Origin of the sequence: Porphyromonas bobii (assembly GCF_943169685.1) — a bacterium.
Classification (GTDB): Bacteria; Bacteroidota; Bacteroidia; order Bacteroidales; family Porphyromonadaceae; genus Porphyromonas; species Porphyromonas pasteri.
Window position 1 is genome coordinate 1 of record NZ_CALPBU010000001.1, and the last position, 230,686, is coordinate 230,686.

General features: G+C 55.8%; 192 protein-coding genes, 3 tRNA genes, 2 pseudogenes and 1 riboswitch (1 of these 198 cut by a window edge). Of the genes and pseudogenes, 88 read left to right on the plus strand and 109 right to left on the minus strand.

Translation table 11 applies throughout. The features are described from left to right. The first annotated feature begins 131 nt into the window (after window positions 1–131). The 5 genes from KO088_RS00005 (at window position 132) to dprA (ending at window position 9,049) form a co-directional block, all read left to right on the plus strand. Window positions 132–208: transfer RNA gene (locus KO088_RS00005), tRNA-Asp, on the plus strand. Window positions 209–498: 290 nt separating this feature from the next. Then, on the plus strand, window positions 499–3,384 hold the full coding sequence (gene gcvP, locus KO088_RS00010) for an aminomethyl-transferring glycine dehydrogenase (protein WP_215492745.1): 2,886 nt from the start codon (window positions 499–501) through the stop codon (window positions 3,382–3,384). Window positions 3,385–3,902: 518 nt separating this feature from the next. Beyond that, window positions 3,903–5,180, plus strand: a complete 1,278-nt coding sequence (glyA, locus tag KO088_RS00015; RefSeq protein ID WP_044114497.1) for a serine hydroxymethyltransferase — start codon at window positions 3,903–3,905, stop codon at window positions 5,178–5,180. Between the two features lie 197 nt (window positions 5,181–5,377). Next, complete coding sequence (locus tag KO088_RS00020) at window positions 5,378–7,786, plus strand: family 20 glycosylhydrolase (RefSeq protein ID WP_215492746.1); 2,409 nt, start codon at window positions 5,378–5,380, stop codon at window positions 7,784–7,786. 108 nt (window positions 7,787–7,894) lie between these two features. Further along, entirely contained in the window at window positions 7,895–9,049 is a 1,155-nt protein-coding gene (gene dprA, locus KO088_RS00025) for a DNA-processing protein DprA (RefSeq protein ID WP_215492747.1), read from the plus strand. Between the two features lie 72 nt (window positions 9,050–9,121). Here the strand turns inward: dprA and KO088_RS00030 are convergent, their stop codons facing one another. The 3 genes from KO088_RS00030 to KO088_RS00040 form a co-directional block, all read right to left on the minus strand. Next, the gene (locus tag KO088_RS00030; protein WP_215492748.1) at window positions 9,122–9,889 is read right to left on the minus strand and encodes a DUF5020 family protein; all 768 of its coding nucleotides are present in this window, start codon (window positions 9,887–9,889) and stop codon (window positions 9,122–9,124) included. 631 nt (window positions 9,890–10,520) lie between these two features. Next, a complete protein-coding gene (gene queG / locus KO088_RS00035) occupies window positions 10,521–11,546 on the minus strand; it encodes a tRNA epoxyqueuosine(34) reductase QueG (protein WP_215492749.1) in 1,026 nt (341 codons plus the stop codon). Window positions 11,547–11,589: 43 nt separating this feature from the next. Continuing rightward, window positions 11,590–12,543 (minus strand): HU domain-containing protein, encoded by a 954-nt coding sequence (locus KO088_RS00040; RefSeq protein ID WP_215492750.1) that lies wholly within the window; start codon window positions 12,541–12,543, stop codon window positions 11,590–11,592. Between the two features lie 113 nt (window positions 12,544–12,656). Here KO088_RS00040 and KO088_RS00045 point away from each other — a divergent pair, with 113 nt between their 5' ends. Next, window positions 12,657–13,913 (plus strand): phosphoglycerate kinase, encoded by a 1,257-nt coding sequence (locus tag KO088_RS00045; protein WP_215492752.1) that lies wholly within the window; start codon window positions 12,657–12,659, stop codon window positions 13,911–13,913. Window positions 13,914–14,230: 317 nt separating this feature from the next. On the opposite strand, the gene KO088_RS00050 is transcribed toward KO088_RS00045, so the two are convergent. The 4 genes from KO088_RS00050 to KO088_RS00065 are packed head-to-tail and all read right to left on the minus strand — an operon-like array spanning window position 14,231 to window position 17,194. Next, window positions 14,231–15,082, minus strand: a complete 852-nt coding sequence (locus tag KO088_RS00050) for a DNA-processing protein DprA (RefSeq protein WP_215492754.1) — start codon at window positions 15,080–15,082, stop codon at window positions 14,231–14,233. Window positions 15,083–15,089: 7 nt separating this feature from the next. Beyond that, window positions 15,090–15,668: a 16S rRNA (guanine(966)-N(2))-methyltransferase RsmD gene (rsmD, locus tag KO088_RS00055; protein ID WP_215492755.1), complete on the minus strand. Its 579-nt coding sequence runs from the start codon at window positions 15,666–15,668 to the stop codon at window positions 15,090–15,092. 6 nt (window positions 15,669–15,674) lie between these two features. After that, window positions 15,675–16,556, minus strand: a complete 882-nt coding sequence (locus tag KO088_RS00060) for a DUF3822 family protein (protein WP_215492756.1) — start codon at window positions 16,554–16,556, stop codon at window positions 15,675–15,677. After that, the gene (locus tag KO088_RS00065; protein WP_215492757.1) at window positions 16,556–17,194 is read right to left on the minus strand and encodes a hypothetical protein; all 639 of its coding nucleotides are present in this window, start codon (window positions 17,192–17,194) and stop codon (window positions 16,556–16,558) included. Before KO088_RS00065 ends, KO088_RS00060 begins: the two co-directional genes overlap by 1 nt. 116 nt (window positions 17,195–17,310) lie before the next feature. On the opposite strand from KO088_RS00065, the gene KO088_RS00070 reads away from it, so the two are divergent. The 8 genes from KO088_RS00070 to KO088_RS00105 all read left to right on the plus strand — a co-directional run bounded on the left by KO088_RS00070 (window position 17,311) and on the right by KO088_RS00105 (window position 30,051). Further along, on the plus strand, window positions 17,311–18,750 hold the full coding sequence (locus KO088_RS00070) for an ATP-dependent DNA helicase (protein ID WP_215492758.1): 1,440 nt from the start codon (window positions 17,311–17,313) through the stop codon (window positions 18,748–18,750). A 454-nt stretch (window positions 18,751–19,204) separates the two neighbouring features. Beyond that, window positions 19,205–20,509, plus strand: coding sequence for an MFS transporter (locus KO088_RS00075; protein WP_215492759.1), 1,305 nt, complete (start codon window positions 19,205–19,207; stop codon window positions 20,507–20,509). Between the two features lie 41 nt (window positions 20,510–20,550). Continuing rightward, entirely contained in the window at window positions 20,551–21,549 is a 999-nt protein-coding gene (locus tag KO088_RS00080; protein WP_215492760.1) for a glycoside hydrolase family 130 protein, read from the plus strand. Window positions 21,550–21,825: 276 nt separating this feature from the next. Next, the gene (locus KO088_RS00085; protein WP_215492761.1) at window positions 21,826–23,067 is read left to right on the plus strand and encodes a pseudouridine synthase; all 1,242 of its coding nucleotides are present in this window, start codon (window positions 21,826–21,828) and stop codon (window positions 23,065–23,067) included. A 50-nt stretch (window positions 23,068–23,117) separates the two neighbouring features. Further along, window positions 23,118–24,515 carry an asparagine--tRNA ligase gene (gene asnS / locus KO088_RS00090; RefSeq protein WP_215492763.1) on the plus strand — a complete coding sequence of 466 codons (1,398 nt, stop codon included), beginning with the start codon at window positions 23,118–23,120 and terminating at the stop codon, window positions 24,513–24,515. A 171-nt stretch (window positions 24,516–24,686) separates the two neighbouring features. Next, the gene (locus KO088_RS00095) at window positions 24,687–25,208 is read left to right on the plus strand and encodes an NAD(P)H-dependent oxidoreductase (RefSeq protein WP_215492764.1); all 522 of its coding nucleotides are present in this window, start codon (window positions 24,687–24,689) and stop codon (window positions 25,206–25,208) included. Window positions 25,209–25,710: 502 nt separating this feature from the next. After that, window positions 25,711–28,443 carry a dipeptidyl peptidase 3 gene (locus KO088_RS00100; RefSeq protein WP_215492765.1) on the plus strand — a complete coding sequence of 911 codons (2,733 nt, stop codon included), beginning with the start codon at window positions 25,711–25,713 and terminating at the stop codon, window positions 28,441–28,443. Between the two features lie 6 nt (window positions 28,444–28,449). After that, window positions 28,450–30,051, plus strand: a complete 1,602-nt coding sequence (locus KO088_RS00105; RefSeq protein WP_215492766.1) for a sialidase family protein — start codon at window positions 28,450–28,452, stop codon at window positions 30,049–30,051. Between the two features lie 356 nt (window positions 30,052–30,407). On the opposite strand, the gene KO088_RS00110 is transcribed toward KO088_RS00105, so the two are convergent. The 6 genes from KO088_RS00110 to leuS form a co-directional block, all read right to left on the minus strand. Continuing rightward, on the minus strand, window positions 30,408–31,298 hold the full coding sequence (locus tag KO088_RS00110) for a carbon-nitrogen hydrolase (RefSeq protein WP_215492767.1): 891 nt from the start codon (window positions 31,296–31,298) through the stop codon (window positions 30,408–30,410). Window positions 31,299–31,303: 5 nt separating this feature from the next. Next, complete coding sequence (locus tag KO088_RS00115; RefSeq protein WP_215492768.1) at window positions 31,304–32,368, minus strand: agmatine deiminase family protein; 1,065 nt, start codon at window positions 32,366–32,368, stop codon at window positions 31,304–31,306. A gap of 11 nt (window positions 32,369–32,379) precedes the next feature. Next, window positions 32,380–32,991, minus strand: coding sequence for a nicotinate-nicotinamide nucleotide adenylyltransferase (locus KO088_RS00120; RefSeq protein ID WP_215492769.1), 612 nt, complete (start codon window positions 32,989–32,991; stop codon window positions 32,380–32,382). Window positions 32,992–32,996: 5 nt separating this feature from the next. Continuing rightward, complete coding sequence (pncB, locus tag KO088_RS00125) at window positions 32,997–34,184, minus strand: nicotinate phosphoribosyltransferase (RefSeq protein WP_215492770.1); 1,188 nt, start codon at window positions 34,182–34,184, stop codon at window positions 32,997–32,999. A 160-nt stretch (window positions 34,185–34,344) separates the two neighbouring features. Beyond that, window positions 34,345–35,343: a YitT family protein gene (locus tag KO088_RS00130; protein WP_188807527.1), complete on the minus strand. Its 999-nt coding sequence runs from the start codon at window positions 35,341–35,343 to the stop codon at window positions 34,345–34,347. Between the two features lie 45 nt (window positions 35,344–35,388). Further along, entirely contained in the window at window positions 35,389–38,172 is a 2,784-nt protein-coding gene (gene leuS / locus KO088_RS00135) for a leucine--tRNA ligase (RefSeq protein ID WP_215492772.1), read from the minus strand. An 899-nt stretch (window positions 38,173–39,071) separates the two neighbouring features. Between leuS and KO088_RS00140 the strand changes: the two genes are divergently transcribed. From KO088_RS00140 to KO088_RS00190, 11 genes are all read left to right on the plus strand, one after another. Then, on the plus strand, window positions 39,072–39,791 hold the full coding sequence (locus KO088_RS00140; protein ID WP_188807752.1) for a 4-hydroxy-tetrahydrodipicolinate reductase: 720 nt from the start codon (window positions 39,072–39,074) through the stop codon (window positions 39,789–39,791). Window positions 39,792–39,844: 53 nt separating this feature from the next. Beyond that, window positions 39,845–41,305 (plus strand): S26 family signal peptidase, encoded by a 1,461-nt coding sequence (locus KO088_RS00145; RefSeq protein WP_215492773.1) that lies wholly within the window; start codon window positions 39,845–39,847, stop codon window positions 41,303–41,305. Then, complete coding sequence (gene lepB / locus KO088_RS00150) at window positions 41,295–41,963, plus strand: signal peptidase I (protein ID WP_215492774.1); 669 nt, start codon at window positions 41,295–41,297, stop codon at window positions 41,961–41,963. Before KO088_RS00145 ends, lepB begins: the two co-directional genes overlap by 11 nt. Continuing rightward, window positions 41,960–42,622: a WbqC family protein gene (locus tag KO088_RS00155; protein ID WP_215492775.1), complete on the plus strand. Its 663-nt coding sequence runs from the start codon at window positions 41,960–41,962 to the stop codon at window positions 42,620–42,622. Before lepB ends, KO088_RS00155 begins: the two co-directional genes overlap by 4 nt. Before the next feature lie 45 nt (window positions 42,623–42,667). Further along, a complete protein-coding gene (locus KO088_RS00160) occupies window positions 42,668–44,767 on the plus strand; it encodes a S9 family peptidase (protein WP_215492776.1) in 2,100 nt (699 codons plus the stop codon). Window positions 44,768–45,799: 1,032 nt separating this feature from the next. Then, on the plus strand, window positions 45,800–46,213 hold the full coding sequence (gene mce, locus KO088_RS00165; RefSeq protein ID WP_009433153.1) for a methylmalonyl-CoA epimerase: 414 nt from the start codon (window positions 45,800–45,802) through the stop codon (window positions 46,211–46,213). A 125-nt stretch (window positions 46,214–46,338) separates the two neighbouring features. After that, a complete protein-coding gene (locus KO088_RS00170; RefSeq protein ID WP_215492777.1) occupies window positions 46,339–47,892 on the plus strand; it encodes an acyl-CoA carboxylase subunit beta in 1,554 nt (517 codons plus the stop codon). A gap of 43 nt (window positions 47,893–47,935) precedes the next feature. After that, window positions 47,936–48,433, plus strand: coding sequence for an OadG family protein (locus KO088_RS00175; RefSeq protein WP_251419677.1), 498 nt, complete (start codon window positions 47,936–47,938; stop codon window positions 48,431–48,433). Window positions 48,434–48,455: 22 nt separating this feature from the next. Beyond that, a complete protein-coding gene (locus KO088_RS00180) occupies window positions 48,456–48,638 on the plus strand; it encodes a hypothetical protein (protein WP_009433217.1) in 183 nt (60 codons plus the stop codon). A 30-nt stretch (window positions 48,639–48,668) separates the two neighbouring features. Beyond that, window positions 48,669–49,154, plus strand: a complete 486-nt coding sequence (locus KO088_RS00185) for an acyl-CoA carboxylase biotin carboxyl carrier protein subunit (RefSeq protein WP_215492778.1) — start codon at window positions 48,669–48,671, stop codon at window positions 49,152–49,154. Between the two features lie 4 nt (window positions 49,155–49,158). Beyond that, window positions 49,159–50,313 carry a sodium ion-translocating decarboxylase subunit beta gene (locus tag KO088_RS00190; RefSeq protein WP_215492779.1) on the plus strand — a complete coding sequence of 385 codons (1,155 nt, stop codon included), beginning with the start codon at window positions 49,159–49,161 and terminating at the stop codon, window positions 50,311–50,313. 225 nt (window positions 50,314–50,538) lie between these two features. Here KO088_RS00190 and KO088_RS00195 read toward each other — a convergent pair whose 3' ends face one another. The 15 genes from KO088_RS00195 to KO088_RS00265 form a co-directional block, all read right to left on the minus strand. Next, window positions 50,539–51,342, minus strand: a complete 804-nt coding sequence (locus KO088_RS00195) for a DNA adenine methylase (RefSeq protein ID WP_215492780.1) — start codon at window positions 51,340–51,342, stop codon at window positions 50,539–50,541. 180 nt (window positions 51,343–51,522) lie between these two features. Next, window positions 51,523–51,825 (minus strand): hypothetical protein, encoded by a 303-nt coding sequence (locus KO088_RS00200; RefSeq protein ID WP_215492781.1) that lies wholly within the window; start codon window positions 51,823–51,825, stop codon window positions 51,523–51,525. Between the two features lie 272 nt (window positions 51,826–52,097). Further along, window positions 52,098–52,520, minus strand: a complete 423-nt coding sequence (locus tag KO088_RS00205; protein WP_215492782.1) for a hypothetical protein — start codon at window positions 52,518–52,520, stop codon at window positions 52,098–52,100. 4 nt (window positions 52,521–52,524) lie between these two features. Continuing rightward, entirely contained in the window at window positions 52,525–52,974 is a 450-nt protein-coding gene (locus KO088_RS00210) for an N-acetylmuramoyl-L-alanine amidase (RefSeq protein WP_215492783.1), read from the minus strand. After that, a complete protein-coding gene (locus tag KO088_RS00215) occupies window positions 52,955–53,209 on the minus strand; it encodes a hypothetical protein (RefSeq protein ID WP_215492784.1) in 255 nt (84 codons plus the stop codon). Before KO088_RS00215 ends, KO088_RS00210 begins: the two co-directional genes overlap by 20 nt. Window positions 53,210–53,216: 7 nt before the next feature. Beyond that, the gene (locus KO088_RS00220; RefSeq protein WP_215492785.1) at window positions 53,217–53,525 is read right to left on the minus strand and encodes a hypothetical protein; all 309 of its coding nucleotides are present in this window, start codon (window positions 53,523–53,525) and stop codon (window positions 53,217–53,219) included. Window position 53,526: 1 nt separating this feature from the next. Next, a complete protein-coding gene (locus KO088_RS00225) occupies window positions 53,527–53,895 on the minus strand; it encodes a hypothetical protein (protein WP_215492787.1) in 369 nt (122 codons plus the stop codon). A gap of 140 nt (window positions 53,896–54,035) precedes the next feature. Further along, on the minus strand, window positions 54,036–54,989 hold the full coding sequence (locus KO088_RS00230; RefSeq protein ID WP_215492789.1) for a hypothetical protein: 954 nt from the start codon (window positions 54,987–54,989) through the stop codon (window positions 54,036–54,038). A 6-nt stretch (window positions 54,990–54,995) separates the two neighbouring features. After that, window positions 54,996–55,511 carry a DUF6046 domain-containing protein gene (locus KO088_RS00235; RefSeq protein WP_215492791.1) on the minus strand — a complete coding sequence of 172 codons (516 nt, stop codon included), beginning with the start codon at window positions 55,509–55,511 and terminating at the stop codon, window positions 54,996–54,998. A 71-nt stretch (window positions 55,512–55,582) separates the two neighbouring features. After that, complete coding sequence (locus KO088_RS00240; RefSeq protein ID WP_215492792.1) at window positions 55,583–57,358, minus strand: tape measure protein; 1,776 nt, start codon at window positions 57,356–57,358, stop codon at window positions 55,583–55,585. 177 nt (window positions 57,359–57,535) lie between these two features. Further along, window positions 57,536–57,826, minus strand: a complete 291-nt coding sequence (locus tag KO088_RS00245; RefSeq protein ID WP_215492793.1) for a hypothetical protein — start codon at window positions 57,824–57,826, stop codon at window positions 57,536–57,538. A gap of 30 nt (window positions 57,827–57,856) precedes the next feature. After that, the gene (locus KO088_RS00250) at window positions 57,857–58,270 is read right to left on the minus strand and encodes a hypothetical protein (RefSeq protein WP_215492794.1); all 414 of its coding nucleotides are present in this window, start codon (window positions 58,268–58,270) and stop codon (window positions 57,857–57,859) included. Window positions 58,271–58,280: 10 nt separating this feature from the next. Beyond that, window positions 58,281–59,483: a DUF2586 family protein gene (locus tag KO088_RS00255; RefSeq protein ID WP_215492795.1), complete on the minus strand. Its 1,203-nt coding sequence runs from the start codon at window positions 59,481–59,483 to the stop codon at window positions 58,281–58,283. An 11-nt stretch (window positions 59,484–59,494) separates the two neighbouring features. Continuing rightward, window positions 59,495–60,400, minus strand: coding sequence for a hypothetical protein (locus KO088_RS00260; RefSeq protein ID WP_215492796.1), 906 nt, complete (start codon window positions 60,398–60,400; stop codon window positions 59,495–59,497). A 42-nt stretch (window positions 60,401–60,442) separates the two neighbouring features. After that, window positions 60,443–61,591 (minus strand): head maturation protease, ClpP-related, encoded by a 1,149-nt coding sequence (locus tag KO088_RS00265; RefSeq protein ID WP_215492798.1) that lies wholly within the window; start codon window positions 61,589–61,591, stop codon window positions 60,443–60,445. 182 nt (window positions 61,592–61,773) lie between these two features. Here KO088_RS00265 and KO088_RS00270 point away from each other — a divergent pair, with 182 nt between their 5' ends. From KO088_RS00270 to KO088_RS00325, 12 genes are all read left to right on the plus strand, one after another. Beyond that, on the plus strand, window positions 61,774–62,244 hold the full coding sequence (locus KO088_RS00270; RefSeq protein WP_215492800.1) for a terminase gpP N-terminus-related DNA-binding protein: 471 nt from the start codon (window positions 61,774–61,776) through the stop codon (window positions 62,242–62,244). Continuing rightward, window positions 62,241–63,770 carry a hypothetical protein gene (locus tag KO088_RS00275; protein WP_215492802.1) on the plus strand — a complete coding sequence of 510 codons (1,530 nt, stop codon included), beginning with the start codon at window positions 62,241–62,243 and terminating at the stop codon, window positions 63,768–63,770. The genes KO088_RS00270 and KO088_RS00275 overlap by 4 nt, the downstream gene beginning before the upstream one ends. Before the next feature lie 4 nt (window positions 63,771–63,774). Continuing rightward, entirely contained in the window at window positions 63,775–64,239 is a 465-nt protein-coding gene (locus KO088_RS00280) for a DUF1320 domain-containing protein (protein WP_215492804.1), read from the plus strand. A 2-nt stretch (window positions 64,240–64,241) separates the two neighbouring features. Next, window positions 64,242–65,087 carry a hypothetical protein gene (locus tag KO088_RS00285; protein ID WP_215492806.1) on the plus strand — a complete coding sequence of 282 codons (846 nt, stop codon included), beginning with the start codon at window positions 64,242–64,244 and terminating at the stop codon, window positions 65,085–65,087. Then, window positions 65,077–65,565: a hypothetical protein gene (locus tag KO088_RS00290; protein WP_215492808.1), complete on the plus strand. Its 489-nt coding sequence runs from the start codon at window positions 65,077–65,079 to the stop codon at window positions 65,563–65,565. The genes KO088_RS00285 and KO088_RS00290 overlap by 11 nt, the downstream gene beginning before the upstream one ends. Next, complete coding sequence (locus tag KO088_RS00295) at window positions 65,558–66,376, plus strand: hypothetical protein (protein ID WP_215492809.1); 819 nt, start codon at window positions 65,558–65,560, stop codon at window positions 66,374–66,376. The genes KO088_RS00290 and KO088_RS00295 overlap by 8 nt, the downstream gene beginning before the upstream one ends. Beyond that, window positions 66,373–73,095 (plus strand): CotH kinase family protein, encoded by a 6,723-nt coding sequence (locus KO088_RS00300; protein ID WP_215492810.1) that lies wholly within the window; start codon window positions 66,373–66,375, stop codon window positions 73,093–73,095. Before KO088_RS00295 ends, KO088_RS00300 begins: the two co-directional genes overlap by 4 nt. Then, window positions 73,089–73,652: a hypothetical protein gene (locus KO088_RS00305; RefSeq protein WP_215492811.1), complete on the plus strand. Its 564-nt coding sequence runs from the start codon at window positions 73,089–73,091 to the stop codon at window positions 73,650–73,652. The genes KO088_RS00300 and KO088_RS00305 overlap by 7 nt, the downstream gene beginning before the upstream one ends. Continuing rightward, complete coding sequence (locus KO088_RS00310) at window positions 73,630–74,976, plus strand: phage portal protein family protein (protein ID WP_215492812.1); 1,347 nt, start codon at window positions 73,630–73,632, stop codon at window positions 74,974–74,976. The genes KO088_RS00305 and KO088_RS00310 overlap by 23 nt, the downstream gene beginning before the upstream one ends. Window positions 74,977–75,272: 296 nt before the next feature. Continuing rightward, the gene (locus tag KO088_RS00315; protein WP_215492813.1) at window positions 75,273–76,379 is read left to right on the plus strand and encodes a phage head morphogenesis protein; all 1,107 of its coding nucleotides are present in this window, start codon (window positions 75,273–75,275) and stop codon (window positions 76,377–76,379) included. A gap of 107 nt (window positions 76,380–76,486) precedes the next feature. Continuing rightward, on the plus strand, window positions 76,487–77,071 hold the full coding sequence (locus tag KO088_RS00320; protein WP_215492814.1) for a phage virion morphogenesis family protein: 585 nt from the start codon (window positions 76,487–76,489) through the stop codon (window positions 77,069–77,071). 2 nt (window positions 77,072–77,073) lie between these two features. Next, a complete protein-coding gene (locus KO088_RS00325) occupies window positions 77,074–77,592 on the plus strand; it encodes a hypothetical protein (protein ID WP_215492816.1) in 519 nt (172 codons plus the stop codon). A 332-nt stretch (window positions 77,593–77,924) separates the two neighbouring features. Here KO088_RS00325 and KO088_RS00330 read toward each other — a convergent pair whose 3' ends face one another. Genes KO088_RS00330 through KO088_RS00390 form a run of 13 tightly spaced genes read right to left on the minus strand, consistent with a single transcriptional unit; the run spans window position 77,925 to window position 85,356 of the window. Then, window positions 77,925–78,275, minus strand: a complete 351-nt coding sequence (locus tag KO088_RS00330) for a Cof-type HAD-IIB family hydrolase (protein ID WP_215492818.1) — start codon at window positions 78,273–78,275, stop codon at window positions 77,925–77,927. Further along, window positions 78,272–78,721 carry a DUF4494 domain-containing protein gene (locus KO088_RS00335; protein ID WP_215492820.1) on the minus strand — a complete coding sequence of 150 codons (450 nt, stop codon included), beginning with the start codon at window positions 78,719–78,721 and terminating at the stop codon, window positions 78,272–78,274. The genes KO088_RS00330 and KO088_RS00335 overlap by 4 nt, the downstream gene beginning before the upstream one ends. Before the next feature lie 7 nt (window positions 78,722–78,728). Then, the gene (locus KO088_RS00340) at window positions 78,729–79,256 is read right to left on the minus strand and encodes a hypothetical protein (protein WP_215492822.1); all 528 of its coding nucleotides are present in this window, start codon (window positions 79,254–79,256) and stop codon (window positions 78,729–78,731) included. Then, the gene (locus tag KO088_RS00345) at window positions 79,253–79,912 is read right to left on the minus strand and encodes a DUF3164 family protein (RefSeq protein WP_215492823.1); all 660 of its coding nucleotides are present in this window, start codon (window positions 79,910–79,912) and stop codon (window positions 79,253–79,255) included. The genes KO088_RS00340 and KO088_RS00345 overlap by 4 nt, the downstream gene beginning before the upstream one ends. Before the next feature lie 5 nt (window positions 79,913–79,917). Beyond that, the gene (locus KO088_RS00350; RefSeq protein ID WP_215492824.1) at window positions 79,918–80,151 is read right to left on the minus strand and encodes a hypothetical protein; all 234 of its coding nucleotides are present in this window, start codon (window positions 80,149–80,151) and stop codon (window positions 79,918–79,920) included. Between the two features lie 6 nt (window positions 80,152–80,157). Further along, window positions 80,158–80,595 (minus strand): hypothetical protein, encoded by a 438-nt coding sequence (locus tag KO088_RS00355; protein WP_215492825.1) that lies wholly within the window; start codon window positions 80,593–80,595, stop codon window positions 80,158–80,160. Next, window positions 80,582–80,917 carry a hypothetical protein gene (locus KO088_RS00360; protein WP_215492826.1) on the minus strand — a complete coding sequence of 112 codons (336 nt, stop codon included), beginning with the start codon at window positions 80,915–80,917 and terminating at the stop codon, window positions 80,582–80,584. Before KO088_RS00360 ends, KO088_RS00355 begins: the two co-directional genes overlap by 14 nt. A 19-nt stretch (window positions 80,918–80,936) precedes the next feature. Continuing rightward, the gene (locus KO088_RS00365; protein ID WP_215492827.1) at window positions 80,937–81,581 is read right to left on the minus strand and encodes a P-loop NTPase family protein; all 645 of its coding nucleotides are present in this window, start codon (window positions 81,579–81,581) and stop codon (window positions 80,937–80,939) included. 2 nt (window positions 81,582–81,583) lie between these two features. Next, entirely contained in the window at window positions 81,584–82,465 is an 882-nt protein-coding gene (locus tag KO088_RS00370) for an AAA family ATPase (protein ID WP_215492828.1), read from the minus strand. Next, the gene (locus KO088_RS00375) at window positions 82,456–82,653 is read right to left on the minus strand and encodes a hypothetical protein (protein WP_060935350.1); all 198 of its coding nucleotides are present in this window, start codon (window positions 82,651–82,653) and stop codon (window positions 82,456–82,458) included. The genes KO088_RS00370 and KO088_RS00375 overlap by 10 nt, the downstream gene beginning before the upstream one ends. Window positions 82,654–82,655: 2 nt before the next feature. Beyond that, on the minus strand, window positions 82,656–82,862 hold the full coding sequence (locus tag KO088_RS00380; RefSeq protein ID WP_215492829.1) for a hypothetical protein: 207 nt from the start codon (window positions 82,860–82,862) through the stop codon (window positions 82,656–82,658). Between the two features lie 36 nt (window positions 82,863–82,898). Then, a complete protein-coding gene (locus tag KO088_RS00385) occupies window positions 82,899–84,968 on the minus strand; it encodes a hypothetical protein (protein WP_215492831.1) in 2,070 nt (689 codons plus the stop codon). A gap of 28 nt (window positions 84,969–84,996) precedes the next feature. Next, the gene (locus tag KO088_RS00390) at window positions 84,997–85,356 is read right to left on the minus strand and encodes a hypothetical protein (protein ID WP_215492833.1); all 360 of its coding nucleotides are present in this window, start codon (window positions 85,354–85,356) and stop codon (window positions 84,997–84,999) included. Window positions 85,357–85,456: 100 nt separating this feature from the next. Between KO088_RS00390 and KO088_RS00395 the strand changes: the two genes are divergently transcribed. Next, complete coding sequence (locus tag KO088_RS00395) at window positions 85,457–85,936, plus strand: hypothetical protein (RefSeq protein ID WP_215492834.1); 480 nt, start codon at window positions 85,457–85,459, stop codon at window positions 85,934–85,936. Between the two features lie 665 nt (window positions 85,937–86,601). Here KO088_RS00395 and KO088_RS00400 read toward each other — a convergent pair. From KO088_RS00400 to cmk, 3 genes are read right to left on the minus strand one after another with little or no spacing between them, the layout of a single operon-like run. After that, window positions 86,602–87,249 carry an O-methyltransferase gene (locus tag KO088_RS00400; RefSeq protein ID WP_215492835.1) on the minus strand — a complete coding sequence of 216 codons (648 nt, stop codon included), beginning with the start codon at window positions 87,247–87,249 and terminating at the stop codon, window positions 86,602–86,604. Then, entirely contained in the window at window positions 87,246–88,151 is a 906-nt protein-coding gene (locus KO088_RS00405; RefSeq protein ID WP_215492836.1) for a 4-hydroxy-3-methylbut-2-enyl diphosphate reductase, read from the minus strand. The genes KO088_RS00400 and KO088_RS00405 overlap by 4 nt, the downstream gene beginning before the upstream one ends. Before the next feature lie 34 nt (window positions 88,152–88,185). Next, the gene (gene cmk, locus KO088_RS00410) at window positions 88,186–88,884 is read right to left on the minus strand and encodes a (d)CMP kinase (RefSeq protein ID WP_044114155.1); all 699 of its coding nucleotides are present in this window, start codon (window positions 88,882–88,884) and stop codon (window positions 88,186–88,188) included. Between the two features lie 1,032 nt (window positions 88,885–89,916). On the opposite strand from cmk, the gene KO088_RS00415 reads away from it, so the two are divergent. From KO088_RS00415 to KO088_RS00515, 21 genes are all read left to right on the plus strand, one after another. Next, window positions 89,917–92,958, plus strand: a complete 3,042-nt coding sequence (locus tag KO088_RS00415; RefSeq protein WP_215492837.1) for a SusC/RagA family TonB-linked outer membrane protein — start codon at window positions 89,917–89,919, stop codon at window positions 92,956–92,958. A 13-nt stretch (window positions 92,959–92,971) separates the two neighbouring features. Continuing rightward, window positions 92,972–94,618 (plus strand): RagB/SusD family nutrient uptake outer membrane protein, encoded by a 1,647-nt coding sequence (locus KO088_RS00420; protein ID WP_215492838.1) that lies wholly within the window; start codon window positions 92,972–92,974, stop codon window positions 94,616–94,618. 342 nt (window positions 94,619–94,960) lie between these two features. Next, window positions 94,961–95,893, plus strand: coding sequence for a CsgG/HfaB family protein (locus KO088_RS00425; protein WP_215492839.1), 933 nt, complete (start codon window positions 94,961–94,963; stop codon window positions 95,891–95,893). A 13-nt stretch (window positions 95,894–95,906) separates the two neighbouring features. Beyond that, window positions 95,907–96,269 (plus strand): hypothetical protein, encoded by a 363-nt coding sequence (locus tag KO088_RS00430; protein WP_251419682.1) that lies wholly within the window; start codon window positions 95,907–95,909, stop codon window positions 96,267–96,269. A 24-nt stretch (window positions 96,270–96,293) separates the two neighbouring features. Continuing rightward, entirely contained in the window at window positions 96,294–96,647 is a 354-nt protein-coding gene (locus KO088_RS00435; protein WP_215492841.1) for a DUF4810 domain-containing protein, read from the plus strand. Beyond that, a complete protein-coding gene (locus tag KO088_RS00440; protein ID WP_215492842.1) occupies window positions 96,644–97,354 on the plus strand; it encodes a GNA1162 family protein in 711 nt (236 codons plus the stop codon). Before KO088_RS00435 ends, KO088_RS00440 begins: the two co-directional genes overlap by 4 nt. Window positions 97,355–97,362: 8 nt before the next feature. After that, window positions 97,363–97,971 (plus strand): anthranilate synthase component II, encoded by a 609-nt coding sequence (locus tag KO088_RS00445; RefSeq protein ID WP_215492843.1) that lies wholly within the window; start codon window positions 97,363–97,365, stop codon window positions 97,969–97,971. A 33-nt stretch (window positions 97,972–98,004) separates the two neighbouring features. After that, window positions 98,005–99,153, plus strand: a complete 1,149-nt coding sequence (locus KO088_RS00450; RefSeq protein WP_215492844.1) for a DNA polymerase III subunit — start codon at window positions 98,005–98,007, stop codon at window positions 99,151–99,153. Window positions 99,154–99,724: 571 nt separating this feature from the next. Then, window positions 99,725–101,986 (plus strand): TonB-dependent receptor family protein, encoded by a 2,262-nt coding sequence (locus tag KO088_RS00455; RefSeq protein WP_215492845.1) that lies wholly within the window; start codon window positions 99,725–99,727, stop codon window positions 101,984–101,986. 16 nt (window positions 101,987–102,002) lie between these two features. After that, the gene (locus KO088_RS00460) at window positions 102,003–105,359 is read left to right on the plus strand and encodes a SusC/RagA family TonB-linked outer membrane protein (protein WP_215492846.1); all 3,357 of its coding nucleotides are present in this window, start codon (window positions 102,003–102,005) and stop codon (window positions 105,357–105,359) included. Between the two features lie 142 nt (window positions 105,360–105,501). Then, window positions 105,502–107,028 (plus strand): RagB/SusD family nutrient uptake outer membrane protein, encoded by a 1,527-nt coding sequence (locus KO088_RS00465; protein WP_215492848.1) that lies wholly within the window; start codon window positions 105,502–105,504, stop codon window positions 107,026–107,028. Between the two features lie 16 nt (window positions 107,029–107,044). Continuing rightward, window positions 107,045–108,037 carry a putative zinc-binding metallopeptidase gene (locus KO088_RS00470; RefSeq protein WP_251419685.1) on the plus strand — a complete coding sequence of 331 codons (993 nt, stop codon included), beginning with the start codon at window positions 107,045–107,047 and terminating at the stop codon, window positions 108,035–108,037. Continuing rightward, window positions 108,021–109,070 (plus strand): DUF4302 domain-containing protein, encoded by a 1,050-nt coding sequence (locus tag KO088_RS00475; RefSeq protein WP_215492852.1) that lies wholly within the window; start codon window positions 108,021–108,023, stop codon window positions 109,068–109,070. The genes KO088_RS00470 and KO088_RS00475 overlap by 17 nt, the downstream gene beginning before the upstream one ends. Window positions 109,071–109,083: 13 nt before the next feature. Continuing rightward, window positions 109,084–109,716, plus strand: coding sequence for a hypothetical protein (locus tag KO088_RS00480; protein ID WP_251419688.1), 633 nt, complete (start codon window positions 109,084–109,086; stop codon window positions 109,714–109,716). A 5-nt stretch (window positions 109,717–109,721) separates the two neighbouring features. Next, window positions 109,722–110,897 (plus strand): DUF4856 domain-containing protein, encoded by a 1,176-nt coding sequence (locus KO088_RS00485; protein ID WP_215492856.1) that lies wholly within the window; start codon window positions 109,722–109,724, stop codon window positions 110,895–110,897. 40 nt (window positions 110,898–110,937) lie between these two features. Next, complete coding sequence (locus KO088_RS00490) at window positions 110,938–112,485, plus strand: fibronectin type III domain-containing protein (protein ID WP_215492858.1); 1,548 nt, start codon at window positions 110,938–110,940, stop codon at window positions 112,483–112,485. Between the two features lie 8 nt (window positions 112,486–112,493). After that, entirely contained in the window at window positions 112,494–113,441 is a 948-nt protein-coding gene (locus KO088_RS00495) for a hypothetical protein (RefSeq protein ID WP_215492860.1), read from the plus strand. Between the two features lie 543 nt (window positions 113,442–113,984). After that, a complete protein-coding gene (gene tgt / locus KO088_RS00500) occupies window positions 113,985–115,118 on the plus strand; it encodes a tRNA guanosine(34) transglycosylase Tgt (protein ID WP_188807104.1) in 1,134 nt (377 codons plus the stop codon). Between the two features lie 119 nt (window positions 115,119–115,237). Next, window positions 115,238–116,335 carry an LptF/LptG family permease gene (locus tag KO088_RS00505; protein WP_044114673.1) on the plus strand — a complete coding sequence of 366 codons (1,098 nt, stop codon included), beginning with the start codon at window positions 115,238–115,240 and terminating at the stop codon, window positions 116,333–116,335. 14 nt (window positions 116,336–116,349) lie between these two features. Beyond that, window positions 116,350–116,811, plus strand: coding sequence for an SsrA-binding protein SmpB (gene smpB, locus KO088_RS00510; RefSeq protein WP_009432326.1), 462 nt, complete (start codon window positions 116,350–116,352; stop codon window positions 116,809–116,811). Between the two features lie 15 nt (window positions 116,812–116,826). Next, window positions 116,827–117,330, plus strand: coding sequence for a glutathione peroxidase (locus KO088_RS00515; RefSeq protein ID WP_215492861.1), 504 nt, complete (start codon window positions 116,827–116,829; stop codon window positions 117,328–117,330). Window positions 117,331–117,936: 606 nt separating this feature from the next. Here KO088_RS00515 and KO088_RS00520 read toward each other — a convergent pair. Beyond that, window positions 117,937–118,863, minus strand: a complete 927-nt coding sequence (locus KO088_RS00520) for a helix-turn-helix domain-containing protein (RefSeq protein WP_215492864.1) — start codon at window positions 118,861–118,863, stop codon at window positions 117,937–117,939. Window positions 118,864–118,982: 119 nt separating this feature from the next. Between KO088_RS00520 and KO088_RS00525 the strand changes: the two genes are divergently transcribed. From KO088_RS00525 to KO088_RS00535, 3 genes are read left to right on the plus strand one after another with little or no spacing between them, the layout of a single operon-like run. Then, complete coding sequence (locus KO088_RS00525; RefSeq protein WP_188807110.1) at window positions 118,983–119,435, plus strand: cupin domain-containing protein; 453 nt, start codon at window positions 118,983–118,985, stop codon at window positions 119,433–119,435. 12 nt (window positions 119,436–119,447) lie between these two features. Then, a complete protein-coding gene (locus tag KO088_RS00530; protein ID WP_215492865.1) occupies window positions 119,448–120,212 on the plus strand; it encodes an MBL fold metallo-hydrolase in 765 nt (254 codons plus the stop codon). A 17-nt stretch (window positions 120,213–120,229) separates the two neighbouring features. Next, window positions 120,230–121,132 (plus strand): radical SAM mobile pair protein B, encoded by a 903-nt coding sequence (locus tag KO088_RS00535; RefSeq protein WP_215492866.1) that lies wholly within the window; start codon window positions 120,230–120,232, stop codon window positions 121,130–121,132. A gap of 181 nt (window positions 121,133–121,313) precedes the next feature. Here the strand turns inward: KO088_RS00535 and KO088_RS00540 are convergent. The 22 genes and pseudogenes from KO088_RS00540 to KO088_RS00645 form a co-directional block, all read right to left on the minus strand. Next, a pseudogene (locus tag KO088_RS00540) lies at window positions 121,314–121,758 on the minus strand (hypothetical protein). 56 nt (window positions 121,759–121,814) lie between these two features. Then, window positions 121,815–121,953, minus strand: a pseudogene (locus KO088_RS00545) (tyrosine-type recombinase/integrase); the annotation flags it as partial. Between the two features lie 20 nt (window positions 121,954–121,973). Further along, window positions 121,974–123,101, minus strand: a complete 1,128-nt coding sequence (hemW, locus tag KO088_RS00550; RefSeq protein WP_215492867.1) for a radical SAM family heme chaperone HemW — start codon at window positions 123,099–123,101, stop codon at window positions 121,974–121,976. A gap of 1 nt (window position 123,102) precedes the next feature. Then, window positions 123,103–124,698 carry a glycoside hydrolase family 10-like protein gene (locus KO088_RS00555; RefSeq protein ID WP_215492868.1) on the minus strand — a complete coding sequence of 532 codons (1,596 nt, stop codon included), beginning with the start codon at window positions 124,696–124,698 and terminating at the stop codon, window positions 123,103–123,105. Between the two features lie 3 nt (window positions 124,699–124,701). Further along, window positions 124,702–125,544, minus strand: a complete 843-nt coding sequence (panC, locus tag KO088_RS00560; RefSeq protein WP_215492869.1) for a pantoate--beta-alanine ligase — start codon at window positions 125,542–125,544, stop codon at window positions 124,702–124,704. 24 nt (window positions 125,545–125,568) lie between these two features. Continuing rightward, entirely contained in the window at window positions 125,569–126,585 is a 1,017-nt protein-coding gene (locus KO088_RS00565) for an aspartate-semialdehyde dehydrogenase (protein ID WP_215492871.1), read from the minus strand. A gap of 768 nt (window positions 126,586–127,353) precedes the next feature. Next, window positions 127,354–128,025 carry a TatD family hydrolase gene (locus KO088_RS00570; protein ID WP_215492873.1) on the minus strand — a complete coding sequence of 224 codons (672 nt, stop codon included), beginning with the start codon at window positions 128,023–128,025 and terminating at the stop codon, window positions 127,354–127,356. Window positions 128,026–128,042: 17 nt separating this feature from the next. Beyond that, window positions 128,043–128,285, minus strand: coding sequence for a membrane protein insertion efficiency factor YidD (yidD, locus tag KO088_RS00575; protein ID WP_044114178.1), 243 nt, complete (start codon window positions 128,283–128,285; stop codon window positions 128,043–128,045). Beyond that, complete coding sequence (locus KO088_RS00580) at window positions 128,282–128,725, minus strand: ribonuclease P protein component (protein ID WP_215492875.1); 444 nt, start codon at window positions 128,723–128,725, stop codon at window positions 128,282–128,284. The genes yidD and KO088_RS00580 overlap by 4 nt, the downstream gene beginning before the upstream one ends. A 33-nt stretch (window positions 128,726–128,758) precedes the next feature. Beyond that, window positions 128,759–129,508: a uroporphyrinogen-III synthase gene (locus KO088_RS00585; protein ID WP_215492876.1), complete on the minus strand. Its 750-nt coding sequence runs from the start codon at window positions 129,506–129,508 to the stop codon at window positions 128,759–128,761. After that, window positions 129,505–130,206, minus strand: coding sequence for a DUF4271 domain-containing protein (locus KO088_RS00590; protein ID WP_215492878.1), 702 nt, complete (start codon window positions 130,204–130,206; stop codon window positions 129,505–129,507). Before KO088_RS00590 ends, KO088_RS00585 begins: the two co-directional genes overlap by 4 nt. Before the next feature lie 113 nt (window positions 130,207–130,319). Beyond that, window positions 130,320–131,228, minus strand: a complete 909-nt coding sequence (locus KO088_RS00595; protein ID WP_188807133.1) for a sugar phosphate nucleotidyltransferase — start codon at window positions 131,226–131,228, stop codon at window positions 130,320–130,322. A gap of 46 nt (window positions 131,229–131,274) precedes the next feature. After that, window positions 131,275–132,762, minus strand: a complete 1,488-nt coding sequence (locus KO088_RS00600; RefSeq protein WP_215492879.1) for a lytic transglycosylase domain-containing protein — start codon at window positions 132,760–132,762, stop codon at window positions 131,275–131,277. 11 nt (window positions 132,763–132,773) lie between these two features. Continuing rightward, entirely contained in the window at window positions 132,774–133,472 is a 699-nt protein-coding gene (locus KO088_RS00605) for a DUF5683 domain-containing protein (protein WP_215492880.1), read from the minus strand. Window positions 133,473–133,496: 24 nt separating this feature from the next. Beyond that, entirely contained in the window at window positions 133,497–134,399 is a 903-nt protein-coding gene (locus KO088_RS00610; RefSeq protein ID WP_215492881.1) for a ParB/RepB/Spo0J family partition protein, read from the minus strand. Further along, window positions 134,400–135,164: a ParA family protein gene (locus KO088_RS00615; RefSeq protein WP_060935079.1), complete on the minus strand. Its 765-nt coding sequence runs from the start codon at window positions 135,162–135,164 to the stop codon at window positions 134,400–134,402. 422 nt (window positions 135,165–135,586) lie between these two features. Then, window positions 135,587–137,173 (minus strand): lamin tail domain-containing protein, encoded by a 1,587-nt coding sequence (locus KO088_RS00620; protein ID WP_215492882.1) that lies wholly within the window; start codon window positions 137,171–137,173, stop codon window positions 135,587–135,589. Window positions 137,174–137,213: 40 nt separating this feature from the next. Further along, window positions 137,214–138,146 (minus strand): tyrosine-type recombinase/integrase, encoded by a 933-nt coding sequence (locus tag KO088_RS00625; RefSeq protein ID WP_251419690.1) that lies wholly within the window; start codon window positions 138,144–138,146, stop codon window positions 137,214–137,216. Between the two features lie 10 nt (window positions 138,147–138,156). Beyond that, window positions 138,157–138,807, minus strand: a complete 651-nt coding sequence (gene pdxH, locus KO088_RS00630) for a pyridoxamine 5'-phosphate oxidase (protein WP_215492883.1) — start codon at window positions 138,805–138,807, stop codon at window positions 138,157–138,159. 24 nt (window positions 138,808–138,831) lie between these two features. After that, complete coding sequence (locus KO088_RS00635) at window positions 138,832–140,124, minus strand: glycoside hydrolase family 57 protein (protein ID WP_215492884.1); 1,293 nt, start codon at window positions 140,122–140,124, stop codon at window positions 138,832–138,834. A gap of 29 nt (window positions 140,125–140,153) precedes the next feature. Next, on the minus strand, window positions 140,154–141,413 hold the full coding sequence (locus KO088_RS00640; RefSeq protein ID WP_215492885.1) for a glycosyltransferase family 4 protein: 1,260 nt from the start codon (window positions 141,411–141,413) through the stop codon (window positions 140,154–140,156). Next, window positions 141,410–143,386: a glycogen debranching enzyme N-terminal domain-containing protein gene (locus tag KO088_RS00645; RefSeq protein ID WP_215492886.1), complete on the minus strand. Its 1,977-nt coding sequence runs from the start codon at window positions 143,384–143,386 to the stop codon at window positions 141,410–141,412. Before KO088_RS00645 ends, KO088_RS00640 begins: the two co-directional genes overlap by 4 nt. Before the next feature lie 911 nt (window positions 143,387–144,297). Between KO088_RS00645 and KO088_RS00650 the strand changes: the two genes are divergently transcribed. The 6 genes from KO088_RS00650 (at window position 144,298) to KO088_RS00675 (ending at window position 149,559) form a co-directional block, all read left to right on the plus strand. After that, the gene (locus tag KO088_RS00650) at window positions 144,298–144,663 is read left to right on the plus strand and encodes an FtsB family cell division protein (protein ID WP_232203973.1); all 366 of its coding nucleotides are present in this window, start codon (window positions 144,298–144,300) and stop codon (window positions 144,661–144,663) included. Between the two features lie 13 nt (window positions 144,664–144,676). Then, window positions 144,677–145,027 (plus strand): hypothetical protein, encoded by a 351-nt coding sequence (locus KO088_RS00655; protein WP_044114193.1) that lies wholly within the window; start codon window positions 144,677–144,679, stop codon window positions 145,025–145,027. A 4-nt stretch (window positions 145,028–145,031) separates the two neighbouring features. Next, the gene (locus KO088_RS00660) at window positions 145,032–146,066 is read left to right on the plus strand and encodes a pseudouridine synthase (RefSeq protein ID WP_215492887.1); all 1,035 of its coding nucleotides are present in this window, start codon (window positions 145,032–145,034) and stop codon (window positions 146,064–146,066) included. An 80-nt stretch (window positions 146,067–146,146) separates the two neighbouring features. Beyond that, window positions 146,147–148,204 (plus strand): protein-disulfide reductase DsbD family protein, encoded by a 2,058-nt coding sequence (locus KO088_RS00665; protein ID WP_215493318.1) that lies wholly within the window; start codon window positions 146,147–146,149, stop codon window positions 148,202–148,204. Window positions 148,205–148,229: 25 nt separating this feature from the next. Beyond that, on the plus strand, window positions 148,230–149,024 hold the full coding sequence (gene mazG, locus KO088_RS00670; protein WP_215492888.1) for a nucleoside triphosphate pyrophosphohydrolase: 795 nt from the start codon (window positions 148,230–148,232) through the stop codon (window positions 149,022–149,024). 172 nt (window positions 149,025–149,196) lie between these two features. After that, entirely contained in the window at window positions 149,197–149,559 is a 363-nt protein-coding gene (locus KO088_RS00675; RefSeq protein ID WP_251419738.1) for a glycosyltransferase, read from the plus strand. 195 nt (window positions 149,560–149,754) lie between these two features. Here KO088_RS00675 and KO088_RS00680 read toward each other — a convergent pair whose 3' ends face one another. The 8 genes from KO088_RS00680 to KO088_RS00715 form a co-directional block, all read right to left on the minus strand. Then, entirely contained in the window at window positions 149,755–150,447 is a 693-nt protein-coding gene (locus tag KO088_RS00680) for an aminotransferase class IV (RefSeq protein ID WP_215492891.1), read from the minus strand. After that, entirely contained in the window at window positions 150,417–151,412 is a 996-nt protein-coding gene (locus KO088_RS00685; protein WP_215492892.1) for an aminodeoxychorismate synthase component I, read from the minus strand. The genes KO088_RS00680 and KO088_RS00685 overlap by 31 nt, the downstream gene beginning before the upstream one ends. Before the next feature lie 20 nt (window positions 151,413–151,432). Then, window positions 151,433–152,284, minus strand: a complete 852-nt coding sequence (locus KO088_RS00690) for a CvfB family protein (RefSeq protein WP_215492893.1) — start codon at window positions 152,282–152,284, stop codon at window positions 151,433–151,435. Window positions 152,285–152,290: 6 nt separating this feature from the next. Further along, on the minus strand, window positions 152,291–153,589 hold the full coding sequence (locus tag KO088_RS00695; protein WP_215492894.1) for a PDZ domain-containing protein: 1,299 nt from the start codon (window positions 153,587–153,589) through the stop codon (window positions 152,291–152,293). 31 nt (window positions 153,590–153,620) lie between these two features. Next, window positions 153,621–154,115 (minus strand): CinA family protein, encoded by a 495-nt coding sequence (locus KO088_RS00700; RefSeq protein ID WP_215492895.1) that lies wholly within the window; start codon window positions 154,113–154,115, stop codon window positions 153,621–153,623. Window positions 154,116–154,130: 15 nt separating this feature from the next. Beyond that, window positions 154,131–155,156 (minus strand): tRNA (adenosine(37)-N6)-threonylcarbamoyltransferase complex transferase subunit TsaD, encoded by a 1,026-nt coding sequence (tsaD, locus tag KO088_RS00705; RefSeq protein WP_215492896.1) that lies wholly within the window; start codon window positions 155,154–155,156, stop codon window positions 154,131–154,133. Between the two features lie 61 nt (window positions 155,157–155,217). Continuing rightward, window positions 155,218–157,020 (minus strand): glycoside hydrolase family 32 protein, encoded by a 1,803-nt coding sequence (locus KO088_RS00710; RefSeq protein ID WP_251419692.1) that lies wholly within the window; start codon window positions 157,018–157,020, stop codon window positions 155,218–155,220. Window positions 157,021–157,128: 108 nt separating this feature from the next. Further along, the gene (locus KO088_RS00715) at window positions 157,129–158,091 is read right to left on the minus strand and encodes an NAD(P)-dependent oxidoreductase (RefSeq protein WP_215492898.1); all 963 of its coding nucleotides are present in this window, start codon (window positions 158,089–158,091) and stop codon (window positions 157,129–157,131) included. Window positions 158,092–158,861: 770 nt separating this feature from the next. Between KO088_RS00715 and secDF the strand changes: the two genes are divergently transcribed. Together secDF and KO088_RS00725 are read left to right on the plus strand one after the other, a co-directional pair. After that, on the plus strand, window positions 158,862–161,795 hold the full coding sequence (secDF, locus tag KO088_RS00720) for a protein translocase subunit SecDF (RefSeq protein WP_215492899.1): 2,934 nt from the start codon (window positions 158,862–158,864) through the stop codon (window positions 161,793–161,795). Window positions 161,796–162,128: 333 nt separating this feature from the next. Further along, window positions 162,129–162,914: an SDR family NAD(P)-dependent oxidoreductase gene (locus KO088_RS00725; RefSeq protein WP_215492900.1), complete on the plus strand. Its 786-nt coding sequence runs from the start codon at window positions 162,129–162,131 to the stop codon at window positions 162,912–162,914. 94 nt (window positions 162,915–163,008) lie between these two features. On the opposite strand, the gene menA is transcribed toward KO088_RS00725, so the two are convergent. Genes menA through KO088_RS00740 form a run of 3 tightly spaced genes read right to left on the minus strand, consistent with a single transcriptional unit; the run spans window position 163,009 to window position 165,972 of the window. Next, window positions 163,009–163,896: a 1,4-dihydroxy-2-naphthoate octaprenyltransferase gene (gene menA, locus KO088_RS00730; RefSeq protein WP_215492901.1), complete on the minus strand. Its 888-nt coding sequence runs from the start codon at window positions 163,894–163,896 to the stop codon at window positions 163,009–163,011. Window position 163,897: 1 nt separating this feature from the next. Continuing rightward, complete coding sequence (locus KO088_RS00735) at window positions 163,898–165,250, minus strand: aspartate kinase (RefSeq protein WP_215492902.1); 1,353 nt, start codon at window positions 165,248–165,250, stop codon at window positions 163,898–163,900. Window positions 165,251–165,309: 59 nt separating this feature from the next. Next, the gene (locus KO088_RS00740) at window positions 165,310–165,972 is read right to left on the minus strand and encodes a cell division ATP-binding protein FtsE (RefSeq protein ID WP_215492903.1); all 663 of its coding nucleotides are present in this window, start codon (window positions 165,970–165,972) and stop codon (window positions 165,310–165,312) included. Between the two features lie 587 nt (window positions 165,973–166,559). Between KO088_RS00740 and KO088_RS00745 the strand changes: the two genes are divergently transcribed. After that, a tRNA-Met gene (locus tag KO088_RS00745) sits at window positions 166,560–166,633 on the plus strand. 125 nt (window positions 166,634–166,758) lie between these two features. Here KO088_RS00745 and folB read toward each other — a convergent pair. The 18 genes from folB to KO088_RS00835 form a co-directional block, all read right to left on the minus strand. Beyond that, the gene (folB, locus tag KO088_RS00750; protein ID WP_215492905.1) at window positions 166,759–167,130 is read right to left on the minus strand and encodes a dihydroneopterin aldolase; all 372 of its coding nucleotides are present in this window, start codon (window positions 167,128–167,130) and stop codon (window positions 166,759–166,761) included. Window positions 167,131–167,154: 24 nt separating this feature from the next. Then, complete coding sequence (locus tag KO088_RS00755) at window positions 167,155–168,078, minus strand: cation diffusion facilitator family transporter (RefSeq protein ID WP_215492906.1); 924 nt, start codon at window positions 168,076–168,078, stop codon at window positions 167,155–167,157. After that, window positions 168,068–169,480, minus strand: coding sequence for a protoporphyrinogen oxidase (gene hemG, locus KO088_RS00760; RefSeq protein ID WP_251419694.1), 1,413 nt, complete (start codon window positions 169,478–169,480; stop codon window positions 168,068–168,070). Before hemG ends, KO088_RS00755 begins: the two co-directional genes overlap by 11 nt. A 236-nt stretch (window positions 169,481–169,716) precedes the next feature. Next, on the minus strand, window positions 169,717–170,790 hold the full coding sequence (locus KO088_RS00765; protein ID WP_215492908.1) for a BACON domain-containing protein: 1,074 nt from the start codon (window positions 170,788–170,790) through the stop codon (window positions 169,717–169,719). A gap of 47 nt (window positions 170,791–170,837) precedes the next feature. Next, a complete protein-coding gene (locus KO088_RS00770; protein WP_215492909.1) occupies window positions 170,838–172,130 on the minus strand; it encodes a DUF4302 domain-containing protein in 1,293 nt (430 codons plus the stop codon). 2 nt (window positions 172,131–172,132) lie between these two features. Next, window positions 172,133–173,014 (minus strand): zinc-binding metallopeptidase, encoded by an 882-nt coding sequence (locus tag KO088_RS00775; protein ID WP_188807190.1) that lies wholly within the window; start codon window positions 173,012–173,014, stop codon window positions 172,133–172,135. A gap of 18 nt (window positions 173,015–173,032) precedes the next feature. Continuing rightward, the gene (locus KO088_RS00780; RefSeq protein ID WP_215492910.1) at window positions 173,033–174,610 is read right to left on the minus strand and encodes a RagB/SusD family nutrient uptake outer membrane protein; all 1,578 of its coding nucleotides are present in this window, start codon (window positions 174,608–174,610) and stop codon (window positions 173,033–173,035) included. A 13-nt stretch (window positions 174,611–174,623) separates the two neighbouring features. Continuing rightward, window positions 174,624–177,935 carry a SusC/RagA family TonB-linked outer membrane protein gene (locus tag KO088_RS00785; RefSeq protein WP_215492911.1) on the minus strand — a complete coding sequence of 1,104 codons (3,312 nt, stop codon included), beginning with the start codon at window positions 177,933–177,935 and terminating at the stop codon, window positions 174,624–174,626. Window positions 177,936–178,608: 673 nt separating this feature from the next. Then, window positions 178,609–179,334, minus strand: coding sequence for a HesA/MoeB/ThiF family protein (locus KO088_RS00790; RefSeq protein ID WP_215492912.1), 726 nt, complete (start codon window positions 179,332–179,334; stop codon window positions 178,609–178,611). Between the two features lie 33 nt (window positions 179,335–179,367). After that, window positions 179,368–180,486, minus strand: a complete 1,119-nt coding sequence (gene thiH / locus KO088_RS00795) for a 2-iminoacetate synthase ThiH (protein WP_215492914.1) — start codon at window positions 180,484–180,486, stop codon at window positions 179,368–179,370. Further along, complete coding sequence (locus KO088_RS00800) at window positions 180,483–181,259, minus strand: thiazole synthase (RefSeq protein ID WP_215492916.1); 777 nt, start codon at window positions 181,257–181,259, stop codon at window positions 180,483–180,485. The genes thiH and KO088_RS00800 overlap by 4 nt, the downstream gene beginning before the upstream one ends. A 14-nt stretch (window positions 181,260–181,273) precedes the next feature. Further along, a complete protein-coding gene (gene thiE / locus KO088_RS00805) occupies window positions 181,274–183,208 on the minus strand; it encodes a thiamine phosphate synthase (RefSeq protein WP_215492918.1) in 1,935 nt (644 codons plus the stop codon). A 5-nt stretch (window positions 183,209–183,213) separates the two neighbouring features. Next, complete coding sequence (gene thiC / locus KO088_RS00810) at window positions 183,214–185,025, minus strand: phosphomethylpyrimidine synthase ThiC (RefSeq protein WP_215492920.1); 1,812 nt, start codon at window positions 185,023–185,025, stop codon at window positions 183,214–183,216. Between the two features lie 39 nt (window positions 185,026–185,064). After that, entirely contained in the window at window positions 185,065–185,289 is a 225-nt protein-coding gene (gene thiS / locus KO088_RS00815) for a sulfur carrier protein ThiS (RefSeq protein ID WP_044114215.1), read from the minus strand. A 921-nt stretch (window positions 185,290–186,210) separates the two neighbouring features. Continuing rightward, window positions 186,211–187,422, minus strand: a complete 1,212-nt coding sequence (locus KO088_RS00820) for a DNA/RNA non-specific endonuclease (RefSeq protein WP_215492922.1) — start codon at window positions 187,420–187,422, stop codon at window positions 186,211–186,213. A gap of 12 nt (window positions 187,423–187,434) precedes the next feature. Continuing rightward, complete coding sequence (locus tag KO088_RS00825; RefSeq protein WP_215492925.1) at window positions 187,435–189,219, minus strand: DUF5689 domain-containing protein; 1,785 nt, start codon at window positions 189,217–189,219, stop codon at window positions 187,435–187,437. A gap of 45 nt (window positions 189,220–189,264) precedes the next feature. Then, window positions 189,265–190,080, minus strand: a complete 816-nt coding sequence (locus tag KO088_RS00830; RefSeq protein ID WP_215492926.1) for a DUF5689 domain-containing protein — start codon at window positions 190,078–190,080, stop codon at window positions 189,265–189,267. A 21-nt stretch (window positions 190,081–190,101) separates the two neighbouring features. Further along, window positions 190,102–192,876, minus strand: a complete 2,775-nt coding sequence (locus tag KO088_RS00835) for a TonB-dependent receptor (RefSeq protein WP_215492927.1) — start codon at window positions 192,874–192,876, stop codon at window positions 190,102–190,104. A 223-nt stretch (window positions 192,877–193,099) separates the two neighbouring features. Here KO088_RS00835 and KO088_RS00840 point away from each other — a divergent pair, with 223 nt between their 5' ends. After that, the gene (locus tag KO088_RS00840; protein ID WP_215492928.1) at window positions 193,100–194,146 is read left to right on the plus strand and encodes an endonuclease/exonuclease/phosphatase family protein; all 1,047 of its coding nucleotides are present in this window, start codon (window positions 193,100–193,102) and stop codon (window positions 194,144–194,146) included. Window positions 194,147–194,418: 272 nt separating this feature from the next. Here the strand turns inward: KO088_RS00840 and KO088_RS00845 are convergent, their stop codons facing one another. Genes KO088_RS00845 through KO088_RS00855 form a run of 3 tightly spaced genes read right to left on the minus strand, consistent with a single transcriptional unit; the run spans window position 194,419 to window position 196,515 of the window. Continuing rightward, entirely contained in the window at window positions 194,419–195,129 is a 711-nt protein-coding gene (locus tag KO088_RS00845) for a ComF family protein (protein ID WP_215492929.1), read from the minus strand. Next, window positions 195,110–195,616: a regulatory protein RecX gene (locus KO088_RS00850; protein WP_215492930.1), complete on the minus strand. Its 507-nt coding sequence runs from the start codon at window positions 195,614–195,616 to the stop codon at window positions 195,110–195,112. Before KO088_RS00850 ends, KO088_RS00845 begins: the two co-directional genes overlap by 20 nt. Beyond that, on the minus strand, window positions 195,616–196,515 hold the full coding sequence (locus KO088_RS00855; protein ID WP_215492931.1) for a N5-glutamine methyltransferase family protein: 900 nt from the start codon (window positions 196,513–196,515) through the stop codon (window positions 195,616–195,618). The genes KO088_RS00850 and KO088_RS00855 overlap by 1 nt, the downstream gene beginning before the upstream one ends. Window positions 196,516–196,538: 23 nt before the next feature. Here KO088_RS00855 and ribD point away from each other — a divergent pair, with 23 nt between their 5' ends. After that, window positions 196,539–197,540 carry a bifunctional diaminohydroxyphosphoribosylaminopyrimidine deaminase/5-amino-6-(5-phosphoribosylamino)uracil reductase RibD gene (gene ribD, locus KO088_RS00860; RefSeq protein WP_215492932.1) on the plus strand — a complete coding sequence of 334 codons (1,002 nt, stop codon included), beginning with the start codon at window positions 196,539–196,541 and terminating at the stop codon, window positions 197,538–197,540. A gap of 90 nt (window positions 197,541–197,630) precedes the next feature. Here the strand turns inward: ribD and KO088_RS00865 are convergent, their stop codons facing one another. The 10 genes from KO088_RS00865 to gyrB form a co-directional block, all read right to left on the minus strand. Then, the gene (locus KO088_RS00865; RefSeq protein WP_215492933.1) at window positions 197,631–198,815 is read right to left on the minus strand and encodes a cytochrome d ubiquinol oxidase subunit II; all 1,185 of its coding nucleotides are present in this window, start codon (window positions 198,813–198,815) and stop codon (window positions 197,631–197,633) included. A gap of 42 nt (window positions 198,816–198,857) precedes the next feature. Then, window positions 198,858–200,438, minus strand: a complete 1,581-nt coding sequence (locus KO088_RS00870) for a cytochrome ubiquinol oxidase subunit I (protein WP_215492934.1) — start codon at window positions 200,436–200,438, stop codon at window positions 198,858–198,860. A gap of 53 nt (window positions 200,439–200,491) precedes the next feature. Continuing rightward, the gene (locus KO088_RS00875; protein WP_215492935.1) at window positions 200,492–200,755 is read right to left on the minus strand and encodes a DUF4492 domain-containing protein; all 264 of its coding nucleotides are present in this window, start codon (window positions 200,753–200,755) and stop codon (window positions 200,492–200,494) included. Window positions 200,756–201,118: 363 nt separating this feature from the next. Further along, window positions 201,119–201,201 (minus strand) — tRNA-Leu (locus tag KO088_RS00880). Between the two features lie 826 nt (window positions 201,202–202,027). Continuing rightward, window positions 202,028–202,296: riboswitch (cobalamin riboswitch) on the minus strand. A 389-nt stretch (window positions 202,297–202,685) separates the two neighbouring features. Continuing rightward, entirely contained in the window at window positions 202,686–203,582 is an 897-nt protein-coding gene (locus tag KO088_RS00885; RefSeq protein ID WP_215492936.1) for a Ppx/GppA phosphatase family protein, read from the minus strand. Next, entirely contained in the window at window positions 203,575–205,665 is a 2,091-nt protein-coding gene (locus KO088_RS00890) for an RNA degradosome polyphosphate kinase (protein WP_215492937.1), read from the minus strand. The genes KO088_RS00885 and KO088_RS00890 overlap by 8 nt, the downstream gene beginning before the upstream one ends. Window positions 205,666–205,694: 29 nt before the next feature. Beyond that, window positions 205,695–206,162 (minus strand): cytidine deaminase, encoded by a 468-nt coding sequence (gene cdd, locus KO088_RS00895; RefSeq protein WP_044114230.1) that lies wholly within the window; start codon window positions 206,160–206,162, stop codon window positions 205,695–205,697. 123 nt (window positions 206,163–206,285) lie between these two features. Continuing rightward, on the minus strand, window positions 206,286–207,215 hold the full coding sequence (gene mnmL / locus KO088_RS00900) for a tRNA modification radical SAM protein MnmL/YtqA (RefSeq protein WP_215492939.1): 930 nt from the start codon (window positions 207,213–207,215) through the stop codon (window positions 206,286–206,288). Then, window positions 207,212–208,000, minus strand: coding sequence for a lipoate--protein ligase family protein (locus KO088_RS00905; protein ID WP_215492941.1), 789 nt, complete (start codon window positions 207,998–208,000; stop codon window positions 207,212–207,214). Before KO088_RS00905 ends, mnmL begins: the two co-directional genes overlap by 4 nt. An 83-nt stretch (window positions 208,001–208,083) precedes the next feature. Continuing rightward, window positions 208,084–210,051 (minus strand): DNA topoisomerase (ATP-hydrolyzing) subunit B, encoded by a 1,968-nt coding sequence (gene gyrB / locus KO088_RS00910; protein WP_215492942.1) that lies wholly within the window; start codon window positions 210,049–210,051, stop codon window positions 208,084–208,086. Between the two features lie 609 nt (window positions 210,052–210,660). Between gyrB and KO088_RS00915 the strand changes: the two genes are divergently transcribed. From KO088_RS00915 to KO088_RS00985, 15 genes are all read left to right on the plus strand, one after another. Next, window positions 210,661–214,674, plus strand: a complete 4,014-nt coding sequence (locus KO088_RS00915; RefSeq protein ID WP_251419696.1) for a glycoside hydrolase family 2 TIM barrel-domain containing protein — start codon at window positions 210,661–210,663, stop codon at window positions 214,672–214,674. 185 nt (window positions 214,675–214,859) lie between these two features. Next, window positions 214,860–215,954, plus strand: coding sequence for a DUF4831 family protein (locus tag KO088_RS00920; protein ID WP_215492943.1), 1,095 nt, complete (start codon window positions 214,860–214,862; stop codon window positions 215,952–215,954). A 76-nt stretch (window positions 215,955–216,030) separates the two neighbouring features. Beyond that, window positions 216,031–217,584, plus strand: coding sequence for a peptide MFS transporter (locus tag KO088_RS00925; RefSeq protein ID WP_215492944.1), 1,554 nt, complete (start codon window positions 216,031–216,033; stop codon window positions 217,582–217,584). Window positions 217,585–217,610: 26 nt separating this feature from the next. Beyond that, window positions 217,611–217,946 carry a hypothetical protein gene (locus tag KO088_RS00930; RefSeq protein WP_215492945.1) on the plus strand — a complete coding sequence of 112 codons (336 nt, stop codon included), beginning with the start codon at window positions 217,611–217,613 and terminating at the stop codon, window positions 217,944–217,946. Window positions 217,947–218,045: 99 nt separating this feature from the next. Continuing rightward, window positions 218,046–219,038: a biotin synthase BioB gene (gene bioB, locus KO088_RS00935; protein ID WP_044114236.1), complete on the plus strand. Its 993-nt coding sequence runs from the start codon at window positions 218,046–218,048 to the stop codon at window positions 219,036–219,038. Window positions 219,039–219,059: 21 nt separating this feature from the next. Further along, entirely contained in the window at window positions 219,060–220,514 is a 1,455-nt protein-coding gene (locus KO088_RS00940) for a sodium:solute symporter (RefSeq protein ID WP_215492946.1), read from the plus strand. 18 nt (window positions 220,515–220,532) lie between these two features. Continuing rightward, complete coding sequence (locus tag KO088_RS00945) at window positions 220,533–222,530, plus strand: TonB-dependent receptor (RefSeq protein WP_251419698.1); 1,998 nt, start codon at window positions 220,533–220,535, stop codon at window positions 222,528–222,530. Between the two features lie 931 nt (window positions 222,531–223,461). Beyond that, window positions 223,462–224,208 (plus strand): 23S rRNA (guanosine(2251)-2'-O)-methyltransferase RlmB, encoded by a 747-nt coding sequence (rlmB, locus tag KO088_RS00950; RefSeq protein ID WP_215492947.1) that lies wholly within the window; start codon window positions 223,462–223,464, stop codon window positions 224,206–224,208. A gap of 29 nt (window positions 224,209–224,237) precedes the next feature. Continuing rightward, the gene (locus tag KO088_RS00955) at window positions 224,238–224,870 is read left to right on the plus strand and encodes an L-threonylcarbamoyladenylate synthase (protein ID WP_009433493.1); all 633 of its coding nucleotides are present in this window, start codon (window positions 224,238–224,240) and stop codon (window positions 224,868–224,870) included. A 17-nt stretch (window positions 224,871–224,887) separates the two neighbouring features. Then, window positions 224,888–225,355 (plus strand): rRNA maturation RNase YbeY, encoded by a 468-nt coding sequence (gene ybeY, locus KO088_RS00960; protein WP_215492948.1) that lies wholly within the window; start codon window positions 224,888–224,890, stop codon window positions 225,353–225,355. Between the two features lie 118 nt (window positions 225,356–225,473). Next, window positions 225,474–226,202: a type III pantothenate kinase gene (locus KO088_RS00965; protein ID WP_215492950.1), complete on the plus strand. Its 729-nt coding sequence runs from the start codon at window positions 225,474–225,476 to the stop codon at window positions 226,200–226,202. Next, a complete protein-coding gene (bamG, locus tag KO088_RS00970) occupies window positions 226,199–227,506 on the plus strand; it encodes a BamG family beta-barrel-assembly machinery protein (protein ID WP_215492952.1) in 1,308 nt (435 codons plus the stop codon). The genes KO088_RS00965 and bamG overlap by 4 nt, the downstream gene beginning before the upstream one ends. A gap of 98 nt (window positions 227,507–227,604) precedes the next feature. Further along, entirely contained in the window at window positions 227,605–228,951 is a 1,347-nt protein-coding gene (locus KO088_RS00975; RefSeq protein ID WP_251419700.1) for a tetratricopeptide repeat protein, read from the plus strand. 17 nt (window positions 228,952–228,968) lie between these two features. Then, window positions 228,969–229,679, plus strand: coding sequence for an LPS export ABC transporter periplasmic protein LptC (lptC, locus tag KO088_RS00980; protein WP_215492953.1), 711 nt, complete (start codon window positions 228,969–228,971; stop codon window positions 229,677–229,679). A gap of 33 nt (window positions 229,680–229,712) precedes the next feature. Continuing rightward, window positions 229,713–230,686, plus strand: partial view of a hemolysin family protein gene (locus KO088_RS00985; protein WP_215492954.1) — the 5' portion only. It continues 280 nt past the right edge of the window; the window shows 974 of its 1,254 coding nt (coding positions 1–974); its start codon is at window positions 229,713–229,715; its stop codon lies off the right edge, out of view.

A 230,686-nucleotide genomic window follows, 5' to 3' on the forward strand; every position in this document is an offset into this window, starting at 1 on the left:
AGTGACAGATAGGGATAGGGTGTCTGGCAAGGCAAAGGCCTACCTCTTTATCTGGTCGGGGGGTGAAAATGGGGCGTTATTTGGAGGCTTAGAAAACTTATACTATCTTTGCAACGCAAATCAGCAAGCACGGTGTGGTAGTTCAGCTGGTTAGAATACCTGCCTGTCACGCAGGGGGTCGCGGGTTCGAGTCCCGTCCATACCGCCAGAGAAGAGAGCATAGCGAAAGCTGTGCTCTCTTCTTGCATAGATGTCTATCACACTTGATAGCCTTAGATGCCATCTACTCCAAGTATATAGTAGCCTCCTATTCACACTAAGGGATGTGTGGGATGGTGGCGTTTGATGGGATAACAAGCTAACACTAAGGCGGTAGACTTTGTAAGATATTTTTGTAAGTCATTGAGGTACAACGAGCCTGCAAAATACCTACCTTTGGTACGCTGTAGATAGATCAGCGTACGACTACTATAACAATACTTAAGCTAACGTTCGCCAATGAACACCAATGACTTTTCCATCCGCCACATAGGCGTAGGGCAGCACGACGCCGATGAGATGCTTCGTACCATCGGGGTGAAGACCTTAGATGAGCTCATCAACCAGACTCTACCCTCCAACATTCGATTGGACAAGCCTCTGGATCTCCCCGAGCCCATGACTGAGCGGGAGTTTGCTGAGCATATATCAGACCTTGCATCTAAGAACGAAGTCTATACCTCCTACATCGGCCAAGGCTGGTACGATACCGTACTCCCTCCCGTCATCCAGCGTAATGTACTAGAGAACCCCGTCTGGTACACATCCTATACTCCCTATCAAGCAGAGATCTCTCAGGGTCGCCTTGAAGCGCTCTTCAACTTCCAGTCGGTCATCACGGACCTGACGGCACTCCCCTTGAGTAACTGCTCCCTCCTCGACGAAGCAACGGCTGGGGCTGAAACTGCCTTCTTGCTCTTCAATGAGCGCTCTAAGGCTAAGGTGAAGCTCGGTGCACGCAAGATCTTCGTTGATAAGGATGTCTTTGCTTCTACACGTGACGTCATCCTCACGCGCTGTATCCCACAGGGTATCGAGGTCGTCCTCGGTAAGTGGAACGAGTTCGACTTCGGTGACGAGTTCTTCGGAGCAATCGTACAGTACCCAGGCTCACTCGGTGGTGTCAATGACTACTCTGAGTTTGTAGCCAAGGCTCACGATGCAGATATCAAGGTGGGGGTTGCTGCAGACCTCCTCGGGCTTGTCCTGCTGACGCCTCCAGGAGAATGGGGTGCTGACGTCGTCTTCGGCTCAGCTCAGCGCTTCGGTGTGCCCATGTACTTCGGTGGTCCCTCTGCTGGATACATCGCTTGTCGTATGGAGTACAAGCGTACGCTCCCAGGTCGTATCATCGGTCTGAGTAAGGACCGCCTGGGCAAGGAGTCCTATCGCCTCGCACTGCAGACTCGCGAGCAGCATATTAAGCGCGAGCGCGCTACGAGTAACATCTGTACCGCTCAGGCTCTGCTGGCTTCTATGAGTGGCTTCTATGCCGTCTACCATGGTCCCGAAGGCCTGAAGAATATTGCACGTCGTGTCCACTCTTACACGGGCTTCCTCGCCAAGAAGCTTCAGGATCTCGGCTATCGTCTCCTGCATGAGAACTTCTTCGATACACTCTGCGTCATCCTCCCCGAGGAAGCTGGCTTCGCTGCTAAGCTCCGTGAGATCGCAGAGGAGTGTCGTGTGAACCTCTTCTATGCTCCCTGCGGTACGGTCGCTCTGCTTAGTATTGACGAAACGACACTGCCCGAAGACCTCAGCGTCCTCTGCTACATCTTCGCTTCTGCCCTTGGCAAGGAGAGCAACTTCAATGACGAAGTCGGCGAACACACGATCCACATTGATCGTAAGTTCGTACGTACCTCGCCCTTCCTCTCATACGAAGTCTTCAACAAGTACCATACGGAGACCGAGATGATGCGCTACATCAAGCGTCTCGAGCGTAAGGATATCTCCCTGACGCACTCGATGATCTCTCTCGGCTCATGTACGATGAAGCTCAATGCTGCTACGGAAGTCATCCCTCTCAGCAACCCTGCCTTCTGCAATATCCATCCCTATGCTCCTGCTGAGCAGGTACAGGGCTCCCTCGAGCTGCTGGAGAACCTCAAGGGGCTCTTAGCTACGATCACGGGGCTGCCCGTGGTATCGCTCCAGCCTAATTCGGGTGCTGCTGGTGAATACGCCGGTCTGCGTACGATCCGCTCTTACCATGAAGCTCACGGAGGTGGTCACCGCAGTAAGATCCTTCTGCCTGCTTCTGCTCACGGTACGAACCCTGCTTCGGCTTCGCAGTGTGGCTACCAGTGTGTCATCGTAGCGTGCGATGCGCATGGTAATGTCGACTGGGAAGACTTCATGAAGAAGACCGAGGAGCATAAGGATGACCTCGCTGCGATGATGATCACTTATCCCAGTACGCACGGGATCTTCGAGACGAATATCATCGACCTCTGTAAGCGCATCCATGATTGCGGAGCCCTCGTCTATATGGATGGTGCGAATATGAACGCTCAGGTAGGTCTTACTAACCCTGGCTTCATCGGTGCAGACGTCTGCCACCTCAACCTGCATAAGACCTTCGCTATCCCCCACGGTGGTGGCGGTCCTGGTAGTGGTCCTATCTGTATGACCGAGGCTCTCGCTCCTTACCAGCCTACGCATGGCTATGGCGTCGACTACGAGCCCATCGAAGGGAACGTCGTCTCTGCATCTCCTCTTGGTAGTGCCGGTATTGATGTCGTCTCCTATGCTTACATCCGCCTGCTGGGTACGAAGGGGCTTGAGCGTGCTACTCGCACGGCAATCCTCAACGCCAACTACATGGCAGTCCGTCTCAAGGATACCTATGGTATCGTCTACACGGGGGCAACAGGTCGTGTCGGTCACGAGCTGATCCTCGACTGCCGCAAGCTCAAGGAAACCTACGGTGTCGATGAGAGCGATATCGCTAAGCGCCTCATGGACTTCGGCTACCATGCTCCTACGCTTTCCTTCCCTGTACATGGCACGCTCATGATCGAGCCCACCGAAAGTGAAAGTAAGGCTGAGCTGGATCGCTTCCTCGAAGTGATGCAGTGCATCTGGGGCGAAATGCAGGAGATCAAGGAAGGCCGTGCTGATGCCGAAGACAACGTGCTGAAGAATGCTCCTCACCCTGAGTATGAAGTGGTCTCCGACTCTTGGTCACACAGCTACCCCCGTGAGAAGGCTGCCTATCCGCTGCCTTACCTGCGTGAGAATAAGTTCTGGATCAATGTCGCTCGCGTAGACAATGGCTTCGGTGACCGCAATCTGATCCCCGCCTTCTGTGCTTGTATCGCTCCCACTTCGGAAGAATAAGCACTAAGCTAATAAGTAAGTAACGCCCCTCCCTTCGTCCTATCTGGATGCAGGGAGGGGCTTCTTTTTGCGCAGAACTTAAGGTATAAGCTTGCGAATTAGACATTGGTCGACTACTATCTCTCATGCTTGCTACTTTTGTATAGAGGGGGAGATCGCTGCTTCTATCCTTGGTAGTATTTCCCCTTCTCAAAATATTTTAGATATTCAGTCTCTATGTTAGCACCTATAGATGTGGTATAGAGTGGGGGAGAGAGCGAAGGGATAAGAGTAGCCTTCTTACTGTGCTATATGCTATGATTCAGTAGATTGTATCCCTCTTTTTGATGACTCTTTAGGCCCTTTGAAGAGCTTCTTCGGAGCGTCCCCAAAGAACTCTTTGGGAAAGCTTTGATATATAGATACAATTCTTATCTTTGCCTTGTAGAGATAAGAATACACTCAGTAAGTACAATAGCACGAAGCACAAGAGTACATCACTCAACTATATCCATCCAAACAATAACACGTAAGAAACTATGAACGACTCCGCTATCTTCACTCTGATTGAAGAGGAACGTCAACGACAACTCAAGGGTATTGAGCTCATTGCCTCTGAGAACTTTGTCAGTGAAGAAGTCATGAAGGCTATGGGTAGCTGCATGACCAATAAGTATGCAGAAGGCTATCCTGGTAAGCGCTACTATGGTGGTTGCGAAGTAGTAGACAAGTCTGAGCAGCTCGCTATCGATCGCATCAAGCAGCTCTTCGGTGCTGAATGGGCAAACGTACAGCCTCACTCAGGTGCTCAGGCAAATATGGCCGTTCTCCTCGCCTGTCTCAACCCTGGCGATACCTTCATGGGGCTGAACCTCGCCCATGGTGGTCACCTCTCCCACGGCTCTGCTGTCAATAGCTCAGGCCTTCTCTACCACGCTATCGACTACAATGTCAGCGAAGAAACGGGTCGCGTAGACTACGATCAGATGGAGCAGCGTGCTCTCGAGCACAAGCCTAAGCTCATCATCGCAGGGGGCTCAGCTTACTCTCGCGAATGGGACTACAAGCGTATCCGTGAGATCGCAGATAAGATCGGGGCTATCTTCCTCGTCGATATGGCTCACCCCGCTGGGCTCATCGCTGCAGGTCTCCTCGACAACCCAGTCAAGTTCGCTCATATCGTCACCTCCACGACGCACAAGACGCTGCGCGGTCCTCGCGGTGGTATCATCCTTATGGGTAAGGACTTTGATAATCCTTGGGGCAAGACTACGCCTAAGGGTGAGATCAAGAAGATGTCCGCACTCCTAGACTCTGCAGTCTTCCCAGGTGTACAGGGCGGTCCTCTGGAGCACGTCATCGCAGCTAAGGCAGTAGCCTTCTACGAAGCTCTCCAGCCCTCATTCAAGGAATACGGTCGTCAGGTCAAGAAGAACGCTCAGGCTATGGCTGAAGCCTTCGTACGCCGTGGCTACGGTGTCGTATCTGGCGGCACGGACAACCACTGCATGCTCATTGACCTGCGTGGTAAGTTCCCCGAACTCACCGGTAAGGTGGCTGAAAAGGCTCTTGTAGCAGCTGACATCACGGTGAACAAGAATATGGTTCCCTTCGATAGCCGCTCGGCTTTCCAGACCTCGGGTATCCGTGTCGGTACGCCTGCTATCACTACTCGTGGTGTCAAGGAAGATAAGATGGAGTACATCGTCTCCCTTATCGACCGCGTCCTCTCTGCGCCCGAAGATGAAGCTGTCATCGCTGCTGTCCGCAAGGAAGTCAACGAAATGATGGCTAACTATCCTATCTTCGCTTGGTAGATCTTACCGATCAGGTCGGGCCAGTCGGCGTGAACCTGAGTTAACAAGTGACCCGAGGCTATTGCCCAGAGTAGTGTATGCTGCTCTTGCGCAAGCCTCGGGCTACTCGTTTTTCTATATATTTGTATTACAGCGTTCGATGAGCCTTCTCTTGAGGCTTTATCAGTAGCGCTGATCATATCATTCAAATAGACTCAATGAAGAAGTTATTTACAAGCATGGCCTGTGCGCTGGCTCTCTGTGTAGGAGGGACTGCTGCGTGGGCTGCCAGCGCTCCCTCTCGAGTGTCTACCCCCGTGCCTTCGTATGACAAGGGGATCAACATTATCCCTCGTCCTAAGCAACTTCAGGAACTCAAGCTCCCTGCTTTTCGCCTGACAGCGACTACGCCTGTCATTGCCTCTGGTGATTCAGCTGTGACGATCGCTCGCTTCTTCACCGAAAAGATTAACCGCTCTACGGGCTTCTCTCTGCGTGTAGTGCCCGGTGCTAAGGCCACCCAGCAGGCTATCTTCGTTCGCATTGATCCTAAGCTCGCCCTTGGCGATGAGGGCTATACGCTGAACTCTTCTTCTCGCGGTGTCGAGATCGTTGGGCGTTCGGCGAAGGCTCTTTTCTGGGGCTTCCAAAGCTTGATGCAGCTACTCCCTGCGGAGGTCGAGTCTGCAGGTAAGGTTGGGACTCTCCCCACGGCAGCTTGGTCGATCCCTGCCGTTCGTATTTCTGATGAGCCTGCCTTCGAGTATCGCGGTGTGATGGTCGATGTATGCCGCCACTTCCTCACGGTAGATGAGATGAAGAAGCACATCGATATTATCTCTATGTTTAAGATCAATAAGCTCCACTGGCACCTCACAGAGGACCAGGGCTGGCGTATTGAGATCAAGAAGTATCCCCGCCTGACCGAGGTCGGTGCTTGGCGTATCGAAGGAGATGGCAGTCGCTACGGTGGCTTCTATACGCAGGATCAGGTCCGTGAGATCGTCCGCTATGCTCAGGATCGCTTTGTGACGATCATCCCTGAGATCGAGATGCCAGGTCACGGTATGGGTGCTATCGCCTCTTACCCTGAGCTTACCTGCTTCCCCAACCGTCGTAAGTATATCGTACGTAATATTTGGGGTATCGAAGATGATGTCTATTGCGCTGGTAAGGAGTCGACCTTTGAGTTCATCCAAAATGTACTCGACGAAGTCGTACCCCTCTTCCCTGGTGAATACTTCCACATCGGTGGGGACGAATGTCCTAAGGATCGCTGGAAGGAATGTCCCAACTGCCAGAAGCGCATCAAGGCTGAAGGTCTGAAGGATGAGCACGAGCTCCAGAGCTACGTCATCCGCCGTGCTGAGAAGATGCTCGCTAAGCATGGGAAGAAGCTTATCGGCTGGGATGAGATCCTCGAAGGTGGCCTTGCTCCTACGGCTACCGTCATGAGCTGGCGTGGTGAAGATGGTGGTATCCAGTCTGCCAACATGGGTCACGACGTGATCATGACCCCTGGTAGTGGTGGCCTCTATATTGACCACTATCAGGGTGATCCCAAGATTGAGCCCGTAGCTATCTGCTGCTATGCTCCTCTTGAGAAGGTCTACAACTACAATCCGATCCCCGAAGCTATCGCTCCAGATAAGCGGCACCACATCAAGGGTGCACAGACCAACCTCTGGGCTGAGTATCTCTATACCCCAGAGATCATGCAGTACCGTGCCTTCCCTCGTGAGATCGCTCTTGCAGAAGCCGTCTGGTCGCCCATCTCTGGTCGTGACTTCAAGGACTTCAGCCGTCGCCTCGACAATGCGTATGTGCGCCTCGATATGCACGGTGCAAACTATCATATTCCACAGCCTGAGCAGCCCCTACCTAACGTAGATTCAAAGGAAAGCTACGAGAAGACTGTCTCTTCGCTCAACTTCATAGCCTTCACTGATAGCGCAGAGCTGTCTCTCAAGACGACTCGCCCTATCCGTATCGTCTATACGCGTGATGGTAGCACGCCCACGCTGTCCTCGGAGAGCTATACCATGCCTCTTAAGGTCACTAAGAGCGAAGTCATCCGTGTAGCTTCTATCCTCCCCTCAGGTAAGACAAGCCCCGTACGTGAGATTACCTTTGAGAAGCAGACTCTTGCTCCTGCAGCTACCGTTGCTAACCTCAAGCCAGGTCTGGCTACGAAGACCTCTATTGGAGACTACTACCAGGCTACTGATCTTATCGGTGTGACGAACTGGACTAAGGGTATCGCCAAGCGTCCTCAAGATCTTCGTCCTGACGTCGTTAAGAATCACATGGCAGAGATCAAGCCTAAGGCTGTCATCGGTGATGGCTATGTGAAGATTCCCAAGGATGGTGTCTATGTCTTCTCTACGGACCTTGATCAGATGTATATCGATGGCAAGCTCCTCATCGACAATAGCGGTGAAGTAGCTAAGTCAAGCCGTCGAGACAAGAGCGTAGCTCTGAAGGCTGGCTGGCACAAGATCCGCCTGATCTTCATCGGAGCAGTTCGTGGTGGCTTCCCCACCTATTGGGATGGTGCTGCTGTTGCCTACCGCAATATCAAGGACAACAAGTTCACCAACATCACCGAAGATATGCTGGCACATTAAGCCGCTTCGCACACCTCTTCCAATCCTTTCGACTGAGCCCTCGCCTCTCTCCTTCCGCTGGAGAAGGGCGGGGGCTCAGCCTTCTCTACTACTTTCACCTTACCATCTATGCCATCCAGCCTTACTCCGACCGAGCGGACCTATACCATTGCACTCTCCCTCACTAAGTACGTCGGCCCTCGCTCTGCTATTGAGCTTATTGAAGCCCTTGGCTCTGCTACGGCTCTCTTCACTGATGCGGAGCTTCGTGCTCGTATCCTTCCCCGCCTGCCTCAGCGTATAGCACAGCAGCTGGCTTCGCCTACTTTGGTTGAAGAGGCCCTGCGTATTGAGGAGTGCTGTCAGAAGGAAGGTATTCGTCCCATCTTCTTTCTTAGCGAGGACTATCCAGCGCCTCTTCGTGAGATTGCCGTTCCACCCATGGTCTTGTATGTGCGCGGGGAGTATGTAGCTTGGGCGGAGCGTAAGCATGTGAGTGTCGTCGGTACGCGAAGTATCTCCGACTATGGCCGTGTACTTACCCAGCAGGTGGTGAGAGAGCTGTCGGCTACTTGCCCTGCATCTACGATTGTCAGTGGGCTGGCCTACGGAGTCGATATACAGGCTCATGAGGCTGCGCTAAATCTGAGTCTTCCAACGGTGGCTGTGCTCGCCCATGGGTTGGATACGCTCTATCCGAGTGCGCACTGGCGGATCGCCGAGCAGATCCTGCGTGATGGAGGTGCTTGGGTAAGCGAATATCCGCCAGGGGTAAAGCCCTATCGTCAGGCTTTCGTTGCGCGTAACCGTATCATCGCAGGGCTAAGTGCCGCAACTATCGTCATCGAGGCGGGCGAACATAGTGGGTCGCTTTCTACGGCAAGCTATGCTTTGGAATCGGGACGCGAAGTCTTCGCCTGTCCTGGTCGCTTGACCGATCCTGAGAGTATTGGATGTCATAAGCTCATCGAGGAGCAGCGTGCCCATCTCTATCTTGGAGCGTCCTCGATGATAAAGGAGCTGGGGTGGGGGGCTTTGGATGAAGGAGCAGAAGCACATCCCTTCTCTACCTCTCTTGTAGAAAAGCCAGCTCTCCCTTCTCCAGCGAGGGAGTATCCACCTCATCCTTTGCTCGCTATCTTGATAGAGCAGGGTATGCTTTCCGTCGATGAGCTGTCCCGCCTATCGGGTATGGACTTGATGACCGTCCGAAGTGAGCTCTTTGACCTCGAGCTGGATGGTTGGATACAAGCCCGAGCGGGAGGTTGCTATAGCTTGTGCTGAAGGCGATGAGATAAGAAGAAGCCCTTAGGACTGATCAGTCCTAAGGGCTTCGCTTATTTGATACGTTCGGGGCTATTTACCGAAGCTCCATTTGAGGGCGAGTGTCGGTGCTACGAGCCACTGAGGGGCATCGACATTCTTCGATATGCGTACTTCGCTACCTATGCTGAGGTTGAAGTCTGGTGCGACACTTGGGATCTTATTGAGGTTGCACCACACCTGTGGCTGCGACATGAACTTGAAGTCTGTGTCCCAACCGATGCGGGGATCCTTCTGATGCCACCAGCTGAAGAAGCCCGTGGCGGTGATGAGACCATTGCCAGGAGCGAACTTCCATACTCCGCAGAGCTCATAGTTGTGTGGCTGGGCAATCCCACGTATATACTTGTAGAGTGGTGTGAGGCTGAGCATCGTGCGACGCTCGGGGCTGAGATAGGTGTAGGTCACCCCCGTCATGAAGGCATCATTGAGCGAGATCGCACGTGAGCCCACAGGTTCGGGAGCATTGGCATTGATGAAGCGCAGGCCGCCGTCATAGCGCACGTGCCAAGAGAGTGGACCCTGCCAAAAGCGTAGGTTGCGCATGAACTTCCAGTTGGCACTCACTGCACCCTGCTGGAGGAAGGACATATCGACGAAGTAGAACGTATCGCCGAAGCGGTCAAGGCTCTGCTGCTCTACGGTCATCGTCATGCGCGGACGGTCAGCCTGTACCTTGGGGTAGAGGTAGCGACCGAGGTCATAGTGCAGCTGGATATTCTGCCCCATAGCGGGTACAGCGAGGAGGGAAAGACTCGTGAGGACGAGAGCCCGAAGGCCGAGGCGAAGGCTTTGTTTCATCTACGGATTAAGTGTGTTAAGCTAAGGATGGTGGCCATCTCGTGCATTCATCTGCAAAGGTACAAGAACAGACTGGATTAGAAGAAGGTGGGTGATAATTCATCCAGGGATATATCCCCTTATAAGAAGAGTTTTAGGCATTCTTTTATTGATGATGGCCGTGAATCTATATTCGTCATAGGCTCAACCAATATGAGACTCTTGCCTCAGAGTCCTTCCCCCTACTAATTGTGCTAAGACATCGTGTACTCAGCTCCCCGATAATGCCTCTCCGAAGAGATACACAAGCCCTTCGCTTTATCGCGAGTGCTCCTCTTATCCAGCGGAGGAAAAAGTACCATTCTCGCGAAGAAAAAAGCGCCTTCACGTAGTGGTTTTCCTCCATCTATGCACGTAGTCTTAAAGACCAGGTACGTAAATCCAAATATCCACGTACGTAGATATTAGGTCCACGTACGTAGCCCAAACTTATCTGCCACTCGTCCACAACTTTTATCCCTACGCAGAGCAACGACCTAATAGTAGGTTGACTCGCTGACCAATATAGGTTAGTATAGTCTTATTCTTATACTACTCTGGGTAGCCCTTCCTTCGTCGGTTAGAGAGCTGATCCTATCAGGTCGAGTGTGGCTTAGCCCTCGGAGTTGCTGTCGTCTGTGGTAGGGCGAATGAAGCGACGGACTGCGCTTGAAGTAGAGGCTGTGTCTATGGGCAAGGTGAAGTTGTTTCGCAGATCCCGCATCGTGCGCTGTAGGCCCGCAAGCCCTGCTCGCTTGACTGCGGTGCCAGCAAAGAGCGCTAAGTACTCTTCCTCGCTCATCGCTTCGAGCTCCTCGGGGGAGAGGGAGAGCAGGGCTTCGCGTGGAGTGTAGTCGGCGATGGTCGTAGGCCGAGCATAGCGATTCCATGGGCAGCACTGCTGGCAGGCATCACATCCGTAGACCCGACGCCCCATGCGTTCGCGGAGCTCGGGGGGAATCTCACCCTTCTGCTCGATGGTGAGGTAGCTGATGCATCGGCGTGCATCGATACGCCCAGGCTCAAGGAAAGCATCTGTCGGGCAAGATGTCTGGCAGCGCTCACAGCGTCCGCAGAGGTTGCGCATCGGACTATCCGTCGGTAGCTCTATGTCGATGAGGAGCTCACCCAAGACGAAGTAGCTCCCCGCACGTGGGATGATGAGTAGGCTGTTCTTTCCGCGCCAGCCAAGCCCTGCCTGCTCGGCCCAATAGCGCTCCATGATCGGTGCGGAGTCAGAGAAGGCGCGCCCCGTGACGGGGAGCTGCAGCTCGGAGCGCATGTAGGCTAAGAGTTGGTCGAGCCTTTTCTTGACGACCTTATGGTAGTCTCGCCCGTAGGCATAGTAGGCAAACTGTGGGGCTTCGGGGGCTTGCTTTGTCTCAGGATAGTAGTTCATCGCTACCATGATGAGCGTCTTTGTCTCAGGGAGAAGCACGCGCGGGTCACTTCTTAGCTCGCGATTGCGGGCTAAGTAATCCATATCGCCATGGTAGCCCGTCTCGATCCATGAGTCGTATTCCTGCAGAATAGCTTCGGGGACAGCGCCAGCTTGGGCGATACCACAAGCAGAGAAGCCGAGGCGAAGAGCCTCGGCTTTAATCTGTGTGACGATGTCGTGTGGGGAGATGGACTCCACTTGTATGGAGAGGTGCTGCTGTCGTCTTAGGAGCAGCTAAGTCTTAGTTGTTGTGGAAGACCCACGCTGAGCGGTGGGCAGGATGCTCCTTCACCAGCTCGTTGAGGTAAGCATAGGCCTCAGCAGAGGAATCAAAGGAGGTAAGAGCAAGACGAATCGTGCGACCATGGGGAGAACGCAGTGCGGTGAGTGCGGCTTTGGGGAGGGTAGTGCGAGCCTGCTCTACGTAGGTCTGGATACGCTCCTCGGTGCGCTCGGTAGCGATGATGATATAGTAGCGGCCGTCCTGCTCGGTAGACCAGCGGAGGTTGCCTGGCTCATCTTTTGTCGTAGCATCGGAAGAAGCATCTACCTTCTTTTCTTCACCGAAGAGCTGGCGTGCCACTTCGACTGAAGGGGTGAAGCCTGCCTGGTAGTGCTGCTCCGTCTCGACTTTGTTCCCCCAAGGGAGGAGCGCAAGGATGGCGATGACGACAGCGGCTGCATAGCCCAGCGCACGCTTGGGGAGGCGCAGGGAGATATAGCGGCTGTCCTGCTCGCCTGAGAGTGCTTGTCTACCGCTGGTCGCCTGAGGCAGTGCGGGGAGAGATAGGGGCGCATAGCCGTAAGCGCTGGCGCTTGTAGCGAGGGAGGCGCTATCTGGTGTGAAGCTTAGGTGCCCTTCGCGGGAGAGCTGGAGCTCCCCGATGCCTGAGAGATGATACGTGCCCTGCTGGATAAGCTGGTGACGCAGCTGGCTTACTTCCTCCTCGAGTACGAGGCGAGCACGACGAAGCGATAGCCCCAGGAGAAGGGCATAGCGCTCCTCGAGAAGCCCATCGCTGTGGGTCATCTCGGCATTGAAGTGGAGCTCGGCAGAGGGAGGGTAGGCCAGATGCTTGCTACGGTCATAGCTGGCGGGGAGCTTCTCTCTGATGAATCCACCCAACTGGGGCACGACGACGTACTCGTGGCGTAGTAGGAGATAGGATATCTGCTCGGCGAGGCGACTATTCATACTCTTAGTGCATTATATATACTGTCACAAAGATAACGATAATAGCCATAAGTGCTCATAATTACGTACATTTGTGGGCAATTCAAGTAATGTATTATTAGCTCAATTACTCTATGACGATTGATCAGTTCAACTTCGCTGGTAAGAAGGCTTTCGTCCGTGTGGACTTCAACGTGCCCCTCGACGCAGACTTCAACATCACCGACGACACGCGTATCCGCGCTGCTCTCCCTACCCTCAAGAAGATCCTCGCTGACGGTGGCTCGGTCATCATCGGCTCTCACCTTGGCCGTCCTAAGAAGGTCGAGGATAAGTTCTCCCTCCGCCACATCCTCCCTCACGTCTCTAAGTGCCTTGGCGTCGAAGTCAAGTTCGCTCCCGACTGCGTAGGCGAAGAAGCTCGTGAGCTCGCTGCTAACCTCAAGCCCGGCGAAGCTCTCCTTCTCGAGAACCTCCGCTTCTACGCTGAAGAAGAAGGCAAGCCCCGCGGCTTGGCCGAAGATGCCTCTGACGAAGAGAAGGCTGCTGCTAAGAAGGCGATCAAGGAAAGCCAGAAGGAATTCACCAAGAAGCTCGCTGCTCTTGCTGACGTCTATGTCAACGACGCCTTCGGTACGGCTCACCGCGCTCACGCTTCTACGGCGCTCATCGCTGCTTACTTCGATGCTGATCACAAGCTCTTCGGTTACCTCATGGGTAAGGAAGTAGATGCTGTGAACAAGGTCATGCAGGATATCCAGCGTCCCTTCACCGCTATCATGGGTGGCTCGAAGGTCTCATCTAAGATCGACATCATCGAGAACCTCCTCGGCAAGGTAGACAACCTCATCCTCACGGGTGCTATGACCTACACCTTCGCTAAGGCTGCTGGTGGCAACATCGGCGCTTCCCTCTGCGAAGATGATAAGCTGGATCTGGCTCGCGAGATCGTCGCTAAGGCTAAGGCTAACGGTGTGAACCTCGTCCTCTCTACGGACTCTAAGATCGCTGATGCCTTCAGCAATGATGCTAAGACGGCCTTCGCTCAGAACGACAATATCCCCGCTGGCTGGATCGGTATGGACATCGGCCCCGACAGCATCAAGGCTTATCGTGAAGTCATCCTTGGCTCGAAGACCATCCTTTGGAACGGTCCTACGGGGGTCTTCGAAATGGATAACTTCGCTGATGGCTCACGTGCTGTAGCTGCTGCTATCGCTGAAGCTACGGCTAATGGAGCCTTCTCGCTCGTCGGTGGTGGTGACAGTGTCGCTTGCGTAAACAAGTTCGGTTACGCTGACAAGGTCTCCTACGTTTCCACGGGTGGTGGTGCTCTCCTCGAAGCTATCGAGGGCAAGAAGCTCCCCGGTATCGCGGCTATCGAAGACTAAGCGAAGACGTAGCTTCGGCTACCTCTTTTCATAAGACGCTCCCCGCATTCGGCTGTCTCAGCTGGATGCGGGGAGCGCTCGTTTTTCCTGTCCAAGCTCTCCGATTACGTCTTTCGGAGGGAGGGCAAAGGGGCTTCATCGTGGATCTGAAAGGAAGGAGAAAGATGCGCGTATATACGGCGATTTCCTTGAGTATATGCGGAAGGAAATTTCCGTATATACAGAAATCTTTTTTCGCATATGCAGATATTTATTTTCGTATATACAGAAATTTCGCTGCGCATATACGGAAGTTTCCCTCCGCATATAAGGCGCTCTTACCAGGGCTTAGCGCGCCCTGATTGGAGGAGCTGCCTATTCCCCTCCAGCGAGGGGAGGCGGTCGGTGTGGGGAGGGAGTGCGAAGATCGGGCGGTGGTACCTTTCGGCGAAGCGCACGGTGTGCATCGTACCGCTTTGGACACCGCATTCGATGACGAGAAGCTCGGCGCTGAGGGCGGCTTGCAGGCGGTCACGAGCGATGAGGCGGTACGTGTCGACGGACGTGGTCAGCGGATATTCGGAGAGCACAAGTCCACCCGAGGCGATGATCCGATCTTGGAGTGCTTGATGTGCCTCGGGGTGTGCGCGGTCAAGGCCCGTGGCGATGACGGCGATGGTGCGCCCTGTCGCTTCGAGTGCCCCGTGGTGGGCTGCGGCGTCACACCCATAGGCCAGGCCGCTTAGGATGACTCGCCCCTTCTCCGCCTCTTCGTAGGCGATGCGGTGGGCCGCGGCGAGACCTTCGGGACTTGGCTGGCGTGTGCCGACGATGCCGAGGATGGAGGTGGGACTTTGAAGTAAACCAAGGTCGCCCTTAGCATAGAGTAGCACGGGGCGCGATCCGCCCAAGGCGTGAAGAGCTACGGGGTAGTCGCTGGCGAAGTAGGGGAGTAGTGTGATGCCCGCTTGATGACAGCGAGCGAGCTCCTCCTCGGCCAGAGGAAGGGCTCGCTCGATCATCTCGCGATAGTAATCGATGTCAGTCGGTAGATCTAAGGGAAGTTCGGCAGGTTTAGCTTCGTCAGAGAGGAAGAGGCGAAGGAGCTTGCGTGGCGGAAGGCCCGCTGCACGTAGCGCCAAGAGCTCTAAGAGCTGGGCTTCGCTGGTCGCTCCTTCCCCGTTGAGCATAGCTGGGCTATTCTTCGGCTTCGCCTTCCTCCTCGTCTTCGGCGAGGGTGAAGATGGAGAAGTTGACCGATCCGTATTCGCGATGCTCTGCGAAGTGGGGGAGCTCGGAGAAGTCATACGTGCCAGGATGCTCCACGACGACGACACCGTCGCTCTTGAGGAGTCCCGAGCTAAGGATCATCTGCGGGAGGGTAGCGATCTCCTTCAGCTTATAAGGCGGGTCGGCAAAGATGAAGTCGAACTGCGGCCTTCCGCCCTGCGAGGTCTGGAGGTAGCGGAAGACATCGGACTGCAAGACCTGCAGGCGTCCTTCTTCCTTCAGCTCGCGAGCGATGGAGCGAATGAAGAGCGCGTGCTCCCGTCGCTGCTCGAGCGCGATCACACGGCTACAGCCTCGGGAGATGAGCTCTGCCGATATGCTGCCCGTCCCACTGAAGAGGTCAAGGGCCGTGGCGTCCTCAAAGTCAATGTAGTACTGAAGGACGTTGAAGAGGTTCTCCTTGGCGAAGTCTGTCGTGGGGCGAGCATTAAAGCTCTTGGGTACGTCGAAGCGGCGGCGCTTGTACTTACCTCCGATGATGCGCATGTTCTCTTAAGCTTGTGGGGATGTGGCTGTCTCGCTCCCAGCGTGTGGGAGGCTACGGTAGCCTTGGATGGTGATCTGCGAGATGTAGGGGCGAAGTAGTTCGCCCGCCTCGTGGGCTGCTCCTTGGAGCTGTGCCAGCGCTGGGGCTTTCTCTTCCTCACTGAAGGCGATCGTGAGGCGGTCAGTATTCCCCTCGAGAGCGAAGTGACGCCAGAAGGCAAAGGTGTAGAAGACGACTTCGCCTGCTACGATCTCCTGGCTGTGCCCCGAGATGATGGGGGCACTATTGTACGCCTCGACTTCTCCGCCTACGAAGATGAAGAGATCCATTGCGCTGGGGCGAAGGAGGAGAAGGAGCTCACGTCCTTGGGTAGCTCTGCTCTTCGACCGCTCTTCCTCTACTATTGGAGAGAAGTGTGGCTCGGGCTTGACAAGCAGGAGCGTGCGGCGAAGGAACTGATAGGCCTCGCGCTGCCAGCTGAGGATGAAGGTCTTCGTGTCGTCAGGGAGCGTGTAGCGTAGGGCGCTCAAGGCCTCTCCCTGACGTGACTCTGCTGCATCCTCGGAGTGGGGGAGCCAAAGCTCATCCCTTCCCTCTTGGAGAAGGGACGTGGGGACGAGGACAGCCTGCTCTGGCTCGTAGAAGAATTGGACGGAGCGGTAGGGATAGCTGAGGAATTCATACGTGAAGTACAGCTCCTGCAGGACCTCGTAGACGGAGTGTGCCGAAGCCGATGCCTCGAGCCTCCCGCTATGGATGCAGCGGGGAGTAGCGACACCTTCCATCCCCTCGGAGGTGATACAAAAAGCAAGTCCACCCGAAGTGGTTCGGATGGACAAGCTGTAGTGAGCAGCCTCAGCTGCTGTGATCTGTGGGATCGGAGTCATTACTCCCAGTTACCGTTCGTCTTAGCTTCGGTCAGAGAGCCGACACGAAGACCGGGGAAGGCGTTCGTCTTAGCCTTAGCAGCGTCGACCTTCTCACGTACACGACGTTCGTTCTTCAGAGGATTCAGGTAGCTTTCGTAAGAAGCTGATGCCTGGAAGACGGGCATCTGGATCTTCAGTTCGCCCACTTCCTGCTCGATAGAGCTGGCTACGACCTGGATAGAAGAGTCGGGGTTGTTGGGGATGGCGAAGAGCTTAGCCAGATCCGTGCCGTCGTTGAGCAGGGTATCCTTAGCTGCGACCCAGACGGTGTCACGACGGATGAGCCCGCGACGAGCTGCATCTTCTTCGGTGAGGCCCTGGTCACGCATGGCGCTGGTGTAGTCGCCCTCTGCACGGATGTAGAATACACGACCATTCTGTACGAAGTCGATCAGCTCTTCCTTGTTGGCGTACTTGTCGTAGACGCTCTTGTAGGCTTCTTCAAGGCTTGCGATCTTCTTGAGCTGCTTCTGGAGCTCTACCTCAATCTTAGCCTGCTTCTTGTCGAAGTTTACTGGTGCCAGCACACTCTGGATCGTGATGTAGGCAAGTGCCACTACGGCCAAGGCTACTAATGCGAGGATAACTTTCTTCATTGTTGGATCTATGTAGTAGTTTGAGTTAGACGAGTCTCATTGCATGGAGCTACTAAGGCCGTTCCTATGCCTATAATTCGTAACTTCACACGGACAAAGATAGAAATTATTATTACATGCCGTATACAGCGCTCCTTAGCGCCCTCAGCTCTCTTCCGCTGGATGGCTATACCAGCGACCAGCGGGAAGCACTGGGTACCCTCTACGAATATATAGAAGAGCCCTCGCCCTATGCGCTCTTCCTCCTCACAGGCTATGCCGGTACGGGGAAGACGTTCCTCCTACGCACGATAGCTGATCTGGCTCAGCGAGCGGGTTTGCGTGTGGAGCTCATGGCTTCGACAGGCCGAGCTGCAAAGGTCTTGTCTGCCTCTACGGGGCGCCCTGCCTCGACGATTCACCGCACGATCTATCGAGCATCTACGCAGATGCAGGAGGAGGGCGGTAGCTTCCAGCTGGGGCGAGTAAGTGGAGCGACTCCGACACTCTTCATCGTGGATGAGGCATCGATGATCTCAGGAGATACGGGTGAGATGACGCCCTTTGGCTCGGGCAACCTTCTTGATGACCTCCTGTCTTATGTCTGGTCTGCGGATGAGGCTAAGCTCATCTTTGTCGGTGATACGGCTCAGCTCCCTCCCGTGGGTACTCCTCTCAGCGATGCGCTCAATGCTGAGGTCCTTACCTCACGCTACGGGCTCCATGTCTACGGGATGGAGCTGCGTGAAGTCGTGCGTCAGAAGCGTGGAGGGATCCTGCATAATGCCACCCAGCTCCGTGAGCTTCTGGACGAATATGCTGATGAAGACCCTGAGGAGATCCTGCCGATTCATCTGGAGACAGAGGGATGGCGAGGAATCTTCCCCGTCGAAGGCGGTACGTTCATCGAGACGCTGGATGAGGCTTACCGCAAGTATGGGGAGGAAGAATGCTTGGTCATCTGCCCATCAAATAAGCTCGCCTTGGAGTGCAACCATGCTATCCGTAGCTCCGTCCTCTTCTATGAGGAAGAGCCTGTGGTGCGAGGTGAACGCCTCATCGTCGCTCGCAACAACTACCACTACACCAAGCGCCCCGACCGATCTGACTTCATTGCCAACGGTGAGATCATCGAGGTGCAGCGTATCGGCCGCCACTACTACGAGTATGGCCTGCACTTCGCCGATGCTACCATTTACCTCCCCGATCGAGATGACTCGCTGGAGGTGCGCCTCCTGCTTACTTCGCTCGAAGATCCCACTCCTCAGCGCACTCAGGCTGAGCGTCAGCGACTCTTTGAGCTAATTGCAGCAGACTATGCTGATATCCCTTCGGTCACAGATCGTCGCAAGGCTATACGCCGTGATCCCTTTTGGGGGGCGCTGGAGGTGAAGTATGGCTATGCCGTCACGGCACATAAGGCGCAAGGGGGGCAGTGGGCTTGCGTCTTTGTTGACCTGAGCTTCGTCGGCTACCTCCCCGAAGATCGCAATTTAGTTCGCTGGATTTATACGGCGATTACACGTGCTACGAAGCGGGTTTACCTTTTGGGATATCCCGCAGGTCTCGTAGACTAAATTCCCATTATTCTCTTGTTCTTAATCCCAAGATTGAGCTTGCCTGAGTATGGTACGCTTTCGGGAGCTGTATAAGGGTGAAAAAGAACCAGTACTGCTCAGCGGTCGGACCAGTACTGGTCGCAGTGGTGACCAGTACTACTTCATATATGTGACCAGTACTGGTCAACTCGTCGACCAGTACTGGTTCACACTACCTCCCTTCTGAGATTGCTTTGGTGTTCCTGTTACATTGTTCATTTGTAGCTGTATATGATACGTGTTCGCTCGTGGGGTAACCTCCACTCATAGCAGCGGAAAAAGGTACGACTTCCTGCACATCAGATAGGGTTATCTAATGCATCTCTTTGGCTTGCCTTCAAAGCCTGCAGAGATCCACTGGGTGTAGGCGCTTTTTTGCTATCTTTGGGCACTTCGAAATTGGAACAATAGCACGCTTACACATCATTATTATATGGAAGAACAAACCCTTACTACAGAGGTGTCCCGCGCGAAGCGACGTAACCCCATTGCTTGGGTACCCAGCGTCTACTTCGGTATGGGGCTACCGTACGTCGCTCTCTCGCTTGTCTCCGTCCTCATGTTCACTGACCTCGGTATTGACAAGGAGGATGTGACTTTCTGGACCTCGCTCTTAGTCCTACCTTGGTCGCTGAAGCCCCTCTTCTCCCTCGTCATGGAGCTCTTCGGGACGAAGCGCCAGTATATCTATATCACCGAAGCGGTCTCAGCCCTGATGTTTGGCTTGGTTTGCTTCTCGCTGCCCCTGCCGAGCTTCTTCTCTATCTCTATCGCCCTGATGGGGGTGCTGGCTATTAGTGGCTCTATGCACGATATCGCTGGGGACGGGGTGTATATGCAAGAGTTGAGTCCAGCAGAGCAGGGACAGTTCGCTGGCTGGCAGGGTGCCTTCTATAACCTCGCTAAGATCTTGACTAATGGCGGGCTTGTCTATCTGGCTGGCTACCTCTCAAAGAGCATGGGGCTGGAGAAGGCTTGGATGGTCATCATGGGGATCTGTGCTGTGCTGATGCTCGCCCTCGCGCTATATCATATGCGTAGCCTTCCCCGCGAAGCTGCACGCGTACGCCGCTCTGCGGACGAGAGCTGGAAGGAGCTGGTGCAGGTCTTTATCTCATTCTTTGAGAAGAAGCATATCTATCTCTATCTGGTCTTCATCTTCCTCTATCGCTTGGGCGAAGGGCTTGCGATGAAGATCGCCCCGATCTTCCTCAAGGATGAGGTCGCTAAGGGCGGGATAGCACTCTCCAATGAGAACTATGGCCTGATTTATGGTACGGCAGGTACGATTGCCTTCATCCTCGGCTCCATCCTCTCGGGCTACTATATCTCGCACTTTGGTCTGAAGAAGACGCTCTTCTCGCTGGTCTGTATCTTCAATATTCCCTTTGCGGTCTACCTGCTCTTGGCTATCTTCCAGCCCTCCAACCTCTGGTGGATCGGTACGGGTATCGTCTTCGAATACTTCAGCTACGGCTTCGGGTTCGTCGGGATCACGCTCTTCATGATGCAGCAGATCGCTCCAGGGAAGTATCAGATGGCTCACTATGCTTTTGCTAATAGCTTGATGAACCTCAGTGTCATGGTGCCAGGGATGCTCAGCGGTAAGCTCGCGACGGCCTTCGGCTACCAGACCTTCTTCATCATCGTCCTCTTAGTCACGCTGCCAGCTATCATCATGGCGATCCGCCTGCCCTTTGCTCACGCAGTAGAGGCTAAGAACTCCGACTCAAAATAGATTCTCAACTACTCCAATATTAATATTATATAGTACGTACAATGAGTGAACTTAAGATCGTAGGGCAAGCCCTACCCAATATGCCTTGGGAAGATCGTCCCGAAGGCTGTAAGGAGGTCGTCTGGCGCTACAGTGCCAACCCCATCATCCCACGCGACCTGCTGCCTACCTCCAATAGCATCTTCAATAGCGCTGTTGTTCGCTTCGGCGAAGGCTATGCAGGGGTATTCCGCTGCGACGATACGAACCGCCGTATGCGTCTGCATGTTGGCTTCAGCGATGACGCGATCAACTGGAATATCAACCCCGAGCCTCTGACCTTCGAATGCGAAGACAAGGAGATCGGTGAGTGGGTCTATGGCTACGACCCTCGTGTCGTCTTCATCGAAGACCGCTACTATGTCACTTGGTGTAATGGCTACCATGGTCCTACGATCGGTGTCGCCTATACCTTCGACTTCAAGACCTTCCATCAGCTGGAGAATGCCTTCCTGCCCTTCAACCGTAATGGTGTGCTCTTCCCCCGTAAGCTGAATGGCAACTTCGCTATGCTTAGCCGCCCCAGCGACAATGGTCACACGCCTTTCGGGGATATCTTCTACAGCGAATCTCCCGACCTCGAATACTGGGGCCGTCACCGCCACGTCATGTCTCCAGCTCCCTTTGAGGATAGCGCATGGCAGTGCACGAAGATCGGTGCAGGTCCTATCCCCATCGAGACGAGCGAAGGTTGGCTCCTGATCTACCACGGCGTACTGGCTTCGTGCAATGGCTTCGTCTATGCCTTTGGCTCTGCGCTGCTTGACCTCGATGAGCCTTGGAAGGTAAAGTTCCGCTCAGGCCCTTACCTCATCTCTCCTCGTGAGCAGTATGAGTGTATGGGTGACGTCCCCAACGTGACGTTCCCTTGCGCAGCTCTGCACGATGCTGAGACGGGTCGTATCGCCATCTACTACGGCTGTGCAGATACGGTCACGGGTCTTGCCTTCGGCTATATCGACGAGATCGTCGAGTTCACGAAGAAGCACTCGATCATCTAAGCTCCCTGAGTATAGACTCATCCAATAAGGTGAGGCGCATAGGTACATCACTCCTATGCGCCTCATTGCCTTTATTTATAGTGCTCTCACGGGCTCTATATATCATATAATCTTATTATCTTTGCCACAGATATTTGGAGCCCACAGACCCTATGACGACCCTGCACCAAGAGGGTGAGTGGCTGATGGGCTTATCTGGACGACAGACCAGTGGAGAGCCGAGAGGCTGTCCTCAACACCCTCAGACAAGTATAAGTATACAAAACAAGACCCCACATGGCAGACGAAAAGGAGTTCGCTCCTCGACCAAACCACAGTAGCTCCGAGGAGACTACCCAGCGCCCAGCTACTCGCGCGCGACGCGTACCTGCGGCCTCTACCGATGGACAGCACATCTCATCCACCCCTAACTCAGGGACCCCCACACGACGCAGACGCGTCTTCATCGTCTCCGAAGAGGAGCAGCAGATGCACTCTGGACGTCCTGCTGCTCGCCCCTCGCGTGCAGAGCACTCCAACTACGACGGCTCTTACTCCTCCTCGGCAGAGCGCTCTCGCTACGAAGAGCGCTATCAGGCTGAGCGTGCCGATGGCCGCTATAGCTACAACTACAACCGCTCCGAGCGCCCCCATCGCTCTGCAGCCCCAGGTCAGCCCGGTGAGGGTCAGCCTCACAAGGGGAAATATGCAGGCAAAGGCCCCAAGAAGGGCGGTCCATCTGCAGCGCCTAAGGCAAAGAAGAAAAAGAAGCAGCCACAGCTCCCCGTACCAGTGAAGTACGAGGAGATCGTCGATCCATCACAGGATCTGCGTCTCAATAAGTTCCTCGCTAACGCTGGGGTCTGCTCACGCCGCGAGGCGGATGCCCTCATCGCCGCAGGTGAGATCACGGTAAATGGCGTCGTAGTCACGGAGCTGGGCTCACGTGTGACCCGTCTTGACGAGGTCGTATATAAGGGTATGCGCGTCTCTACTCAGAGCAAGGTCTATATCCTTCTTAATAAGCCTAAGAACTGTGTAACCACGAGCGACGACCCCGAATGCCGTCGTACGGTGATGGATCTCGTCAAGGGCGCTTGCGAAGAGCGTATCTATCCTGTCGGTCGTCTTGACCGCAATACTACGGGCGTCATCCTCATCACGAATGACGGTGATCTCTCCAGTAAGCTCACGCACCCCTCCTTTATGAAGAAGAAGATCTACCACGCATGGCTGGATAAGCCCGTGTCTGTGGAGGATATGCAGCGCATCGCTGAGGGTATCGAGCTTGAGGATGGTGAGATCCATGCTGACGCACTCAGCTACGTCAGCGAAGAGGACCTGAGCCAGGTAGGTATCGAGATCCACTCGGGTCGTAACCGTATCGTCCGTCGTATCTTCGAGCACCTGGGCTACCACGTCGTCAAGCTGGACCGCGTCTACTTCGCTGGCCTGACAAAGAAGAACCTTCCCCGAGGTCGCTGGCGCTACCTCACCGAGCAGGAGGTCAACAACCTGCGTATGGGCTCCTTCGAGTAATAGCTATTTGTCGACATCTCACCTCGCACACACCACTCAATCATACATCTATGAAACGTACCAGAATCATCGAGCTTCTTCAGGGCTCACTCGTTGGACAGCAAGTGAACGTCAAGGGCTGGGTCCGTACCCGCCGTGGCAATAAGGCTATTAGCTTCATCGCACTGAATGACGGCTCGACGATCCATAATATCCAGATCGTCGTTGATCTCACGCGCTTCGACGCTGATCTCCTCGCTAAGATCACTACGGGGGCAAGCCTCAGCGTGGTCGGCGAACTCGTCGCCTCTCAAGGTCAGGGGCAGAGCGTAGAAATACAAGCAAACGAACTCGAAGTCCTCGGGACGGCAGATCCTGCTACCTATCCCCTGCAGAAGAAGGGACACTCGCTGGAATTCCTCCGTGAGATCGCCCACCTGCGTCCTCGCACGAATACCTTTGGGGCGATCTATCGTATGCGTCACCACATGTCGATCGCTATCCATACGTTCTTCCATGAGCGTGGCTTCTTCTATGTGCACACACCGCTGATCACGGCGAGTGATGCCGAAGGTGCTGGGCAGATGTTCCAGGTCACGACACTCGACTTGGACAACCTCCCACGTACTGAAGACGGTCAGATCGACTATAAGGAAGACTTCTTCGCTCGTCATACGTCACTCACCGTATCGGGTCAGCTCGAGGGTGAGATGGCCGCGCTGGCACTCGGTGGTATCTACACCTTCGGGCCAACATTCCGTGCGGAGAACTCCAATACGCCTCGTCACCTCGCAGAGTTCTGGATGATCGAGCCCGAAGTAGCTTTCCTCGAGATTCAGGAGAATATGGATCTGGCAGAGGAGTTCATTAAGTACTGCGTGCAGTGGGCTCTTGATCACTGTATGGATGACCTGACGTTCCTCGCTGAGCACTTCGACAAGGAGCTCATCGATCGTCTGCGCTTCGTACTGGATAAGCCCTTCAAGCGTATGACCTATACCGAGGGTATCGAGATCCTCGAGGCAGCGGTCAAGGCTGGTCGTAAGTTTGAGTTCCCCATCTATTGGGGTGCTGACCTGGCGAGCGAACATGAGCGCTATCTCGTAGAAGAACACTTCCAGCGCCCCGTCATCGTCACCGACTATCCTAAGGAAATCAAGAGCTTCTACATGAAGCTCAACGACGACGGCAAGACCGTCCGCGGTATGGACGTCCTCTTCCCCAAGATCGGGGAGATCATCGGTGGCTCTGAGCGTGAAGCTGATTACGATAAGCTCGTACAGCGTGCACAGGAGGTAGGTGTCCCCGAGAAGGACCTCTGGTGGTACCTTGACTCGCGTCGCTATGGTACGGCTCCTCACTCGGGCTTCGGTCTGGGCTTCGAGCGCCTGCTGCTCTTCGTTACGGGTATGGCTAACATCCGCGACGTCATTCCCTTCCCCCGTACGCCACGCAACGCAGAGTTCTAAGTCGCGACGGAGTACCTGCTCCTTCGCACCATATACCGAATCAAGTCGGGCCGATTCCCTTGGGAGCCGGCCCGACTGCTATTTGGTCGGGCGCTGTGCTATGAACTAAAGTCCGCCCCCACATATTATCTCTATGCGCTGCCGTCGTAGCGCATCCAAATATTTACCCCAATGAAAGTCCTCGTTATCTATTCGCACTCTTATCACGACACCAGCCACGCTGGGAAGGTTATCCTTGACGTCTTCAAGGCACAGCCTGACTTCGAGGTTCGTAATCTCGAAGAGATCTACCCCAACTGCGCTCCGATCGACATCGCCCTTGAGCAGCAGCGCCTGGCTGAGGCGGACGTCATCATCTTCCACCATCCCATCTTCTGGTTCAATATGCCGGCAGGCCTTAAGCACTATATGGATGAAGTCTTCCAGTACGGGTTCGCCTACGGTAGCACGGGCGACAAGCTCCGTGGGAAGAAGTTCATTCACTCCTATACGACCGGCTCTGGCGCAGCGACCTTCGCTGGGGAGCTGGGCGAAGTCCTGCCTGCAGCGCTCAAGGCTTCGGCTGGCTTCTGCGGTATGGACTATCAGGGTGCCTTCCCACTTTATGGGCAGCTGGCTCTGACGAATCCGAACGTGCCTGCCGAGGCGAAGGCGCACGCTGAGCGTGTCGTGGAATTCGTTCGCTCGCTCTAAGGTCTCAGCCTTCCTTCCCTTCGAGGAAAGCCTCCAGCCGCTCCCTCACTGACGAAGCCCGTCAGTGGGGGAGCGGCGCTTTGTGTAAGGCCACTTGCGGAGTGAGTAAAGTCTGGGCGCTTTGCGAGGAATATACCTCGCTGTCGTAAGGAATATACCTCGCTGTCGTAAGGAATATGCCTCGCCGTCGTGAGGAATATACCTCGCTGTCGTGAGGAATATACCTCGCCGTCGTGAGGAATATACCTCGCTGTCGTGAGGAATATACCTCACTGTCGAAAGGTATATACCATTTGCTCGAAAGGTATATACCATTTGCTCGAAGGGTATATACTATTTGCTCGAAGGGTATATACCTTTCGTCTAAAAGCTCCTTATGAGGGGAGGGGAGTGAAGCCTTTTTTCCCTGTCTACACGGGGAAATTCGGGGAATGGCCTCTTATTCGGTATCTTTGCTTAGGCAAGCCCCAGACGTGGGGACACCTTTATCCGCTTAGAATTGATGCAAACAGATACTTATACGAGTGCCCATGGGGCCTCTGTCACTCGCTTTGCCGACGTGGAGATCCTCCGCTATGAGATCCCAGGCTTCGAAGCCTTGCCACTGGAGCGCAAGCTTTTTGTTTACCATTTAAGTGAAGCTGCCCTTGCTGGCCGCGATATTACCTTCGACCAAAATGGGCGCTATGGCCTGCGCTTGCGTGCGCTCTTCGAAGGCATCTACCTCGGCTACGAAGGCGATCGTACGAGTGTGGACTTCCGTGGCGTGGAGGAATATCTCTTCCGCCTGTGGTTCTCCTCAGGCATCCATCACCACTACGGCTCGGAGAAGTTCGAGCCGCATTTCTCTGAAGCCTATCTCCGCAGCTGCATCGAAGAGCTTCAGCGAAGCAAAGGACAGCTCCTCCGCTTCCGCGGAAGAGAGCTTGACGAGCTCCTTGCGGTGGTCTTCGACCCCGAGCGTGAGCCACGCCGCACGGTGCAGAGTGGCGAAGGCGACCTCGTGCAAGCTTCTTCGGCGAACTTCTATGCTCCCGATGTCACGCAAGCCGAAGCCGAAGCCTTCTACCGTGCAGCTTATGACTACCTCACCGAAGAGGAGCGCCAAGAGCCTCCTTCTCTGGGGCTGAACAGCCGCTTAGCAAAGACTGAAGACGGTCAGCTCTACGAAGAAGTCTACAAGCAGGACGGACTCTATGGCGAGGCCTTGAGCCAGATCATCGCCCACCTCAAGGCCGCTGCGGCTTATGCTGAGAGCGAAGCCCAGCGCAAGACCATTCTTTCGCTCATCGAATACTACAAGAAGGGCGATCTGGAAGAGTACAACTGCTATTCCATCCACTGGGTCGGCGATACGGAGCCTGTCGTGGACTTTATCAATGGCTTCACCGAAGTCTATACTGACCCCCTCGGGATGAAGGGGATGTGGGAGTCGCTCGTGCATATCCGTGATGAGAAGGCGAGCGAACGTACGGCGAAGATCTGCAGTGAGGCAGCGTGGTTCGAAGCGCATGCTCCCATCGATGCCCGCTTCAAGAAGGAGAATCCTCGCGGTGTATCCGCTACGGTCGTCTCGGTAGCTATGCTCGCTGGCGACTCTTATCCCGCTACGCCCATCGGTATCAACCTGCCGAACGCTGACTGGATACGTGCGACCTACGGCTCGAAGTCCGTCACCATCGACAATATCCACGAAGCCTATCGCTTGGCAGCTCGTCACAGCGGGATGGATGCAGCCTTCGTCCCCGATCCTGCTACCCGCGCCCTGCTTGAGAAGTACGAAGGGGTGACGGAGCACCTACATACCGACCTGCACGAATGCTTGGGTCACGGCTCCGGTAAGCTCCTTGACGGCGTCTCGCCTGATGCTCTCGGCGCTTACCATTCGACGCTGGAGGAGGCACGTGCCGACCTCTTTGCCCTATACTATATGGCAGATGAGCGTCTCGTAGAGTTGGGGCTCCTTCCTGATACGGAGGCGTACAAGGCTTGCTACTATCGCTACCTGCTCAATGGGCTTATCACGCAGCTTGTACGTATTCGCCCAGGGCACGTCCTCGAGGAAGCCCACATGCGCAATCGTGCTCTCATCGCTCGCTACGTACTGGAGCGTGCTGCTGCTTCGGGCGCTGCTGAACTTCACGGCCTTGAGCTCGTCATCCACGACTATGCAGCTCTTCGCCCCATCGTCGCCGAACTACTGGCCGAGGTACAGCGTATCAAGAGCGAGGGAGATCAGCCTGCGGGTCGCGCCTTAGTGGAGCGCTATGCTATCGACGTAGATCCCGAGCTTCACGCCGAGGTACTGCGTCGCTACGCTACGCTTAATATCGCCCCCTACAAGGGCTTTGTCAATCCTCGCCTTGAGCTGGTCTACGATGCCGAAGGTGGTATCACCGATGTCCGTGCGACCTATACCGAAGGCTACGCCGAGCAGATGCTTCGCTACAGCCGCGAGTATGCTACGCTCCCCGAAGACCCAACGACAGCTGAGCAGGTTCGTCACCCCGAGCCCTCCGATGCTACACTGGAGGCAGCTAAGGCCCTGCGTGGAAGTCTGCGCCATGCTATGGACGGGCAGGTCGCTTCGTCTATGCGCTCGAAGGGGCTTTATTACGGCATCAACTTTGGTCTTACGCTGGACTATATCCTTCGCCTGGCGGAGAAGCAGCCGAAGTCAGCCGATCTGGCTCGCTACATCCTCAGCCGAGATGTGCGTGAGCTGAAGATCATCGGGCAGCTTATCTATCCCGAGGAGGCCGTGACGTACGAAGTGGCTACGCAACTGGCTCTCTCGTCCTTCTCTAACCCAGAGCTGCGCGACTATCTGGCGAAGCACTTCTTTGACCGCATACCCGAGGCTCCTTATTGGGCGCTTGACTGGATCTTTACTGAGCATGCACAGCGCTGGGAAGATTTGCTTCCCGTGGCCTTTACGATCTTAGCACGCTGGCTCTCACAGGGCTTCCGCATCGAGCATGAAGCGCACCGCAAGCGCTTGCTCTCGGAAGTCCTAGAGATCCTCTCCGATAGCGAAGTACCCTTCCCCACGCCTCTTCAGCGCACGGCTCTGCTTATGCTCAAGCGCTGGGGACGCTCGGATGAGGCGCTACGTAGCGAAGTCCTTACCTCGCCGCTCCTCAAGGCTTGGGCCGAGGGAGAAGCTCCCGTGCAGCGCGAGTTCGCTGACGACCTGACGTTTGAGTTCGAAGAATTTATCACTAACCCATCATAACCCTTTATGAAGACCTTCCTCTTAGCCTCGGCTTGCCTGCTGCTTGCCTCGGGGGCTTCCCTTCCCGCAGTAGCGAGTAGCACTGTAGCCCTTGCGAGTGTCAGTCCGGATAGCTCAGCGCGCTATCAAGAGCATGGGACGAATGCCAGCCTCATTGGGCGAGGCTTTGACCAAGCGCTCTTCACCTTTACGCTCCCCGTGGCTGTCGGCTCTACGCTGGAGTCCGTGACGATTGATCTCAGTGGCACCTCACGAATTAAGGATGTCCGTCAGCTGAAGCTTTACCGCACGAAGAACAAGGATCGCTTTGACCACCGCACCCCTGGGCAGCTCGTAGCCTCTGCGCCCGTCAAGCGTGCTTCTCGCGTCAAGCTCGACCTCTCTCCACGTACGACGATCTCGAGCGATGATGCCTTCTGGGTCGTTTGTGATATAGCCCCTTCGGCACAGGAGGGTGGGGAAGTCGTCTCTCGCCTTAGCGCGCTGAAGACGTCAAGCTATGAGCTCTCTACGCTCCCCGATGCGAAGGAGCACCGCCATGGTATCGTCCTGCAGCGTAGCTTGGTCTGGGCACCTGGCGAAGGTGGCTCACTGCACTACCGTATCCCCGGTGTCGTCCGTCTCTCGGATGGTACCCTCGTGGCAAGCATTGATCGTCGCAAGAAGAATGTCAATGACCTGCCAGGTGATATCGACGTGGAGATCAAGCGCTCGATAGATGATGGTAAGACTTGGAGTGCGCCTATCACGGTGGCTCGTGGTACGTCGGAGCATGGCTACGGCGACGCTGCTATGGCTACCGACGGACGTACGATCTACATGGTGATGGTCGGTGGCGCTGGTCTTTGGCATTATCCTTCGCATGCCACGCATCCTATCCAGATGTACTTCACTAAGAGCACAGATGGTGGCCGCACATGGGAGCCTGTGACCAATATCACGAAGTCTATCTACCGTGATCGCTTCGAGTACGGTGGCTTCTTCGCTTCGGGCAACGGGATCATGACCTCCACGGGCCGCATCATCTTCGTCGCAGCTATCCGCACGGAGGAGGCTTGGGGCGGACGTGCTGATAACGTCCTGGCTTACTCTGATGACCAGGGGAAGACATGGCAGATCTCCGAGACCGCTCGCGTCAATGGCGACGAGTCGAAGATCGTCGAGCTCTCCGACGGCTCGCTGCTGGTCTCCTGCCGCAATCGTGCTGGTGGCCTGAATGCGCGTACCTACGTGCACTCCAGCGACGGTGGCAAGACGTGGTCTGAGCCCAAGCAGTGGTCTGAGCTGATGGGTAATGCTTGTAATGGTGGCTTCGCCCGCTACGCACCCGTCGGTAGCAAGAAGAATGAAAACCTCCTTCTGCACACCCTTCCCGCCAGCGCCACGCGTGACCACCTGAAGATCTTCCTCAGCGAAGACGAGGGTAAGACCTGGCCTTATTCGCGTGAGATCTGCCGTGGCGAGTCGGTCTATAGCGAACTGGTGATCTTCCCCGACGGGACGATTGGGATCATCAGCGAAGAGGACGACAACCCCGGATTCGACATCTACTTCACGCGTGTAAGCCTTGACTGGATCCGCAAGGGCAATGCTCCCCGCAAGAAGTAGCGCCTCCCAGGCATAGGCACTCACGAAAGCTCCTTTGCTCTCGCAAATGGGCTTAGAATTAAAGGGCTGACTTCGCACCTGCGAAGTCAGCCCTTCTCAAATATACACCCAAAAGAATGCCCATATATAGGGCGGAAAAACTTCCGTATATGCGCCACTAAACTTCCGTATATGCGAAAATAAATTTCTGCATATACGAAAAAATATTTCCGTATATACGGAAATTTCCCTCCGTATATATGCCGTGGAATGCCCGCATATATGGCGTGATATTTCCTCGGTATTTGCATAGTAAAGCGCCCCGTCTGCAGGTCTTTCTGCGGGCGGGGCGCCTTGGCTTTTAGGGAATAGGGCGACTACTTGCGGTAGCGCTTCGTAAGGTCTTCAAAGTAATCGATGCGTCGGTCGCGCAGGAAGGGCCACCAGCGGCGTACCGATTCGCTTCGCGTGAGGTTGACTTCGATGATCTGGATCGCTTCTTCTTGCCCCAGCTCGCAGAGCAATTCCCCCTGCGGGCCAGCGACGAAGCTACGACCCCAGAAACGGATACCCTTGGTCTGACCCGATGGGTCTTCTTCGTGGCCCACACGGTTCACCGTGATCACGGGGAGGCCATTGGCTACGGCGTGACCGCGCTGGACGAGCTGCCAGGCATCGCTCTGACGACTCTGCTCTTCGACGACGTCGCTACTTTCGTAGCCGATAGCCGTGGGGTAGATGAGCATCTCGGCTCCTGCGAGTGCCATGAGGCGGGCTGCTTCGGGATACCACTGGTCCCAGCAGACGAGTATGCCGAGTGTCCCGACAGAGGTCTCGATGGGCTCGAAGCCCAGATCCCCAGGGGTGAAGTAGAACTTCTCGTAGTAGGCGGGGTCATCGGGGATGTGCATCTTGCGATACTTCCCAGCGATGGAGCCGTCGTGCTCCAAGACCACGGAGGTATTGTGGTACAGGCCTGCGGCACGACGCTCAAAGAGCGAGAGGACTAAGACGATCCCCAGCTCGGCAGCCAGCGCGCCGAACTCCTCCGTGCTTGGCCCAGGGATGGGCTCGGCTTGGTCGAAGACGTTGACGTCCTCCGTCTGGCAGAAGTAAAGGCCGTTGTGAAGCTCTTGCAGTACGACCAGCTCTGCGCCTTGGGCTGCTGCCGAGCGAATTGCTTCCTTCAGACGGCGCTTGTTGTCGGAGTGGTCGGCGGTGTTGGCCTGCTGAATGAGGCCGACGCGAAGTATTCTCTTTTCGGACATAGGTCTTATCTCCACTTATTCTTGTTGATGAAGCCACGGGGGAACTGCATCGTGGCGCAGTGTAGGCTACCATGCTGGTAGATGAGGGCGCGGCTGGGCACGGCGACGATCTCGCGATTAGGTACAGCAGCCTTCAGGCGCTCGAGTGCTACGGCATCGGTCTCGACGTCGTAGGTGGGCACGAGGAGCGCACCATTGACGAAGAGGAAGTTGGCATACGTGGCGGGCATGCGCTCGCCTTCCTCATCATGCAGTGCAGGAGGCAGGGGCAGAGGGATAAGCTTGTAAGGAGTACCATCCTTCGTGCGCAGTGCTTCGAGTTCCTTTTTCATGCGCTCCAGCTCGTGATAGTGGCTATCCTTAGGATCTTCGCAGCTGACGTAGGCGATGGTCGTTGGGGTGAGGAAGCGAGCGAGCGTGTCGATATGCCCGTCGGTATCGTCGCCCTCGATCTGGCCGTTGGTGAGCGTAAGGAGACGCTCACCCCCAAGGATCTCAATGAGGTACTGACGGAGCGCTTCGTCATTGACGCCCGCATTGCGGTTGGGCTCGACGATTACGCTCTCAGTCGAGAGTAGCGTCCCAGCGCCATCGCTTTCGATACCGCCGCCTTCGAAGACAAGGCTAAGGGCATTGGTATATGCCGTCTCAGGGACAAAGGCACGCGAGAGATAGAGGGCACGCGTAATCAAGTTGTCCTTGTCGGCTGCGAACTTCATTCCCCAGCCGTTGAAGGTGAAGTCCACGATCATGGGGCGCTCGTTGCCCTCTTCGTCCGTGAGTAAGAGTGAGAGGGGAGCATAGTCGCGGCACCAGGTATCATTGCAGTCCATCTCCATGATGAAGAGCTCGTGCTTGTGCTCGCGGTCAGAGAGGAGGCCGCGCACGTGCTCGGGATCCTTGGCGAGGATGAGGAGGTCTTCGTAGGCGAGGATGCTTTCAGCCATCTGCTTGTAGCAAGCTTCTATTTGGGGCAAGCGCGAAGCCCAGTCCATGGTCTCATTGGGCCAAGAGATCAGGACGAGATCTTGCTCCACCCACTCGGGGAGGAAAGTTAGGCGTGGGGTCATAGGGATACTTATTAGGATTGTAGGGATAGAAGCTGTGCTCGGAGCTCTTCCCAGAGCTCGGGGACAGCTGTCTCAGCGCTGCGGTCTTCTCCACTGAGTGCGGCTTCACGTAGCTCGGTCGCAGCCAAGTCCATTTGTGGAGCTTCGGGGTGGAGATGTAGCATCGCTTCGGGGAGGGCTGCAGGGTCAATGTCCTCCAGCGGATAGCCTGGGCGAGGATAGACATGCAGGGGGATAATCCTCAAGAGTCGCTGGTAGTCATACCAGCGGTCTATGAGGCGGAGATTGTCACTCCCGATAAGGAGCGAGAAGTCATATTCGGGATAGAGGAGGCATAGCGCTCTTATGCTCCGCACTGTATAGTGGGGTAGCGGCAGTAGCTCCTCCAGCGTGATCAGTCGTAGGCGTGGCTCACCTTGGATGGCACGGCGTATATAGTCTGCTCGCCAAGCGAAGGGGAGCTGTGTTGCACGGTCCTTGAGGGGATTGAGCGGGCTCAGCACAAGCCATACTTCATCGCACGGCAGGCTGTCCAGTGCAAACTGTGCCAGATGTAGGTGGGCACGATGCAGTGGATTGAAAGAGCCAAAGTAAAGGCAGACGCGTCTCCGTGAGCTAATCACAGGTACTATATCTGTACGGGGAGCCCAAGGGTACGCTGAGCGAGCTCGATCTCCTCGGGCTCACCAGTGTGCTTACCATCGACGTCGCTGAGCTTGACGCAGGGATTCCAGCGCTCCTTCTCTGTCATCTTACACTTCCAGAGCTTCATGACGATGTTCATAGGGCGCACACCATTGCCGACGTCATTGGAGAAGTTCGTGCCGATACCGAAGCTGGCACCGATACGACCCTTACAATAGTTGGCGATCTCGATAGCGCGCTCAGGATCGAGACCATCGGAGAAGATGATGTACTTGATGGTGGGGTCTACGCGCAGCTCACGGTAGCGAGCGATGACTTTCTCCGTGAACTGGAGGGGATCCCCGCTGTCGTGGCGCAGGCTGGTGAAGAGCATGGCGTGCTTCTTACTGAAGTTGCGCATGAAGACATCCGTCGTGTAGGTATCTGTAAGTACCGTACCGAGGTCTCCGTCGTAGACATTGATCCAGTCTTCCATAGCCATGTAGTTAGCCATCTTGTAGCCGAACATAGCGCCGTGGAACTGAATCCACTCGTGGGGATGTGTCCCCGATACACGCAGGCCATGCTTGTAAGCATAGTAGACGTTGCTCGTGCCGAAAAGGTAGCCAGCAGCGTGCTCCTTGAGAAGCTCCGTCACGCGGTCTTCGATAGCAGCACTGAAGCGACGACGCATACCGAACATTGAGAACGTGATGCCGTGCTCAGCGAGCTTACGAGCCTTGCTGATGATCGTGCGCTCGGTGTACTCCATGTCAGGCTGAGCACCGAGTATCTTATAGTAGAGCTCGCTCACGAGAGCAAGGATAGGCGTCTCCCAAAGCGTGACGCGATAGAGCAGGCCTTCGGCGATGATAGACAGGTGCCCCTCAGTATCCTGCTCCACCTTTACTTCCTCGGGGTCGAAGCGGAAGCCTCGTACAAAGTCAATGTACGTCGGGGGGAGGTAGGGGAGTTCGCGATATAGGAAGCTCGCCTCGTCCTTAGTCAGGGCGAGCTTAGACATCTCTTGGATCTCTTTCTTTAGCTCTTCGGCAAAGCCCTGAGGGTAGGTCGTCTTCCCCCGGTCAATGAAGCGGAACTGCCCATAGGCTCGAGGATAGAGCTTGGAGTAGGCGTAGCTCGTGGTGAACTTATAGAGGTCTGTATCTAATACGCTTTGGATGATAGCCATGATGTGGTAGTATTATTTGTGACTATGTTGTGCTCGCAAAGATAAGGATATATAGTGTCACTACCTTATCAGATATAGGCAGATACATAAAAGCCCCACCCCTACGGCTCTGTGCCTTGATGGGGTGGGGCTTATATTATAAGGTATAGGGAGATCGGGCTTACTTGATCTTCTTGAGGCTTTCGAAGCCTTCGCCATAGACGCCCTTTACAGCTCCATTGGAGACGAAGGCCTTGGGGTCAATCTCTTCGATGATGCGCGAGATAGCTACAGACTGCTGCTTGCGCACTACGACGAGGAGGACCTTCTGTGGCTGGCCCGTGTAGCCCCCTGTAGCTTCGAGCAGGGTACAGCCACGACGCAGACGAGAGGTGATCGCATCATTGATCTCTTGATACTTCGAGCTGAAGATCATGAACTGCACCGACTGGCGGTTGCCACTCGTGTACCAGTCCATCGTCATCGCCAGGAGTACGACTTCGATGAAGGACATGACGAGCTTGTCAAAGGCCACCAGCGGGTCGATCTTGATGTCTGCCAGATAGACGTTGGCAAAGTAAGAGAAGAGTACCACTGTACCGTCCACTGCGACGAAGATGCGCCCGAAGGACATATTGCGGTACTTGCTGATGAGTGCGACGATGACATCCGTCCCCCCAGAGCTACCATTCACAGAGAAGATGAGCCCCAGCCCGAGACCACACATCATGGACCCGAGGATGAGAGCAAGCAGAGGCTGATCCTTGAGGACCATCAGATGCCACAGCTCTTCGACACGTGGGTCGGGGATAGCGGTACGCGTAGCGATGGGCACGAGCACAGCAAGGAGACCAATCCCGATGAGGGTCTTGATGAAGAAGTTCTTATCCAGGAAGAGGAAGGCGATGACAAGGAGGCTGATGTTGATGATGTTGTACGGGATGTCGACCTTGATCCCTGTGATGATCGTGATGATGTTACAGATCCCCATGAGCCCCCCCGTGGTGACACGCTGCGGATAGATGAGGAAGCTGAAGCCTACGGTGTAGAGGAGTACACCCATCAGCACGATCAGGAGGTCTTTCCAGAAGTACTTGGAGACCGCTTGATGAGAGAGTTCATGGAAGAGATCCTTGAACTTCTGGCCGAGGAACGTCAGCAGATTGAGATTCTGTGCCATTGCTACTTGTTAGTGAGGTTGGTAGAGGTTAAGCTATTGTGATTACTATAATACGATGTTGATGATGCGGCCGGGGACGATGATGACCTTCTTAGGAGTCTTGCCCTCGAGCCACTTCTGTGCTTCGTCAGCTGAAAGTACGGCCTCGCGGATCTCATCCTGAGACGCTTCACGTGGCAACTCGATGGTGAAGCGTGTCTTCCCATTGAAGCTCACGGGGTACTTGAAGCTATCCTCGACGAGGAGCTTCTCATCGTACTCGGGCCACTGGGCAGCGACGATGGTCGTCTCTTCACCGATGGCATGCCAGAGCTCTTCGGCGATGTGAGGAGCGAAGGGGGCGAGGAGGATGAGGAGAGGCTGGAGTACTTCGCGAGAAGCGGTCTTCAGACCCTGCAGCTCGTTGATACAGATCATGAAGGCAGCTACGGAGGTGTTGAAGGAGAACTGCTCGACGTCCTGCGTCACCTTGCGGATCAGCTTGTGCAGGCTCTTGAGTTCTTCCTTGGTAGCGGGAGTGTCAGTGACACGTAGGCCGTCGGTAGAGTAGTACAGCCCCCACAGCTTGCGGAGGAAGCGGTGTACGCCGTCGATACCATTGGTGTCCCAGGGCTTACTCTGCTCAAGAGGACCAAGGAACATCTCATACAGACGGAGCGTGTCGGCACCATAGCGCTCGACGATCATATCGGGGTTGACGACATTGTACATCGACTTGCTCATCTTCTCGACGGCCCATCCGCAGATGTACTTGCCATCCTCGAGGATGAAGTCAGCCGTAGCGTACTCGGGGCGCCAAGCACGGAAGGCTTCGAGATCGAGCTGGTCGTTGTAGACGATATTCACATCCACGTGGATGGGGGTCGTGTCGTACTGATCCTTGAGGCCGAGGGAGACGAAGGTATTCGTGTCCTTGATGCGGTAGACGAAGTTGGAGCGCCCCTGGATCATCCCCTGATTGACCAGCTTACGGAAGGGCTCGTCTTCGACGACGAGGCCGAGGTCATAGACGAACTTATTCCAGAAGCGGCTATAGATGAGGTGACCGGTAGCATGCTCTGCACCTCCGACGTAGAGGTCTACATGGCGCCAGTAGGCATTCTTGTCACGACCGACAAGTGCCTTGTCATTGTGCGGATCCATGTAGCGGAGGTAATAGGCCGAGCTACCAGCGAAGCCCGGCATTGTGCTTAGCTCGTAGGGGAAGCCTTCGGCGGTGTGCCACCCCTTAGCACGACCAAGAGGGGGCTGACCATCGGAGGTAGGGAGGAACTTATCTACCTCGGGGAGGCAGAGGGGCAGTTCATCTTCGCTGATGGTATGGGCTATCCCCTCGGCATCATAATAGATGGGGAAGGGCTCACCCCAGTAGCGCTGACGGCTGAAGATCGCGTCGCGTAGACGATAGTTCGTCTTGATCTGTCCCAGCCCTTCGCTCGTGACGTGTGCCTTCATCTTGGCGATGGCATCCGTGACGGAGAGACCAGTGATGATACCTGAGTTGATGAGTACACCGCTCTTGCTATCCTTGGATTCCTCCCAAGTCGCAGGATCGGTAGCTTCTTCACCTTCGGGGACGACAACCTGAATGATAGGCAGGCCGAAGTGACGAGCAAAGGCAAAGTCACGGCTGTCGTGAGCGGGGACAGCCATTACGGCTCCCGTCCCATAGCCAGCTAAGACATAGTCACTGATCCAGATGGGGATCGCTTCGCCTGTCAGCGGATTAGTAGCATAGGAGCCAGAGAAGACCCCAGAGACACGACGGTCAGAGAGACGATCGCGCTCAGTGCGGCGGCGAGTGGCTGCCAGGTATTCGTCTACGGCAGCCTGCTGCTCGGCGGTAGTGACTATGGGTACATAGTCACTCTCGGGGGCTAAGACCATAAAGGTAACCCCATAGATCGTATCGACACGCGTAGTGAAGACGGTGAGCTCTGCTCCATCGCCACCCACGAGAGGGAAGCGAACCTCTGCACCTTCGCTCTTACCGATCCAGTTGCGCTGTGATTCCTTGAGGGATTCACTCCATTTGAGGTCGTTGAGGCTGTCGAGTAGGCGGCCAGCATAGGCCGAGACGCGCAGACACCACTGCTGCATCTTCTTCTGCTCTACGGGATGGCCTCCGCGTTCGCTCACTCCATCATGGACTTCGTCGTTGGCCAGTACGGTGCCGAGAGCAGCACACCAGTTGACCATCGTCTCACCGAGGTAGGCCAGACGATAGTTCATCAGGGTCTGCATCTGCTTCTTCTTATCCCAGCTACGCCATTCTTCGGCGGTGAAGGAGAGTGCTTCGCTTTCGGCTACATCGATCCCCTTAGTCCCTTCGGCCTCGAAGTGGGCGATGAGCTCGGAGATAGGTGCAGCCTTGCCTGTAGCATTATTATAATAGGAGTGGAAGAGCTGGATGAAGACCCACTGCGTCCACTTATAGTATTCGGGATCGGAGGTGCGTACCTCGCGCGACCAGTCAAAGCTGAAGCCAATCTGATCCAGCTGTTCGCGATAGCGACGGATGTTCTCCGTAGTCGTTACCTCAGGGTGCTGCCCTGTCTGGATAGCATACTGCTCAGCGGGAAGCCCGAAGGCATCGTAACCCATGGGATGGAGTACATTGAAGCCACGAAGTCGCTTGTAGCGGGCGAAGATATCCGAGGCGATATAGCCTAATGGGTGACCGACATGCAGGCCTGCTCCCGAGGGGTAGGGGAACATGTCCAGGACGTAATAAGGGGGGCGGCTGGGATCTTCCGTGACACGATATACGTCTTCTGCTCGCCAGTACGCTTGCCAGCGTGCTTCGATAGCTCTAAAGTTATATTCCATCTATAGGTAGTTGACTTGTCTTTAATGAACACGCAAAGGTACGTTATTTGCTTCAAAATGTTGCGACTGCACCCCCGTTTTTAATGCCCTCACTCTCTTTTCTTACCGAAGGTTTTCTCACACGAGTGAAGGATGTCTTGTGAATGGTCTATGCCTATGGTTGGGGGGCCTTCTATCATATCGTGATATGGGGGTGCAAAGCTCCATCGGATTGTTGGAATAGAAGAGGTGATGAAATGACTGTTTTATCACTGTACATCTGTGCTTTTCCTCGATGTTGAAGATGAGAGAGTTCGGAGGGGTACTACGTGCCTGTATTGGTCGCTGGGTGAACCTAAGAGACACACAAGCCCCTCGATTTATCGCGCGTATTCATCTTATACAGCGGAGGGAAAAGTGTCCTTCTTGCGAAGAAAAAAGCACCCTCTCGTAGTGCATTTCCTCTGTCTACGCACGTGGTCTTAAAGACCAGGTACATAAATTCAAATATCCACGTACGTAGATATTAGAGCCACGTACGTAGCCCAAACTTATCTGCTACTCGTCCACAATTTTTCTCCCTACACGGAGCAACAACCTAATATAGGTCACTTCACAAAGCTATATAGGAATCGATCCAAAGCTATATAGCTTTCTTCGCTATCCTATATAGGCTCACCCAGCGACCAATATAGGTTCATACGGATCCCCGCGTAATCGGTGAAATAAGCCTCCTACTAACTTGAGACAACCTGCCGCCATCAATGTGCTATTGACCATGAGGGACTTCTATGGTCTTGGAGGGAAAGTCCTAGCTAGTGAGCTAATTCCCCCTTTTCTGTAACTTTGCGTGAAGGATTGTGCCGTAGTGAAAGTCGCTACTGTACGCTTTTATTAAAGGAGACTAACGAATGCAAGCACTGAAGATCGTACTCATCGGCTACGGCAAGATGGGGCACGTCATAGAAGAAATAGCCCGTGCACGAGGGCATGAGATCGTGCTGACTATTGACCGCGACGAGGAGCACCTCTTCGATGATCCCCGCTTCGCTGCGGCTGATGTCGCTATTGAGTTCACTGCTCCCGCAATGGCTTATGACAATTGTCGCCGAGCTATCGACCGCGGGGTACCCGTAGTCTCTGGTACAACGGGGTGGGCGGATAAGTTGCCCGAGCTGCGTGAGCGCTGTGAGGCGGGTGAGGGGACGCTCTTTTGGTCCTCCAACTACAGCATCGGCGTCCAGCTCTTCCTACAGATCAATCGCCGTGTAGCTGAGCTCATGCAGGCTGCTCCTGGTTATCGCCTAAGCCTCGATGAGACGCACCATATCCATAAGCTTGATGCCCCCAGTGGCACGGCGATCACGCTGGCTGAGACTATCCTCGCTGGACGTCCCGAGCTCCATGGATGGGAGCTGACGGATAAGCCCGAGCCAGGTGTCCTGCCTATCATCGCACATCGTGAGGGCGAAGTCCCAGGGATACATACTGTGACCTATACCTCAGAGGTCGATCGTATCGTCCTGACTCATGAGGCATTTGGTCGTCAGGGCTTTGCTCTTGGGGCGGTATTGGCAGCTGAATACGCCTACACGCACCGCGGTTGGCTGACGATGGATGACCTCCTTCAGCTTCGCTAAGTAGTCACTACTCTCCCGATGCATATACACCATAATTATATATAGAGCACCGAATGAAATCGCATCCGATAGCAGGCCTTACTCCGGGACAGCGCACATGGCGCCATATCAAGGGCGGGATTCTGATTCTTCTTCTTATCGCCTTTGCTTGCTGGGCAAGCTGGTGGTGGCTGATTCTCCTGCCCCTCCTCATCGACTTCTACTTTACGCGATGGATCAACTGGCGTTATCTGCGTGAGCACCCCAACCCCACCGTGCGCCTCCTTGGCGGTCTGGTCGAGGATATCATCTTCGTGGTCTTCGCCGTGTCGATTATCTTCACCTACTTCTTCCAGAACTTTGCCATCCCCTCCTCCTCGCTGGAGAAGACGCTTCTCATCGGTGATTATCTCTTCGTCAATAAGCTGAGCTATGGCCCTCGTGTGCCGATGACCCCCGTGGCCTTCCCCTTAGCGCACAATACCATTCTCGGGCATAAGTCCTACCTCGATGAGCCTTCGCTCCCTTATCGCCGCCTCAAGGGCTTCGGGAAGGTCGAGCGTAATGACCTTGTCGTCTTTAACTTCCCCGCAGGGGATACGGTGGCACTCAATATGCCGAACCCTGACTACTACACGCTATGTGCTACTTATGGTCGCGATGCCGTGTGGAGTGATCGAGCTCAGTTCGGTGAGATTGTCTACCGCCCCGTAGATCGTCGTGATCACTATGTCAAGCGCTGTATCGGTCTCCCTGGAGAGCGCTTTGAGATCCGTAATAAGCAGGTCTATATCGATGGTAAGGCTATTGCCAACCCCGAGAAGATGCAGTACAACTACTTCCTCCAGACGGATGGTAGAGCTCTGCCTCAGGAGATCTTAGATGATCTCGAGATCAACGACCGTGATGTGCAGCTGATCTACGACCAGCGTACCTATCAGCCTTCCTCTGAGACGGGGACTATTGAGGGCTACCTGCGCTATGCGGGGCTTTCCTTCCAGCCCACCGATGCGGAGGGGCACTATGGCGCTATCTACTACCTCCCCCTGACGGAGGAGATGAAGACTCGTCTCAAGGCTGAACCTTATGTCCGCGCTATCGCTGTCGACATAGCCCAGCCTCAGAACTCGACGGGTGTATATCCTGTGGACTTCAAGACGCCTTGGACGAAGGACAACTATGGGCCGCTCCTCATTCCACGCCGTGGGCTGAAGATCGTCCTTAACGCTACGGCTGTGGCACTCTACCATCGCTGTATCCGCAACTACGAAGGGCACCGCCTCGAGGTGCAGCCTGACGGGACGGTACTCATTGACGGGAAGCCCAGTACGACCTACACCTTCCAGCAGGACTACTACTTCATGCTCGGAGACAATCGCGATATGTCGGCCGACAGCCGCTACTGGGGCTTCGTTCCCGAAGACCATATCGTAGGTAAGCCTGCCTTCCTCTGGCTCTCGATCAATAGCGAGCGCCCGCTGACGAATGGTGGTATCCGCTGGTCACGGATGATGCGTCTGATTCATGATAAGTAAGGATCAGATCGTCAGCTCATCCTTCGTACGCTACGGAGCACTACCGCTGGGGCTTATTGCCCTGGTGGTAGTGCTCCGTATATTCTTCTTCACACCCTTTCGTGTGATGACGACCGCCCAGGCGCCTGCCTTGCGCCTTGGAGCATGGGCATTGGCTCGTCGCACGCAGAGCCCCGATCGAGGCTCACTCATCCTCTTTCATACGGAGAGAGCGGGCACCTCTACCTCAGCTCAGAGTCTGATGGTGGCCCGTGTGGTCGCCCTGCCTGGAGATAGCCTTGAGGTGCGCTCTGGCCAGCTCTTTGTCAATGGTGTTGCAGTGTCTGACTACCGCCATCCGCGAGATGCTCGAGAGCAGTATGCACTACGCTTACCCCGTGAGGGCGGCGTCTACCCCTTGACCTCCACCAATCTTGTTGCCTATCGTGCCGCCCTCGTCGAGGAGCAGCGACTCTTTGCTCCTGCGCGTGGTGAGGTTGCTCTGCACAGACTGGCTCCTAAGGATTGGCTCACTGCACTCGCTTCCAACCCTTATCATACCTTCCGTCGGGATTACTACTGGGTACTCACCGACGATACGAGCGTAGCGCCTGACTCCCGCCATCTGGGTATCCTCCCTGCGGATGCTATCGAAGGCGTTATCCTCTTTGCCCTATGATGGAGAGCCTACCCACGCTACTCCTCGCTACGGCCTACGCGCCACCTGTCAGCTATTTCGTGAAGCTCTATGAGCATGTAGCTGGCACTATAGCACTCGAGGGGTGCGAGCACTACATCAAGCAGAGCTATCGTAATCGCTGCCGTATCCTTGGTCCGAATGGCGTGCAGTCCCTCACGATACCAGTCGAGCTTCCCGCTGGGACGAAGACTCCGATACGTGAGGTGCGTATCTCGGATCATGGGGAGTGGCGCCACCTGCATGCGCAGGCACTGCGCACGGCTTATGGGGCAAGTCCGTTCTTCGAGTTCTATGCAGATGAGCTGATGCCCTTCTATGAGCGACGCTATACTTATCTGTGGGACTTCAATGCAGAGCTGCTGCAGACGCTCCTCGCTCAGCTACAGCTTGACCTCGACTGGAGTATGACTACGGGCTTCCTTCCCCCTCAGTCGTCTGAGGCTACATCCGAGTGCTGCGACCTTCGCTATACGCTGAGTCCGAAGCTGGTAGCTCCAGTACCTGGAGTTCAGCTACGCCCATATTACCAGCTACATCTGGAGCACATGGGCTTTGTAGAAGATCTGAGTATCCTCGATCTTCTCTTTGAGATGGGGCCCGAAGCCTTACTTGTCCTGCGGGATAGCCTGCAAGCTTAGCTCTTTTATTTACCCAATTTCCTATCACTTATTGCTATCCAACAGATGGATTTGACTCAATCATCCCTGCCTACACTTACCCCCCCATGTGCTGAGGTCCAAGACGAATACTTAACCCATTTGGGGAGCGAACGTATTGATCCCTTCTACTATATGCGGGATAAAGACGATCCGCGTGTGCTTGAGTACCTCCGTGCAGAGAATGCCTATACCTCTGAGGTCATGGCCTCGATGCATGAGACAGAGGAGCAGATATTTAAGGAGATCGTAGGGCGAATTAAGGAGGATGATCAGAGTTATCCGACGCTGCGCCGTGGCTACTATTACTATGCCCGCACTGAGAAGGGGAAGCAATACCCTTCGTATTACCGCGTCTCTGAGGCTGACTTTGTAGAGCGCTATGGGCAGTGTCCTACGGCGATCGAGGGTGGGGAACTACTCTTCGATGTCAATGCCCTTGCCGAAGGACATGATGCATACATCTTTGCGGGCTATGCGGTGAGTCCCGATAATAAGCTTGCTGCCTACTTTGCCAATACGACGGGCTCGTATGCGGAGTTTGATCTCCATATACGTGACCTCGAGCGTGGCGAAGACCTTGCCTTCACGCTCTCGGGCGTTTCGTCACTGGCTTGGGCGGAGGACAGCGAGACGATCTACTATACCTTGATTGATGAGACCCTTCGCTCGACGAAGGCTTTTGCCCAGCGCCTTACGGATGCCGAGCCTACGCTCATCTACGAAGAGCAGGACGTCCGCTTCTCCTGCAGTGTGAGTGAGACGAAGACCCGTGAGTACATCTTCTTGACGGCAGGGAGTAGCACAACGACCGAGGAATACTACCTCACCTCGGACGGATCGGATCGTACGCCAAAGCTCTTCCTTCCCCGTGAGCAAGATGTGCGCTACTCTATACTTAGTCACCGTGAGAAGTTCTTCATCTACTATAAGGATAAGGCATCTCTCAATGGTATGGTCTACGTCACCGATAAGGATAAGGTGCAAGATCGTAGCGCTTGGAAGCTCTTCGTCCCTCACCGCACGGAGGTACGCCTCGATAGTATCGGTGTCTATGCTTCCCACGTCGCACTGGAGGAGCGTCAAGATGGTCTCACTCAGATTCGTATCCTCTCTATCGAAGGGGAGTCGTGCGGATCGATTCACTTCCCTGAGCCTGTCTATACCATCAGCCTCAAGGGGAATTCCACCTACGAGGCTACGACGATACGCTATAGCTACTCATCCCCAAATCGTCCCGCTTCACTCTACGAATATGATATGGAGCAGCGGGAGAGTCGTCTCCTCAAGCAGCAGGAGGTCGGTGGAGGCTTTAGCCCCGAGGACTATACCGTAGAGCGCCTTTGGGCTACAGCCCCCGATGGTGTCCGTGTGCCGATGACGCTGCTCTATCGGAAGGGACTGCGGCGTGATGGCTCGGCCCCCGCCTTGCTCTATGGCTATGGGAGCTATGGAGTGACGCTCGATGCACACTTCAGCGTCTCGGTCTTGAGCCTTGTTGACCGCGGTTTCATCTACGCACAGGCTCAAGTGCGTGGGGGAAGTGACCTCGGGGAACAGTGGTATGAAGACGGGAAGTTCCTCAAGAAGAAGAACACCTTCACCGACTTCATCGCTTGTGCAGAGACCCTCATCGCTGAAGGCTATACCTCTCCTGAGCGCTTGATGGCCGAAGGGGGGAGTGCCGGCGGTCTGCTGATAGGTGCTGTGGCGAATAGTCGTCCCGACCTCTTCCATACGATGATCGCAGCTGTACCTTTCGTTGATGTCGCGACGACGATGCTTGATGAGTCCCTCCCGCTCACTACAGGAGAGTACGAAGAGTGGGGGAATCCCAATGACCCTGAGTACTTCGACTATATGCTCAGCTATTCGCCCTATGACAACATCTCGGCACAGAGCTATCCGCATCTCTTGGTAACAGGCGGGCTCAATGACTCGCAGGTACTCTTCCATGAGCCCACGAAGTATGTAGCGAAGCTCCGCCGTCACAAGATGGATGACCACCTCCTTCTATTGAAGATGAATATGGATTCGGGGCATGGTGGAGCCACGGGGCGCTATGATGGTATCCGAGATACCGCCTTTGAGTACGCCTTCCTCTTATTGACGCTCGGTATGAAGTAATCCTTCATCTTTGGATAGAGCTATACCGTAATATATATAGGGTGGGGGACGTATACGATAGTTATCCTCATCTCCCTCCCAATGTTACCAGCAGTGGATCGTAATGCGCCTCCCTAATCGGATGCTCTTACGACTCACTGCTGGGTGCTTTTAGCCCCCCAGCCAAGAGGCCTATGTAGCAGATTTTCACGAAGGGATACTGCTGCATAGAGTCCTGCCCTCTATTTATTCTGCTAAGGCATCGCACGCCCAGCTCACCGATATGCCTCTCCGAAGTGATACGCAAGCCCTTCGCCTTACCGCGAGTATTCCTCTTATCCAGCGGAGGGAAAATTGTCCTTCTCGTGAAGAAAAAAGTACCCTCCCGTAGTCGTTTTTCTCTGTCTACGCACGTAGTCTTAAAGACCAGGCACGCAAATCCCAATATCCACGTACGGAGATATTAGGACCACATACGTAGTCCAAACTTTTCTGCCACTCGTCCACAACTTTTATCCCTACGCGGAGCAACAACCTAATAATAGGTCACTTCACAAAGCTATATAGCATTCTTCGCCATCCTATATAGCTCTACCCCACGCATCCATATACCTATTGAGACCATTGCGCAAGCCCACCTCTTCATTACTCGTACCTTCTTCCCTCGGAAATCGGAGGCTTTAGGCTGAGAAGTTCGAAGGAGGAAAGTGTAAGATGTGAAGAGATGGCCTTGTGCAATGGTCTTGAAGGGGAATATCGACCAGTACTACTTCGTTTGATGGGGGGACTAATCAGTTGATTGATAGTGCGTCGCAAGAGTAGCTTGGTGCTCGGTGGTTTGATGGGATTTGGGTGGGTTGATATGGGGCTAGAGGAGGGGCTTGTAGGGGATGATCCGCCTTATTTAATGGGCCTAATCTGTGAATATTTAAGAGGTTGCCGTAGAGTTAGGGAATGAAGGCGATTATTGTTACATTTGCAGTACAGAAGTTACGGGGTAGAGGACCGTCCTCCTGCCCTAATCATATCAACTCAAAGCAAGATAGAAAAGCTATGAACCTCTCACACATCGAGCATCTTGGCATCGCCGTAAAGAGTATCGAAGCATCTCTGCCTTATTATGAAGGCATCCTCGGTCTGAAGTGCTACAACATCGAAGAAGTAGCAGACCAGAAGGTTAAGACGGCCTTCTTCAAGGTCGGTCAGACGAAGATCGAACTGCTCGAAGCTACCTCTCCCGAAAGCACCATCGCAAAGTTCATCGAGAAGCGTGGGGAAGGTATCCACCACATCGCTTTCGCTGTGCCTAACGCTGACGAAGCGCTGCAGGAGCTCGCTGATAAGGGCGTCCAGCTGATCGACAAGCAGTCTCGTAAGGGGGCTGAAGGTCTGAACATCGGCTTCCTCCACCCCAAGAGCACAATTGGTGTCCTCACCGAGCTGTGTGACCACAGAGACGTCAAGTAATTGACCGAAGAATGGGATAATAGAAGAGTCCAGAGCGGAAGTCCGCTTACGTGATCTCCTCTATTATCCCATTCTAATAATCTCTCTATCCTAAATAACGACAGTATCTACTAACAGCAATCAATATGAGTGTCCAATTAGAGAAAATCAAGGAGCTTATTGAGCTCCGCGCTAAGGCCCACATCGGTGGCGGTCAGAAGCGTATCGACAGCCAGCACCAGAAGGGTAAGTTCACCGCTCGCGAGCGTATCGCCCTCCTCCTCGACGAAGGTAGCTTCGACGAAATCGACACCTTCGTCCTGCACCGCTCGACGAACTTCGGTATCGACAAGACGAAGTTCCTCGGTGACGGTGTCGTCACCGGGGCCGGTACGATCGACGGTCGTCTGGTCTATGTCTTTGCACAGGACTTCACCGTCTTCGGTGGTGCACTCTCCGAAATGCTGGCTTCGAAGATCTGTAAGGTCATGGAGCTCGCTATGAAGATGGGTGCTCCTGTCATCGGCCTTAACGACTCGGGTGGTGCCCGTATTCAGGAAGGTATCAATGCTCTCAGCGGCTATGGTGACATCTTCCAGAACAACATCCTGGCTTCGGGTGTGATCCCCCAGATCTCTGCTATCTTCGGTCCTTGCGCCGGTGGTGCCGTTTACTCACCTGCTCTTACTGACTTCAACATCATGAGCAAGGGTACGAGCTACATGTTCCTCACGGGCCCCAAGGTCGTCAAGACCGTCACGGGTGAAGACGTTACCCAGGAGCAGCTCGGTGGTGCCAGCGTACACGCCTCCAAGAGTGGTGTCGCTCACTTCGCTGTAGACAATGAAGAGGAAGGTATCCGCCTGATCCGTCACCTGCTCTCCTTCATCCCCCAGAACAATATGGAGGATGCTCCTTGCGTAGAGCCTACGGACGTAGTAGACCGTGTCGACGATGTCCTCAACACGATCATCCCTGACCAGCCTAACAAGGGCTACAACATGTACGATGTCATCGGTACGATCGTCGACAATGGTGAGTTCCTCGAAGTACACCGTGACTGGGCTAAGAACATCATCATCGGCTTCGCTCGCTTCAATGGTCAGAGCGTCGGTATCGTCGCTAACCAGCCTATGGTCATGGCGGGTGCCCTTGACAGCAATGCTTCTCGTAAGGCTGCTCGCTTCGTCCGCTTCTGTGACGCCTTCAACATCCCTCTCGTCACCCTCGTAGACGTCCCAGGCTTCCTCCCAGGTACAGGGCAGGAATACAACGGGGTTATCGTCCATGGTGCTAAGCTCCTCTACGCCTTCGGTGAAGCTACGGTGCCCAAGATCACCATCACGCTGCGTAAGGCTTATGGTGGTGCCTACATCGTGATGAGCTCTAAGCACCTGCGCTCCGACATCAACCTCGCATGGCCTTCAGCTGAAATCGCTGTTATGGGCCCCACGGGTGCTGTCGAAGTAATCTTCGCTAAGGAGGTAGCTGCTGCAGAAGATCCTGCACAGGCTGCTGCTGAGAAGGAAGAAGAATACCGCAAGGCCTTCGCCAACCCATACAACGCCGCTTCTTACGGCTATATGGATGACGTCATCGAGCCTCGCAACACACGCTTCCGTATCATCCGCGCTCTTGAGCAGCTCCGCACCAAGAAGCAGATCAATCCTGCGAAGAAGCACGACAACCTGCCTCTCTAAGCAGGCTTGTCTTGGCCATTCATAGTCCATCAAGCTACACGCTATGAATCTCGCTCGCAAACTATACCAGCTAACCCTCGGGCTGTCGCTTGCGGCAGTACCGATGGTGGCATGGGCTCAAGACCATCCTCAGCTCTCCGAGAAAGTCCAAAGACTCGCCGAGCGCGACCCTGCTGGAGGTATCATGACCTTCACGGCTGTGCTCGTCGTCTTCCTCGCGCTGCTGATGCTGGTGCTTATCTTCCGATGGATCGGGATATTCTTCCAGAGGAGAAATGCTCCGAAGGTAGAGAAACCCGCTACTCAGAAGGCGCCCGCAGCGAGCTCTACAGGTAAGCCCTCCGCTGAAGCTCTGGTAGCCATCTCACTGGCTCTCCAGAGTGCCGCGGGGAAGCCTGATGAAGTCGCCGCCGTTATCGCGATGGCTCTTCGCTCTGAGCTCGAGACGCAGCACGATCACGAAAGCTACGTCCTGACGATACGCCACCGTCCCACGATGTGGAACGCGCATGTCCGACAGACTCCGGCCCTCAAACGATAAACAAGCTATCCTCACAAGAAATATGTCGCAGGAACCCAATCTCAAGGAAGTCTTCGTCGCCATCTCCTATGCGCTGCACGAAGAGCTGGGTAAGCACCTCCACGACCAAGAGTCTCTGGTGCTCACCTACAAGCGTACGGCTCCATCTCCCTGGGCCTCCAAGGCTCTGACGATGCGCCAGCTTCCTATCCTCACGCAACTATAATAAGCAATCACATTCAACTCCCTATCCACAATGAAAGAGTACAAGTATAAGATCAATGGCAACGAGTACAGTGTCGCTATCATCGATCTCGAAGGCGACAAGGCTGCCGTAGAAGTAAATGGTGTCTCCTACCAGGTAGATATCCTCACCGAAGGCTACACCGCACCTGCTCCACGTCCAGCAGCTAAGCCTGCTGTGGCTCCCGCACCTGCTCCTGCCGCAGCACCCGCCGCTCCTGCACCCGCTCCTCAGCCTATCGCCCCCGCTGCTCCTGCTGCCGAACCCGCAGCTCCCGCAGGTAAGGGTACGGCTGTCCAGTCTCCTCTGCCCGGTGTCATCCTCGACATCAAGGTCGCTGTAGGCGATCAGGTAAAGGCTGGTCAGACGGTGGCTATCCTCGAGGCTATGAAGATGGAGAACAACATCAACGCTGAGTGCGATGGTGTCATCACTGCCATCAAGGTCTCTAAGGGGGATAACATCCTCGAAGGCTCTGATATCGTAATCATCGGATAGTCTTATGTCCTCCTTCTGGGGCTTCTTAGCTGAGAATCTGGAGACCTTCTACTCCTTTACGGGGGTAGCTAATGCCACTCCTGGGCACCTGATCATGATCCTGGTCGGTCTGCTCTTCATCTTCTTAGCTATCAGATATGAGTTTGAGCCAATGCTGCTCATCCCTATTGGCTTCGGTATGCTCATCGGGAACATACCTATGCTCAACGGGCTGCAGGTCGGTATCTATGAACAAGGCTCTGTACTGAACATCCTATACCAAGGGGTGCGCCAAGGGTGGTACCCGCCCTTGATCTTCCTCGGGATCGGTGCGATGACAGACTTCACGGCTCTTATCTCTAACCCCAAGCTCATGCTCGTCGGAGCGGCTGCACAGTTCGGTATCTTTGCAGCTTATATGACGGCTCTACAGCTGGGCTTTACGCCAACTGAAGCAGGGGCTATTGGTATCATCGGTGGAGCAGATGGCCCGACGGCTATCTTCCTCTCGAACCGCTTGGCTCCTCATCTCCTCGGTGCTATCGCCGTGTCGGCTTACTCCTACATGGCTCTGGTGCCCGTGATCCAGCCTCCCTTCATGCGTCTTCTGACGACGAAGAAGGAGCGTGTAATGCGCATGAAGCGTCCTCGTCAGGTCTCTCAGACGGAGAAGATCATCTTCCCTATCGCTGGACTTCTCTTGACGACGATGCTCGTACCGCCTGCACTGCCCCTCTTAGGGATGCTCTTCTTTGGTAATCTCCTTCGCGAGAGTGGTGTCACGAAGCGTCTTGCTGACACAGCTAAGGGGCCGCTGATCGATACGATCACGATCCTCCTCGGTGTCACGGTAGGTGCTTCGACCCAGGCCACGGAATTCCTCACGGGTAACTCAGTATTGATCTTCGGACTCGGGGCATTCTCCTTCGTCGTAGCTACGGTGAGCGGGATCCTCTTCGTCAAGTTCTTCAACGTCTTCCTCAAGCCAGAGAACAAGATCAATCCTCTCATCGGGAATGCTGGTGTCTCTGCTGTGCCTGACTCCGCACGTATCTCTCAGACGCTTGGTCTGGAATACGACCCTACGAACTACCTCCTTATGCACGCCATGGGGCCTAACGTCGCCGGGGTTATTGGGTCAGCTGTCGCAGCTGGTATCCTCCTGAGCTTCCTTGGCTAAGGGATCACCGACACACTACACACTGCTATAGGCCTTCGCGCTCCAGATCTCCCTTGGGGGATGTGGGGCGCGAAGCTACTTTATATGTATAATCCGCAAAACGAAGCGTGCGGCACATCGCAAACGAAGCGTACACCCCCACACACCGCTGAGAAGAAACGAAGCGTCACATTTTCGGGGAATATACCAAGGGCGTTCGGCAACCATCCGAACGCCCTTCTTGCATCAGTCAAATAGGGTCGGCTCCTCCTCCTTGACATAGTTGCACACCATCCATTCTTCCTGCTTGCGTCGGGAGGTCTTAGAGGCGGAGATCGTGCGCTCGATACGATGGATGTGCCACCCGTGCACCGTAGCATATCGCTCGATATTATCATCAGGGAACATAGTTAGCATGAACTTACCCTTGACCTCTGTAAGGAGGTCAAGGAGAGCCAGCAGGTGGCTCTCGCCGAACACGCCCTCGTAATGCCCGCAGTCACTCCCCACATAGGGAGGATCGACGAAGTGGAAGGTGTCGGGCGTATCATAGCATCGGATTACCTCGAGGGCATCCCTATTCTCAATCGTGACATTATCCAGACGGCGGGCGAGGTGCTCACCGAACTCCTCCTTGGCGTTGCGGAGCTTTTTGGGCATCCCTCCTCCGAAGTCGTATCCAAAAGTCCCATCGAGCATGCTGGCAAAGCTCATCTTAGAGAGTGCCCAGACGGCCCACGCTCGATCCATACGAGTGAAGAACTGCGGGTACTCCAAGATGTGGGCTGCGTGTGCGTGGATATCCCTCGAGTGCACTGTGACATCAACACGGGCCTTCAGGAGGTCATACTCCGTCTTGAGCATCTCGTAGAAGTTGGTCATCTGCTGGTTGAGGTCGTTGATCACCTCCCCATCAGAAGGGTCTTTAGCGAAGAAGACAGCCGCGCCACCACAGAAGGACTCTGTATAGAGGGTGTGCGAAGGGATTAGAGGCAGGATATGCTTGAGCATCGTCTGCTTACCGCCATAATAGGTAATAGGGGTTCTCATTTAGGATAAATCGTTGTATTTTTGCGGTCTCTCACCCACACTACATAATAGCAATGCGCCGATACGAAAGGAAAGGCATTAAGCCCTCGACCTTTGCGTATCGGCGCATATTTGTAAGTGTGAGGTGAGAGTCCACTTACGAAGGTCGGGGGCTTTCTTATACCCCGACCAGGGAAGAAGTTACTTGTAGTTGAATTGGCTCTTGCCGAAGAGGCGAACAGCCTTGTAGTAGAGGTAGGAGAGGACGATGAACCACGTCTGTGATCCCGCCTTGCGACCCTTGAAATAGTCGATAGACCGCCCTACCATATCCTGAAAGAGGACGAAGTCCGCTTGCTGTCTATCCTGCTCCGTTCCCCCAATGTTATAGCGAACATCGTGCTGAACGCACTCCTTCTGGAAGAACTCGTAGTGCGGAGGCTTAAGCCAGCGAAGAAAGCCTGAGCAGGCTCCGCATCCGTTAACCTTGTTATCTGTGGCCATAGTCTATTAGCTGAACTCCGCGGAGAACGCGGAGGTGAATATGCGTACTGAAAGCGTCGATATTGCGCCCGCGGTAGCAGGCTCCAGGCGATGCGTGAGGGCATATCGCTCCATCGTACGATCGTAGGTCTTTGGCGGAACTGGATACACAGATCCCGCCTTTTGAGGTCCAGTCATCGACACGCCAGCAGATCGAGCCATATCAATGCCCGCCTCCCAGGACCCTTTCGTTGCCACGGCGACATCCCACAGGGTCTGCCCAGGTAGCGTCGTCACATCCATCGTTTACGTATCTTGAGGATGAAGATGATGACAGCGATGATGACAGCGGTGCAGCCGAGTACTCGTAGCGTAGAGTTGATATCGGCGATTGCACTGGTCTTTTTCACCTGCGTCTCCACATACACACTGTCTACCTTTTGTAAATAAATGGTGTCGTGCTGCGTTCGATCGCGGATGCGTGTACGCCACCGCTCCAGGTAGACAGTATCCCCCTTGGAGTGGATGTACACGCTGTCATGCACATAGATGCTATCACGTTGCACGCTGCTTCGTTCGCTCCACTCCACGCGACGCTCACCCTTGACTACGGCAGTCTTTGTCGTTCCGCAAGATGAAAGCGATACGAGGATCAGCGACCAAAAGAGGATGAGCGCGAGGAACAGCAGCAGGCGCTCTTTATCTACTCGTCTCATAGCTCTACAGGTCTGCATACTCAGGAATAGCATCGAAGCAGGGGCACTCTTTAATGCGCTCCCACGGGTCTACGATACCGTTACCATTGGTGTCAGGAGAGAAGTCGCGATGTCCTTGGATCTTAGCCTTGGGGTATCGACTACGAAGCTCGCCGAGGAGCTTGCGGAGTGAGGAGCGCTGGGCATCAGTGCGATTGTCGACACCCTTCCCCGACTTGTCGATGCCACCTACGTAGGCGACATTGATAGTCTCCGAGTTGTATCCCTTGACCCCATTGCTGATAAGCTCCTCGGGCTGCATCGCATGCACGACCCCGTCAGCCGTGATTACATAGTGATAGCCAGGTCGCTGGAAGCCACGCTGCTGGAAGACCTGCTGGAGCTCCTTCACTCCCCACCCTTGGGGGGAAGCCGTGCAGTGCACGGCGATGTAGTTAATCGTTCTCTTGCTCATCGTCTTGTTGATTAGTGCCTTGTTTAGGCGGCTGATACATGTACTTGTTGAGCCGATATTTGTAGTCGACCCCGAAGAGCGCCCCAGCGAAGGTCGACATCTCACCAAATGCAAGGAGCACGGAGTTGTGGATCTCCCCTCGAGGGACGACAAGGAACGCCGTCCAGACGAGTGCTATGCCCGAGAGAGTGAGGAGGACGGCTATCCAAAGTTGGACAGTAAGGCGCTTGCGCATAATAGAGTTAGTAGTGGGCGTCGATGTGGATGCCCGAGGTTGTTATTTTGATGGAGTTGACAGTTTGCCCGTCCATCTCAAGTTGCTCGCGAATGCGAGCTCGCCAGTACAGTGGCTGGTTGTCAAGGAGCATATCTGAGACACCGCACCCGACAGCAGGGGCTTCCTTAAGCTCACCCTGATGTAGGGTGAGTATCAGGGCTTGATTCTGCGGCAGCGTCTCACCGAGAGTAAGCCCCTCGATGATGCGCCCTTCCTCGTCGCGCACAAGGCGGATGCGAGGCTCGTAGTCGGCGGTAAGCGTGATGCCTATCATATCAATGTGTCACTTTAGTGTCTTCATAATCCTCACGCCTTGATGGGGTGAGACGTTTACCTGCCCAGGAGGCAACGGCTGCCTTCAGCGACGCTCCGCCATCATTAGGCACGGGAGTCCAGCTTGAGAGTACCTGCTTGATGTCGTTGATCTCCCTCTCTAGTGTGTTGAGCTTCTTCGTCAGCTCCTGGACCTTGATCAGCCCGCCGAGCTCACCACCGTTGATAATGACCTCCTCGGCTCTATCCATTGAAAGCACAACCAGGTGGTCAAGATCACCTGTGAGCGTCCCCATGATGACAACTGCACCTACGGCGGGGCGCATCAATAGTTGCGCACCATCCACCTCGGTAGATGCCCTTAGGCGCACGTCTGGAACATGCAGTCCATCAATGGAGACTTCACAGGTAAGGTCGGAGACCTGTGTGACTACTCCCTGGTAGAGGGTTGCTGGAGCTCCTCCAGCTATACGTCTGAGGTGCTCGTGTAGCTCGCGATATGGGTCCATTATTAGCTAAGTCTAAAGCCCAGCTCGATTTTCCGCTTTCCGCCAGATGAGCTGAACTCCGTCGTAACGGAGCGAACGAAGTAAGTACCCTCTTTATGTGGGTAGTCAGGGTCGTGTATCTCTGCGGTGTCGCCTGCACGACACTCAGGAACAAGCCAGGTGTCGATGCTTCCGTCGTATCCGTCGAAGGTGCGCCGTTTCAGCTCGGTCTCACCGCGCAGCCGCATACTCACCTCGTCAGAGGTAGGACACTTGACGGTGATCTTGTCTCCTCCAGGAGTACCGACCTCTATCTCGCGCACCTTCCCATCGGGTAAGAGTGCCTTGACAGTTATCTGGTACTTCTTATCCTCCGCCTTGCGGTAGGTGAGGTCAGCGGACTCAACATTATAGGCGAAGTCATATAGACGCTCTTGTCCGATGACCTCTCCTGGAGGGTGTAGATGGAGCGCCCCGTCGCGCAGGTAGATGTCGGCTCCGCACTCCTCCTGCACCTTTTTGAGTACATCATAGGCGGTCGCCGACTTGATAATGAACTTATCGTACACCCAGGAGTAGGTGCATTTGACCTTGAGCGACAGTCCCACCTCTTTAATGATGCGTGATAACAGGCTTGATAGCCCGACCTTCTTCAGCACGGCATCCTTGAGAGGTTTGCGAAAGAGGAAGAGGTCGTCTTCGCAGGTCAGCGTCAAGTCACCGTTATCAGTGGCAATGCGCTGCAGGTAGCCAGTGAACTCCTCAACGAGCCCCGTCTCCTCATATCCTAAGCGAATTGTGACGGCATCTCCACGATGGATTGCATCTTCAACGTCGAGCGCCTTGTTGTACTCGGCGGCAGGGAGTGTGATCTTAGCCGTGTCTGCGAGGAGCTCCACCGAGGAGTGTATCTCCACCTTGTCGAGCATCGAGAGCTGGTAGCCACCTATCTTGATGTCAGAAATCATCGTGTACATAGCTGACTACTTGGTGAGGTCTCGACGAGTGAGCAGGAGCTTATAGGTATCGTCACTCACTGCCTGGAGAGAGAAGTTCTGGTTAGCATCACCTGAGGTGTGCGGGAACTCCCATGACTCGAAAACAATGCGCGTGATACCGAAGAGCTCCAGAAGGGGGCAATAGGCGGATACCTTGGCTGCCTCAAGGTACTTGCGCAGGCGCTGCACATCCTCCTTCGGATATCGTCCATCGGGTCCGATAAGCACTCCCTCAAGTCTGATGCTGTAGTCATCGAGCGTCCAGCGCTCCTTGACGGAACCACGGATCTTCCCCTTTGATACCTGCCTCTTCGTGAGGATATGCTGCCCCGTTATGGTGATCATCGGCTCCTGAGGTAGCAGCCACGGCTCCTCACCCTCAAGTGCCAGAGACACGGGGAAGACCATCGGCAGGCCGAGGGCATTCGTCTGCACCTCCTCAAGCTCCTCCTCAGAGAGAGGTATATCTACCTCGGGGAGATCTCCTTCAGGGAGGTACACCCCTGCTCGATTGAAGATGAAGGGTGGAGGTATTGGCAGCCGCCTAATTATAGTGTCAAGCTCGAATGTTGTCATCGGTCAGTGCTTGTTGCTATGGCCAGCGATCGGTTGACCACTGAGATGATGCTACGCTCCAGCTCGGCGGTATCGGTCTTGTCCATCATGGACACCTGAATGCGCTCGACGAGCTTGCCGATATTCATCGTGATTTGCGTGTTGCGCGTACCACCAGTGGCTATTGCGTCGCCTGTCTTTCCACGGCCACCCTTACCCTTACCTTTGCTCCCCTTCTCGCTTCCCGAGCCAAAGATGACGCTCTCACTACTGCTACTCCCGAGTAGGCCAGGGACGGATATCGACGCAGTCTCTTTTCCGTCATTCCGCTTCTTAGCCTCGTCCTTGGCGATCTCTTCTGCGAGGTGCTTGTCGTAGCCAGATCCAACGCCACTGAGGAGGTCCTTAGACGACTGGTAGGCTTGCGTGGCGCTATTGACGCCGACGAAGCCCTTAGCAGCATCGCCTACGGCATTGGCAGCACCAGAGAAATCTCCTTCAAAGAGTAGCTTGATCGCCTTGCCGACGTTGCCCACAGCATCGAGCAGCTCGTTAATTCGGTTGGTCACGTACTCTTTGATGATAGCTCCGAAGCCCTTAATCGTGTCCCACATCGTGAGGATAAAGGCACGAAAACCTGCGAACTTATTCCAACAGGCAACGACTACTGTGATGAGCACTCCGATTGTGAGGACAATCATCCCTAGTGGGCTCATTGCCTGTACGGCGTTGAGGGCAGCTTGTGCGCCCGCGAGTGCCGTCATAGCACCCTTGGCAATAAGCGATGCGGCGGCAAGCCCATACTGCGCGATCCGCTGTAGCTTGACAGCGATGGTGAGTGAGACGATGATCCCTGTGATGATAAGGATTGTCGTCTTCCAACGCTCGAAGAATCGCACCGTACCGACAACAGCATTGATGACTCCGCCAATGACTGCGAAGACCTTCGGCACATACTTCCCAACGACCTCGAAGAGGTCTAAGAGGTAGGGCTTGACCTGCTCGTAGATACTGACAGCTCCACTCTGTATAGCTCCCATCATGGTGTTCCATGCCCCAGCTCCAGATGAACCCAGTGCATCCATCATTCCATGAAATTGCCCGCCTTCACCAGTCGCATGAGCGATTGCCTGTGCTACATTTTTCGCAGTGATCTGACCCTTACTCATCTTCTCCTGGAGGGATTCGAAGCTCTCACCTGTCATCTTAGAGAGCTCCTTAAGCGGGTTGAAACCAGCACCTACGAACTGCATAAGGTCTTGCCCCATGAGCTTGCCTGCTGCATTCACCTGGCCAAAGACAAGCGACAACGTGGAAAACTTTTGGGCATCCCCCCCCGAGATATCCGCCAGCTGACGCATATACCCCGTTACCTTGTCTGCCTCAATCCCAAAAGAGAGCATCTGTTTTGCTCCTTCTGTGAGTTGCATTCGGTCAAAAGGCGTTCGGTCAGCGAACTCAGCGATTTCCCCGAGCATCTGATTTGCCCGCTCTCCATTGCCGACAAGCGTCTGAAACGCGATACTCGTTTGCTCTGCCTGCATCCCAATCTTTGAGACTGCCGCCAGCCCTCCGCCGATGAGGGCGTAAGGGTTGGTTAGCAGCGCAAAGCCAGGGATGCTACTAAGCTGGCTACCCAAGTTAGAAAAGCTGAAAGCCTTGCTGATGGACGCGCCAACACGCTTAGCCTTACTTTCGATATTGTCGAGAGCGCTAATAACTCCTCGAGCCGTTGACCAGACATTCTCCTGCCTGGCTTGGAGGTTGATGAAGAATTTTAGCTGCTTATCCATTGCTTTGGGCTTCGAGCTTTCGGAGCTCGTTGAGATAGTTGATTGTGGCCGCCCATTGATGATCGGGCAGCGTATCGGGGTCTAGGTGTAAGTAGTAGCGGATGTAGGTGTCAAAGAAGAGGAAGCTCTCCCAGGAAACCTGTTGCTCTTCGGAGGAGGAGATAACCTCCGCCTCCCTCAGAGCTTTTTTACTGAGGCCTCCTTCTGCTTGAGGACTTCATCCAGCTTGCCAATAGCAGGCAGGAAGTAGTCGTCATCCTCAAGGATCTCCTTGTCGCCATCCAGCCAGAGTTGCTTAAAGAGCGTTTCCGACAGCTGGATAGGATCCTTAATTCCTGATACGAAGCTGAACTCCTGGCGGGTAGGCTTGCGGATAGCGCAGCTCTTATCCTCTACGACGATGAGGAAGATGGCATCTTTGCCATGCTGCTTCTTCCACGATTCGATTTGTTCGGGTTTGAATTCCATTTTTATACAGATTAAAAAGCGTTCGAAGGACTATGCACTCTGCTTGCGCAGGAAGGTGAAGGGGAGGGCATATTCAGTGAACTTATCCCCCTGCTTCCACTTGTCTTCCTCCTTGCTAAAGGTGCAGCCGACAAGCGTGTCGGTGTGGATGACATCGCCCTGAGAGGGGTCGCCATAGCACACCACGATGGTTGTCGAAGCTCCTAGGATGCTTCCACCACAAGCCTTCTGCAGGAGGTGGAATTCACTCCCCGTAAGGGTGATTGTACCAGAGTACTTGATGTTACCACGCTGGACAGCCATTGGCTGGCTCCCAGCCCCGTAGATGGGCTCCTGCTCCTGCTCGGCGGTGTACTCAATGCCACGGAGACCAGTGACACGACGACCGCCGAGGAGCAGGGTAATGGTCATCCACTCGTACTCGCGTCCGTTGTAGATGTTCATTGGAGTAGGATTACTTAGATGTTACAGCTGCGAAGCCAAGCTCTACGTCGATGTAGCGAGCATAGCCGAATGGGCGTACCGAGAGCTTTGCTCGCACCTCCGACGTCGCAAGGACATTGGTAGGCAGGATCTCAAAGCGACAAGCGCTACCCGTAGAATCATCGGCAGAGAGTTCCCCCTTGGCAGTCATAGCTCGGTCGATAGCCGACGTAATTTCCTGCTCCCAGCTACGCACGGTTGCAGGGTGCAGCGTGCCGTCAGCTTCAAGCTCAAGCTCGTCAAGAAGGAAGGAGAGGAGGCTATCGTAGGCGATGCGGTAGGCCTTGTCGATCGTTCGGCGTGCAGTTACATGAGCATAGTCGTCAGACTCGCTCGTCGCCAGACGATCGTCGCAGAAGTAGAAGCCTGCGCGGCCGACATACTGACGAGGGCAGATATACCCCTTAGTGTAGAGGTCGGCGACAGCACCTGTCTGCTGCTCGATGGGCTGACCGCTCAGATAGATTGCATCGGCGGCGATCTTGCCATCTCGCACGCGACCTACGTTGCGCTGCACTGCACTTGCCGCAATGCGACCAGCCAGGAGACCAACAGCAGCACCCTTGCCATCAGGCTGGGTGTCACCGACGAAGACCCCTACTCTGTTGCAAGCGAGCTCGCCAAGGTCCTTGAGCCCCTGACGCTTGAAGCCACGACCCTCAAGGATGACGAAGAGTGGTGCATAGAGCGCTTCGGTTGCATACACTGCGGTCTCTTGCGCTTTGGGAATAGCGGAGAGGACATCAGCAACGATCCCCTCTGCGGCCTCAGGTTCATCCTGCGCATCCAGGGCGATGGCCACTGCGCGCAGTCGGCCCTTACACAGGGTGATGAGCTTACGGAGCTCACCAGCATCTTCTTCGGTGTCCCCCTTCGTACAGAGCTCGGTCATCGTCTTCGTCTTCTCGACGCCATAGATGATGACCTCCGTACCTTCACCAGCCTCAGCATAGAACTCACGCACGTGCTTATAGAGGACAGCATTGTTCTTCCCTGTGACCTTAAGGCCCTTCAGGTCTCCAACCGATCGAATGGAATAGGTCTTGCCGAGCTCGTAAGTTGAGCCAACGGCCGTAGAGGCGACCATGAGAGCGAGGAGCCCATCGGGAGAGTCGCCCACCTTGCCGAGGTTGCCCTCGGCAAAGGTGATTTTAACTCGTGGTAACTGTGCCATGATCGTTGCTGTTAGACGTTACCCTCCGCAATCAGGAAGAGCCCCTTCTTGTCGTAGCGTCGGTGGCTACCGCCAAGGCGCATCAGGAAGGAGTAGATGTCTCCGTAGTACTGCGGATCCTTTTCACTGGCGAACATCTCGATCTTGCCCATGGCACGAGACACACAACTCTTCTGCCATGCAAAGCCTGCTGCAACCTCGGTTGCATCGCCTCCATCGGGAGTTGTAATAAGCTCTCCATTGGCCTTCATTCGTAGCACCGTACTGCGAGAGAAGATGTCAATGTTGTAGAGGCGACCTACCGTCCCCTTTGATACATCGGCCGAAGCCAGGAAGGCCATTCGGTTCGCTTCCGTAAGGCTATCAAGAAGGTCGGCATACATATCTGAGTCAATGATCAGATAGCGGCCTGTGGCTGGGAGATCTTGCTTGTCCATGCGGATAGCAATCTGGTGGACGACTTTATCGGTCATCTTCAGACGACGACCTGTACCCTGTGTGGTGTGAGCATCGCGCTGTGCGCCATCAGTCAGGATGGTGTGTGCCGAATCAGCCCCCTTCGCCCAGCGCTGCAGGATGAGCTCAGAGGCGACACGACGCATCTCCTCCTTGTCATTGAGGATGATTGAGGAGCGCTTGTTATAGGACAGCTCGACAGTGTCAGCGTGAGAGATGTGCACGGGATCACTAGTGAGTTCATCCAGCTCATAGGTGAGATCCTGGTCCGTTCGCTCTGTAGGCTGAGCGGGCTTGGTGGTGCGGTTTACCTGCACCTTGCTGGGTCTGCCTGCATTGGGCACATGGACAATTTTGTTGTCCACGTACTGGGAGTCATCCTCCGACTTCTGCACAAAGGAGTTGTCTGGGAAGAAGTTCTCTTGCAGGGTTTCGATCCAGACTTCGGTCTGTAAAGGCATAATTGTTTGTTTTGGTTAATAGGTTGGTTTATCGTCGGAAGGTCAGCCCTTATACTCCGTGCCGAAGCGCTCACGGAAGAGCGCCTTGAAGCCTTCAAAGTCGACCTCCTTATACTCACTGAGAAGCTCGGCCTTATCCAGCTCATCCCAAGTCTTGTTTGCGAACTTGCTGGAAGGTGCTCCCCCTTCCCCCGTCTCGATATATCGGCGTGCGAAAGAGGGGTTCTTCTTAGGCGTCGCTTGTGCAGATGGAGGGATCGAATTAATGAGCTGACGGGTAGCGTCTGGATTAGACTGCATGAGGGCAGTGTAGTGCGGCAGGAGCTCCTGGGTGATTTTCCCAGCCTCAACCGCTGCGTGGAGGAAAGTTTCCGTCTCCTGCGCTTGGAGCTGAGAGAGCTGCGCGCGAAGCGTTTGGTTCTCCTCAGCAAGCGCCTGCTTCTGCTGATAGAGGTCCTGTACGCCTCTCGTGACATCAGCCTCAGTGGCGGTGTTGGAGAACGCTGGACAACTCTTACGGATGTCATCGATTAGTGCCATGTTATCTATCATTTGTGCCTGTTTGTTCAGGCGGTTATCAAAGTACTTACGTATTTCCTCTGCGGAGGAAGAGTTGGTAGGACTATCGTCGTCATGGTCCATCGAGTAGACCCCATCGATAAGCCCCATTGAAAGACACTCTTGAGACGTAAGCCAGTGGTCTTGCCCATCATTGAAGTACTTTGCCTCAATATCCTCAGGAGACTGCTGTAGGCGACCTGCGATCATTCGTGCTAAATCCCCTTGCAGTTGTTCCATCTGCTCTGCCATCTGACGCAGATCGTGGCTGTTCCCATATGTGCCACCACTCACATTGTGGAGCATGAGCTTGGCGTATGGCGACATGTAGAGCGGTTTACCGCACAATGCTATGATAGCGGCCATACTTGCAGCAACCCCATCGATATAGATGGTGATATCTGCTTTGCTATCATGCAGCGCCTGGTAGATCGCCAGACCAGTGTACACGTCGCCACCGATACTATTGATGCGCACATCAATCTTGCTATACGTGCGGGAGAGCTCGAGAAGCTCGGCAACGACACGTGCATCGGTGATATCCGAGTACATGCCAATCTCACCATAGAGAAGGATAGCCACCTCGCCAGAGGAGGAGGGCAGGACATTGAAAATGGAGGTTCTACGTGCCATGAGTGCTGTTCTTTTGGGAGCAAATTTATGGGCACATACCATCTTTTCGCAAATCGCATTTTACACACATAACACTCTGATTATATGACATAAACAGAAGGTTAGATGATGAAAATTCGATTTGCGAAAAGCCCCTATTGCGTGCGAACTTTGCCTCAGGAAAGAACGAAACAACAGGTCACATGGCAAAGACTCAAGATACCCCCAACAGCAACAAGCGCGAGATGGCACAGCGCCTCTACGTAGACAGCGGATACACTCAAGATGAAGTAGCCAACATCATAGGTGTATCGCGCCAGACCATCGTGAGGTGGGCAAAGACGTACCATTGGCAAGAGCTTAAAGCAGCGACCTCGGTTTCACCAGCCGAGCAGATTCGTCAGCTTCGCCAGCAGATAGCCAACATTAACGAGTCTATTCTCAAACGTCCACTTGCAGAGCGCTGGGCCACCCCAGCCGAAGCAGACTCTCTCAATAAGCTTGCTGCAGCCATCCAGAAGCTCGAGAAAGAGGTTGGCATTGAAGATCTCGTGAACGTGGCCATGGGTATGACAGCATGGGTCAGAGAGAGTGACACCGACAAAGCAAAAGCACTCGGTGCACTCTTTAACGCATACATCCAACACATCAGCGGGGGAGGGCGCAAGGTATGAATCAATCGGAAAAACAAGCCCTTGCAAGGTGGGAAGAGTTCCACCGCTCAATGCAGAGCAACATATTTGTTGACACCTCCCTCGCAGCGCATGAGGTGGAGGCTCTACGCCTACAACTAGAAGCCGATCCTATACGCTGGATACAGCATATCTTCCCAGCCTATGCAAAATACCCCTCTGCGGACTTTCAGAAAAAGGCCATCCTCCGCATCATAGAGCACGAGGAGTGGTATGAAGTACTCTCGTGGGCACGTAGTCTAGCGAAGAGCACGGTGGCGATGTTTGCCCTCCTCTACCTCGCTCTCACAGGTCGCAAGAAGTTCATCATTTGCGCCTCTGCAACGGAGGATGCTGCCATACGACTTCTCACCCCCTATCGCGTAGCCCTCACAAGCAACCCCCGATTACGTCAACTCTATGGTGAGCAGAAGACCCTTGGTGCCTGGACGGAAAGTGAGTTCACAGCTAGATGTGGCTGTATGTTCCTCGCCATGGGCGCGGGGTCTGCTCCTCGTGGTGCTCGAAATGAGTACGCCAGACCTGACGTGCTCTACCTCGACGACTACGATACCGACGAGGACTGCCGAAATCAGGAGACCCTAAAAAAGAAATGGGAATGGTGGGAGCAAGCGCTCTATGGTACGCGAGACATCTCGGAGCCCCTCCTTGTGCTGTGGTGTGGCAACATAATAGCTAGAGACTGTTGTGTTGCTCGAGCTGGCAAGCAGGCTAACCACTGGGACATTGTGAACATCCGAGATAAGCAGGGGCGTAGTACCTGGCCTGAGAAGAACAGCGAAGAGAAGATCGACCGAGTACTATCGAAGATCAGCAAGCGGTCACAGCAAGCCGAATACTTCAACAATCCAATAGCTGAAGGGAAGATCCTCAAATTACTCCCCGTTGGCAAGGTCCCCGACCTATCAAAGTTCCGCTTCCTGGTCGCCTATGGAGACCCTGCTTACTCCGACAGTAAAAGCCGAAAGAGCTCAACCAAGTCACTATGGCTGATGGGTAAGCACAAGGAGCGCTATTACATCATTCGTGGATATCTCGGGCACGCTACCAATGCTACATTCATCAGTTGGTACTTTGAGCTTGAGAAGTTCGTCGGTGGGGCTTGCCCAGTGTATCATTTCATCGAAAACAACAAGCTGCAAGACCCATTTTTCCAGCAGGTTTTTCGCCCTCTCTTGCACGAAGAGAATAAACGGCGGAAGATGAACCTCTACATACGACCTGACGAGAAGAAAAAGACGGATAAAGCCACACGTATCGAAACCCGCCTAGAGCCGATAGACCGCGAAGCGCGATGGGTCTTTAATGTCGAGGAGCAGGATAACCCAATGATGAAAGAACTCATTGATCAGTGCAAGCTCTTTGAAATGCACCTGCCCTACCCTGCCGACGGACCAGACTCACTCGAGGGGGGGATACACATCCTTGACGAAAAGCTCCTAGAGTTGGAGCCTCCTACCACCATTGGCTTCGGCGAATTCCGACGCAACAACCCTCACAGACTATAGCACTATGCCTACAGGTAATTTCATCGATCCATCCGACTACAATAGCTCCATCCATAGAGAGATACTTGACTCACTCGTTCGGCGCGAGCGGAGCGCAGGTGTTCCCAACCCCGACTACGACCCCGAAATCGTCGAGGTCTGTGAAGACCGAGCCGTAGGGGAGATGCAAGGCTACCTCATGAAGAGTTATGATACGGAAGCAATCTTCAATGCTCGTGGATCAGAACGACACGCTCTCATACTGATGTACGCCATTGACATTGCCATTTATCACCTCTTCTCGCTTCACAACCCTTACAAGATATCTGAACTGAGAAAGGCTCGCTATGATCGCGCCATCGAGTGGCTCAAGATGGTAGCTAAAGGGACCATTACAATAGGAGGTGCTCCACGCCTATCTGAGAGTGACCAAACCCAAAACTCCCCATGGCAGATAGAAAGCGAGCCTTCTCGACCACACCGACTATAGACATGGCAAGAACCGTAGACGAAATTAAGCGAGAGATGACCGATGCATTCATGGCTGATCCAGTCATCCGCGAGAAGTACCAGCTCAAGGAGGGGGACACCTTCCGCTCAGCCTTTTCGCTGGTCAGCCTGGAGAATATCCTCTTTTTCATCGTAGCAGCTGCGCACCATGTTGTGGAGCGCATCTTCGATGGGCACCGTGATGACGTTGAGCGCACGCTTGAGCGTGCTATCGTGGCCACAGTGCCTTGGTACTATCACAAGGCGCTGGCTTATCAACATGGCGACAAGCTCTCCCTTGATGAGGCGACGATGCAGTATCGCTATGACAAGATAGACGAGGGGCGTAGGGTGGTCAAGTACGCCGCAGTCCGCGACCGTGGCGGGAGCATACAAATCCTTGTCTCAGGAGAAAAGAGCGGGCGCCCCGAAGCACTATCGAAAGAGGTACTAACGGCGTTCGAAGCATATATCCGTACACTCAAGCCAGCAGGCGTTGTCATCTCTGTGCGCACCTCCCCCGCGGACCACATCCGCATATCAGCGACTATCTATGCCGACCCGATGATCCTCTCCCCTCAGGGTGTGCGCTATCGAGATGGTGCGCGACCTGTAGAAGAAGCTATCAACGCCTACCTCGGCGGCATCACATTCGGTGGCACATTCAACAAGACGAAGCTCGTCGACGCTATCCAAGCCGTCGAAGGTGTCACAGATGTCATCCTCGGTGACTGCTCTGCACGCCCAGACGCCGGCACATACAAGAGCATTGACGGCAATAACTACACCGCATTCAGCGGTTCAATAATCTCTGACGACCTCAACTCAACGCTTCGCTATGTGGTATAAATTCGACCCGCTCAAGTTCGCGGCGGATATGCTCCCTCCAGTTCTCCGATCAAAGGTACTCCTCGCTATCCTACGAGCACTACTAACTCCACTCAGGAGACTCCTTGACAGATTCGGTCAATTCCGTGGAGACGTGCACCGACGGCTCAACACTACGGGGCAGACCTTCTCCCTCGTCGCTGCGCTTAACGAGAAGTATAGACTCTCTCCAGGAGCGATCTATATAACCGACACGGACGATAAGCAGCTCTACCTCTACTTCTCATCGGAGGGGAATGCACCGCTTCACCTACACCTAATCTCCGAGCGGCAAGACCCCTTCTACCTCAGCTTCGCGCATGAGGGGAAGCACGAGCCTGACTTCATCGTCCACATCCCCTCCTTCCTTCGTAGCGAGGAAGCTGAAATCATCAGATTCATCAACATCTATAAGCCTGCTGGCAGAACATACAAGATAGAATACTACGACTATGAATGAGATTAAATTCACTGAGGGCGGGCAGCCTATCTCCCTCGACGACCTCAAGCAACTCAGCGACAACATCACTAGTAGTGTCGCACTACTAGCAAGCCTCTGCGGCGACGGCATCCTTGACGGATGCTACATCTCAGGTGATCAAACGAGTGGAGGCGCACGCATTTTCATATCCCCAGGACACGCCATTATTGGGGGGGCTATCTATGATGTTGACGAGACTGAAATGCTCTTTAATGGCCTCGGCCTGGGCAACCTCCCATCAGAGATCTACCTTGTCCCCTCGGCCGATGAGAGTCGCTCGATGGATTTTGCCGACGGAAGCACGCATCCAACCCGCGTGCGAAAGACCGCGATAGCTGTTCGTGAGCGTCCATCCGACAGGGCCTACATTGCGTACAAGCTATCAGCTAACAACAGCAGCAACCCACGCCCATTCATCCCGAGGAGCGAGGAGGCGAAGGTTGACAGCTACCGTATCCTTCGCGATGGCAAGCAGGTCGGCAACATGAATCTCCATGTTATCAACGGACTCCATAGATTTAGGGCTTGCGAGCTGCATATTCCCATCGATAACAATGTCATCAGATCAACAGATGCTGTGAATACGATGTACACCATCGATGGACCCAACTCCAACAAGCTCTACTTCTCCCTTCGCAACGTAGTAGATATCTGGCAAAGGACGACCTACGACATCATCATCGCAGGGGGCAACATCTCGCTGCAGAAGGAGGGCCAGCGCATCAACGAATTTGACGGTCATGGGCTTAATGCCTTTGCTCTCATTAAGACAGACTACTCTCTCGTATGAACAACTCTCAGATAGACCTCATCAAACGTGCCGAGGCCCTCGCGTCCAAGACTGAATCGGGCTCAATCACCCCCGAAGAGCTCGGCTACCTCATCCGCGATGTCGCCGCCTATGTCGCCGAGGTAGAGCGCGAAGGTGGAGCACTCGGCGTACGTAAGGTGTACACCTCCATCTCGGCGATGAAGTCGGATACGACTCCCACTGGCGACGACGACAAGCCCCTACGCCGTGGCAACCTCGTTGCCGTTTATGACGATGCTCACCCTACGGCAGCGGACAACGGGCGTATCTACGTGTACACAGGGGCAGGCTACACGGAAGTTGCACATCTGCAGGTGCACCTTAGTAACCCCTACTCGGACGAAGATAAGACAAAGGTAGACCTCATCAAGACTGATGCTGGCGAGGATCACTACCTTGCAGGCGACGGTAGCTATAAGCCTATCCGTGTGCCTCAAGCCCCCGTGCAGAGCATCTCCGTGGGCGGTACGAACCTCCCTCCCGACTCTCGTGGTAACGTTGACCTCACCATCCCCAAAGCACCAGTGCAGGGTGTGGCAGTCAACGGCAGCACTGTCGCTCCTGACGAATCGGGCATCGTCAACATCGAGACCAAGAGTGGCACGGTACAGAGCGTCACGCTCAATGGGGTCAAGTCGCTCCCTGACGAGTCGGGCAACGTGGCTATCTCCATCGATGAGGTGGCTGTCGATGACACCCTCAGCGCGGAGAGTACCAACGCCGTATCTAACGCTGCAGTCACGGCCAAGCTCAACGAGGTAGAGCGTGCCACCATTGCAGGGATGGATGCTCAGCTCTCAGAGGACGAGCAGACCGTCACGCTCAAGCTCACCAACAAGCAGGGGGGCGAGGTAGCCTCTGTTGACCTCCCCGCAGGTGGGAAGGGAGGCGGAGGCGGTGATCAGCAGACCACCCGCATCATCCTCACCTCCTCGGTGTCGCAGTCGGCCGTCAAGGCTGGCGACACCGCACAGCTGACCTACACCTACCGACATGTGTCGGCAGACAACGACGAGGCTCCTACGGGTGTGCAGGCGACTATCCGCCTGACCATTCGTCGAGGGGCGACCCAGCTCCTGGAGCAGATCATCCCCGACGTATCGGCAGGGATGTACACCCTTGACCTTACGCCCTACCTCACCACGGCAGGAACAGTAGACGTGCAGATACTCGCCACGGCTACCAACGCCGAGGGGAAGACGCAGAAGCGCACGATCGCCACCTCTGTAGCCGTCTACGCTCTTGCGCTTAACTCAAGCTACTCCCTCTCCTCTGGACTACCAGGCTACGCTACAACGGACATCCTGGCTATCCCTTATGCTGTCACTGGGGTTGGCAACAAGACCATCACCCTCTACATCGATGGGGTGAGCTACAGCGTGCAGAGCGTCACACGTGCGGGTACGACTAACGGCACCTTCCAGGTACCCCTCCAGGGGGCACACGAGGGCCGTCACACAGCTCAGCTCATCGCCGAGCTCACTATTGGAGCTAAGGAGATCCGTAGTGAGAGCATCTACTTTGACTACTACATCGGCAAAACAGAGGACCTTCCTCGCATCGGCGTCATGCTACGTCGACACGATGGCCACATCCTCCCAGCCGAGGAGCACCTCTCACCGCGCCTAGACGCAGAGCAGTTTGCGAGCTACAGCTTTAGCTACGCCCTCTACGACCCTCAGCGCCAACCTGCCGACCTATCACTCCAGGTAGGCGACTCCGAGGCGCTGTCGCTCTCTATGGGCCGAGGCGCGGAGGTCTACACCTCACGCAGCGTCGTTGCAGGGGATATCCCTGCACGCCTATCCACGCGTCTTGACGTGAGCTACGACCTCACCATCTCCGTGCGTGAAGGCCACGTTAACATCGGGGAGGTCACCGACGGCGTGACCCTCGCTCTCTCAGCACTCGGACGCAGCAACTCCGAGGCTAATCCAGCCACGTGGAAGAGCAGCGGGATCTCCACCTCCTTCCGTCAGTTCGACTGGGCTGCTGGTGGCTGGGACGGCTCGTCGCTCCAGCTTGTCAACGGCTCATCCATCACTATTCCTGCGACCTTCTTTGCCACCGACCCGATGGGGCTTGGCGGTACGATCGAGCTGGAGCTTCGCACCGACAACGTCCTCTCATCGACGGGCGCGGTCGTCTCCTGTCTTGACGACAAGGGTGTCGGCTTTATCGTCACGGGTAAGCAAGCCGAGCTGCGCACCGCGTCAGGTGCGGTTGTAGTCACCAAGTTTGCCACAGGTGAGTTCTACCGCATCGCCTTTGTCGTGCAGCCAAAGTCGGGGAGTCGACTCCTGGAGATTTACGTCAACGGCATCCGCTCAGGGGCGGTCAGCTACGGGCAGGCGGATACCCTCCTGCAGGTTGCCTCCAAGCCTATCGACGTGACCAGCCAGCATGCCGACGTACGTCTTCGTGCCGTACGACTCTATGGCCGCGCACTCTCCGACGATGAGGTGCTCAGCAATTACATAGCTTCACGCCCTGATGCTGCTGAGGTCGTGACGCTCTACGAGCGCAACGATGTCCTCGGCGACGACGGAGCTGTCTCCCTCGACAAGCTCCGCAGTCAGGGTAAGAGCGTGCTGCGCATCGTGGGCAATGTCCCCCTGGTCAACGAGACCAACACCAAAAAGTTCGAGGTATCGGTAGACATCTACTTCTACTCGGGATTCGGCAAGCAGTATGACTTCGTCTGCAAGGGCGCTGGGCTGCGCATCCAGGGGACATCTTCCACGACCTATCCCCGAAAGAACTACCGTATCTACCTCGACCGCAAGAAGAAGTACAATACCACCCTCACGGTGGGAGGTGTAGAGCAGCAGGAGCTTAAGTATGCCTTTACGCCTGGAGCCGTACCCGTTTCGATCTTCACGATTAAGGCGGACTTCGCTGAGTCGAGTTCGACACACAACACGGGGCTGGCAAAGCTCATCGACGAAACCTTCCGCAGAGCAGGCATTCTAACACCTCCCCAGAAGGCTTCGCAGGGCGTTCGAATAGCTATCGACGGCTTCCCGATGGATGCCTTCTTTGACATCGATGGGGCTGGCCACAACACCTACCTGGGCAAGTACAACTTCAACAACGACAAGAGTGGCAGTGAGGAGGTCTTCGGCTTCATCAAGGACGACAAGTGTATGTGTCTGGAGTTCCTCAACAACTCCGAGCCACTCGCTCTGTTCACGACCGACAACATGGCGAGCTTTAAGACGGCGCTCGAGTTCCGCCATCCTGACGGGGTCGAGTGGGACACCGCCAGCGAGGCACAGAAGACTGCCGTACGTCGCCTGTGGAAGTGGATCATCAACTGCAAGGGCAACCCCACCAAGTTTAAGCGTGAGGTGGCCGACTACTTCGACGTGGATAGCCTCACGGGGTGGTACGTCCTCACCGAGTACTTTATGATGGTGGACCAGCGTGCAAAGAACATGATGCTCGCCACGTGGGACGGGCTGCACTGGCACTTCCTCCCCTACGACAATGACACCGTCCTCGGGGTGCGAAATGATGGTAAGGTCGTCTACGACTACACCATCGATGAGAATACCTTCGACGAGACGATCGGCTCCTACGCCTATGCTGGGCACGACTCCCTCCTTTGGCAACTCGTCAGAGAAGCTCTTCCCGACAAGCTCCACGAGACGGCGCAGAAGATCCGCGCTACTATGAGTAAGGAGCGCGTACTGGAGATGCTCAACGGCAAGTTCATGAGGAACTGGTCTGAGCGCGCGTACAACAAGGACGGTGAGTACAAGTACCTCCAGCCCTATACGGCAAGCGGCATCGACTACCTCTACTGTCTGCAGGGCTCACGCTATGCTCACCGCACGGCGATGATTAACGATCGCTTTGCACTGCTCGACGCCCAGCACCTGGCGGGTACGTATCGAGCCGATGCGCTGCGCCTCTACTTTGCCCATCAGTTTAGCTCCGACCGCAAGCGCATCAGCATCACGGCCAGCGAGCGCTACTACTTTGGCTATGGCTACACCTCTAAGGCTCCCCATGTCTCAGGGGTGAGAGCGGACGCAGCAGGCTCTAAGGTGTCACTTGAGCTGGACATCGACCTCATCGTCAACGACCCGCAGAACATCTACGGGGCGAGTCGTATGGCGGAGCTTGACCTCTCCGACGTGAGTGCCTACATCGTCGGTACGGCGAACTTCGACAAGTGCTACCGCTTATCGAAGCTCAACGTCTCATGCGCCACAGGTCAAACAACCCTCACGGCCGTCACCGTAGGTGCGTGTCGTGTGCTTGAAGAGCTGAGTGTGGCGGGGCTTCGCTCACCCTCCTTCCGCTCGCTTGACCTGACGGGAAATCCCCGTCTGAAGAAGCTCGATGCGTCGAATACTGTCCTTACGGATATTGTGCTGGCAAATGGCTCCCCTATCACAGAGCTTCGTCTACCCGAATCGCTCACGACGCTTCGACTTCGCTACCTCCCCAAGCTCACTACCGAAGGGATCGTAGGACTGAACTCTGAGACTGTCACCCGCCTCTGGTATGAGGGATGCCCACAGATCGACTGGGAGGTACTCCTGGAGCAGCTCACCGCTGTGACGCACCTGCGTATCGTCGGCATCGACCGAACGGGGGATGTCGCTTGGCTCAACCGCTTCCTCTCCAAGGGTGGGATTTCCGCGTCAGGCTCACTCACCACGACCTGCGCGCTCGTAGGCACGTACCGCCTAACGCAATTCATCTCAGATGTCGAGTACGACAAGCTCGCTGCTCACTTCCCCGAGCTCAGCATCCGACAGCCCGAGTACACCATCGTAGGGTACGTCAACCGCACGGTGGATAAGCAGGGGTTCACCCAGGAGGTGCTAGCTACCGACCGCTGGTTCAACCACGACAACCAGACGGGGTTCGGCTTTAATAAGCCCTACGCGCCGTCTGGACACCTCCTGCGTATCTTCAAAGCTCGCCACCGATGGCGCGGTAGAGAAGAGAAGCGCGGGGAGATGGTGGTCTATCCTCTCAGAGATGATCACTTCGGCTACTACGCTGATGGGCTCACACGCGACCTATCCACGCCGACCAACCTCGCTGACGCAGAAGAGGGTGGCATTTGGGTGAACGAGCCACACTACTGGTACAAAGGCATCCACGACGGGGACACTTGCACCGACTACCAGGTGTATAGTTCGCTCCTCGATGAGCCACGCCGTCCAGAAGGGAAGCTCTATGACATGAAAGCGATTGAGAGCAAGCTGAAGCCCGTGCTACAGCACTATATCCGCTGTCCTAAGGGGTCGGAAGGCAAGAACATCTCTGAGTGCATCTACAAGTACCGCGCGGGCTACACCAACGAGAATGCCTGCAACCTCTACTCTTACATCAAGGTGCCTGTCAAGGGGTATAAGAGGGTGAAATTCCCCCTGTGCAACAACGGCTACAGCAACTCCGACGATCCAAAAGACGAAGTCAAGCATCAAGGCTACTTCCAGCCAGAACCCTACGCCGATCGATTTAGGTGGGAGAGAGGATGCATGATCTCAGCGGTTTTCACGGATGCCGATGGTAAGATCCTTAAGGTCATCCGACTCTCCAACAACGAGTACCCGCTCTTTGTGTTGGACTACGTCGCCAGCATCCCTCACGGCGCAGCCTACCTCTACACCTCTGTCCTCACCGAATTCATTGATTCGGAGATGGAAATATGGCTGACCAACTCATCCAACCCTGCCGACTGGGAGCCCCACTGGCAAGAGCACAAGGAGACCTGGACATCAGCTGTGCCGATGCACTGGCAAGAGGGCGAAAGCCTCCCCGAAATGACTATTGGGGAGAGCAAGAGGCTCGGGAAGCAAGGTGAGATGCAGTATAAGTTCATGCTACTTCATGGCATGTACGACCAGCTCTCATACGAGGAGTACAAAGACCTCCGCAACCTCCTCTGGGCGCATAATGGCAACTTCAAGCTCCGAGACATCTATGGATGGGGGGAAGGAACCACGGAGACTGAGCGGCACTTCAGGGGATTCTTCTCGCTACCCGAGGCGGGGATGGCAGGAACCACGGCACGAAACCCCCAAGGGAAGATTTCCGAACGTCCTGGCGTCATCGTGCAGGATGGCAATCGCAACCCCATCTACAAAGAGTGCCCTTATCCCACCGCCTTCGGCTATATCTGGCTGCCCAGCTCGTTCATCCTCTCTCTGTCGACATACACGAAAGACGGTGCTTACTGCGCGCACTCCAAGCACGATGCTGTGCGCGGCGCTGCCACCACGCGAAGAGATCACGCAGACATCGGTGACCACTACAATAAACTTGTATGGATGCGCGAGTGGAGGCACTTTGGAGGCGTTGAGCGTCGCATTCACCCGCTCGGCAAATACGAGCGCAAGGAGTATGCACAGGAGACGTCTGTACTCCAGGTTGTGGGTGGGCGATATCTCGACATTGTCACGCGAAAGAATGGGGGGAGTCAAAATGTAGGATGCGCCATGCGCAACCTCTTTGGCGAGCTCCTCAACGACAACGAGGTGTATTCAACAAACCACGAGGCATGGGGTAGGTATGCCGACGGTGGGGTTTACACCAAATGGGACTGGACCCGCCAATTTCTCGTCCCCATCTTCCGCGGCAAGGTGATCAAAGCCTCCTCTCCCGAAGAGCTCCGCAAGCTCAAGCATTACAAGTTCCTCCTCGAAGAAAGACCAGACCTCAGCAAATGGTAACGACAGATCGCCAAAGCGGCAACCCCTATATGAGCGGTAAGCTCCTCTACTGCATTGATCCGCTCAATGAGCGCTACCTCATCGCCTACGACCTCCAGGAGATCGACAGCGAAGAGGGAGCCCCGAAGCAGTACACCTATCTCACCGAAGTATTTGACCACCGCCCCTCTCTGCATGAGGTGGCGGAGGTCATCTACCGCCCATACAACGATCTCTGCGACGATCGGGTGCTTCGTGGATTTAGCTACACCACGCTGGAGGAGACGCCCGTCACACGCCACGTATGGCTCGACGAGACCAACCAGCGCAACTTCCTCGGAGAGTTCACCTTCGCCAAGCTCTTTGACGGAGTGAATCTGCCGACCATCATCAAGATGGGGCTTTCCGAGGATGAGGCCTACTATTATCAGGTCTCCACGCTCAACCAATATAAGCATTTCATCCTCTCGGCGCTTGGCCACATCAAGCAGTGTCTCTCCGAGTGCTGGACAGCCAAGCAAGCAGTAGACCTCACCCCTTACACCCTTGACAGCAATGGCACGCAAGTCAACAACTAAAGCCTCGCGCCGCATTATAGCGGGGGGAGACTCTGTACAAGAGGCAGACATTATTCTCTCTGCCCCTGAGCTGTTCTATTTCGACATCAACAAGTATATCCGTAGCATTAAAGCGGCGTCAAGCATCAACTTCAGCTATCGTACGCAGCTCTACGACATGTATGAGTCAGCCTTCCTGGACCTTCACCTTAGTGGAGTTGTCGCCAAGCGGCTCAGAGGGGTTACAAAACTGCCTATTGAGTTCCAGCGAGACGGGGTTCCTGATGACGAGCTGAACAGACAGCTCGCCTCGCCCTGGATGAAAGAGCTGCGAAAGGATATCATCATGGCTGATTTCTGGGGTTACTCGCTCTTCCAGTTCTACCTGGACGAAGAAGGGCGTCTACGCTATGACCTGATCCCTCGCAAGCACTACGATCCGATCAATCAGCGCTTACTTCGCTCCCAGAATGATACCGAAGGGCGGAGCATTGAGGAGTTCGAAAACATGCTTTTCGTTGGTAAGGAGCGCTCTCTAGGCATTCTTGCTGAGTTGATGCCCGCCATACTCTACAAGCGCAACAATATCGGTGACTGGGCGAAGTTTTGTGAGCTATTTGGCATCCCGATCCGAAAGTACACCTATGACGCAGGAGACGAGGAGACCCGCCGTCGCGTGCTCAAGGATGCCATGGGACAGGGGGTAGGCGCTGTCTACATCATGCCGAAGGAAAGCAACATGGAGATTATCGAGGCTGGCAACAAATCGGGGTCATCTGAGCTTTACAAGAGCTTTACAGACTATTGGGACCGCGCCATCTCTATCCGTGTACTCGGGAATACGCTGACTACAGATGCCAGTAGCACAGGAACACAGGCTCTTGGCACCGTACACAAGGAGGTTGAGGAGGAGGTTAACGAGGATGACTGCTTCGCAATCCTCGACGTGCTCAACTACTACCTCCTGCCGATCTTCGAAAACCTCGGTTTTAACGTTTCGGGGGGAGAGTTCGTCTACGCCAAGCGAGAGCGGCACGATCCATCGCAACGCGCAGACCTCTACCTCAAGGCTCAACAGCTCGGATTACCTCTTGACCCTGACGAGATGTACGAAACGATGGGGATCAAGAAGCCCGATGACTACGAAGAGCAGATGGCTATTAAGGAAGAACATCGCAGGGCGATTGCCGAAGCGCTTGAAGAGCCTTCGAAGGGAGACAAAACGTCCTCAGAAGAACCTTCGAGGGAGGACGCAAAGGGGAAAAAGTCCATCAAAGACAGCCTTGCTCGTTTTTTCAGATTAGCCCCAGGGGAAAATCCCCTCGGGGCGGACAGCGACTTCTAATAAACGCTCTTTACTATGGTTGTCCCTGCGCCTCATGCTCGCCGATAAGCAACTCCACACCTCCCGAGGCGGTATTCTCCCCTGAGGTGATGGAGGGCTTCCTCCGAAAGATATACGATGGATTTGATGTCTCTAACGACATCGAGCCAACAGCGTGGAGGGAGGTGCTGCGCATCATGAATTCTGGGGCTGTGCAAGGGCTCTCCGAGAGCATGAGCCCACCTACTCACGAGGAAGGCTTCTTGCGCAGCATACGGCACTCCAACGAGGTATTCTCCGTCTTCAAGACCCACGCAATGGGAACAAAGATGGCGGAGCGTCTTATCGGTGAGGACGGGAAGCTCCGCTCCTTCGAGGAGTGGCGCAAGGCTGTTGCACCCATCGCTCGCCATCAGGTAGGCTCGTGGCTTCGCACCGAGTACGACACCGCTGTCATACGTGCTCATCAGGCGGCCGACTGGATCGAATTCGAGGCCAATAAGGACATCTTCCCCAACCTACAGTGGATGCCTACCACATCGGTATCTCCCGAGTCAAGCCATCAGGTATTCTGGTCGAAGCCCGTCATCCTCCCCGTGGATGACCCCTTCTGGCAAGAGCATCGGCCAGGTGACAGGTGGAACTGCAAGTGCTCCCTGGATGCCACCGATGCTGATGTGCAGCGTCTCGATCCACAAGAGCGCAAGGAGGCTGCAAAGCCAGAGCATCAGGCACAGCGCGGGCTTGAGGGAAACCCCGCCTATAAGGGGCTCATCACGAATAAGCACCCTTACTATCCCGAGAGCTGCGCCAAGTGCCCGTTCTACTCCTCTAAGGGTATTAAGGGGTGGGTGCGTAAGCACCTCTCTAATCGTGTCAAGGACTGCCATAATTGCCCGCATGTCGATCTTAAGATCTTCCAGGCCAAGCTCAGCGAGCAGTACCCCCTTGACCGATGGGAGCACACCTTTATTTCGGATTCAGGAGGGTACGTCGTGACGGAGCGCTTAAGGATCAAGGAAGGCAAGGTAAACTCTACCGAGCGAAAGAAATTCATCAAGGAGCTGGAGACGGCTAAGGTCATGGCCAAGCATGGGTTCGCAATAGTCTACCTTGGGGAGAGCGGTCGAACACAGGGAAAAACCTACGATATCTTACTAAATGGGATCAGCTGTGAGATCAAGTGTTTTTCAGGCAAGCAGGGAGGCGCTATCGAGGAGCAGCTCAAGTATGCATTCAGCTCCCAGGGAGCTAAGACGGTTGTTGTGCGCTTAGAGGAGCGAGGCGGACGTGCATACGATAAACTTACGACCTGCCTCAAAACGCAGAAGCTACTTAAGGATAAGCCGATCTACTTCTTCTGGATGGATACCCCCGAAGAACTGGAGATATTCCCCAGCCGCGAGATTATCAAAATAAAATAAGGGGCTGAAGCAACAAGCTCCAGCCCCCTGTGGATATCGGAGTGGAATCTTACGACCCCTCTCCTCCCCCTTTCGGGATACCACAAATATAATCAATATATATGTAAATGCAATCCGCTAAACTCGTTAAGGTCATTGCCCGCCTCACCGCAGAGTACGAGAAGGAGATCAATGTAGTCTTACCTCGCAGGGTTGCGGTCCTGGCGAAGCAACACTACAAGGCTAACTTCCGACAGTCTGGGTTCGTTGATGGAGGCTTGCGTCCGTGGCAGCGTGCCCAGCGAGAGGGAGGGTCAAGCACCTCAGCTCAGTACCGCACGCTCACCTCTGCACGCAACCACTTGATGAGTAGCATTGAGGCTGTGCCGAGTAGGGCATCTGTACTGGTTTACAACCCCGTCCCTTATGCCCGCATCCACAATGAAGGCGGTATGCTCATATCTAATCCTACGGTCACACCAAAGATGCGTAAGTATTTCTGGGCACAGTACTACCACGCAGGAGGAGACAAGGGGGGAGAGGCTGCCGAGAAGTGGAAGCGCATAGCGTTAGGCGCACGTGACAAGCTGATGATCAAGGTGCGTATGCCCAAGCGTCAATTCATCGGCGAGAGTAAGGAGCTACGCGAGCGTATAAACGAAGAGATCATCAAGAGTATTAACAAGGTTAGCGACAACGCGCTTAAAGAATAGCTATGGAGTATCTTATTTTACCTATAATACAGCATGTAGCAGGGGGATTACCCGAGCTCAGCTTGGTTGACGAGGACTACGGTCAACTGGAGGTTATCGATGACGACGGGCGAGAGATGTACCCGATCACTTATCCAGCCGTCTTGATAGACCTTGAGCAGGTCGATTGGAGCGAACTATCTGGTAAGAGCCAGATGGGCGAAGCTCGCCTCAAAATCCGCCTCATCATTGACTGCTACGATGACACTCACAGCGGGAGTGGCACTGAAGGACGCATCATTGAGCGAGAGGACTTGCGTAAAAGGCTACATGGGCTACTAGAGGGATTTCGTCCGACCACAGAGTCATCGGGGCTTACACGCGTCGAGAGCAAATTCTACACTTGGAATCATGGCATCAAAGTCTACCAAGAGGTGTACACCTGCCGTATCTCGGAGGTTATCACCCCTCAAATAGGGTGGGCTGGAGCTCCTCCGTCGATTCACATACAGCTCTCTTCCTCGGCCCACGAAACCCCGTAAACTCCCTCTTCGGAGCCTCTGAAGGAGTATCTTTGCCGTTAATAATGGAGCGCAGTATATGTAAGATTGTACCCTCGGCAATAAAGAATTCCTGCTCCAGGATCTCGAATACCGCAGAGTAGCGCATACGACGAACATCCAATAGGTAGCGATACCTCTGGTACAGCTTTTGGTTGCGTTGCTCTATGAGCTCTTTACTTCGACCCTTGGGCATATTACTGATGTGGTGGGGATTATCTACCACAAAGATACCTCCAATATACCTCTCACAGCAAATACTTGAGGGGGCGTGTAGCTGTTGCCACACGCCCCCTCAATCGTTGTAGGTCTGCTTAGTAGTCGGGATGCGATCTTAGCAGGCGCATCGTCTCATACCAGCCAGGGAAGCCTCCGAGGTTCTTGTCGTCGATGTAGACATTGGCGTAGACCTTTTTGCCCCCATCGCCATAGATCGCAAGGTTCTCAGGCTCGTGGTCGTTCACTCGGTCAAATGGGATGCCCTCCTCCAGGAGCCAGTTGATCGCGTTGACAAGCAGCTCTCCTGTTCTGCAAGTCCAGATGATGATGTAGTGACCCTTCTCGCGGAGCTCTTCGAGGCTCTTTTTCGCGCCTGGCATCGTATTTCCGATACTGGGGTAGGCACTCTCACAGAGTGTGCCGTCGAAGTCAACAGCTATAATCATACGTCCGTCTCTTTAGGTGCAACATACTGATACACACCGAGGATGCCGAGGTCTGCAATGCCGACGATCTCATACGAGGAGAGGCTCTCGCTGAGGTGAGACTCCAGCAGTGTCGCTGCCGAGAGCAAAGAGTCCTCTCTGACCACCATTGCCACGGAGGTCTTACGCTCCTGCCCCGAGCTCGCATCCAGCGTGATCAAGTTGACCTTCCCGCGGTAGTAGTTGCTACCGTTGTTGCTGATCAGCATATCTGCCAATCTCATCGGGCGGATGTTCACCACTTCGAGCACCCCGCACGAAACGAAGGGTGTTACCTCCTTGATGATACGCTCCTCAGCCTCCGTGAAGGAGAGGGCATCCACTAGATAACTTTCAGAGACCTTTCTAAGTCCCATCTCGTCGCCCTGACGTTCATAGGCGACGGTACACAAATACCATTTATTCATACTTTTCTTATACTAGGTTAAGAGCCTTCAGCAACTCGTACTGGAAGGCTGAAGTGATCTCATCTTCCCACACATGGTAGTCAGTGTTTTTCCCCAACTCACTACCTCTTAGGCTAAGGACATAGACATCTCGTGTCTGAATCTCTTCGGTCGGCTCTTGGTCACGGGGTAAATCCACAAGTTCCACGCCTTTACGAATCATATATCCCCCCGCATATACGGAGCCGTGTTCATCAATCTTCTCGAGATTAACTTTAAGACCCTCAATATATGCTTTTACGACTGCTCTCTCTGTTCGGCGGTAGCACTCTGTAGCTATATATATCGCTTTCTCTTCGCTGGATGCGGAGAACTTCCGAAATGACCAGCCAACCTCTATTATCCACGTTCGCTCTTCGCCCATGGTTCGGAGCGAAGCCAGACCCATTGGGGTTAAGGCGAGCAAATGGCATCCGTTTTCATCTTCGGTGCGGGTGGGATCCCAGCTCTCCCACAATTCGCCGTGGGAGAGCTGCTGTGTGAGAGTGTACGTCATACTTCGACCATCGATAGGGGGATGTTCACCCACTTGCCCTTCTCGTCCTTCTCTTCAGCACGGATGAAGACACGCGTCCACTCGGATAAGAAGGCTTCCTTAATGATGGTCACGCCTCGTGCAAAGCGTGGGTCTGCCACCATTTCGACATACTTATCAAGCTGGATGACGTTCTCCGCCTGAAGCTGACCGCGGCCATCACGCGAGAGTAGGTCGAGGATGATGCGCACGAGCTTCTGCGACTTCTCTCCATCAGCCATCGACGCGAGTGACTCTTCGATGAGGGAGATACCAGCGTCTGCCGTTGCGTCATAGGAGACCTTTTTATATTTCCCAATCGTGATGCGCTGATTAGCCTCCTCATTTCGTAAGGTGTGCTGCCCCTGCTCTTTCCCCCCGATGAGGGAGATTTTAAGTTCCAGAAGCGAGCTGAATGTGGAGAGGACACGCATCTTCGCACACTTGAGAGCTTCACTCGCCGCCTTCAGATCTCCGAATGTCTCGGATACTGCCTGCGCGGAGAGACGACGGAAGTCCTCGCGTTCACTCTTGGCGCGCTGCTCTTCTGCGCGTGCCTGCTCTTGCTCTTTGAGACGCTGGTACTCGGCCAGCTGCTCTTCGGTGATAGCCACCGTCTTGTTTTCTTGTTGTTCCATCTTACTTATTGCATGATTTTAATGGGTGATTCTACTCCATCGCGGTAGCGCTTGTCCATGCGCTGTCGCACCGCTTCGATCTTCCAGCCGAGCGCGTTATATCGACTTCGCTCAGCTGGCGTCGCCGTGTCGGCTCGTATTCGCTGGAGGAGCTCGTCACGCTCCTGCTCGTACATCTCGATATCCTGCTGGTAGGACTGCTCAAGATGACGCTTGGCAGCCTTGTCTATTCGTCCCATGTGTCATTAGTTAGGTAGTTGTCCTTTGGTGATCTCGGCACCTAACGCCGCCCTGCGCTGCTCATAGCCCTTCAGCTCTGCCTTATTGCGTATTGACAGCATCTTCACTCGGAGCGCCTTCAGTTCGGGGATAGTGAGGTATCGGAAGGGCTTCCCTGCTATACGGGGGATACAACAGAAGCGGTCAACAGCATCCCAGTCGGTGGTGTCGATGCCATAGAGCTGGAATTGCCTCAGTACTGCTGAGCGAGCCTTTCGCTTGTCATCAAGGCACTCTACCTGTCGCCTCAGATCCCTGATCATCGCATTGTACTCATCATCGGTCATCTCCCGTAGTGACCTGGTGCGTCCTCCCGTCCACTGTAAGACCAGTTCTTCTTTAGATGCACCAGGCATCGTCCCTAGGAGGGCATAGAAGGAGGCATAAGAATTACGCTTCGACATCACTATCTCCCGTCTGATTATTGCCTTGCTCCAGGAGCGCCTTTTGGAGTTCCTCTTTCTGTTGTAGAAGCACTTTGATTTCGTTGCTTTTATTTGCATTAGTTATCAAGGCTCTTTCAAACAGTGCTATCGTAAAAGAATGAGATTCCTCGAGCTCACTCAGTTCCTTCTTCAGTCGAGCATTCTCCTCTCGAAGGCTTTGACAATCTGATTCGTCCTCATCACTCTGTGCATGTGATTTTTCTTCATCCTTATGAGTAGAGATGCCGGCAAAGAGCAGTAGAAGCATTGCCCCGAGAGTAGCTCCGATTAAGTAGTCCATCGGTTCCTTTTAATTCACGTTAATATTGAGATTCATTTTCATTTGTTTCAAGCCCCCAGTACTTAGCCTCTGCTGATGCCCAGATGCTGTAGTGCTTACCTGATTCGGGCATGAAGCGTCCCTTGCATATTGCTCGGTATCCCTGTACTAGGATCTTCATGTCGGCATCGTACTGTACACTGACAGCGGTTGACCCTTTGGGCTTCTCCCCATCGGCGTGCGATACGAAGATGAAGAGCTTGTTAGGGAATTGCTCCTTGAGCTTCTTGTACTCCTTATAGTTCATCCCTGTGTACTGCAAGGAGTCGATGATTATGAAGTCTGGGGAGCGTTGGCGCTTGAGGCGCTCGGTGAGGGCTTCTATCGGCTCTCTATCGAGGATCAAGAAGCGCCCCCGAGCCTCCTCCATTCGGCATCGGCGCATATTGTTTTGGAAGGAGAGGGAGAGGGACTCTTCCAACGAGTTGTAGGCTACCTTACCGTGCTTAGTCAGTTCTCTTGCCAGTTGCATCGCAAAGGAGCTCTTCCCATTGGCGCTCTCTCCCCAGATAAGCCAGACACCTGTACGTCCTGGCTCCCCGAAGGCATCCCGCCACACCCCCTCGAAGGGGATGCTGGGGATCTTCTTGCGGAGTATCTCGGAGGGTGAGTAGGCTCTTTCCATCGCTATGCCCCCGCTTGTAGTTTGAGCTTCTCAATCTCGGTGTAAGCCCTGCGCAGGCTTCCTGACTTGCGTGCCAGACTTACAGCATCCACCCCTTGGGGGACGTTGAGCTTTGCCACCTCGACCACCTGGCGCAGGAGGAAGTTCTTGCGCTCCTCCCCATCGAGTGGAGTCACCTGGCGGTAAGCATCGCCGAAGCGGGAGAAGAGCTCGGTATAGCCGACCTTTCTACAGTCGATGCTTCGCTCAATCTTTGCTCGCAAGCCATCTGCGCCCATCATATACCATCCGCAAGCGTTCTCCAAGGCATTCCACAAGGCTTTAAGCTCGAGGAAGGCTTCATACTGCAGGTCTCCCGCCTCATCAAGGATGATCAGGGGCTGGTGGAGGCTCTTGACGTAGTAGATGAGGTTAGCGTAGATCTCCTCATACCTCCCCTTGGCTTCCAAGCCAAAGCCAAGGGCAATCTGTCGCACCAGACGAACCTTCGTCTTGACCTGAGAGCAGTCCACGTAGACGACGTTCTTATGCGTCCGAGCGTATTGCCGAGCCGAGAAGGTCTTACCGATGTTCGGCAGGTCGCAGAGGAGGGCAGAGAGGCTTCGCTCCTGGCAGGCTTCGAGCTGTCCCGTGACGTAGTCGAAGGTGGCGGTTGGTGCAACCTTCCATTCGATTTCGCCACGCAGGGGCACGTTGAGTCGTCGGGCGATGCTCAGCCAAGCAGTCTCACTCAGCTGTTTCTCGACTTTCCCCTTCTTCAAGACATTGTACACGCTGGGCGAGATGCCGAGGGCGGTAGCGTGCTTGCTATCGCTGGGGTAGTTAGCACGGTCGGCGAGTATTGCCTCGAGCGTGCGCCCCTTGAGTTCTTTCGTTAGTTCCATAATTCCTTGATTAGTTTCTTTGCCCAGCGGGTGAAGTGCTTTTCTTCGAAGTAGATCTCCCCGCTGTCACTCTTATAAGCCTTACCAAAGGAGCCTCTCTTTCGTAGTCGCTTGGCTCGTTCTTCGCCAAAGACCCTCTTGAGGTCATCCCACATATAGCAGGGCTCAAATACCACCGTCATCTTCATGGCTAGTCGGGACAGAAGGATTGCATCGTCAGTGCCGACTTAACTTTTGAGCTGAATCTCTCAAAGTCGTAGACTATTCCATCGTAGATCTCGGGGATGCATAGGGCGATACCAAAGGCACCTTCCTTGTCCAGTTCATTGAACCCTCCTCCATCGAACGTCTCGATAAGCTCCTCTCGAGTCCAGTAGTCTTTTCCGTTGTACTCCATTTCTAATCTGATTTAATTAGTGTTCGATTACTATTCTTACAGGTCTGCTAGCGCTCTCGCTCGGATGTCATCGACCTCGGAGGAGGTCACCAGCCAGTCCTCTGTTTCGTTTTCGTCGTGGAGCTCACCATCCTCGCCACGTCGTAACGTGACCACCTCCTGAGGCTCGAGGTCAGTAAGCATTCGGTGTGTCTCTTCCTTCAGCAGGCGTGCCTTGCTCGGCAGGCGCTCCGTGATGTAGTTGTCGAAGGACTTTACACGCTGTAGCTGTCCGTGTAGCTTCTTGCGATCCTCCGCCGTCTGCTCGATCGATGCCTCGTTGAAGCGTTCGACCTCGACAGCAGTCTCGATGTACCGCCCGCCTTCATAGACGTAGACTTCATCCATCTGCCCTTCCTCCTGCTCCCACCAGTAAGCATCTACCTTACCGTTGCGGTCTTTAAGCTTCCCGATAGCTTGGGGCGAAAGGGAGAAGGAGCGGTAGTTCGCCTTGATAGCCCCTCGACGCACCGAGGTTGCTCGATGCTCTCCGAGCAAGACGGCTAAACGGTGCTTGTCGATGCTTGCTAGTTCGGGGTTGACCGACTCCTGGAGGACTTCCCAGCGGGTGCGACCACCCCAGTATGCCTCATTCGTATGCGGTGAGTTGTTGTACTCTCGTATCAACCCCTCATAGAAGGCGACGGCATCCTCGTAAGCCCACACCTTCGACTTGAAGCGGTCATTATGCTCGTCGAAGCTTTTCTCCTCGCTGGTCTGATTAGCCTCCAAGCGTGCGTAGTGTCGCCCCGTGTTCGGAATAAATTCCTTCTCTACTTCATACTTAAAGAGCCTGTTGAAGTGCTCAGCGCCCTTTGCCTGCGAGTTCCCTGGTGCCAAGAAGAGCGCCTTAGGGAACAGTGCCCCGTCCGCCATCAGAGAGGTGCGGAAGTCCGATACCAGATGCTGTTCCACCTCTGCTTCATGTGGGCAAGGTAGCCCAAGCGAGAGGAGCGTGCGGAAGGTCGAACGCAGACAGCCGATGAAGATGTCGTGGCGCTTCTTCCCCGAGAAGGCATACCCGATGATTGCTTGGCTTGCCAAGTCGTAAGCCACGTAGATCTTCAGGCTGACGGTCTCGCTGATACCCTGCTCTCTCCAGTTGACCTTAATCTTGAGGTCTCGGTCGTCCAGGGAGATCTTTGAGAGGGACATCGTTGGGCGCTTACGCATCACGTAGGGCTGGTGCTTGCCTCGCCATGTCTGATAATCATCGTGCACCTTACCTCGCAGTGCCTTTGCCTCAGGGGTATTGAGGTAGAAGGCAACCGTAGAGGCGGAGAGGGGCTTGTACTGGCGATTGTCGTACAGCTCACCTGTCTCGGGATTGTAGATAGCTACCAAGCCTTCGACGAAGTCATTGTAGCGGTCTGCCACCGTGCTATTGTATGGTCGGGTGTCATCGTTGTCGATGGCAAGGAGGAGGCGGAGCGTGTCGTGATCGACCTTGCGAGTCTGTTGGTTGCCGAACTTCTTACTTATGAGACTTTCGTAGCCCTTCTGCTCAAACTCTCGCAGTGCCTTCCTAAAGCGGGGGGCACTCTGTGGGAGCGTATGCCCAACTTCTTGACGATAGTAGCCGATAGCACTCGCCAGTTGTTCCCAGCGTACCTTCTTGTTACCTCCCATCACTCGCTTCAAGAGGCGTATGTCCGCTTGCAAGCTCCGTACGCTCTGTAGTACCGACGCATTCACGATGTATTCCTCTGTCAGCTGGGCTATGCGCTCAAGAGAGAGGGTGAGGTTAAGCTCCCGCAGGCGCTTGGGATAGTACTCCTGAGCTTGGCGATCCCGCTGGTAGTGGTCGCTGAACCACTTGCGGAGTACCGCTACATGGACGGCATCGCTCCCAATTCGCTGATCTACCTTATCTCGGAGGTCTCGGGGCAAGCTGTCGTAGTCGATGAGCGCTGAGTTGCCTTTGCCTTTACCCTGACGCACAACCTTAATTTTGCCTCTGCGAACCATTGCTTGGTAGTTTGCATAGACAATGACGGGAGCTAAGCACTCGGACTGGTTATCGGAAGTTCGTCGATCCTCAATGAGGTCGGCAAGGTCTATCACCATGGATTTTCCGTAGTGCTGAAGCATAGTCTTAGAGATTGGAGGCTAGTGTCTGGAGCCCATCAAGCATATTGATGGTCACGTGGTAGCAGAGACTGACTACTCGCCCATTATGCTCAATGCGTCCTTCGCTGTTACCCTTGTCAATGATGAGCCGTGCGCCATTGCTGAAGACCTGGATCATCTGCCCGTCAGCGTCGTGTATCGTCTCGCACTCTGGTATGGTGCAGTAGACCTCACCGCCTAGCTCGAGAGCCAGAGCACGTGCCCTCTTTGCATCCTCTCCGTCTCGCTTGTAGTTGAGGGCGAGTGATAGCCCACCCTCAGAGATGTCCAGCTCCTGCATGATGCGCTTGCGGACATCGGCACCCACTTCAATGTGTCGTTGCATAGTTGTTGCCATGTGATTATTGTCTCTAATCGGTTTCTGTCTATCTTTACACGTTGTTAAGTCTTAACAACACTGCAAAGTAACGAGTAAATTTCTACGGATGCAAGAGGAAACGAATAAATTTATCGCACCAATCAAGGGTAGGGTTCGTAAGTATCTAGATGATAAAGGGATAAGATTGTCATCTTTTTTTTCTGAAACGGGGGTTTCAGAGTCATCCTTCCGAGGAAAATCTGCTCATAGTGAATTTGGAGGAGAAATTTTGTCCGTCATAGTCCGTACCTACCCCGATATATCTGCACACTGGCTACTTACGGGAGAGGAGGATGTTGCTAGAGCACAAGCCTCCATCATTGGCGGTAAAGCCAATGTCATGGCTAAAGATGGAGCTAAGGTGACCTATACTCATTCCTGCCTAGATAACTGTGGATCCTTCTCCGAGGGAAATACGAGCGTAACCACCCTTCTAGAGACCCTCAGAGAACAGCTGGGGGAAAAGGATAGACAGATGGCTGAGAAGGATAAGCAAATCGAGATGCTCCATAAGATGCTGTCAAAACACATGGATCTCAACCTGTAGACAGCTTGTATTCGCTTGAATATAAAGAGTTTGCACTTGGTTCCGTATAGTAATACCCCCATCAACTCACAACAAAAAGAGCATTTTATAACTCTTCTAACTGCAACGCCATAGCAGACTGAACGTGTAAATTTACACGATTTGACCACCTAAGTGACCACCTAAATTTATCGGTATTGACTACCTAAGTGGACTACCTAAGTGACCACCTAAGTGCATTTGTTAGAGGAATAGTGAAAGACATAAGATTGCTGAAAGGAGGGCTAGAAGAGCTCATAATCAACATAGGCGGTTATAGAGGATAAGTCCTGCTATAACCGCCTATTTCAAGCGTTTGCGCCCTCTGTAGGCGTTCTATGGGGCTATCTCAGCCCTTCAGTGTTCGGATGTAACACATACCGCCTTATAATGCCATCCGAAGCCCGTCAATGTAACACCAATGTAACCCAAATGTAACGCTTCGTTTTGCAGGAACACTTGCCTATCGTCTCCACGAACGTCCCGACAATCAGCGATTTAAGGGGTATTGATCGGAGGTATCATTATGTACGCTTCGTTCTACCCCCCTTACTTTATAGCTCACGCCTCCCTATACCTTATATACAGCAGCGCCCCATGATGCCATCTGCATCATGGGGCGCTGCTGTATATGCTTGGGGGGGAGCTTATAGCTTACGGATGAGGCTTAGCCCGTCACGTAGGGGGAGGATGAGGTTCTCGACACGGGGGTCGCGCTGCACATAGTCATTGAAGGCGAGGATCGCCTGCGTCTGCTGGTCGGTGGGAGTCGGCTCCTCGATGACCTTACCGTCCCAGAGGGTATTGTCCGCTAAGATGAGGGCGCCCGAGGGGAGGTGGGGGAGGATGAGCTCATAGTAATCGATGTACTCGCGCTTATTGGCGTCGATATACACGAGGTCGAAGCTGTGCTTCTCTAAGAGCTCGGGGAGGATCGTGAGCGCATCTCCGAGGTAGAGGTGGACGCGGTGGGCGTAGGGCGTGCCGTCGAGGAACTCGTGGATGAAGTCCTCCATCTCATCATCTGACTCGATGGTATGGACCTCACCCCCTTCGCCGAGGGCTTCGGCCAAGCAGTGCGCAGCATAGCCTGTGAAGGTGCCAAGCTCAAGGACTTTTTGGGCTCCCGAGATACGGCAGAGCATCTGAAGGAGGTTGCCCTGCAGGTGTCCAGAGAGCATACGAGCACGCAGGAGGCGCACATGAGCCTCTCTCCAGAGTCGCTGGCGGTAGGGACTCTCAGGGGTCGTGTGACTTAGGATGTACTCCTCGAGTCGCTCGCTGTCGATGCTCATTCGCTGATGGCTGTTTCTGGCTCAGGCATCCCGAGTATCTCGCGGATACGGCTGGCTACCTGCTCCATCTGCCACATAGGCGTGGAGGTCGCCCCACAGATACCGATGCTCTGTGGTAGGGGCTGGAGCATCTCGGGCTGGATCTCATCGGGAGAGGAGACGAAGATACTTCGCTCGTTGCCCTTCTGGCAGTAGCTGAAGAGCACCTTGCCGTTGGAGCTCTTGCCCCCTGCCACAAAGACCGTCAGCTCGTGCTGGGAGGAGAACTCCTGGATGTGGGGCATACGGTTGGATACCTGACGGCAGATCGAGTCCTGGAAGTCAAAGCGGGCATCACCGATCATACGGCTACGGAGCGTGTCGATAAGCTCGTGGAAGCCCGTCAGCGACTGGGTCGTCTGTGAGAAGAGTGCGATGGGGCGGGTGAAGTCAATCTGCTCGATATCCTCGGGGCTCTGCACGATGATGGCCTTCCCATCGGTCTGGCCGACGAGACCATTGACCTCGGCATGGCCCTTCTTCCCATAGATCACGATCTGACCACCCACGGGATCCAGCTCGGCGAACTTACGACGAACCTTCTTCTGCAGGGCAAGCACGACGGGGCAAGTAGCATCGACGAGCTCGATGTTGCGCTCACGAGCGAGCTGATAGATGGCTGGTGCTTCCCCGTGGGCACGGAAGAGCACGCGCTTCCCCTCGAGCTTCTTGAAGGCCTCGTAGTCGATCGTCTGCATGCCCTTGGCCTGCAGGCGGTCTACCTCCTGGTTGTTGTGTACGATGTCGCCGAGGCAGTAGAGCTCTTTGTCATCTTTCTTCAGCTCTTCTTCGGCGTGCTTGACTGCATTGATGACGCCGAAGCAGAAGCCCGACTGTTGGTCTATTTCGATCTTGGGATACATGCGTGGGGATAAGGAGTGGGAGAGGAAGACTGGACTACGCCTTGGCGAGAGCCTCCTCGAAGTAGGAGCGCAGGAGGGCATCCTGCTCGTCGTGGGTCAGGTGGGAGTTGTCGAGGACGCGTGCATCCTCAGCTTGGCGCAGGGGAGCTACCTCGCGGTGCGTGTCGATGTAGTCACGCTGACGAAGGTTCTCCAGCACCTCCTCAAGGGTAATCTTGCTGTCGCCCTTGCCGCGAAGCTCGGCAAGGCGGCGCTCTGCACGGATGACGGGGTCAGCCGTGACGAAGACCTTGAGCTCTGCCTGGGGGAAGACAGCGGTGCCGATGTCTCGGCCATCCATGACGATACCGCCCTCAGCGCCGAAGGCCTGCTGCTGGGCAGTGAGGAACTCACGTACGAAGCCCAGTGCGGCGATGGGGCTGACGAAGGAGGCGACCTCCATCGTGCGGATTTCCTTCTCGACGTTCTCGCCGTTGAGGTAGAGCTCGGGTGTGGCGCCTTCGTGGCTCTGACGGAAGCTCAGGGATACCTCGTTCAGGGCTTCGCGAAGCTCTGCCTCCTGGATCACGCCCTCGCGGATGAAGCCGCGTCTGAGGGCGAAGAGGGTGACGCCTCGGTACATCGCGCCTGTGTCGACGTAGATATAGTCGATTGCACGCGCGAGTGTACGTGCCATAGAGCTCTTGCCACATGAGCTGTAGCCGTCGATGGCCACGATGATCTTCTTTGTCATGGGTGTTGTCTTACCGTTCGTTTATCGTTTGTGGGGTATACACCCCCTTATCCCAACACGGGGTAGGGGATGAAGGTTTTTGTCTGCTATAGGGGATAGCTTGGGGAAAGTCCTTCCGGCGGTCGCACCGCTATATATAATATGGTATAGGGTGCGCAGCCTATCTACCTCACTATGGAGGCGGTCGCAAAGATATGGAATTGCCTGCACTTATGGCATATCCGCACAAGCTTTGTCGATATATAAGTGGCTGATGTTCAGTATAGAATTGCACTTGAGCTTCCCCTTTTGAGAGCTTATGGAAGGGTGATGGCTTCGTAATCGGGGCGTGAAGCTGTTGGGGTAAGGCTCGGTGCAATAGTCGTTCGCACTCAAACCAATAGTGGTTCGATGTACGAACGAATAGTGGTTTGCATACGAAACGAATAGTGGTTTGACCCCCATACCAATAGTCATCCGCATGCAGACCAGTAGTCGTTTGCAAATCGACTTCTTCAGCTTCGTCCACGAACTACTATCATAATGGAGCCGAATAGCCCAAGGGCAGAGCGAGCGGTGAATACGCCCTATAATATCAGCTTTGCCGAGGGGGGCAAAACGAACCAGTACTGGTCGGCGAGGTGACCAGTACTGGTCACTAATCGCTACTCGTACTGGTCACACATCGAAGCAGTACTGGTCGGAGCAGTGACCAGTACTGGTCGATTTTTTGCCTTCGTAAAGCCTTGATTATGACACACTCCAGAGAGGTGCTAAGTACCCCTATCCCTCCGCCCTCCTTCCTCTACCCAAAAGCCTTACTTACAAGCAAAAAGAGAGAATACTTATACTTAGAAAATTCTATAATAGGAATGAATAAGTATTTTTTATAAGTTTGAATCGAAATACATCGTCCGAATACCACGATGCACCTCGAGCGAGAGGTGCATCACTCGCTCCCACCATGAAGACGCTTTCGGGAGCGAACACCGTGCCACCGCAGCCGAGTGGCATGTCGACATACCACTAATCAAATTCACAAATCCCAAGTGTATGAAACAAACATTCATCCTTAGGTCTCTCTGGGTCGGTTGGCTACTGATCCTGGCGATCTACCTGGCCCCACAGCTTATGGCACAGGGGCTGACCATCCGCGGCACCGTAGTGGATACCAAAGATGAGCCCATCGTTGGAGCCACAGTAGTCGTGAAGAAGAATCCCAAGCAAGGGGCTATGACGGACGCCAAGGGCGCCTTCACCCTATCGGGAGTACAGCGTGATGCCATCCTCCGTGTGAGCTATCTGGGCTACGAAGCTCGTGAGGTAGCCGTAGCAGGGCAGACGCAGATCAAGATCACGCTCAAGGAAGAAGCACAGCAGCTCAGTGACGTCGTCGTCGTGGGCTATGGCACGCAGAAGAAAGTTAACCTATCTGGTTCCGTGACTGCTCTTGACCTGAAGCAGGTACAAGCTCGCCCCATTCAGAACCTCAGTAATGGTCTGCAAGGTCTCGTCCCAGGTCTGACCGTCACCGCTACCAACGGTGCTCCAGGTCTCGACGGTGGTAAGATCCGCATCCGTGGTACGGGTACCCTGAACAACGCAAATCCCTACATCCTCATCGACGGTCTCGAGTCTGGGACGCTCAATATGCTTGACCCAAGCGATATCGAGAGCATCTCAGTCCTGAAGGACGCTGCCTCCGCAGCTATCTACGGCTCGAAGGCTGCTAACGGGGTCATCCTCATCACCACCAAGCGCGGTAAGTCTGGTAAGGCTCGCGTCAGCTACTCGGGTAGCGTGGGTATGCAGAGCGCTACGCGCCTGATGGACCGTATGGGCTCCTTCGAGTACGCTACCCTCTACAACAAGGCGATGGTAGCTGCTGGTAAGGTAGCTCGCTTCTCTGACGAGGACCTCAAGAAGTTCCAGGACGGCAGTGACCCCGAGGGGCACCCCGATACCCACTGGTATGATCTGGCCTTCCGTACGGCTCTTATGCAGCACCACAATGTGAGTGTCAATGGTGGCTCGGAGCAGGTCCGCTATATGGCTTCGCTGGGTTACCTCGGACAGTCCGGTATTCTCCCCAACGCTAAGCGTAATCAGTTCAATGCTCGTACGAATCTTGACCTCACCCTCAGCCGCCTCATCTCGGCTCGCCTCGGCCTCTCCTACATCAAGAATAAGTACGCTGACCCCAATAACTCCTACGTCTCTGGTGGCTCTGATCAGATCATCCGCCAGCTGAATATCGTCGCACCTTGGATCCTCGGCCGTAGTAAGGACGGTAAGAGCTGGGGTACGACGGGTGACGGTAACCCTCTGGCTTGGCTTGACTCAGGTCAGACCATCGACCGCGACAACCACAACATCTCTGCTACTGGGGGTATCGACTTCCATCTCTTCGATGGCTTTACCCTCACGGCTAACGTAGCTTATGTAGCCAGTCTGCAGCACTACAAGGCCTTCGTCCCCTTCATCAAGTACAACGACCACAAGGTGAGTGCGCCCAACAATCTGGACGAACGCTATTACCTCTGGACGCGTGCAAACTTCGATGCACTGGCTAACTACAGCAAGAGCCTTGGCAAGAACAACTTCAAGGCCCTCCTCGGGTGGCACGCTGAAGACTTCTTCACGCAGTATATGCAGGGCAAGCGTAAGGACTATCCCTCGAACGACCTCACCGACCTGAGCGCTGGCTCCTCCTCTACGCAGGAGAACAATGGTACGACAGCTCAGCTGCGTATGCTCTCTTGGTTCGGTCGTCTGAACTATGACTTCGACGGCAAGTACCTCCTCGAAGCGAACTTCCGTGCTGACGCCTCTTCGCGCTTCGCTCAGGGCTATCGCTGGGGTTACTTCCCCTCCTTCTCTGGTGCATGGCGCCTCTCGAAGGAAGAGTTCATGAAGCCTCTCTATCCTGTACTGAGCGACCTGAAGGTCCGTGCTTCGTGGGGTCTCCTCGGTAATCAGGAAGCTCTCAATGACTACTATCCTGCACTCAATACCTACAATATCGGCGCGACCTATCCCTTCGGTGGTGCGCTTACCTCTGGCTATGCACAGACCGACCTCAAGCTGAACAATATCAGCTGGGAGAAGAGCCGCAACGTCGGTGTAGGTCTGGACTTCGGCTTCTTCGCTGGACAGCTGACTGGGTCAGTTGACTTCTACGCTCGTAAGACGACCGATATCCTGATGAAGGTTGACGTCCCCTCTGAGTTCCCTCTCAAGCCCTACCACGCTAATGTAGGTGCGATGGAGAATAAGGGTGTCGAAATCGCACTGAACTACAAGACGAACTTCGGTGACTGGACGCTCGGCGTAGGCGGTAACTTCACCTACAACAAGAATAAGATCCTCAACCTCGGTGCTAACGAGTACATGGACAATGGTGCTATCCGTAATGCCATCGGTCACTCCTACGACACCTATTACATCTACAAGGCTGATGGGCTCTTCCAGTCCAAGGAAGAAGCAGATGCCTTCGTAGCTAAGTATGGCACGCCCTTCGGCTCTCGCCCTCAGGCTGGTGATATCCGCTATGTGGACGTCAATGGTGACGGCAAGATCAATGGTAAGGACCGTATCTTCTCTAATCCTGTAGATCCCGCCTATACGTTCGCTATGAACTTCAACCTGGGCTGGCGTGCCTTCGACCTCTCTGCCATGTTCAGCGGTGTCGCAGCTGCCTCTCGCCTCTACAGCTCTGAGGTCTTCGGTGCCTTCGGTGGGGATACGGGTCACCCCTCTACTGAGTGGCGTGATGCCTGGAGCGCAGACAAGCCCTCGGGCAAGATGCCTCGCATCTACCTCGCTGGTCAGGCTAACCACAACGAAGCAAGCTCGACCTTCTGGCTGCAGGACACGCATTACGTGCGTCTGAAGAACCTCCAGCTGGGTTACACCCTGCCTAAGAGTCTCCTGAAGAACCTCGGTGTCTCTTCCCTGCGTGTCTACTACTCTGGTGAGAACCTCTTCACGCTGGACAATATGCGCGGTAACATCGACCCTGAGGCCACGAGCCACCGTCTCTCCTCTTACCCTCTGCTGCGTACGCACTCTTTCGGGCTGAACGTATCCTTCTAATGTGACTACGATAATGAACAACCTATATAAGTACCTGCTGGCTGGCCTCTTGACGGCTGGTAGTGTCTCCTGCTCGGGCTTCCTCGATACAGCCCCCCGCAACCAGCTCTCTCAGAAGACCGCTTGGAAGACTCCCGAAGACGCTGAGAAGTTCCTCGTCGGCTGCTATGATGGCTGGGAGAGTGGTGGTACGATCCTCTACATGGACTGCCTCTCGGACTTTGGCTTTAGCTTCCACGCTCACGAAGGCTTCCGCTCTATCGGCAACGGGACGATGAGCCCCACCAGCCCAGGTGTCTCCTTCTATGGCTATGGTACCATCGGCCGCTGTAACCTCCTCCTCAAGCAGATCGAAGAGATCCCCAACATGCCTGAGGCGCAGAAGAAGCGCATCATCGCTGAGGCTAAGGTGATCCGTGCCTATAAGTACTTTATGATGAACTTCCTCTATGGTGGTGTACCCATCATCGAGCTCCCTCAGAATGCTGACGAAGCTCGTCTGCCCCGTAAGACCGAGGCTGAGGTACGTGCCTACATCGCTAAGGATCTGGATGAAGCTATCCCCGACCTCGAGGCTAATGTCACGCGAGGTCGCTTAGGTAAGGGTGCTGCTCTGGCTATCCGTATGCGCGAAGCGCTCTACTATGGTGACTGGGAGGTCGCTAAGGCGAAGGCTAAGGAGATCATCGATCTCAACGTCTACAGCCTCGAGCCCAGCTACCAGAAGCTCTTCACCATCGCAGGTCAAGGCTCTGCTGAGATCATCGCTGCTGTGCAGTACCTCGAGACGGTGAAGCCTCACTACACCTCTATCGGCTCGATGCTCAATAACTCTGTCGGGGGCTGGTCTTCGATGGTGCCAACAGCCAACCTCATCAACCTCTATGAGATGAAGACGGGGCTGACGACGGATGAGTCGGGCTCAGGCTACGATGCCACGCATCCCTTCAAGGATCGTGACCCTCGTATGGCTATGACCGTCTGCTACCCAGGTGCGAACTACATCACGCCCGAGGGGAAGACCGCGATCTACAATACCCTCGACCAGACCCTGCCTGGTGGGAAGAAGAACGAGGACTATCCCGAAAGCGCGAACAACAGCTCTAAGACGGGGCTCACTTGGAATAAGTACACCGCTCCTGCTAATCAGTATGCAGACGTGTGGTCTACGAATGCCAGCCCTATCGTCTTCCGCTATGCTGAGGTCCTCCTCTCATATGCTGAAGCTGAGAACGAGCTGAATGGTCCTTCGGCTGATGTGTACGCTAAGATCAACCTCGTGCGCCAGCGTGCAGGTATGCCTGCTGTCGACCAGACGAAGTACAGTACGAAGGATAAGCTCCGTGAGCTGATCCGTCGCGAGCGCTCCGTAGAGTTCGCTGGCGAAGGTCTCCGTCGTGCTGACATCCTTCGCTGGAAGGGTACGGACGGCAAGATGATCGCTGAGACGGTCCTCAATGGTCCGCTGCAGCGTATGGTAGGTACTGTCGATATGACGGGTACGAATCCTGAGACGCGTGCTACGATCAATCCCTCTGCTCCTGCTGAAGCTAAGCTCGTGGAGAACCGCATCTTCAAGCCTCACTTCCGCTACCTCCCCATCCCTCAGTGGGTCATCGACCGTAACCCCAACTTCGGTAAGAATAACCCCGACTACTAAGCGCACAGCTTAGCTCTATACAGGATAGGCCCCCCAGCTCTCAGTGAGCTGGGGGGCTTGTCTTTATCTGTGTGTGATGACGGCTCTGTAGGGGAGGGTGGTGCGAACCTATATTGGTCGGCGGGCTGACCTATATAGGTTGCTTTCTCGACCAATATAGGTCACGTCTGCGACCAATATAGGTCAGCCCGCCGACCAATATAGGTCTGTATCACATAGGATCCATCTGCACTCAAGCTGTGGTATAGAGCTTCGTCTGTATAGGCGTAGACTCAGGGCTCTACCGCTATTAATCACTACATTTGTACGATACAAACCTCACTTATAGATATACAGTGCCTTATGAATGTACTTAAGACGCTTTCTCTCGTAGCGCTGGCAGGCCTCTCGGGGCTTGGCTACGCTACTGCACAAGAGCCCCAGCGAGTCATCGCTCATCCTGGGGTCAATAACGCTCACCCTGCCGATGCGCGTAGCCTCAAGTGGAAGGTCGCCGTCGGGCGCTTCTCCAACGAGACGCAGTATGGCAAGGGCATCTTCTACGAGCGCGACAATGATCCTATGGCGAAGCAGGCCCTCGATATCCTTATGACGAAGCTCAACGCTTCGGGGAAGTTCATCCTCCTCGAGCGTAGTGACTCGGAGAAGCTGGAGGCAGAGCTCAAGGCTGGGCAGGGTCAGCGTATCGGTGCTGACTACCTTATCCTTGGCTCGATCACCGAGTTCGGCCGCAAGACGACTGGTCGGGATGGCCTCTTCACCTCGGAGAAGAGTCAGACGGTAGAGGCGGGTGTGAGCATTCGTATCGTCGACGTCGCGACGGGGCAAGTCATCTATTCGGAGGAAGGTAAGGGGCAGGCTCAGACGACGAGTAAGAGTACTCTGGGTCTTGGCGGTAAGGCTGGCTATGACGCCACCCTCAGCGATAAGGCCATCTCGGGGGCTATCGATCAGCTCGTCGAGAACATCATCAATAAGTGCACCGACAAGCCTTGGCGCACCTACCTCATCAATGCTGATGCCGATGGTATCATCATCGCAGGCGGGGCCGCTCAGGGCATTCGTCCTGGAGATACCTTCACGCTCTACAAGCGTGGCAAGCAAGTGAAGAACCCTCAGACGGGTGTCTCCTTCTATCTGGCGGGTAAGCCCGTAGCACAGCTGCGCGTAGAGTCCGTCGATGGCGATACGCCCGATACGCAGTACGCTATCGTCAGTGTCGTCTCGGGGAGCTTCGATAAGGGCGCCTTAGACAACTATTATGTACAGCAGTAAGACCGCAGCGATTATGAAGAAGCAACCATTCTACAAGCAGTGGGCCGTCGGTCTGCTCTCCCTCCTTGCCCTCCTCTTCGCTGGGACAGCCTGCGGGACGACCTCGTCGATCTCGGGCGGGCTCAATGATGAGTCTTATATCGTCGTAGCCTCCTCGAGTGCCTACGTCGGCAAGAAGGTCTTTGTCTTAGTCGACGATGTCTCTGCTGTGGGGATCGTGGCCGTTCGCCCCGACGCTGTCACGCGCCACGCAAAGCGTATCACCATCACCCCAGGGCGCCATACGGTCATCGTCCGAGATGCCGAGGGGCGCACGCTCTTCTCCAAGGAGATCTTCGTCTCCAGCCGAGCCGCGAAGACCATCACCGTGCAGTAAATCGTAGATCCTCTTTTGCAACTGATGAAGTTCACTTATACCGCCGCCGCACTCCTACTTTTTACGGGACTCCTCTCGAGCTGTGGCTCCTCACCAGCATTATATTCGTGGGGCGACTATGAGCAGACGGCCTATGCCGTCGCACAGAATCCCACCCCCGAGCGCCTTAGGGCTCTCGGTATGGTCTACGAGAAGCTCATCACTCAGCCCGAAGGCCTGCGCAAGATGCCTCCTCCAGGGCTCTGCGCGGAGTACGGCTACCTCTTAGCTAAGCAAGGCGATACCGAGCGAGGCGTAAAGCTCCTCGAGAAGGAAGCTGAGCTGTACCCCGAGAGTGCCGTCTTCGTCCGTCGTCTCATCAAGCAGCTGAAGAAATGAAGATCCGACTACACCGAGCCTTTATGGCCGTAGGGGCATTCGCCTCGCTGGTACTCCTCTCCTCCTGTGGACTTCTGGGTGAGCAGACGCAGCGCCGTGAGGACGCCTATGCCACGCTCTACAGGGAGAATCCCCGCTCCATCGTCATTATGCCCACGATCAACGAGACCAATCAGGTCGAGCTGAAGGATAACTTCTACGCTACGCTGCTCAAGCCGCTGGCTGAGCGTGGCTACTACGTCTTCTCACCCTTCCTCGCGAAGGAGCTGATGGAGCAGGAGAGTGCCGCCAATGCCGAGGACTTCATCCAGGGGAACGTCGCGCCCTTCTACCGCGTCTTCGGTGCAGACGCCGTCCTCTTCACCATCATCCATCGCTGGGAGAAGGTCGCCCTGCGCTCGAAGATCGAGATCGATGTCGAGTACCTCCTGCGCTCTACGAAGACGGGTGAGATGCTCTTCTCCCGTCGCTTCGAGGGCGCTGTGGATCTGAGTAGTGACCAAGGAGGACGGGGCATCTTGAGTACCCTCATGGATATCGTCGTGGGGGCGATCTCTACCTCGATGACGGACAAGGTCGTGGCTGCACGTCTGGCTAACCGCGATGCGCTGGAGAGCCTCCCTGCAGGTGCTTACCACCCCCGATATCTCCAGGATAAGCGCGAACAAGTCGGCCCCACGCACGTCACGGGGCGTAATCTCAAGTAGCGTGTACCATGGGCTCCACGGTACACCTCTTAGTCATTGACAACCGCGACTCCTTCGTCTATAATGTCGTGGAGCTCCTGCGCTCACTCCCCGAGCTCACCTTCGAGGTTATCCCCGAGGGTGAGCTCGAGCTCTCTTCGCTTCCCGAGCACGATGGGCTCATTCTCTCCCCAGGGCCAGGCGTGCCGAGTGAGTTCCCCCGTATGCAGGCTCTCATCCGTGCCGAGGTGGGAGTAAAGCCGATCTTGGGTATCTGCCTCGGGCATCAGGCTCTTGCCGAGCACTACGGCGCTGAGCTGGTGCAGCTCCCTACGCCTCGCCACGGGCATGCCTCCGCACTTGTTGTAGCAGATCCTGCAGATCACCTCGTCGGTGCTATCCCCACGGGAAGCCTCGTCGGGCGCTACCACAGCTGGGCGGTCGACGAGGCGAGCCTCCCGACTTGCCTTGTCCCGACGGCTTATTGCGCTGATGTGGGTGAAGGCCGTGTGCTGATGGCGATGCGCCACCGCACGGAGCCCGTGTGGTCGGTGCAGTTCCATCCCGAGAGCATGATCAGTGAGTATGGACGTGCCTACCTCTCGGCCTTCGCCACTGCCGTCCGTGCTTGGCACTGATAGCCCTTCCCATCCATCTACATCCTTTAGCCTATGTACTTCAGAGATATTGTCGGTCACGATAGCCTCAAGGCACAGCTCCTCACGACGGCTCGCCAGGGGCTCGTCCCTCACGCCCAGCTCTTCACGGGGCGCGATGGCGAGGGCGCTCTGGGCTTGGCTTACGCCTATGCCCGATACCTCAACTGCACCGATCGCGGGGAATGGGACGCCTGTGGACATTGCCCCTCCTGCCGTCGCTATGACGAAGTGGGGGATCCTGACCTCTCCTTCCTCTATCCCATCGTCAACGCTTCGGGGAAGAACCTCTGCGAAGACCATATCGAGGACTGGCGACGCTTCATACAGCAGGGCCCCTATACCTATTACGATGAATGGCTGGGACTCCTCGGTGGCGATGGGAAGAAGGCCTCGATCTTTGCCCGCGAAGGCGAGCCCCTGCAGCGCATGATGGGCTATCAGACCTCGGGGCGCGGCTACCGCATCCTCATCATCTGGCTACCTGAGCGCATGCAAGAGGCGCTGGGCAACAAGCTCCTCAAGCTCGTCGAAGAGCCCCCCGAGCGCACCATCATCCTTATGGTCACGATGGACGAGCCGTCCGTCCTTCAGACGCTGCGCAGTCGTATGCAGACCCTTCGCCTTCGCCCCCTCACTGAGCCCGAGATCGAGACGGCACTACGGGCGACCCAGACGGACTATGCCGAGGCGGATGCCCTCTACGCAGCCCACCTCTCGGAGGGCAACTACCGCAAGGCACTCGATCTCTACGAAGGTCGTGCCGCTGAGCTGGGCGAGGAATACGCCCTTCTGCAGCGCATCCTCCGCGCGACGGTCAATGCGCAGCCCCGCGAGATGAAGCTCCTTGTCGAAGACCTCGCGGCACTGTCAAAGGAAGAGCAAGCGAGCCTCTTGGAGTACTTGGCGCGTATGTTCAGAGAGTTCTACCTCTACAATCTCTCCCTCCCCGACATCAATTACCTCACGAGTCGGGAGGAAGGCATCGCCCGCTACCTGCGCTCCTGCATCACGGGGCGCAACGTCCGTCAGGTCGAGGCCGAGATCGATGAAGCCGCCCGTCACTTAGCGCAAAATGTGCAGGCGAAGATGGTCTTCTTTGACCTCATCCTGCGCCTCACTTCGACCCTCGCTCCAAGCTACAAGCAGGCGGGGGTAAGGTAGTTTTTGTGCCTTCTCCCTAATCGCTTCTTGTGTAGTGGATTAAGCCTCCTTCCGCAGAGGACGAAATTTCCTTGCGGAAGGAAATAAATTTTCGTGCGCACGAAAATATTTTTTTGTGCGCACAGAAATTTCCCTGCGTGCGCACGGAAATTTTGCGCCCTGCGGAAGAAAAAAGACATTCTTCCGCAGGGCGATCTTTTTTTTGGGATGGAGCCATTTCATTTGCTCGCAGAAGCTGTTTGTGAAGTGCGGGCAAAAAGAGGAAGAGGTCGGGGTCAGTTCGGCTTGGAGTGTACGCGCTCTTTCCTTAGAGCGTAGTAGGTGGGACAACGCTGGAGTTCCAAAAGCAGGTATATAAGGGGACGATTGAGCGGATAAAATCCCCTTTTTTAGGTATTTCAAAGGGAAGGGAGATACTATATCTTTGCGGGCGAGATTGCCTAGGTTGCTGGAGGAATATACTCATCTCCACGAGACACGTAATATTATGTATAGCCTTTTATCTGAACTGGAGAAGGCTAGGGAGTGCGTGCGCCTAGAGAACACATAAGGATAACACCTATCATTAAAGATGTATCATATAGCTAGACGACTAGCCATTACACTAAGCCTTAGCTCGGCGATCCTGGGAGCGAAGGCACAGGTAGCCCCGACAGATAGCCTCGGCGAAACGAGGAGAGACTCCGTCCGTCGACTTGACGAGGTCGTGGTCTATGCTCGGCAGATGCTGGGAAGCAAGTTCGAAGCTCGCAACCGTACGGGTTCAGCTTATTACCTTTCGCCAAAGGAACTGAAGAAGTTCGGCTACACAGATATCAGCCGTATGCTACGTGCCGTGCCAGGCGTGAACATCTACGAAGAAGATGGCTACGGCCTGCGCCCGAACATCAGCCTGCGAGGGACAAAGGCCGAGCGCAGCGAACGTATCTCGCTCATGGAAGACGGGATCCTTGCAGCCCCCGCCCCTTATGCAGCCCCCGCCGCCTACTACTTCCCCAATGTCGCCCGCATGTACGCCATTGAGGTACTCAAGGGAAGTAGCCAAGTGCAGTACGGTCCCTTCACCACGGGGGGCGCTGTGAATATGGTATCGACTCCCATCCCCAAGAGCTTCCAAGCAGGCCTCCGTACTTCCTATGGGAGCTTCGGTACCTTCAATACCTACGCTCATCTGGGTAGCGACCACAAGCATGTCGGTTACCTGGTCGAATACCTTCGCTACCAATCAAAGGGATTTAAGAAGGATGAGCCCAACGAACGTACAGGCTTCTACCGCAATGATGTCGTCGGGAAGCTCCGACTACATAGCGACGAGGATGCAGAGATCCGTCAGGCACTCGAGCTGAAGCTCGGCTTCTCGAACGAACATTCCGATGAGAGCTACGTCGGGCTGAGTGAGCAGGACTTCGCCTCCCGCCCCTATTACCGCTACCGTGGTGCCCAGATGGACCAGCTGCAGACTCGCCACACGCAGACAGCCTTGACCCACCTCGTTGACTTCACGGGCGGGCTGAAGGTGACGACGAGTGCCTATTACAATTACTTCTGGCGCAACTGGTATAAGCTCAACGACGTGTGTATCGGAGATCAGAAAGGCGAAAAGCGAAGCATCGAAGAGATCCTCGCTGACCCCGAGACCAATGCCCGCTACATAGACATCCTCACTGGTGCCACCGACCGCCTTGGAGAAGCGCTTATGCTTCGAGCCAACCAGCGCTCCTACCATTCGCGTGGGATACAGACGAAGGTGGAGTATCGCCTACCTTTCCTCTCGAGCTACCTCCAGTTGGAGGCTGGTGCCCGCTATCATACCGACTTAGAAGACCGCTTCCAGCACGATGATAGCTACTCCATCGAGGGCGGGAAGATGAGCCTCTTCCGTGCGGGCCAACCTGGCTCGCAGAGTAACCGCATCACGACAGCCCATGCCTTCGCATCCTATCTCCTTGGGAAGTGGTCACGGGCGGGATGGACCATCACCGCTGGGCTTCGCCTCGAGGACGTAGAGCTGTATAAGCGAGACTATACGACCAAAGACCCAAGACGCACGGGCCACCTACGCATCGAGGGAAGCAACCACGCTACAGCACTCCTTCCTAGCCTCGGGATCAACTATCGCATCCTTCGTCCCCTCTCCATATTCGCTGGTATCCATCAGGGCTTCGCTCCCCCAAGCGTGATGACCTACTACCAGCAGAAGCCCGAGAAGAGTATCAACCTTGAGGCAGGGATACGCCTCACTACAGAGGATCTGAAGGTAGAAGCGATCGGCTACTACAACGACTACTCCAATATGCTTGGCAGTGACCTCGCTGCTGCGGGCGGGCAGGGTACGCTGGATCAGTTCTCCGTAGGAGCAGCACGTGTCCAGGGGCTTGAGTTCTTAGCCTCTTGGCAACCCCTGCCTAAGAGCTGGGAGGTACGTCTTCCCCTTCAGGTCAGCTACACCCTGACCGATACCCAGATGAAGAACGAGTTCTATTCCTCCGCTTGGGGGGAAGTCTTCGCAGGGGATGAACTGCCCTATATCTTCCGACATGCAGCGAATGCGCAGCTCGGGTTAGAGTACAAGTGGCTCGAGGCGAACCTCAGCGTCCGCTACAACTCGGACATGCGTACTGCTCCAGGGCAGGGACGTATCGCCAAGGCACATCTTATCCCCAGCCATACGATCATAGACGCATCACTCAAGGCACGCCTCAACCGCCACCTCACCCTAAGCCTCAACGCTGTGAACTTAGCGAACAAGGTCTATCTCGTCTCCCGTCATCCCTCTGGCCTCAGACCCGGTCATCCCTTCGGCATCTATGGCGGAGTACGTATCAACCTCTAATGCCTCTTAGCAAGACATGAAGCAATCACTTAGATACATCATACGCCTTGGTCTCCTGCTCCTCCTTGCCCTTCCCTTTAGTGCTCTGGCACAGCAAGCGAACCAGATCACGGGCAGTGTACGCAGTAGCCGTGGCGAAGCCTTAATAGGAGCCAGCGTACGGCTTGTGGGGACAACGCAAGGCACGCTGACGGACAGCGTAGGGAAGTTCTCCCTTACCGCCCGCATAGGAGATACTCTACTCGTGACTAGTGTGGGTATGCAAGCTAAGACAGTGAAGATCCATAGCACACGCCTCACCATTATCCTCGAGGAGGACAACAAGCTCATCGAGGATGTCGTCGTGACGGGCTATCAGAAGATTCGCAACCGAGTCTATACAGGTGCCGCCTCATCTGTGAAGATGAAGGACATCCACCTTGAAGGGACGCAGGACATCTCTCGTATGCTCGAAGGTCGTGTCCCAGGCTTATCCATCCAGAGCATTTCTGGTACATTCGGTGCTGCACCTCGTATCAATATCCGAGGTGGGGCATCTATACTAGGTAATGTACAACCTCTGTGGGTAATCGACGGAGCGGTCTATGAAGACCTCGTGCACCTTAGCCTCGATCAGCTAGCATCGGGAGACGCAGCGACGCTCATCAGTTCGGCTGTCTCAGGGCTCAACGCCTCAGATATACAAGATATACAGGTGCTTAAGGATGCTTCTGCTACCTCTATATATGGAGCACGCGCACTCAACGGCGTGATCGTCGTGACGACTAAGTCAGGACGTAGAGACACACCTCTGAGGGTAAGCTATGCCACGGAGAATACTATGCGCCTCAGACCCAGCTATAGCCAGTACGACCTATTGAACTCACAAGAGACGATGGGTATCTATGAGGAGATGCGGGAAAAGGGCTACTTCAGTCTGGCTAGCTCACTCTACGGCCGTCGTGGTGGGGTATACCATCTACTCAATAGGGCGCTCTCCGAGTACGATCCCGAGACGGGGACCTATAAGCTGGAGAACACACCGGGGGCACGTAGATCCTTCCTCGAGCAGCACGAGCGAGCCAATACCGATTGGTTCAAGGAGCTCTTCCGTCTGACACCTACGACGAGCCATACCGTGAGCTTCAGTGCAGGTGGACGGAGTAGTGCCACCTATGCTTCGCTGGGCTTCTTCTATGACGGAGGCTGGACAGTAGCAGATCGGGTACAGCGCATCACGGCCAACCTCAAGAATACTTTCTACCTCGGAGATCGCCTGCAGGTCACACTATCCGCTCAGGGGAACATCCGCTCTCAGAACGCGCCAGGCACCCTGCCTCAGCGCAAGAATACTACGCTGGGGCTCTTCGAGAGAGACTTCGACATCAACCCCTTTAGCTATGCTCTGGGTACGAGTCGTACGCTCCTACCGTCGGAGCGATACCGCAACAACTGGGCACCTTTCAACATCCATCAGGAATACCGCTCCAACCACATGGACATCGGGGTGCTCGACTTCAAGGCTCAAGCTGAAGCCAGCTACAAGGTCCTACCACATCTTGAGGCCCGTGCCCTCGTCTCCACCCGACAGGCATATACCTCTATGGCTCACGAGATCACGGAGCGATCTAACCAAGTCCTTGCCTACAGAGCTATGGAGACTCCTGAGGTCGGCGCTGCGAACATCTACCTGCTACGTGACCCCGAGCATCCCGAGCGCCGTCCCGAGGTTGCACTGCCTCATGGGGGGATACTCAAGAAGGATGAGACGAGCCTGAAGAGCTACCTCATGCGTCTGGCTTTGGACTATGACCGCCGTATAGGCCCCCATGATATCAAGGCCTTTGGCTTCACTGAGATCCGCTATGCCGATCGCTCGCATACTCCCTTCACGGGCTACGGTGTGCAGTACGATCGTGGTGGGCAGATCAATACGGATCCTCGCATATTTAGTAAGCTCCTTCGTGAGGGGGAGGATTACTTCGCTTACTCTAGACGCTATGACCGAGGTGTGACGTTCTCTGCGAGCACCACCTACGGCTACGACGGGCGATATATCCTCAATGCCCTGATCAATATGGAAGGCTCAAATGCTTCGGGGCGCAACGCTCGTACCCAATGGCTTCCCACGTGGAATGTCGGGGGGAAGTGGAACGTCGACCGAGAAGCCTTCTTCCATCCCTCTTCTCTACTCTCCCGCCTAGCTGTGCGCATGAGCTACGGACTCACCGCCAAGATGAACGAGGAAGCTGTCAATGCGAACTCAGTCTACCAAGGTGGGACTACCTTGCCTCGTCGCTATCAGGACCGAGAGAATGCCCTGCGCATTCGCCACCTAGAGAACCGTGACCTCACTTGGGAAAAGATGTACGAGCTCAACCTGGGCCTCGAGACAGTTTGGGCAGGTGATCGTGTACGGGCTACGGTGGATCTCTACCAGCGTAATGCCTTTGACCTCATTGACCTTGTCCGTACCTCTGGTATCGGGGGCCAGTACTACAAGTATGCCAACTTTGGGGATATGCGCACCCAAGGGATCGAGCTCTCACTCAGCACGACGAACATAGAGACAAAGGAGCTCTCGTGGAGCAGCAGCCTTACCCTCAGCCTCATGAACCAGAAGATCACAAGACTGCGTAATACCCCCAATGCCCTAGACATGGTCGCTGGACGTGGTCGAGGTAATCTCGTAGGCTACCCCAAGGGTTCGCTCTTCTCCTACAACTTCCAAGGGCTGAATAGTCACGGGCTTCCCACCTTTGACTTTGGACTCTATCCCACCAATCATGGTGAGGATGCCAACGTCTACAGTGCAGACTTCAGTGACACGCAGTACACCAAGAGCTACCTCACCTATCATGGGCCTATCGAGCCTCAGGTCATCGGTGGGCTATCGAACACCCTGCGCTACGGTCTCTGGGATCTCACCCTCTTCATCACGGCGCAGGCGGGCAATAAGATCCGACTCAACCCCACCTTTGACCCCACCTTTGCTGACCTCAATGTCTTCTCAGGAGAGTACCGCAATCGTTGGATGAATCCTGGGGACGAACAGCATACCGATGTCCCTACCATCCCTTCGCAGGATCTAATCAATGCTGTGGGTAGGGAGAATATTGAGCGTGCCTATAGCACCTACAACTATTCCCAGCTACGAGTCGCCGATGGTAGCTTCGTACGTCTGAAGCATGTCTCGCTGGGCTATCGGGTCTCCGAAGCCTTCGCCAAGAAGCTTCGCCTGCAGTCAGCTAAGCTACAGCTTAGTCTGACGAACCCCTTCCTCATCTACTCCGACAAGCGTCTACGTGGACAGGACCCAGAGTATTATCGTGCAGGGGGGGTATCTCTACCCACTCCTAGACAGTACACGCTCTCGCTACAGATAGGATTTTAAGACAGGGGCATTGACCCAGACGTAGGTACACCTCGGGACTTCCAATAGAAACTCCTTAGAGGCAACAATAGATACTCTCCTGAGGCAACAAACGAACCTCAAGCAGGGTCTACCTTCTACTTCAAAGTACGTATAGATAACGATGATAAAGCGATCACTACTACTCGTCTCCTTAGCCCTCCTGCTCGGTGGCTGTCAGGGATACCTAGATAAGAACCCCGATGCCGCTCTAGACATCAGTATAGACACCGAGGACAAGCTACAAGAGCTTCTCACGGGAGCCTATCCCACGGCCAGCTACATCCCCTTCCTAGAGCCCCGTACAGACAATGTCGAGGAGCGCGTCAATGGTATTCAGTCCCGCCTAGGGGAGTCCATGTACCTCTGGGAGGATTACGACCAAGAGGATCTAGATACACCGCTGAGCTACTGGCGGGAATGCTACCGAGGGATTGCCCAAGCGAATAAGGTGCTGGAGCTTCTCTCGACCTTCCCCAAGAATGAGCGCACACGTGCTCTCTATGGCGAGGCTTTCCTCCTAAGGGCTTACCTGCATTTCATGCTCGTGAATATATGGGCAGAGCCCTACGGACGCTCTGCATCCAGCCCCGGCATACCCTATCTAACCAAGCCCGAGAAGCACGCCTTCGTGGACTACAAGAGAGGGACAGTCGAGGAGGTGTACACCTTGATCGAGCAAGACCTCAAGAGGGGGATCTCCCTCGTCTCTGACCGCTACTATCAGCAGCCGAAGTACCACTTCTCTAAGCGAGCGGCCTATGCCTTCGCCTCCCGCTTCTACCTTATGAAGGGGGACTGGAATCAGTGCATCGCCTACGCCGACTACGTGCTGGGCAATTCTCCAGGAGTGACTCTACGTCCGTGGATCAGCTATCAGGAACAGCTAGAGGGACGCAGGGAGCGACTGCACGAGATCTACTGTTCTCCTCAGACCGCGGCTAACCTGATGCTTGCCTCTACGGAGTCCCGTCTCTCCCGCTCGATCGCCACCGATCGCTATGGGGCGACTGTGGGAATCGTAGATAAGATCTTCAAGCGAAAGACCATCAAGGATGACGACCAATCAGGAGATGCGACCCTTATCTACCCCTTCGTTTATGCCCCTGAGCCCTATCGCACGACACGCTATCTAGCTAAGTTCGACGAACGGGCTACCCAGCAGGAGACCTCGGAGGTACACCCCCGAGGATTAGCAGTGACCAATGTCCTCTTCACCACGGACGAAGTCCTACTCAATCGTATGGAAGCCTACACCATGCTAGGCGAGTATGATCGTGCCATCCTAGACCTCAAGGCCTACACCCTGAGTAAGCTCGGCTACGAGCCAGCTGTCCCGAATGATAGCTACACGCAGGGCTCTACCTCCAACTATGCGCTCTATGCTCCCTTCTATGGACTTACGGTTCGTCAGCTGCCGATGATACGTACCATCCTGCATCTACGCCAGATGGAGTTCTTCGAGGAGGGGCTACGTTGGTTTGACATTAGACGCTTCAACATCGAGGTCACACGATCCTCTAAGAGCAGCTTCTATCGTCCCCTCAAGAAGGACGACCCTCGCCAGTGCCTCCAGCTCCCCACCGAAGCCATCACCGCTGGCTTAGAGCCCAATCCAAGGGAGGGCAACAACCATCGTATACGTCACTAAGCATACCCCAACGATGATGAAACAATCCATATACCTCACCCTCACACTTGTCCTCGGCTTGGCCCTAGCCTCTTGCTCGAAGGATCAGCTCAGTGAACGGAGCGTCTTGCCTCCACTGAGCGAGCAGCAGAGCGAGCTAGACCGCTGGTGTCAGGAGCATATTACTCGCCCCTACCAAGCCGAGGTTATCTATAGATGGGATCGCAACCATGCGGAGCGATCTACCCACACCTATCCCCCGCGTCTGGAGCAGGTACGCCCCGTACTCGAAGCTCTGGAGGCAACGGTACTCAGCCTCTACCGAGACAAGCAGTTCTTCATCAGCAGTGACTTCATCCCTGCCCATCCTCTACTGCGCATTTACCTCTACGGTGGTGCCAATAGAGACGGACAAGGCGTAGATCTGCTCTTCAATCGCAAGGCCCCCTCCATCGAGCTATACATATATAATGTAGACACCTTCTCTCCCACTAATCCCGTGGAGGTGTACCGCCTCGTCCGTAGTGCTCAGCATCAGATCGGCCGGCATCTCATGACCATTCATCCCTACGACCATGACCGCTTCCTATCGTTGGGGTCTAACCGCTACAGCTCGACCACAGAGCCCTTCGCCGATGCCTATCGTAGCTATGAGAAGTCGGGGAGACTTAGAGAAGGGCTTGGGCTGAATAGGTACGCCTACAGCAGAGGCTTTTACTCCATCCTCGGGATGCTGGGTGCACGCGAAGACCTAGCAGAGATGTACAGCGTCACACTCACCGAGACCCCAGCGGCCATCACTCGAGCAGAGCAGGATGCTGCTATCCCTGATGACGCAGACGGCGATGAGGAGGCCAAGCGTCGCTATGCCGAGGAAGCCAAGATCGCTCATGAGACCTTCGTCCAGAAACGTGCCTTCCTCTCCAAGTACATCGAGGAGGCTTGGCGCATACCTCTTCAACGCCTCCAGCTACAGAGCCTCCAGCTCATGAACCAGTATCTTGACAAGCATCATGCGACACAGCCTTAGCCTCACCTTCGCCCTAGCGGCAAGCATACTACTAGGGGCATGCTCTAGGGATAATCAGGTCTTCCCCAACACACCTACCGAGCGAAGCCTTGTACGACAAGACTCGCTAAGAGAGGTATTAGTCTCCGCTCCCCAGGGGTGGGAAGTCCTTTATTTCCCGAAGACAGACTCCCTACTCTTCACGAACCCGAAGGAGGAGATCAACCAGCATAAGTTCCCCAACCAACTCGGTTACGGAGGCTTCTACTATCAGATGACCTTTCACAGGGATGGTACTCTTGACCTACGAGGAGACTACACCGATGGCTCTGCCAAGGCCGTCCAAAAGTCTACCTATGAACTTGGTCAGGCTGCCTATACTCGCCTAAGCTTCACGACTGGTAGCTACCTCACCGAGCTGATCGGAGAGCGCTACGAGGGGGAGCTAGACTTCCTCTTCCGAGGGACAGACGCTGATGGGCAACTGGTCTTCGAGAGCCCTCGTACGACGAAGCCTGCATACTCCTACTTCATCCTTCGTAGGATCGCTAAGGATGCAGACCGCTCAGCTCGCCTTGAGAGAGCCGAGGGACACCGCATCGCCTTTGAGCAAATGCGCAACCCTCAGATACGTATCCATCAGGGAGGACGCACGCTCTTCCTGAGCAACTATATAATGAAGTACAGCACGAGGAATGAGCTCACCTCCTATGGACGCAACCTCGTCGCCCAGCGGTATGCACTCTTCACGGCTGTGAGCCGCAAAGCCTTGATTCCCGATGGACCTCCCCAAGGGATCGTGGGGCTGGGATCAGGCTATGTCGGTACCCCCGAGGGGCTCACCTTCCTCACAGGTATCCGTTATAGTTCGAAGTACATCTTCTCGGACTTTGAGCGCAAGGGAGACCGCTTCTTCGCCGAACTTGTCGAGGTGTACGATGCTCCCTACCGCACGAGACGTTTAGTGAGCCGTCACCTTCACCCCGAGGGGGTAGAGACGGGCATCATCGCCGAGCTCTACGATGATCCCGATGCCACTCATGATTACTACTAATGTGATCACCACGATGAATAGACTTCTAAAGAGCCTCGTAGGGCTCACAGCTCTTGCCCTCGTAGGATGCAAGCATACCCCAATCGACTATCCCGTGGAGGACTATGATAAGCTCTTCCCCTTCCGTGGGGTAGAGCGTCCAGACGGTCGCTATGAAGATATGACGATCCTCTCGGGCAACCCCGAGACGACTCCCAGCACCTTCGTCTATCCAGGGGTGACGCTTCCTGGCACACCTCGCACCTACCGAGTCACCTTGACCTATTCCTTCAGCGAACCTGCGGATCTCCATCAAGGAGGCTTGCGCAAGCAGAGCGAAGTGCGCTCACGCTGTGTCGTTCGCTATGTCGGGGCGGACAAGCTGCTGCATGAGCTGGGTACGGAGAAGACCTTTCAGGGCGCCAGCTTGATCCTCAACGATGGGAACCAGCATACCCAGACGCTGACGCTTAGCTCTGGTCAGCCCCTTTTCCTCCTCGTCAATGGCACTGCTGCCCGTGGCTCCACGATCCACGTCTCCCTACAAGCGGTCTCCACTGATGGCATCTTCGCCACACCGGTATTAGAGACACGCCAGACACAGAACTACGATGAGGGTGAGGCACGTCTGCCCGCTCCCTTCTGCAAGTACATTATACTTCCTTAGTGCAAATGAAGCCTTATACCTCAAGCCGCTCTTGGGCACTCCTCTTGGCACTCACCACGCTTACCTCAGCCTGCTCGCGCTGGGAGGGTGAGGTGGTTGAGAGCCAGTACCAGGCTCCACTCGTCCCCGATCCTACCTACAGGTTTCAGCGTCAGGGTACGAGCAGTGTAGACCTACTCCTACCTCAGCAAGCCGCCTCTGCCTCTGAGACGCTTTACTCACGATTCCTTCGCACAGCCTATATCCTCAATGGCGCACGTTGGCAGGAGCTCAAGCAGCTCTTTGCCCAAGGGGGGAACAATGAGATCGCCCTAGAGCCCCTCATTGCTTCCTCCGCTCAGCAGAGTAAGTATCGCTCGGCGATCCTGTCGGACTTCGCCGAGACCCTTGACGATGTACGCAGGGCGGCTGGCTACGATGGAGATACGTATGCTACCGAGCGGTACAACCGAAGAGCCAGTGCTGGGCAGACGGGATTCATCGGCTATAACCAAGGGGACAACGATCGCTTCTTCGTCACTGCCGATGGCTTCGCTCCCTCGGAGGTTTACCGAGGGATGACCTTAGGTGCCGTGTACCTGGACAAGGCTCTTGGGGAATACCTTGACGAGAAGTTCCTCACCGACAAGACGCTTATCCAGGCACACGAAGCCCCACAGCTGGTCCCAGGGCACAGCTATACGGCGCTGGAGCATACGTGGGATCTGGCCTACGGCTACTACCTACAAGCCCAGAAGCTCCTCCAGTCCAACAGCCTCACGGGACTAAAGGGATCGGAGACGAAGCTCTTCAATGCCTTTGCCCTTGGTCGCCTCGCTATCACTGAGTATCGCTACGAGGAGGCTCTGTCGCACCTGCGCAGCATCCGTACGCTACTAGCGCAAGCTGTCGCTGCCCGAGCCCTAGAGGAGCTCGTGGGACGGAACACCCTAGCCAACCTCAACGAGCGCCCCGAAGATGCCTTCCGCTTCGTCTCACGTGGTGTCGGCTACCTCTACGCCCTGCAGTTCACTCGTCGCCCCAGTGGTGAGCCCTACCTTTCGCTCGAAGAGGTCAAGCGTCTCATCGCTTCCCTCCGAGCAGGCGAAGGGCTGTGGAAGAGCTCGCTCAGGGAGCGCCTAGACCAAGTCGCTCGCAGTATCTCCTCGACCTTTGCCCTTAGCCTTCCCTCCAAGGGCTAAGCTCTCCTATATACCCTAAGATGATTCCTATAACCAGACAATGATACAGATTAGATTCAGATATGCCACCCTGGCACTTGCACTCCTCTTAGGGAGTGTGAGCCTATGGGGGCAGGTGAACCGCAATAGACCTACGACTCGTCCCGAGACGGTAGGGGCAAGTATTCTGCCCAATGGAGGGCTCGAGGATCCTGCTCCTTCCACACTCCCTCCCGTGCCTTCCCGCCCAAGTGACTACCCCGAGGAATGTATCCCGAGGACACCCGACGATGTCTTCTATGAGGACGAAGAAGAGAAGGAGGGCGGTATCTATGAGAAGATCATAGAGTACGGCGAAGAGCACGGGATCGAATACTCTGACGAGCAGATCGCCCGCTTCAAAGCCTACGTTGATGCGTACGTGGCCTACCTCAAGGCCCTACAGTCCTTTGAGAAGGCTCGACCCACTGGCTGGTGGCTCTACCCCTCGCACAGCTCTACATCCAGCAACCAGTTTGCCCGCACCTTCACCGAGGCACATGGCGGGAAGGCGGCGATGAGGATCTTGGGCTACTTCAGCGTCGATCACCAGATATACACCTACCCCGATCCCCTTCCCGTCCGACAGAAGGCTAAGTACCTCGTCTCTTACTGGTACCGAGGCAACCTCCCCAAGTCCGACGGAGGAGCCAATCGCCTAGCTGCCAAGCTCGCTGTCGTCCGGATCACGTGGATCCCCAAGGCGGGTAAGGTACTCATGCTCGAAGGCAAGGAACTTGCTCCCGCAGGGAAGTCTTGGGTAGACGCTCGGGAGGCACAGAAGGAGCACGCCAAGGACGGCTTCTTCAATCAGCTCATCGGCATGGACCTTAGAGGGAGCGAGATGAAGACGTGGAGAGAGAAGTACATGGTCGTCGAAGCCCCCGAGAACGCAGAGAAGATGACCTTCGAGCTGGTGTTCCCACGCAACGAGAGCGACATCGCTAACTACCTCCTCGAATTTGACGATATCTCCATGACCGTGATCAAGGGTGCCGAAGGAGAGGACGAGCCTCAGAAGCCCAAGCCCAACGTCCTTGCTCCTCCGACGCGACTTCCCCAGCCTTATCTCCAGCGGGAGTGCAACCTCACCTGGACCGCTAGCGAACTGCAGGGCGCTACCTACGAACTCGAGCTGGTACAGAAGCGAGGGAAGAACGTCCTCAGCACGAAGACGCTCTCCACGGACAAGACCTCCTTCTTCCTCGAAGGGCTCGAGCCAGGCTACACCTACACGGTGCGCCTAAGAGCGCTAGCCGATGGGGAGTACTCCGATTACTCGCTCCCGCTCACCCTCGAGACGCAGGGGCTTGGGGAATTCCCAGGTGGGGAAATCCCCTTCCTCTACTGGATCGCAGAAGATGGCTCTTGTCCGCAGCGCCTGCCTCTGCACTACATGGAGCTACGGAATCCCGAGGCGAAGTGCCTCTATTATATTGACGATGTGCTGACCGAGCCCGAGGGGCGCATCCTCGTCTTCCCCTCCACGGGCGAACATTCGCTCCGTGTCCAGATCGTAGAGGCTCCCGAGCGCACTTGGGAGCTGGAGTACCTCGTCACCGTCAAGTAAAGCCTCCGATGAAAAAGATTCTATTCCTACTTAGCCTCGTGCTCCTCGTCGCCTCTTGTCGCAAGGAGAGCGACCGCCCGATCCTCCCGCTACGTCTTGGTGAGGAGGATGCCAAGGAACTCCAGCTTACCCAGTCCGAGACACGGATGCTCCTACTAAAGGGCGGCGACGGGAAGTACACCGCCACCATCGAAGATGCCCGCATCGCCTCCTCAAGCATTAGCCGAGACACGCTTCGGGTCTCGGGGCTACTCTACGGTGAGACCTCACTTACCCTGCGTTCTCACGACGAAGTCCGTCGGGTGCGGGTGCTGGTCGTCCCTCCTCCCTTCGCTTCGAATGAAGATGCCGTGACGCTCCGTCCAGGCGACGACGTGCAGACGCTTAGCCTCTCGGGGGGAGGAGCACGTGCGAGCCTCAAGGTCGAAGACCCCGAGAAGGCGGCGGACATCGTCTGGCAAGCCGAGACGGGTCTGGTCAAGATCAAGGCCAAGTACGAAGGGGACATCAAGCTAATCGCCACCAGCGAGGACCGCAAGACGACTAAGGAGATCCTCGTCAAGGTCCGCTGTGCCGGATCGGCCGACCGCTTCGGGGTCTACATGACCAATTCGCGCCAACTGAGCCAGCTCTTCCCCTGCAGGATCATGGCTCGGCTCAAGGGAAAGTCGGTACGTTTCAGCGAGAGCGCTATCCCAGTGCTGCGCACGAAGAAGGGCTTGACCCCCGAGTCGCGAGTCAACCGAGTGCTCACGCTCACCCCCGAGATCGTCGCCCCCGTAGTTGGCGAGGCCCGCAAGGTGAAGATCGACTGGCTTGACGCAAGCATCTTCTACAAGGAACATCCGCTCAAGCGTGAGGGAGAATACACCGTCTACGTCGAGGAAGTACGGGATCGCCAAGTCGTACTCCGAGGGCGAGGCTTCAAGATCGTCGCTCCTTACCGCAAGGACTAGCCCCTTCGCATCCAGCCTCACCGCTGGGTATTTCCCTACGAACAAGCTCCCCGCCTAATGCAGATACTGTTAGGCGAGGGGCTCTGTTTTTCTCTCCACCTCAGCTCAAAAGCAGGCGTTCTCGGAGGGGCAAGGGACGTTTCTTTTGCTCGAAGTGGGAGCTCTTCCCGCAAGGAAAGGAATCGCTCTACGGAAGAAAATTTGCTTCCTTCCGCAGAGCGAAAAAATTGCGTGCGCACGCAGGGAAATTTCTATGCGCACAAAAATAAATTTTCGTGCGCACGAAAATATTTTTTTGTGCGCACGGAATTTTGAGCGCTTTACCCAAGCGCTCCTTTCCCTATGTCCTTTACCTTCTTTTTCCCTTGTGAATTGCCCTCCGATCCCAGGGGGGGCTACCTCGGGGTACTCGCCCTCCAGCGGAAAGCCCTTCAGCCCATCGGGGGATATTGCCCTATAAGCCGTATCTTTGCATTCCACAAGGGCTTGGTGGGTCGCATCCCACTCTCAAGGGGCGAGCCTTCCAACGAATCAACGACGACGATGCTAAAATTCGATATCCATAAGACTTGTACTAAGACTGCCGCGCGCGCTGGGCGTATAGAGACTGACCACGGGGAGATCCTTACCCCGATCTTCATGCCCGTCGGGACGGTCGGCTCGGTGAAGGCTGTCCACATGCCCGAGCTGAGTGACGACATCCACGCACAGATCATCCTCGGCAATACGTACCACCTCTACCTGCGCCCAGGGCTCGATACCCTGTACAAGGCAGGCGGGCTGCATAAGTTCAATAGCTGGTCGGGCTCGATCCTCACCGACAGCGGGGGCTATCAGGTCTTCAGCTTGGCGCATCGCCGTAAGATCACGGAGGAAGGGGTGACCTTCCGCTCGCACATCGACGGCTCGAAGCACCTCTTCACCCCCGAGCGTGTGATGGATATCGAGCGTATCATCGGTGCGGATATCATCATGGCTTTCGACGAATGTTGCCCTGGCGATGCGGACTTCCACTATGCGAAGAAGTCTCTGGCGCTCACCGAAGACTGGCTGCGTCGCTGTGTGAAGCGCGTCAATGAGACCGACCCGCACTACGGCTATCATCAGAGTCTCTTCCCCATCGTGCAGGGCTGTGTCTATCCCGAGCTGCGTACGCGAGCTGCCGAATTCGTGGCTTCGCTCGGCGCTGAAGGGAACGCCATCGGTGGCCTTGCCGTCGGGGAGCCAACGGAGAAGATGTACGAGATGGTCGAGCTGACCAATAGCATCCTCCCCAAAGACAAGCCCCGCTACCTGATGGGTGTCGGTACACCGATCAACCTGCTGGAGAACATTGCCCGCGGTGTCGACATGTTCGACTGCATCATGCCTACCCGCAACGGGCGCAACGGTCAGCTCTTCACGAGCTACGGCACGATCAATATCCGCAACGCGAAGTGGGCGCAGGAGTTCAGCCCCATCGATCCCGAGGGTACGTCCTTCGTCGACAAGCAGTACAGCCTGGCTTACCTGCACCACCTCATCCGCGCTGACGAGATCCTTGGGCTGCAGATCGCCTCGATACACAACCTCGCCTTCTACCTGCGTTTGGTACGTGAGGCCCGTGAGCATATCCTCGCAGGAGACTTCTCCGAGTGGAAGGATAAGATGGTGCGTCAGCTCAACAATCGCCTCTAAGCCCACCCGAGTACGTCATGAGTACCACTCCCCACGAAGCTGAAGAGCTCCAGCAGGAGCCGATCACCGATCAGGTCGAGCAGACCGAAGCGCCCGAGCGTAGGACGCCTCCGCCCGTGATGAAGAAGCCGTACCGCCCTTGGCTGGGGCGGGTGGACTGGTACATCATACGTACCTTCATCTCCACGTTCCTCTTCTCCATCGGCTTGATCCTCGCGGTTGCAGTGGTCTTCGACGTCAATGATAAGATCACGGACTTCCTCAAGCCAGAGGTGCCGCTCTCGGGGATCCTCTTCCGCTACTACCTCAACTTCATCCCCTACTACGCGAACCTCTTCAGTCCGCTCTTCGTCTTCATCTCGGTGATCTTCTTCACCTCGAAGCTGGCAGCAAACTCCGAGATCATCGCGATGCTTGCCAGTGGGATGAGCTTCCGCCGTCTGCTCCGCCCGTATATGGTCTCTGCGACGCTCATCGCACTCTCGACCTACGTGCTCAATGGCTTCATCATCCCTTCGGGCAACCGTGTACGAATTGACTTCGAGCAGACCTACCTCAAGTCGCGCCACGAGGTCTACACGAACAATATCCAGATCGCCATCGCGAAGGATACCTACCTCTATATCCGCGACTACGAGAGCCTGTCGAAGCGTGCCACGTCGCTCGCCGTGGATCAGTTCAAGGGGCAGAACCTCATCTCCCGCCTGACGGCTGACGAAGCGTACTACGATACGCTCGACCACTGGAAGCTAACGGACTTCCACATCCGCCGCTTCAAGGGCCTTGAGGCGACCGACACGATTGGCTATGGCTTGGATACGAATCTGCGTATCAGCCCCGCTGACTTCCTCGTCAATGAGAAGGACGCTGTGAAGATGCGCAACGACCAGCTCTCACGCTACATCGACCGTCAGAAGGAGCGTGGCGCAAGCAACACGCGCCTCTTCCAGACGGAGCTACACAATAGATATGCCGCGATCTTCTCCGCCTTCATCCTCACCTTCATCGGTGCGGTGCTCTCGGCGAAGAAGATGAAGAACGGTCTGGGGATCAACCTCGTCATTGGCTTCGCACTCTGTCTGGCATACATCCTCGCCACCTCGCTCACTTCGCAGATCGCGAACGTCGGGCTGATGGCTCCATGGATAGCGGCGTGGATACCGAACGTGGCCTTCATCATCGCAGCCCTCTTGCTGTGGCGTAAGGCCCCCCAATAACTACGACTCAGTATATGAAAGAAAAGATACAGCGCGCCGTCTCGATACAGAATCGCCGCGCACGCTTCGACTACGAGCTCCTCGATACCTATACCGCTGGGATGGTGCTCGTGGGTACGGAGATCAAGTCCCTTCGCCTGGGGAAGGCGAGCTTGGTCGATGCCTTTTGCTACTTCCACAACGGAGAGCTGTGGCTCAAGGGCGCCAACATCAGCGAGTACTTCTACGGCTCGTACAACAATCACGCGGCACGACGTGACCGCAAGCTCCTCCTCAATCGCAAGGAGCTTCGCAAGCTCGAGGCTTATGTACAAAGCCCTGGTGTGACGATTGTCCCCGTGAAGATCTTCATCAATGACCGTGGGCTGGCGAAGGTCGTCATCGCCCCCGCTCGAGGGAAGAAGGTCTACGACAAGCGCGCCACGATGCGTGAGCGTGATGATCGCCGTGAGATGGACCGCGCTATGAAGCGCTAAGAATAGCCCTGACGTATGCAGAAGATATATGACTTCATCGCCCAGCGCCCCTCGGGTGAACTGGTGCGTCTCTCACAGTTCGCAGGTAAGGTCCTCTTGATCGTCAATACGGCGAGCAAGTGCGGATTCACACCTCAGTTCGCAGGCCTCGAAGAGCTCTATCAGCGCTATCGTGATCGTGGGCTGGTGATCCTCGGATTCCCCTGCGGGCAATTCCTCGGTCAAGAGCTTAGCACGGGCGAAGATGCAGCTTCCTTCTGCTCGCTCAACTATGGGGCCTCCTTCCCGATGATGAAGAAGGTACGCGTCAATGGCCGCTACGAAGACCCTATCTTCACCTACCTCAAGCGCGCTGCACGCGGTACACTCACCTCGTGCATTAAGTGGAACTTCACCAAGTTCCTCATCTCACGCGACGGTAGTCGGGTCCTGCGCTTCTCTCCGATGACTAAGCCAGAGAAGCTCGCTCCGCTCATTGAGCAGCTTCTGGCAGAGCAGCCCATAGACCTCGAGGACTAAGCCTCACCTATCCTATAAGGCAGCCGCCCCCGCCACCCGTGCAATGCTTGCACTTCGGGTGGCGGGGGCGGCTGTTTTTCCTTGTGACATAAGGTGCTTCTCTTGATGTGTGTGCGAAAAGGAACTGAGATGGGGGGAAGGAGGTATATAGCTTCGTGAGCTTTCTTCCTTAGGTACGTGCAGTATTATACGCTTGAAGATGGATATTTATACGATTAAATTATGGAATTAATACGTATAAATTGGGCAATTAATACGTATTAATTGGTAGATTTATACGTATTAATTTTCGCTCTCACTCGTATAAGTCGTGGGTATCATACGTATTATCTTTCACAATACTCCTTAGGAGATGCGGGCATCCAGCTGTGGAGCAAACGCAAAGGGCGAATGAAAGGATGAGTAAGTCCTTTCATTCGCCCTTCGTAATCCTACACGCAGTTTGCAAGGAAAATACTCTATGAGGCTTCAGACATGGAAAGAAGGCTGGAGAAGAATTACAAGAGTAATAGAATAAGATAAAGGCAATAAGCGCATATTGCTGACTGGATAACGGCACTTGAGCAGAGATATATCTGTTTCAAGTGCCGTTCGTTTATTGCTAAGTTATTGTGCTTGGTCATTTTTTGATTCTGCGGCAAACTGTCCTCCTTTATATTCTTCTTTAAACTCTGTAACTGTCTGTCCCGTTTGTTTTTTGAAGAAACGCATTAGATGTCCTGGCTCCGAGAAATTGAATTCGTATGCCAATTCACTGGTGGTTTTGTTAGTGAAGAGTATTTCATTCTTGATTTCTGCAAGCAGACGTTGTTTCAGCAGATGTGCGGACGTTTGTCCATATTGAGCCTGTACAGAGGCATTCAATGTGATGCGGCTGATGTTCAGCATGGCTGCATAGTCAGCCACTCGCTGGTATTGGTGAATATGTTTTTCTAAGAGTTGTTTGAACTCAAAGGCATGGTAGTTCTTGGGGGTATCAAAAGGCAGATGGTACTGAGTGGAATACCTACGATTAAGAGTCATGAGCAGATAATGAAGTAAGGATACGATGATGTGATAGCTGTCGGCAAGAGGATGGCTGAGTTCTTCTTTTATCCGTACAAGCAAACGCTCGTATTCTTGTTGTTCCATAGCAGTAGCCGACAGATGGGGTGGGAAATCTGTTTGGTAGCAATAAAGCAAACGATAAGTAAAGAAAGGATCGGCAAGATAGGTTGAAAGAAAATCATCACGGAAAACAAGGAAACGATAATCCATTTGGCTTTCATCAATATGCCACTCCTGATGGATGTGCGGCGAAAGTATCAGCACCGTATTGTCTTTCAACGCGATATGTTGAAAGCCATAACGCACCCATCCGGATGCTTTCCTGAAGAAAAACAACTCGAAGAAGTTGGTTTTGAAAGACGGATACTCCATCAATACGCCCCGCAAACGCTCGTGTGTATCGGTATTGATGTTGAAGTCTACACCACATTCTGTTTTGCTGAAAGGGACTTGAGTAAGTTCTTGGGGATGAATCTCTGATTTCATGTGACAAATGTGCTAATAAATGATGGTTTATCAAAATGGTAGAACATATATTGTTAATGGTAGAATGTGCCTTTGTTCTGTGCGCTACCTTTGCACTCGTAATCAAAGCAAATAGCATTATGAGAGAAATTCAAATCACAGAAAAGGGCGAGAACTTCACCACGGTGAACGTAGGTAAGTTGAATGAAATTAAGGAATATGAGTTGGCTATGGGCAATTTCTCTATTCCGGGAAAGATGTTTGCCGGACATGCACTACGAGCAACAGGTGCAGAATTGTCTTTCCAAAGTCTTGCGGCAGGTCAAGATTATGGCACACGCCATGCCCATAAAACCCACGAAGAGCTTTATTTCATTCTTAAAGGTGAAGGCGTTTTCGATGTAGACGGCAAGCGATTTCCCGTTTCAGAGGGAAGCATCGTGAGAATTGCCCCCAATGGCAAACGTGCATTCAAGAACACAGGTAGCAGCGAAATGCTCGTGCTTTGTGTACAATATAAGGCAAATTCGTTCTCAGATGATGATGAGCCACTGAGGGATGGTATTATGCTGGAAGCCAATGTTAAACTTTAGTTGTAATAAGCAATGAATATCCAACAAGTAAGAAACGCAACGATAATCGTTGAGTATGGGGGAAAGAAAATTCTGATTGATCCCATGTTGGGAAAGAAAGGCTGCATGCCTCCTTTCCCCTTTAGTAGAAATCAACACCTGCGCAACCCACTTCATGAACTACCTTTTCCCGTAGAAGAGGTGTTAAAAGGTGTAGATGCGGTGTTGCTTACCCATCTACACGATGACCATATTGATGAGGCGGCCTATGAAGCGATGCCTAAAGATATGCGACTTTTGGTGCAGGACGAAAACGATCGGCAGGTGGTGATGTCGCATGGATTTAATCATGTGGAAGTTGTCGGCGACAATACAAGGATTGGGGAAGTGAGCATACAAAAGGCCGAAAGCCAGCATGGTAATTTCATCATGAAGTATCCTGCCGGACATACAGCGGGTTATGTATTCACTCATCCACAAGAAAAGACGCTCTATCACGCCGGAGATACCATCTGGTATGCTGGTGTCAAACGAAATTTGAAGCGTTTTCGCCCCGAGGTTATCACCCTTAATGCAGGTGGCAATGGTTTTCGCTTGGGTGGACGCGTTATTATGAACGATGAAGATGTGGTAAAAGTTGCTGCAGCTGCACCTGATGCAAAGCTGTTTGTGACGCATCTTGAAGGCGTGAACCATAATAGCGTGACGCGTGAAATGGTGAGAAAGCGTGCGGAAGTGGCAGGAATTTTAGACCGTGTCTTTATTCCAGAAGACGGTGAAACGGTAGAGGATTTATAAAGAATAAAGGAAGAAATATGGCAGAAACTCTCATTGAGACGAAAGAGGTGCATGGCATCATGACCAAGTCCAACCTCCCTGTTGGTGGCTATTCGGTAAATCCATACGTGGGGTGCACCCATGCTTGCAAGTATTGTTACGCCTCATTCATGAAGCGCTTCACAGGACATAAAGAAGAATGGGGTACTTTCTTAGACGTGAAGCATTGGCCTGCAATCAGGAATCCGAAGAAATATGCCGGACAACGCGTGGTTATTGGATCAGTGACCGATGGATATAATCCCGAAGAAGCAACGTTCCGCAGGACCCGTAAACTACTTGAAGAGCTCAAAGACAGCGATGCAGAAATACTCATTTGTACAAAGAGCGACCTCGTGTTGCGCGACCTTGACTTGCTCCAGCAAATGAAGAAAGTCACCGTATCGTGGTCAGTCAACACGCTTGATGAGACATTTCGTGCCGACATGGACAAGGCCGTGAGCATAGAGCGGCGCCTCGTAGCTATGCGAAAGGTCTACGAGGCGGGCATCCGAACCATTTGTTTTGTGTCACCCATCTTCCCCGGTATCACTGATTTCAAGGCTATTTTTCATGAAGTGAAAGACATTTGCGACCTCTTTTGGCTTGAGAACCTCAATCTACGGGGTAGTTTTAAGGCCAGCATTATGGGGTATATCAAATCACACTATCCCCATTTGTTCCCACTTTATGAACAAATCTATTTGCATAAAGACCGAACATACTGGAAGCAATTGGAGCAAGAGGCCGCGAAAATGGCGCAGGAGGCTCAATGTAAGTATGTGGATAATGAATTGCCTTACGAGCGAAGTCCCAAAGGACATCCCTCGATAGTGAATTATCTTTATCACGAAGAAATCAGAGGGTCGGGAAATACGGGTATAAGGAATGTTATACAATAAAATAGGTACGTATCTCTACTGTTGACAGACTACTTGGAGAATAACTACTTATAGGGCTTTCCGTATACTAGAAGGCCTCAAGAACATAGTTGTGCGTAGTTAGACGGTAGTAATAACCATTCCTATTTTCTGACTACAATACCATCCCTTTTCTCTTTCACTGTATTCTCTTTCTTTGTAGTTATGTAGTAAGATGATATCGGTGAAAGAGAAAAGCATATCCATTGATACCACCACTTCCATATAGGAGCATCTGCTCCATCACAGAAGCAGGACGTTGTAACTTTTGGCAGAGGTATTTCCTGAAGAACTATGCTTCCGTGCTGTCCAATTGATAAGACAAAACGATGATGATCGAAAGCGGATAAAGCGGAGCATAACCTCGTAGCCGTCCGTTCACATAGACTTCCAGATCTCTAGTGTCTCTTTCTTCAGGATATAGGGAAGATGTTTTGAGGAGTAGTTGCAATCAATAATTGAGTTTCCTCTATGTTTACACCGAAGAAATCTACCAATTGGCTCTCTGTCATGGATATATCACCTTTCCCTTTGTGAGAGATTTGCGTATTGTCATCCTGCTTGAAATAAATGCGGTCTCCTTTTGTTTGATGGTGATCGACATTCATACGACTTCCTCCTTTGCTTCTTCGTTTTGATATTTCCATATCAGCTTGTCCATATCCTACCAAATCTTATTGATTATCACCTGTACATAGATCTGGGGGGCTTGATATGGAGGTGTGTCCCATTATTTTGACAATGCTTTCTATGGATATTCCTGCACTTAAACTCATCGTACCGAATGTGTGCCTTGCCATATGTCTATGTGGCTGGTATCTACTTAGAGGAAGAGGTCGGCGATGATGCCGTCGGAGACGAAGATACCTTCGGGAGTGAGGCGAAGGGTATCATCGCTGTGGGTGAGTTGACCTCGGCGGAGGTATTCGCTTGCAGCTTGTAGAAGTTCCCGCTTGGCGCGCTCACCGAAGCGCGCCGCATAGTCTCCGAGCGGGATGCCCCACTGCGTGCGAAGGCGCGTGAGGATGTACTCGTGCTGGAGCTCTTCGTCGCCGAGGAACTCGGTCTCGTAGTCGCGCCTTTCCTCGAGGAGTGCACGGGTGTAGTGAGTGAGAGAGGCGATATTGTGCGAGCGGGTACGTGCCCCGTCGAAGCTATGTGCCGACGGCCCCAAGCCCAGATAGGGGACGCCCTGCCAATAGCCCGTGTTGTGCCGTGCGTAGCGGTCGGGGAGGGCGAAGTTCGATATCTCGTAGTGCTCGTAGCCCGCAGCCTTGAGCTCGGAGATGAGGAGCTCGAAGAAGCGTAGGCTCGCCTCCTCCGTCACGGGCTGTACCTTGCCCCGCTCGACAAGGCGTGTGAGCGCGGTGCCTTCCTCATAGATGAGGTGGTAGGCGGAGAGATGGGGGACGCCGAGTGAGAGGAAGGTGCGGATGTTCGTGAGCCATCGCTCCTCCGTCTGACCAGGCAAGCCGTAGATGAGATCCAGGCTGAGATTGTCGATGCCATGACGGCGTAGAGCTTCGACAGCGGTGAAGACCTGCTCAGCGCTATGACGGCGGTTGAGGAACGTTAGGTCGTCGGCGTGGAAGCTCTGCACGCCCATACTGACGCGGTTGATAGGGAGCGCGCCGAGAGCCTGGGCGTACTCCTCCGTGACGTCATCGGGATTGCATTCGATGGTTACCTCACCCGTGCCCGTCAGCGGGTAGAGCTCGGTGATGGAGTCGAAGATGCGGGTCAGCTCCTCAGGAGTGAGGAGCGAAGGAGTGCCGCCGCCGAAGTAGATGTGGTCTATCAATGCGCCATCAGGGAGCTCCACCCGCCGAAGGTGAAGCTCCCTGATGAGGGCGTCGAGGAAGTCTCGACGGAGACGGCTCCCCGTCTGGGTGTAGAAGTCGCAGTACGAGCAGCGACTTGCACAGAAGGGAATATGGAGGTAGAGGTTCATGCTACTTCCCACCAGCCAGAGCCTTGAGGTCGGGAAGGCTGATAGTGAGTGCCGATGTGCAGGGGGTCGCTACGCCGAAGGTATTGACCGCTTCGACGCCGAACTCGATGGAGCTACTGCCGTTGAAGTCCGATGCTACGAGCTTGCACTGTGGGGAGGTGAGGCGAGGAGCGAGGAGCGTCGCATGCTTTGCTCCGCTCTCATCGGTCGTGATGACCCAGAGGCGCCACGTCAGCGGAAGGTGCTTCGGTGCATCGGGTTGCTGCCATGAGAGGATGACTTCGCCACGCCCAGCAGGCTTGAGGGCCAGCTCGGTAGGTGCAGCGGCTTGGAATGCCTTCCCACGAGCGAAGGCAAGGGGGAGAGCTGTCGGACGGAAGGCTTCGGCGATGATACGGCGCGTCGCTGGGAAGCGTGCTCCTGTATGTGCTTCGCGGAAGAAGCATACGCCAGAGAGACCGACTTCGCGCTCCTCTGCGATCTGCTCCTCGATGACCGTCTCAGGCCAGCCCGTCTCCTCCACGCGGTAGGGAGCGAGCCCTGCCACGACGGGGATATAGCGTGCGACCTGCTCCTTCCATTCGCGGAGGAAGGGGCTATAGAGGTCATCGCGGTAGTACATCATCGGGACGATGAAGTCGACGAGCCCTTCACGACCCCACGTCTCGGGATCTTGATGCACGGACTCGTAGGCCGTCCAGCCATGGGCACGACCGAGGTCAGCGATCTTACGTAGCTTGCCCAGTGGCGCTACACTTACCAGTGCATGCGATCCGATGCTCTGGAGCGAGTCTCGTACTTCGCGGAGCTGCAGGGTGAGATTGTTGCGTCGCCAAGCTGACTTGCTTTCGTACTCTGAGCCATAGCGCATATAGGTACTGCCATCTGCGAACTGCTCCGCTCCCTCAGGATAGCGGAAGTAGTCGAAGTGCACGCCATCGACGGGATAGCGTCGCACAAGGTCAGCTGTCAGATGCGCGATGTATGAGCGTACCTCGGGGCGCCCTGGATCGAGGTGATAGGAGCCCTTGTGAGGGATAGCCCAGCCTGGGTGATCCGTGAGGATGGGGTGGGGAGCTCGCTTGGAGGACGAGAGTGGATAGGTGACGAGCCAAGCATGGAGGCTCAAGCCACGTGCGTGGCAAGCCTCGATAGCGAAGCGCACGGGATCGTAGTCTCCGAAGAAGCCTTCGCCAGCGAAGCGCGTGGAGAGGGGCTCGTAGTCGGAGGGATAGATGACCGTACCGCTGTGGCGGAGCTGGAGGAAGACCGTGTTGTAGCCATCGGCTTGCAGACGGTCAAGGATACGCAGGAGCGACTCCTTCTGGCGGCGCACGCCGTCGGGTGTATCCGCCTTATCACGGGGCCAGTCGAGACCGTAGACGGTAGTGAGCCATACGGCACGCATCTCCTCACGGATGGAGTCGCCTGTGGGGCGAGTCCAGTGCGAGGTAGTGTCTTCTACGGGAGCTGGCGTGGGAACGGGTATTTGCTCTACGGGCTGCTCTACAGCCTTGGGCTTGCGGGTACCGCAACCAGCAAGGCTAAGGGTAAGCACAGTACCGCCGAGGAGCAGGAGTTTCTTTGCTGAGGTCATCCCTTAGTGGTAAGCGATATTGTCGATCAGGCGCACCTCTCCGCAGTAGACGGTGATGCAGCCATGAGGGGCAGGGCTATCGCTCCAGGATGCGATGGGCTGTAGGCTGTCGGTATCGACGATCTCGAAGTACTCGACACGTAGGGTAGGGATGGCATTGATCTCGTGGGTCACACGCTCGATGAGCTCGGCAGGCGTCAACTCGCGTACCCAGCTACGGCTCTCGGAGAGGATGCGGTAGATGGCGGGAGCGGCTGCGCGACCCTCAGGAGTGAGGCGCACATTGCGACTGCTGAGTGCCAGACCATCGGCTTCGCGCACGATGGGGCAAGCGATGATCTCTACGGGGCTACCGATGAGACGGACCATAGCGCGGATGACGGAGATCTGCTGGAAGTCCTTCTCCCCGAAGTAAGCACAGTCGGGGCGGACGATGTCGAAGAGGCGGGAGACGACCTGCATGACGCCATTGAAGTGGCCAGGACGGAAGCGGCCTTCCATGACTTCGGCTACGGCGCCGACGTCGAAGGTACGCTTATCCTCCTCGGGATAGATGGTGCTGACCTCAGGAGCGAAGAGCGCGCTGGTGCCGACCGAGGAGAGGAGTTCGCAGTCGGCTTCGAGTGTGCGGGGGTAGGTCTCGAGGTCTCGAGGATCGTTGAACTGTGTGGGATTCACGAAGACGCTGACGATGCAGCGATCACATTCGCTGAGAGCTCGCTTGACGAGGCTCAGGTGTCCAGCGTGAAGTGCCCCCATGGTGGGGACGAAGGCGATGCGATGCCCTTGTGCACGCTCCGCCGCTACGAAGACCTGGAGGTCTTCGATGCTCTTATATAAGTTCATTGTTATGAGTAGTAAGGTCTCGGTTTACTTCTTGCCGATGCTGCCCTGTGCAGCGAGGTATTCGGCGATCTGTACGGCATTCAGAGCTGCGCCCTTCTTGATCTGGTCGCCGACGCACCAGAAGGTGAGGCCATTGGGCGTCGCCAGGTCCTTACGCAGACGACCTACGTAGACGGGGTCCTTCTCTGCGATGAAGAGTGGCATGGGATATACTTGATCCGAAGGGTCGTCCTGCAGGACTACGCCAGGCGCCTTGCGGAAGGCTTCACGGACATCGTCCAGTGAGAGAGGCTTCTCCGTCTCTACCCAAATCGCCTCGGAGTGGGCACGGGTCACGGGGACACGGACGCAGGTAGCGCTGACCTGCACATCGCTGTGCATGATCTTGCGTGTCTCGTGGTACATCTTCAGTTCCTCCTTCGTGTAGTCATCGTCGCCGAAGACGTCGATCTGAGGGATGAGGTTGTAGGCGAGTTGGTAGGCGAACTTCTTCACCTCGGGCTCTTCGCCTCGGGCGATGGCCTTGATCTGGTCATCCAACTCGGCCATACCACGGGCTCCAGCTCCGCTGGCTGCCTGATAGGTGGCTACGTGGACACGGCGGATGTGGCTGAGACGCTCGATGGCGTTCAGGGCGACGACCATCTGGATGGTCGTGCAGTTGGGGTTGGCGATGATGCCACGGGGACGCACGAGGGCATCGGTAGCATTGACCTCAGGTACGACGAGAGGGACATCATCCTGCATGCGGAAGGCACTGGAGTTGTCGATCATCACGGCGCCGTGCTTGGTGATCGTCTCTGCGTACTCGAGGGATACACTCCCACCGGCCGAGACGAAGGCTACGTCAATATCCTTGAAGTCATCGCCGTGCTGGAGCAGGCGTATCGTATATTCCTTCCCACGGAAGGTGATCTTCTTCCCCGCGCTACGCTCGGAGGCGAACAGTTCTAATCGGTCAATTTTGAGGGAGCGCTCGCTGAGGACACGGAGGAACTCCTGTCCGACGGCTCCACTGACACCGACTATAGCTACATTCATTGGCTGAAGTTCGGTTTGTCTCTTAGTAAATACAATGGCCAGCAGCTATCCTGAGCACTCTGCTCGGGTAGCTCCTGTCCGCTTATCGCTTGCAAAGATACGAAGAAGCAACCGACCCTAAGACCCCGCACCGAAGGTGACACCGACGACTCCCGCAAGGAGTGCTCTCATAGAAGGGAAATTCGGTGGGGATAAAAAGGCTATCAAGGTATCCACCTGAGGAGGTGCTGTGATGCTATATAGGATGGCGAAGAAAGCTATATAGCTTTGGACTGATTCCTATATAGCTTTCGGTGCGAAGCTATATAGCTTTGAGAAGTGACCTCTATTAGTTTGTTGCTCCGCGTAGGGATAAAAGTTGTGGACGAGTGACAGATAAGTTTGGGCTACGTACGTGGCTCTAATATCTACGTACGTGGATATTTGGATTTACGTACCTGGTCTTTAAGACTACGTACATAGACAGAGGAAACCCACTACGTGAAGGTGCTTTTTCCTTCACAAGAATGACACTTTTCCTTCCGCTGAATAAGAGGAATACTCGCAATAAGGCGAAGGGAAAAGTGTATCACTTCGGAGAGCTATATCGGGGTGCTGGGCGCGTGATGCCTTAGCACTCTAAATAGAGGACAGGACTCTGCCGCAACAGTCTCCTATATAGGTCGGACGAGCAACCAATATAGGTCAGCTCGGTGACCAATATAGGATGGTGCGCCCGCTACGTGATGGCTTCTTCTGAAGGGGGCTGATAAGGGGACTTCTCTTAGCTTAGAGAAGTGTGGGGAAGAGGTGTTTGGCGGAGGTATAGAGCTGCTCGCGAAGGGTGGATTCGTCCAGAGTAAGAGCTTCGGATGCCGCCTGATAGACGGCTTGAATAGAAAGCTCAGGGGCGTCGTCTGTCTCTAAGAAGGCTTGCCCAGCCGCATGAGCTTCTCGCAGACTCTCGGAGCAGAAGTACTCGCCGAAGCTAAGGTAGAGTCCAGCGCGTAGGAGCTGACGTGCTTGGTCAAGTCCACCACGGAAGCCATGGATTATCCAGGGTTGCTTAGGCTGGAGCTCACGGCGAAGGCGAAGAAGCTCGTCTTGAGCGCGTACCAAGTGAAGGATGAGGGGAAGCTCCAGCTCTTCGCTAAGGAGGATCTGTGCGCGAAGGATCGCGAGCTGCTCGGCGAGAGTGGTGTGCTTCGTGGCTTTGTCTAAGCCCGCTTCACCTAAGGCGATGACGTGGGGAAGCTGGAGGGCTTTGCGGAGTAAGGGGAGAGATTCCTCTCGTAGCTCCTCCGCTCGCCATGGGTGGAGACCTACGCTGTAGTAGAGGGTGTCGTGGGAGGGGCGTGTGTCCACCTCAGAGAGGTAGCAACTCAATAGCTCTACGGTGTCGGGCGTGGAGCGTACGTGGTGAGTGTGCAGGTCGATATAGGGGGCGAGCTGCTCGGTCATGGTGGAGATAGATGTCGCTAAGGTACGGGGTCGTAGCCACTACCACCCCAGGGGTGACAGCGCAGGATACGACGCACAGCGAGGTAGAGCCCCTTGAATGGCCCGTGCTTGCGAAGTGCCTCGATGGCATAGGTTGAGCAAGAGGGTGTGAAGCGGCACGAGGGGGGCGTCAGGGGCGAGATCGCTCCCTTGTAGAAGTAGATGGGGAGAAGAAGAAGCTTCGTCAGTAGGGCTTTGACGAAGTCGAGTACACGCTTCATGCTTCTTCGTTAGTTGGCTCTTTCGCCTTGGGCATCAGCTCCTCACAGATACGGGAGAGCGCCTTGTCCATACCGCGATTGACGTCGGCCTGTGTGGGGAGCTCCTTCGCCACAGAGAGGAGACCGAGGTGGATGTGCAGGCCCTGAGCCTTGGCCAGATCAAGGAGGCGATGCTTACGTAGGCGGTAGCTCTCGCGGATGAGGCGCTTGACGCGGTTGCGCTTATTGGCTCGACGGAAGTACTTCTTCGCCGCTACGGCGAGGATGGCACAGCTGGGCTCTTCGCCCTCCCCAATAGGAGTCGCGTTCACTACGACCCGAAGTGGGTAGGCGATGAAGGCGTGACCCGAAGCAAAAAGGGCGTCTACATCTCGCTTGAGATGCAGACGCTCTTCTTTGCTAAGCGTATAGCGTAGGGGAGTGGTAGTGAGATCTTCCACGATCAGCGAATGCTTCGCTCTCTGGAGAGCAGCCTACTTGTTCTTCTCCTTGAGGTACTGCTCGAGGGCCATAGCCATCGAGGGGGCACCATCGGTAGGAGCGGAGAGATCCAGGCGCAGACCAGCCTGCTCGATAGCCTGGCACGTGGCGGGACCAAAGCCCCCGATGAGGACCTTGCCCTGCTTGTAGTCGCTGTGGTTCGCAAGCAGTGATGCCACACCTGCGGGGCTGAAGAAGATGATCATATCATACTTCTCCTTCTTCTCGGCAGCGGTGAACTTCTTGCTGACGGTGCGGTACATGATCGCCTTAGCGAACTGGAGCTTCTTGGATGTCAAGAGGTCGATGAGATCGTTCTTATGATCCTCAGCCATGGGGAGGAAGTAGAGCTCCTTGCTGTGCTTCTGCATAATCGCTACCAGCTCAGCCTGCCCCCCTGCTTCGGGATAGAAGACCTTGCGCTTGCGGTAGACGATGAACTTCTGGAGGTAGTTGGCTACCTGCTCGTTGATGCAGAAGTATTTCATATCCTCGGGGATGGTGACACGGAGCTCTTCGCTGAGCTGGAAGAAGTGCTCCATAGCCTTGCGCGAGGTGAAGACTATCGCCGTATGATCAAGGATGTTCACCTTCTGATTGCGGAACTCACGTGGAGTCACCGACTCGACTTCGATGAATGCACGGAACGTAGCTTCGGCTCCGTAGCGCGCAGCGATATCATAGTAAGGGGACTTCCCCGACTCGGGTCGAGGCTGAGAGATTAGGATCGTCTTAATACTCATTGAAACGTAGTGGGAAGGAGGAGATCACCCCTCGAAAAGGAGATGCAGAGCCCTATAACGTAAAGGAAGGGAGCAATTTCGTGGGCGCAAAGGTACAAAAAAAGGAAGAGGGAGCCTGTAGAACTCTGTGTCAGACGGCGTATGACTTGTACTATACCGAGGAGCTGAACCAGGAGTAAGACCCCTGCCGCAATGGCCCAAAGAGTGATCGTGGAGAGGGGAGCAAAGGTCAAGAGTGAGACCAGTGCCATCAGTAGAGCTCGCAGCCAATCTTGGAAGAAATAGTCTTGTGCCAAGAGGCCTCCAGAGAGATTGTCAAGCAGGATATAGCGCCAGAGCTTGAAGGAGAGCGAGCGGATATATAGGAAGAGGTACATCCCCACAAAGAGTGCTGTCAGCGTGGTGAGGAGACCTATATAGTCCCCCTGCAGGATCAGCCCTTCGCAGCTCAGAAGCCTCAGGACCGTCAGCCCCGTCGAGAGGCTGCCTAAGACATAGACGAGGAAGCGGAAGAGTCCGTAGGAGACGAAGCGCGAGATATATACCGCCCCCGAGTCGGGGTTGGCTTGCCGACCTGCCTCCAGCGCCACACCGATGAGGCCTGGGGTGTAGACCCAGACAAGAAGGGTGAGTAGCCAGATGACAAGCTCGGTGATATAGCTGACGTTCGCCAGGGGCTCGAGGCGCACAAAGTCCATGCCTATCGTAGGGGGTAACCGTGGCCTACCCATCGCTCCCACACGCTACCGAAGGAGCATGTGGAGACGATGGGGAGATCTATCGGTATCTAATTTATAGTAGGAGTGTTGCCTTAGAAGAGCTTCTCGGGATAGGCGCCCGTAGAGGCCAGAGCTGCGAGCTTGGCGACGACATCAGGGCGGTCTTCGGCGTAGGTGACACCGAACCAAGAGTCAGGCGTGTCGAGGACTTCTACCGTAGAGGTGCCTTCTGCGACGAGGTGGTTGACTACGAGAGGGATGTAGTACTCGAACTTAGGATTAGCCTTCTGCTCGTTGAGGAAGTGGCAGAAGAGCTTCTCCGAGTGCTGGAAGTAGTCAGGCGTGAAGCCCCACATATTCATCGATACAGGCGTATTCTCTTCGAGGAGCTGCTCCTGGCCGTTCTCGTCCGTGAAGGCGATCTTACCATCAGGGCGACGAGCGATAGAGGTACGCTCGACGACACCCGTGAGGAAGCCCTTGTCATCTACCTCGCAGACACCGCGTGCTACTGTACCGCTTTCGCTGAGCGTATTGCCTACGCGGTAGCCGACCATGCAGTACTTGTCGTGGCTGTCGGAGAAGCTGCGGAGCTTATCAGCCAGAGCTGCGAAGCCGTGGCGGCCATAGAAGTCGTCAGCGTTGATCACGGCGAAGGGCTCGTTGATCACCTCTGCTGCCATCATGACGGCGTGGTTCGTACCCCAAGGCTTCTCGCGACCCTCGGGGACAGTGAAGCCTTCGGGGAGCTTGTCCAGATCCTGGAAGACGACCTCCACGGGGATCTTGTGCTCGTACTTAGAGATGATCTTCTCACGGAACTCTTGCTCGAAGGTGCGGCGGATGACGAAGACGACCTTGCCGAAGCCAGCGCGGATGGCATCGAAGATCGAGTAGTCCATGATGGTCTCCCCTGAGGGACCGACTCCGTCGAGCTGCTTGAGGCCACCGTAGCGGCTACCCATACCTGCAGCGAGGACGACTAGTGTTGGCTGTTTCATTGCTTTGATTGTTATGAAGCTATTGCTTGTTGTATTGTATCTCTTGTTAGCGTCTGCCACGGCGGCTCTTCTTAGAGCTGTGGCTCTTGTGGTGGCTATGGCCCTTGGTACTCTTGGAGGCATTTGTCGCAGACGTCGTCTTAGTTACCTTGGTGATGTGGAGCGTCTGCCCAGGGCGGAGCTTATCGGAGGTAATGTTATTGCTCTTCTTGAGCTCCTCTACACTAATGCCATTCTTCTGGGCGATGGAGTAGAGCGTCTCACCTGTGGTGACGACGTGAGCTGTGGTCGTCGTCTGCTGCTTGGCTTCTGCCTTCTGACCTCGGGTGCGACGGGTGGGCTGCTCTTCTTCGGTGACAGGCCCTTCCTCTTCGCTGGAGGACTGGCTTCTCGTCGCAGAGCGAGTCGATGCAGTGTTGCTTGGCCCTTCGAGGTTCACACGCAGCTCGGGCGAATTCACTTCACTCCCTGCGCTGTCAAGCTTGAGGATGGCGGAGAGGGGGAGGCGTACGGGGTAGGGTGTGTCATTCCCTGGGATGATGCCACGGCGGAACTGTGGGTTGAACGTCGAGATCAGCTCCGTCGATACCCCCGTGATCTCGGAGATGCGATCGAAGGTAACGCGATGATTCGCCGTGTAATAGTCCGTAGCCAGCGGGCGACCCAGCTGACGAGGGTAGATGCCGTACTCGCGGTGGTAGTGCATCGCGAAGTAAGCTCCGATGAAGAGGGGGATATAGCGGCGCGTCTCGTTCGGCAGGTAGCGGTAGATGTCCCAGAAGTTGGGGTGATCAGTGTTCACACGACGAAGGGCACGGTTCACATTGCCAGGGCCACAGTTGTATGCAGCGAGGACGAGCCACCAGTCGCCGTAGATGCGGTAGAGATCCTTGAGGAAGCGGCAGGCCGCCTCGGTGCTCTTGACGGGGTCCATGCGCTCGTCGACAAGGCTATTGACCGTGAGGCCGTAGATCTTACCCGTCGGGAGCATGAGCTGCCAGAGGCCAGCGGCGCCAGCAGGTGAGATGGCTTTAGGATTGAGTGCCGACTCGACGATGACGAGGTAGCGGAGCTCCATAGGGAGGCCATTCTTGTCGAGAGCCATCTCGATCTCGGGGAAGTAGAGATCTCCGAGGGAGAGCATGGAGCTCAGGAGACCACGGCGCTTGAAGAGGTACAGCTCGATCGCCTCACGTACGAGGGGATTGTAGCTGAATCGCATCGCGGAGGGCATCTTGTTGAGCATGCGTACATAGACGCTGTCAGGCGTGTAGGGGACGGACACGGAGCCGTAGCGGGAGCCTGTGCTCTTACCCGTCGCATTGCCATAGCCGGTGTACCACTGCTCCAGCATCTTCTCCACGTCCTTATCAAGCGAGGTGGGGAGGGTGATGGGATCAAGAAGGGCAGAGGCCAGGGTGAAGGGCGAAGCGATGCGGTCAGCGCGTCGCGTGCTATCAACCTGTGCGGAGAGGCTGGATGCCGAGAGGAAGAGGAGGAAGGCTACCGAGAGGAGCTTGATGTGAAGCTTCATCGGGGAGGGGTTTAGAAGGTGAGGCTACAGTTCACTCCCATCTGATAGGAGGGAAGACCGAGCTTAGGAAGTCCCACTTCGGGGACGACCCGTAGAGAGAGGTCGGGGCTTATGTCGAAGGTGTAGAGTTCGGCATCGACATAGGCATCGAGGATGGAGAGGCCGTAGACGAGGACCGTAGCGACGATGCTGAGGTCTCGATAGCGGCGGTAGAAGTCATTGCCTCGCTTGAGTGTGGAGCGCAGTGAAGACTGGTACTGCTGGTAGTCGGATGCCTGCGCTCCCGCTGGGGCAAAGACGAGCCAAGAGGTGTTGTGCTCGGGATCGGGCCCCGAGAGGTCGCGGTAGGCTGCGTGGTACTCCTGATACTGGCGGTTATTCCACGTGATGGAGTAGTAGCAGGCCATGAAGGCGCCCCACACGATGGGGAGCTTCCAGTACTTGCGGTTGTAGATCTGCCCGCCACCAGGGAGGAAGGCCCAGAGGATGGCTTTGGTGGAGTTGGGCTGCCAAAGCGCCTGCTGCTGGATCTTCAGAGCTTGCTTCTCGAAGCTGGGAAGCGGCTCCTGCGTGCTGGGGGCGACGCTGTCGCTCGCAGAGAGGAGCGAAGGCATATCATAGGTCGTCGGCACGGGGGACTCCTGGCTCCAGGCCGTGGCATGGGGCAGGATCAGTAGGGAGAAGAGGGCGATCAGGAGTCGGATGCACATAGGGCGATGAGACTTGCTGTAGAGCTACTGCTGGATACGCTCGAGGAGCTGCATGATGCGCTCGAGGTCTTCGTCACCAGAGAAGGGGATGGTGAGCTTACCCTTACCCGAAGCGGAGCAGCGGAGGGTAACCTTTGACGAGAAGACTTGAGCCAAGTGGCGCTCAAGGAGCTTGAAGTCCTTGCGCTCAGCCTTCGCAGGCTGCTGTGACTGTGGTGTGGGGAGGGGCGTAGCCTCTGGCTCCTCAGCGATAGCGCGGGCAAGCTCTTCTACAGCACGGACGCTGAGGTGCTCGGTGATGATGAGGTTGTAGAGCTCGATCTGGCGCTCCGTATCCTCTACCTGCAGGAGGGCTCGGGCATGGCCCATATCGATGAGGCGCTGCGTCAGCCCAAGCTGGATCTCAGCGGGGAGCTGGAGCAGGCGGATGTAGTTGCTGATGGTGACGCGCTTCTTCCCGATGCGCTCAGCGAGCTTCGCCTGCGTCAGACCATGCTGCTCGATGAGCTGCTGGTAGGCCAAGGCTATTTCGATGGCGTTGAGGTCTTCGCGCTGGATGTTCTCGATGAGAGCAAGCTCCAGCAGTTCGCCTTCCTGTGTCGAGCGGATGTATGTGGGGAGTGTCTTCAGGCCAGCCAGCTGAGCAGCGCGCCAGCGGCGCTCACCCGAGATGATCTGGTAAGAGCCAGAGGGGAGGGCTTGTACGGTGATAGGCTGTACAAGACCGAGAGCACGCAGGGAGGCTGCGAGCTCCTCGAGGCCTTCTTGCTCGAAGTGCTTACGGGGCTGATCGGGGTTGGGAGCGATCTTCTCCAGCGGAAGCTCTTGGATTGAGACGGTGGCTTGGAGGGCTGCTGATGCAGTCTCTCCTCCGAGGAGGTTCCCCAGGCCACGGCCCAGGACATTCTTATTCTTTGCTGCGGACATCTACTTATTCTTGTTGATCAGCTCGGCTGCCAGCTGTAGGTGGTTGATGGCTCCACGGCTATCGGCATCGTAGAGTAGGGCGGGGAGGCCGTGGCTCGGAGCTTCGCCGAGCTTCACATTGCGCTGGATGACGGTCTCGAAGACGAGGCCCTTGAAGTGGGACTTGACCTCCTCATAGATCTGGTTGTTTAGGCGCGTACGGCTGTCGTACATCGTCATGAGGAAGCCCTCGATATCGAGCTGTGCATTGAGGCGCTGGCGTACAATACGGATGGTGTTGAGGAGCTTAGAGATCCCTTCGAGTGCGAAGTACTCGCACTGCACTGGGATGAGCACAGAGTCTGCTGCTACGAGAGCATTGACAGTGATCAAGCCGAGCGAGGGGGAGCAGTCGATGAGGATATAGTCGTAGCGGTCGAGGACGGGTGCGAGGACAGAGCGGAGGATATACTCACGCTCCGAGCGTTCCAGTAGCTCGAGATCTGCCCCCGCCAGATCAATGTGCGAAGGCAAGAGATCAAGACCGTCGACGACCGTCTTCGTGATGGCCTCCGTAGCAGGCAGGCCAGAGCAGAGGCATTCGTAGATCGTCTTGCCTATCTGAGAGGCATCGATGCCGATCCCCGAAGTGGCGTTGGCCTGCGGGTCCGTATCGACCAGGAGGACGCGCTTCTCAAGGGAGGCTAAGGAAGCTGCCAGATTGATAGCGGTCGTGGTCTTACCCACTCCGCCCTTCTGATTGGCTAATGCGATGACTTTGCCCATGTGCTCTATATCTCTATATATAACGTATGCTGTAGGTATTCATTTACCTCTCGAACTCCTTTCCTATGGATAAGGGTAGACTTACCTAATTAGCCCACAAAATTACTACTTCTTAACGATATGTTTTCCTTGTCGTGGCTGAAAGGTGGGGCTCCGAGAGTAAAAGTCAGAGTAGTCCCTTGAGGCTGAGGAAGTCGCCCCCTCACTCCCAACTATCATCTTCCCTCCCTCAGAAAGCTCTCAGCAGGGAGAGCGTGAGAAGAGCAAGCTAAGTACTTGTCTTGGGGCCTTCGTGATGGGGACAGGTGAACCTATAGTGGTCGCTGGGTGAACCTATATAGCTCCACGTCGAGACCAATATAGATTGTGAAGCGAACCAATATAGGTTCACCCAGCGACCAATATAGGTTTCTACTAACCCCTTAGAGGCCTACGATGCGGAAGAGGAGCGAGCGCTCTAGGCGAGTGCCATCGGGGCGGGTCAATTTGATGTGCAGGAGTAGAGGCCCTTCGGCGGAGACTCCGATGATTCGAAGGGCGTCGGCAGGCATCGTGCGGAGGCTTTGGATCCAAGAGTCACGTGCGAGAGAGGTGCCTCGAGCGAGAAGCTCACCTGTCAGTCGATAAAGAGTAAAGTGACATTCCCCATCGGGAGAGCTATCCAGTAGGGTAAAGAGCTCTTCGTCTGATAGACGCTTTTGCGGAGTGTCATCTTGGTTGCCACCGCCCTCCTCTGCGGAAGAATTCTTTTGCCCTGGAGTCGCAAAGCCAGCCGAACGGGCTGCAGCATGCCAGTTGCCTGCCTCTTCGATGACTTTATAGTCCTTTCGCTCAAGGGCAATGCCCGCCTTGCTTTTCATACCCTTGGGGAGAAGGCTGCTGTCGTAGTGAAGGAGGTCGACTACCAGCCCGTCATCGCCGAGGAGCAGGCCAATTAGTCCACTCTGATTAAGAAGGCGGGGGAAGCTAGCCTTTACAAAGACCTCGCGAGGAGCATTAGGGTAAGCTTTCGCTAAGGCATCGGGATCTTTGGTTATTACGATGTAGCTGCCAGCAGGGATAGAGCGTAGTGGGAGGGGAGTGATCTTGTAGGATGAGCCGTCGCGCCCTGCTGCCAGTGCATAGTCGCCCAGCTCACAGGGAGCATCGCTAGCATTATATAGCTCGATGTATTCGGGGCAGTCCGTCTTGGGATGCGGCATGATTTCGGAGAGAAGCAAGCCGCTCTTAGGCTGTGGAATAGGCGTCGGGACGGGATCTGGTCGAGGTGACGTGCCTTCGTCGCCTATAGGGTCAGTCTCGCTCGTAGGATAGATACGGAGCTGTCGGAAGTGCCAACCCGTATGGTGCGTGCTGGTGAAGGTACAGCTGATGCCAAAGGTGTTCTTCTCTGGAAGGGTGGGGCGGAAGTCTTCCTCCTCGCCGATGAGCTCCCATTCTTGCTCGCTGCCGGCTTCTCTCAGGTAGAGTTGCCAGCCACCTTCGGCGCTATAGCGGACGTCATAGTCCCAACTTCCTGAAGCATTAAGTGTGGTGGAGCTGGAGATGAGTGGGCGACCCAGAGGGCTGAGGGTCAGGTAAGCGGGATTGCCACCACTTCGCTCGACCTTTACCCGTCGTAGACTGATGTGTTGTTGGCCACCTTGCCCGAAGTCTAATGCCACATATTCGTAGCTCTGAGTATCCAATGCCTTAATGGCACAGAGGAGGATCGTCGCATGGTTGTAAGCTGTGGGGATGAGGTCCATCTTGACCTGTCCCCGCCATACGGGGGCAGTGGGGAGGGTGACGTTCGTGACGATAGAGGCTGACCCTCGTACAGGCTCCTTGGGTACAGCGAGGTGTAGGGCTCCCCCAGAGATGTGGTAGAGCCCACGGTCATAGCGCCAGTGCTTCTCCGTAGGCGTGCCCTCGGTGGAGAAGTCTGCTTGCCATACTTGGGCAGAAGCGCAGATAGGGAAGAAGGTGAGGAGAAGGAGATAAAGAAAAGGGTAACGGTAGCTATACATCGGCAGCTGTGTGTGCTCCGAGCAAGCAGGGCAATGGTGGTCAATCGCCGTCAGAGCGGTCATCACGGGGGGTACGTGCTGCCCGTGGATGTGCCGCGTAGAGCTTCTTCAGTTGCTCGAAGGAGGTATGTGTGTATCGTACGGTAGTGGAGACGGAGCTGTGGCCCATGAGCTCGCGTAGGAGCATGAGATCCGCTCCGGAGTTAAGCATGTCGGTAGCGAAGGTGTGACGCAGGACGTGCGCACCTCGGCGGGAGAGATTGGGGACGGAGGCGAGTGCCGCATGTGCGACTTGATATACGGCACGGGGGAGCATGGGCGTCCCCTTGCTGCTGACGAAGAAGGATTCCGTCGTGCCGAAGATAGAGGTGCGCAGGTGACGCCACGCTTCGATCTCTTCGGCAAGACCTTTGCCGAAGGGGACAATGCGCTCTTTGCGTCCCTTACCTAAGACCTTGAGCTGACGCTCGGTGGTGTCGACAGCTTGGTCACGTAGACCAGCGATCTCCGAGCGACGTAGACCACACTCGTAGAGCATGGAGAGGATGAGGTGGTCGCGTACCGCCCGCCAGTCCGTCGGATCAACATCCTCCGAGAGCATCTGCTCCATATCTTCGGTAGGTACATAGACGGGGAGCGGACGTGCAGCTTTCGGCGGGCGAAGAGCTTGGATGGGGTTGCGCTTGATCTGCCCCGTCTTCAGTAGGTGTCGGTAGAAGCTTCTGACCGAGGTGAGGCATCGCCCCACCGTCGAGGCCTTCAGCCCCTCGTCAAGCTTGACGGATAGCCAGCCACGCACCAAGTCGAGATCGCCCTCAGAGGCCACGAATGGCTCTCCTAGACGCTCCTCAGCATAGGCCGTGAAGCTCCTAAGATCAGACTGGTAGGTCTCGATGGTCAGGGGCGAGGCGGCTGCTTCGTGGCTGAGGTAGTCGAGGAAGGCGCGGATCGAATCGGTGGTAGGAGGCATCATAGAGAGTCGGCTAAGGCGCTAAGCGCTCAAGGCTCCATGTGCTGTCCTCCTGTAGCTCGTAGAGGAAGCGGTCATGCAGGCGACTATCACGCCCTTGCCAGAGCTCGATACGTGAGGGGGTCACGGCGAAGCCTCCCCAGTTCTCTGGGCGGGGCACTTCGCGCCCGACGAAGCGGAGGCTCTCCGCAGCAAAGCGCATCATAATGTACTCGCGTGAGGGGATGGGCTGGCTCTGCGGGGAGATGCGTGCTCCGACACGGCTCTTGTAGGGGCGCATAGCGAAGTAGGCATCACTCTCTGCGGCAGGTAGACGCTCGATAGTCCCCTCGACGTGGATCTGTCGCTCAAGCTCGTGCCAGAGGAAGGTAAGGGCGACGTGGGGATTGGCCGCTATTTGCTTGCCCTTGCGGCTGTCGTAGTTCGAGTAGAAGACGAAGCGTCCCTCGAGGATCTCCTTCAGCAGTACGGTGCGCATGCTGGGACGTCCTTCGGGGGTCGATGTCCCTACGATGACGGCAGTGGGTTCGTTGACCTTGGCCTCTATCGCCTGATCGATCCATGTGCTGACGATCTCAAGGGGATCGGCAGGGAGATCCTTACGGCTAAGGCTGAGCGAGGTGTACTCGCGGCGGATATTCTCTAAGTGTAGGTCCTTAGACATAGTTGTGGTGAATGACTGTAGGCTTTAGGCCTTGCCCTTAGCTTCCTTGAGCTGACGGATCTCAGCTTCGAGGGCGGCGATACGCTCGTCCTGTGCGTGGATCGTCTGCTGGTAGGAGTTTAGCTCTTCGGTCTCGATGCTGCTCGGTGCCTGCTCCTCGACGCGGAGAAGGAGGTCGCTGAGTACGTTCATATAGTTGTTGAACGCATCGTAAGGCGAGTTATAAGGGCTGAAGGGATGGCCTCCCCAGTTGATGGTATTCATATAGTAGAAGTGGTCGGCGCTCTGCAGATAGAGCCAGTCCTGTAGGAGGCTACGATCTTCGAGAGCATGGACACGCTCACCCCATTGACGGAGCTTCTCGAGGGCGCCGTGCTGGAGGATGTTGCCATTCCACTCGTTGGTACTCTTCTCTTCGCCTGCCCAGCTGATGGGAGAGGCTACGGTAAGCGGTGCGATGGACTTATGCTCGTCAAGAAGCTCCGATGGGGTCGCGAAGCCTACAGCATAGTCGGGAGCCAAGAGAGGTAGTGCCTTGAAGAACTCAAAGATACCCGACTCACGGCGGTGCATCGCTCCGAGTACCTCGTAGTTCATATAGAGGAGCGTGAAGTCCTCTCCTTCGGGAAGCCACTTGACTCGTCCGAGGAGCTTGTCGGCAGTGACGGGATACTCGGGAGAGCCGTAGTTAGTGAAGTGGTTTGTCACCAGCTCCGAAAGAGGAGCATTGCGTAGCAGGAGCTTGGTACTAGGCTCGGTGACTGCATCGTAGAGATAGTTCGGGCTCTTCCAGCCGAGGATGTGCTTAGCTCCCTCGGTGATAATCCCTTCGTAGCCCATTGCTGCCACCTCACTGGCGATCTCATCGGAGTAGATGAGCTCTGAATTGCAGAAGACACGAGAGCGCTCGGTACCGAAGAGCTCGCGTAGCTTCGTCTGCTGCATGCGTACCTGATTCCTGAACTCTACGGGGTCATAGAGTGAGGCGACGGAGTGCGCATAGGTCTCAGCGACGAACTCCACGCGTCCCGTGGCAGCGAGCTCCTTGAAGCTATCGATCAGTGCAGGCTTGTAGTACTCCATCTGCTCAAGAGCCAGACCCGAGATCGAGAAGCTTACACGGAAGTCGGGGTAGGCCTTCAGTAGCTCGAGGAGCATGTGGTTAGCAGGGATGTAGCACGAGTCAGCTATGCGCTCGAAGACCTCTTCGTTGAGGTAGTCATCGGTATAGTAGTGGGAGTTGCCGATGTCGAAGAAGCGATAGCGACGCAGTCTATAGGGCTGATGTATCTGGAAGCAGAGGCATATCTTTTTCATAACGGATAGCGGGTATGTCGGTGTAGTGATTAGTGGACGTAGCGATCATAGATGGCGCGGACCTTACGTCCAGCTGCCTCCCAAGTAATGCTGTTGACTTCCCGAAGCCCCTCTTCCTTGAGAAAGCGGTGCATCTCGGGATAGGTGATAAGTGCGTAGATGGCATCAGCCATAGCGTCGATATCCCAGTAGTCGACCTTGACGGCGTAGTTGAGGATCTCGGCGCATCCCGACTGGTAGGAGATGATCGAGGGGACTCCACACTGCATCGCCTCCAAGGGCGATATACCGAAGGGCTCTGAGACGGAGGGCATGACGTAGACGTCGCTGGCCTTGAAGACCTCATAGACCTGCTGGCCCTTCATAAAGCCCGTGAAGTGGAAGCGGTCGGAGATGTTGCGCTCTGCGGCAAGGCGGATCATCGCGTCCATCATGTCGCCGCTACCAGCCATGATGAAGCGGACGTCTTGTGTGCGCTCCAGGACCTTCGCTGCGGCTTCGACGAAGTACTCACAGCCCTTCTGCATAGTGATACGCCCGAGGAAGGTGACGACCTTGTCGCGGACACCACGGCGGTCGGGGAGTGCGAGGATCGAGGGTGCCAGTGGCGTGACCGCATTGTGCACGGTCGTGACCTTGGCTGGATCCTGGTGATACTTCTCGATGACGGTACGGCGGGTGAGATCGCTGACGGTGATGATGTGGTCAGCGTGGTTCATCCCGTCCATCTCGATGCCGAAGACCGTAGGGTTCACATTGCCGCGACTGCGGTCGAAGTCTGTGGCATGGACGTGTACGATGAGGGGCTTGCCGGTGAGCTGCTTGGCATGGATCCCTGCTGGATAAGTCAGCCAGTCGTGCGAGTGGATGATATCGAAGGGCTCACTGCGGGCGATGACACCTGCTACGATGGAGTAGTTATTGATCTCCTCGAGGAGGTTGTCTTGGTACTTCCCCGAGAACTCAAAGCAGCCCAAGTCATTAGTCGGTAGGTAGGAGAAGTCCGCATAGATATGATCCCGTAGGCGGTAGTAGAGCTCGGGATCCATCTTCCCCTCGAGGCGATCACGGACGTAGTCATAGTTGACGTCTCGGTAGACGACTGGGGTATCTCCTGCTCCGATGATTCTGAGGAAGCTCTTGTCTTCATCGCCGTAGGGGCGGGGGATGACGAAGGTCGTCTCCATATCTCCCTGGGCTGCCATACCCTGGGTCAAGCCATAGCTGGCTGTACCGAGACCACCGAGGATGTGTGGTGGGAACTCCCACCCGAACATGAGCGCTTTCATTCGTATCTAATTATGGGGAGGATCTGTGTGTCGTACTTACTCTTAGCCTCTTCGAGTAGGGCAAGTGAGCGAAGCAGTTCCCCGACGCTCATCGCGAAGGAGATGGCACCACGGCCCTTGAAGGGAGGATTGCCGTCGAAGAGTTCGCTCACGGTGCCTACGCCATGCTGCTGGAGCTCTTCCTCCATACCGATGAGCGTGTTTTCGATGAAGGAGATAGCACTGCGCCCGTAGAGCTTGATGCAGGCCTCGAAGTAGGGGCCGAGGAGCCAAGGCCATACGGAGCCGTTGTAGTAGGACTGCTCACGCTGCCACTGTGTGCCGTGGCACTGAGGCTGGTAGCCGTCGCTCTTTGGGCTCAGGGTGCGGAGTCCCTTCGGCGTGCGTAGCTCACGAGTGATGATCTCGAGGACGGAGCGACGGGTAGCCTTAGGTAGGGGCGAGTAGGGGAGTGAGGTGGCGAAGACCATGTTCGGACGCACGCTCCAGTCACGCCATGAGGTGTGAGGATGTACGTGGTCAAAGAGGTAGCCATGCTGATTGATAAAGGTGTCGCAGAAGCTCTGCTGTACGCGCCCTAGCAGCTCCTCGAGCTCAGGTGTCCATTTCTGGGGAAGGGCTTCGCGGTAGAAGCACAGGGCATTATACCACAGGGCATTGACCTCGACGAGGTAGCCTTCACGGCGGACGACCGCTTGACCATTGACCTTCGCATCCATCCATGAGAGAGGACGCCCGTCTCCCGTCATCACGCACAGCCCGTTATCATCGATGCGGAGGTTGGGGTGTACGTTGCGTAGATAATAGTGTATCAGCTCATCGAGGAAGTCTCCATAGCGGCTGACCATGTCGGGGAGGCTGGACCAGCGAGCATACTCTTGTAGCGTCCAGATGGCCCAGAGCCCGATGTCCCCCTCGTTGATGTTGCGTATCTCCTTGGAGATACCCTCCTGGCGCATGAAAGCTCGCATATCTGGGAGCACTGTGTCCATGATGCGGTAGAAGCGCTCAGGAGCATCGGCATAGATGGTACAGCCTGGGAGGGCGATGAAGAGGTCGCGAGCTCGCACCCCAAACCAAGGATAGCCTGCCAGCAGGTAGCCGTGTGTAGCGTCGGGGCGGTAGTAGAATTGCAGAGCGGCATTCAGCAGACAGCTACGGAAGTCCTCACGAGGGGTGCGGATCTTTCGTTCCTCAGCGAAGAGCTGTGCTAAGGTATCGGGATCGGCTTCCTCGACGCCAGCTGAGAAGTAGATCGACTCCCCGACCTCAATGTCGACCTCGAAGTAGCCGGGGACGTAGAGGTCCTCAGTGTATTCGTAGCCACGCTCGCGCTCCTTGATATATTCGATACGCTCATTCCAGTGTGGGTCAGAGACGAAGTTATGAGCCTTTGATAGCTGGAGGTAGAGCGTAGGATAGCCTGGATAGAGGCAGAAGGTGACCCCCGACTTAGCCTGACCATAGTCTCCGTGGTACTGATCATTGCGATGCGTGAGCATCTTCACGTCACGGAAGGCGAGGAAGGGAGAGAGTCTTAAGGTCGTGCGGCTGTGAGCCTCAAGGAGCGTGTAGCGCTGCAGCATCCTATTGGTGTAGTGGCAGAAGAGAAACTCCTTCTGCAGTACCACGCCTCCGACACGATAGGTCGTCGAGGAGGCGATATCGACATTGTACTCTCGGATGTACTTGTGCCCCTTGGGGCTGAAGATATCGCCCTCATACTCGTGGATACCGACGTTGAACGGCACACCATGCTGCACGATCGTCAGATCGAGGCTGGAGAGCAGTACGTGGTTGTTCTCACTGAGTTCGGGGACGGGGATGACGAGGACGCCGTGGTACTTGCGTGTGTTACAGCCTACGATGCTGGAGCAGCAGTAGGCGCCCTTGCGGTTGGTACGTATGTACTCCCGCTGGGTGGACTCATCGAGGTTGGCCATGAGTCGGCGGTCGAACTTGAGGTAACTCATGCTAAGTGTCGCTTCATTGTGGTCAGGCTCCGCACTGTCAAGGGACCCATAGAGAAAGCCTATTCTTGCGAAGTCGTGTATAATTCTCCTGCTAAGTTACGAATTAGCGACTGCTTTGCCAAGTCTTCATCCTCCCGTAGATAGAGCATAGTGGGAGGCTACTCCGAGAGTACTCAGATACAGGGAATAAGCCCACTCCGATGAGGGGAGATGAACCCGTGCTGGTCAGATCGCTGACCAGTACTGCTTCGTTTTTCCTCCTTCGCTCCTCTCAACCTAAAGACTCCGCTTTTCGAGAGAAGAAAGTACGAGTAATGAAGAGGTGACCTTGCACAATGGTCCCATACATTGGTATATGGGTACGTGGGTGGAGCTATATAGGATGGCGAAGAAAGCTATATAGCTCTGCTTGGATTCCTATACAGCTTTCGGTGCGAAGCTATATAGCTTTGTGAAGTGACCTCTATTAGTTTGTTGCTCTGCGTAGGGATAAAAGTTGTGGACGAGTGGCAGATAAGTTTGGACTACGTACGTGGATTTAATATCTACGTACGCGGATATTTGGATTTACGTACCTGGTCTTTAAGACTACGTGCATAGACTGAGAAAAACCACTACGTGAAGGTGCTTTTTTCTTCACGCGAAGGACACTTTTCCCTCCGCTGAATAAGAAGAATACTTGCGATAAGGCGAAGGGCTTGCGTACCACTTCGGAGAGGCATATCGGGGAGTTGGGCGTGCTATGCTTTAGCACTCTAAACTCTAAATAGAGGGTAGGACTCTAAGGCAACAGCCTCTGCTTAGAGGCGGGAATGTGAGGCATGCCTTAGGTGCGAATCGAACAAGTCTGCGCTTTTGTGTATTTTAGCACTATATTATTGTGTCGTATTGCGACCCTCTGCCAACAGACAATGACCGAGCTTAAGCCCACTTTCATGGAGCGCCTGCAGCGCTTCCTCACCTCGATAGCGACATGTAATAAGCGCTACCCAGCCCTCCGATATATCTTGGCTGGGGTGGCTGTCTTCATCTTCACCTTCCTTCTGGGGAACAATAGTTTATTCCACTATGTGAAGAATCAGCGCCGCAAAGCGTTTATCCAAGAGGAGTACAATCGCTATCTCCCGCAGTATGAAGCAGACAGCGCTCGCCTCAGCGATATCCGTGACAACCGCGAGCATATTGAGCGAATCGCCCGTGAGCAGTACTACATGCATCTGCCTGGTGAGGAGGTCTTCGTCCTCGCTCCCGACACGACTACCGCAGCTCAGCAATAAGCACTAAGGCCCTATGCAAGTAAAGTATAAGTACCTCTATATCGTCAGTGTCCTGCTCATCATCTCGGGCGCTGCACTGGCACTCACGGAGCACCGCCTCTTTGATGTCCTCTACGGCCTTGGGGCTATAGGGTATGGCCTGTACTACGTGTTAGCTCCTGAGCGAGACGCTTCGCGCCTCTTGAGGCGTGTGGCTCGTATGGGCGTCTTCTCGGGCCTGCTCTTCCTGCTCTCAGCGGTAGCACGCTTCGGGGTCTTTGACTCCTTCGGCCGAGGTGCTTGGCTTGTATTCCTGGCCTTGGGTCTGGTCTATATGATCTATGGCAACGTCCTACTCTATATGGACGAAAAGAAAAAGAACTAAAAACATGACCTCTATATCCACCCCTAAGCAGCCCGTTCGTACGGAGCGCATCGCGGTGCCAGGTGGGCGAAAGCCCCTGCTGCGCCTTCATGTCGATGCTGGCCATCCGACGACGCTCTTAGCCTTCCTCATCGAGGCGCTGCCCGATAAGAGCCGCACGACAGTCAAGCAGCTCCTGCACGACCGCTTCATAGCCATCGGTACGGAGCCGACGACGCAGTTCGATGCGCCTCTCCAGCCCGGTGATACCGTCAACATCCATCCTGCTCCCCTTCCGAAGGCACTTACGCATAAGCAGATCGAGATCCTCTACCAAGATGAGTACCTGCTGGTCATTCACAAGGAGGCTGGCCTACCTACGGTAGCAAGTGGCGAGGAGAAGGACAAGACCGCTCTGCGCCTGCTGTCGGAGCACCTCAAGAGCTTCAATCCGCTGGCGAAGGTCTACCACATCAACCGACTCGATAAGGATTGTGCAGGCTTTGTCGTCTTCGCTAAGAGCGCTGAGCTCCAGCGTGAGCTTAGTGATCACTGGCAGAACTACGTCCGTCAGCAGCTCTTCGCCGCAGTCCTCGAGGGCGCACCTCGGGAGTCTGAGGGTATCCTGATGCCTCCCGCTCCCGAAGAGAAGAAGGGCAAAGGCAAGGATTCGGGTGCGAAGAAGTCACGTGCGACCCGCTCCACCCCTCGCTCGGAGGAGGATCAGGCTGCAGGCCGTGCTGAATGGCATGTCATCAGCGAAGGCAATGGCCGCACGCTGCTCTCAATATCCCTGCTCGCAGGGCGCAACAACCGCCTGCGCCGTCAGCTCTCAGCCCTGCGCCTCCCCATCGTCGGGGACTGGCGTAATGGTTCGCCCGAGAAGGACCTCGGTCGAGTGGCACTTGAGGGGACGCGTCTGAGCTTCGTTCACCCCGTGACGAAGAAGCTCCTTGACTTCCGTCAGCCCATCCCTCCACTCTTCCGCAAGCTTCTCAAGAGCACGGCACCTCGCCCTCGCGCAACGAAGAGTCCCGCAGCAAGGTCAAAGAAGAACTAACCGTTAATCACATAAAATCAATCTCCACAATGAACCAACAGACACGGAGCTTTGCTCCCCTACGCCCCTCCCTCTCGGCGGTGCGTCGCTTCGTCTTGAGCCTATCTATCCTCCTTCTGGGGATGGGGCTCAACGCTCAGGTCATCCGCGATGCTGTCACTTGGTCGCGCTCAGTAGAGGATAAGTCTCCTACGGAGAAGGTCCTCGTCTTCACAGCTACGGTCAAGGATCCTTGGCATCTCTACGGCACGGAGCTCCCTAAGGGTGGCCCAACGCCTACGCACCTTCTCGTCGATAAAATCGAGGGGGCTGAACTCGTCGGTGGCCTGACCTCCATGCAGAAGCCCATAGAGAAGTATGACCCCAACTTCGAGATGACCCTGCGCTTCTTCAGCGGTAAGGTCACCTTCCGTCAGAAGATCCGTATCACAGACCCCAAGAAGTTCGCCTTCGTCGGAGCTATCCGATATATGGCCTGCAACGATGAGCAGTGCCTCCCTCCCGCTAACTGGGAGTTCACTGTCCAGCCTAAGGAGCTGGGCAAGCTCGGTGACGCCGCAGCTACGAAGCTCACCGAAGAAACACCTGCCACCACCGAAGCCACCGCTACCAGCCTGGGGGAGCCCTCAGCCGATAGTGTAGCCTCGGTAGATACGCTATCGGTAGCCCCTCAGGACACTGCCGCTCTCGCCTCCTCCGACCTATGGGCCCCCGTCATCCCTGAGCTGAAGGCTTATGGTGATAAGGCTCTGAATCAGGCCGAAGGCTCACTGTGGATGCTCCTCGTCGGGGGCTTCCTCGGTGGTCTCGTGGCGCTGGTCACTCCCTGCGTATGGCCTATGATCCCCATGACGGTGAGCTTCTTCCTCAAGAGAAGCTCTGACCGTAAGAAGGGGATCCGTGACGCACTCCTCTATGGTATCGGGATCATCGTGATCTACGTGTCACTGGGGCTCATCGTCTCGGCGGTCTTCGGCTCGGATGCCCTGAATAATCTGGCTACGAACGCTATCTTCAACGTCGCCTTCTTCATCCTCCTCGTCATCTTTGCGATCTCGTTCTTCGGGGCGTTTGAGCTCGTCTTGCCCGCCTCTTGGACCGCGAAGATGGACGCTAAGGCAGACTCGGCTTCGGGATTCATCAGCATCTTCTTTATGGCCTTCACGCTCGCGCTGGTTTCCTTCTCGTGCACTGGGCCTATCATCGGTACGCTCCTCGTACAGGCTGCTACCTCTTCCTCGGGGATGCTCGCTCCTGCTGTCGGGATGCTCGGCTTCGCACTTGCGCTGGCCCTGCCCTTCACGCTCTTCGCTATCTTCCCCAACCTCCTGCAGTCGATGCCTAAGAGTGGTGGGTGGATGAACTCCGTGAAGGTCGTCCTCGCTTTCATCGAGCTGGCTCTGGCGCTGAAGTTCCTCTCCATCGCTGACCTGGCATACGGCTGGCGTATCCTTGACCGTGAGGTCTTCCTCTCGCTCTGGATCGTGATCGCTATCCTCCTCGGGCTGTATCTCCTCGGGAAGATTCGCTTCCCTCACGATGCACCACAGGAAAAGACGCCTATCCCTGCACTCTTCCTCGCGATCATCTCTTTCTCCTTCGCCGTCTATATGATGCCTGGGCTCGTCGGTGCACCTCTGCGTGCTATCAGTGCCTTCGCACCACCCCTCCGCACGCAGGATCTGAACCTATATAATGGTGAGGTGCATGCGAAGTTCGATGACTACGATGCCGGTATGGCTTATGCCCGTCAGGTAGGGAAGCCCGTGATGATCGACTTCTCTGGCTACGGCTGCGTGAACTGCCGTAAGATGGAGGCGTCGGTATGGATCGACCCCAACGTCAAGCACATGCTCGAGGAAGACTATGTCCTCATCACGCTTATGGTCGACGAGAAGGCACCGCTCAAGGAGCCTATCGAGATCATGGAGAATGGGGAGAAGGTCAAGCTCCGCACCGTCGGTGATAAGTGGAGCTACTTCCAGCGTATGAAGTTCGGTGCCAACGCACAGCCCTTCTACGTCCTGTTGGATCATCAGGGCAAGCCCCTGGCTCCCTCGTACGCCTTCAACGAAGACGTCTCTGCGTACCTGAACTTCCTCAAGTCGGGTCTCAGCGAGTTCGACAAGCGTAAGTAACCCCTCCCTCTCACCTCAAACGAATATGCTACATAGTAGAGAAGAGAAGCTGGCGGCTATGAACCGTCTCCTCGATGTCATGGAGCGCCTGCGTAAGGACTGCCCTTGGGATCGTGAGCAGACGACCGAGAGCCTCCGTACCAATACCCTCGAAGAGGTCTATGAGCTCTCCGATGCGATCCTCTCGGGGCGCCCCGAGGAGATCAAGAAAGAGCTGGGCGATGTGCTCCTGCACATTGTCTTCTATAGCACCATCGGCGAGGAGCAGGGTACCTTTGACCTCTGCGATGTGGCCAATGCCCTTTGCGATAAGCTCATCTACCGCCACCCGCATGTCTATGGCGAGGCGGTAGCAGCTTCTGCTGGGGCTGTCGTGGAGCGCTGGGAGGAACTGAAGCAGCAAGAGAAAGGCGGGAATAAGACCGTCCTCTCGGGTGTCCCTGCCTCCCTGCCCACCCTCATCAAGGCCTACCGTATACAGGACAAGGCACGCGGAGTGGGCTTCGACTGGGAGCAGCCCGAGGATGTCTGGACGAAGGTCGACGAGGAGCTTCGTGAGCTTCGCGAGGCGATCACCTCTGGCTCTGCGGAAGACTCCGAAGCTGAGCTGGGTGACTTCCTCTTCAGCGTCATCAACGTCGCACGCAAGTACGGCATCAATCCTGACAATGCGCTTGAGCGAACGAATGCCAAGTTCATCCGTCGCTTCCGCTATGTCGAGGCGAAGGCGAAGGAGGCTGGCCGCTCCCTGCGAGATATGACCCTCGCTGAGATGGATGCCCTCTGGGACGAGGCCAAGCGCCTGGAGTCTCAGCCTTAGTTCGCCGCTTACTCCGACTCTCTTGCCTCTCCGGCAATATATGTTAGGCCTACCTGCCCTCAGCCCGCCTCTCCGAAGTGCGAGTAGGGTAGGTAGGCCTAATCCCTTATAGATACGTCCACTACATGACACAGATCGTGCGTGGATCGAGTCGACACCCGTGGGCGCTGATGTGGCCTTCGTCGGGGAAACGCCCGAGGCAATGTCTTATATTTCGGGGACGGATGTGTATGTCTTGCCAAGCTGGCGTGACGCTTCGCCCCGTGTGGTGCGCAAAGCTATGTCGCTCTCGCTCCCGACTATCGTGAGCGATATCCCTGGGAGCCGTGATCTCATTCTCCCTGGGCAAACGGGTCTCTTAGCTCCTGCACAAGATGCAAAGGCGCTCTACGAAGCCATCCGTTGGATGCTCACGCATCTCGAGGAGCGACGAGCCATGGGGCGACAGGGGCGTGAGCGCATCGCTCGTGACTTCAGTCCTGCCGCTTATACGGGGCTTTTCGCTCGTCTTTTCCGTTCGCTCGCCTCGTCATAGACTCTCCGTCCGCATGGCGTCAAATTTTCGTGCGCACGGAAATTTATTTCTGTGCGCACAAAAAAATATTTTCATGCGCACGAAAATTTCCCGCCTTCCGCACAGCGCTCTGATGCCCTACCCATAGGGTATAATTTTCCTCGTCTCACAGCCGAATTTTCGTGCTGAGGGGCGAGGATTTTTGTAGGCAAAAAATCAGTCTTGGAGGGCTTTGGGGGGAAGGCGGAGGGCTTCCTCGAGAGGAAGGAGCGCGTTGATGAGGAGGATGGCCTTCGCCTTGGAGCGGAGCGTGCTGAGGGTAAGGTCGTCGGCTTCGGCGATAAGCCCTGTTCGCAGCAGGGCTTCGCGCTGAGTACCCTTGAGGAGCGGGTGAGTGGGGGTGAGGTAACCTGCTTCGGTCTCGATGAGAACGTTGGTGTAGCTGGTATCGGTGATGGTGCCGTCGGGGCGCACGAATAGCGGCTCTTCGTTGTCGGCAAGCTCGGCCTTCATCCGGTCGAAGAAACTTCGGTCAGCGTACTTATAGCTGTACTCGAAGCCTTCGGGGAGGAGGATGGGGCGCAGTGCACGTATTGTTCGCTTGCAGTAGGGGACGAGGCGGATGGCAGAGATCCCTGCGAGGCTGTACTCGAGCGTGAGGCGGTAGGTCGCAGCGGGGAGGATTTGTTGCCCCGTGAGGTAAGTCTCGACTTCTCGCCAAGGGTAGGTGCTAAGGAGACTTTGTAGAAAGGTACTTCCGGTATCCGCCCCCTGCTCTCGGAGGGTGCGAAGCATGCGTTCCCGATGGAGCTCACCAGCGATGAGCTCTCCACCACGGAGCATAAAGGTCTCGATGAAGCTCAGTGAGGCGGTGTCCGCTACTGGGGGATGTAGATCTTCTGCAGGCATTCGCGGTATTCGTCTTCTGTGACGCTATTGATAGTGATGCCACCGCCCGAGCGGTAGAAGTGTGCTCCCGAAGCATCCTCCTCGACAAAGCGGATGAGGACGGCAGAGTCCAGGCTTGCGCCATCGAAGTAACCGCAGACACCTGTGTAGAAGCCACGAGGATAGCCTTCTGCCTCTTGGATGAGCGCGACAGTTCGCTCCTTTGGCGCCCCGCTGATGGAGCCTGCGGGGAGGAGCTGGAGGATGAGGTCGCCTAATCGGAGCCCTTTGCTGCGGTCGACGCTTCCGACGACTTCGGAGCTCATCTGCAGCAGCGATCCAGAGGAGGTGTGGAGCTCGGTGAGGTACTTGAAGCGGCGGACGTGCACGCCCTCGGATACGCGGCTCAGGTCGTTGCGCATCAGGTCGACGATGGTATGGTGCTCGCAGCCCTCTTTGTAGTCCGCTCGGAGCTTCTCGGCTGCATCGGGGATGCGGGCGTCGATGGTGCCCTTCATCGGGTGTGTGGCGAGTTTCTCCCCTTGGAGCTTCACGAAGCATTCGGGGGAGAAGGACACGAAGCGCCCAGGGAGGAGGACGCGGTAGGTCGCCTCGGAGGAGAGGTAGATATCCGCTAAGCTCGCTTCGGTCTCGATGGGCGTGCGAATCGTGAGATTCGTGAGGAAGCTATCTCCCCGCATCAGCCCTCGGTGGATGATGTCGAAGCGCTCAGCATAGCGCTCGGGGGCTTCGGGCAAAGGGGTGAGCGTGAGCTTACCCTTCGAGCCGATGGGATCGGGTGTCTTCGCCGTGGGGAAATCGAAGAAAAGCGAGCCGTCGTGGTGCTGCAGTGGCTCGAGGACGAAGATGCCCTCCTGCAGCTCGAAGTCTAAGATAAAGAAGAAGGGCTGCCCTCTGTGCGATGCTTCGTTCATCGCCTCGAGGGTAGCCCATACTTGCTCAGTGGGTTGGAAGGGAGTGTACATTACGTGGGGAGGGAAGGGCGCTACTTCTTGCGAACTTCTGTCGGTGCGAGCGTGACGAGCCCCGCCTTATAGAGTGAGCCAAGGACCATCTTGAAGGTCTTCTTGCTCATACCCGTGAGGCGCATGACGTCCTCTGCAGGGCTCTTGTCGCCAATGGGTAGACGCCCGTGGTGCTTCTCGAGGATCATGAGGAGGCGTGCCTGCTCGCCGTCGACCTTCTGATAGCCCACGGGGACGAAGGAGAGGTCAACCTTATTATCCTCTTCGCGGAGGCGGATGATGTAGGCTTCGATGCGCTCACCGCGCTGAAGCATACGTGGTGCCGTGTCGCTGTAGAGTAGTCCCCAGTGCTTGTCCTCGATGACGCAGCGGTAGCCGAGCTCGTGCTGCTCGGTGACGATGCAGCTGACCTTCGACCCTGGAGCGTAGTCGGCTGGCATTGTGTCGAGGTGCTTGGAGAGGCGTGCTGAGCCGACGATCTTTCCGCTTAGGGCATCGATGTAGAGGTAGACGATATAGCTATATCCCTCCTGCATCTTCGTTGACTGCTCGCGGAAGGGGACGAAGAGGTCCTTATGGATGCCCCACTCGAGGAAGGCTCCCGCATCGGTCACAGAGGAGCAGCGGAGATAGGCTACTTCCCCGACCTGAGCTAAGGGCGTGAGGGTCGTCGCTATGAGGCGCCCTTCGTTGTCGTGATAGACGAAGACAGAGACCATATCGCCCTCCTTAGCTCCCTCGGGGAGGTAGCGTAGGGGAAGGAGGATGTCTTGGATGCCTCCGTCGAGGTAGGCGCCTATCGATACGAGGCGCAGGATGGGGAGTGACTGGATGCGACCGAGCTGATAGGTCGAGAGTGGTGCGGGCTGCATAGGGCGTTATTGGGGGATGAAGACCGTTTCGTCGCGGAGGACGGGTGCGAGGTTGAGCGTGTAGGTCTCGCCGTGACGTTCGATCTCGAAGATGAGCTCGGTCTGCTCGGTCTCATCGATGTAGGGGCGGAAGAAGAATAGGTAGCTGAAGACGCTGGCGTACTTATCCTTCTCCAGTGCCTTGCGGATGCTCCCGTAGTCGCTGCTCTTCCATGGAGCTTGCTCGGGGCGCACAGCCTCAGCCGAACGGTAACGGTAGGTCTCGTCAAGGAAGTTGCGGTAGCGTGACGAGAGTTCTCTGACAGTCGTGGGGCTGAGGGGCTTGCCGTTGATGCGAAGTACCTTATCACCGACACGTAGACCTGCAGTGAAGGCAGGCGACCCTTCCTCTACATCGACGATGCGGCTGAGGTCACGGCTGTCATAGAGGATACCCGTATAGAGGTAGCGGCTCGTCTCCTCAGTATAGTTTGCCTGAGATGCTGCGAGGTAGGGGAAGCTTTGGAGCATTACAGGGATGGCCTGACGAGCATAGAGGTGTGCTTCCTTCGTGCCCTTAGGTAGGCTGCTTGTGCCGCTCCAGAGCGTCTGATTGGGCTTGCTGGGTGAAGTGACCTGTAGGGTGAGGAGTGCTCCTCCCCCAGCTTCACTACGCGAGCACTCAAGGATGAGATCGGGGCTGTTGGCTTGCTGCGTCAGCCCGCGTGCCTCTAAGAGTCCCGCGATCTGTCCGTAGACGATATCATAGAGGTCGCGATGCTCTCCTTCAGAAGGAGCGAAGGCAAAGGTCTTGGCCTGTGACCAGTCGAAGGGTGCGCTGGACTCGAAAGAGAATGAGAGGGTGTGCTGCTGCTTCGCTTGGTCCATAGGGCTGTAGCCGCTGAAGGCTGTAGCCAGTTCACGCTCGGTGAGGGCATAGGGTGCCTTGCAGCTGGGACGAAGAATGCGAGCCGTAGTGCCAGAGCCAATGCGCACGATCGTCAGGAGATGCTCTTCTACGGGGCGAGCAAGGAGCTCGCTGATCTGCTGCTTCGTGAGGCCTGTGGTGGGTACCCCGTCGATTTGGGTAATGAGGTCTCCAGGGAAGAAGCCTCCGACAGCTGCAGGGCCAAAGGGCTGGACTGCTGTAAGCACGGGGATACTCTTGCTCTTAGTTCCCTCGCCGAGCACCTTATAGTGCAGGCCGATACGGCATACATTCTCGCTGGACTGCGCCAGTAGAGGAGATGATGAGAGCGAAGGAAGCAGAAGTAGGGTGAGTGCTGTCCCCAGCGAACGAAGGCAGTGGTAGGGCTTACGCATCATGAGAGCGGTCTATATGTGGCGAGATATATCGTTAGGGATGAGCTTCGAGGAGCTGTAGAGTGAGGTGCAGGGCCTCTTGGATCGCTTGGGAGATGTTCTCCTCACGGCTCCCTGATAGGTGTAGGGTGGTCGAATTGACGACGGGTCCTCTTGGCCCTTCGAAGACGACGGCGATGCAGATCGTACCTACAGGATGTGCAGCATCACCACCCGTAGGGCCAGCGACCCCCGTCGTGGCGATAGCTACCTCGGCTTGGAGTTGCTCCATAGCTCCAAGAGCCATAGCGCAGGCGACCTCTTCACTGACGACGTGATAGGTCTCAATGAGCTCGGGTGGCACGCCGAGGAGGGAGGTCTTGAGGTCGGACTGATAGGTGATGATACCCCCTTGGAGATAAGCCGATGAGCCCGAGTGACTACCCAAGGTGGAGGCAACGCCTCCGAGGGTGCAGCTCTCAGCCGTGGCGATATGGAGCCCTCGCTGTAGGAGGAGCTCAGTGAGTGAAGTGAGATGACTCTGATCCATAGATGTTGTCTCGGGCTACATGGTGACGCGGGCGAAGGGTACGGCGTCGAGCTCGGTACGCTTGCCGTCGATGAAGCTGAAGTAGCCGTTCATCGCGACCATCGCAGCATTGTCGGTGGTGTAGGCGAACTTCGGGATGAAGACCTTCCAGCCATAGCGACGAGCGTGATCGTGGAAGGCATCACGCAGACCCGTATTGGCCGACACGCCACCAGCGACAGCGACCTGACGGATGCCTAAGTCCTTGGCTGCTTGGCGGAGCTTCTTCATCAGGATGTCGATGACGGTAGCTTGGAGGGAGGCACAGAGGTCGGCCTTACGCTCCTCGATGAAGTTGGGATTCTTCTCCAGTTCATCACGGAGGGTATAGAGAAAGGAGGTCTTGAGCCCGCTGAAGCTATAGTCGTAGCCTGGGACGTTGGGCTTGCTAAAGGCAAAAGCCTTCGGATTGCCCTCATTGGCAAGGCGGTTGACGACAGGGCCACCAGGGTAACCCAGCCCCATGACTTTCGCACACTTGTCGAAGGCTTCGCCCGCTGCATCGTCGATGGTCTGCCCGATGATCTCCATATCGGAGGCCGAGCGCACGAGGATGATCTGAGAGTTGCCGCCTGAGACGAGGAGGCAGAGGAAGGGGAACTCAGGGCTCTGATGCTCCTCGCCCTCCTCCTCGATGAAGTGCGCCAGCACGTGCGCATGGAGATGGTTGACCTCTACCATGGGGATACCGAGCGAGAGGGAGAGCCCCTTGGCAAAGTTCGTCCCGACAAGCAGAGAGCCTAAGAGCCCAGGGCCTCGTGTGAAGGCGATGGCGTCGAGGTCTTGTGCTGTGATGCCAGCGCGGCGGATGGCTTCGCTGACGACGGGGACGATGTTCTGTTCGTGGGCACGTGAGGCCAGCTCAGGTACGACACCGCCGTATGCGGTGTGGACGGCTTGTGAGGCGATGACATTGCTCAGGAGCTTCTGCCCTACGAGGACGGCTGCTGAGGTGTCGTCGCACGAACTCTCGATCCCTAATATGATGGGTTCATGATCCATGATGATCTATCGGATAGTCTGTCTATTTATACCTTATTAATGCGGCACAAAAGTACGAAAACTATAGTCCCAGTCGGTAGAGCTTCGCTGAGTGGAGCTGGGTAGCGCCACCATTGCTATAGAGGCGAAGGGTCGAGTAGGGCTTGCGGGGGAAGATGAGGTTCGTCATCGCGATGCGTCCGCCTTGGACAAAGAGCTCGGCCATACTGCGGTCTACAAAGAGGCGGAGCTTATAGGTCTTCCCTGTGCAAAGACTGAGGGGAGCCCATGTGGCGATAGCGAAGTCGTTCTGATAGTTCACCCCATCACGGTCGCGCCAGTCATTGCTCTCGCGGTCGTGAGGCGTCGCCTTCGTGCCGAAGTCTATGAGTCCGCTCTTGGTGCGGTCCATAGTGATGCGCTCCTTCTCTAAGTCAAGGTAGATGGGGAGCTCATCGCCAAGCTCATTGCTGAGGACGAGGCCTACACGAGTCGTCTTCGCTGCTGGGGTCAGCTCGAGCTCGAGCTCAAAGCTATCCTCAAGTCCCTTGAGCGCATCGAGGAGGCGTACCTCTTCGCCGATACTCTGGGGAAGGCTGAGACTGACCTGCTCCTTGCGCAGGGCTTCGACCTCCTTTGAAGGGCGGGCCCCTACATAGCTTGTGCCGTCCTTCGTGAAGAGGAAGAGATCACGAGGTAGGCCGTTCATGCCTCGTGTCTGCTTGAAGGGGGTGACGTTGGCGTACTGCCAGTTGCTCACCCAGGGGATGCCGATGGTGCGGGCGCCTGTGTTGTGGAAGGTAACCAGCGCATAGTGGTCCTTCCCGAAGTCCAGCCAGTGGGCGATCTCGGGCGCCGTCTCGGGGACGAACTCCTTGCCATCGAAGGTGCCGACGAAGTACTCGGTAGCACTGCCACCGAAGGCACAGCCCGGATTGATGTTGACGATCATCACCCACTTCTCCTTACCCGTCGTCTCATCGGTGAGCTGGAAGAAGTCGGGGCACTCAAACTGGTTGGGGCGTGCTCCGTAGCCTTCGCCGAAGGCACTCACGTAGTCCCACTTCTTCAGATCCTGAGAGCGGTAGAAGCGCATCTCCTTGTCAGCTGAGACGATCATGTACCAGCTCTTCTCGGGAGTGTACCAGAAGACCTTGGGGTCACGGAAGTCCGAGACGCCATCGAAGGGCGTGAGAATGGGGTTGCCAGCGTACTTCGTGAAGGTCTTCCCATTGTCGAGGCTGTAGGCCAAGCACTGGGCTTGCCACTGCTTCCCCGCATGCGTATTGTGAGCCGTGTAGTAGGCGAGGATGGCATCCTTGCCGAAGCCCGCTGTCCCTTGCTTGTCGAGGATGGCGTTCCCCGAGAAGATGTGCCCGAGGGTGTCGCGTGCTAAGGCGAGATCGTGGTGCTCCCAGTGAATGAGGTCGCGTGAGGAGCTGTGCCCCCAGTACATATTGCCCCACTTCAAGCCATAGGGATTGTACTGATAGTAGAGATGGTAGACGCCGTCCTTGTAGATCATGCCGTTGGGGTCGTTCATCCAGCCATAGGTAGGGCTGTGATGATAGGCAGGGCGATAATAGTCCTTGGCGGAGGTGTCGAAGGTATCGGCGAGCTGAATCTTCTCATAGCTAATCGCCGTCCTATCAAGACCGATGATCTCTACCGTCGCAGGACTCTTGCCTTCGGGCAAGGCGAGGGGGACGTAGTAGTCGATGCTATCGACGGCCAGACGGATGTCGAGCCACGTATCCTCGGGGCGGTCGCCTACGAGGCGTACCTGCACCTCGGGCTGACTCTCTTCGATGGGGAGAAGGAGGTAGCGCTGTGGGCTATTGATCTCAATGCGGGTCAGCGTGTCGTTGGGGTGGAGTATCTCCATAGTGGGTGAGTTGGATTTCTTTGAGCAGCTGATGCTGAGGGCAAGCAGCCGCGAGTAGAGCGGTAAGCTTACGTTATATAATAATGTATAGAGGCAAGGGTGGGGAGACTACGCGACGCGATTGAGGTCAGTACGTCCAGCGAGGAAGCGCACGACATTCTCCAGCATCTCCGCATTCATATCTCGTCGGGCGTCAGCCGTTTGGGTCCCTGTGTGTGGGGTCATACACACGTTGTCGAGGGTGCAGAGCGTGGGGTGGGGGTTGTCCTGGTTCTCGAAGACGTCCAGCCCTGCCGCTGCGATGTAGCCCGTCTGAAGTGCCTTCACGAGGGCCTCTTCGTCGACGACGGCACCACGGGCGGTATTGATGAAGATAGCGGTAGGCTTCATCAGTGCCAGCTCCCGCTCTCCGATGAAGTGGTGCGTCTCTGAGCTGTAGGGCGTGTGAATCGAGATGAAGTCGGAGTTGAAGAGTAGCTCATCCAGCGGGGCATAGGTAATACCTTGGCGAGCCTCCTCGTCTGCACTCAGTGGGGTGCGCTTGTAGTAGAGGATCTTCATACCGAAGGCGCGAGCGCGCTCAGCGACGGCTGAAGCGATACGTCCGTAGCCGATGAGCCCCAGCGTCTTGCTTGCAAGGTGCATGCCGAGGTAGCCCATGCGGCCGATGGTCGGACGCTTGCCAGGTGTCTGGCGGATGAGGCGGTCAAGTTCGCTGACACGGCGAGCACAGTCGAGCATGAGTGCCAGAGTAAGCTCCGTCGTCGGGATGATCACCGCCTGAGGCGTATTGGTCACGACGATACGGTGGGCGCGAGCGTAGTCGATATCGATGTTGTTGAAGCCGACGCCGAAGTTGGCTATGAGGCGGAGCTTCGACCCATGCTGCAGGAGTTCGGCTCGTGCTGGGTAGTCGAAGGAGGTACAGAGGACGTCAGCCTCGGGAAGGAGCTGACATAGCTCTTCGTGGGTGAAGTCCCGTCCATGTGGGGGGCGGATGACTTCGTGCTCAGCGCCGATCTTCTCAAAGCCTTCGTCGACCGTGTCGAAGGCCACCAATATCTTAGCCATAATCTTAGTGCGATGTAGGGAGGTAAATACTCCCACTAAGGTACGGAATAAGCAGGATATAAGAGCCTTTTGCGCAAGGGGTGCTTTATCGTGCGTATTCCTCTTATCCAGCGGAGGGAAAAGTGTCCTTCTCGTGAAGAATAAAGCGCCTTCACGTAGTGGTTTTCCTGCATCTACGCACGTAGTCTTAAAGACCAGGCACGTAAATCCAAATATCCACGTACGTAGATTTATCGTCCACGTACGTAGCCCGAACTTATCTGCCACTCGTCCACAACTTTTATCCATACGCGGAGCAACAACCTGATATAGGTCGGCGTGATGACCTATATAGGTTCACCCAGTGATCAATATAGGCTGCCGTTACCTTCCCATAGAGAAGGCAACTCGGATGTTGTGGAGGTATGGCGCCTGCTCTTATATTGAGGTGCTTGTGGGGCTCCGCCTCTTGATCCTCCTTCAGCGCCTGTGAGCGTGTCGGCTCTTGAGGAAAGAGGTGGCGTGTCTAACTGACAGTATATCAGCTGTGGTGTGTTGATCAGGGGGGACTTGATACCTTCCCTTTAGCAGGAGATTTGGCTGTGTGGAAGGGTAAGGATGGGGTATGATGCAGCCCTCTTTTGCTCCCTTCCCCGTACGATACTACGGCGGGGAAACGTAACGTGAAGGTGCTAAGTGGCGGATATTACGGAAAAATCGGCTATTTTTGTGGGCATATTGTGCCCTATAACAAAGGAAATAAGATACAATCAATTAAGTAATACAACACGATGCAAAACAAAGGATTTGTGACTTTCGTCACAGTGAGCTTGGCTTTGATCTGTGCGTTTTACCTGTCCTTCTCGCTCATTACTAACCACTACGATGGTAAGGCGGAGAAGATGGGCGAAGTCGCAGGGAAGGCTTATCTCGACTCCATGGCTAACGAGAAGGTGTTCCTCGGATACACCCTCAAGGAAGCTCGCAAGCAACAGATCGGCCTGGGGCTCGACCTCAAGGGCGGGATGAACGTTATCCTCAAGCTTAATGCTGGTGACCTCGTCAAGAGCCTCGCAGGCAACACCGATGACCCCAATTTCCAGAAGGCCATCCAGGCTGCTTCGAAGAGCACTTCACAGGGCAACTACATCGATCAGTTCGTAGCCGAGTATAAGAAGCTCTCCCCAGGGGTAAACCTTGCGGTCGTCTTCGGCTCGGGAGACCTACGTGACCAGATCAATCCCTCTACCACGGAGGATAAGGTCATCGAGCTCCTGAAGGAGAAGTACAACAGCGCTGTCGAAGCCTCATTCAATGTCCTGAGTACGCGTATCGACCGCTTCGGTGTCGTCGCTCCTAACCTCCAGCGTCTCGAGGGTCAGGGCCGTATCCTCGTCGAGCTCCCTGGTGTCAAGGATCCTGAGCGTGTACGCGAACTTTTGCAGCGTAGTGCTAACCTCCAGTTCTGGCGCACCTATACCTTTGATGAAGTAGCTAACGATCTGGCTGGCCTCAGCGATCGTCTGCTCGCTCTCGGTGCTCCAGCTGCTCGCCCCATCCCCGTAGCTGCTGACTCGGTAGCCGCTAATGACAGCACGGCTCACGATAGCGCTGCTCTCGTAGCTCCTGCTCCTGCCGCAGCTCCTTCGCAGCTCGCTTCTATTGATACCCTCGCTAAGTACCTCCAGCTCGGAGGCCGTGGCGGTGCTACCGTCGGTCTCGCTCAGGACCGCGATCGCAACAAGATCGACTCGCTCCTGGCGCTGGCTACTGAATATCACCTCCTGCCTGAGGACCTCACCCTGCTCTGGGGTGCTAAGCCCATCCAGGATCCCAAGACGCGTAAGCTCACCAATATCTATGAGCTGTACGCTATCCGCACGAACCGCTCGATGAAGCCCGACCTCTCGGGGGACGTCGTCACTTCGGCTAAGGCTGACGTTGACCACAACCGCCTTGGTAGCGCTGAGCCTCAGGTCTCTATGTCTATGAATCAGGAAGGTGCTCAGATCTGGGCTCGCCTGACGAAGGAAAGCATCGGCCGCTCTATCGCTATCGTCCTCGACGGTGTCGTCTACTCTGCGCCTAACGTCAACAACGAGATCACTGGTGGTAACTCCTCTATCATGGGGAACTTCACCATCGAAGAAGCGAATGACCTGGCAAACGTACTGAACTCTGGTAAGATGGAGACGAGCGTCGTCATCGAGCAGGAGAACGTCGTCGGTCCTACCCTCGGTAAGGCTTCTATCCAGGCTGGTATCATCTCCTTCGCCATTGCACTTGTCCTCCTGATGGTCTACATGTGCCTGGCTTATGGCTTCATCCCTGGTATGATCGCCAACCTCGCACTCATCGTCAACAGCTTCTTCACGCTCGGTATCCTCGCTTCGTTCAACGCCGTCCTCACCCTCTCGGGTATTGCCGGTCTTGTCCTCACGCTCGGTATGGCGGTCGACGCGAACGTGCTTATCAATGAGCGTATCAAGGAAGAGCTGCGCAACGGCAAGGGTATGACCCGCGCTATCGCCGACGGTTATGGCAATGCCTTCAGCGCTATCTTCGACTCGAACCTCACGACGATCATCACCGGTGTCGTCCTCTTCTACTTCGGTGCAGGACCTATCCGTGGCTTCGCTACGACCCTGATCATCGGTCTTATCTCCTCCTTCATCACGGCGGTCTTCCTCACCCGTATGGTCTTCGAAGCTCTGGACAAGCGCCACAAGCTCGACAACGTGACCTACACGACGGCGATGACGAAGAACCTCCTCGTGAACCCCACGTACAACTTCCTCGGGGCTCGCATGAAGGGTTACCTCCTGCCCATCGTCCTCATCATCGCTGGTCTTGTCGGCTTCTTCACGGTCGGTCTGAACAACGGTATCGAGTTCTCGGGTGGTCGTAACTACATCATCAAGTTCGACCAGAAGGTCGACAACCAGCAGGTCCGCGAGAAGCTCGCTCCTCAGCTCGATCAGAAGCTCGTCCTCACCGCTATCGGTACCGAGGGTGACCAGATCCGCGTGTCTACGAACTACCTCATCGAAGACTCCGGCGAGGCTGTCGAAGATCAGATCAAGGATAAGCTCTATCAGGGTCTGAATAGCTTCTACAAGACGAAGCCCTCAAAGGCTGACTTCGATAGCTACATCGTCAGCTCGCAGAAGGTAAGCGCCAGCATGTCTAACGACATCAAGACGCAGGCCCTCATCGCAGTCGGCCTCTCGCTCCTCTTCATGGCGATCTACATCCTCATCCGCTTCCGCAATGTCGCCTTCTCTATCGGTGCCTTTGCTTCGGTCACGGTGACGACGCTGATGATCATCGCCATCTACGTCCTTCTCTGGAAGGTCATGCCCTTCACCATGGAGGTCGACCAGAACTTCATCGCGGCGCTTCTGGCGATCATCGGTTACGCCATCAATGACGTCGTGATCGTCTTCGACCGTATCCGCGAAGAAGTGGGCAACCATCCTCAGGCTGACCGCTTCCAGGTCATCAACGGCGCTCTGAACTCTACGCTCTCTCGTACGCTGAATACGTCCTTCACGACGCTGCTCGTGATGCTGATCGTCTTCGCCTTCGGCGGTGCTACGATGCGTAGCTTCACCTTCGCCATCCTCCTGGGTGTCGTCTTCGGTACGTACTGCACGCTCTTCGTCGCTACGCCTATCGCTTACGAAGTCGCTAAGCGTCGTAGCCTCAAGGCAGCTGCCAAGTAATCGCCACTCCCATTCATAGGCAAGGGCCCCGGCTGGTATCCAGTCGGGGCCCTTCTTTTGTCCGAAGGCGGAGCATCCTGCCTCGGCAGGGAGAAGCATTTTCCTGCGGAGGAAAAATATCTTCCCTGCGGAGGGAAATTTATCGCCGTGCGCACGGCGGTAAATTTCTATGCGCACAAAAAAATATTTTCGTGCGCACGAAAATCTGACTACCTTCGCATGGCGTTATAATGCTTTGTATAACAGTTGATTAATCTCTCGCGCTGGACGTCCCATTTTGAGGGCGAAAAGTAGGCTACTTTGGGGCGCACAAAAGCCCCTTTTTACCATCGTATGGATCACGCTAAGACCGCCCTCATCACGGGGGCTTCCAGTGGGCTCGGAGAAGCTTATGCCCGCCTGCATGCTTCCTTGGGGGGCAACCTTATCCTTGTCGCTCGCCGTGAGGAGCGCCTGCTCGCTCTCAAGGCCGAGCTGGAGCAAGCCCATCACGTCACTGTCCACGTCCTCGCGAAGGACCTTGCTGAGCCCGACGCACCTGCCTCACTCTTCGCCGAAGTGGAGCGCCTTGGCCTCTCTGTTGACTACCTCATCAATAATGCAGGGCTGGGCGGACAAGGGAGCCTTGCCGAGCGCTCTCTTGAGGATGATGCTAACCTGCTGGCCGTAGATATCGCCGCGCTGACGGCGCTGACAAAGCTCTTCCTGCCGAGCTTCATCACGCGAGGAAGTGGGCGCATCCTCAATGTCTCTTCGATTGCCTCGCTCGTCCCAGGGCCATGGCAAGCCACGTACTTCGCAGCGAAGGCCTACGTCACATCGCTGACCTTGGCCCTTAGTGAAGAGCTGCGGGGAACGGGCGTCACGGCGACGGTCGTCCTGCCTGGCGGGATGCGCACGGGCTTCGAAGCCGCCGCGAAGCTCGAAGGTACGGGCCTTGCAGCCCAGCTTACCCAAAGCCCCGACGATGTGGCACGCCGTAGCTACGAGGCGATGCTCCGAGGCCGAAGGAAGCTCATCGCAGGCACGCCACTTCTGCAGCGGCTCCTGCTCCGTCTGGTGCCCTTTGCCCCGACGGCCTTCGTCCTCCGTGTTGTCGCCCGTCTCCACAAGCGCTGAAGCGCCTATAACCGACATAACGCACCTCGCCCCGCTACGGAAGCCTGACGGCTCGGTAGCGGGGCGAGGTGCGTTGATATGGTTGGGGCGAGGGCTAAGCTCTCAGAAGGAGCATGGCACCGATGAGGAGGGCGAGGAAGAAGACGTTGCGTGCCGTGGCGCAGAGCGTCTTGTTGAGCTCGCTACCTTCGGACTCCTGCAGCTGGCGGTGCGTCATCGAGAAGACGACGACGTAGGGCAGCATGAGGAGCATCCCCCAGAAGCTATAGATGGGGTAGAGGAAGCCCATCGAGAGCAGCCCGCAGGTGAGGTAGAAGCGTGGCGCGAAGTCACGGCCCATACGCACGATGAGCGTGCGCTTGCCAGCCTTACGGTCTTCGTCGATGTCGCGGTAGTTATTCACGATGAGGATATTCACGCTCGCTAGACCGATCGCCGTAGCTAAGTGCCACAGCACGGGATCAGCGATCGTCCCACGTAGGATGAAGAAGCTCGTCACCACAGGCACCCAGCCGAAGAAGATCAGCACCGCCAAATCGCCCAGACCGTGATAGGAGAGCGGATAAGGCCCGCCCGAGTAGGCGAAGATGCCTAGCCCGACAGCCAACCCCACGAGTAGCAGCCACCACGAGGTGAGCGCCACGAGTGTGATACCGCTGGCGAGGAAGACAAAGAGGCTGACGTATAGCGCACGGCGTACCTCGCCTTCGGTGAGAAGTCCCTTAGAGAGGGGGCGGAGTGGCCCTGTGCGCTCCTCGGTGTCGGCGCCCTTCTTGAAGTCAATGAGGTCGTTGGCTATGTTACTCCCGATCTGAGCACTGATGGCGACGACGAGAAGCAGTGCCGTGCGTAGCGGATCGATAGGCCCGATGAAGGCCGCGTAGAAGATCGCCACGAGGACGGCGCTAAGCCCCGAGAGTAGGGTGCGTGGGCGAGTAAGCCCCAGCCAGAGCTGTGTGCGGGTAGGCTGCGAGGAAGCCATACTACTTATCTGCTCCTTTCTTGGCGTCCTTAGAGCCGAAGAGGTGGTCGCTCAGGGCGAGGAGCGTGCGGCGCTTGTCCGCAGCCTCGACGAGTACGGTGAGGTTGTAGTCGCTACCACCGTAGGAGATCATGTGCACGGGGATCTCGCTGAGGGCGTTCAGGATCTGCGCCTCGAAGCCCACGTTGTCCCACTCCATATCGCCGACGACACAGACGATGGTCATGTCATGCTCGACGTCGATGCTACCCAAGCTCTGGAGGCTGTGGCGCAGGTCATCGGGGAGCGTGCTGCGCTCGATGGTGAGGGAGATAGAGGCTTCGGTCGAAGCGATCATATCGATGGGGATGCAGTGGTGCTCGAAGAGTGCAAAGACCTTTCCCATGAAGCTCCAGTGGGAGAGCTGATGATTGCTGCGGATGCGGATCATCGTGATGTTGTCCTTCGCTGCCACGGCCTTGATCATATCCTTGTCGGTATCGAGGGAGATGAGCGTACCTGGGGCATCGGGCGCCATCGTATTCAGTAGACGCACGGGGATGTGGCGGCGCTTGGCGGGCTGGATGCAAGTGGGGTGAAGGATCTTCGCTCCGAAGTATGCCAGCTCAGAGGCTTCCTCGAAGTGGAGGCGACGTACGGGAGACGTAGCATCGACGATACGGGGGTCGTTGTTGTGCATGCCATCGATATCCGTCCAGATCTGGATCTCGTCGACCTCGAGGGCGGCGCCGATGAGCGTGGCGGTATAGTCGCTACCCCCGCGCTGCAGGTTGTCGATATCGCCGAAGGCATTGCGGCAGATGTAGCCCTCCGTGATGAAGAGCTGCGTACCCTCGGGTGCTCGCTTGATGAGCTCCGAGAGATGGGCTTGGATATAGTCTTCGTCGGGCTCAGCCTGCTTATTGGTACGCATGTACTCCAGTGCAGGGAGGCCGACTGCACGCACGCCTCGATCCTCGAGGTGACGCAGCATCATCGCTGTGCTAAGGAGCTCACCACGTGCCAGGATTTTCTTCTCGTCAAAGAGCGTGAAGGTATCCGAGTAGCAGAGCTGCTCGAGGAAGAAGAACGTCTCATTGACCAAGGTCCAGGCACGGTCGTAGCTGTGCTTGTCGGGGAAGAGCAGCTGCGTCTCTTGCTCGTACTTGTGCTTGAGCTTCGTGAGGATGGTGAGGGCCTCGTGGCGGTGATGCGCCATGAGCTGGTGCCCGATCTCTACGAGGGCGTTTGTCGTACCGGCCATAGCCGAGAGGACAACAATCTTAGGCTCATCGGTAGCTGTGATGAGGTCAGCTACATGGGCTATGCGCTGGGCAGAGGCAACAGAGGTGCCTCCGAACTTCATTACTTTCAACGGCTTCGTGTCTTAGGGGATACGTGTCGAGGGAATGGGGCTGTACGCTTGCTCGGGGCTTAGAGCGCATCGAGGGCAATACAGCGAGCGGGGTAGTACTCGAGGACCTGACGGTTGTGCGTGGCCATGATGACGGCTGTACCACGCTCCTTGGTGAGGCGGTGCAGGAGCTCGGCGATAGCCAAGCCATTCTCTGCATCGAGGTTCCCCGTAGGCTCGTCGGCGAGGATGAGCTCGGGACGACCGATGAGGGCACGGGCGATGGCGACACGCTGCTGCTCACCACCAGAGAGTTCGTGGGGATACTTATAGCTCTTTGTCTCAAGGCCGACATCCTGGAGCGCCTCGTTGATGAGGCTCTCGCGTTCGCTACTTCGGCTGACACCGAAGGCACGCAGCACGATATCGAGGTTGTCATGCACGGTCTGGTCGGGCAGGAGCTGGAAGTTCTGGAAGACGATGCCAAGGCGACGGCGTAGCTTCGGTAGCTCCTTGCTCTTGATGCGAGAGAGGTCGAAGCCCATGACGTTGGCCTTCCCCTTGGTGAGGGGGACTTCGGCGGAGATCGTCTTCAGTAGGGTACTCTTCCCCGAGCCTACAGGGCCGGTGAGGTAGACGAATTCGCCTGCGGCAACCTGCAGATCCAGCTGCTCGAAGAGGATATGTTCGTGGCGGGCGATCTGGACGCCTTGGAAGTCCAGTAGCCACTTCTTTTCAGCCATAGGTCTTATCTGTATAACTATTTACCTGCAAAGATACGCAAACGTGCCCATGCTGGGGCTATGGGGAGGAGCTATGTCGGTGATCTGGTCAAAATCCCTTCGGGTATCGTGGCGTCGCGTATGCGGGGACTTCTTCCCCTTAGGCTCTCGTCTACGGTCTCCCTTGTGAAGGCTGGGCTTCGTACTGCTATACGTTCGCTTCCCTCTCTGTATCGGTCCGAGCTGTAGAGGGGCGTATAAATTCTTCTGAGAATCAGGTGGAATACTTCTATTCTCCTGCTGCTTTTCTTCTTCGGCAATATAGCTTTCTTCGTGTCTACGTACGTGGATATAAAATCCAGGTACGTAGTCGCTATGATCCACGTAGGTGGACTTTAAGACTACGTACATAGATAGCGATATAGCACTATAGCTTAGCCCCTTTATTTCCACTGGGATGTAAGTATTCTTCAGAGGAATGCTACCTTTTTCTCAATAGCGATGCTGCTCTGTCTTATAGGAGCAGGAAGGCGCACGCGAGGAAGTCGATGCGACTTCTTGCATATATAAAAGCTTTGTGCTACCTTTGCAGTGCTTTTACAAGAGGCGGCGAGATAGCTCAGCTGGTTAGAGCGTCGGATTCATAATCCGAAGGTCGGGGGTTCAAGTCCCCCTCTCGCTACGAAACACAGACGATATACCTACGAGGTGTGTCGTCTTTTTCTTTTATACAAAACACGGGAGCGCTCCAGCAATATCGCTGGGGTGCTCCCGTGTTTTGCGTCAAGACATCCGAGTCGTGGCGGCTTAGTCGCGGCTGGCTTCAAGGGTGAAGGCTGCGGACTGTACCTCGCCAGGGAAGGGCGGATTGCACTTGCTGAGAGTGAGTGTGAGGCGCTGCATGCGGGGGAAGGTCGCGAAGAGGCGCTCGCTGATACGCCCGACGACATGCTCCAAGAGGCGTGAGGGGATAGCCATCTCGGCCTTGACGACCTCGTAGACGTCGGCATAGCTGATGGTCTCCTCCAGCTCGTCACTGCGGACACTCCCAGCTACATCAGCCCAGAAGGTGAGCTCGACGACGAACTGATTGCCGACACGCTGCTCCTGTGGGAAGACGCCGTGGTAGGCGTAGAAGCGCATCTCGTGCAGGGTGATCTTCATTGCTTCGATCTTCATTGGCTTATCGCGGGGTAAGGGAGGTTAGTAATGTTTGTGGGAGCTGGGCTCTATATGAATAGCGATGTGGGTCGTCGTCCCATAGCGGGCACGTAGCTCGCGCTCGATGATTAGGGTGATGTCGTGCCCCTCGGCTACACTCATGCGCCCATCGACAAGGAGGTCGATCTCGATAGCGTAGCTCCCGCCGATGCTACGGGTACGCATGCGGTGAATGCCCTCGACACGGTGCGTAGAGAGGACGATCTCCATAATTTCCCCCTCGACCTCGGGGCTCAGGCATTCCTCGGTCAGCTCATTGAAGGCGGGGCGAAGGACGCTCCAGCCTATGTGGATGATGAAGAGACTCACGACGCCTGCAGCCAGTGGCTCGAGGAAGAGCCAGCGCTCGCCGAGGAAGATAGCCCCAGCGATACCGATGAGTACGGCGATGAGTGCCAGCGTATCACTGCGGTGGTCGAGGGCCTTGGCCTTGAGTGCCGAGCTCTTGAGCAGCCCTGCCCACTGGTAGGTATAGCGGTAGAGGAAGAGCTTGATCAGAAGGGAGACGAAGGCGACGATAAGCGTCAGACGGCTGGGACGGGGTAGCTGGAGCGTACCCATCCAAAGGCCGATGATCGAGATGATGCTATTGTAGAGGAGGAGGACGCCGACGCTGATCATGACGACCGCCATGACGACTGAGGCGAGCGTCTCGAACTTCCCATGCCCGTAGTGATGATCCTTATCCTGAGGCTTGCCCGAGATCCGGATGAAGATGAGGGCAATGATGTCGGTGAGGAAGTCGGAGATCGAGTTGATCGCCTCTGCTATCATCGCGCTACTATGGCCTACGATCCCGACGAAGAGCTTCAGGAGCACGAGGAGGGCGTTGGAAGCACTGCCGAGGAGCGTCACACGCAGGATCTTCTTCGTGCGCTCGGGGTAGGTGCTTTTATTAGGCACCATACTGCTTGCTGATGAGACGGGCCAAGGCTTCACCCTGCTTGATGCGGTCGGGGATGCCGATGCCGTCACGGATCGCCCCAGCTAAGTGAAGACCTGGATAGCGCTCTTCAAGCTGCGCGATTCGCTCAAAGCGTGCTCCTGAGGAGGCTTCATATTGGGGGATAGCCAAGCGGTGGCGGAAGATGTGCAGTAGGTCGGGCTCGTTCGTAATCCCGAGAAGGCGCTGCAGACGCTCACGGACGAGGGCCTCGATGGCTTCGTCTGAGTACTCGATGACCTCTGGGGCTCGCATCCCTCCGAGGAAGATAGAGAGGAGTGTGCCACCCTTAGGTGCGCGCTCTTCGAAGCATGCTGACGGATGAAGGATACCTAAGAGTTCGCCATCTTCGTGCGAGGGGACCAGACCACCGAAGGCATGGAAGTGGGGGAGCTTCGTCGCACGCATACCCCACGCTACTTGCACGATGGGCGCATAGCGAAGGGCCGTAATAGGCGCAAGGTCTTCAGTGGAGAGGAAGGGAAGTAGGCAGGGGAGGGCGGGTGCAGGTGCCGTCGTGATGACGTGGCGAGCTCGGAGCATGCGTGTAGTGCCGTCCGTCGTGAACTGAACTTCATAGAGCCCCTCTGCGGTGCGTGTGATATGACAGCCTTCGGCAGAGTAGGAGAAGTGCTCCCTCCCGATATGATTTGCAAGGGCGTGTGTGAGCTGGGATAGCCCGCCCGAGGTGGAGAAGATCTGCTTCGTCACACTCTGAGCCTCTGCATCCTTCGGCGCTCGTGCCTTGGCGATAGCCCCACGGATGAAGCTTCCATGCTGCTCCTCGAGGGCGTAGAGCTTGGGAAGGGCGTAGCGCGTCACGAGACGATGCGGGTCGCCAGCGTAGATGCCCCCGATGAAGGGATCGACAGCATAGTCGAGGAAGCTCTTCCCCAGTCGGCGCACGACCAGCTCTGCGATCGACTCGTTCTCCTTCCGACCACGGGCACGGAAGGGCTCAAGGAGGATGCCCAGCTTATCACGCATCGAGAAGAGTGGTGTCTTCAGCCCAGAGAGCGGTGAGGAGGGGAGGGGGAGGAAGGTCTGTCCTTCGCCTGCGCGCTTCCCCATACTCTTGAGGATGAGGCGGCGATTGGCCTCAGGTGAAGCGGTGCACATGAGATCTGGGAAGGCAGCGAAGAGGCGAGGGACGGCAGCATGACTGATGATGCCCGTCGTAGGTCCCGACTCAAAGATGAAGCCCCCTTCGCTGTGGCTCTCGATGACGCCCCCAGGTCGATCACGTTGCTCGACGAGGTGTAAGCTGAGTCCAGCCTCCTTCAGATGGAAGGCTGCGGTGAGGCCCGTCAGGCCAGCACCTATGATGACTACGTCAATCGGAGTATCGGGGAGGTTATTCGTCATGTGGCTTGATCCTGCTTCACTTGTGCGAAGCATTGGCAAAGATAACGAACATGCTCAAGATAGGGCCGAAGGGTACATGGTGGGAGCTCGTTTCTGTGGTAGCCTATTGTCCCATTATCGCTCTGTCGTCGGGTAGCTATGGAGGATATAGGATCAAAGGCAAGCCCCTCACCCATAGCAGATACTACGGGCGAGGGGCTGATGCTTAGTGGATTCGTCCGAAGGACGGAGGAGGGTTACTTGGCCTCGAGCTTAGGCTGGATGAAGAACTTCTCGATGCCGATGAACGTACCTTGGGTGATCTGGCGTGAGCTTGAGCGGACGAAGCCATAGGAAGCCCAGTACTGCTCCGAGGAGATCTTGCTCTTCTCCTTGAAGATGAGCTTGCCGTCATGGTTGACGGAGATCAAGACGGGTTCACGTGTCCCGATGATGTAGGTCTTGTGCTCAGCAGTGAAGTCATCGGCAGCGAGGACGCTCATGATGTAGATGTTCTTGCCGCTGGCTGGGTCTGTCGCCGTCTTCACCACCTTCCCGTTGAGGAGCTCCAGGCCTTGACCAGGCGTGAATGCAGCCTCCCATGTGTAGGTGCCGTCGATGATGAACTGTGCCTGCGTGTCGCTGACCTTCTTGATCTCCACGTCGGAGCTTAGGGGTACCATCGTCCCCGTAGCAGCATCCAGCGTCATAGAGTGCTGAGTGTACTGCCCTACGATGTCAGCGAGATCAACCTGCGTGACCTGAAGTGAGTCAACGAGACCAACCCCCTTGGCGATGATCCAGCCCGTGCGGGGGCGGCCCGTGGTGTTCTCTGCGACGATGACGCGAAGCTGCTGATCCTTGGGCTCCAGCTGGATCCAGTCGGCTGAGGTAGTGTAGGTGACGGTGATATTTGAGGGTGCCTTGATCGTCTTGTCGATGGCAGCATCCCCCCCGATCATCGCTTGCTCCTTCGGCAGACCGAAGATGATGCCGGCCTGCATGATGTTGATCGCGATGGAGTCTCCCTTGCTGTCCTTGAGGACCAGCGAGGCGTTGCGTGACTGGGGATTGATATTGTCGGTCGAGGTAAGACGGATCGTCGCACCTTCCTGAGCTACCTGAAGCCAAGAGGCGGAGCTGTAGGCCTTCGCAGGAGCCTTGTCAAGACGTACGGTCGCCGTAGAGGACTCTACGGGGAGGTAGGTCTTAGCCTCCAGGACGGAGAAGTCCACCTGGCTCAGTCGAGGTACATCCTGCTGCTTCTTGCACGAGCTACCAAGGCTCAGCAGTCCGAGAGCAGCGAGGAGGATTAAGCTTATTCTCTTCATGAGTATTGTAATCATCTGAATTGAGAGAGGTACATACGAGGCTGGCACTAAGGCTGCTTCTTGATGTACTGGATATTCTCGATAGCGATCGGCATGACGAGGTTGCCCTTACTATCGACGAGCGGAGTATTGAGGTCTTCACCGTAGGCGATACCATAGAAGGAGTCGACCTTACCATCGGCGAGCTCGGTACCCTTAGCGACGGCTTGCTGGAGATCTTCATCCCAAGTGAAGGTGATGCTATGGAGCTCAGCGGCGAGGAGCTTGCGCCCATCAGCCAGTGATGCTGGTACGAGGATGATACCACCAGCATATCTATTCGTCGGGTCGTGCAGAGCCTGTCCCTGGAAGCTGATCGTACCCGTGGTAGCATCGTAGGGGAGCACCATCTTGTAGCTGACTCCGTAGAAGGTGAGGACAGCCGAGAGGGTATTGGCTCGCTCACCAGCTGAGAGGGTGAGGGTCGTAGGCTTACGCCAGCCACGGACGGGGTTGTGTCGGAGCGTCCATGTGCCGTACCAGAAGTCGATAGGCTTATAGCTCTTGGGGAGGAAGAGCTTCGCGACGAGGTCGCCCGAGGTGAACTGCTGGGCTTCGCCATCCCAAGTGAAGGTGCGGTAGCTCTTGCCTTCGACTACGATGGGGCTCTGTAGCGTGATGCCCGTAGCGGTGAAGTTGAACGGCGTGTCGAAGCTGCGCTCACCGATCTTGACCGAGAGGCGACGGGCGTCTCCACGGATCTCACCCTGAGCCAGCTCCTTGCTCCCGAGAGAGAAGTCGAAGGTGCTTGCTGTCATCCCTTCGCGGACATTGAGGATACCGAGGATCTGCTCCTCGATACTGCTGTCGTCGGGGATGCGTACGAGGCGCATCTCATTGCCCCATTTCTTACCGAGGAGGCGTACCGTATCAGCGGTAGCTGAGAGGATGGCGAACTCATAGTCCCCTTGGATCCCCTCGGGATAACCGAGTGATGCGGAGGCCAGTGAGTGAATCACCTCATTGTAGGTGGGGAAGGTCAGCACAGGGCCTTGGTCGCGGACGATCGAGTACTCGCTGGTAGCCTGTAGCTCGGGATCTACGTTGTCACCAGCCATCGTCACGTGACCGTTCTCGAACTTCATCAGGAGCGTGAAGCCAGGACCCGAGTAGTCTCGGCCAGCGTAGTACTCCATCCGCCAGCCCTTGGGCGCAGCTTCGAGAAGGGCTTTCTCCTCAGCGATGAGGGCGTCGATGCGAGCTGCTGCAGGCTTGTCGAAGATCTCCTTATTGTCCTTGAGGCAGGAGGGGAGCATGAAGCTCAGTAGCCCCAGGAGGATATATATATAGGTAGGACGCATGATTAGTAGAGCTTAGTTAGGTCTAATGTAGCGATCTGGCCACCACGGCGTAGGACGACGTCACGCAGGTCATCGAGGTCAAGCTTCCACGAGTCGCGGGTATAGTCCTTGACGCGCTGGAGCTTGCGCTGGATGAGTGCGGCACCAGCAGAGCCTGCATTATTGAGGATCTGCTGCCACTGCTGGGGCGTGTAGGTGACGTAGTAGGAGAGCATCTCTGCGAAGTCCTCTGCATCATTCTGCATCGCGTAGGGCGATACGAAGCCAGCACGATTGGCTGCACGCTCGGACTGGTTGAACCAGTCTCCACTGACGTAGCCCGACTTCGTGATGAGAGCAAAGTCCGTGCTGTAAGGCTTCTTCTGATTGAGAATGTGGGTGAACTCGTGATGCATCGTGTGGAAGTAGTAGGTCGTCATCGTCTCGTAGTCGGCCAGAGCTTGGTCGGTGAGCGAATTGACCTTCCCTAAGATGACCTTGTAGCCACCATCGGCACTACCGACGACCTCAGTGCGCTGACGCGTGTAGCCAGGAGTACCGATAGCTACGAGGATACGTGGGGCATTGAGCTTCATGAACTCAGGCCCGAGGACCTCGGCATAGGCATCGAACCAGAGGTACTTCGTGATGATCGCGAGCTTGGCTGTCTTAGCCGAGTCGGCGGGGATAAAGTGATAGCTGAGGTCCGTCTCGGAGTCCTCGAGCTTGTATTTGAAGCGGATATTGTATGGACTGCGGTAGTTCACGTCCAGCCACTGCTCGAAGTCATTGAGCTTCTCCGAGGTCGTGGGGAAGATCGTGGGATCCTTCGGCTGGTCATCGGAGCAGGAGATGATGCCTACGGTGAGGAGTAGCCCGATGAGTCCTTGATATATGTAGTTCATAGGTCCTTCGTCGCTATGTTAATGTTGGGAAGCTCGGGGATTAGCTTCGAGCTGTGCAGAGATGACGTCCTGAGGGAGCTGGACGGCCAGACGTGGGTCGCGTGCCTCCATCTTGTCGGTCACAGCCTCGACGACATTGCTGACGTTCACACGACGGCGGTAGATCGTGATGCCGTAGCGCTTGACGTCCTGCATGCGGAGACCTTCGTGGATGGTGATGAGGCGGCGGAGCTGAAGGATAGCCTGCAGAAGAGGCTCCTGAGTCTCCATATTGAGGGCGGGCGTTGTGTGAAGCTCCTTCTTAGGAGTAGGCTTCTCAGGCGTATAGTACTTGATGCCTTGGTAGAAGTCTTTGATCTGCTGAAGGGTCAGCTGTACACTGCGCTTCGTGAAGGCGCTGAGCTCGATGTTGAGGTCAGCGAGGGCCTCGTCATAGCGCTGCAGAAGGGCCTTCGCCTCGGCACGTACCATGAGCGTCTCATCAGTGGTGAAGGTAGCATAGGTCGAGTAGGGGATACCGATGCCTGCTACACGGTCGATGTACTTCGGCGTGTAGGGGAGCTTGTGGAGGGCGTACTTAGATACCCCGTTGTTGTTCACCACGACGTAGTTCATCACATCGCCACTGGCACCCCATGGGCCATCGGCCTGGAGGGTCTCGGTGGTGGAGATAAGTGCACCATGGGCGTACTTACTACCACGCAGGATGGGGATGCTGACGCCACCCCATTCGGTAGCTACCGTCTGCAGGAGGATATTTGCCTTGACAGAAGACTGGATATAGGCGTTAGGCTGTACATTGCCCGAGAGTCCCTGCTTGCTCCACGAGGCCCAGTCACGTAGGTCGGCACGTGGGTTCGAGCCCAGAGCGGCATCAGCGTGCTCAATAGCCTTGGCATACTGACGGGCATAGAGGTAGAAGCGCGCAGCAAAGGCATGAGCAGCCTGAGCGGTGAAGTGGTACTTCGGCTTACCATAGTTCGCTGAATTGATATCCTGCAGGCCCTCGGTGAGGTCTTGCTCGATGTGCTTGTAGAGCGCTTCGAGCGTGCCTCGATGATGGAGGGTACGCCCAGGATGCTCCTCAGGCTCGGTAGGATAAGGCAGGCCATAGTCGGAGGCTGCCGTCTCGGGAGCATAGGCTTGGCAGAAGACATTCGCCAGCTGGAACATCGAGTAGGCGCGGCATAGCTTGGCTTCGGCGACCTGACTGGCGTAGGCATCCTTATTGCTTACGCCAGCGACGTGCTTGAGCACCTCATTGCAGACAGTGATCGCAGTATAGTGTGCGTCCCAGAGCTGCTGAGGGGTCTCCTGCTCGCGGATCTCGGAGATATCGCTCCAGCGATAGGCCTGCTCCTGGAAGGGGCTGATAGCGCTCCACGAGGTGTAGTCGTGCTCGTCGCTATTGTCGGAGTACATCTCCAGCAGGTAGGCTGCATGGGCATCGGGATAAGCCGATACGAGGAACTTCGCCGCATCCTCAGGGGTGTGTAGCTCCATGCGGTTGTCGGGGTACTTGTCGAGGTACTTACCGCAGCTCGAGAAGAGCAGTGCCAGCGAGAGGACTGAGGTGATGATATGTTTCTTCTTCATTGGTGTCGATGCGTTAGAGTCCAAGCTTCAGGGTGAGAGTGAACTGTCGGGGCGTAGGCGAAGCTACCCCACCGATGTTGAAGAACTCTGGGTCTTGGCCATTGAGCTTCTTGTCTGCATACAGGAGGAAGAGGTTCGTAGCCTGTACCTTGACCGAAGCGCTACGCAGAGGCGTACGCTTGATCAGTCTTGTGGGCAGGTCGTAGGCGAGGGAGATCTCCTTGAGGCGGATGAAGTCGCCCTTGGCGATACGCGCCGTAGAGTAGTTGTAGCCGTTGTAGGCGTAGCGCAGATTATTGTTGGTAGCATACTGACGACGGCTCAGGATGGTGGGGATGTCCGTACGAGCCTCCTCGCCAGCAGCCTGCCAGCGGTTGATGAAGGCATGCGTCATCGAGGCCATATCCCCGTAGTAAGCCTTGAACTTAGGATCAAGTCGGACGACATTGCCGAAGGCATAGGTGAGGAATACGTTGAGATGGAGACCCTTGTAGGAGAGCGTATTGCCGAGTGAGCCCGTGTGGGTGGGGTCGGTAGGACCTTCGTACTTGAGGTACTCGGTGTGGTTACGCTCCTGGAAGTTGATGTTGTCGGTCGTCACCTCACCCTTCTCGTTGATGAGCTGGGGGAGACCTTGGTTATTGAGGCCGACGAAGGGGATAGAGAAGAGCGCACGTGCAGGGTAGCCCTTCTTAGCGAAGCCGTTCCCACTGACAAGGTCGATCATACGCCCTTGGTTGTAGAGCTTCGTGATCTCCGAGTGCGTGTAGGAGTAGATGAAGCTTGTCGTCCAGTTGAAGTCCTTTGTCTTGATGTTCTGCGAGGTGATGCTGAGCTCAAGACCACTGGACATCATCTCTGCGACGTTGGCAGGACGGATGATCGTACCACCGATACCCTGCGTGATCATAGGCCCCATTTCATCGAAGTTACGACGGGTGTAGGCATCGAAGGAGAGGCTGAGGCGATCATCGAAGAGCCCTGCGTCGAAGCCAGCGTTGAGCTCGTTCTTCTTTTCGTAGGTCAGGTCAGCATTCCCCAGCTGCTCAATACCGATCCCAGGCTCTTGGTCTTCGGCGAAGAGGCGGAAGGGGATGTACGACTTGAGGATCGTCGTCGAGCTGCTATAGGAGGGGTCAGGAGGTGTCCCCGTGAGGCTATAGGAGAGACGGAGCGTGAGGTGGCTCAGAGGCTTGAGCTTCTGGAAGAAGTCTTCCTCGTGCATGTTCCATGCGCCAGAGACGTTCCACGTAGACATCCAGCGAGCATTGCTGCTACGCCCGAGCTGATTCGAGCCTTCGTAGCGGTAGGTGCCGTTGATGACATAGCGCCCCTTATAGGAGTAGGTCGCATTGCTGTAGAAGGCTACCGTACGATAGTTCGTGTTGTTGAGGTTGTAGTAGCTATTGCCGTCCTCTACCTGCTTCTTGAAGTACTGGTAGGGGTAGAAGGGCGTCTCTCCAGCGGCGTACTGAAGCCCCCAGCCCGTGAAGGCGGTGCGGTTGCGCTGGATATTGGTCGTCTCAAGACCGCCGAAGAGGTTGAGCGTGTGGACTCCGAAGGTACGGTTATAGTTCGCCGTAGCGCGGAAGTCGTAGTTGCTCATGCGGTTCTCACCCTTGTGCATGAAGCCGCCATTAGGCAGGACAGTGCTGGGGAGATCGTAGGGACGATCAGGGTCACGGTAGAGGTACTTGTTGGACTCTCTGATGACGCTGTTTGGCATGGCGCGGTAGGCCAGTGCTTGGTTTGAGTTGTCACGCACATTGTGCTGCTGTGAGGCAGCCGTATGCTTGAAGGCCCCGAGGAGGGTCAGCTCCAGACCTCGGATAGGCTTGAAGCGCAGCTCAGCTTGGAACTTTGCATCGAGTACATCCAGGTCGATGTAGTTATTCTCCAGCTCGTTGAAGATATTGAACGGGGCGTAGTTCGCCGTGTAGTACTCTCGTGGGTCGAGGACACGCGAGGTATTCGTAGCGTAGGAGTAGGGGTTGATGTCGAAGTCGCGCTTGACCTCACCACCTACGACGTCTACATCCTGACCGAGCGTACCAGGCGCACGCTGATTACGATAGGAAGCACCCCCGATGACATTCAGCGAGAGGCTCTTCAGAAGGTGGTGCGTGACGTTGAGGTTAGCGGTATATCGCTTGACCTGACTCTGCTTGTACCATCCTGGATCGATGAGGGCGGAGGCAGAGGCATAGTAGTTCGACTTGCTCGTACCACCGCTCATGCTCACTGAGTGGGTCTGCATGATGGAGGGAGAGAAGAGCTCCTTGAACCAGTTTGTATTGCGTCGCTCAGCCTGCTGGAGATACGCGTTCTCGGCCTTCGTCGTATTGTCGAGCAGGAAGGTGCGGGTCTTGGGATTGTACGTGTTGATCAGCTCATACATCTTACCATAGATCCCGTAGTCACTGCCATTGAGGACCTCGGCGAAGTTCAGCCATCCCTTATCGCGTAGCTCGCGGTAGATACTCATCTGCTGCTGCGAGTTGAGGATGTCGAAGTCGCGGTAGGATGGAATGAGGCGGCTGGTGAACTCACCCGTATAGTTGAAGTTGGCCTGACCTTGCTTCCCCTTCTTCGTCGTCACGACGATGACGCCCGCCATAGCGCGTGCACCATAGATAGAGGTGGCCGAGCCGTCCTTCAGCACCTGGAAGCTCTCGATGTCGTCGGCATTGAGACCCGCGATAGCAGAGCTGATGAGCGTCTCAGGATTCCCCGAAGCGAGGTCGTCAGCACCTACATTAGATACATCTTCTATGATGACACCGTCGACGACCCAGAGGGGCTTGGAGCTCCCGTAGATAGAGGTCGCCCCACGCACGCGGATCTTAGGAGCTGTACCGAAGGTCCCTGAGACATTCTGTACCGAGACCCCTGCGGCGCGACCTTCGAGGGCGCGGGCTGCATCGGGTACCCCGTCGAGCTTGGCTTTGTCGCCGCCGAGCTTAGCGGAGGCTCCCGTGAAGAGGCGCTTGTCTACCTTGGTGAGTCCCGTGACGACGACCTTATCTAGCGTCTTCTCTGAGGGCTCGAGTGTGATCTTCATCTTGTCCTTGATAGGCACCTCTTGGGTGAGGTAACCAATGTAGGAGATGCGCAGGGTCTTAGAGCCTGCGGGTACCGTGATCTTGAAGCTGCCATCCAGCCCCACGGTTGTCCCCACCTTGCTATGTTCCTTGACGATGATCGAGGCTCCGATGGCGGCCTCGTTGTCGGGGGCGGTGACGACGGTGCCCGTCACCACCTGCTGCGCGAGCGCAGGCAGGAACCCCAGGAGCAGGGTGAGGAGGAGTAATGTACTTTTCCTCATTCGTTCAATCAATTGTATAGGTGTTTGAATAATTTATGCTTGTCTGTATCCCATGGTAAAAAGAGACGAGCGACCACCTCACTGCCTACGGCTGGGGGGGATCGCTCATTGCTTGCTGTCCCCGAGGTGGGGAACAGTGACGCTATATTATATAATGTAGAGCCATGACAAAGGGAGCTATCGTCCGCAACCAAAGGCGGGGAGATAGCTATCGCATTCGCTTGTCAAAGCCGAGGGTGTGTCGGTGTTCTTCCAGATACCTCATGAATTCACTTTTGTATCACAAGGAAATAATATGATCTACTATCAGCCACAAAGCTACATAATTATTAGATACAAAGTAGTGTGTGCCGAATTTTTAGGTAGCGTATTCTCGTCCAAGCTCACAAAGGTTCTCATAAATGACAGCCCTTATAGAAGGGAAGCTCCAAGCTATTCATAGTGGGGGTAAAATGAACCAGTACTGGTCGCTGAGTTGACCAGTACTGCTTGGTGGTGTGTACCAGTACTGGTCCGAAGCCCGACCAGTACTGCTCGATTGAGTGACCAGTACTGGTTCAAAATCGAGGGTACTATTGAAGCCTGCTATCTGCTTGCATAGACGCATGTAGATAGCGGGCTAAGTCGCTCTGTCCCTTTGTGGTGCTTGCTGCCTTTCAGATCGATAGGTAGCTTAGCGGCGGATGAGCTGGAAGGAGAGCAGAAGGCTATCTATGAGGAGAAGGCCTTCGGTGAGGGGAGAGGGAAGGCCCAGCAGGAACTTGAGAGCTTCGGTGGCGGCGATAGAGCCGATGACGGCGGGAGTGGTCGCCATCACGGGGAAGGGGGCTTGCGTGGGGCTTGGGGCGTCTCCCTTATCTCCCTCGGGGAAGAGGTCTCGGTAGCGTGAGGGTGAGTCGGGGAGGAAGAGTGCCAGCTGTCCGCACCACCCCTCGAGCGAGGCATAGAGCCACGGGATATGGTGCTCTGAGGCATAGTGATCGAGGAGGAGGCGTGTCGCTTCGTTGTCGGTAGCGTCAATGAGAAGCTCGACCTCCCCGATGAGGCGGGTGGCATTCGCCTCGGTGAGGCGCTCACTGTAGGCCGTGATGTCGCAGTGGGGATTGGCTGCGCGGAGTCGCTCGGCAGCGCACTGCGCCTTGCTCCTACCTACCTCGTGCGTGGTGTAGAGCGTCTGACGGGGGAGGTTGCTCACTGAGATACTATCGTCATCGCATAGTGTGAGATGCCCGACCCCCGCTCCCACAAGGAGGGGCAGGAGAGCTGAGCCCAGCCCTCCTGCTCCGATGATGGCTACCCGCTTCTCAATAAGGCGCATCTGCCCCTCTTCCCCGACTTCGGGGAGGCTCATCTGTCGGGCGTAGCGGGTCTTGAGGTTGTCTATCTCAGTCGTGTCCATTGCTTGGGGTCGTGCTTTTAATGGGCTGGGAGGTCAGAGCCAACTATCCCAGTCCTTCCATACCGGCTCATAGCCTGCACTACGCAGGTGGGCGGCGAACTCCGCGGGAGTACGGCTGTCGTTAATGACGAACTGCTCCAGATCTTCGCTGCTCTCCGCATAGCCCCCGGGCTCGGTGTGGCTCCCAGCACTCATACTCGTGATACCCAAGGGAAGAACGTGATCACGGAAGGAGGCTGACTCACGCGTCGAGAGGGAGATCTCCACATGCGGATCAAGGAGACGGAAGGCCAAGATGAGCTGCGTGATGCCGAGGTCGTCAATGGGTGAGGAGGGCTCATAAGCCCCCACTGCGGGGCGAAGACGAGGTAGGGAGATAGAGTAGCGGGTCTGGCGGTAGCGCTGACGGAGGTAGCAGAGATGCAGGGCGGTGAAGGTGCTATCGGTGCGCCAGTCCTCGAGCCCTAAGAGGGCACCGAGCCCAATCTTCTCGATACCTGCTTGGGCGATGCGGTCGGGGGTCTCAAGACGGTAGCGGTAGTCGGCCTTCTTCCCTCGGGGGTGGTAGCTGGGGTAGTGTGCCTCGTGGTAGGTCTCCTGATAGACGCAGACATAGTCTACCCCCGCCTCGTGGAGGGCGGTATATTGCTCGGTCGTGAGGGGCTGGACCTCGAGGCTGAGCTGGGCGAAGTGCGGGCGGATATGCTCGACGACCTGCAGGTAGTACTTCCATGAGCTGGCACGAAGGTCTTCGCCACTGACGAGCAGGAGGTGGCGGAAGCCCAAGGCCTTGATGGCCTCTACCTCACGGTCGATCTCGGAGAGCGTCAGCTGGCGTCGTCGGATCTTGTTCTCCACGCTGAATCCGCAGTAGACGCAGCTATTGGAGCATACATTAGATAGGTAGAGCGGGATATAGAGCTGGATCGTATGACCGAAGCGCTCTACGGTGAGGCGGTGCGCCTCGTGTGCCATTTCCTCGAGGAGGGGAACGGCAGCAGGTGAGACGAGTGCCATAAAGTCCGCTATCGTGCGGTGCGGTGCAGCGAGGGCGCGCTGGACGTCCGCTATCGTCTTGCTGTAAATCTCCCTCTGAAGGGTGTCGAAGTCATAGGCCCGTAGCACATCATAGGCCGTCGTGTCGGTGGTCATGGCTCGGGAGTGAAGAGGAAGGCGGTGAGGGGTGAGGAGGCTACCGCTTCGTGACTCTGTGGGGCGAGCTTAGCGTCATAGGCCATACGACCTGCTTCGACCCCGAGACGGAAGGCACGTGCCATAGCTACGGGATCTTGTGCTGTGGCGATAGCCGTATTGACAAGTACAGCATCAGCACCCATCTCCATACATTCGGCGGCGTGGCTCGGGCTACCTATGCCCGCATCGATGACGACGGGGATGGTGCTCTCAGCGATGATGATACGTAGGAGGGCACGGGTGTCCAGCCCGCGATTCGTGCCGATAGGTGCTGCCAGGGGCATAACGGTGGCGCAGCCTACCTCCTCGAGACGCTTGCAGAGTACGGGGTCTGCCTGCACATAGGGTAGGACGATGAAGCCTCGCTTCACCAGCTCCTCGGCGGCGCGTAGCGTCTCGATGGGGTCGGGCATCAGGTAGCGAGGGTCGGGGTGCACCTCGAGCTTGAGCCAGTTCGTCTCAAGGGCTTCGCGTCCCAGCTCTGCGGCGAGGATGGCTTCTTCGGCGGTCTTCGCCCCGCTGGTATTGGGGAGGAGCTGGATGTGAGGGCTGTCGAGGGGAGCTACGAGGTCATCGCTGTCGGCATGCTGGAGCTCGACACGCTTGAGAGCGAGGGTGACGAGTTCGGTCCCCGAGGCTTCGACAGCACGAGCCATGAGGGCGGGGGAGGCGAACTTCCCCGTACCGAGGAAGAGTCGCGAATGGAAGGTCTTGTCTGCTATGGTAAGCATAGTTGTCAGGTGTATTAAGGTCGGTCGTCCGCAGCGAGGCGGGCGGTATGGATGAGGCTGCTACTCATGGCGACGCCGTAGAGTCCGAGGGCGTAGAGGGCGGGGATATCCTCGGGGGATACGCTGCCGATGGCATAAGCAGGGAGGGGGAAGGCGTGGAGCTGGAGAGCACGATAGCCCTCAAGTCCCAAGATGGGGGCGAGCTTCTTCTTTGTCGAGGTGAAGCGGAAGGGGCCGATGCCCACGTAGTCGATGGGGAGCGTGCGTGCCGTGGCGAGGTCTTCGGCGCTGTTGCACGTCAGACCAATGAGGGCGTGCTCACCTAAGAGACGTCGGGCCTCCGTTGGGGGCATATCTCTCTGTCCGAGATGTACGCCATCGGCACCCGTGAGGAGCGCGATGTCTACTCGGTCATTGATGAGTAGGGGGACGCCGTAGGCATGACAGAGCGCTAAGGCTTCGCGTGCGGTATCGAGGAAGGTCTCCCACGGGGTGTCCTTCATGCGTAGCTCCACGATATCCGCTAAGCCCTGACGAAGGATGAGGTCGGTCTGCTCGAGGGTCTCCGCTGTGGTGGTAGCGTGCGTGACGAACATCCGTCGGCCTAGTGGCAGTCGTCTTACGGGTACTTCCAGCCCTCGCCCAAGGCGGTAGTGCATCGTCGCACGCTGGGCTGCGTGGAGTGCCTCTTGGTAGTCTTCGCCCCGAGCTAAGGCAGCGCACAGCGTCGTAGCATAGAGGCAGCCCGTGCCATGGCGGTCTTCTCCGAGGCGGGGTGCGGTGCTCTCGATGAGCCGACCATCAGGAAGGTAGGCCCTGTCGGTGACATCCTCCTCCGTGCAAAAAGCAGACTTCGCGATGACAGCGGTCGCAGTACGCTCTGCCCATTTGCCTGGTATGCTCTCCCCGAAGAGCTGGCGGGACTCGTAGTGATTGGGGAGGATGACGTCTACCAGCTCTGCCACCTCAAGGAGGCTTTCACGCCTGGCATCGGGGAGGAGGTCTGCGCCCGAGCTGGTGCGTAGTATCGGATCCCAGACGATGCGACAAGCTGGGAAGAGCGTGCGTATCTCACGGACGAGGAGGCGTAGCTGGTGGAGCGAAGCGATGAGCCCGATCTTAGCTACCTGCGGGGGCGACTGCCTACGAAGAGCACGTACTGCCTCGATGAGGTCTGTGTCAGCGACTGCTGTGAGGCGGGTGAAGGTCACGGCATCCTGGCAGGTGAGTGCCGTCACGATACTATAGGCGCGTACTCCTAAGCGTGCGGCATGCTGCATATCCGCTGTGAGCCCTGCCTCTGCCGTCGGGTCGATGCCCCCGCAGAGGAGGAGTGTCGGGGTGCATAACTTCTGCACCCGCTCGGTGAGCTTATGGAGCTGCTGACTTGCGAAGTACCCTAAGAGCGCGACACCAGCGAAGCCCTCTTTGATAAAGCCTTGGGCATTCGCCTCTCCGACACCGCCCAGAGCAATGAGAGAGAAGGGGAAGCGTGCCGTGACGGCTCGCCTCAGCTCGGGCGTCCAAGGGCTATCATTCCCATAGTCAGGCTTACTGATGCTCGCTGCGACGGGGCTCACATAGGCGTAGTCAGGACGGAAGGGTAGGCGCTCCAGTTCCTCTACACTGTGGCAACTGACACCGACGATCTGCTCGGGGCGAAGGGCCTCCGTCGGGCGCTCACGGAGTGCACTCCAGTCGGCTACGGAGAGGTGCACACCGCCGAGCCCCCAGTGTCTCACCAGCTCGATGTGGTGTGAGAGGACGCAGCGACTGCGTAGCTCACGAGGGATGGAGCGGATGAGTGCCTCAAGCTCCTCTACCATGGCGTCGGGCTTGCGTATATGTACGCGCCCGACGCCGAGACGGAGGAGGTGAGCGATGCGCAGGGCTTCGCCTGTATCACCGAGCGAGGGCGGTGTGATGGCGATGATCTGCTGGGGTAGCATAAGGGCTATCTATGGTGACTACATGGGGCTTCGGTGCTGAGTGCAAGCCCTTCGGAGGGGACAGCAGAGCGTGACTGCAGTGCCTGACGGAAGGAGCGGTTCGCACGCATCGAGCAGAAGTGCTCACCACACATTGAGCAGAAGTGCTTCTCCTTGTGCTCCTCATCGGGGAGGGTCTCATCGTGGAACTCCTGAGCACGCTCGGGGTCGAGTGCCAGATGGAACTGGTCTCTCCAGCGGAATTCAAATCGCGCTTTACTCATCGCATAGTCACGCAGGTAAGCCGTCGGGTGTCCCTTCGCCAGGTCTGCGGCATGGGCAGCGAGCTTATAGGTCACGACTCCCTCACGGACGTCATTGCGCTCGGGGAGGCCGAGGTGCTCCTTCTGCGTGACGTAGCAGAGCATGGCGGTACCCTGATGCCCGATGATCGAGGCACCGATAGCCCCCGTGATGTGGTCGTAGCCAGCACCGATATCGGAGACCAGCGGGCCGAGGGTGTAGAAGGGGGCTTCATCGCAGTCGAGGAGTTCGCGCGTCATATTCTCGGGGATGAGGTGCATAGGGATATGCCCAGGGCCCTCGATCATCACCTGCACGTGGTAGCGAGCAGCGATGCGATTGAGTTCGCCGAGAGTCTTCAGCTCTGCCATCTGTGCCGCATCGTTGGCGTCATGGATGCAGCCTGGACGCAGGCCATCGCCGAGGGAGAGGGAGACATCGTAGCGGGCAGCTATCTGACAGATCTCTTCAAAGTGGGTGTAGAGGAAGCTCTCCTCATCGTGCTCGGTGCACCAGCCCGCCATGATCGCACCGCCACGGCTGACGATACCCGTAAGGCGCTTGAGGGTCAGCGGGATGTGCTCCTTACGTAGCCCTGCATGGATGGTGAAGTAGTCGACACCCTGCTCCGCCTGCTCGATGAGGGTATCGCGATAGATCTCCCAGCTGAGGTCGTAGGTCTTGCCGTGGACCTTCTCCAGTGCTTGGTAGAGGGGGACGGTACCGATGGGTACGGGGCTATTGCGGATGATCCACTCGCGCGTCTCGTGGATGTGACGCCCGGTGGAGAGATCCATCACGGTGTCGGCGCCCCAGCGGGTAGCCCATACGGCCTTCTCCACCTCCTCAGCGATACTGCTGGTGACGGCGGAGTTGCCGATATTGGCATTGACCTTACAGAGGAAGTTGCGCCCGATGATCATGGGTTCGAGCTCAGGGTGATTGATGTTGGCTGGGATGATGGCGCGCCCTCGGGCGATCTCTTCACGGACAAATTCTGGGGTCACGTATGGGGGGATCTCTGCGCCCAGCGGGTCACCCGCCATGGCGTGACGCTCCTTGGCCTCGTCGATGAGCTGGTTCTCACGTATCGCCACGTACTCCATCTCCTCGGTGATGATGCCTTGGCTGGCATAGTAGCGCTGGGTGATACAGTGCTCCTTCGCTACTCGTGGGTGGAGGGAGATATGACGGTAGCGCAGGCCGTCAAGGGCGCGCTGCTGGAGTCGTGAGCGGGTGTATTCACTGCCGAGCTCTTCGCTACGGGTCGTATCGTCTCGGCGGTCGATCCACGGCTCGCGTAGGCGTGGTAAGCCCGCCTCGAGGTCTACCCGATAGGCGCTGTCGGTGTACGGGCCGCCTGTATCGTAGACGACGACAGGGGCATTGGGGGTACGGCTCCCATCCTCATTGTAGGTGTCGGAGAGGGCGATGCGGCGCATGCCGACGCGCAGCTCGGGGAAGAGCTGGCCAGGTACATAGATCTTCTCCGAGCCGATGAGTGGGCCGTGAGTAAGGACATCTTTGATCTTCATAATAGTAGGGGAATGTGTGTGTCGTGGAAAGGGTAGGGCTTAGCCTCCGAAGGTCGGTCGGATGAGGAGGAGGGTGTCGCCCTCCTCGAGCTGGTAGGTGGCTAAGGCTGTGCGGGGTACCAAGCGCTCATTGACGGCAATAGCCGAGCGAGGTGGTAGGTCGATCGCTGCGAAGGCAAGGGCTTCGGGGATCGTGCATACATGGGGGAGCGTGGTGGGAGCTCCGTTGATCAGGATCTTCATCGTAAGTAACTCTATCGTCATGGTGTGATGAGGAAGTGCGAAGTGACGACACACCTCCAGCGAGCCTACTACCACAAAGGGGCAGACACTCTCTGGGGAACTATGACGAGCCGACGGGCTCAATCACAGCGCGAGTAACGGAAGATCTTAGAGGATGAGCGGCGGGATATCGCCTCCACTCTCTGCCTACGCCAGCATTATCTGGATCAGGTCTTCGGGTATAATCTCAGCACAGCGTGGACTTGTGTCCTACGCCAGCACCCCTTTGAGTTGCTCTACGGACAAAGGTAGGCCTTTTCTTGATACCGCCAAGAGCGGGCTTTGACAAGCCCTTTAATAGTGGGCTTTTCTACGATATCATAGAGGGGGTGGTGTCGACCTATATTGGTCGGTGGGTGAACCAATATTGGTCTGCGAGCGAACCTATATTGGTCGATAGTATGAACCTATATTGGTCCGCGCACGAACCAATATAGGACTGCTTACAAACCAATATGAGACAGTTGAGCAGTTATTCAGCTAAGGCATCGTACGCCCAGCTCCCCGATATGCCCCTCCCAAGAGATACGCAAGCCCTTCGCCTCATCGCGGGTATTCCTCTTATCCAGCGGAGGGAAAAGTGCTATTCTCATGGAGAAAAAGTGCCTTTCCGCAGTGGTATTCTTCTATCTATGCACGTAGTCTTAAAGACCAGGCACGCAAATCCAAATATCCACGTACGTAGATATTAGAGCCACGCACGTAGCCCAAACTTATCTGCCACTCGTCCACAACTTTTATCCCTACGCAGAGCAACAACCTAATATAGGATTGCTCACAAACCAATAGTGCTTGCTACGCCTCCTGCACCAAGCTACACGTTCCCCTTCGTATAAAAAGCAACACCCGCCGACCGCAGTGCAGTCGGCGGGTGCCGGTAGGGAATGGGGCTAATGGCTTGCCTTAGAGTCCAGGCCAGTAGCTGAGCGTAGCAGGCGTAGCGGGGGATTCTGCCTCGAACTGCTGCTCGATGTCATCGGGGAAGTTGTGGAAGAGATCCATCCCGAGCTTGGTCTCCAGCTCGTCGATAGAGAGCGCGACGCTACGAATGGCGGTCTTCGCTGCATAGAAGCGGTGCTCGACCAAGAAGCCGATGCCGTGGTAGGTAGAGCCCTTCTTCAGTACGAGGGCCATCCAGTAGTACTTAGGCACGACGATGACGCCACGGACCTTCTTGCTCTCGACCTGATCATCACGGATCGTCCCGCCCTTGGCGACGTAGAGGACGTCACGGAGCTGGGAGTTACGACCCCATGCCTGTACCTTCTGCTCGAGGTCTGACCAGAACTTCTGGTTGAGGTCACCGAGCTGAGGACTCATATTCGTGTAGTAGAAGGTCTGTCTATTCGCCTCGGCACTGAACAGGCGGTCAGAGGAAGCTACCATATGACCACGGTCGTATCCACTCCCTCGGAAGAGGTTCTCTGTGGAGAACTGCTTGGGGACATAGGGATCCCATTGCCAGGCATCGCTACGCTTGACCGCTTGGGCTGAGTTCGTGTTGTCGAAGGTGAAGCAGACGAAGCGTGGGTGACGCTTGTCGGTGTCGTACTCGAGGGAGTAGTTCACGATACCACCAGCGCGGTGCGTGACGAAGTAGTTCTGACTACCACCATGGAGTGCGGGTACCTCGAGCATCGTCGCATCACCGAGTATGTACTCACCCGTAGGGGAGGGTGTGGGCGAAGGTGTCGGAGTCTCCTCACCCGTACCCTGCTGGCTGATGATGAGGGTGTCACGAACGCCCGCCGAGGTGGCGATGATCTGTGCTGAGCGAGAGGCGCCGAGATTCTGACTTACCGAGACGGAGATAGAGGTGCTGGACGTGCCATCCCCCTTGCTACGCTCGAGCTCGATCCATGAGGACGCATCCTCGGGCGTGACGGTGAGCTTCCAGTCGGAGGCCGCACGGAGCTTGATGTAGAAGTTCGAGCCTTCCTTGGGTACGCTCTTGATCTTGTCGGTCGAAGAGCCTGGGAGGGAGAGCTGGAGGCGGTCGGAGGTGCGGACGGGGTGGTCACCACGCTCGGTGGTACAGCTGGAGAAAGCCATCCCCATGAGGCCGAGCCCCATGAGGATGGTCTTTATCCGAAGAGATTTAATCGTCTTCTGCATAGAGAGGAAGGACTATCGCTTACCGAGGTAAGACTTGATGGTAGCTTCCTGATTCTCCTTCGTGATGGCGACGCGCTCCCACTGGTCCGCGGAGAAGGTCGCAGAAGGAGCCTTGACGGATGCGATACGGTGGAGGACGATGTCGGCACCAGCGAACTTCTTGTCGCTGTCGATCCAAGCCGTCTCCATACCATTACCGATCTGGTCGATGGTCGCCGTGCCCTTCAGCAGAGCCACGGGGTCATTGCCATTGAAGCTGAAGTCTGCGACCGTGCCTTCGGTATAGACTTTCGCCTGCTCGTGGCGCAGGACGAGAGAAGCACCAGCTGCGAGCTTACCCGTGAGAGCGATGCGGCTCTCAGCATACTCTCCAGTTGCAGGCTTATTCTTAGTCCCAAAGTTCTTCACGAGGAGCGTGTAAGCACTGAGGTCAATCTCTTGATCCGTGGGGTTGGAGATCTGGATGTACTTCTCGAAGTCGAAGCCTTCGATGTAGGCGGAGATGATCAGATCGCCAGAGGTAGCTGGAGGGGTAGGTGTGGGCGTAGGAGTGGGCGTAGGAGTAGGAGTAGGAGTAGGAGTAGGAGTGGGATCGGGCGAAGGGGTAGGCGTAGGAGCCGTGCCCTCCGTGCAGCGCTCAGCCGTCAGACCAGCGAGGTCATCAGCCGTACGAGGCCAGAGGTTGTAGTGCTTGGTGCTCTGACCAGAGTTCTTGTTTGTCGTCACCGAGCGCTGGATGATACCGACGATGCGGCCGTTCTTGTCGGATGCGATCGTCGTCTTGAAGGTCGAGTAGTAGGAGATAGCTACCGAGAGATCGGATACACCAGCCGTGACCTGCGTAGCGCAGTCCGTGAGCGCATTGAAGTAGCTCCCTGCAGAGGTCTTGCCCTGAGCAGGCTTGTTGGGGTTGAGCTCCTTGCCAGGAGTCTTGAACTGAGCGCCATCGACAGCTACGAGGATGTTGTCGTACTTGCCAGCATAGATGTCTGCGAAGGTGACGGCCTTAGGAGTAATCGTCGCTACTTCGCCTGTGGGAGTCACCATAGAGGCAGCATCATTCAGACCCGTATAGTCGATCTGCAGTGAGCCATCCTGGTAGCGACCGACCTTCGTGCCCTTAGTCTTGATGGTGAAGACGGCACCGGGACGCCAGTCCTTAGAGGCGTTGGCATTCAGACGAAGCGTGATGCCGACTTCGCCAGCCTGCACGACGATGTTCTTGAGGCTGGTCATATTGTTCGCCGTGATGTCGGAGAGGAGGACGGCCTTGAAGGTCGTCTCTTCGTCTACCGTGACGCTCTGACCCTTGTCGTACTTCGCGATGAAGGCGGCGAGTGCTGCGCCGTCTACTGTAGTGGGGTTCGAGGGCAGGTTAGGAGTAGGCTGATCCTTACCTGGGGTGATGACTGCAGAGCCGTCGCCAGCCTGCGTGATGGTATAGTAGAGGGTCTCGTTGCCAGCCTTGAAGGCGAATTGGCCTTGGCGGGTAGCACCCGAGGCGTTCTTGAGGATCTTGATCGTGACGTCACGTTCGCCAGCGTCCCCTGACTCGGGGCTGATGCTCAGCCAGTCGAGGGCGGTGGTAGCCGTCCAAGAGCGGTTGGTGCGGATGTGCAGCGTGGCGGTGCTCTCGTCCTTGCCGATGAGGGTATTGCCGTTGCTGTCCTTCGTCAGCTGGGTGACCGAGATCGATGGGCGCTCGTAGGCGTCATCGTTGTCCTTACACGAGGCGAGGGACAGGGTAGCACAGGAGGCTAAGAGGAGCGTCCAGCGCGTGATCTTACTTGTTGTCATCAGTCAATCGTATTTGTTGAGATGGTGAGTGCTGTAGGGGAGTGATTAGAAGCGTGCGCCCGTGAGCTGGACATCTTGCTCACGCAGGATGAGGAGCTGAGGGGTGTCACGGAAGTAGGTGAGGATAGCAGTGATCGTACCCGAGCCCGAGGGGACGGTGCGACCAGCGAACTTCGCATAGCTGCTCGTGCGGACGATGAGCTGTGCGCCAGAGCGGTCTACGAGCGTGCGGTTCACATTGCGGTTCTTGTCCTTGCCCTGTGGATCTGCATAGGTCTGACCCAGCTCGGAGGCGAGGAACTGTACATCCTTGAGACTGACAAGCGTACCTGCGTACTTCTTATTCAGCGTCGCGATGGTGAGCTCGTGGGGCTTGATATCGGTGTGACCTTCCTTGAGGAGGACGCGGTGCACGAGGAGCTCTGGGTAGAAGGCTGTCTCATACTTCTCATCCTTGGAGGTATATCCGATATTGATCTGTCCAGCGTAGTCGCCGAGCTGCAGACCCTGGCAGAGAAGGCGTACACGCGTACCCTGGGGGTAGACAGAGCTGAGGTTGCCGAGGGCGAACTTAAGCTCCATACCGCCCGTCTCATCCTCGATGTAGCAGGACTTGTAGAGGTTCCCCTCGCTGTCGTCCGAGGCGATGACCGCAGAGATGACGATGGGCTTGTCGATGAGCGTACCACCACGCTTGTAGAGTGCCTTGAGCTGGCTAATGGTGTGTGTGGGCAGAGGGAGCTCGTCCGTACTCTTCTGGTCGGTACGGGGAGGATCGACTTCGTTGTACTTCGTGCAGCTCGTAGCCCCTATCCCGATGAGCATCGAGAGGGTGAGTGCATATATAGCGTGACGATTCATAGGATCTATGCGTGTAGGGAGTTAGAACTGGAGGGTGGTATTGAAGAAGAACGTCGTCCCGTAGACATAAGAGAGCTTCGTATCGAAGGGGCGATAGAGCTGCTGCGTTCCATCGGTAGCACGGATTGTGCGGATACGGAGCTGTTCGTAGCCGCCATTGGGCAGACTGCGGTTGTTCAGCACGTTGCTTACCGAGAGGTTGAAGCGCAGGTACGTGCCATAGGTGATGCGCCAGGAGTAGCTCGCGAAGAGGTCTACCGTGAAGCCATCACGCAGCTGCTCGGGGAGAATATAGTTGTAGTCAAGCGAGGTGCGCCCGCGGTCGGTGCGGATGACAGGCGACATCGAGACGAAGTTGCGCCCGAAGTAGTTCGCGTTGATCCCGAAGTTTGCGTACCAAGGAGAGTAGTACGTCAGCCCGAGGGTAGCAGCCGTCTGAGGCGTACCGCTCACGTTCAGCCCCTTCCAGTTGATGCGGTCACGGTCGACGATCTCGTTGGAGTTATCGATGCTCTGGATGTAGCTGGGGTTGTTGGCATACTGATACTGGCCGAGGGCAAGTGCAGCGTTGGCCGTCAGCGTGGGGCTGATCTTCACTTCGAAGCCAGCTTCTGCCCCGAGGTGGCGGGTGGCGATGCCGGTGATGATGTAGTTCGAGAACGAAGCTCGGCTATCATCATAGAAGCTCATCGAGCGGGTGTGATCTGCGATGTGCGTGTAGAAGGCCGTCACACGTCCGCGCAGCCAGGGAAGGCGTACGAGGTAGGAGGCTTCTGCCGAGAAGATCTTCTCGCTCTTGGGATCCTCGATATAGCTATCGCGTGTACGAGGCGAGATGAAGAGATTCTGGAAGGTGGGTGCCTGCTCGAGGTATGCTACGTTCGACTGCAGGTAGTGGTGCCCATTGAGCTTGTAGGTAGCCCCAGCCTTCACCCCGAGGTCGTTGAACTTCACGCGGTCCGACAGCCCATAGGAGTTGTCGGGGAAGAGCCCGCGCTTCTGATGACCTTCGCGCTGCATCCCCGTGTGGGTATAGGAGATACCCGTATAGGCATCGAGGCGCGTGAGGTGGTAGGTCGCATTGGCCCACATCTGATAGCGGTAGCTCTGCGCGGTGTAGTCGTAGCTGAAGCGGTCGCCCTTCTGGACGATGCGGTCGGGGTGCAGGAGGTCTACCTGACTCTTCGTCGCGTCGCCACCGAAGTCACGCTCAGCGAACTTATCGATGTCATAGACGAAGTCCGCACCGAGGAGGTCACCTACCTCGGCATAGTTCGCCGTGCGGTTGTGGCGGAAGTTCGCTCCACCCGTGATTTCAAGCCAGCTCTTGGGGAGCCAGTTGGCAGAGGTCGCCCAAGCGAATTCACGCTGGTCAGTGTGGCGGTCTTCGATCATATAGAGTGCCTTACGCCCCGTAGCGAGGGTACGGCCAGAGGCATCCTTCACCGTAGTGAGGTTCCCGCGGTTCACCTCATAGAGGCGGTCCCAATTGATATAGCGGACGTTGGGATCAGACTTCCACAGCTCCTCATAGATCGCTGCAGCATCGCCATCCTGACTGTTGGGGTCAGCCATACGCGTGAAGTAGGAGGGGAGGTAGCGGTAGTAGTCCGCACGTGGGTCGGGAGCGTTGTACCAGTTCAGCGATGAATAGGCATTCTTCCCGAAGCGGTAGCTGAAGGTGGTGTTGATATTGAGCGTCTTCTCCAGATTGCTGAAGTAGTGCGAGAGCTGGACGATAGGCTCGTGGTTGCGGCGCTCACGAGCATTGCGCCACTTACCGCCCTGACGCCCGATGTTGGGATTGTAGAAGTTCGAGCCGACGAGGTCATATACCTCCTGAGTGGTAGCGCTGGCTACACCACGGCGCGTAGGAGCACCGAGGGCGATGAGGCTAAGGCTATTCATCTCGTCGAGCTTCTTCTCTACGCCGAGGAAGTAGCTCCAGGCATCGTAGTACTGCCCACGGACGTAGGAGTACTGCCCATTGCCGATACGGCGGGCGACGCTGGCAGCGAAGCTCCAGCCGTCCTTGCGCTCTCCCGAGGCATAGGTATAGGCGAAGCGGTTGCTATAGGTGCGGTTGCTATTCGAGTAGGTGAGGCGATGCTGCGCGCCAAACATTGAGGGGCGTGTCGTCACGTTGTTAGTCACGCCGACGGCACCAAAGCCCGAGACGATGGGCTCGAAGGACTGCGAGGTCTCCTGCTGGCGGGTGACGTCGTTGAGACCGCCCCAGAGCGACCAAGCTGAGTAGCCGCTGTTGAGGTCGTTCATCCCGATGCCGTTGAGCATCTGCTCATTGTACTGGGAGTCGTAGCCACGGTTGCGGAAGCGAGCCGTGCTGAAGACGTAGCCCGAAGCGCTGAGGAAGGGGTCGCGTGAGGAGGTGAGTAGGGTGACGCGGTCTTGCATGCCGGCGGCTTCGTTGCCGTCCTCTTCGCTGACGATGAGGTCATCGTAGCGACCATTCCCGCCTTCACGGAGTGCGACGAGCTTGAGTTGCTTGAGGCCCGAAGCTTCGTTCTCCTGCTTGACCAGCTCGATCTGCTTGGTCTCGTAGCCTTCAGCGGAGAAGGTCAGTGTATATCGTCCCTTGGGGAGGAGCGCCAGGACACTTCGGGCGTCTTGCCCGAGGAGCATCTTCTTCGCCACGGGGCCGTAGATGCTGACGTGGACCTTAGCGACGGGCTTGCCGCTCTGGCTGTCGATGACCAGAGGTTCGCCCGTAGTCTGTCCGAGGCCTACACTTGCGAATGTCAAGGTGCAGGCGAGTACGGTAATAAGTTTATTCATGCGGTCGCATTATATCGATGACGCTTGCATGCACTCCGCGGATCGTACAGACCTCCCGCTCCGTCTTCGGAACTCCTGTCATTATGAGGTGTAAGCCGTTTATCCGTGCTGGAGCTTCCTCCCTATCTTCGAAGCTGAGATACGAAGTAGCGCGCAAGATTTGTTACATTTGCACGACTAAATTACATAATCTATCTCGGATAGCCTCTTAAACGACAAGCTTATGCTAAGGAAAATCTCCGCTCTCACCCTCGTCCTTCTCCTCGCGCTTTGCTCCCTCCAAGCTCAGAAGCAGGTGCGCCTCACGGTAGCCTTCTACAATCTGGAGAACCTCTTCGACACCATCGACGGGGAGAACAACGATGCCGACTTCCTGCCCGATGGGAAGAACCAGTGGACGCCCGACAAGTACAAGCAGAAGCTTCACAACATGGCCTACGCTATCAGCCAGATCGGCTCGAAGCGAGGACCTGATATCCTCGGGGTCTGTGAGATCGAGAATAGAGGCGTACTCGAAGACCTCCTGAAGGAACCCGAGCTGGCGAACTCCGGCTACGAGATCGTGCACTTTGACTCTCCCGACAAGCGCGGTATCGACTGCGCACTCTTCTATCGTCCCAGCTACTATCAGTTCACCGCTGCACACCCACACCCCGTTATCCTCAAGGGGGAGGAGCATATCAAGACGCGTGACGTCCTCGAGGTCAATGGCCTCTTGCTTGGCGAACCCGTATCGTTCCTCGTGGCTCACTGGCCTTCGCGCGTCGGTGGCGAGCAGGTCTCACTCAAGCGTCGTCTGTACGCAGCCGAAGTCATGCGCTCGGTCACGGACTCCCTCCTCGCGGCAGACCCTAATAATAAGGTCATCCTCATGGGGGACTTCAACGACGACCCCACCTCTCCCAGCGTCGTCAACGGCTTGCGCTCGAAGACTTCGACAGAAGATCTGGCACCTACCGACCTCTTCAACCCCATGGCTGCCCTTTACTCTTCGGGTCGTGGCACGCTCGCTTATCGTGACGTGTGGAATCTCTTTGACAACCTCGTTGTCACGCCCAACCTCATCGGCGGGCCCGCTGATCGCCTGCACCTCCAGCAGGACAAGGCTACGGGGAACTACGGCTATATCTTCAATGCGGACTTCCTCACGCAGAAGACGGGGCACTTCAAGGGCTATCCCTTCCGCACCTTCTCCTCGGGTCGCTTCCAGGGGGGCTATAGTGATCACTATCCCGTCTACCTCTATCTGACGAAGACCATCGCCGAATAGCCCCGCGGCTTACTCCGCAAGCTTAAGCGAAAAGAAGTCCCGCGCCCACCTCTGTATGCTGAGGTGGGCGCGGGACTTTTATACCGTCTGGGGGCTGTCTTTTTAGTGCTGTGGGAAGTGCTTATCTATGAAGGGATATAAGGGGGAGCGCGGGATGGAAAATGAACCAGTACTGCTCACCAGCGCGACCAGTACTGGTTGCCCTATGTGACCAGTACTACTTCGAAGTCGGACCAGTACTGGTTGGATCGGTGAGCAGTACTGGTTCGTTTTTAGCGGGTGGCGACGGCGGCGACGAAGACGTGGACTTCGCTGACGCCACACTGCTCCAAGAGATCGGTGAGCGCAAGGAGTGTGGAGCCCGTCGTCACCAGATCATCGACGAGTAGGATACGCTTGCCCCGTAGCTCCTGAAGGCGCTCCGTCTTGTCAGTGAGATAGAAGGCCGCTTGAGCATTCTCACGGCGTGCGTCTCGGTCCAGCGCCGTCTGTGAGTGACTGCCCCGATGGCGTAGGAGGTAGCCTTCCGAGCAGGGGACGCCGTAGTGCCGTGCGAGGGCTTCGCCGAGGAGGGCGGCTTGATTGTAGCCACGGGCTTCGAGGCGCGTACCTTCGATCGGGACGGGGAGGATGAGGTCGATGTCGCCTGGCTGGGGTACAAGTTGCCCTTCGGTGATGGCGGTGCGCACGACAAAGTCCGCGACCTCACCATAGCCTCGGTACTTGAGGGCGATGATGAGGTCGTAGGTGGGATTGGCATGCTGGTAGATGAAGGGGGCGGAGAGGCTTCGGATCAGGGGCGAGCCAAGAAGACGCTCCTCTGCATGCACGAAGGTGGGGGCATGGCGGGGGAGCTTCGTGGCGCACTCCATGCAGACGCAGTGCTCCCGCTCCCCGAGACGCACCCGACAGATGGCGCAGGTGCGGGGGAAGATGAGGTCGGTAAGGAAAGCGCCGATGCGCTTAGTCGTCGCCCAGCTCATCGGAGAGGAGTTCGCTGATCGCCTCGCGCACATCCTCATAGGGATAGCCCCGATAGAGGGCGAAGCGAGTGAGACGGTCATAGATCTTGCGTGGCTCAAGCCCAGCGGGGAGGGAGCGGTACTTACGCTCCAAGAGGGCGGTGAGTTGGTCTTCGCTCTGCATCTCTTCCTCCTCAAGCTCCTCGATAGCGGCGTCGATGAGGCGCGAAGGGATGCGATGACGGCGGAGCTCGGCCTGCAGGCGAAGCGGCCCCCAGCCGTTAAAGCGGTACTTATCTCGCACGAAGGCTCGGGCAAAGCGCTCCTCGTTCAGGTAGCCCTCTTGCTCCAAGCGCTCGATGAGGGCATCGCATACCTCGTCGGAGATCTCCCAGCCTCGACACTTCTTGCGCACCTCTTGGGCGGAATGCTCAGCGTAGGCGCAGTAGGAGGCGAGGCGTGAGAAGGCTTCTTCGGGAGTAAGCTCCTTTTTCTTCTTCTGGATCATTAGGCGGGGCAATAGGTGAGGTGAAGGAAGCGAACCTTCCCACTCAGGTCGTGGATGAGCTTGGTCTTGGCGTGCTGCCTCCCGATACGCTCGAGCATCGTTTCCTCTGTCGCCGTAGCGTAGAGCGGATTTAGCTCGACCCACAGATTCCCTCCCGAGCGGAGATAGCCTTGAGCTACCAGCTCTGCCAAGGCAATATAGTAGGCGATGGGGGAGGCTTCGGGAGCGAAGAGGGCTAAGTGCGGCTCGTGAAGCAGGACCTGAGGTGTCATCTCTTCGGCTTCCTCGGGGTGGATGTAGGGCGGATTACTTACGATGAGATCGAGTGGAGGCGTCGGGGGTGTCTGTTCCTCAAGGAGCGCAAAGAGGTCGTGCTTCCACAGATAGACTTCGCGACCCGTGGCCTTGCGCAGAGCTTCGAAGTTGGCTTCGGCGATCGGTGCAGCTTCGCTGGATACTTCGAGCGCTACGCTTTGCCTCACCTCGGGAAGGGCGGCTGTGAGGGCATAGGCGATACAGCCACTCCCCGTACCGACGTCGAGCAAGCGCTGCGAAGCTCGGCTCTCGGGGTGCTGTAAGATCAGCTCGACCAGCTCCTCCGTCTCAGGGCGTGGGATGAGTACCCCAAGGGCGACCATGAGGCGATGCCCCGCGAAGTAAGTATAGCCTAATACATATTGTAGGGGAGTACCAGCGGAGAGGTCGTGTAGCATGCGATCCAGACGGGCGCACTCTGCGGGTGATAAAAGCGTATCTTTGCTCAAGAGCAGTAGCTGCGTGCGGGTACAGCCTCGTACCTCCTCGAGGAGTTGGCGGGCTATCTCCCGTGCTTCCGAGGGCTCGTAGAGCGCCGTGAGACACTCCAGAGCCTCCTGCTCGAATGATCGTATCGTATCCATATAAGCAAATATAACGAATACAGATGACAGATGATGAGCGCTATATGTGCCGTGCACTTGATCTGGCGGCCCTTGGAACGGGCTATACTTCTCCCAATCCCGTCGTCGGTGCCGTCGTCGTGCACTCGGGTCGTATCATCGGTGAGGGCTATCACCACCGCAGTGGGCAGCCCCATGCTGAGGTGATGGCTATCCGCTCGGTGAGGGAGCGTAACCTGCTCCCCGAGTCAACGATCTACGTGACGCTGGAGCCCTGCTCGCACTACGGGAAGACACCTCCCTGTGCAGATCTCATCCTACAAGAGCGCATCCCACGCGTTGTCGTCGCCATCCCTGACCCCTTCCCTCGTGTGGCGGGTAGCGGACTGGAGCGCCTCCGTCAGGCGGGAGTAGAGGTCACTGTAGGAGTCCTCGCTGACGAAGCCCTTCGCCTCAATGCCCCCTTCATCACAGCGCATACCCAGCACCGCCCGCTGGTGACGCTGAAGTGGGCGCAGAGCCTCGATGGCTTCATCGATCGATCTCGGGAGAATAGCACAGAGGCTCCCGTCCTCTTCAGTACGCCCCTGCGCCAGCGGGAGATCCATCGCGAGCGTATGCACCACGATGCTATACTCGTCGGCTACCGGACGGCTCTACTTGATGATCCGCAGCTGACGAATCGCCTCTGGTATGGCTCGTCGCCCATCCGTGTGGTCTTAGATCCGCAGCTGTCTTTGCCTCCGAAGCTTCGCCTCTTCACTGACGGCCTCGCCCCGACGTGGGTGATTTACCTCGAGGGGGCGGGTGTGCCTCAGCCTCGTGAGGGTGTGCGCTATCTGCCCCTTAGCGGAGAGCGTATCGAGCCGCAGCAACTGCTTCAGCTCCTATATAGAGAGGGAATTCTCTCGCTTCTCATCGAAGGGGGAGCCGCTACGCTGTCATCCTTCCTTAGCTTAGGCCTCTATGATCGCCTCTTAGTGGAGGTTGCCTCGAAGACCTTAGGTGAAGGAGTCCCAGCGCCTGCTATCCCGACCGCCCTTTAGTCGCTTGCTCTTATAAAGGCCGTCCCCCAAGCAACCGGAGTTGCTTGGGGGACGGCTTCTTTTAGATCGAGTAGCTACCCGAGCAGCGGACTAATAGTTGTGTCCGTCTGGGTCAAGCATTTCCTTGCGCGTGATCTTATGCAGGTCGAGCGCACGCCAAGCGTAGACGATGTACGCTAAGACGAAGGGAATGATTAGCGATACGAAACTCATTGTCTTCAGAGTGAAGGGGCTCGAGGAGCTATTGCGGATATTCAGCGAGTGGTTGATCAGCTCGGGCATATCTGCGCTGTAGGCAGGGTAGTAGGAGGTATTGTTCCACCCAGCGATGAGGAAGAGGGCGAGTGCCGTGAGGACGACACCGATACCTTCGAACCAGATCCCCTTGCGGAAGCCTTCCTTGAGGAGCGTCAGCAGGATACCTGCCAGTACGAGCACCACCCCGATGAAGAAGATCGCAAAGACTGCGGGCATCTCGATGAGGTTCTTCCAGTACTTGTAGTCCACGAGATAGGTGACCTCGGGGTTAGCAGGATCGTAAGCGAAGCCCTGCTTCGTGAGAAGGAAGAAGAGGTAGGCGAGGAAGAGGATGAGGAAGATAGCGGCGTTCCAAGCGAGTGCACCACGTGAGCGCTTGTAGATTGTCTCATCATCGATGTTGTTGATGAAGAAGAGGAGCGCCGTGGTACGTGCGAGGAAGAAGACGGCAAGGCCGAAGACGACATTCCAGATGTTGAGCACTGCTTCGAGGCCGTGGAGCTGGATACCCTTGTAGGGGAGCCACTCGGAGATGACCTGGCTGGCACCGGAGAGATCAGCGATAGCCTCGCGGTTCACCGTGAAGGTAGAGCCCGTGAAGAAGGTCGATACAGCGGCACCGAGGAGGATCGGAGCGAGGAGGCCGTTGATGAAGAGGAACGTCTGGTAGGTGCGGCTACCGAGCACATTACCATTCTTATTCTGATACTCGTAGGAGACTGCCTGGATGATGAAGCAGAAGAGGATGAGCATCCACACCCAGTAGGCACCGCCGAAGCTGGTCGAGTAGAAGAGGGGGAAGGAGGCGAAGAAGCCACCGCCGAAGACGACCAGCGTAGTGAAGGTGAATTCCCACTTACGGCCGATAGAGTTCACGAGGAGCTTGCGGTCGAGCTGCTCCTTGCCAATGCTAAAGAAGAGTGACTGGCCCCCCTGCACGAAGAGCAGGAAGACGAGGAGAGCACCGAGGACGGAGACTAAGAGCCACCAGTATTCTTGGAAGAATGCGTAGTCCATAATAAATCGTTTGCTTAGCTTGATTAGATGACTTCGTGGGGCTTAGTGCTGATCAGGGCCCTGCTTGATAGCCTTGCGCATGATGTTGATCTCAGCCACGAGCATGATCGTGAAGAGCAGGAAGAAGAGTGCGAAGGTGATCATCACCGACGAAGCTTCGATCTTAGAGATAGCTGCATGGACGGGCAGAAGGTTCTGGATAGTCCAGGGCTGACGACCCACTTCGGCCACTACCCAGCCGGCTTCACTGGCTACCCATGCCAGAGGAGTGAGGATGATACTTGCCCAGAGGAGCCAGCGAGTAGAGGCGAGCTTCTCATTACGCTTGTAGGCGTACCACGTCAGGATGAGGAAGAGTAGGAGGAAGGCACCACCGAGCCCGACCATGACACGGAAGGAGTAGTAGGTCAGCGGGATGTTGGGGACCGTCTCATACTTGCTGGTGAAGTAGCCATAGCCGTAGTAGGGGAAGTTCTCCATCAGTACAGTGCGGTGCTGCTCAGCGGAGATGCTATCCCCAGCCTTGCGAGCGGCACGGAAGGCATTGAGAGCATCGATAGCGATACGACCACGACGCATCTTTTCCTCCGTAGAGATGGCGATCTTACCATCGGGCTGACGGTAGCCACCTTCGAGGATGTTGATCACGCCAGGTACGTAGTGCGTGCCCGTGCCAGCGACCATGTAAGAGAGGAGGCGGGGGGCTTCGATGTTGAAGATGTGTGAGGGCTTGCCGTCGTCGGGAAGCTGCTTGTCGGGGTTGAGCAGGCCGATGACGCCGAGGCCGATACCCTTGCCATCCTCTGTGCAGCCTTCGCCGGTGCACTTACCCGTGTCGTAGATAGCTTCCATAGCAGCGAGCTTCATAGGCTGGTTGGTAGCGACGTCGACAGCCGAGCTGTGACCCGTCATAGCCGTCAGCAGTGCTGCTACGAAGCCGAAGGGAGCGATGATCTTGAGGTTGCGGCGAGCGAACTCTACGTTGCGCTTGCGCAGGAGATAGAGAGCACAGATACCGAGTGCGAAGAACGTACCGAGCGTCCAAGACGAGGTGACCGTATGGAGGAACTTGATGATAGCCGTGGGTGAGAGTGCTACAGCCCAGAAGTCGCTCATCTCGTTGCGCATCGTCTCGGGGTTGAAGACCATACCCTGAGGATTCTGCATCCAAGCGTTAGCGACGAGGATCCATACTGCAGAGATCGTAGCTCCGATGATGGTGAGCCAGCTGGAGGCTAAGTGGAAGCCCTTGCTGACCTTCCCCCAACCGAAGAACATCACGGCGATAAACGTCGACTCCATAAAGAAGGCGAGGATCCCTTCGATAGCAAGGGGGGCACCGAAGATGTCACCGACGAACCAGCTGTAGTTCGACCAGTTGGTCCCGAACTGAAACTCGAGGATGATCCCCGTAGCTACGCCGATAGCGAAGTTAATCCCGAAGAGCTTCTGCCAGAACTTCGTGGACTTCTTCCAGAATTCATCACCGCTGCGATAGTACTTCGTCTCAGCCAGTGACATGATGACCCCCAGGCCGAGGGTCAGCGGGACGAAGAGCCAGTGATACATAGCCGTCAGGGCGAATTGCGCCCGCGACCATGAGACTAAAGATTCTAGATCCATTGTAAATAGTTATTAGAGTTTGATATGTTTATCTCGTATGAAGAGGTGGGGCGTCATCGGGCGACGGTATCGCCTGGCGCACGGCGATTGAGGAGCTCGTCACCGACGAACTCAGATCGCTCGATATGCTGCTCCTTGGCCTGCTGCTTGACGTGGTTGGGGAAGAAGAAGGCGCGCAGGATAGCAAACATAATGAAGAGCTTCAGCGCAATGATGAGCCAAAGCTTCTTACTTGTCGGGGTCAATCCTCGGAAGCCATCGCGATAGAGGCGGAAGGCTCGCACGAAGAAATTGGGTTTTGGGGACTCAGTCGGCATAGGGTCGATGAGAGGGTGAGAATGATAATTTCATCGGATGGATCCGGTTCGGACAAAGATAGAGCAAACGAGTGAGTGGACTACTACCCGAGAGGCCCAATAACCCTGATAATGAGCCCTTAGTTTGATAGCCTACATCTATGTGGGTATTTATGAAATTAATATATCGGGGTACTGGAGCGAAATAAACTACCTACTGGACGGTGTCTAAGGGAGGAATAAAGTGCCTGGATTTATTTGTCGGAAGCTACTGGACTTATACGATTTGATAGTATGTGCCTTTGGGATAAATGGCATCTTCTTCGAAGAAAATAGCCCCTACGCAAATCATTGATTTACGCAGGGGCTTCCTGTAAGTGGCTGTACCCAGAGTGGGACTCGAACCCACACAACCTATTGGTCAAGGGATTTTAAGTCCCTCGTGTCTACCATTCCACCATCTGGGCGACCATATAACGCACACCATAGGCGTACGCATTCGGCTGCAAAAGTAACGCAAAATCGGTAGATAAGCAATCGCAGAGCGCATAGCGAGTAGCCTCCGTCGTGAAGCGGATGCTGAGATGAGGGTGCGGAAGGGATGAGGAGTAAGGACTCCATGGTATTCGGATGGGACTACGGGTAGTGATACCTCGCATAGACCTTTAAGTAGTATGCATGACTGCTCTTGCTCTCAGCTCTTTCGGTAGAGTAGACGTACAGGGCAAGCAAGATATTGGGGCCGGCGACGGTCAAAGCTGATGTCACATATCTCCGAGGGGAGTTGTGACGAGCCTTAGACCGAGCCGTGCACCTAACATGGTCGGCGTATGGATCGAGGTGGTGCAGCCAGCGAGGTATCCCTGGCTGGCCCTATGGGGGGCAGGGGCGGTTTTGGATAGGTTGGAGGAACATGAAGAAAGACCCCTGCGAGTACCAGACCCATAGAGATCCCAGACAGAGTAGAGCCTTGTCCTACTTGTCACAAGCGGGCTTGTGTACGACCCGATAGGGGCACACAGCTGCAGGATGTTCAAAAGATTATCGGGGGATATTCTGATGAGGTGACCTTCTCTCCGGCTTCGTCCTTGCGGGCGAAGTGATACGCACGACACATTTCAATATCTGGAAGCCACTGCGCGTCTCGGAGAGCGGGGCAGAAAGACTTCCTTCACTACCAGCGCTGACGGGCGGTCCGTCGGGTGGGGTAGGAGAAGGTGCACACATCGGAGAGAGCTACCATCAGGAGGAGCGTCTCATGGCAATGTCTTCCCAATCTTATTCCCGAGATTGACACATTGGATCTCATGAGCAGGTCTCCTGGCTTATCACCCTAACTTCTCATTCCTACGATCCTTCCCAAGTAGCTTCGTACTCAGTGGCGAAGGTCTGCCAAGACGCTCGGCGAAGAGCTCGTTGGTCCTTCCGTCGTAGGAGGAGCCTATCCATCATCCCCGTGGGGAGTTGCAGATAGGGAGTGACTTACAGTAGCGGGTACTGCGCCGGATTCACACCGGCTTCCCTTACTACCCTGGGTCCAGACTGGTGCGCTTCACCAGCATAATGCCCTCGGGTATACTCGTAAGACACAGCAAAGTTAAGACAAATATTTAAATAACCTAAGGGCTTCAAGGGGAGAGTTTGCGTGGTGAGCTCAGGCGCTTCTTTATGGATGAAGATATGCCTTTGTAGGGGACTTTGAGTGAGATGATTACGAGGGTGAAAAATGAACCAGTACTGGTCGCTGTGTTGACCAGTACTGCTCGCGTGATGGATCAGTACTGGTCAGTATGTGCTACCAGTACTGGTTGCCTTCGTGACCAGTACTGCTTCACTTAGCCATGCTGCTAAGCCTATACCTATTTATTATATATAGAGGACGTCCGTCGCCCTCCCGCTGTAGTGAGCGTGGAGGGCGACGGACGTCGTGGAAAATGCGCCTTGGATAGCGCTATGGCAGGATCGGACAGACAGAGTCGACGATACCGTCGGCAAGTCCCTTCGTGGGGACGATGATCTCCGTCGCTTCGGTGATCGAGGCGACTAAGAGGAAGATGTCTGCCGCAGGGACGATGACCTCAGCACGGTCGGGCTTGAGGCGGAAGAGCTGCATACGCTGCTCGGGGGTGTACTGCCGGAGCTCGTCGGCGACACGCTGGAGGCTCTCGACAGGGAGGCTGTTTACGTTGGCGCGCTCCGAAGGGGCGCCGAGGCGAAGGAGCTTATTGATATTCCCCCCTGTACCGACAAGGCGTAGGGTGCCATAGGTAGAGCGCAGGGTACGCACGTAGTCACCGAAGGAGTTGCGCTCTTCGTCACGCACCTTGCCGCTGAGCTGGCGGATCGTACCGATATCAAAGGAGCGAGACTCGATGAGCTCTGCACCACGTACGAGGTTGAGCTCCGTACTCCCCCCACCGACGTCGACGTAGAGGAAGGTATCATCGGTCTGGGTGGCCAGCGAACGGATGAGGTCGGCAGAGATCAGGCGAGCTTCCTCTCTACCATCGATGATCTCGATACGGATGTCGGTCTTCTCGTAGATCTTCTCCACGAGCTCGGCGCCATTCTCGGCATCACGCATAGCAGAGGTGGCGCAGGCACGGAAGGCAGAGACTTCGTAGATCTCCATCAGCTCGCGGTAGGCCTTCATGAGGCTGACGAGCTGCTTACCCTTCTTCTTCGATATGCGCCCATCGACGAAGGCATCTTCACCGAGGCGTAGGGGGACGCGTACCAGCTGGACCTTGGAGAGTGGCTCGGCACTCCCAGGCTCGTTGAGGCACTTGATGAGTAGGCGGACGGCATTGGAGCCAATGTCGATACCGGCGTAGTGAGACTTACCCATTATTCTCTTTGTTCTTCTTTGCTTCGTAGTACTTGTATAGTGCTTGCTGGGAGTTGAAGGGGGCTTCATCGGGACCCAAGTCATCGCGACGTGGGCGCACGGCTTCCCCTTGGACGTAGTAGCCCTGCTCGGTATCTCTTAGGCCAGCTGAGATGATGAAGTCCAGCTCACGCTGTATGGCAGGGTCGTAGACGGGAGTCATGACTTCGATGCGGCGGTCGAGGTTGCGCGTCATCCAGTCGGTCGAGCCGATGTAGTACTTCGGCTCTCCACCTCCACCGAAGACGTAGATGCGGGAGTGCTCAAGGTAGCGTGAGATGATCGCATTGATGAAGAGCCCTTCGCTATAGCCTGGTACACCAGGTAGGAGGGAGCAGTTGCCTCTTAGGCAGAGCTCGACACGCACACCAGCCGTCACGGCTTCGTAGAGCTTGGCGACCATCTTCTCATCGACGATATGATTGAGCTTGAGGCGTATGTAGGCCTCCTGTCCAGCTCGAGCCAAGCGGATCTCCTTATTAATAAGGTTGTAGAGTGGCTGGCGCATATCGTTGGGTGCGACCAGCAGGTGATGGAAGTGCGGGGCGATGAAGGGGCGCTCGATGAAGTCAAAGACCTGCATCACGTCATGCACGATGCCCTTGTGCGCGGTCATCAGCATGAGGTCGGTATAGAGTCGAGCTGTACCCTCGTGGAGGTTACCCGAGCCGATGCAGGCGATGCCCCCATGCTTGGTGCGGATGTAGACGAGCTTTGAGTGGACCTTCAGCTTTTCATGACCGAGGACAACGTTGATACCGAAGTCCTGCATCTTCTTTCCCCAGTTGATATTCGACTGCTCGTCGAAGCGTGCTAAGAGCTCGACGACGGCGGTGACGCGCTTGCCGTTCTGCGCTGCTGTGGTCAGCGCCTTGACGACCTTGGAGTTCTGCGCCACGCGATAGAGGGAGATACGTATCTCGGTGACCTCTTCGCTGATCGCAGCTTCTTGTAGAAGGCGGAGGAAGTGATCGAAGCTGTAATAGGGGAAGTGCAGGCAGCGGTCTTGGTGCATGATCTGGTGGATCATGCTCTGCGTGTAGTGGAACTCATTCATCTGCAGCGGGGGCTGCTTGGGAAAGCGAAGTCCCTTGCGCCCGCAGTCAGGGAGATCCATCAGGTCACGCATGTTGTGGTAGCGTCCTCCGCCGATACGTGTGTCGCGGAAGTTGAGCTCCGCCATAGCGCTGAGCTTACGCAGGATCTCGGGGGAGAGGGCTTGGTCGTAGACGACGCGCACGGTCTCGCCGCGCTTACGGCGCTTGACACCACGGGAGACCTTCTCGATGACACTTGAGCGGAGGTCTTGCTCGATCTCGAACTCGGCGTCCTTGGTGAACTTAAACGTATAGGCCTCGTACTGCACGTACTCCCGCCCGATGAAGATGTAGGGGAGGCAGTAGCGGATGACGTCGTCAAGGAACATCAGGTAGCTCTCACCACCCTCGTCACGCAGACGGAAGAAGCGCCCAAGCTCGCGCACGGGCACCTCCAGTAGCGCCACCTCGTGCCCCGTCTCAGGCTCCTCCTGATCGTGCCATAGGACGACTGCCAGATAGAGCGACTCCTTGAGGTGCTGCTCGGGGTTGAAGGTCGGGCTATTGATGAAGATCGGGTTGGTGAAGCCGTTGATCTTCTCCATGAAGAAGGATAAGACTTCCTCCTCTTGGCTGCTGGTGAGCTCGCGCTCATTGATGATGTGGATGTGAGCAGCCTTGAGCTCGCGTACCAGCTGAGCGAAGGTCTCGTCGAAGAGCTGGGAGTACTCTCTATTGAGTCGGAGGATGGTGCGGAGGGTCTCCTTTGCTTTCTTGCGCTCGGTCGTGGGGAGCTCTTCCGCAGAGTCGATGAGGCGACGCAGTGAGGCGACGCGCACACGGAAGAATTCATCCAGGTTGTTGGAGTAGATACCGAGGTAGTTGAAGCGCTCCAGGAGGGGGAGATCGGGGCGCATGGCCTCTAAGAGGATGCGCTTATTGAAGTACATCCAGCTTGTGTCACGCTCGATATAGGGCATAGGCCCGCGGTGCTGACGTTGCTGCATAGAGTCTGTTAAGGGGGAGGATATATGGGCTAAAGGGCGCTACCGTCGAAGCCGAAGGGCAGTAGGTAGCGGCAGTCCTCGAGGAGGATGGTCTTCTCCTCACCCATCAGAAGTATGGGGAAGGGGTGGAAGCGTGTAGCGGTCTCCATGATCACCTGACGGCAGCTACCGCAGGGGGAGATGAAGGGTACACGACCAGCACTGTTGATAGCGACGATAGCGAGGCGCTCGACAGCGACGTCGGGCCACTGGGCACCAGCCCAGAAGAGTGCTGTACGCTCGGCACAAGTCCCCGAGGGGTAGGCGGCATTCTCTTGGTTGGAGCCCGTGACGATCTCGCCGTTAGCGAGTAGGACGGCAGCGCCGACGTGGAAGCGGCTGTAGGGGGCGTAGGCTTTGCGAGCGACTTCGAGTGCACGCTCCTCCAGCTGGCGGTCTTGTTCGGAGAGCTCGGAGCGGTCGAGCGTCTTATAGGGAATAGTAAATGTTTGCTCCATGTGCGTATGCTATACGGATGTGATGAGGGTGGGGAGACTCCCCAGCACCTCTATAGCGAATGTACGAAAAAGTGAGGAATGCTTGCCGTAGAGGTTGCAGGTGAAGTTCCTCAGATAAAGCCCTTACTTGGGGGAGTCTTGGGGCATAGCCGTAAGCGCCTTGCGGATCTTGGCGGTGAACTCGTGGTTCTTCCAGCCCCAGCGTGGGGCTAAGAGTAGGGCCGGCGGTGACTGCGAGACGAAGCGCTCCAGCACAATGTCGGGGCGGAGGCGATGCACGAAGTCCACGATAAGGTCGATATACTCCTCCTCGGTGAAGAGATGGAAGTCCGATGGATCACGCTGATACTCGCCTGCCATGATCGTCCCGCGGATGATCTGTAGCTGGTGGATCTTGAGCGTAGTGATGGGGAGCTGTGAGAGGCGGTCGGCATGCTGGAGCATCTCTTCGCGACTCTCACCTGGGAGACCGAGGATGAGGTGAGCTCCGACAAGGATGCCTGCAGCGTGGGTACGCTCAATGGTCTCGACGCTGGTCTGATAGCTGTGCCCACGCTGGATACGCTCAAGGCTGCGGTCGCACGTGCTCTCTACACCGTACTCTACGAGGAGGAAGGTGCGCTTCGAGAGCTCCTCGAGGTAGTCGAGGAGGGGCTGGGGCATGCAGTCAGGGCGCGTGCCGATGATGAGCCCGACGACGTCTTCATGACGGAGTGCCTCCTCGTACTTCGCGATGCAGTCCTCTACCTCCCCGTAGGTATTGGTGTAGGACTGGAAGTAAGCGAGGTACTTCATCTCGGGGTACTTCCGGCGGAAGAAGGCGATCCCTTCGTTGATCTGCTCGGTGATGCTCTTGAGCTTCGTAGCGTAGTTCGGGCTGAAGCTCTTATTGTTGCAGTAGGTACAGCCTCCCTTGCCCATAGATCCGTCACGGGTGGGGCAGGAGAAGCCCGCCGTGAGCGTGATCTTCTGCACCTTCTGCCTAGGGAAGTGGCGCTGGAGGAAGGTGGCGAAGTCTACGTAGGGGAGAGTAGGGCTTGCGGATGACGTCATACGGTCGGAGTCTTGGCGCGCCCTATCGGCGAATGGATCCAGTCGGCATGCTCGAAGTGCTCAGCACGCTGCGTGCGGATGTATTCCTCTACCGAGGCGTTGAATGCAAGTGGGAAGAGCCCCGTATGCTCCTCGCGGAGGGCGGCAAGGATGTCCTCCTGCAGGTCGGTGATGCTATAGCCTTCGGGGAGTGCTGGACGGAGGTTCGTGACCTGTGAGCGCACTGAGGCGACACGTGAGCGTGCCTCTACCTCGGGAGAGACTGTCAGGATACGCTCCAGCTCCTCGAGGTTGGCATCGAAGAGCAGGCAGATGTGGTAAAGCATGCGTGAGCGGTTCACCGCCTCAGCTGCTCCACCGACCTTATAGCCATCAAGACGGAGGTCGCCACGGGGCGAGCGCTCCACGACGACACCACGCCCAGCGAGTGCTCGCTGTATGGGTGTAGGGAAGGCCTTCAGGTCGAAGCCTTGACCCGAATGGTCGTTCTTTATCGCCGTGAAGTTGAGATTCCCGAGGTCGTGGTAGACTGTGCCCCCGCCCGATGTGCGGCGCAGGAGGGCGATGTCGTGCTCCTCGAGGTAGTCGAGATCGAGCTCCGCCTCAGCCCACTGATAGCGCCCCATGAATACGGAGGGGCGATTCACCCACAGCATGTAGATGGTGTCCAGCGGGCGAAGCTGGCGGTAGAGGTAGTCCTCGAGAGCAATGTTGTAGTACGGGTCGGTCGAGGGACTGATATAGTAGTAGGCGTTGGAGGTGGCGGGAGTCGTCATCGTCATCATAGTCGAAGGCTATCCCTCCAGCGGCATCCGAGCCGTCGGAGGGATAGCCTTCTCTTATTATAATAGGTATAAGGGGCGCTGGACTAAGCGTCGATGCGAGCGTAGGTCGCATTCGCCTCGATGAACTCGCGGCGGGGGGCTACGTCGTCACCCATGAGCATGGAGAAGATCGCATCAGCCTCAGCGGCATTCTCGATGGTGATCTTGCGCAGGGTGCGGTTCTCGGGATTCATCGTCGTTTCCCAGAGCTGCTCTTCATTCATCTCACCGAGACCCTTGTAGCGCTGTACGCGTACGCGGTTCTCATCGCCACCACCGACGCGGTCGATGAAGGCCTGACGCTGCTGCTCGGTCCAGCAGTACTCACGCTCCTTGCCTCGGGTACAGAGGTAGAGAGGAGGCGTAGCGATGTACACGTAGCCGTTCTCGATGAGCGAGCGCATATTGCGGAAGAAGAAGGTCAGGATGAGCGTGGCGATATGGCTACCGTCCACGTCAGCATCGGTCATGATGATGACCTTGTGATAGCGGAGCTTCGAGAGATTCAGCGCCATGCTGTCCTCTTCGGTGCCGATGGTCACGCCGAGAGCCGTGTAGATGTTGCGGATCTCTTCGCTCTCGAGCACCTTATGCTGCATCGCCTTCTCCACGTTGAGGATCTTACCACGCAGCGGGAGGATCGCCTGGAACTCACGGTCACGGCCCTGCTTAGCCGTACCACCTGCAGAGTCACCCTCGACGAGGAAGAGCTCAGAGAGGATGGGATCCTTAGAGGAGCAGTCGGCGAGCTTACCAGGCAGGCCACCACCCGAGAGGGGCGACTTGCGCTGTACCATCTCACGCGCCTTGCGTGCAGCTTGGCGAGCTGTAGCAGCGAGGATGACCTTGTCTACGATGATCTTCGCTTCCTTGGGGTGCTCTTCGAGATAGATCTCGAGGGCTTCGCTGACGGCGACGTCTACGGCGCCCATGACCTCGTTGTTCCCGAGCTTGGTCTTCGTCTGCCCTTCGAACTGGGGTTCTGCGACCTTGATGCTCACGACGGCTGTGAGACCTTCGCGGAAGTCATCCCCCGTGATCTCTACCTTGACCTTGTCGAGGAGCTTCGAGTCAGTAGCATATTTCTTCAGCGTACGCGTCAGACCACGACGGAAGCCCGCTAGGTGCGTACCCCCTTCGATGGTGTTGATGTTGTTGACGTAGCTGTACACATTCTCGTTGTACGAGGTGTTGTAGGTCATCGCGACCTCGACAGGGATACCCTGCTTCTCGGTGATGATGTGGATGACATCCTCGATGAGGTGCTCCTTGGAGCGGTCGATGTACTTGACAAACTCCTCAAGCCCCTTCTCTGAGTAGTAGGTCTCAGTGAGGGCTACACCAGCTTCGTCACGCTGGCGCTCATCGGTCAGTGTGAGGGTGATACCGGCGTTGAGGAAGGCGAGCTCACGCAGACGCGTAGCCAAGATCTTGAACTGGTACTCTGTGCAGGTGAAGATCGTGTCGTCGGGCTTGAAGAGTACCGTCGTACCCGTCTTGTCTGTCGTGCCGATAGTCTGTAGCTCGGTGGTGGGGACACCACGGCTGAACTCCTGCGTGTAGATCTTTCCGTCGCGGTGGACGGTAGCCTTGAGGAGGGTAGAGAGAGCATTGACACAGGAGACACCGACCCCGTGCAGACCGCCCGAGACCTTATAGGAGCCCTTGTCAAACTTACCCCCTGCGTGCAGGACCGTCAGTACGACCTCCAGAGCGCTCTTGCCTTCCTTCTCGTGGATGTCTACGGGGATACCGCGACCGTTGTCCTGGACTTCGATGGAGTTGTCCTCGTGGATGGTGACCTTGATATCATTGCAGTAGCCTGCCAAGGCCTCGTCGATTGAGTTGTCTACGACTTCATACACCAAGTGGTGAAGACCCTTCTCGCCGATGTCACCGATGTACATCGCAGGGCGCTTACGTACGGCCTCCAGCCCTTCTAAGACTTGAATGCTACTGGCCGAGTATTCTTTCTCGTTGGTATGGTCTTGATCGAACAGCTCTTCGCTCATTGCTTATCTGTGTGATTAGTCCCTGCGGTGAGCACACGGCCTCACGGTAGGGTATTACATATTATATATAGGACAAAGATACGAAAAAATGCGCTCCCTCGGGTGTTATTTCGCCAGTACTTCGGGTGGGCTATTGGGGTATCTTAATGGCTTCTGCATTGGGACGAGGTAATTTCATCTGGATAGCAAACCTCGTCTTCCCTCAAGAAAAGTGGCCCGAAAGTAGTGGTAAACCCACGAAGCAGTAATGCAATCCTTCTATCTACGTGCAAAGTCCTAAAATCTACGTGCATAGACGATAAGATTTTCGTGCCTGGATTTTAAATCTACGTACGTGGATTTAAGAATAGGAATACTACATCGGGAGAATATCTCTTTGGTTTTGAGGTAATACTATCGGTGGTTTGTCACTTTTTGTGTACTACTTCTACTTCCTACTTGGTAGCCTTTGGTGTTGCCTTTTTGAGGGCAGGCGAGGTGATTCTCTCAGTGCGGGCATTGTGCTCTGGGTAGATATGCACCAAAGCAGTATATTTGCCCATAGCATTCCAGCCGCGGCGGAGGACTCCACCTCTGTCGTCGGATATCTCCCCTTGGAACGACAATCTAATGAACAAGATCTACGCCGTGAGTAGCCTCGCAGCTGCTCTAACCCTCGCCTTGCCCAGCCCAGTGACTGGTCAGCGACTCCTCCCCGGCTATCGCTATGATCACTCGACCGCCCCGACGGGTAAGGAGTGGCAAAGCCCAGCCGACTATGCTCTTGGTAAGGAGCAACCCCACGCCTACTTCTTCTCTTTCGCCCCGAAGGACCGTGCTGAGCGCGTACTCCCAGAGTATAGCTCGCTCTACCAGAGCCTTGACGGAACGTGGCGCTTCCACTGGGTACGTACGCCAGAAGAGCGCCCTGTGGACTTCTATCGCGCCGACTACGATGCCTCCTCTTGGGATGAGGCCACCGTACCGATGAACTGGAATGTCTACGGCCTCCAGCGCGACGGGAAGCAGAAGTATGGTACGCCTATCTACGTCAATCAGCCCGTCATCTTCTACCACAAGGTGCGCCCTGATGACTGGCGCGAGGGGGTTATGCGTACCCCGCCGAAGGAATGGACGACCTATCGTGACCGCAATGAGGTCAGCTCCTACCGCCGCACCTTCAAGCTCCCCACCGAGTGGAGCGACAAGGCGGTCTTCCTCAACTTCGATGGGGTCGACTCGTTCTTCTACCTCTGGATCAACGGACGCTATGTGGGCTTCTCTAAGAACTCCCGCAATCTCGCCTCCTTCGATATCTCACCTTACCTCCGCCCCAAGGGAGAGGAGAATGTCATCGCTGTAGAGGTCTACCGCAATAGTGATGGCTCGTTCCTCGAAGCACAGGATATGTTCCGCCTCCCAGGGATCTTCCGTTCGGTCTACCTCACCGCTAAGCCGAAGGTGCACCTGCGTGACCTGCAGGTCATCCCCGATGTGACCTCCGACCTCAAGGAGGGGAGTCTGCGTATCACCTCTGAGCTGAGAAGTCAAGGAACGAAGGCTGTACGTCCTGACCTGCGCCTCAGCTACAAGCTCTATGCGCTGCCTCTCTACTCCGACGAGGTGAGCGGTGCTCCCGTGGCTACCGCCGAAGGGCGTAGCACCTCGATGGGCACGGCAGAGACGACGCTCACGCTCCAGAGCCCTGCGCTCTGGTCTGCAGAAGCTCCTCACCGCTATGTCTTGGTCGCCGAGCTCTATGACAAGGCGGGGAAGACGCTGCTGGATCGTGCGTCCATCTATACGGGCTTCCGTAAGGTCGAGATCCGCGAGACGCCAGCCGACCAAGATGAGTTCGGGCACGCTGGTCGCTATTTCTACGTCAATCATAAGCCCGTGAAGTTCAAGGGGACGAACCGCCACGAGACGGATCCCTCCCGTGGGCATGCCATCACACATGAGCAGATGGAGCGCGAGATCTTCTTGATGAAGCGTGCGAACATCAACCACGTGCGCAACTCCCACTATCCTCCTGCTCCCTACTGGTACTACCTGTGCGATAAGTATGGTATCTACCTCGAGGACGAGGCGAATATCGAGTCGCATCAGTACTACTACGGCAAGGCTTCGCTTTCGCATGTGCCTGAGTTCGAGGCACAGCACGTCTCTCGTATGCTCGAGATGGTGCATGCGAATATCAACCACCCCAGCATCGTCATCTGGTCGCTGGGTAATGAGGCTGGCCCTGGTGTGAACTTCGTCAAGAGCTACGAGGCTACGAAGCGCGTCGATACCTCACGCCCCGTGCAGTATGAGCGCAATAACGACATCGTCGATATGGGCTCCAATCAGTATCCTTCTATCGCTTGGGTCGAGGGGGCTGCTACGGGTAAGTATAAGATCAAGTACCCCTTCCATATCTCCGAATACGCCCACTCTATGGGGAATGCCTGTGGTGGTCTGGCGGACTACTGGACGGCTATTGAGAGCTCGAACTACATCTGCGGTGGTGCTATCTGGGACTGGGTAGACCAGGCGCTGTACAACTACACGCCCGAAGGGCTTCGCTATCTGGCCTATGGGGGTAACTTCGGCGACTTCCCCAATGATGGTATGTTCGTCATGAACGGTATTATGTTCGCCGACCTCCAGCCTAAGCCTCAGTACTATGAGGTGAAGAAGGTCTATCAGCAGATCGGTATTGAAGCTGAGGATCTGATGGCAGGGCGTGTGCGCATCTTCAATAAGCACTACTTCGTCTCCCTCGCAGACTTCGACCTCCGCTGGAGTCTTTATCGTGATGGGGTAGAGGAGCGCTCAGGCGTCCTTGACCTCCCCGCTATCGCTCCTCGTACGGCTGAGACCATCACACTGCCGTTCTCTACTTCAGACCTCCAGCCTAATAGTGAGTACTTCGTCAAGGTCGAGTGCCGTCTGCGCACCGACAAGCCTTGGGCTAAGGCAGGCTATGTGGCCGCTGATGAGCAGCTCGCCCTGCAGTCGCTCCGTGAGCGAGATGCCCTGCAAGGGGGTAAGGGCCTCCGTGCGAAGAGCCTGACGAAGGAGGTCTATGAGGTCGCTGGTAGCGACTTCTCCGTGCAGTATGACCTCCGCGAAGGGACGATCCATCAGCTCGTCTATGCTGGCGATACGGTTATCTTCCCAGGCAATGGCCCCCGTATCACGGCCTTCCGTGCCCCTGCTGACAACGATATCTGGGTGCGCTCGGCTTGGACTACGAATGGTCTGCACAACCTCAAGCACCGTGTCCTGAAGCAGCAGGTCACTAAGCTCCCCGACGGCTCGGTAGAGCTCTTCTTCACCGTCCGCTCACAGGCTCCCTATGGCGCTACGCTCACGATGCACAAGGCTTCGGGTAAGTATGAGCTCACGGAGGATAAGGCACATCCCTTCGGTGAGAATGACTTTGCTATCACATCGCAGGCTATCTGGCGCGTGTATCCCGACGGAAGCATCCAGCTTCGCTCGAACCTGACGACGAATAAGCCCTCGCTGCCTCTCGGTCGTCTGGGTTATGAGTTCGTCCTGCCCCGTGCTTACGACAACTATACCTACTACGGTCGTGGCCCCATCAATAACTATGGTGACCGCAAGGCAAGCCAGTATATCGAGCAGCACAAGAGCAAGGTAGCCGAGCAGTTCGTCTCCTTCCCCAAGCCTCAGACGATGGCTAACCGCGAGGATGTACGCTGGGTGAGCCTGACGAATGCCTCTGGACGTGGTATGCTCTTCCTCACGGATAGCGTGATGACGAGCTCTGCTCTTCCTTACTCTGCGATGCAGCTGATGATGGCTCCTCACCCCCACGAACTGCCTGCTGCTGGTGACACCCATCTGGTACTCTCCCGTAGCACGACGGGTCTTGGTGGTGCCAGCTGTGGTCAGGGTGGCCCTCTGGTATCCGCTCAGAGCCTCGGTACGCCACAGCTCTTCAGCCTGATGATCCGTCCGCTCCGTGCTGGTGACTCAGCCGTCAAGCAGGCTAAGGCGAAGATTGACGGCCCAGTAGCTCCCTCGATCACGCGAGATCCTCATGGTGACCTCGTCATCACGGGTGATCCCGGGGAAGCCCTCTGGTACACCGTCGGTCGTGGCCGTCCTCAGCGCTATACCGAGCCTATCGACTTCTCTCAGGGTGGAGAGGTCTCTGCTTGGGCGGAAGGTCAGCGTCGTCTAATCTCGACTATGTCCTTCGGTCGTATGAAGTACGCTGCCTGCCGCATCGTCTTCTGCAGCAGTGAGGAGTATGGCTATGAGGCACAGGATCTCCTTGATGAGAGCCCCGACACGATATGGCACACCGTATGGACGCTCACCGTACCCAAGCACCCCCACTGGATTGACTTCGATCTGTACAAGGTGAAGACGATCAGTGGCCTCACTTATCTGCCTCGTCAGGATGAGAGCACTACGGGTGATGTCAAGGACTATGCCCTCTCGGTGAGTGATGACGGGAAGCAGTGGACCGAGGTCCTACGTGGTACCTTCGGCAGTGATAAGAAGCTCAAGGAAGCGCTTCTCAAGAAGCCTGTTCGTGCTCGCTATCTGCGCTTTACGGCGCTCTCAGCTCACGACGGGCAGGACTACGCCTCTGGCTCAGAGATCCATATCCTGGCTGAGTAATAGCCCATCTCTTTATAGGACGGTAGGAAACTGCCGCTCCAGATGCGACGGCTTTCGAGGGAGTCACTCCCCTCGAAAGCCGTCCTGCATAAGGCTCCTCGCGAGGGCTAACCGTTTGAATGTCCCCGCTTTTTTATTAGTTTTGCTTTGAATTGTCAGTTCACTCATTCATATACAGACATTACATGTATCGATTAGAGCGCTGGATCGCATTGCTCGGACTCCTACTCTTCGCTGCACCCGAAATCGGGGCTCAGACGAAGGTGCGTCGCTATGACGCTACCAAGGAGACGGACTATGGGGTCGTCTACCGCCTGCCCCGCACAGAGATCGAAGCGGTGGTGACGGTACGTGAGCGTACCTATACCCCAGGTCCATTGTCGGCCTATGCTGATAGGTATCTCAATAAGAAAGCTTCGGATATCCCCCGCCATACCTTTGAGTTGGTTTCGGCTCGCCTCTATACCGTAGGGCGTCCTGATTCGACCCAGCAGTATCTGGTCTCCTTTGACCGCAAGACGCTGGCTCCCTTCGTCAAGCTCACAGATGCAGGTGTCCTCTTCTCCATCAATGGAGGCGGTGAGCTGCCTGCCAGCCTCAGTGAAGAGCGTCACTCTCGTGTCGTCTCAGAGAAGCAGGTCGATACCGCTCAGCCCGCCCTCTCCCGTGAGTATTCGCAGGCTGGCTCCAAGGCTAAGCAGGCCGAGATCGCATCGAGCTACCTCTATGACCTGCGCGAGAATCTGATGAACATCGTCACGGGCTCCGTAGACAATATGCCTAAGGACGGTGAGTCCATGCGTCTGGCTCTCGAGCAGCTGCGCCGTGAGGAGCAGCGCACGCAGCGTCTCTTCCTCGGGGATACGACCGAGCGCGTCAGTGAGTACATCCTTCGCTACACCCCCACGGGGCATGAGGAGGGTGAGCTGACTCTGGCGCGCTTCTCTCCAGTGGCAGGGATGACGGAGGCGGATGATCTCAGTGGTGCACCGCTACGCCTCGTGATCTCCGTGCAGGAGCAAGCTCCAGAGCTCAACGAAAAGGACCAGCGCAAGAAGGATAAGATGCTCGAGCATAGCATCGTCTATGTGCAGCCTGGTCAGGCACGCATCACGCTCCTCTATGAGGGACGCAAGCTTGCCGACGAGCAGGTCAGCCTCGCTCAGCTCGGCACCCTTCAGGCTTTAGCTCCTAAGATGCTCCAGCTGACCCCCAATGCAGCGACGGCTATCTACTTCGACACACGCACGGGAGCTATTCTTGATGTGCGTCAGGAGTAGCGGAGCTCTGCTGTACGAACCTCCAATCAAGACGGAAAATCGCAACTAACAATACTCATCCTAACACCCCAAACTTATGTTCAAAAATCATCCTAAGGGATTGATCGCAGCCTCTCTCGCAAACATGGGAGAGCGCTTCGGCTTCTACATCATGATGGCGATCCTGACGCTCTTTATCTCGGCCAAGTTCGGTCTGAGTGAGCAGACGACAGGGTACGTTTACTCGGCCTTCTACGCCTCGATCTACCTGCTGGCTCTCGTCGGTGGCGTCATCGCTGACCGCTCGAAGAAGTACAAGGCTACGATCGTCGCTGGTCTGATCATCATGGCTCTCGGCTACGTGCTGATCGCTATCCCCACACCTACGCCAGTACCTAACCTCGCCCTCTACCTCACGCTTACTTGCGTCGGTCTGGGTGTCATCGCTTTCGGTAATGGTCTCTTCAAGGGGAACCTGCAGGTGCTCATCGGTCAGATGTACGATGATCCCCGCTATCAGAGCGCTCGTGACGCTGGCTTCCAGATCTTCTACATGTTCATCAACATCGGGGGGATCTTCGCACCCTTCATGGCTGTAGGTATCCGTAACTGGTGGCTGGGTCACAATGGCTTCGACTATAGCGCTGAGCTTCCCGCTCTCTGTCATCAGTACCTGCGTGAAGGTGCTAACATGCCAGCACAGGCTATGGAGAACCTTCAGAGCCTTGCCACCAAGGTATCGCTGGGTAATGAAGTCACCGACCTTCAGGCTTTCGTCGGTCAGTACCTTGATGTCTTCAACCGCGGCTTCCACTACGCCTTCATCGCAGCTGTCGTGATGATCTGCGTATCAATGGTGATCTTCCTCATTAACCAGAAGAAGTTCCCCGATCCAAGCAAGAAGGAAGTTGCAACTAAGGATGGTGCTCCCTCACAGAACGAAGTACAGATGAGTGCCGCTGAAATCAAGCAGCGTATCTACGCGCTCTTCGCAGTATTCGGTGTCGTCATCTTCTTCTGGATGTCCTTCCACCAGAATGGGTACTCGCTCACATACTTCGCTCGTGACTACGTTGACCTGAGTGTTATCAAGATTGACCTCGGCTTCACGGTGATCAAGGGTGCTGAGATCTTCCAGTCGGTGAATCCGCTGATCGTCGTCTGCCTCACGCCTCTCGTGATGTACGTCTTCGGTCGTCTGCGCAATCAGGGTAAGGAACCCTCTGCTCCCCGCAAGATCGCTATCGGGATGGGTATCGCAGCTCTGGCTTACGTCTTCCTGATGGTTTGCTCACTCGGTCTGCCCGATCAGAGCACGCTCGGTAGCATGACGGAGGCTGCAAAGCACGAAATGCTCCTCACGCCTTGGGTCATGGTCGGGATGTACTTCATCCTCACGCTTGCTGAGCTCTTCATCTCGCCCCTTGGTCTCTCCTTCGTATCGAAGGTAGCTCCTCCCCACCTCCAGGGTGTTATGCAGGGTGCTTGGCTCGCAGCTACGGCTCTCGGGAACTCGCTCCTCTTCATCGGTGGTATCCTCTATACGAGTGTGCCTCTCTGGGCTTGCTGGCTGGTCTTCGTAGGTGCTTGCGCTGCCTCGATGATCACGATGCTTACTATGGTCAAGTGGCTCGAGCGCGTAGCTAAGTAATTCACACAAGACGCTGACCCACTCCGATGTACTCCGCACAACCCCACTCGCTGAGCGCAGCTCGTCTCTACTTCCGTCGCTGGACACGTAGTAGCGCAGCCGTCTTCCACAGCCTCGGGCATTGCGTCACCATCGGGCATCTCTCGTCAAGCGTCCTGGAGCGTCTCTCAGCAAAGACGACGACGCTCGCTACCACACCTGCCGTATGTGGCACGCTTGCTCCCACCGAAGGGAGCCGTGAGGAGGCCGAAGTCCTCGAGGAAGCTATGCTCTCAGAGCTGCTCCTCGCACTCACGCTTACTCCTCAGTCCACCTCATCGGCATATCCTGCAGGCTACCTTAGTGTAGCTCTCTGCAGCTGACACAGCGCTGTCTCGCTACTACCCACTCCACGATAGGAGGCGGGTGTGTAGCGAGACAGCGCTTTTTATATATCGATAAGATCACACGAAAAGACTACTATGATACAAGACATCAAAGCACGTATCCTCGCTGGCGGTGAGATCACCGAAGAGGAAGCACTTGCTTTGCTTACCACTCCTCACAAGGAGGAGCTATACCAAGCAGCACACGAGATCACCGAGCACTTTATGGGGAAGGCATTCGATACCTGCTCCATCATCAACGCTAAGAGTGGGAACTGCCCCGAGGACTGTAAGTGGTGTGCACAGAGCGCTCACTATTCGACCTCCGCAGAGCGCTACTCTGTCGTCAGCCCCAGCGCTTGTGTAGCGCAGGCCAGCTACAATCGCAAGCAGGGTATCGGGCGCTTCTCGCTCGTGGCGAGTGGGCGTCGCCAGACCGATCGAGAGATCGATATGATGAGCATCAGCTACCGCGCCATCAAGCGGGCACATCCTGAGCTCAAGTGCTGTGCCTCGCTGGGGCTACTCACCGAGCCACAGCTGAAGAAGCTCTTTGATAGCGGCGTGACGACCTACCATTGCAATGTGGAGACTTCTCCCAGCTACTTCCGTGAGCTATGTACGACACACACGCAGGAGGACAAGGAAGCGACTCTCGAGGCCGCTCGCCGTGTAGGTATGCGTATCTGCTGTGGCGGTATCATCGGCATGGGTGAGACACTGGAGCAGCGTGTCGAGCTTGCCTTCTACGTCAAGCGCCTGAAGAGCTACAGCATCCCGATGAATATCCTCCAGCCCATCGCTGGTACTCCGCTCGGTAACTCCACTCCGCTCACTGAGGATGAAGTCCTCTCGGCTATCGCAGTCTTCCGCATGGTCAATCCTCGGGCATTCCTCCGCTTCTCTGGTGGACGCGCACAGCTCTCCCCCGAGACGCAATACAAGGCTATCTACGTCGGTATCAATGCCGCTATCACGGGTGATCTGCTCACGACCATTGGCCGTCAAGCCGAGGATGATATGAAGATGATCGAGGCTTGTGGTAAGGTCAATACGCCCGAGGACTGGGAAGTGCACTACAACTATTAGTCGCCACTATCATCTATCATTATGGTACAGGGTGTACTGATTACCTTCGTCCTCTATCTCTTCTTCCTCTTCCTTATCACCTTCTGGACGCGTAGACGAGGCACGAATGCGGACTTCTTCCTTGCAGGGCGTGCTACCCCTTGGTGGATCGTCTCGATCGGGATGCTCGGCGACTCGATCTCGGGTGTGACCTTCGTCTCGGTGCCAGGGATGGTGCAGCAGATGGATATGAGCTATATGCAGCTGGTCTTGGGCTTCTTCTTTGGCTACATCGTCATCGCCTATGTCCTCCTGCCACTCTACTATCGTCTACAGCTCGTCTCGATCTATACCTATCTGGAGCAGCGCTTCGGACGGCATAGCTATCGTACGGGTGCACTCTTCTTCATCATCTCGAAGCTCTTCGGGGCAGCCGCGAAGCTCTTCCTCATCACGCTTATCCTGCAGCAGCTCGTCTTTGCTCCGATAGGAGTGCCGTATATCGTCACGGTCCTCGGGGTCGTCGGCATCATCTGGCTCTACACGCAGCGTGGTGGCATGGGTACGATCATCTGGACGGACGTCTTGCAGACGGTCTGCCTTGTGCTCACGCTGGGACTCATCGTCTATGTCGTCTCGGGGCAACTGGGGCTTAACCTCTCGGGTATCGTGCGCTTGGTCAGGGAAGATCCCCACAGCCGAGTCTTCTTCTTTGACGACTGGACGAGCCCGCTGTACTTCTGGAAGCAGTTCGTCAGCGGTATCTTCATCGTCATCGTGATGACGGGCTTGGATCAGAATATGATGCAGAAGAACCTCACGTGCCGTACACTCCGTGAGGCCCGTACGAATATGCTTACCTACGGCTTCGGCTTCCTCCCGCTGAACTATCTCTTCCTCGTCTTGGGGATTCTCCTCCTGCACTTCGGTGCAGCGCATGGCTTGACCCTGCCTGAGCGAGGAGATGATATCCTGCCCTTCCTCGCCGCAGGGCACTTAGGTCCGTGGGTCCTGATCTTCTTCACGCTGGGTATTACTGCTGCTTCATTCTCCAATGCTGACTCGGCTCTGACCAGCCTCACGACTTCGGTCTGTACCGATCTCCTCGGTATGAGGCTCGAGGATGATGCGGTAGAGGAGCACCGTCGCTGGTGGATTCATTTAGCTATGTGTGTGGCCTTCGCTCTCATGGTACTCCTCATCAGTCAGATCCAGCAGAGCTCCCTGCTGAAGACGATCTTCACGGCAGTCTCCTATACCTATGGGCCACTCTTAGGACTCTTCGCTTTCGGGCTCTTCACACGCTGGGTGGTACGTGATCGCTTCACGCCCTACCTCTGCATCCTCTCTCCCTTTGTGAGCTACGGCGTCGCAGTGGCAGCGGAGAGCCTATGGGGCTATAAGGTCGGATACGAGATTCTCCTATTCAATGGCTTATTTACCTTCCTCGGCTTGTGTCTCCTTCGTGACGGCAAGCGAGGTGAGGTCCACGTCTAATCAATCTTTTATCTACAGATGAAGCAAACAAACATGCAGACCTCTGTCGCGCTACGCTTCCGGCGTATGACGCGCAAGAGCTACGGTGCCTTCAACACGATGCACCGTATCATCAACATCGGTACGCTCACCAGCCTGGCGCTGGCTTGCGCCTACACCTCCACCGTCAGTGCGCAGAATGTAGCTGCGTCTGAGCCTGAGTACAACCTCGGTGAGCCCGACAAGGAGCTTACGGGGGTCACGGTCACAGCCTCTAAGACAGCTACCCCGCTGAATGAAGCTACGCGACTCGTCACCGTCATCTCGGCACGTGAGATCGCCCAGACCCCTGCGCGAAGTATCCAAGAGCTGCTGAACTATGTAGCGGGTATCGACGTCGCACAGCGCGGTGCCCAAGGGGTACAGGCCGATGTCTCCATTCGTGGCGGCTCACACGAGCAGATCGTCATCCTCCTCAATGGGGTCAATGTCAGCAGCAGTAAGACGGGGCACCTAAGCTTCGATTTCCCTATCAACCTCTCGGATATCGAGCGTATCGAGGTGCTTCGTGGCCCCTCAGCTCTTATCTATGGTACGGGTGCTTTCTCGGGGGCTATCAACATCATCACCAAGCACAGCGCAGAGACCTCCCTCTATGCCAAGGCTACTGCGGGTATGCACCGCCTCGTGGGTGCAGAGCTCCGTGGAGCGATGACGTGGGGCAAGACGGAGAATAGCCTCTCGCTGAGCCGCCGCTCCAGTGCTGGCTACCGCACGAATACCGACTACGAGATCTATAATGCCCTCTGGCAAACACGCCTAAATCTCCCAGCGGAGAACAAGATGGATCTCCAGCTCGGCTACAATGAGAAAAAGTTTGGTGCCAACTCCTTCTATTCGGCTAAGTATCCCAATCAGTACGAGCATACCCAGCGTATGATCGCCTCGCTGCGTGGTGACCTTGGTGGTGAGCGCCTGCGTCTTCTCCCCACTATCTATTGGGATCGTGAGTACGACTGCTTCGAGCTGGTGCGTGGGACGACCTTTGGGCAGAACCACCATATCGTGAATAACTATGGTGCTGGGCTCATCGCCAACTACAGCTCCCTCCTCGGGACGACGACACTCGGTGGTGAGCTTCGCTATGAGGAGGTCATCGGGAATAAGCTCGGTACACCACGCGCTAAGCCCGAGAGCTACTACACGAAGTTCGGTAGTCGAACGAATGTCAGCCTCAGTCTGGAGCATACAGTCAAGCTGGATAAGTGGCTGATCTCCGCTGGGACGCTTATGAGTCATAATACACTCCTCTCAGGGAAGTATACCTTCCTCCCTTCGGTGAGTGTGAACTATCATCCCCTTGATCGCTGGAGCTTCGTCGCTACTTGGAGTCGCTCGATGCGTCTGCCGACCTTGAACGACCTCTGGTATACCGACCCTGTCCACAAGCATGGAGACAATCTCCAGCCTGAGTATGCCCACTCCTTTGAGGCTATTGCGAAGTACCAGACCTCGCACGTAGAGGCGCACCTCTCTTACTTCTTGATGAAGGGGAGCAACCTCATTGACTGGGTGAAGTTCGACCGCACGGAGACGGCCTTCACCTCGCACAATATCGCTGAGCTTACGAACCAAGGTCTCGAAGCTGGGCTGGCTCTTCGCCTTGGCGAGTACCTGCCCTTCCTTGGTGATGCGGGACGTCTCAGCCTTGACTACCTCTATATGACGCAGAGGCATCGTGCTCCTGGTGTCGCGATGTCTAAGTATGCGCTGAACTATCTCCGCCACAAGTTCACGGCACAGCTCGCACACAACGTCGGCTCTCGAATAGAAGCCCTCTGGGCGCTGCGCTATCAGGATCGTGTCAATCAAGCCAGTCCCTTTGCGACGCTTGACCTCAAGCTCGACTATCGTCTGACGAATCACCTCCGTGCTGGCCTCGAGCTGAATAATATCACCGACACGCAGTACGCTGATATCGCTGGCGTACCGCAGCCTGGCTTCTGGCTCTCGGGGAGTATCAGCTACAGCCTATAGGTACGCTCCCCCCTTTCTACGTTGATACGTCAAGCCCCCACCGAAGTGCATAAGAAGATGCCTGAGGTCGGGGGCTTGCTTTATATGCCTGTTTCATAAGTGAATAGTGTGGAGGACGTATGTAGTTATAGGATGGGGTGCTATGAACCTATATAGATCGCTGACGTGACCTATATAGGTCCGAGTGACGACCAATATAGGTCGAGTCTGTGACCTATATAGCTCTTCCCGCTGACCTATATGAGACTGTTGCGGCAGAGTCCTGCCCTCTATTTATTCAGCTAAGGCATCGCACGCCCAGCTCCCTGATATACCCCTCCGAAGTGATACGCAAGCTCCTCGCCTTATCGTGAGTATTCCTCTTATTCAGCGGAGGGAAAAGCTTTGTTTTCGTGAAGAAAAATGCACCTTCCCGTAGTGGTATTCTTCTATCTATGTACGTAGTCTTAAAGACCAGGCACGTAAATCCAAATATCCACGTACGTAGATATTAGAGCCACGTACGTAGTCCAAACTTATCTGCTACTCGTCCAGAACTTTTATCCCTACGCGGAGCAACAACCTAATAGAGGTCACTTCACAAAGCTATATAGGGATCAGTCCAAAGCAATATAGCTTTCTTCGTCATCCTATATAGGTTCATAGCACCTACTCCAATGGAATGCTCTTGCTCGGATAATAGGAGAGGGGCCTATTCTTTACGCTTTGACTGGGGAGCTGTGTCGCACGCTCGTGTGGTGCTGATCACTCCTCGTGGAGGTGCCTGCAGGGGAGATAGCAAGGTGGCTGTGTGAGTCTACGGGCAGGAGCTGTTATCTTTTTGTATCTTTGCTCTATGTGCGCACGTCTGAAACTGCCCCGATTGATCTGGGGTGCGTGTGGCACGAACTAAAGAGAATAGACTGACGTATATAATAAGGTATAAGGACTGATGGGAAAGAATAACCTGATCTTCGGGATCCACCCACTTATCGAAGCCCTGGAGGCAGGTCGTGAGATTGATAAGATCTTACTCAAGCGCGGACTGCGTAGCAGCGAAGTGAGCCATATCATGGATGTGGCCAAGGAGCGTACGATCCCTGTGCAGATCGTCCCCGAGGAGCGCCTGACACGTCTGACGCGCAAGCAGCATCAGGGGGTCATCGCCTTCATCAGCGAGATCGAGTACACGCAGCTGGATCAGCTCATCCCGATGCTCTACGAAGAAGGACGCTCTCCCTTCGTTGTCCTCTTGGACGGACTCACGGATGTGCGAAACTTCGGTGCTATCGCCCGTACGGCAGAGTGCGCTGGTGTGGATGCGATCATCATCCCCGAGCGAGGGAGTGTGTCGGTGACTGCCGATGCCGTCAAGACCTCCGCTGGGGCGCTCCACCGTATCCCCGTCTGCCGAGTCAGCTCGATACAGGCTGCTGTTACCCTACTGCAGGAGAACGGCATCCAGATCGTCGCTGCCTCAGAGAAGGCCGCAGATATCTATACCGAGAGTGAGCTGTCGCTTCCCCTCGGTCTGGTCCTTGGGGCTGAAGATCACGGGGTGTCACAGGATGTCCTGCGCCGTGCGGATAAGATCGTCCGTATCCCCCAGGTCGGTGCTATCGGTTCGCTCAATGTCTCGGTCGCTGGCGGTATCCTCATCTATGAGGTCGTGCGTCAGGTAGGCCTCGGTGCTGAGTGATAGCCCTTTCATAATAGCTACTCTACACTATGCTCACTAAGATCTACGCTGACTCCCCCGACTATCGCTTGCTCACCGAGCTTGTCGATGAGCTCCGTCGTGGTGCGATCTTCATCTATCCCACGGCTTCGGGCTACGCCTACTGCTGTGACGCGCTGCACCAGCGTGCCATCGAGGAGATCTGTCGCCTAAAGAAGATCGACCCGAAGAAGAAGGCGCTCTCTATCGCCTGTGCTTCGCTGAGCCAGGTGTCAGAGTACTGTAAGATGAATGACCGCGCCTTTAAGTTCATCAAGGATCACGAGGTCAACTATACCTTCATCCTCCCAGCATCGGGTGCCCTGCCACGTATCTTCAAGCAGCGCCGTGAGGTGGGTGTCCGCCTTGCCCAGCATCCTATCGGCCGTCTTCTTGCCGAGCACTTAGGCAATCCACTGATCACCTCTTCGCTCCCCATAGAGGATGAGGACGAGCCCGAGTATTGCACCAATCCCGAGCTCATCGACGAGCGCTACGGGAATGCCGTCTACACCATCCTCGATGCTGGCGACATCCCGCTGGCTCCCTCGACGATCGTCGACTGCACAGAGGAGCCCTTCGAGGTGCTCCGCTATGGCCATGGGCGCCTGGCCGATGAGGAGCCCTTACTCAAGAAAGATTAGACTACAGCATATCACTTATGTCGAAAGAATCTGAGCTTATAGCTTACTATACTGACGAAGACGTCGAGGAGCCTCGCCTCCGAGAGCGTGTCCTTCGCAACTGGATCCGTGAGGTCGCTGCCAGCTATGACCGTCGTGTCGGCGAGCTCTGCTACCAGTTCTGTGGTGATGAGCGCATCCTGCAGACCAATCAAGACTTTCTCGATCATGACTACTATACCGATATCATCACCTTCGACGAGAGTGAGGGGAATGTGATCTCGGGGGACATGCTTATCAGCCTTGATACGGTGCGTAGCAATGCCGAGCTCCTTGGCAACGAGTATGCCGAAGAGCTGCACCGTGTGATCATCCATGGTGTCCTCCATCTCTGCGGGCTCAAGGATAAGAGCCCCGAGGACGAGGAGCGTATGCGTGAGGCAGAGGATAAGGCCTTGATCCGACTGCATGAGTTGGTCGGTGAAGGGACGCCACTCTTTGACTAAAGTGATGGCTTCATCGTGCCTCGGCGCGGTGATAGGAAGCCGCTCCTCTTACCGTAGTTGCGGTATATTCCAGATAAAAGCCGTTTCTTTGTGGTATCATTGACTATCTGACCACTAAGTGAATTTAATCATCGATCAGGGAAACTCGGTCTGCAAAGTGGCCGTGGCGGATGGAGGTGAGCTCATCGCCCACTACTCCTTCCCTCAAGTTTCCCTACGAGAAGCTGGGGTCATCTTATCCGATCATCCAGCTCTGCAGGCGGCGATCTATAGCTCTGTCGCAGCTGTCGACAAGATGCTACTCAGCCTGCTCGCTGAGCGTATCCCCACCGTGCTGCAGGTCGACGAGCATATAGCCGTACCTGTAAGCGTGGCTTACGACCGCAAGCGCCTCGGTAGTGACCGTATGGCGGCTGTCGTCGGGGCACATACTCTGGCACCCGAGGGTGTCAGCCTCTTGGTCATAGACCTGGGGACGGCGATCACCTATGAGCAGATCTCCCCTAAGGGGGAATATACCGGGGGGAATATCTCCCCAGGGCTCTATACCCGACTCAAGGCGCTGAATCACTTCACCTCGCGCCTACCGTTGATCCACGAGATCACGCCTCCCGTACGAGACTTCGGGCAGACAACCTCCGAGGCGATTACCTCAGGAGTGCTCCGTGGAGTGATCTATGAGATCAAGGGATATATAGATGAAGCTAAGGCGTCAGACCCTAATGTCAAGGTCTACGTCACAGGGGGCGATGCTCCTCTCATCGAGCAGTACCTCCCCGAAGAGGTATGCGTAGAGCCCGACCTCGTCCTCTATGGACTGAATAAGATACTGGAGTACAACAGATGATAAAGCAGAAGAAGATCCTCAGCTACCTCCTCTCCGCAGGACTACTTACAGCTGGGACAGCAGGCGCCCTTAGCGCCCAGAGCAACTCAGACCGCTCGCCCTATAGTCGCTTCGGCTATGGGACACTCGGTATGCGCCAGACGGCTACGACACGAGCTCTCGGGGGTATCGGTGCGGGTCTGCGTGACGGCCTCGTCGTCAACCCCGCTAACCCTGCCTCCTATACCGCTGTCGACTCCATGACCTTCATCATGGATCTGGCAGTGTCGCTGCGTGGATCTCACCTCGCTGAGGGCGGGAATCGTGATAGCCGTGTCTTGGGTAACCTTGATTACGCTACGATCCTCTTCCCCGTGAGCCGTCATATCGCGGTCAGTGCAGGGATCACTCCCTTCTCGACCGTGGGCTATCGCTTCGGTAGCCTCGAGAAGCTCCAGGGAGATAGCCAGAATAACTATCAACGTACCTATCTGGGACAGGGTGGCTTCAGCGACCTTTACCTCGGTGTAGCAGGGCGTATTGGCGGTTTCTCCCTCGGGGTGAATGGCTCCTATGTCTTCGGCTACACGACGCAGGAGCGTCAGGTATATATCGGGTCGGATGGTGCATCCAATCCCTTCTACCGCACGCAGCTCCAGCTCAAGGGCTTCAAGGCTGATATCGGTGCGCAGTACCAGCTGGATCTGGATCAGAAGAAGGGACGTAGCCTCGTCGTGGGTGCTACGTTCGCCCCTGAGATCAAGCTCCGCTCGACGCTCATCGATCAGCACTTCCTCAGCGCAGAGAATTCCAGCCAGCTTGTACCCGAGTCCTCAGATACGATCACCTCACGTAGCCTCCACCATGTGCCTATGAGCTACTCGGTCGGTGCTACCTATCGCCATAGTGAGAGCCTCCTTGTCGGAGCAGGCTTCACCTATATGCAGTGGGCTAAGGCTACCGGTCTTGCTCAGGATGGTGCTGCACCTCGCGATCACTATCGTGTAGGCCTTGGTGCCGAGTGGATCCCCGATCCTCGTGGTCGTGGACTCTTCTCTCGCTCCCGCTATCGCTTTGGTCTGAGTGGGGCTAACTCCTATATGCTCGTCCCAACCTCCTCGGGTGAGCAGAAGGGTTACAATGAACTCACCGCATCGGTCGGTATCGGTATGCCGCTCATCGACCGTCGTTCGCTCGTCAATATTACCGTAGACTATAAGTACCTCACTCCTCAGGCCACCGGTATGGTGCGTGAGCACTCACTTGGCCTCACTGTGGGGATTCTCTTCAATGAGAACTGGTTCCGCAAGGCACGTATCAACTAGGGGTTATATAGCCTTGCTATGGACTATCCGCCGCTCTATATGGTGGAGGTCTACGGCCGACTATGCGCTAATCATTTACACACTAAAGACAAGAGACAATGAAACTGAACAGAATGATCCTGGTAGCAGCTCTCGGACTTCTCTCGACGGCTGCTTATGCCCAGACGGGTAGAGCTACAGGTACTCCTTTTGGCTCAGGTGAAGACAGCATCCGCTGCCGCCAAAGTATCAGCCTGCTGACCAGCTTTGGTAAGACGGCGAACTATGCCGACGCCTATGAGCATTGGCAGAAGGCGTACGACAACTGCCCCGCAGCATCTAAGAATATATACATCATCGGTGCTAAGATCCTTCACTGGAAGCTTGGTCAGGCTAAGACTGCAGATGAAAAGAAGAAGATCCTCAACCAGCTGATGAAGCTCTATGACGACCGTATCACTTACTTCGGTGATGATGCTAAGGTCGGTACGCCTCAGATCCTGGCTGATAAGATCGAGGACTACAAGACGATCGCAGGTGCTGATGCAGACTTCACACAGGTCTATCAGTGGGCTAAGCCTGTCGTAGAGCGCTACAAGGCCGAGTCGCCTATCCAGCTCCTCTACTACTATGTCTTCAGCTCGCGCCTCATCGCTTCTAAGGATGAGTCGAAGATCGACCAGTACATCAACGAGTATACGCAGGCTGCTGAGTACGCAGATGCTATCCTCGCTGCTGCTGAGACAGACGAAGCTAAGAAGGTCATCGAGACGTACAAGAATCAGATGGACACGGAGTTCGCTCAGAGCGGTCTGGCCAGCTGTGACAAGCTCGAGAAGACCTATACGGTAGAGAAGATCGATCAGCATAAGACGGATAAGGCCTTCCTGCAGAATGTCCTCGCACTCTTCCAGCGTGCAGGCTGCGATGGCAATGCTTCTGTACGTGCCGGTCGCTACCTCTTCGATATCGAGCCTTCGGTCACGGCGGCTATGGGTATCGCTGGTGAAGCTATCCGCGATAAGCGCTACGCTGAGGCTACGGAGTTCCTCAACAAGGCTATTGACCTGGCTAAGAACTCTTCTGACCGCCTCAAGTGCTACGAAGCACTCTTCCAGATCGCTCAGGTACAGCGCAACAGTGGTGCAGCTATCTCTTACGGGAACAAGATCCTCGCTGAGAATCCCCGTAATGGTCGCGTACTGCTCTACCTCGCTGAGCTCTCCGCTGGTAATGCTTCTCGCTACTATCCCGATGACAAGATCAAGCAGCGCTGCTACTACTATCTCGTCATCAATAAGCTCCGCCATGCTGCCAGCGTAGACCCCTCGGTCTCTGCTCAGGCTAATCGCGCTATCGCCAACTACTCTCGCTACCTCCCCTCTGCACAGGAGATCTTCATGCATCCTGATATCAAGAAGGGTTCTACGGTTAGCTTCGGTGGCGAAAGTGTCGTCATCCCCTAATCTACATAGCTCGCTCTATGTCTGATCTCCCTTCGCACTTAGGTGCAAGAGAGAGGGAAGAAGCCCTCCGCCGTCTGGATACTCCATCCAGACAGCGGGGGACTTCTCGTTCGTATCCCTTCGCTATGCTCTTTGTCTTCTGCACGCTCTTCCTTTCGCTGGGGGCATGCAGCAAGAAGAAAGTCGAGGTGAAGAATCTGGCGGTCAATCCCGACTCGCTCTATACAGCTCGTATGGTAGCGCTCAATACGCTCATCTCGGACTCTGGACTCATCCGCTATCGTATGACCGCTCCCGAGCTTCTGATCTATGAGCGTAATGACCGCAATGAATGGGTCTTCCCACGTGGTCTTGTCCTACGGCCCTATGACCTCAAGAGCGGTAGTCAGGTCTTCATCAAGGCAGACTCCGCTATCCGCCGACCGCTCAAGGAGGAGTGGGAGCTCATCGGTCACGTCCTTGTCCAGGGACCTGATGGGCAGCGCCTCAAGACGAAGCGTCTCTTTTGGCTTCGTGCTGAGAAGCGCCTCTATTCGGATGATACGACTTACTTCCTCACCCAAGGCAAGGAGCTTCGTGGCTCCCACTTCAATGCTAAGGATGATCTCAGCTGGTATGAGATCTACGACAACAAGGGTGCCTTTGACTACGACGAGAATAAGGCGACCTCACCTACTGCACCTGCAGCCCCACGGGCCGATACGCTGAAGCAAGCTCCCCATCTCTAAGCTCTTCAGCGCAGTGTGCTCTCACCATCGACGATGATTTACCTCTATATATTCCTCTGCCTAATTGCTTCGGCCTTCTTCTCTGGTATGGAGATCGCCTTCCTTTCTTCGGATAAGCTCCGTCTTGAGCTTGACCGAAGCCGTGGTGGTGTGTCGGCTCGGATCTTAGGTGTCTTCTACTCGCGTCCCGACCACTTCATCACGACGATGCTCCTGGGGAACAATGTTGCCCTCGTCATCTATGGTCTCTTGACCGCTGTGCTGATGGAGCCTTGGCTCAAGAGCCTCTTGGGCGAGAATGATGGGCTCATTCTCTTGGCGCAGTCGGTCCTCAGTACGCTGCTGATCCTCTTCGTCGGGGAATTCCTCCCGAAGGTGACCTTCCGTGCTAACCCCAACCGCACGATGCGCTTCTTCGCAGGGATCCTCTTCCTCGTCTATCTCCTGCTCTATCCCTTTGCTTGGATCATTGGGCTGATCACGCGTGCGATCCTCTTCCTCGCAGGGCAGCGTACTTCAAGTGTGGCTATTCGCCCCCAGCTCTCTTCACTGGACCTCGAGTACTACCTCACGCATAGCTCGGACGATGGTCAGGCCTCGGGTATCGAGACGGAGGTGAAGATCATCCAAAATGCCATCTCCTTCTCGGGCCTTCAGGTGCGTGATTGCCTCCGGCCTCGCAATGAGATCGTCGGGGCAAGCATTGACTCGACGCGTGCGCATCTTGAGGAACTCTTCATCCGCACGGGACTCTCAAAGCTCATCGTCTATAAGGAGAATATCGACGAAGTCGTCGGCTACATCCATTCGAGTGAAATGTTCCGCGGTGACGACTGGCAGAAGCGCATCGTCTCAGCCCTCTTCGTCCCCGAGAGTATGCAAGCCAGCACGCTGATGCGCCTCTTGATGCAGAAAAAGAAGAGTATCGCAGTCGTCATCGACGAGCTTGGCGGTACGGCAGGTATGGTGACGCTTGAGGATATCGTCGAGGAGCTCTTCGGAGATAT

Coding starts and splice junctions, on each gene's coding strand:
- KO088_RS00375 (WP_060935350.1), bottom strand. CDS start 82,653: ATGAAGATGACGGTGGTATTTGAGCCCTGCTATATGTGGGATGACCTC.
- KO088_RS00875 (WP_215492935.1), bottom strand. CDS start 200,755: ATGCCGACTGAGTCCCCAAAACCCAATTTCTTCGTGCGAGCCTTCCGC.
- KO088_RS00020 (WP_215492746.1), top strand. CDS start 5,378: ATGAAGAAGTTATTTACAAGCATGGCCTGTGCGCTGGCTCTCTGTGTA.
- KO088_RS00695 (WP_215492894.1), bottom strand. CDS start 153,589: ATGATGCGTAAGCCCTACCACTGCCTTCGTTCGCTGGGGACAGCACTC.
- KO088_RS00110 (WP_215492767.1), bottom strand. CDS start 31,298: ATGTCCGAAAAGAGAATACTTCGCGTCGGCCTCATTCAGCAGGCCAAC.
- KO088_RS00650 (WP_232203973.1), top strand. CDS start 144,298: ATGACCGAGCTTAAGCCCACTTTCATGGAGCGCCTGCAGCGCTTCCTC.
- KO088_RS00855 (WP_215492931.1), bottom strand. CDS start 196,515: ATGGATACGATACGATCATTCGAGCAGGAGGCTCTGGAGTGTCTCACG.
- KO088_RS00865 (WP_215492933.1), bottom strand. CDS start 198,815: ATGGACTACGCATTCTTCCAAGAATACTGGTGGCTCTTAGTCTCCGTC.
- KO088_RS00790 (WP_215492912.1), bottom strand. CDS start 179,334: ATGGACACGACTGAGATAGACAACCTCAAGACCCGCTACGCCCGACAG.
- ribD (WP_215492932.1), top strand. CDS start 196,539: ATGACAGATGATGAGCGCTATATGTGCCGTGCACTTGATCTGGCGGCC.
- KO088_RS00355 (WP_215492825.1), bottom strand. CDS start 80,595: ATGTCGAAGCGTAATTCTTATGCCTCCTTCTATGCCCTCCTAGGGACG.
- KO088_RS00285 (WP_215492806.1), top strand. CDS start 64,242: ATGGCAAGAACCGTAGACGAAATTAAGCGAGAGATGACCGATGCATTC.
- KO088_RS00415 (WP_215492837.1), top strand. CDS start 89,917: ATGAAACAAACATTCATCCTTAGGTCTCTCTGGGTCGGTTGGCTACTG.
- KO088_RS00715 (WP_215492898.1), bottom strand. CDS start 158,091: ATGGCTAAGATATTGGTGGCCTTCGACACGGTCGACGAAGGCTTTGAG.
- KO088_RS00365 (WP_215492827.1), bottom strand. CDS start 81,581: ATGGAAAGAGCCTACTCACCCTCCGAGATACTCCGCAAGAAGATCCCC.
- KO088_RS00345 (WP_215492823.1), bottom strand. CDS start 79,912: ATGGAACAACAAGAAAACAAGACGGTGGCTATCACCGAAGAGCAGCTG.
- KO088_RS00520 (WP_215492864.1), bottom strand. CDS start 118,863: ATGAAATCAGAGATTCATCCCCAAGAACTTACTCAAGTCCCTTTCAGC.
- thiS (WP_044114215.1), bottom strand. CDS start 185,289: ATGACGATAGAGTTACTTACGATGAAGATCCTGATCAACGGAGCTCCC.
- KO088_RS00190 (WP_215492779.1), top strand. CDS start 49,159: ATGTCCTCCTTCTGGGGCTTCTTAGCTGAGAATCTGGAGACCTTCTAC.
- KO088_RS00870 (WP_215492934.1), bottom strand. CDS start 200,438: ATGGATCTAGAATCTTTAGTCTCATGGTCGCGGGCGCAATTCGCCCTG.
- KO088_RS00050 (WP_215492754.1), bottom strand. CDS start 15,082: ATGCTCAACGGGGAAGGAGCGACCAGCGAAGCCCAGCTCTTAGAGCTC.
- KO088_RS00065 (WP_215492757.1), bottom strand. CDS start 17,194: ATGAAGAAAGTTATCCTCGCATTAGTAGCCTTGGCCGTAGTGGCACTT.
- KO088_RS00200 (WP_215492781.1), bottom strand. CDS start 51,825: ATGGCCACAGATAACAAGGTTAACGGATGCGGAGCCTGCTCAGGCTTT.
- KO088_RS00130 (WP_188807527.1), bottom strand. CDS start 35,343: ATGGCACAGAATCTCAATCTGCTGACGTTCCTCGGCCAGAAGTTCAAG.
- KO088_RS00605 (WP_215492880.1), bottom strand. CDS start 133,472: ATGTGCATCCGACTCCTGATCGCCCTCTTCTCCCTACTGATCCTGCCC.
- KO088_RS00530 (WP_215492865.1), top strand. CDS start 119,448: ATGAATATCCAACAAGTAAGAAACGCAACGATAATCGTTGAGTATGGG.
- KO088_RS00240 (WP_215492792.1), bottom strand. CDS start 57,358: ATGGATAAGCAGCTAAAATTCTTCATCAACCTCCAAGCCAGGCAGGAG.
- KO088_RS00495 (WP_215492860.1), top strand. CDS start 112,494: ATGAAAAAGATTCTATTCCTACTTAGCCTCGTGCTCCTCGTCGCCTCT.
- yidD (WP_044114178.1), bottom strand. CDS start 128,285: ATGAAGCGTGTACTCGACTTCGTCAAAGCCCTACTGACGAAGCTTCTT.
- KO088_RS00340 (WP_215492822.1), bottom strand. CDS start 79,256: ATGACGTACACTCTCACACAGCAGCTCTCCCACGGCGAATTGTGGGAG.
- KO088_RS00850 (WP_215492930.1), bottom strand. CDS start 195,616: ATGATCCAGAAGAAGAAAAAGGAGCTTACTCCCGAAGAAGCCTTCTCA.
- KO088_RS00310 (WP_215492812.1), top strand. CDS start 73,630: ATGGCACGCAAGTCAACAACTAAAGCCTCGCGCCGCATTATAGCGGGG.
- KO088_RS00040 (WP_215492750.1), bottom strand. CDS start 12,543: ATGAATAGTCGCCTCGCCGAGCAGATATCCTATCTCCTACTACGCCAC.
- KO088_RS00350 (WP_215492824.1), bottom strand. CDS start 80,151: ATGGGACGAATAGACAAGGCTGCCAAGCGTCATCTTGAGCAGTCCTAC.
- rlmB (WP_215492947.1), top strand. CDS start 223,462: ATGGGAAAGAATAACCTGATCTTCGGGATCCACCCACTTATCGAAGCC.
- KO088_RS00680 (WP_215492891.1), bottom strand. CDS start 150,447: ATGCCTGCAGAAGATCTACATCCCCCAGTAGCGGACACCGCCTCACTG.
- thiC (WP_215492920.1), bottom strand. CDS start 185,025: ATGAAGATCAAAGATGTCCTTACTCACGGCCCACTCATCGGCTCGGAG.
- KO088_RS00290 (WP_215492808.1), top strand. CDS start 65,077: ATGTGGTATAAATTCGACCCGCTCAAGTTCGCGGCGGATATGCTCCCT.
- hemG (WP_251419694.1), bottom strand. CDS start 169,480: ATGACGAATAACCTCCCCGATACTCCGATTGACGTAGTCATCATAGGT.
- KO088_RS00480 (WP_251419688.1), top strand. CDS start 109,084: ATGAATAGACTTCTAAAGAGCCTCGTAGGGCTCACAGCTCTTGCCCTC.
- KO088_RS00700 (WP_215492895.1), bottom strand. CDS start 154,115: ATGGATCAGAGTCATCTCACTTCACTCACTGAGCTCCTCCTACAGCGA.
- KO088_RS00475 (WP_215492852.1), top strand. CDS start 108,021: ATGCGACACAGCCTTAGCCTCACCTTCGCCCTAGCGGCAAGCATACTA.
- KO088_RS00710 (WP_251419692.1), bottom strand. CDS start 157,020: ATGGAGATACTCCACCCCAACGACACGCTGACCCGCATTGAGATCAAT.
- KO088_RS00525 (WP_188807110.1), top strand. CDS start 118,983: ATGAGAGAAATTCAAATCACAGAAAAGGGCGAGAACTTCACCACGGTG.
- KO088_RS00940 (WP_215492946.1), top strand. CDS start 219,060: ATGGTACAGGGTGTACTGATTACCTTCGTCCTCTATCTCTTCTTCCTC.
- KO088_RS00600 (WP_215492879.1), bottom strand. CDS start 132,762: ATGAAGCTTCACATCAAGCTCCTCTCGGTAGCCTTCCTCCTCTTCCTC.
- KO088_RS00380 (WP_215492829.1), bottom strand. CDS start 82,862: ATGGAGTACAACGGAAAAGACTACTGGACTCGAGAGGAGCTTATCGAG.
- KO088_RS00425 (WP_215492839.1), top strand. CDS start 94,961: ATGAATGTACTTAAGACGCTTTCTCTCGTAGCGCTGGCAGGCCTCTCG.
- KO088_RS00265 (WP_215492798.1), bottom strand. CDS start 61,591: ATGGCACGTAGAACCTCCATTTTCAATGTCCTGCCCTCCTCCTCTGGC.
- KO088_RS00455 (WP_215492845.1), top strand. CDS start 99,725: ATGTATCATATAGCTAGACGACTAGCCATTACACTAAGCCTTAGCTCG.
- KO088_RS00740 (WP_215492903.1), bottom strand. CDS start 165,972: ATGGCTGAAAAGAAGTGGCTACTGGACTTCCAAGGCGTCCAGATCGCC.
- KO088_RS00765 (WP_215492908.1), bottom strand. CDS start 170,790: ATGAAGAGAATAAGCTTAATCCTCCTCGCTGCTCTCGGACTGCTGAGC.
- KO088_RS00610 (WP_215492881.1), bottom strand. CDS start 134,399: ATGTCCGCAGCAAAGAATAAGAATGTCCTGGGCCGTGGCCTGGGGAAC.
- hemW (WP_215492867.1), bottom strand. CDS start 123,101: ATGAACCTCTACCTCCATATTCCCTTCTGTGCAAGTCGCTGCTCGTAC.
- KO088_RS00775 (WP_188807190.1), bottom strand. CDS start 173,014: ATGAACTACATATATCAAGGACTCATCGGGCTACTCCTCACCGTAGGC.
- KO088_RS00555 (WP_215492868.1), bottom strand. CDS start 124,698: ATGACCTCAGCAAAGAAACTCCTGCTCCTCGGCGGTACTGTGCTTACC.
- KO088_RS00400 (WP_215492835.1), bottom strand. CDS start 87,249: ATGAGCATCGACAGCGAGCGACTCGAGGAGTACATCCTAAGTCACACG.
- KO088_RS00080 (WP_215492760.1), top strand. CDS start 20,551: ATGAGTGAACTTAAGATCGTAGGGCAAGCCCTACCCAATATGCCTTGG.
- KO088_RS00615 (WP_060935079.1), bottom strand. CDS start 135,164: ATGGGCAAAGTCATCGCATTAGCCAATCAGAAGGGCGGAGTGGGTAAG.
- KO088_RS00185 (WP_215492778.1), top strand. CDS start 48,669: ATGAAAGAGTACAAGTATAAGATCAATGGCAACGAGTACAGTGTCGCT.
- KO088_RS00945 (WP_251419698.1), top strand. CDS start 220,533: ATGAAGCAAACAAACATGCAGACCTCTGTCGCGCTACGCTTCCGGCGT.
- KO088_RS00915 (WP_251419696.1), top strand. CDS start 210,661: ATGAACAAGATCTACGCCGTGAGTAGCCTCGCAGCTGCTCTAACCCTC.
- cdd (WP_044114230.1), bottom strand. CDS start 206,162: ATGGAGCAAACATTTACTATTCCCTATAAGACGCTCGACCGCTCCGAG.
- KO088_RS00835 (WP_215492927.1), bottom strand. CDS start 192,876: ATGAATAAACTTATTACCGTACTCGCCTGCACCTTGACATTCGCAAGT.
- KO088_RS00565 (WP_215492871.1), bottom strand. CDS start 126,585: ATGAATGTAGCTATAGTCGGTGTCAGTGGAGCCGTCGGACAGGAGTTC.
- KO088_RS00470 (WP_251419685.1), top strand. CDS start 107,045: ATGAAACAATCCATATACCTCACCCTCACACTTGTCCTCGGCTTGGCC.
- KO088_RS00925 (WP_215492944.1), top strand. CDS start 216,031: ATGTTCAAAAATCATCCTAAGGGATTGATCGCAGCCTCTCTCGCAAAC.
- KO088_RS00385 (WP_215492831.1), bottom strand. CDS start 84,968: ATGGTGATAGACCTTGCCGACCTCATTGAGGATCGACGAACTTCCGAT.
- KO088_RS00570 (WP_215492873.1), bottom strand. CDS start 128,025: ATGACCGAGCAGCTCGCCCCCTATATCGACCTGCACACTCACCACGTA.
- lptC (WP_215492953.1), top strand. CDS start 228,969: ATGTCTGATCTCCCTTCGCACTTAGGTGCAAGAGAGAGGGAAGAAGCC.
- KO088_RS00785 (WP_215492911.1), bottom strand. CDS start 177,935: ATGAGGAAAAGTACATTACTCCTCCTCACCCTGCTCCTGGGGTTCCTG.
- KO088_RS00770 (WP_215492909.1), bottom strand. CDS start 172,130: ATGCGTCCTACCTATATATATATCCTCCTGGGGCTACTGAGCTTCATG.
- KO088_RS00590 (WP_215492878.1), bottom strand. CDS start 130,206: ATGGACTTTGTGCGCCTCGAGCCCCTGGCGAACGTCAGCTATATCACC.
- KO088_RS00620 (WP_215492882.1), bottom strand. CDS start 137,173: ATGTATAGCTACCGTTACCCTTTTCTTTATCTCCTTCTCCTCACCTTC.
- pncB (WP_215492770.1), bottom strand. CDS start 34,184: ATGGCTATCATCCAAAGCGTATTAGATACAGACCTCTATAAGTTCACC.
- rsmD (WP_215492755.1), bottom strand. CDS start 15,668: ATGCGCATCATCGGAGGTAAGTACAAGCGCCGCCGCTTCGACGTACCC.
- KO088_RS00260 (WP_215492796.1), bottom strand. CDS start 60,400: ATGCCTTTACAGACCGAAGTCTGGATCGAAACCCTGCAAGAGAACTTC.
- KO088_RS00490 (WP_215492858.1), top strand. CDS start 110,938: ATGATACAGATTAGATTCAGATATGCCACCCTGGCACTTGCACTCCTC.
- KO088_RS00085 (WP_215492761.1), top strand. CDS start 21,826: ATGGCAGACGAAAAGGAGTTCGCTCCTCGACCAAACCACAGTAGCTCC.
- KO088_RS00485 (WP_215492856.1), top strand. CDS start 109,722: ATGAAGCCTTATACCTCAAGCCGCTCTTGGGCACTCCTCTTGGCACTC.
- KO088_RS00170 (WP_215492777.1), top strand. CDS start 46,339: ATGAGTGTCCAATTAGAGAAAATCAAGGAGCTTATTGAGCTCCGCGCT.
- KO088_RS00430 (WP_251419682.1), top strand. CDS start 95,907: ATGAAGAAGCAACCATTCTACAAGCAGTGGGCCGTCGGTCTGCTCTCC.
- KO088_RS00595 (WP_188807133.1), bottom strand. CDS start 131,228: ATGAAACAGCCAACACTAGTCGTCCTCGCTGCAGGTATGGGTAGCCGC.
- KO088_RS00920 (WP_215492943.1), top strand. CDS start 214,860: ATGTATCGATTAGAGCGCTGGATCGCATTGCTCGGACTCCTACTCTTC.
- KO088_RS00395 (WP_215492834.1), top strand. CDS start 85,457: ATGCAAGAGGAAACGAATAAATTTATCGCACCAATCAAGGGTAGGGTT.
- KO088_RS00335 (WP_215492820.1), bottom strand. CDS start 78,721: ATGAATAAATGGTATTTGTGTACCGTCGCCTATGAACGTCAGGGCGAC.
- KO088_RS00095 (WP_215492764.1), top strand. CDS start 24,687: ATGAAAGTCCTCGTTATCTATTCGCACTCTTATCACGACACCAGCCAC.
- KO088_RS00830 (WP_215492926.1), bottom strand. CDS start 190,080: ATGAATCGTCACGCTATATATGCACTCACCCTCTCGATGCTCATCGGG.
- KO088_RS00060 (WP_215492756.1), bottom strand. CDS start 16,556: ATGACTCCGATCCCACAGATCACAGCAGCTGAGGCTGCTCACTACAGC.
- KO088_RS00220 (WP_215492785.1), bottom strand. CDS start 53,525: ATGATAGGCATCACGCTTACCGCCGACTACGAGCCTCGCATCCGCCTT.
- KO088_RS00245 (WP_215492793.1), bottom strand. CDS start 57,826: ATGGAATTCAAACCCGAACAAATCGAATCGTGGAAGAAGCAGCATGGC.
- KO088_RS00585 (WP_215492876.1), bottom strand. CDS start 129,508: ATGAGTATTAAGACGATCCTAATCTCTCAGCCTCGACCCGAGTCGGGG.
- KO088_RS00370 (WP_215492828.1), bottom strand. CDS start 82,465: ATGGAACTAACGAAAGAACTCAAGGGGCGCACGCTCGAGGCAATACTC.
- KO088_RS00820 (WP_215492922.1), bottom strand. CDS start 187,422: ATGCAGAAGACGATTAAATCTCTTCGGATAAAGACCATCCTCATGGGG.
- lepB (WP_215492774.1), top strand. CDS start 41,295: ATGATAAGTAAGGATCAGATCGTCAGCTCATCCTTCGTACGCTACGGA.
- KO088_RS00905 (WP_215492941.1), bottom strand. CDS start 208,000: ATGATGACGATGACGACTCCCGCCACCTCCAACGCCTACTACTATATC.
- KO088_RS00215 (WP_215492784.1), bottom strand. CDS start 53,209: ATGCGCAAGCGCCTTACTGTCCAACTTTGGATAGCCGTCCTCCTCACT.
- thiH (WP_215492914.1), bottom strand. CDS start 180,486: ATGACCACCGACACGACGGCCTATGATGTGCTACGGGCCTATGACTTC.
- KO088_RS00440 (WP_215492842.1), top strand. CDS start 96,644: ATGAAGATCCGACTACACCGAGCCTTTATGGCCGTAGGGGCATTCGCC.
- KO088_RS00845 (WP_215492929.1), bottom strand. CDS start 195,129: ATGAGCTGGGCGACGACTAAGCGCATCGGCGCTTTCCTTACCGACCTC.
- dprA (WP_215492747.1), top strand. CDS start 7,895: ATGCCATCCAGCCTTACTCCGACCGAGCGGACCTATACCATTGCACTC.
- KO088_RS00145 (WP_215492773.1), top strand. CDS start 39,845: ATGAAATCGCATCCGATAGCAGGCCTTACTCCGGGACAGCGCACATGG.
- KO088_RS00825 (WP_215492925.1), bottom strand. CDS start 189,219: ATGACAACAAGTAAGATCACGCGCTGGACGCTCCTCTTAGCCTCCTGT.
- KO088_RS00885 (WP_215492936.1), bottom strand. CDS start 203,582: ATGGGTAAGTCTCACTACGCCGGTATCGACATTGGCTCCAATGCCGTC.
- secDF (WP_215492899.1), top strand. CDS start 158,862: ATGCAAAACAAAGGATTTGTGACTTTCGTCACAGTGAGCTTGGCTTTG.
- KO088_RS00390 (WP_215492833.1), bottom strand. CDS start 85,356: ATGCAACGACACATTGAAGTGGGTGCCGATGTCCGCAAGCGCATCATG.
- ybeY (WP_215492948.1), top strand. CDS start 224,888: ATGTCGAAAGAATCTGAGCTTATAGCTTACTATACTGACGAAGACGTC.
- KO088_RS00300 (WP_215492810.1), top strand. CDS start 66,373: ATGAACAACTCTCAGATAGACCTCATCAAACGTGCCGAGGCCCTCGCG.
- bamG (WP_215492952.1), top strand. CDS start 226,199: ATGATAAAGCAGAAGAAGATCCTCAGCTACCTCCTCTCCGCAGGACTA.
- smpB (WP_009432326.1), top strand. CDS start 116,350: ATGAAAGAAAAGATACAGCGCGCCGTCTCGATACAGAATCGCCGCGCA.
- gyrB (WP_215492942.1), bottom strand. CDS start 210,051: ATGAGCGAAGAGCTGTTCGATCAAGACCATACCAACGAGAAAGAATAC.
- KO088_RS00250 (WP_215492794.1), bottom strand. CDS start 58,270: ATGAACATCTACAACGGACGCGAGTACGAGTGGATGACCATTACCCTG.
- KO088_RS00405 (WP_215492836.1), bottom strand. CDS start 88,151: ATGTATCCCAAGATCGAAATAGACCAACAGTCGGGCTTCTGCTTCGGC.
- leuS (WP_215492772.1), bottom strand. CDS start 38,172: ATGGAATATAACTTTAGAGCTATCGAAGCACGCTGGCAAGCGTACTGG.
- KO088_RS00155 (WP_215492775.1), top strand. CDS start 41,960: ATGATGGAGAGCCTACCCACGCTACTCCTCGCTACGGCCTACGCGCCA.
- glyA (WP_044114497.1), top strand. CDS start 3,903: ATGAACGACTCCGCTATCTTCACTCTGATTGAAGAGGAACGTCAACGA.
- KO088_RS00255 (WP_215492795.1), bottom strand. CDS start 59,483: ATGGCACAGTTACCACGAGTTAAAATCACCTTTGCCGAGGGCAACCTC.
- KO088_RS00030 (WP_215492748.1), bottom strand. CDS start 9,889: ATGAAACAAAGCCTTCGCCTCGGCCTTCGGGCTCTCGTCCTCACGAGT.
- KO088_RS00450 (WP_215492844.1), top strand. CDS start 98,005: ATGTACTTCAGAGATATTGTCGGTCACGATAGCCTCAAGGCACAGCTC.
- KO088_RS00640 (WP_215492885.1), bottom strand. CDS start 141,413: ATGAAAGCGCTCATGTTCGGGTGGGAGTTCCCACCACACATCCTCGGT.
- KO088_RS00160 (WP_215492776.1), top strand. CDS start 42,668: ATGGATTTGACTCAATCATCCCTGCCTACACTTACCCCCCCATGTGCT.
- tgt (WP_188807104.1), top strand. CDS start 113,985: ATGCTAAAATTCGATATCCATAAGACTTGTACTAAGACTGCCGCGCGC.
- KO088_RS00075 (WP_215492759.1), top strand. CDS start 19,205: ATGGAAGAACAAACCCTTACTACAGAGGTGTCCCGCGCGAAGCGACGT.
- KO088_RS00755 (WP_215492906.1), bottom strand. CDS start 168,078: ATGGTGCCTAATAAAAGCACCTACCCCGAGCGCACGAAGAAGATCCTG.
- KO088_RS00690 (WP_215492893.1), bottom strand. CDS start 152,284: ATGCAGCCCGCACCACTCTCGACCTATCAGCTCGGTCGCATCCAGTCA.
- KO088_RS00295 (WP_215492809.1), top strand. CDS start 65,558: ATGAATGAGATTAAATTCACTGAGGGCGGGCAGCCTATCTCCCTCGAC.
- panC (WP_215492869.1), bottom strand. CDS start 125,544: ATGAACTTATATAAGAGCATCGAAGACCTCCAGGTCTTCGTAGCGGCG.
- KO088_RS00070 (WP_215492758.1), top strand. CDS start 17,311: ATGCCGTATACAGCGCTCCTTAGCGCCCTCAGCTCTCTTCCGCTGGAT.
- KO088_RS00930 (WP_215492945.1), top strand. CDS start 217,611: ATGTACTCCGCACAACCCCACTCGCTGAGCGCAGCTCGTCTCTACTTC.
- KO088_RS00505 (WP_044114673.1), top strand. CDS start 115,238: ATGAAGAAGCCGTACCGCCCTTGGCTGGGGCGGGTGGACTGGTACATC.
- KO088_RS00460 (WP_215492846.1), top strand. CDS start 102,003: ATGAAGCAATCACTTAGATACATCATACGCCTTGGTCTCCTGCTCCTC.
- folB (WP_215492905.1), bottom strand. CDS start 167,130: ATGAAGATCGAAGCAATGAAGATCACCCTGCACGAGATGCGCTTCTAC.
- KO088_RS00230 (WP_215492789.1), bottom strand. CDS start 54,989: ATGTACACGATGATTTCTGACATCAAGATAGGTGGCTACCAGCTCTCG.
- KO088_RS00100 (WP_215492765.1), top strand. CDS start 25,711: ATGCAAACAGATACTTATACGAGTGCCCATGGGGCCTCTGTCACTCGC.
- KO088_RS00270 (WP_215492800.1), top strand. CDS start 61,774: ATGGCAAAGACTCAAGATACCCCCAACAGCAACAAGCGCGAGATGGCA.
- bioB (WP_044114236.1), top strand. CDS start 218,046: ATGATACAAGACATCAAAGCACGTATCCTCGCTGGCGGTGAGATCACC.
- gcvP (WP_215492745.1), top strand. CDS start 499: ATGAACACCAATGACTTTTCCATCCGCCACATAGGCGTAGGGCAGCAC.
- KO088_RS00445 (WP_215492843.1), top strand. CDS start 97,363: ATGGGCTCCACGGTACACCTCTTAGTCATTGACAACCGCGACTCCTTC.
- KO088_RS00660 (WP_215492887.1), top strand. CDS start 145,032: ATGACCTCTATATCCACCCCTAAGCAGCCCGTTCGTACGGAGCGCATC.
- KO088_RS00655 (WP_044114193.1), top strand. CDS start 144,677: ATGCAAGTAAAGTATAAGTACCTCTATATCGTCAGTGTCCTGCTCATC.
- KO088_RS00210 (WP_215492783.1), bottom strand. CDS start 52,974: ATGAGCAAGAGAACGATTAACTACATCGCCGTGCACTGCACGGCTTCC.
- KO088_RS00890 (WP_215492937.1), bottom strand. CDS start 205,665: ATGCAGCAACGTCAGCACCGCGGGCCTATGCCCTATATCGAGCGTGAC.
- asnS (WP_215492763.1), top strand. CDS start 23,118: ATGAAACGTACCAGAATCATCGAGCTTCTTCAGGGCTCACTCGTTGGA.
- KO088_RS00645 (WP_215492886.1), bottom strand. CDS start 143,386: ATGAGTTACCTCAAGTTCGACCGCCGACTCATGGCCAACCTCGATGAG.
- KO088_RS00315 (WP_215492813.1), top strand. CDS start 75,273: ATGGGAACAAAGATGGCGGAGCGTCTTATCGGTGAGGACGGGAAGCTC.
- KO088_RS00515 (WP_215492861.1), top strand. CDS start 116,827: ATGCAGAAGATATATGACTTCATCGCCCAGCGCCCCTCGGGTGAACTG.
- KO088_RS00305 (WP_215492811.1), top strand. CDS start 73,089: ATGGTAACGACAGATCGCCAAAGCGGCAACCCCTATATGAGCGGTAAG.
- KO088_RS00325 (WP_215492816.1), top strand. CDS start 77,074: ATGGAGTATCTTATTTTACCTATAATACAGCATGTAGCAGGGGGATTA.
- mce (WP_009433153.1), top strand. CDS start 45,800: ATGAACCTCTCACACATCGAGCATCTTGGCATCGCCGTAAAGAGTATC.
- KO088_RS00535 (WP_215492866.1), top strand. CDS start 120,230: ATGGCAGAAACTCTCATTGAGACGAAAGAGGTGCATGGCATCATGACC.
- KO088_RS00205 (WP_215492782.1), bottom strand. CDS start 52,520: ATGAGACGAGTAGATAAAGAGCGCCTGCTGCTGTTCCTCGCGCTCATC.
- KO088_RS00280 (WP_215492804.1), top strand. CDS start 63,775: ATGCCTACAGGTAATTTCATCGATCCATCCGACTACAATAGCTCCATC.
- KO088_RS00320 (WP_215492814.1), top strand. CDS start 76,487: ATGCAATCCGCTAAACTCGTTAAGGTCATTGCCCGCCTCACCGCAGAG.
- KO088_RS00105 (WP_215492766.1), top strand. CDS start 28,450: ATGAAGACCTTCCTCTTAGCCTCGGCTTGCCTGCTGCTTGCCTCGGGG.
- KO088_RS00780 (WP_215492910.1), bottom strand. CDS start 174,610: ATGAAGAAGAAACATATCATCACCTCAGTCCTCTCGCTGGCACTGCTC.
- mnmL (WP_215492939.1), bottom strand. CDS start 207,215: ATGACGTCATCCGCAAGCCCTACTCTCCCCTACGTAGACTTCGCCACC.
- KO088_RS00635 (WP_215492884.1), bottom strand. CDS start 140,124: ATGAAAAAGATATGCCTCTGCTTCCAGATACATCAGCCCTATAGACTG.
- pdxH (WP_215492883.1), bottom strand. CDS start 138,807: ATGTCTAAGGACCTACACTTAGAGAATATCCGCCGCGAGTACACCTCG.
- KO088_RS00195 (WP_215492780.1), bottom strand. CDS start 51,342: ATGAGAACCCCTATTACCTATTATGGCGGTAAGCAGACGATGCTCAAG.
- KO088_RS00465 (WP_215492848.1), top strand. CDS start 105,502: ATGATAAAGCGATCACTACTACTCGTCTCCTTAGCCCTCCTGCTCGGT.
- KO088_RS00180 (WP_009433217.1), top strand. CDS start 48,456: ATGTCGCAGGAACCCAATCTCAAGGAAGTCTTCGTCGCCATCTCCTAT.
- KO088_RS00840 (WP_215492928.1), top strand. CDS start 193,100: ATGCTAAGGAAAATCTCCGCTCTCACCCTCGTCCTTCTCCTCGCGCTT.
- thiE (WP_215492918.1), bottom strand. CDS start 183,208: ATGCTACCCCAGCAGATCATCGCCATCACACCGCCCTCGCTCGGTGAT.
- KO088_RS00045 (WP_215492752.1), top strand. CDS start 12,657: ATGACGATTGATCAGTTCAACTTCGCTGGTAAGAAGGCTTTCGTCCGT.
- KO088_RS00625 (WP_251419690.1), bottom strand. CDS start 138,146: ATGATGCCTCCTACCACCGATTCGATCCGCGCCTTCCTCGACTACCTC.
- KO088_RS00115 (WP_215492768.1), bottom strand. CDS start 32,368: ATGACCCCACGCCTAACTTTCCTCCCCGAGTGGGTGGAGCAAGATCTC.
- KO088_RS00800 (WP_215492916.1), bottom strand. CDS start 181,259: ATGCTTACCATAGCAGACAAGACCTTCCATTCGCGACTCTTCCTCGGT.
- menA (WP_215492901.1), bottom strand. CDS start 163,896: ATGGCTTCCTCGCAGCCTACCCGCACACAGCTCTGGCTGGGGCTTACT.
- KO088_RS00420 (WP_215492838.1), top strand. CDS start 92,972: ATGAACAACCTATATAAGTACCTGCTGGCTGGCCTCTTGACGGCTGGT.
- KO088_RS00955 (WP_009433493.1), top strand. CDS start 224,238: ATGCTCACTAAGATCTACGCTGACTCCCCCGACTATCGCTTGCTCACC.
- KO088_RS00360 (WP_215492826.1), bottom strand. CDS start 80,917: ATGGACTACTTAATCGGAGCTACTCTCGGGGCAATGCTTCTACTGCTC.
- cmk (WP_044114155.1), bottom strand. CDS start 88,884: ATGACAAAGAAGATCATCGTGGCCATCGACGGCTACAGCTCATGTGGC.
- KO088_RS00435 (WP_215492841.1), top strand. CDS start 96,294: ATGAAGTTCACTTATACCGCCGCCGCACTCCTACTTTTTACGGGACTC.
- mazG (WP_215492888.1), top strand. CDS start 148,230: ATGCTACATAGTAGAGAAGAGAAGCTGGCGGCTATGAACCGTCTCCTC.
- tsaD (WP_215492896.1), bottom strand. CDS start 155,156: ATGGATCATGAACCCATCATATTAGGGATCGAGAGTTCGTGCGACGAC.
- KO088_RS00685 (WP_215492892.1), bottom strand. CDS start 151,412: ATGTACACTCCCTTCCAACCCACTGAGCAAGTATGGGCTACCCTCGAG.
- KO088_RS00175 (WP_251419677.1), top strand. CDS start 47,936: ATGAATCTCGCTCGCAAACTATACCAGCTAACCCTCGGGCTGTCGCTT.
- KO088_RS00275 (WP_215492802.1), top strand. CDS start 62,241: ATGAATCAATCGGAAAAACAAGCCCTTGCAAGGTGGGAAGAGTTCCAC.
- KO088_RS00330 (WP_215492818.1), bottom strand. CDS start 78,275: ATGATTATAGCTGTTGACTTCGACGGCACACTCTGTGAGAGTGCCTAC.
- KO088_RS00975 (WP_251419700.1), top strand. CDS start 227,605: ATGAAACTGAACAGAATGATCCTGGTAGCAGCTCTCGGACTTCTCTCG.
- KO088_RS00725 (WP_215492900.1), top strand. CDS start 162,129: ATGGATCACGCTAAGACCGCCCTCATCACGGGGGCTTCCAGTGGGCTC.